Origin of the sequence: Pseudomonas bubulae (assembly GCF_900618535.1) — a bacterium.
Lineage (GTDB): Bacteria > Pseudomonadota > Gammaproteobacteria > Pseudomonadales > Pseudomonadaceae > Aquipseudomonas > Aquipseudomonas bubulae.
Genome location: NZ_UYJA01000001.1, coordinates 1,094,405 through 1,323,796, shown reverse-complemented (window position 1 = coordinate 1,323,796; position 229,392 = coordinate 1,094,405). Strand labels below are relative to the sequence as shown.

Genomic DNA, 229,392 nt, shown 5'->3' with positions numbered 1-229,392 from the left:
TTGAACGCGCCCGGAATGCTGGCGAACCAATTCAGCGAGTCGCCCTTGCTTTCGATCAGGCGGATGCCCGGGTCGCCCGCACGGATATGACCACCCACTTCGTCCTGGAACTTGTTCCAGGCTTGTGGCGAGTTCCAGCCCGGCGACCAGGCGAACGGCACTTGTTGGCGCGGTTCGACGGAGCCCGAGTAACCTTCCATGGAGAAGGCGAATGCGGTGTCCGGGTCTTGCGGGGTGCGCGGTTCGTGCACGCTGATATTGGCGCGCATGGCAGTACGGCCGCTGTAGCGCAAAGGTTCGCGCGCCAGCTTCATGCCTTTGATACGGAATGCTGCCGACGGTGCCGCATCAACGATGCCGGCCAGTTCTGGCGTGCTTGCCGCTGTTTGCTGTGTCACGTGATCGAGCAGGGTCCAGTCAACCGCCTTGTTCAGCAGGGTGCTGCGCAGGGCGTGCAACCAGCGCCAGCCTTCGTGGATCAAGTTGCTCGAATCGAGGTAGCGCGGCTCGAACACCTGGAAGAAGCGTTGGGCACGACCTTCCTGACTCACCAGCGTACCGTCGCCTTCAGCAAAGCTTGCCGCTGGCAGAACCAGATCGGCACGGTCGGTGGTTGCGGTCTTCTGATGATCGGCAACGATCACCACTTTGGCCGCGTCCAGTGCTGCGTTGACCTTGACCGCATCGACACGGGTAAACAGATCGTTTTCCAGTACCACGATGGCGTCTGCTTTACCGTCGATCACTGCTTGCAATGCAGCGTCTACCGATTCGCCGCCGAGCATGGCCAGACCGAGGCTGTTGGCTTCCGGCACGACCAGGCTGATGGAGCCGGCTTTCTCACGCAGGTGTAGCGCCTTGGCGATGTTACCTGCGGCTTCGATCAGGGCCTTGGAGCCCAGCGAGGTACCGGCAATGATCAATGGGCGTTTGGCTGCAAGCAGGGCGTCGGCGATGCGTTTGGCCAGCTCCAGGGCTTCAGCGTCCAGGCCGGCAACGGCAGGGGCGCTGGCGTCGATGGCGTGAGCCACGGCGAAACCGATACGGGCCAGGTCATCCGGCGCAGCGTGTACGCATTCTTCAGCCACGTCGTCGAGCTTGGTTTCAGCCAGGCTGGCAATAAACAGCGGGTTCAGCGCGTGCTGACCGATGTTTTTCACCGCAGCGTCGAGCCACGGCTGAACGCGCATGGCGTCGGCCATTTCTTCAGCTTTGCCCTTGACCGACTGACGCAGCGACAGCGCCATACGGGCGGCGGTCTGGGTCAGGTCTTCACCCAGTACGAAGATGGCGTCGTGATCTTCGATCTCGCGCATGTTCGGGACGGGCAGCGGGCTGTCTTTCAAGACTTGCAGCACCAGGCGGATGCGCTCCAGCTCACCGGCTTCGATACCCGAGTAGAAGTGCTCGGCACCGACCAGCTCGCGCAACGCGTAGTTGCTTTCGAGGCTGGCGCGCGGCGATCCGATACCGACGATGTTACGACCGCGCAACAGATCGGCGGCTTTATCCAGTGCAGCGTCAACGCTCAGTTTGCTGCCGTCGGCCAACAATGGCTGACGTGGGCGGTCGGTGCGGTTGACGTAGCCATAGCCAAAACGGCCACGGTCACACAGGAAGTACTGGTTAACCGAACCGTTGAAACGGTTTTCGATGCGACGCAGTTCACCGTAACGCTCGCCCGGGCTGATGTTGCAGCCGCTGGAACAACCGTGGCAGATGCTTGGTGCAAACTGCATGTCCCATTTGCGGTTGTAACGCTCGGAGTGAGTTTTGTCGGTGAACACACCGGTCGGGCAGACTTCTGTGAGGTTGCCCGAGAACTCGCTTTCGAGCACGCCGTCTTCAACGCGACCGAAGTACACGTTGTCGTGGGCGCCGAATACACCGAGGTCAGTGCCGCCCGCGTAGTCTTTATAGAAACGCACACAGCGATAGCAGGCGATGCAGCGGTTCATTTCATGGGAAATGAACGGGCCGAGTTCCTGGTTCTGGTGAGTACGCTTGGTGAAGCGATAACGGCGCTCGTTGTGGCCGGTCATCACGGTCATGTCTTGCAGATGGCAGTGGCCGCCCTCTTCGCACACAGGACAGTCATGCGGGTGGTTGGTCATCAGCCATTCAACAACGCTGGCGCGAAACACTTTCGCTTCTTCGTCGTCGATGGAAATCCAGCTACCGTCGGTGGCCGGGGTCATGCATGACATGACGATACGACCACGCTTGTCGTTCTCGTCGGTGTACTGCTTGACGGCGCATTGGCGGCAGGCGCCAACACTGCCCAGGGCAGGGTGCCAGCAGAAATACGGGATATCGAGGCCCAGCGACAGACATGCCTGTAACAGGTTGTCTGCCCCATCGACTTCGAGATCTTTGCCGTCTACGTGGATAGTGGCCATGGTTCAAAGGTCTTCGTTGGCCCGGTGTCAGCGGGCGTGGCTAATGGAATCTTGTTATGCGTTCGAAGCAACCCAGCCTTACGGCGTTATCGAACGATCAGAAGGGGGCACGGACCCCCTTCATTCAGAGCGTTACGCGCCGATAACAATCGGGCGTGCCAGAGGTGGAACACCGGGTTTTGCTTGCGCAATACCGGCTTCGAACTCTGGACGGAAGTACTTGATCGCGCTGCCCAACGGTTCCACGGCGCCCGGTGCGTGAGCACAGAACGTCTTGCCAGGGCCGAGGAAACCGACCAGACCCAGCAGGGTCTCGATATCGCCAGGCTGACCTTCGCCGTGTTCGATCGCCATCAGCAGCTTGACGCTCCACGGCAGACCATCACGGCAAGGGGTGCAGAAACCGCACGACTCACGGGCAAAGAACTGTTCCATGTTGCGCAGCAAGGAGACCATGTTGACGCTGTCGTCCACGGCCATGGCCAGGCCAGTACCCATACGGGTGCCAACCTTGGCGATGCCGCCGGCATACATTTGTGCGTCCAGGTGCTCGGGCAACAGGAAGCCGGTACCGGCGCCGCCTGGCTGCCAGCACTTGAGCTTGAAGCCGTCGCGCATGCCGCCGGCGTAGTCTTCGAACAGCTCGCGAGCGGTCACGCCGAATGGCAGTTCCCACAGGCCAGGGTTCTTCACTTTGCCGGAGAAGCCCATCAGCTTGGTGCCGTGGTCTTCGCTGCCTTCGCGGGCGAGGGATTTGTACCAGTCAACGCCGTTGCCGATGATGGCCGGTACGTTGCACAGGGTTTCCACGTTGTTCACGCAGGTCGGCTTGCCCCATACGCCCACAGCGGCCGGGAACGGCGGCTTGGAGCGCGGGTTGGCGCGACGGCCTTCGAGGGAGTTGATCAGTGCGGTTTCTTCACCGCAGATGTAACGCCCGGCGCCGGTGTGCACGAACAGTTCGAAGTCGAAACCCGAACCGAGGATATTCTTGCCCAGCAGGCCTGCTGCCTTGGCTTCTTCGACGGCACGGCGCAGATGCACCGCTGCAGTGGTGTATTCGCCACGCAGGAAGATATAGCCACGGTAGGTTTTCAGTGCGCGGGCACTGATCAGCATGCCTTCGATCAGCAGATGGGGCAGTTGCTCCATCAGCATGCGGTCTTTCCAGGTGTTGGGTTCCATTTCATCGGCGTTACACAACAGGTAACGGATGTTCATGGATTCGTCTTTGGGCATCAGCCCCCACTTCACGCCCGTCGGGAAGCCGGCACCGCCGCGACCCTTGAGGCCTGCGTCTTTCACGGTCTGGACGATATCGTCCTGGGCCATGTCGGCGAAGGCCTTGCGCGCAGCGGCGTAGCCGTCCTTGGCCTGGTACTCGTCGAGCCACACGGGCTCGCCGTCGTCACGCAGGCGCCAGGTCAGCGGGTGGGTTTCTGCCGAACGCTTGATCAGGTTGGCAGGACCGAAAGAAGTCAGGCTCATGGGTAGGCCTCCAACAACGTGGCGACGCCAGCAGGCTGCACGTCACCGAATGTGTCGTCGTCGATCATCAACGCCGGCGCCTTGTCGCAGTTGCCCAGGCAGCACACCGGCAGCAGCGTAAAGCGGCCGTCCGGGGTAGTCTGACCGAGGCCGATGCCCAGCTTGTTCTGGATTTCGCCGACCACGGATTCGTGGCCACCGATGTAGCAGACCATGCTGTCGCACACGCGGATGATGTGGCGGCCGACCGGCTGACGGAAGATCTGGCTGTAGAACGTAGCCACGCCTTCAACGTCGCTGGCAGGGATGCCCAGCAGTTCGCCGATGGCGTAAATCGCGCCGTCCGGCACCCAGCCGCGTTCCTTCTGAACGATCTTCAGGGCTTCGATCGACGCCGCACGCGGGTCTTCGTAGTGATGCATCTCATGCTCGATGGCCGAGCGCTCGGTTTCGCTCAGGGCGAAACGGTCTGTCTGGATAAGCGTGCTGTTCATGCTTAGCGGTCCACGTCGGCCATAACGAAATCGATACTACCCAGGTACGCAATCAAGTCCGCGACCATTTCACCTTTGATCACCGAAGGGATCTGTTGCAGGTGCGGGAAGCTTGGGGTGCGAATCCGGGTGCGGTAGCTCATGGTGCCGCCATCGCTCGTCAGGTAATAACTGTTGATGCCCTTGGTCGCTTCGATCATCTGGAAGGATTCGTTGGCCGGCATCACCGGGCCCCACGAAACTTGCAGGAAGTGCGTGATCAAGGTCTCGATATGCTGCAGCGTGCGTTCTTTAGGCGGCGGCGTGGTCAGCGGGTGATCCGCCTTGTACGGGCCGGCCGGCATGTTGCGCATGCACTGCTCGATGATTTTCAGGCTCTGGCGCATTTCTTCGACGCGCACGATGCAACGATCGTAGGCATCGCCGTTGGCTGCCAGCGGGACTTCGAATTCGAAGTTCTCGTAGCCGGAATACGGGCGCGCCTTGCGGATATCGAAGTCACAACCGGTGGAGCGCAGGCCGGCACCGGTGACGCCCCATTCCAGGGCTTCTTTGGTGTTGTAGGCGGCAACGCCGATGGTACGACCACGCAGGATGCTGTTGTCCAGAGCGGCTTTCTGGTACTCGTCCAGACGCTTGGGCATCCAGTCGATGAATTCCTTGACCAGGCGATCCCAGCCGTTCGGCAGGTCGTGGGCAACGCCGCCGATGCGGTACCAGGCCGGGTGCAGACGGAAACCGGTGATGGCCTCGATCACCTTGTAAGCGCGCTGACGGTCGGTGAACGTGAAGAACACCGGGGTCATGGCGCCCACGTCCTGGATATAGGTACCCAGGAACAGCAGGTGGCTGGTGATACGGAAGAATTCGGCCATCATGATGCGGATGGTGTCGACCCGATCCGGCACTTTGATACCGGCCAGCTTCTCGACCGAGAGCACGTACGGCAGGTTGTTCATCACGCCGCCGAGGTAGTCGATACGGTCGGTGTACGGGATGAAGCTGTGCCAGGACTGGCGTTCGGCCATTTTCTCGGCGCCACGGTGGTGGTAACCGACGTCAGGCACGCAGTCGACGATCTCTTCACCGTCCAGCTGCAGGATGATGCGGAAGGCACCGTGAGCCGAAGGGTGGTTCGGCCCCAGGTTGAGGAACATGTAGTCCTCGTTATCACCGGAGCGTTTCATGCCCCAGTCTTCCGGGCGGAAGCGCGCGGCTTCCTCTTCCAGCTGCACCTTGGCCAGGGTCAGGCTGTACGGATCGAACTCGGTAGCACGGGCCGGGAAGTCCTTGCGCAGCGGGTGACCTTCCCAGGTCGGCGGCATCATGATGCGCGACAGGTGCGGGTGGCCTTTGAAATCGATGCCGAACATGTCCCAGACTTCACGCTCGTACCAGTTGGCGTTCGGCCAGATACCGGTCACGGTAGGGACACTCAGGTCTTTTTCAGACAGGGCCACCTTGATCATGACGTCGCTGTTACGTTCCAGCGACATCAGGTGGTAGAAGACGGTGAAGTCTGCACCCGATGGCAGGCCCTGACGCTTGGTACGCAGACGTTCGTCCACACCGTGCAGGTCATAGAGCATGACGTAGGGTTTTGGCAGGTTGCGCAGGAAGGTCAGTACTTCGACCAGTTTTGCGCGGCTAACCCAAAGCACCGGCATGCCGGTGCGCGTGGCCTGGGCGGTGAACGCCTCAGGGCCAAAACGGGTGTTGAGTTCGACAACCACATCTTGGTCGTCAGCCTTGTAAGGCGGGATGTACAGAGCGGAGCCTGCAGTCATGGTTTTTTATCGCTTTCGGTCAACGTAAAGAATGAAGCCAGTGATTCGTTCTATTGAGTAGAAACGGCGCTGGATCAGACTTCGTCGGGGCTGCGCAGGTTGGTTACCTGAATACGCTGTTCGCGGCGCTGTTCCTTTTGCGATGGCATCTCGGCGCGGTACACGCCTTGTTCGCCAACGACCCAGGAAAGTGGGCGACGCTCCTGGCCAATCGACTCTTGCAAGAGCATCAAGCCTTGCAGAAAAGCCTCAGGGCGGGGCGGGCAGCCGGGTACGTAAACGTCCACAGGCAAGAACTTGTCGACCCCTTGAACCACGGAGTAGATGTCGTACATGCCACCGGAGTTGGCGCACGAACCCATGGAAATGACCCATTTAGGTTCAAGCATTTGCTCGTAGAGACGCTGGATGATCGGCGCCATCTTGATAAAGCAGGTCCCGGCAATAACCATGAAATCCGCCTGACGCGGCGAAGCCCGGATAACCTCGGCGCCAAAGCGCGCGATGTCGTGGGGCGCCGTGAAGGCGGTGGTCATTTCCACATAGCAGCACGACAGGCCGAAGTTGTACGGCCACAGGGAATTTTTACGTCCCCAGTTGACCGTGCCGTTCAGCACGTCTTCGAGCTTGCCCATGAAAATGTTTTTGTGGACTTGATCTTCTAACGGATCGGCAACGGTTTCCCGTGTGCCGATCGGATATTGCTCGTTAGGAGCATCCGGGTCGATCCTGGTGAGTTCGTATTGCATCGCCAAAGCCTCATTGTTTCAGCTTGGCCTGCCGCTTACGACGAGCTTCCGGTGCCCAATCAAGAGCACCCACCCGAAATAGGTAGACAAGGCCTGCCAACAGAATTGCTATGAAAACGAGAGCTTCGACGAATCCGGTCCAGCCGCTTTCGCGAACAGACACAGACCAGGCAAAGAGAAAGAGGGCTTCGATATCGAAGATCACGAACAGCATCGCGACCAGATAGAATTTGGCTGAGAGCCGCAAGCGGGCGCCACCGGTAGGTAGCATGCCGGACTCGAACGGTTCATTTTTGCTGCGACCCCAGGCTTTTGACCCAAGGAGGCTGGAGACGCCAAGCATGAAGGCACAGAGGCCGACAACGCCGAGAAGGAAAATGGCAAAGCCCCAGTTGTGGGCTATGAGTCCTGTCGCTTCGGGCATGCTGGAAATCCTTAACAGAGAGCAAAGGTCTCTGAGCTAGAAAAGGTGATAAAGCAGTGACGTTATGTCGCAGTGCTATTGATTGCCGGGATTTTATGGCTAAACACCCAGCAAGTAAATTTTCTAAGATGAATTAATTCAGTCCTTTAGTTGTAGAACCTCCATCAATGTCTATGCAGGCCTTGAACTGTGGGCGTTACAGCGTTTTTCAGTGTTTGTTTTTCAGTGTTCATGTATTCAACAAAAGCAACTCGTAATGATAATTAATATCGTTTGAGTGGTTATTTGTTGTGTCGCTATGTCGCAGGCCTGTAGAACTTGGCTTATATAAGCGCTGTTAGCAAGTTTGGAACTTGGCTTTTTAACCCGGTCTGGCGATCGAAGCATGGATCTGGGTCAGTGTTTTGTCGGATGGGCAGGGCAGCGGGATGTCTTTCTGTGGGAGCGGGCTTGCTCGCGATGCTGATAACTCGGTCCTCCAGGCAGGCGCGGTGATGCCATCGCGAGCAAGCCCGCTCCCACAGGGGAGGGGTGAACAAGTCGCCGGGCAAAAAAACGCCCCGAACCAGTCGGGGCGTCATGGGCATGGCATTGCGTTTGTTCTTTACAGGCTGGGCAATGGCCGTGGTTCCATTATCAGTGGAACTGTTCTTCTTCTGTAGAGCCGGTCAGGGCGGTAACCGAAGACGAACCACCCTGGATCACGGTGGTCATGTCGTCGAAGTAGCCAGTGCCCACTTCCTGCTGGTGCGCCACAAAGGTGTAGCCTTTGGCTGCGTCAGCAAATTCCTGCTCTTGCAGTTTCACGTAGGCGGTCATGTCGTTGCGGGCGTAGTCGTGCGCCAGGTTGAACATGCTGTGCCACATGTTGTGGATACCCGCCAGGGTGATGAACTGGTGTTTGTAGCCCATTGCCGACAGCTCGCGCTGGAATTTGGCGATGGTCGCGTCGTCCAGGTTTTTCTTCCAGTTGAAGGAAGGCGAGCAGTTGTATGACAGCAACTGGTCCGGGTATTCCTTTTTGATTGCTTCGGCAAAGCGGCGCGCTTCTTCCAGGTCCGGCTTGGCGGTTTCGCACCAGATCAGGTCGGCATACGGCGCGTAAGCCAGGCCACGGGCAATGGCTTGATCAAGGCCGGCACGTACTTTATAGAAGCCTTCCTTGGTGCGCTCGCCAGTCACGAATGGCTGGTCGTACGGGTCGCAATCGGAAGTCAGCAGGTCAGCCGCGTTGGCGTCGGTACGAGCCAGAATGATGGTCGGCGTACCGGCAACGTCAGCTGCCAGACGTGCTGCTGTCAGTTTTTGCACAGCTTCCTGGGTCGGAACCAGTACCTTGCCGCCCATGTGACCGCATTTTTTCACCGAGGCCAGCTGGTCTTCGAAGTGAACGCCTGCAGCGCCCGCTTCGATCATGCTTTTCATCAGCTCGTAAGCGTTGAGTACGCCGCCGAAACCGGCTTCAGCGTCAGCCACGATCGGTGCGAAGTAGTCGATATAACCCTGGTCGCCCGGGTTTTTACCGGCTTTCCACTGAATCTGGTCGGCACGACGGAATGAGTTGTTGATGCGCTTGACCACGGTTGGAACGGAGTCCACCGGGTACAGCGACTGATCCGGGTACATGGATTCGGCAGAGTTGTTGTCTGCCGCCACTTGCCAACCCGACAGGTAGATAGCCTGGATACCGGCTTTAACCTGTTGTACCGCTTGGCCCCCGGTCAGGGCGCCCATGCAGTTGACGAAGTCTTTCTCAGGACGGAAGGACGGGTGTGCGCCCTGTGTCACCAGTTTCCACAGCTTGTCGGCACCCATTTTTGCAAAGGTGTGCTCGGGTTGAACCGAGCCGCGCAGGCGGACCACGTCAGCAGCGGAGTAATCGCGAGTCACGCCTTTCCAGCGTGGGTTTTCGGCCCAGTCTTTCTCAAGGGCTGCAATTTGCTGTTCGCGTGTCAGTGCCATGGTGATAAACCTCGTCGCATAGGTCTGGGTTGAAAAATGGTTGCTCCACCAGGCACACAACACTGTTGTTTGTATAAGTGCGTGAATGGCGGCTCGCTACGGGCAGTACAGGCCCCAGGGCCTTTGCGGGGCCTCTGATCAGCGGGAGCGGGGCCATCATGCCTTTGCATTTTTGAGGCGTCAAATGTTTTGTAGTGCTTTTTTTATAACACTACATAATTTGCGAAAAACGACTCGTCGGTCAGTTTTGGCCCTTTTGGTCGAGTACATCGACTTTGACCCGAATGGTCATGTCATCCCGGCTTTGCGTAGAGTAGCTGCGGGTTTGCGGCGGATTGTCAGTCTGGTTAAGAGCGTTGTTGCCCGCCACGGTTATCCATTGCCCCAGAGGGCCGCTGACTTGTGTGTCGGTACTTTGCGTGTTCACTACATCGGGTTGCTCCTGGCTCATGCGATCGCGAGTCGTACTGATCGCCAGGTGTACCGTTTCACCTGTGACGCTGGCGGTCACGTAAAAACCCCGGGTGACGTTGCGGTAGTCGGTCTGGGTAAGCAAGCGGCCGTAGGCGTCGGTCTGGGTGCTGGTCAGCGGTACGCTCTGGCCGATCTGGATAAATGCCGGGGTGCCTTCGCTGGTCTGGATTTGCTGGGTGCCGCCGTCGCGGCTGGCGGTGCTGATCACCCGGGTGTCCGGATCATTAGTGGCCAGGTTGTTGTCACTGGTATCGACCGTGATCAGCAGGCGCCGGGCGGGTGTGTCGAGTTGCGCCAGCAGGTCTTCGAGGTTCTGGATTTTCGAGGCGCCTGCCTCGACGATCAGTTGGTTGCCATAGGCGCTGACTTTGCCGTTTTTGCCGATAAAGTTCTGCGCGATGGGCAGCAAATCGGCGCTGGTGCGGTTTTGCAGGGTGATGACGCGGGTGTCGGCGATCGCGCTGAAGCTAGCGATCAGCAGCAGGCCAGCGATGAAGGGGCGTAGGGACATGTCCATTATCTCCGCAATGCTTGAAAGGGCTGGGTCTGAGTGTGCCAGATAGCAAAACGCCCTGCGATCCGGGGATGGCAGGGCGTTTTGCAAAACTGCTGTGGGAGCAAGCCTGCTCGCGAAGTTCTCAAGAGTGCCGCGCTAGCAGCCTTCGCGAGCAGGCTCGCTCCCACAGAGATGGGCGTGGCTGTTAGCTCACCCGCACCATATCAACGTGGGGAATCCCTGCTTCGAGGAATTCATCGCTGACGATCTTGAAGCCAAGGCGCTCGTAGAAGGGTGTGGCATGCACTTGGGCACTGAGCATTTGTTGCTTGAGGCCACGTTTTTCGGCTTCAAGAATCGTGGCCTGCATCAGTGCGTCGCCAACCTTCAGGCCGCGCCAGTCCTTGAGAACCGATACGCGGCCGATATGGCCGTCCGGCAGGAGCCGGGCGGTACCAATCGGGAAGTCGCCTTCATAGGCCAGAAAATGCACGGCATCGGCATCGTCTGCATCCCACTCCAGTTCTGGAGGTACAGATTGTTCGGCAATAAATACCGCCTCACGAATGCGTCGAAGTTCGGCGTTGTCCTTTTGCCAGTCGGCGACACGTACGTGAATGCTATTCATCAGCGAACCCCAGGCTTCCTTGTTTAACCAGCTCGCAGAGCAGGTTGCGTCCATCTTCATCGGCCAGCCATGTGCCGAGGTTGTCACTGTGCAGCGCGTCGGCGGCACAGATCATTTTCAGCAGTTCGCGCAGCTTGCCCGGCAGCAGGCGGCTTTGGCCGCTGGCGAACAACAACAGGTCGTCATCGACCTCGGACCATGCCAGGCGTGCGCTCGGGTTGCGGATCAGGATTGCGCCCTGTTCCAGGCTACCCAGCAGGTCTTCTTCTTCGAGTTCAGGGCCGACCACGAGTTCCGGATAACGTGGCTCGGTCATGAACTGGCCGAACCAGGTCAGCAACATGCGCTCGTCGCTCATGTGCTCGGTCAGCAGGCTCTTGAGGCGATCAAGGGCGTCGTGCTGGATCTGGTGCGGGTCGCTGACCGGTTGCGCGTCAGCGTCGGTGTAGCGATCTTCGTCCGGCAGGTACTGGCTGAGGAAGTCGGTGAAGTGGGTCAGTACTTCAGCGGCGCTCGGTGCACGGAAGCCCACCGAGTAGGTCAGGCAGTCGTCTACGGCTACGCCACAGTGGGCCAGGCGCGGTGGCAGGTAGAGCATGTCGCCGGGCTCAAGGGTCCACTCGTCGGTGGCCTGGAAATCAGCGAGGATACGCAGGTCCGCGTGCTCCAGCAGCTTGCTGTCGGAGTCGCACATCTGGCCGATCTGCCAGTGACGCTTGCCATGACCCTGCAGCAGGAACACGTCGTAGTTGTCGAAGTGCGGACCAACACTGCCACCTGGGGCGGCGTAGCTGATCATCACGTCGTCGATACGCCAGCTCGGCAGGAAGCGGAAGTTTTCCAGCAGTTCATTGACTTCAGGCACGAACTGATCAACGGCCTGCACCAGCAGAGTCCACTCGCGCTCTGGCAGTTTGCCGAATTCGTCTTCGGCGAACGGACCGCGGCGCAGTTCCCATGGGCGCTCGCCGTGTTCGATGATCAGGCGCGATTCGACTTCTTCTTCAAGGGCCAGACCGGCCAGTTCGTCGGCGTCGATCGGGCTTTCGAAGTCAGGAATTGCCTGGCGCACCAGCAGCGGTTTTTTCTGCCAGTAGTCGCGCATGAACTCGCGCGCAGTGATGCCGCCCAGAAGTTGAAGAGGAATGTCAGGATTCATGTGTAACCTATTGAAAAATTGCACTTTGTAATCGGGAATAAAAACGCCCGGCACGGCCGGGCGTTAATAGGTCGTTGCAGCGATCAGATGCGCTTGGCTTGCTCGACGGCGTTGCCAATGTAGTTGGCCGGAGTCAGCAGCTTCAGCTCGGCTTTGGCCGCTTCCGGCATTTCAAGGCCGTCGATGAAAGTTTGCAGTGCTTCAGGGCTGATGCCCTTGCCGCGGGTCAGCTCTTTGAGCTTTTCGTACGGGTTTTCGATGTTGTAACGACGCATCACGGTCTGGATCGGCTCGGCCAGGACTTCCCAGCAGGCGTCCAGGTCAGCAGCGATTTTCTGTGCATTCAGTTCAAGCTTGCTGATGCCCTTGAGGCTGGCTTCGTACGCGATCACGCTGTGAGCAAAGCCCACGCCGAGGTTGCGCAGTACGGTGGAGTCGGTCAGGTCGCGCTGCCAGCGGGAGATTGGCAATTTGCTGGCCAGATGCTGGAACAGGGCGTTGGCGATACCCAGGTTGCCTTCGGAGTTTTCGAAGTCGATCGGGTTGACCTTGTGCGGCATGGTCGAGGAACCGATTTCGCCGGCAATGGTGCGCTGCTTGAAGTAGCCCAGGGAGATGTAGCCCCAGATATCGCGATCGAAGTCGATCAGGATGGTGTTGAAGCGGGCGATGGCGTCGAACAGCTCGGCAATGTAGTCGTGCGGCTCGATCTGGGTGGTGTACGGGTTGAAACCCAGGCCCAGCTCGTCTTCGATAAAGGCGCGGGCGTTTTCTTCCCAGTCGATCTGCGGGTAGGCCGACAGGTGGGCGTTGTAGTTGCCCACGGCGCCGTTGATCTTGCCCAGCAACGGTACAGCAGCGACTTGAGCGATTTGACGCTCCAGACGGTAGACCACGTTGGCCAGCTCTTTGCCCAGGGTGGTCGGCGAAGCCGGTTGACCGTGGGTGCGGGACAGCATGGGTACGTCGGCGAACTTGATCGCCAGTTCGCGGATGGCTTCTGCGGTTTGACGCATCAGCGGCAGCATCACGTCATCACGACCTTCACGCAGCATCAGGGCGTGGGACAGGTTGTTGATGTCCTCGCTGGTGCAGGCAAAGTGGATGAACTCACTGACGTTGGCCAGTTCAGGCAGCTTGGCGGCCTGTTCTTTGAGCAGGTACTCAATGGCCTTCACGTCGTGGTTGGTGGTGCGCTCGATCTCTTTGACGCGTTCGGCGTGCTCAAGAGAGAAGTTCTCGGCCAGTTCATTCAGAACGGCGTTGGCTTCGGCAGAGAAGGCCGGGACTTCAGGGATGGCAGCGTGGGCGGCCAGGCGCTGGAGCCAGCGAACTTCAACCAGAACGCGAGCACGGATCAAGCCGTATTCGCTGAAAATTGGGCGCAGGGCCTGGGTTTTGCCGGCGTAGCGGCCGTCAACAGGGGAAACCGCAGTGAGCGAAGAGAGCTTCATGGGGTGTTCTCGGACAGTCGGGCAACGAAATGGGGCGCGTATCATACATGAAAAAACGGCCGGTCCGTTGCCAAGTGACCGGCGTCATACGCGTATCGATTTTAAATTCTGTGCCTGCCGGCGTGTTTCAGTTGCCGCGCAGCATCGGGTAAAGCTCTTTGAGCAGCTTGCGTCGGCTGATGACCAGCTGCCAGCGGTGGCCGCCCAATTGGCGCCACAGCCTTGCGCAGCGGATACCGGCCAGCAGCAGGGCGCGAATTTTTGCCGCGTTGTTCGGTTGTTGCAGGTTGCGCATGTCGCCGTGCACCTGGATACGCTGGCGCAGGGTGCTCAGGGTGTCCTGGTACAACGCGCCACAGGCGGCCACCACGTTTTCATGGGCCGGGCCGAAATGCTCGACCTGGGACTGGATCTGCGGCAGGCGCTTGCCGATCAGCTCCAGCATGTCGTCCCGCTTGGCCAGTTGGCGCTCAAGGCCGAGCATCGACAGTGCGTAACGCAGGGGCTCGCGCTGCAGGGTGTTGGGATCGCGCTCAAGAGCACCGATCAGGGCACGATAGCCTTCGCGCAGGTTGATGTCGTCTCCACCAAAGACTTCCAGGGTGTCCTTGGGGTCACGCACCAGCAGGCTGCCGAGCATGCAGCTCAGGTCGGCTTCGCTGACCTGGCCGGTCTTGGCAATTTTATCCACTAGCACCGCGGCCAGAAATACGCCGCCGAGGGCTACCAGTTGCTCCTGAGTGGCGTTCATGGGCGTTTGCCCTTGCTCGACCAGGGCTCGGCCACTTCGATCACGCCGCCGCCCAGGCAGACTTCGCCGTCGTAGAACACCACGGACTGGCCGGGGGTGACCGCGCGTTGCGGGTCGTCGAAGGTGGCGCGGTAGCCGTTGGCGGTTTTTTCCAGGGTGCAGGGCTGATCGCTCTGACGATAGCGAACCTTGGCCGTCAGGCGCAGCGGGGTGCTCAGGTCGATCGGATTGACCCAGTAGATCTCGGAGGCGAGCAGGGCGCCGGAGAACAGCCACGGGTGGTCGTTGCCCTGGCCGACGATCAGCTCGTTGTGCTCCAGATCCTTGACCAGCACGTACCACGGCTCGTCGCTGGCGTCCTTGAGGCCGCCAATGCCCAGGCCCTGGCGCTGACCGATGGTGTGGTACATCAGGCCATGATGGCGGCCGATCACTTCACCTTCTGTGGTCTTGATCTCGCCCGGCTGTGCCGGCAGGTATTGCTTGAGGAAGTCGCTGAAGCGGCGTTCGCCGATAAAGCAGATCCCGGTGGAGTCTTTTTTCTTCGCGGTGGCCAGATCGTGTTTTTCCGCAATGCGGCGCACTTCCGGTTTTTCCAGCTCGCCTACCGGGAACAGGGTGCGGGCGATCTGTTCGCCGCCGACGGCGTGCAGGAAGTAGCTCTGGTCTTTGTTCGGGTCCAGGCCCTTGAGCAGCTCGGTACGGCCGTCAATGTCGCGACGGCGCACATAGTGGCCGGTAGCAATCAGATCGGCGCCCAGCATCAGGGCGTAGTCCAGGAAAGCCTTGAACTTGATTTCGCGGTTGCACAGGATGTCCGGGTTCGGCGTGCGACCGGCCTTGTATTCGGCCAGGAAGTGCTCGAACACGTTGTCCCAGTACTCGGCGGCAAAGTTGGCGGTGTGCAGCTTGATGCCGATTTTGTCGCACACGGCCTGGGCGTCTGCCAGATCATCCATGGCGGTGCAGTAATCCGTTCCGTCGTCTTCCTCCCAGTTCTTCATGAACAGGCCTTCCACCTGGTAGCCCTGCTCCATAAGCAGAACGGCGGAAACGGAAGAGTCGACACCGCCGGACATGCCGACGATGACGCGCTGTTTTTCGGGGGCGACTAGGGCTGGATCACGCATAAGGATTCAATGAGTGTCTTGAAAAAGGACGCGATTCTAGCAGGCCCGAGCGCTCAAGGCTAAACCGAAGGGCGGATTAACGTCAGGTCGAACAGTTTGCCGCCCAGATAATCATCGATGCACTGCAGGGTCAGCTCGCTGCGCCAGCGTTCGCGCTGTGCAAGCAGTTCGTCGCGAGTCAGCCACAGCGGGCCAATGATGCCGGTGTCCAGCTGGTAGTCGGGGTGGTGCTTGAGCGCCTTGCCGGCAAAGCAGATGCGCTGGTAGGTCACGCCGTTGCTGGGAGCGGTGTAGAGGTAAATGCCGATCACACCGGTCAGTTCGACGTCATAGCCGGTTTCTTCGAGGGTTTCGCGGATGGCGGCCTCGATCAGGCTTTCGTCGGGGTCCAGATGACCGGCCGGTTGATTGAGCACGGCGCGGTCGCGCTTGAGTTCTTCGACCATCAGGAAGCGGCCATTGTCTTCGACGACAGTGGCGACGGTGATGTGGGGTTTCCATTCCATGGGGTGGGTCTCGGTTTATAGGTGGATGCATATCCCCTGTGGGAGCGGGCTTGCTCGCGATGCAGGCGCTTCGGTCTGTGCTTTTTACGCGGTGATGCTATCGCGGGCAAGCCCGCTCCCACCGGGTTTGTGTAGGCCGTAAAAACACAAACCCCGGCGTCGTGGGCCGGGGTCTGTGGTGTTGCCTGTTGCCCTTACACCGAAGCGATGATCGCGTTCAGTGTGGCGCTAGGGCGCATTACTTTGCTTACCTTGTCGGCATCGGCGTGGTAGTAACCACCGATATCGACCGGCTTGCCCTGCACGGCGTTGAGTTCGGCAACGATTTTTGCCTCGTTCTCGGCCATGGCTTTTGCTACTGGAGCAAATTGGGCTTGCAGCTCTTTGTCTTCAGTCTGGGCAGCCAGGGCTTGTGCCCAGTACAGCGCCAGGTAGAAGTGGCTACCGCGGTTGTCGATGTTGCCGACTTTGCGCGATGGCGATTTGTTGTTGTCGAGGAACTGACCGGTAGCCTGGTCCAGGGTCTTGGCCAACACCAACGCTTTCGGGTTGTTGTAGGTTGTGCCCAGGTGCTCCAGGGAAGCCGCCAGTGCCAGGAACTCACCCAGCGAGTCCCAGCGCAGGAAGTTTTCTTCCAGCAACTGTTGAACGTGCTTCGGGGCCGAGCCGCCGGCGCCGGTTTCGAACAGGCCGCCGCCATTCATCAGCGGTACGATCGACAGCATTTTGGCGCTGGTGCCCAGTTCCATGATCGGGAACAGGTCGGTCAGGTAGTCACGCAGCACGTTGCCGGTTACCGAGATGGTATCCAGGCCAGCGCGGGTGCGCTCCAGGGTGAACTTCATGGCCTCTACCGGCGCCATGATGCGAATGTCCAGGCCGCTGGTGTCGTGATCTTTCAGGTAGGTTTCAACCTTTTTGATCATTTCGGCGTCGTGGCTACGCTTTGGATCGAGCCAGAACACGGCCGGAGTGTTGCTGGCGCGGGCACGGTTGACGGCCAGTTTGACCCAGTCGCGGATCGGCGCGTCTTTGGCCTGGCACATGCGCCAGATATCGCCTTCCTCGACGTTCTGTTCCATCAGCACGTTGCCGTTGCTGTCAGTTACCCGCACAACGCCCGGGGTCTTGATCTGGAAAGTCTTGTCGTGGGAACCGTACTCTTCGGCTTTTTGCGCCATCAGGCCAACGTTTGGCACGCTGCCCATGGTGGTCGGATCGAAGGCGCCGTGTTTCTTGCAGTCTTCGATGGTGGCCTGGTAGATGGTGGCGTAGCAGCGATCCGGGATCACGGCCTTGGTGTCTTGCAGCTGGCCTTCGGTGTTCCACATCTTGCCGGAATCACGAATCATGGCCGGCATCGAGGCGTCGACGATTACGTCGCTCGGCACGTGCAGGTTGGTGATGCCTTTGTCGGAGTTGACCATGGCCAGCGCAGGGCGGTTGGCGTACACGGCTTCGATGTCGGCTTCGATTTCAGCCTGCTTCTCGGCTGGCAGCGCCTTGATGCGGGCGTACAGGTCGCCGATACCGTTGTTCAGGTTGAAACCGATTTCTTTGAGGACGTCAGCGTGTTTTTCCAGCGCATCCTTGTAGAACTCGGCCACGATCTGACCAAACATGATCGGGTCGGAAACCTTCATCATGGTGGCTTTCAGGTGAACCGAGAACAGTACGCCCTGCTTTTTGGCGTCTTCGATTTCGGCCGCTACGAACTCGCGCAGGGCTTTTTTGCTCATGACCGAGCAATCGATGATCTCACCGGCCTGGACGGCGGTTTTTTCTTTCAGGACGGTGGTGGTGCCGTCTTGAGCGATCAGTTCGATTTTAACGCTGCCCGGTGCTTCGATCAGGGCGGCTTTTTCGCTGCCGTAGAAGTCGCCTTCGCTCATGTGAGCAACGTGGGACTTGGAGTCTGCAGCCCAGGCGCCCATTTTGTGCGGGTGCTTGCGCGCGTAGTTCTTGACCGACAGCGGTGCGCGGCGGTCGGAGTTGCCTTCGCGCAGTACCGGGTTTACGGCACTGCCCATCACTTTGCTGTAACGCGCCTTGATTTCTTTTTCAGCGTCAGTGGTGACGGTTTCCGGGTAGTCCGGGATGTTGAAGCCCTGCGCTTGCAGTTCTTTGATCGCGGCCTGCAACTGCGGGACCGAGGCGCTGATATTGGGCAGCTTGATGATGTTGGCTTCAGGGGTAACGGCCAGGGCGCCCAGTTCGGCGAGGTGGTCTGCTACAGCCTTGTCACCCAATTGCTCGGGGAAGCTTGAGAGGATGCGGCCAGCCAGAGAGATGTCGCGCGTTTCAACGGCGATATCGGCGCTGGCGGTAAACGCCTCGATGATAGGCAGCAGTGAATAGGTGGCGAGCGCCGGAGCTTCGTCGGTGAAGGTATAGATGATCTTCGAACGGTTGGGCATTTCGGATTAACTCTCTTCTTTGCTGAGCGTGCTCAGATACTCGAGATGCGCAGGGTAGGCGCTTTCGTTCACAGTGAACAATGAGCCGAAAGTCGAGGTTCTTCGCGGTGATGTGAATGCATCAGTAGAGCGTCAAGCGGTCGGGCCGGGGTAACGGCCCAGCCTTTCTAGGCCTGAAAGACTCATTCCAGCATGTGTTTGCAGGTGACTCCATGGTCACCGGCGCAGTATACATAGGTCACCAAGGTTGCTGCGAGGGGGGCGGCCTAACACGAATCATCCATTGGTCTAAGTCCCTGCGGCAAAATGCCCTGATTTTTCGCGGTTTGCCCCGTGATTACGGGGTTTTTCGGCAACCTCAATTTTTCCTCGTGATGGCACGGGCATAAAAAAACCGGCCGATTCGCATGATCGAATCGGCCGGTTTCTTGGGCAGCGGGTCAGACCGGGAGGCTGGTCACCTCTTGCGCGGTCGCTGAAGCGCTGGCTGGAACTTGAGCGTTGGTGATTGCAACAGCATGCAGGCCCTTGGGGCCCTGGATTATTTCGAAGCTCACGGGTTGGCCTGCCTTGAGCGTCTTGTAACCGTCCATCTGGATTGCCGAAAAATGCGCAAAAAAGTCGATCGGGTTTCCGTGTTCATCGATGCCTTCCTTGGCCTGCGTATTAATGAAGCCGAAGCCTTTGGCGTTGTTGAACCACTTGACCTTGCCTTGCATACTCATATCCCTCTGCTGCAAACAACTCCATCACTGGAGTATCATCCAGTCAACTCGCACAGAAACCAGTAAAAGTGGTTGACTGCGCGGACCATTTTTCCCCACTGTGGGTACTATATGGTTGTAACACCGTTTTACCGATAGTCAAGGTCACGCGGCGGCGGTGTTGAAATTTGACACCTTTGCCTCCATCACTGTAGTTGCACAACCAACGACGAACCTTTCTTTCCATGCATGCAATCAGCCAGACTCGACTAACATTTAATCAGGATCACCCCGATTTTGATGACGAAGACTCCGCTGGCTTGGCTGTGCAAGAGGCTAAGCCTGCGCTTCAGGCGCCGCCGATGTACAAGGTGGTTTTGTTTAATGATGACTACACGCCAATGGATTTCGTTGTAGAGATCCTTGAGGTGTTTTTTAACTTGAATCGCGAATTGGCGACCAAGGTCATGCTGGCCGTCCATACAGAAGGACGGGCTGTGTGCGGCATCTATACCCGCGACATTGCCGAGACCAAGGCAGCGCAGGTAAATCAGTACGCACGTGAAAGCCAGCATCCGCTACTCTGTGAAATCGAGAAGGACGGTTAACGCCGACCACTTGGGTATGAGGTGAAGCCATGTTAAATCGCGAGCTCGAAGTCACCCTCAATCTTGCCTTCAAGGAAGCCCGCTCCAAACGTCATGAATTCATGACGGTTGAGCACCTCCTTTTAGCGCTTCTGGATAATGAGGCGGCCGCAACCGTTCTACGCGCCTGTGGCGCAAACCTCGAAAAACTCAAGCATGACCTGCAAGAGTTTATTGATTCCACAACTCCCCTGATCCCCGTCCACGACGAAGACCGCGAAACGCAGCCAACCCTGGGTTTTCAGCGGGTCTTGCAGCGTGCCGTGTTCCACGTGCAGAGCTCCGGCAAGCGTGAAGTCACCGGCGCCAATGTGCTGGTAGCCATCTTCAGCGAACAGGAAAGCCAGGCCGTATTCCTGCTCAAGCAACAGAGCGTGGCGCGCATCGATGTGGTCAACTTTATTGCCCACGGCATCTCCAAGGTGCCCGGGCATGGCGAGCACAGCGACAGCGATCATGAGATGCAGGATGAAGAGGGCGGCGAATCGTCGTCTTCCAGCAATCCTCTGGACGCTTATGCCAGTAACCTGAATGAACTGGCCCGCCAGGGCCGGATCGATCCGCTGGTAGGTCGGGAAATGGAAGTTGAGCGTGTCGCCCAGATCCTGGCGCGTCGGCGTAAAAACAACCCGTTACTGGTGGGTGAGGCAGGCGTGGGTAAAACCGCGATTGCCGAGGGTCTGGCCAAGCGCATCGTCGATAACCAGGTGCCTGACCTGCTGGCTAACAGCATCGTCTACTCCCTGGATCTTGGCGCCTTGCTGGCAGGTACCAAGTACCGTGGCGATTTCGAGAAGCGCTTCAAGGCGCTGCTGGGCGAGCTGAAGAAACGCCCGCAAGCGATCCTCTTTATCGACGAAATCCATACGATCATCGGTGCCGGTGCGGCTTCGGGCGGGGTGATGGATGCGTCCAACCTGCTCAAGCCGCTGCTGTCTTCGGGTGACATTCGCTGCATCGGTTCCACCACGTTCCAGGAATTTCGCGGGATCTTCGAAAAAGACCGCGCCCTGGCGCGCCGTTTCCAGAAAGTCGACGTATCCGAACCTTCGGTTGAAGATACCATCAGCATTCTGCGCGGGCTTAAAGGTCGTTTCGAGCAGCACCATGGCATCGAGTACAGCGATGAAGCCCTGCGCGCAGCGGCGGAGCTGGCCTCGCGCTATATCAATGACCGGCACATGCCCGACAAGGCCATTGATGTGATCGACGAGGCGGGTGCCTTCCAGCGTCTGCAACCGGTTGAAAGCCGGGTTAAACGCATTGAAGTCGCGCAGGTTGAAGATATCGTGGCGAAAATCGCCCGTATTCCGCCTAAACACGTCTCGGTCTCGGACAAGGAGCTGTTGCGCAACCTCGAGCGCGACCTGCGCCTGACCGTGTTCGGCCAGGATGCGGCAATCGATTCGTTGTCCACGGCAATCAAGTTGTCCCGTGCGGGGCTCAAGTCACCGGACAAACCGGTCGGTTCGTTCCTGTTCGCAGGCCCCACCGGTGTCGGTAAAACCGAGGCAGCACGCCAGTTGGCCAAAGCTTTGGGTATCGAGCTGATTCGCTTCGACATGTCCGAGTACATGGAGCGCCACACCGTATCGCGTCTGATCGGTGCGCCTCCGGGCTATGTCGGTTTCGATCAGGGCGGTTTGCTGACCGAGGCCATCACCAAGCAACCTCACTGCGTACTGCTGCTCGATGAAATCGAGAAGGCGCACCCTGAAGTCTTCAACCTGCTGCTGCAGGTCATGGACCACGGCACGCTGACCGACAACAACGGGCGCAAGGCGGACTTCCGCAACGTGATCGTCATCATGACCACCAACGCCGGTGCCGAAACCGCCTCTCGGGCTTCGATGGGCTTTGCCCATCAGGATCATGCTTCCGATGCCATGGAAGCGATCAAGAAGAGCTTCACCCCCGAGTTCCGTAACCGTCTGGACACCATTATCCAGTTTGGTCGCCTCAGCCATGAGGTTATCAAGCATGTGGTGGACAAGTTCCTTACCGAACTGCAGGCGCAGCTGGAAGACAAGCACGTGCAGCTCGAGGTGTCGGATGCGGCGCGTGGCTGGCTTGCAGCGGGTGGTTATGACGCGCTGATGGGGGCACGGCCGATGGCCCGTTTGATCCAGGACAAGATCAAGCGTCCGTTGGCTGAGGAGATTCTCTTTGGTGAACTGGCCGATCATGGCGGTGTGGTACACATCGACCTGGAAAACGGCGAGTTGACCTTCGAGTTTGAAACCGCAGTCGAAATGGCTTGATGTAACACCGTAGTCATAAAAGGCGACTTCGGGCCAGTGACGATCAGTTGGGCGGGATGCAAAATCCCTGTGGGAGCGGGCTTGCTCGCGATTGGAACAGCGCGGTTTGATAGTTGAACCGCGTCGTCTGTATCGCGGGAAAACCCGCTCCCACAATGCCCATGACTGGTTTGCATTGGTGCTTGGGCGCCTTTTTGCTGTCTGCGATCAAGCGGCCTGGGCCGACGCGGTATTGCGCTCCAGTACCGTATAGCCGAGTGCGGCAATATGATGATGGACGCGTCGGTAGTCGCGCAGCACCCGCTGGAAGATATCCCCGGATTCGGCCCAGGCCGTCTTGTCGTTCTGCAGCTTGCGAAAGTGCTCGCGGCTGGCGCTGGCTTCCAGCTTGCGCACGGTCTCCTTGTGGCCGATCAGTGCCTTGGCAGCGCTCACGTCCTCACGCAAAAACGCGGTAACGGCCAGGTTCAGGCTGTCCAGCAGGGCCAGGTGCATGGCCTGGATCTGGATCAGTTCGAATGAGGAAAAGCGTTCGCCACGGCGTGTGCGGCGAACAGCCAGTTGCGCGAGGTTGCCGAGGATGTCGCCGGCGTGCTCAAGGTTGATCACGAACATCAGCACTTCCTGGGCGCGATCGGCATCGTCATCGCTCAGGCCATCCTGGCCAATGTCTGCAAGATAGGCGCGGATCGCGGCACTTAGCAGGTCGATGGAGTGATCCAGTTGGCGCACCTTGTCCGCTGTGTCCGGATCGGGTTTCTCGAACAGCTGCAACACCTGGTTGAGCATCAGCGAGGTCATGTCCGCCAGGCGCAGGGCTTCGCGTACGGCATTGGACAGGCCGATATTGGCCACTTCAAGCCCGGCCTCGTCCAGGTATTGCGGCATGCCGGGGTCTGCCGGTGGCTCCTGCTGGGGAAACAGGTAAGTCAGCAGGCGTGCGCAAGGTTCGATCAGGCCGATGAACACCACGGCCAGCAGCAGATTGAACGCGGTATGCAGGTAAACCACCCAATGTGCCAGGCCGATATCGCTGCGAGCCAGCAAGTTGGCTATCAGCGGCAGGCAGGGCAGCAGCGCCAGGGAGCCCAGCAGGCGCGCCAGCAAGTTGCCCATAGGCAGGCGTCGCGCCACTGGCGAACTGGCGCTCATCACGGAGGGCAAGGCGCCGCCGATATTGGCGCCGAGCATCAAGGCGATGGCGGTGGCGGGCGTCATCAGGCCAGCACCTGCCAGCGAGGCGATCAACAGCACCACCGCGACGCTGGAGTGGCAGATCCAGGTCAGCAGCACGGCAGCGACCACCGCGATGATCACATCGCCTTCCAGGCTTTGCATGATGGCGCGAAACACCGAGGTGGCTTCCATATGGCCCAGAGTGGCGCTGAGCAAGCCCAGGGCCAGCAGCATCAGGCCCAGGCCTATCTGTGCGCAGCCGACGCTTTCAAACCGCGAATCATCGCGCAGGCGAAAGACGATATAACCTGTCAGCAAAGTCACCGGCATTGCCAGCGAGGTATCAAAACTCAGCAGTTGTACCACCAGGGTCGAGCCGATATTGGCCCCCAGCATCACGGCCAGGGCGGGCGCCAGGCCCAGGGTGCCGGCTGCGGTAAAGGACGTGGCCATGAGGCTGACCGCCGTACTGCTTTGCAGTACGCCGGTAATGCCTATGCCGCTGATCAGTGCCATCCAGCGGTTATTCAGATTGCGCCCCATCCAGTTGCGCAGCTGGGTGCCAAACCCGCGCAGCAGGGCCGTGGAAATCATATGGGTGCCCCACAGCAAAAGTGCGATGGCGCCCGCGAGGTTGAGTAACAGAGTGGTTCCCGACATGAGGAATCTCCACAGAACACGCATTCATTTTTTGCGCGCGGGCTGGCGCGGTGTGGCGCCGGCCCGCGTTGTTTCAACTCAGTACCACTGCTTGAAACGGCGGATGTAGATCGTTTTCATCAGTTGCGCGACACAGCAATAGCTGAACAGGGTGGCCACCAGCCAAGGGAAATACGACAACGGCAGTGGTTCCAGGCCCACCATGGTGCCCAGGGGCGAGAACGGTACGTAGATACCCAGCACGATCACGATGAGGGTCATCATGATCACCGGCCATGCTGCAGTGCTCTGGAAGAACGGAATCTTGCGCGTGCGCAGCATGTGCACCACCAGGGTTTGTGACAGCAGTCCCTCAATAAACCAGCCGGACTGGAACAGGGTCTGCATTTCCACGCTGTTGGCCGAGAACACGTACCACATCAGGGCGAAGGTAGTGATGTCGAAGATCGACGACGTTGGCCCGATCCAGATCATGAAGCGGCCGATGTTCTTGGCGTCCCACTTGCGCGGTTTTTGCAGGTATTCCCTGTCCATCTTGTCCCACGGCAAGGCCAGCTGGGAGATGTCGTACATCAGGTTTTGCAGTAGCAGGTGGATCGACAGCATTGGCAGAAAAGGGATGAAGGCGCTGGCTACCAATACCGAGAACACGTTGCCGAAGTTCGAACTGGCGGTCATGTTCAGGTACTTCATGATATTGCCGAAGGTCTCGCGCCCCTTGAGTACGCCTTCTTCGAGCACCATCAGGCTCTTTTCCAGGAGGATGATGTCAGCCGACTCCTTGGCGATATCCGTGCCGCTGTCTACCGAAATGCCTACGTCGGCATCGCGCAGGGCTGGCGCGTCATTGATACCGTCACCGAGAAAACCGACGGTATGGCCATTGGCTTGCAGCGCTTTCAGCACCCGGGATTTTTGCAGCGGGGTGAGCTTGGCAAACACCGTGCGCTGCTCAACCTCCAGTTGCAGTGCGGCGTCGTCCATTGTTTCGATTTGTGGCCCAAGCAGTGGCGTGCCTGGCTCCAGGCCCACCTGCCGGCAGATTTTGCCGGTGACTACAGCGTTGTCGCCGGTCAGCACCTTGATCGCTACGCCGATTTCTTGCAGGGCTGCAATCGCCGGCCCGGCAGTTTCCTTTGGTGGATCGAGGAAGGTGAGCATGCCGCGGATGACCAGGTCGCGCTCGTCTGCGGTGTTGTACTGCTTGTGCGCCTGTGCCTTGGGGATTTCGCGGGTGGCGACCAGCAGTACGCGGAAGCCGTCCTCGTTGTACTCGTTGGCCAGGGCCAGCAGTTGCTCGCGGCGTGTGGGGTCCAGAACCACGCGGGTGTCGCCTTCCATGACATGGGTGGCGATGCCGAGCATTTCTTCGACTGCGCCCTTGCACACCAGCAGGTGGTCGCCACGGTTGTCCTTGACGATGATCGACAGGCGCCGCCGTACGAAGTCAAAGGGCAGTTCATCGACCTTGCTGTAGTTGTGCGGCGCGTTGAATTTTGGGTCCTGCAGGGCAAACTGCACCACGGCCTGATCCATCAGGTTGCGGATGCCGCTTTGGTGATGGCTGTTGAGCCAGGCCAGGGCCAGTACCGACTCATCGCGCTGGCCACTGGCGTCGATGTGATGCTCGAGGATGATGTGATCCTGGGTCAGGGTGCCGGTCTTGTCGGTACACAGCACGTCCATCGAGCCCAGGTTCTGGATGGCATTGAGGCGTTTGACCACCACCTTGCGTTTGGCCATGGCGGTTGCGCCCTTGGCCAGGTTGGCGCTGACAATCATTGGCAGCATTTCCGGGGTCAGGCCCACGGCCACTGCCAGGGCAAACAGGAAGGCATCGCCCCAGTCGCCCTTGGAGAAACCATTGAGGAAAAACACAATGGGCACCATAACCAGCATAAAGCGGATCAACAGCCAGCTGACGCTGTTGACTCCGCGATCGAACGCGGTTTGCGTGCGCGAGCCGACGATGGCCTTGGCCAGCGAGCCAAAGTAGGTGCGCGGGCCGGTGGCCACGACTACGGCGCGAGCAGTGCCACTGACCACGTTGGTGCCCATAAAGCAGATATTGGGCAGATCCAGCAGGTTGCTCTGGTCGGCGGCGGTGCTGGAGGCGGACTTTTGTGTCACATCGCCCAGGGTGTCGTACTTCTCCACCGGCAAGGCTTCGCCGGTGAGCACGGCCTGGCTGATAAACAGATCGCGGGACTCGATCAGGCGAATATCCGCCGGGATCATATCGCCGGCCGACAGCTGCACGATATCGCCGGCCACCAGTTCGCGCATCGGTACTTCGTGCACCGAGGTGCGGGTACCGCTGTTGTCGCGCCGCACCACGGTCGCGGTGGTGCGGACCATGGCCTTGAGGGCTTCGGCGGACTTGGCCGAGCGGTGCTCCTGCCAGAACCGCAGCAGGCTGCTGAGGCCAACCATCAGGCCAATGATGATGACTTTGGTCAGGTCGCCTTCTTCGCCATCGCGTTCTGGCAGCCAGTAGTCAGTGACAAAGCTGATCACACCCAGGGTCAGCAGCACATAGATAAAAGGGTTATGCAGGGCCAGCAGAAACTGCACCAGTGCGTGAGGCGGCTTGTCGTGAGCCACTTCGTTGTAGCCATCGCTTTGCAGGCGTTCAGTGGCTTCCTGCTCGGTCAGGCCTGCGGTAGTGGCGCGTACATTGGCCAGGGTGGCTGAAAGGCCGTTTTGTGCTTCCCTAGCGGCACGCATGGACAGTTTATTGCTGTCGCTGGCGCTGTTCTTGTCCCGAACTTTAGTATTTTTTACGGCGCTCATGATGAGTACTCCTGTCGCCAACTCTTGACCGGGCATATATTGAATGGCCTTTTAACAGGCGTGCCAATGTATGCCGAGTCGCAAACTTCGCAATCGGTTTAATTGAAGTGTTAAGTGCGCTTTAAAGTCCCGCTGCTGCGAAGTAATTAATACGCGGGCAGCGGGTGACTACTGGCTTCTTCCATAAGGAACTCCAGTGGGTTGGCAGGGTTTTAATTAATTATGAATCAGCGCAAGAACCGACTCTGCGGGTCCTGGGTGTCGGCCATGCTCCAGCGCTGCTCCAGTTGGCCTGTGGCAGGGCTGACGCGCCAATGCACCTGGCGGTGCGCAGGTTTTGCGTCGGCAACGGATGTGGAAAAGGGTGAGCGGGTCGAGCGGGCCAGGGTGGGCTCGCGTGAAAGTTTCACGCGCATGCTTGAGGCAAAGGCTTGAACGCCGGGTAGTACATGGGTTTTAAAGGTCATAACACACCTCGTGACCGGACTGTCGCCGGTGAGGTCGTTACGATGGAGCGTCAGGCTCTAGCGCAGTTGACCCCGCCGTGCAGGCAAGTCCTGTCAATGTCTGGATTTAGCGCCCGGATCGCCGTAGTGACGGTGACCGGACAGCGACTAGATACTGTGTCCATTGGCTTCTTTTGTGAAGTTTATAGGCGGCCTGAATGACCGGCCTGTGCAATCTACTCAGGCCGCGGGTGCAAGTCAATGTTTAAACCCGGCAAGTGTGGCTGGTACAGCCAGGGTTCAGGAAGTTTGGAAGTTAGGTTTGGGTATATAGCTAATAAGACAAAACAGTTACAGGAGTTCAAACTTTATATGTTGAGCCCTGATTGTGGGAGCGAGCCTGCTCGCGAAGGGATCACTGCGGTTTGCCCGAAAAATTGCGTCGTTTGCTTCGCGAGCAGGCTTGCTCCCACGGCAGGCTCAAATCGCAGACAAACAAAAACGCCCGGCAGAGCCGGGCGTTTTGTATTGACTTGCTTAGCGAGCGCGGTAAGTGATGCGCCCTTTGCTCAAGTCATAGGGCGTCAGCTCGACGCGCACTTTGTCACCGGTAAGAATACGAATGTAGTTCTTGCGCATCTTGCCGGAGATATGCGCGGTTACGACGTGCCCATTTTCCAACTCCACACGAAACATGGTGTTGGGCAGGGTGTCGACGACAGTGCCTTCCATTTCGAAGCTGTCTTCTTTCGACATGCAGTAAAGCCCTCGGTGTCCAATGAATGGCCCGGTGCAACTGCGCCAGGCAAAAGCGGCGTGCATTGTGCCCGAAAAATGGGGGTTAAGCCAAGGGTTCAATCAAGAGAGCTCCATCTCTGATTGATTAAGAGCTCAATGGGCCGATATTCGGTCTTGTAATTCATCTTCTTGCAGTTCTTGATCCAGTACCCCAGATACAGCGCATCCAGCTCCAGGCGGCGCGCTTCGGCGATTTGCCAGAGGATTGCATAGCGCCCCAGGCTGCGCCGCTCTTCGTCGGGATCGTAGAAGGTGTAGACCGCCGACAGGCCATTGGGCAGCACGTCCGTGACGGCGACCGCCAATAAACGGCCATCAAGGCGGAATTCGTAAAATCTGGAAAACGCCAGGTCGCGCACCAGGAAGGTCGAAAATTGATCGCGACTGGGCGGGTACATATCGCCATCGGCATGGCGCTGCTCGATATAGCGCTGGTAAAGATCAAAGTTCTCTTCACTGAACGCCGGTTTTACCGCCTCTACCTGCAAGTCGGCATTGCGCTTGAAAATGCGTTTTTGCTGGCGGTTGGGCAGGAAGCGGGCAACCGGGATGCGCGCCGGGGTGCAGGCATCGCACTTCAGGCAATGCGGGCGATAAAGATGGTCGCCACTGCGCCGGAAACCCATCTCGGACAAATCGGCATAAACCTGCACATCCATCGGCTGGCTGGGGTCGAGGAACAGCGTGGTGGCCTGTTCGCCAGGCAAGTAGCTGCATGCGTGAGGTTGAGTGGCATAAAACTTCAAGCGCGCCAACTCGGTCATGATGAACCCTCGGAAAATCTTTAAATTAAGTGTAAGCCAGCGCGCAAAAGTCGCCTACTAAACCCACTGCGCAGTTGTGGGAAGATCCAGATGTTTTTGCAAATACTCGGCAAATATCTGGCGCGGGATTGAACGCGCACCCAGGCTTTGCAGGTGATCTGTAGGCATCTGGCAGTCAATCAGCACAAACCCCCAGGCCTGCAGCTGTCTGACCAGCGTGGCGAAGCCGAACTTTGAGGCGTTGTCGGCACGGCTGAACATGGACTCGCCAAAAAACAACTGGCCCATGGCCAGGCCATACAAACCGCCCACCAGCTCACCGTTGTCCCAGACTTCCACCGAATGGGCATGGCCGCGGGCATGCAGTTCGATATAGGCGTTTTGCATGTCGTCGGTAATCCAGGTGCCATCCGCATAGTCTCGTGGAGCGGCACAGGCCTGGATCACGGCTGCGAAGTCGCGGTCAAAACTCACCTGGTAGCGTTGCTTGCGCAGCAGTTTGCCCAAACTGCGGGAGATATGCAGCTCTTCGGGAAACAGCACCGTGCGCGGATCAGGCGACCACCACAGGATTGGCTGGCCCTCGCTGAACCACGGAAAACAGCCATGGCGATAGGCCTGGATCAGCCGGTCGGCGGACAGGTCACCGCCAGCGGCCAGCAGGCCATTGGGTTCGCGCATGGCGTTGGCCAGTGGCGGAAATGTCAGGGTGTCGCGTTTTAACCAGGTCAGCATGGCATTGAGTCTTGCACAAGAAGGGGAGGGCGGCTGCAACTCTTTCACGCAAGTGCGGTCTCAGTCGATCTGCCAGTTAATTACAAGCTGTGTTTTGGTGGTGGTATAAGTCTTTGTCACAAAAGGTAATACATGCTCAAATTGGCGCTTCCCGGCGAGTTATGGCCAGCATGGCATCAGCGGCTCAAACCCGTACAATGGCCTGCCTGTATGAGCTGATCTAAACTGCTCCACGTTGCAGCACGCAATAATAAGGGCAGGGCTCATTTCAAGTCCGAACTTGTCGTCTGCTCGCTATGAGCAGTATTTTGCAGTCACATTAGTCAATTAATAGTTGGGCGCGCCACAGGCGCAGGAAAAGACCCGTTTTGAAGAAATCCACAGCAGCACCCAAAGCAGTTCCTCTCTGGCGTCAGCAATTGCACTACCGGCTCAAGGAAGGTGCATTGATCGCTATCGGCGCCCTGTGCCTGTTCCTGATGATGGCCCTGCTGACCTATGGCAAGGATGACCCCGGCTGGAGCCATAACAGCCGGGTTGTCGATGTACAGAACTTCGGCGGGCCAGCCGGCTCCTACAGTGCCGACATCCTGTTTATGGTGCTGGGTTACTTTGCCTATATTTTCCCGCTGCTGCTGGCGGTCAAGGCCTACCAGATCTTCCGCGAGCGGCATCAGCCCTGGCAGTGGAGCGGCTGGCTGTTTTCGTGGCGGCTGGTCGGCCTGATTTTTCTGGTGCTCTCCGGTGCGGCGCTGGCCCATATCCATTTTCACTCTGCCTCGGGTCTGCCTGCGGGGGCGGGCGGTGCGCTGGGCGAAAGCCTGGGCGACCTGGCCAGGAATGCACTGAATATCCAGGGCAGTACCCTGCTATTGATTGCCTTGTTCCTGTTTGGCCTGACGGTGTTTACCGACCTGTCATGGTTCAAGGTCATGGACGTGACGGGCAAGATCACCCTCGACCTGTTCGAGCTGATCCAGGGCGCGGCCAACCGTTGGTGGGCCGAACGTAACGAGCGCAAGCAACTGCAGGCCAAGCTGCGCGAAGTGGATGCCCGGGTCAATGAAGTGGTCGCGCCAAGCGTTTCCGACAAGCGTGAGCAGGCCAAGGCCAAAGAGCGCCTGATCGAGCGCGAGCAGGCGTTGAGCAAGCACATGTCCGAGCGTGAAAAACACGTGCCGGCAGTGATTGCCCCGGCACCGCCCAAGGCGCCCGAGCCGAGCAAGCGCGTGCAAAAAGAGAAACAGGCGCCGTTGTTTGTGGACAGCGCGGTTGAAGGTACCTTGCCGCCGATCTCGATTCTGGATCCGGCCGAGAAAAAACAGCTCAATTATTCCCCCGAATCCCTAGCGGCCGTTGGCCACTTGCTGGAAATCAAGCTCAAGGAATTCGGCGTCGAAGTGACGGTGGATTCCATCCACCCGGGCCCGGTGATTACCCGTTACGAAATTCAACCTGCTGCTGGCGTAAAGGTCAGCCGCATTGCCAACCTGGCCAAGGACCTCGCGCGCTCGCTGGCCGTGACCAGTGTGCGGGTGGTTGAGGTCATTCCTGGCAAAACCACCGTCGGTATCGAGATTCCCAACGAAGACCGCCAGATCGTGCGCTTCTCCGAAGTGTTGTCGACCCCTGAGTACGATAACGCCAAGTCGCCGGTAGCTCTGGCCCTGGGCCATGACATTGGTGGGCGGCCGGTGATCACCGACCTGGCGAAAATGCCGCACTTGCTGGTAGCCGGTACTACCGGTTCTGGTAAGTCTGTAGGCGTTAACGCCATGATCCTGTCGATCCTGTTCAAGTCTGGCCCGGAAGACGCCAAGCTGATCATGATCGACCCGAAAATGCTTGAATTGTCGATCTACGAAGGCATCCCGCACCTGCTGTGCCCGGTGGTAACGGACATGAAGGACGCCGCCAACGCCTTGCGCTGGAGCGTTGCCGAGATGGAGCGCCGCTATAAGCTGATGGCCAAAATGGGCGTGCGTAACCTCGCCGGCTTCAACCAGAAGGTCAAGGACGCCCAGGATGCCGGCGAGCCGCTGGTCGATCCGCTGTACAAGCGCGAAAGCATTCACGACGAAGCACCGTTGCTGGTGAAGTTGCCGACCATCGTGGTAGTGGTCGACGAATTTGCCGACATGATGATGATCGTCGGCAAGAAAGTTGAAGAATTGATCGCCCGTATTGCCCAGAAGGCTCGGGCTGCGGGCATCCACTTGATCCTCGCGACCCAGCGCCCGTCGGTGGACGTGATTACCGGCCTGATCAAGGCCAACATCCCGACCCGCATGGCGTTCCAGGTATCGAGCAAGATCGACTCGCGTACCATCATCGATCAGGGTGGCGCCGAGCAACTGCTGGGTCACGGTGACATGCTCTATATGCCGCCAGGTACCAGCTTGCCGATCCGGGTTCATGGCGCGTTTGTGTCCGACGATGAAGTTCACCGCGTGGTTGAAGCCTGGAAGCTGCGCGGCGCTCCGGACTACAACGAAGATATCCTCAACGGTGTTGAAGAGGCGGGCAGCGGCTTTGAAGGCGGTGGCAGCGAAGGTGGGGACGACCCTGAAACGGATGCCTTGTATGACGAAGCCGTACAGTTTGTACTGGAAAGCCGTCGTGCCTCCATTTCTGCTGTACAACGCAAATTGAAGATCGGTTACAACCGCGCTGCGCGAATGATTGAATCCATGGAAATGGCCGGGGTCGTAACCTCTATGAACACTAATGGCTCGCGCGAAGTACTGGCGCCGGCCCCGATGCGCGATTGATCAGCCCCAGGGCTTCTAACTAATCAATGAGGATGTCCATGCGTTTTGTCAGCATGCTGTTGCTACCGGTACTGGCCTTTTCCTCGCTGTCGGCCCATGCCGACGCCGAGAGTGTGAAGCGTCTTGGCCAACTGTTGGGCTCTGATACCATCACGGCCCGTTTTTCCCAGCTGACCCTCGACGGCAGTGGCACCCAGTTGCAGGAAACTGCCGGCGAAATGTCGGTAAAGCGTCCTGGGCTGTTCTACTGGCACACCGATGCTCCCCAGGAGCAACTGATGGTCTCCGATGGCCAGAAAGTCTCGCTGTGGGACCCGGACCTGGAGCAGGTTACGATCAAGAAACTCGATCAGCGCCTGACCCAGACCCCGGCCTTGTTGCTGTCCGGTGATGTATCAAAAATCAGCGAAAGTTTTGACATCACCTCCAAGCAGGCCGGTGACGTGATGGACTTCACCCTCAAGCCCAAGACCAAGGACACCTTGTTCGACTCCCTGCGCCTGTCGTTTCGCGGCGGCAAGATCAACGACATGCAGTTGATCGACAGCGTGGGTCAGCGCACCAACATCCTGTTCACCGGGGTAAAGGTCAACGAGCCGATCCCGGCTTCCAAGTTCAAGTTCGATATCCCGAAAGGGGCTGATGTCATCCAGGAATAAGCCCTGGAAGAGGTTTCAAACGCTGCCCATGGATCTGTTTCGAAGTGCCCCGATAGCCCAGCCACTGGCTGCCCGATTGCGGGCGGCCAACCTGGACGAATACGTCGGTCAGCAGCACCTGCTCGCCCGCGGCAAGCCCTTGCGTGAAGCGCTGGAGCAGGGTGCACTGCACTCCATGATCTTCTGGGGCCCGCCGGGCGTGGGCAAGACCACCCTGGCGCGGCTGCTGGCGGAAGTCTCGGATGCCCACTTTGAAACGGTCTCGGCGGTCCTGGCCGGGGTCAAGGAGATTCGCCAGGCCGTCGAAATCGCCAAGCAGCAGGCGGGCCAGTATGGGCGCCGCACCATCCTGTTTGTCGACGAAGTGCATCGCTTCAACAAGTCGCAGCAAGATGCCTTTTTGCCCTACGTCGAAGATGGCACCCTGATCTTTATCGGTGCCACCACGGAAAACCCCTCGTTCGAACTGAACAACGCCTTGCTCTCGCGGGCGCGGGTCTATGTGCTCAAAAGCCTGGACGAAGCGGCGCTACGCAAGCTGGTGCAGCGTGCGCTGACCGAAGACAAGGGCCTGGGCAAGCGCGGCCTGACCCTTGGCGAAGAAAGCTTTCAGATTTTGCTGCGGGCGACTGACGGCGATGGCCGGCGCATGCTCAATCTGCTGGAAAACGCTTCGGACCTCGCCGAAGACCACAGCGAAATCGGCACCGAGCTGCTGCACAACCTGCTGGGTGATACCCAGCGTCGTTTCGACAAAGGCGGCGAAGCCTTTTATGACCAGATCTCTGCCTTGCACAAGTCGGTGCGCGGCTCGAATCCTGACGGTGCCCTGTACTGGTTTGCACGCATGATCGACGGCGGCTGCGATCCGCTTTACATCGCCCGGCGCGTGGTACGCATGGCCAGTGAGGATATCGGCAACGCCGACCCGCGAGCTCTGAGCCTGTGCCTGTCGGCCTGGGATGTGCAAGAGCGGCTCGGCAGCCCGGAAGGCGAACTGGCAGTGGCCCAGGCCATCACTTACCTGGCCTGCGCACCGAAAAGCAACGCGGTGTACATGGGTTTCAAGGCCGCACTGCGCAGCGCGGCAGAACACGGCTCGCTGGAAGTGCCGCTGCATTTACGCAATGCGCCGACCAAGCTGATGAAGCAACTGGGTTATGGCGACGAGTATCGCTATGCCCATGACGAGCCTGACGCGTACGCGGCCGGGGAAGACTATTACCCGGACGAACTTGAACCCTTGAACCTGTATCAGCCGGTGCCACGGGGCCTTGAGCTCAAAATCGGCGAAAAGTTGAAATACCTCGCCGCACTGGACCGGGCCAGCCCCAAACAGCGGAGAAAACCGTGATTCCATTGATTGCAGCGGTCTCGGTGGGTGGCATTGCAGGTACATTGTTGCGCTTCGCTACGGGTAACTGGATCAACGCCAATTGGCCGCGGCACTTTTATACCGCGACATTGGCCGTTAATATCGTGGGCTGCCTGCTGATTGGCGTCCTGTACGGACTTTTTCTGATACGCCCGGAAGTACCGATTGAAGTCCGCGCCGGGCTGATGGTCGGTTTCCTGGGTGGCTTGACCACTTTTTCATCCTTTTCACTGGATACGGTGCGCCTGCTGGAAAGCGGGCAGGTGCCACTGGCATTGGGCTATGCGGCCCTCAGCGTATTCGGCGGGCTGCTCGCAACCTGGGCTGGCCTGTCCTTGACCAAACTTTGATAAACGAGAAACCGACATGCTTGATTCCAAACTGTTACGTAGCAACCTGCAGGACGTAGCGGATCGCCTGGCATCCCGTGGCTTCAAGCTGGACGTGGCGCGCATTGACGCGCTGGAAGCCAAGCGTAAAGAAGTCCAGACCCTGACCGAGAAGCTGCAGGCCGAGCGCAATGCCATCTCCAAAAGCATTGGCCAGGCCAAGGCTCGCGGTGAAGATATCGCGCCACTGATGGCCAGCGTCGAGACCATGGGCAGCGACCTGGCCAATGGCAAGGTTGAACTGGAAGCCATCCAGACTGAGCTGGACGCCATCCTGCTGGGCCTGCCGAACCTGCCGGATGCGTCCGTGCCGGTAGGCGCTGACGAAGACGGCAACGTCGAAATCCGTCGCTGGGGCACCCCGACTGCCTTTGATTTCGAGATCAAGGACCATGTCGCCCTGGGCGAGCAGCACGGCTGGCTGGACTTTGAAACCGCCGCCAAACTGTCCGGTGCCCGTTTTGCCTTGCTGCGCGGCCCGATTGCCCGTCTGCATCGTGCTCTGGCACAGTTCATGATCAACCTGCACACCGGTGAGCATGGCTACGAAGAGGCCTACACGCCTTATCTGGTACAGGCCCCGGCGCTGCAAGGCACTGGCCAGTTGCCAAAGTTCGAAGAAGAACTGTTCAAGATCAGCCGTGAAGGCGAAGCCGATTTCTACCTGATCCCGACCGCTGAGGTCACCCTGACCAATATCGTTGCCGGCGAAATCGTTGAACACAAGGCCCTGCCTATCAAGCTGGTGGCGCACACGCCGTGCTTCCGCAGCGAGGCCGGTGCATCGGGGCGCGATACCCGCGGCATGATCCGTCAGCACCAGTTCGACAAGGTCGAGATGGTCCAGATCGTTGAGCCGTCCACCTCGATGGACGCGCTGGAAGGCCTGGTCGGCAATGCCGAGAAGGTTCTGCAACTGCTGCAACTGCCTTACCGCACCCTGGCGCTGTGCACCGGTGACATGGGTTTCAGCGCAGTTAAAACCTACGATCTGGAAGTGTGGGTCCCGAGCCAGGACAAGTACCGCGAAATTTCGTCGTGCTCCAACTGCGGTGATTTCCAGGCCCGTCGCATGCAGGCGCGTTTCCGTAACCCGGAAACCGGCAAGCCGGAACTGGTACACACCCTTAACGGTTCCGGTCTGGCGGTAGGCCGCACCCTGGTAGCCGTGTTGGAAAACTACCAGCAGGCTGACGGTTCGATCCGTGTGCCGGACGTGCTCAAGCCTTACATGGGCGGTATTGAGGTCATCGGCTAAATGGAGTTTCTGCCGCTGTTTCATAACCTGCGTGGCAGCCGTGTACTGGTGGTTGGCGGTGGGGAGATTGCCTTGCGCAAATCCCGCCTGCTGGCCGATGCCGGTGCCGTGCTGCGGGTGGTCGCACCCGCCATGGAGCCACAGTTGTGCGAGTTGATAAACAGCAGCGGTGGCGAACAGGTGCTGCGCGGATATGCCGAGGCCGACCTTGAAGGGTGCGTCCTGATCATCGCCGCCACCGACGATGAGCCACTTAACGCTCAGGTTTCCGCCGACGCCCATCGCCGTTGCGTACCGGTCAACGTGGTCGACGCGCCCGCCTTGTGCAGCGTGATCTTCCCGGCGATTGTCGACCGTTCGCCGCTGGTAATTGCCATTTCAAGTGGTGGTGATGCGCCCGTGCTGGCGCGGTTGATCCGGGCCAAGATAGAAACCTGGATTCCGTCGACCTACGGCCAGTTGGCGGGCCTTGCGGCGCGCTTCCGTAGCCGGGTCAAAGGCTTGTTTCCGGATGTGCAGCAGCGTCGCGGGTTTTGGGAAGATGTGTTCCAGGGCCCGATTGCCGACCGTTTGCTGGCCGGGCAGGGCGCTGAAGCCGAGCGCTTGCTGCTGGCCAAGATTGAAGGTCAGGCCGTCGAAACCACCGGTGAGGTGTATCTGGTGGGTGCCGGGCCGGGTGATCCCGATCTGCTGACCTTCCGTGCACTGCGTCTGATGCAACAGGCAGACGTGGTGCTCTACGACCGTCTGGTGGCCCCGGCGATTCTTGAACTGTGCCGTCGCGATGCCGAACGTATTTATGTGGGCAAGCGTCGCGCTGAGCATGCGGTGCCACAAGACCAGATCAACCAGCAACTGGTCGATCTGGCCAAGCAGGGCAAGCGCGTGGTGCGGCTCAAAGGTGGCGATCCGTTCATCTTTGGCCGTGGCGGTGAAGAAATCGAAGAGCTGGCCGCCCATGGGATTCCGTTCCAGGTGGTGCCGGGTATTACCGCCGCCAGTGGTTGCGCGGCGTATGCCGGTATTCCGTTGACCCATCGCGACTACGCGCAGTCTGTGCGCTTTGTTACCGGCCACCTGAAAGACGGCACCAGCAACCTGCCCTGGAGCGACCTGGTTGCTCCGGCGCAAACTCTGGTGTTCTACATGGGCCTGGTGGGCTTGCCGATCATCTGCGAGCAGTTGATCAAGCATGGTCGTTCGGCTGATACCCCGGCTGCGTTGATTCAGCAGGGCACTACGTCCAACCAGCGCGTGTTTACCGGTACCCTGGCCGACTTGCCGACATTGGTGGCGGAGCATGAAGTGCATGCGCCTACGCTGGTGATCGTGGGCGAAGTGGTTTTGCTGCGTGAGAAACTGGCATGGTTTGAAGGGGCTCAGGCTCAGGTCTGACGTCTGCCCTCACCCCAACCCTCTCCCTCTGGGAGAGGGTTGGGGCTTTGCTTCAGCTCCGATTTTCCCCCACCAGACTCTCTACCGACGGCACTCGCGTATCGCTTTCCATCTGCGCATCATGTTCGATCTGATGGCTGAAGCGGTCCAGTGAGCCCTGCGCCGGCTGGGCATCGCTGGCAAACACCGGCGGGCTGAGGATGTAGGCACCCAGCAAACGACTCAACGCCGCCAGGCTATCAATATGGGTGCGCTCATACCCGTGGGTGGCATCACAGCCAAACGCCAGTAACGCACAGCGAATATCATGCCCCGCCGTCACGGCCGAATGAGCATCGCTGAAGTAATAACGGAACATGTCCCGGCGCACCGGCAACTCATTGTCACTGGCCAGCCCCAGCAAATGCCGCGACAGGTGATAGTCATAGGGGCCGCCCGAATCCTGCATCGCCACACTGACCGCATGCTCGCTGGAATGTTGGCCCGGAGCCACCGGAGCAATATCAATCCCGACAAACTCGCTCACATCCCACGGCAAGGCCGCTGCCGCACCATTGCCGATTTCTTCGGTGATGGTAAACAGCGGATGACAGTCGATAAGGGGCTGTTCGCCACTGTCGACAATGGCTTTCAGGGCGGCGAGCAGGGCCGCCACACCCGCCTTGTCATCCAGATGCCGCGCACTGATATGGCCACTTTCGGTAAATTCCGGCAGTGGGTCGAACGCTACGAAGTCACCGATATTGACCCCCAGGGAATCGCAATCCGCGCGGGTGGCGCAGTAGGCATCCAGGCGCAACTCGATATGGTCCCAACTGATCGGCAGTTCATCCACGCCGGTATTGAAGGCGTGGCCAGAAGCCATTAATGGCAGGACACTGCCACGGATCACGCCGTTGTCGGTAAACAGGCTGACGCGGCTGCCTTCGGCAAACCGGCTCGACCAGCAACCAACAGGTGCCAGCACCAGCCGGCCGTTGTCCTTGATCGCCCGCACGCTGGCGCCAATCGTATCCAGATGGGCGGACACGGCGCGGTCCGGGCTGTTTTTCTGGCCCTTGAGGGTGGCGCGCAAGGTGCCGCGGCGGGTCAGTTCAAAAGGGATCCCCAATTCGTCGAGGCGTTCGGCGACATAGCGCACGATGGTGTCGGTAAAACCAGTGGGGCTGGGAATGGCGAGCATTTCCAGCAATACCCGTTGCAGGTAGTCGAGGTCGGGTTCAGGGAGGCTGCGGTTCATAAAAACTCCTGAGGGCCGGTCAGCTATTGAGCAGGCTGACTGTGGGGAAACAACAGATCGATAAAGCGCTCGGCGGTGGGCTGTGGTTCATGGTTGGCCAGCCCGGCGCGTTCGTTGGCTTCAATAAATACATAGTCGGGTTGGTCGGCGGCGGGCACCATCAGGTCGAGCCCCACCACCGGAATATCCAGGGCCCGGGCTGCGCGAATGGCGGCGTCGGCCAGCACCGGGTGCAGCACGGCGGTGACGTCTTCCAGGCAGCCGCCGGTGTGCAGGTTGGCGGTGCGGCGCACGGCCAGTACTTGCCCGGCAGGCAGGATGCTGTCGTAGTCATAGCCTGCGGCCTGCACGGTGCGCAGGGTTTCGGCGTCCAGCGGGATTCGGCTTTCGCCACCGGTGGCGGCCTGGCGTCGGCGGCTTTGCGCCTCGATCAGGCGCTGAATGCGGTGCTGACCGTCGCCGATCACTTGCGCGGGACGGCGGATGGCGGCAGCCACCACCTCAAAGCCGATCACCACGATGCGCAGGTCGAGGCCTTCGTGAAAGCTCTCGAGCAGCACCCGGCTGTCGAACGCCCGCGCTGCCTCGATGGCCTGTTGCACCTGTTCGATGCTGTCCAGGTCCACCGCTACGCCATTGCCTTGCTCGCCATCCACCGGTTTGACCACCACCCGGCCGTGCTCTTCGACAAACGCCAGGTTGTCATCGGCATTGCCCGCCAGTTGCTGGGTCGGCACGTTCAGGCCGGCCTGGCTGAGCACCTTGTGGGTCAGGCACTTGTCCTGGCACAGGCTCATGCTGATGGCGCTGGTCAGGTCGCTGAGGGACTCGCGGCAACGAATCCGTCGCCCGCCGTGGCTAAGGGTGAACAGGCCGGCGGCCGCGTCGTCAATTTGCACGTCGATGCCACGTTTGTAGGCTTCTTCAACGAGGATGCTGGCATAGGGGTTGAGTCCGACCTCGGGACCAGGCCCCAGAAACAGCGGCTGGTTGATGCCGTTCTTGCGCTTGATGGCAAAGGTCGACAGGGTGCGAAACCCCAGTTTGGCATACAGGTTCTTGGCCTGGGCATTGTCATGCAGCACCGACAGGTCGAGATAGCTCAGGCCGCGGCTCATAAAGTGCTCGACCAAATGCCGCACCAGCACTTCACCCACTCCCGGGCGTGAACAGAGCGGGTCGACCGCCAGGCACCAGAGGCTGCTGCCATTTTCGGGGTCGTTGAATGCGGTGTGATGGTTCAAGCCCATGACACTGCCGATCACCGCGCCGCTGTCCTCGTCTTCGGCCATCCAGTACACCGGGCCGCCGTCGTGGCGCGAGGTCAGCAGGGTCGGGTCGATGGGCAGCATGGAGCGTGACAGGTACAGGGTGTTGATCGCGTTCCAGTCCGCCTCGCTTTGTGCGCGGCGGATACGGAAGCCGCGAAACACGCGGGTGGCCTGGCGGTAATCGGTAAACCACAGGCGCAGCGTATCCGAGGGGTCGAGAAACAGTTGTTGCGGCGACTGCGCCAGCACCTGCTGGGGCGCGGCGACATACAGGGCAATATCGCGCTCGCCGGGCTGCTCGTTGAGCAGCTCTTCGGCCAGGGTGACGGGATCGGGAAAGGTATGCCCGATCAACAGCCGGCCCCAGCCGCAGTGTACGGCCACGGGGCAGGCATTCAGTTCGCTGCCATCCTCGGCAAAGCGGGCTTGCAGGCGTTCATAGGAAGGCGTCTGGCCACGCAGTAAACGCTGGCTATAAGCCGTAGCGAGAGGTTTCATCGATCAGATTCCTTGTTCGCTCAGCCACAGGTTCAGGGCGGCCAGTTGCCACAGCTTGGAGCCGTTGAGGGGGGTCAGCTGGCTTTGCGGGTTGGTCAGCAACTGGTCAAGCATGGCTGGCTGGAACAGGCCGCGATCCTGGCTCGGGTCCAGCAGCAGGTCGCGCACCCAGTTGAGGGTGTTGCCCTGCAAGTGCTTGAGCCCCGGCACCGGGAAATAGCCTTTTTTGCGGTCGATGACTTCGCTGGGGATCACCAGTCGTGCGGCTTCCTTGAGTACCTGCTTACCGCCGTCGGGCAGTTTGAAGCGCGCTGGAATCCGCGCTGACAGCTCGGCCAGGCGGTAATCGAGAAACGGCGTGCGGGCTTCCAGGCCCCAGGCCATGGTCATGTTGTCCACCCGTTTGACCGGGTCATCCACCAGCATCACGGTGCTGTCCAGGCGCAAGGCCTTGTCCACCCCGGCCTGGGCCCCCGGCTGTGCGAAATGCTCACGCACAAAGTCGCCAGCGGCGTCATTGGCTGTCAGCCATTGTGGCTGGACGGTGGCCTTGTACTCGTCGTAACTGCGGTCGAAAAAGGCTTCGCGGTACGCGGCATAAGGATCGCTGGCGCCATCTACTTGTGGATACCAGTGATAGCCGGCAAACAGTTCGTCAGCGCCCTGGCCGCTTTGCACCACCTTGCAATGCTTGGCCACTTCACGCGACAACAGATAAAAGGCGATGCAGTCATGACTGACCATCGGCTCGCTCATGGCGCGGAAGGCCGCTGGCAGTTGCTCGATGATTTCGTGCTCGCCAATGCGCAGTTGGTGATGGCGCGTACCGTAATGCCGGGCAATCAAATCCGAATACTGGAATTCATCCCCGCGCTCGCCGCCTGCGTCCTCAAAGCCGATGGAGAAAGTCGACAGATCCTGTACGCCCACATCGCGCAACAACCCCACCAACAAACTGGAGTCGACACCGCCAGAGAGCAGCACGCCGACATCCACCGCCGCCCGTTGGCGGATGGCCACGGCTTCGCGGGTGCTGTCGAGGACACGATCGCGCCAATCTTCCAGGGTCAGATTGACTTCATCGGCACGCGGGCCGTAGGGCAGGGTCCACCAGGTTTTTTGCTCGGTGTGGCCATTGGCGTCAATACGCAACCAGGTCGCGGGTGGCAGCTTTTCGATACCGGCAATCAGCGTGCGTGGCGCTGGTACAACGGCATGAAAATTCAGGTAGTGATTAAGCGCCACCGGGTCGAGCATGGGGCTGATATCACCGCCCTTGAGCAGCGCCGGCAGGGTCGAGGCAAAGCGCAAGCGCTCACCGGTACGCGACAGATACAGCGGCTTGACCCCCAGACGATCGCGGGCCAGAAACAGGCGCTGGGCATCGCGTTCCCAGATGGCAAAGGCAAACATGCCATTGAGCTTGGGCAGCAGCGCTTCGCCCCAGGCGTGATAGCCCTTGAGCAGCACTTCGGTATCGCCACCCGAATAAAAGCTGTAGCCCAGGGCTTCAAGCTCGGCGCGCAGCTCGGGGAAGTTATAGATCGCGCCGTTGAAGGCCAGCGACAAACCCAGCTGGCTGTCGATCATCGGTTGGGCTGAACCATCCGACAAATCCATGATTTTCAGGCGGCGATGGCCCAGGGCTATCGGCCCCTGGCTGTGAAAACCCCAGGCATCGGGGCCACGTGGTGCAAGGTGGTGGGTGATGCGTTCGATGGCTGCCAGGTCGGCAGGGTGTTGATCAAAACGTAACTCGCCAGCTAATCCGCACATGGTGTGTAAATCCTTGGTCTTTCGGCATGTGGTGCTACAGGGATGAGTCAGCGTCTTTGCAGGACGCCTGGTAGCGCTTTGGGCCCGGTTTTAAAGGGCGATGCAGTTTTTGACTGCATCGCCAGCCCTTGCGGTGCAAGGCACAAGGCACTCGCTCCGGCATAAATGACCGTGTTTTATCGAGTGACCTGTGCCCGGATCGTTCAATAAAAGTTACAAGTGGTTGTTTTGTCGGGGCTTGGGAGGCCAGCAGGGTTTTGGCTGAAGAGCACTATTTATCTATGTCACATCCCCTGCGACGCCACGTTAGGTTAGGCGCTCTCTGACCTGCAGAAGACCGGATATGCCCCGCCATATGCCCCCGCTGGATGCTCGCGATACCACGCTCAGTGACCTGGAACCCCTGGAACTGGTCCACAGCCATATGCCCAAATGGTTGTTGGGCGCTGATCCACAGGTCATTGCGGCCATGAATGCATCCATGGCCAGTAGCCGTTTCTATCATGGCCTGGTCGGCAAGAAGTTCGGTGAGCTGCAAAGTGTCGAGGTGTACTGCGGGGCATTGCTGGCAGCCGAGGTCAGGCGTGAGTTCGGGTCGTCACTGAATATTCACCGTGACTATCTGGCGGTGGTGCATGTTCACCTGATCCCCAATATCACGTTGTTCAGTTCCGTTCGCCATTACCTGGTGCATGACGAGCCGAAAACCCTGCTGTGGGCAGCCCTGCAGAATTTTTCGGCCGACGAGGCCCTTGCAAACGGCTTTAATCCGCAAAGCCATATCCGCTACGGTGGCCATCCTCAGCAGATCAGCCCTCTCGAGCCCTGCCACTTTGCCGCGCTATGCCGCAGGCTGGATCTGGGGCTCAAGTATCAACAGTATCTGGAGCATGCTTTGGGCGTTACGGCGTCGGGAACTCCCGGGCCCAGGCATTTGGCGACAGAGTCGAACCTCAGGCTTTTAAAAACCCATGACATGGCGGTCGACGCGCATGTCGCCTACCTCAAGAAACAAATCAGTCAGGCAGCCTATACCACACTGCTTGCCGCCCTGGCTCTGCCCGCCAGTACTGCCCAGGTGCACGGGGTGCAACTGGACGGCAAGCCGATGGTGCCAAGTTCCTTGTCGATACTGGACACGGAAATTGACGGGGTGGTGGTCTTCTCTTCCGACACCTTGTTGTTGCACCCCGGCAACCGCTTGATTGCCTATATCCCCAATGACCCGCGGGCACCCTTGTTCGAGTTCAGTTCATTGCAGGTATTCACCGATGAGTTGAAGCATCGCCTGCTGGATCCGGCGTATGCCAGGTTTTTCTCCCGCTTCACCGCCTTGAATGTACGGCCGCTGTTTATGCAAAAGGTCGCTGGCAGGCCCGAGCATCTGGCCCTTACCGCAACCCCTCTGACCATCAGCGCAGCGCATTACCTGTGCACGGTGCAGCTCAGGAACATGTTTGCCGATGCCCGGCAACTGGCCGTGCCCACCGGCGTGCTGGACGAGCGCGAACGCGAAGAGCGCTGGCAGATGTACAAAACGGCAGGGTTGTTTCTGGTAAACGTCGCGGCCCTTTTTGTGCCGGTGCTGGGCGATCTGATGCTGGCGGTGGCCATTGGGGAGATGCTCAAAGAAGTCTATGAGGGGGTGGAAGACTGGGCCCAGGGCGATGTTGACCATGCTCGCGAGCACTTGCTCAATGTCGCCACGGATCTGGCCGTCAACGCAGGGGTAGTGGTCGGGCTGGGAGCTGTCAAAGCCGCTGCCAGTCGTTTGAGCGCAGCCACCCGGGCGCACTTTGAAGGCTTTCAACCCGTCAGTCGTGATGATGGCACCACCCGGTTATGGAATAAAAACCTGCAGCACTACGAGCATAAAGTAATGGGCGAGCATCGCTATACAGCTGATGCCCAAGGTTTACTCAGCCTTCATGGCAGGCAGTATGTAGACGTGGACGGCAAGCACTATCCTGTCGAATTCGACAGCGAGCGCAGGCAATGGCGCATACCTCATCCGCGCAGGGCCGATGCTTTCAGGCCTGCCTTGCTACATAACAACGAAGGGGCCTGGCAGCATGCCCATGAGCGGCCACTGGAGTGGCAAGACAGTGCGACGCTGCTGGGCCGTTTGGGATCGGCAACAGCAGCACTGGACAGGCAGACACTGGAACGGATTCGGGAACTGACTGACACGGCACCGGGCGTCCTGCGCCGCATGCATCTGGAAAGTCTGGCGCCGCCTTCCTTGCTGAAAGTCAGCCTCAAGCGCTTTGAAATCAACCAGCTTATCGACACCTTTGTCGCACAGATGAGTACCGACCAGTATGCCTCCCGGCGCTGGAGCGAGCTGCAATTACAGCTCTTGCCGGCATTGCCGAAATGGCCAGCGGGCAAGGTGTTGACGGTTGCCGACGATACGGGAAACCGCCTTGCGCACTATGCCAGTGTGATGTGGCCGGCTACGTCCCATATCAACCTGACAAGCTCTGTCGTTGAGCAAGGCAAGTTGCTGGATGCTGTTCTTGCGGCCTTGTCCGACTCACAGGTCAGGGAACTGCTGGGCAATGACCTGCCTGCTCCGGGGGCACTGGCCCGCAGACTGGCCCTGGTATTGGGCAGTCATGCGCGGGATAACAAACGTCAGGTCTTCGAGAGGTTGTATGGGCTTTTCAATATCTCGTCTGCGGCAGAAGCCTTGCCCATCGAACGTGACTTTCCGGGGTTGCCCCGTACGGTAGCGCAAGCGTTGGTTGAGTCGGCCAGTAATCCGCAGCTTGAACATTTGCGCAGGGGCAGAGTGCCGCTGGAACTGGCCGAGCTGGCGCGCATGCACCTGCGTGAGGCCAGGATAAACCGGGCGATCGAAGGCTTTTATCTTGAGCATCAGGCCAATGACGACACTGAGCGGCTGGCCTTGCATTATCTGGATCAACTGCCCGGCTGGCCTGCTGACAAGGCGCTGGAGATTCGCGAAGATTCGATTTCAGGCGCCATGACTCATTATTGGGGCGGCGTACAGACGACCCCACCGCACGTGCTGGTCAAAACGCTGCGGGGCTACGAGCGTTACCGGCCACGCGGTCATGTCCATTTGCTTGAGCCTGGCGGTCCTCTGCCATTATCCACTGCCGTGTTTGAATCCCTGACCGATCTTGAGCGCGATGCCATGGGCTTTGCTGCAAACACGGATGCCCCGGCGTTCAATGCGGCCCTGGCAAAGCGGGCGGCCAATGCCCGTCAGGAGTCCGCCCAGGTGTTGCGCATACAGCCGATCAAACCGGGGTTCAAACCGCCGATTACCTTGGCAGATGGTCAGGTGGGCTACCCCCTGTGCGGAATGACATCCGGTGAGCACTCCTGGGAATTGCAGCGCCGTGTGCGCAGGATTTACTCCGACTTTGAAGATGAGCAAGTCATTGAATACCTCGACACCCTGGTCGAGCGGGGGCTTGAACCGCTCAATATCCTGCGTGAGCGCAAGCGCGAGAGAAGGGCCTTGCTAACGAGCCTGCAAGCCTGGATCGATGCCACTCCGGGTGAAGTTGTTCCGACCGATACCCTATATGACTACCCCGAGAACCGATATCAGGCTGCAGGGCTGATTGAGCGTTGCTGGCGTAAAAACCCCGCTCATATTCCCTGGGCTCACAACGAAGAGTTGCACAGCCTGAGCCTGGACGGCTTTCGATTGGGCAACTTTCCGGATCTGCCAGCCATTGCCGACTTCAGCCATGTGCGGGAATTGAAACTCAGCAACATGAATTGCCGGGACACGGCCAATGCATTCCTTGAACATTTCAGCGGGCTGGTTGCCCTTGAAATGGATAACAATCGCATGGTCAACCTGCCCAGGCAGTTGGAGCGCATGCCCAATCTGCAGCGTTTGTCCCTGGCCCGTAACCTGTTGTATCTGAACCCGGGCAACCTGTCGGTATTGAACTCGCTGGGCAAGCTGCAAGTGCTCAACCTCAATGACAACCTGCTGGGTCCGAACCTTAGCCTCAGTAATCTGGGTTTTTTGCGTCGGGTCTATTTGCGTCGTACCTGGATCGACCAATGGCCGCAAGACCTGATATCCCGCCCGTTTCTTGAGTCGGCCGATCTGCGGGAAAACCGTATTATCGACATACCTGAACATGTCTATCAGGCCTCACCCACTGTGACGCGCAATATTTCCCTGGCCGGCAACCCGTTGTCCGCCACCAGCCGCCTGCGTCTGGCCCGCTATGCCATGCAGGGTGGCAGCAGCATGGGCATCAACAGCGAACAGTTGATGAGCGAGGCGGCGGCGTTCGAGTTCTGGACGGCGGGTATTACCGCTCAGGAATTGCGAAGAAGAGAGCTGTTATGGAACAGCTTGCGAGCCGATGCGGCTTCAGACGATTTTTTTACGGTGCTCAGCCGTTTGACATCGACTGCGGACGCCCATGAAGTGCGTCAGGATTTCAGCCGACGTGTCTGGGAAATGATTGAAGCGGCCAACGAGAGCTCCTCCTTGCGCCGTGATGTGCTGGATATTGCGGCTTCGCCGCGTAGCTGTACAGACAGTGTGGCTTTTACGTTCAGCGAGATGGAAGTGCAAATGGAACTGTCCGGGCTTTCAGGCGCGGGCTCGCCTCAGAAGCAGCAACTGCTGACTCTGGGCAAAGGGCTTTTCAGGCTCGACAGGCTCGCCAGAATCGCCCACGAGCACTTTTTGTTACGCCTTGAGGGGGCAGGCCCGGCACCGGACGAGCTTGAGATGCACCTGGCTTACCGTGTGGGCCTGGCGCGAGCCCTTGAGCTGCCGGGGCAACCTGAAAGCATGGCGTTTAAATCACTGGCCGGGGTGACTCAGGCAGATCTGGACATTGCGCGGCTGGAAGTCGAAAAGGCCGAGAAAACGGCCTCGCTGAACATCTTTATCAGCACCCGCCAGTTTTGGCGGGAGTACTTGATACGTACCCACAGGACGCAATATGGCGCGCTGACCGAGCCGTACTTCGAGGCGTTAAGCAACTTGCTTAAAAGATCTCCAGAAATGAACAGTGAGCGCTATCTGCGCGAGGTCAGCGAAGTTCGCCATCAGATGGACGCGGCTGTCGATGTCTGGAGCCTGCAAAAGACCGAGGCGCTGCTGGCGCCCAAGTCCCTTGAGGGGTCGCCCTCTACAGCCCTTTGATCAGGGCCCGCAGCCCGAACCGGTTCGGCAGGCAGGCTTCGGCCACTGCTCTGGATACGGGCAGGGGTTCATCGTTGATCCAGGCGGCGAGTATTTCGCCAGACAGGGGTGCGGTGATGAGCCCGCGAGAGCCGTGGCCGCTGTTGACGTACAAGCCATCAAGCCACGGGCAGGGGACGTCAGGCACCTGTCGGGCATCCTTGCGCAACACGCCATAGGCGCTGGCGAACTGCTCCGGATCCGCGAGCGGGCCTACAATTGGCAAGTAGTCCGGGCTGGTGCAGCGGAACGCTGCCCATCCACGCAGGGTGTCAGGGTTGAGTTGTTCGTCACCGAGCCGATGGGCCAGGTCCGGTGAGATTTCCTCGAGCAGCTCGAGGTTACCTTGATGCCCCTGCGGGGTGGTGGTCAGGTCTTCGTTATCAAAGTCGAAGCTGGCGCCCAGCGTGTGCTCACCGAGGCGGCCAGGAGCCACATAGCCCTCGGCACACACTACGGTTTTCAATACGGCGCTGGCAGGGGTTTCTACCAGTTGAGTGATTTGCCCGCGAATCCGTTTGAGTGGCAGGCCGCTGCTGGCCGGGAAGCGCTTGACCTCGGCAGCGCCAGCCAGAATGACAACCGGAGCGCTGGCCAGTACCTGGTCGTTGTGGCACGCCTGCCATTGCTCATTGACCTTGTGCAGTTGCAAAATGTCATGGTGGGTCAGCACCCGAACCTTGGGGTGCAGGGCCTGGTAGTGGCAAAGCGCTGGAGGGTGAACCCAGCCGCCTTCGGGGTAGAACAGGCCGCCGTGGGCCAGTTCGATCCCGGCCAGGGCTTGTGCCTGGGGTTGGTCAAGCAGATGCACCAGCGCCGGGGGAAAGGCTGCGGCCAGTTGGGCCTGTCGTGCGGCTTCCTTGGCGTTGAAAGCCAATTGCAGGACCCCGCAATCATCCCAGTCGCGCCCGCGCTGCAGGTGTTCCAGCAGACGACGGGTGTAGCCAAAGCCGCTGACGATCATCTGCGACAAAGTCGTACCGTGTGCCGAGAGCTTGAGGTACAGAACGCCTTGCGGGTTGCCCGACGCTTCCTTGGCCAGTCTTTCGTGGCGCTCCAGCAATATCACCGTCCAGCCGCGGCGGGCCAGGCTATTGGCGCTGGCGCAACCCGACAGGCCGCCACCGATGACCAGTGCTGTACGCGGGCCTTTGACCCGGGGCGGGCGGGCAAACCAGGGTTTGACTGTGGGTGCTGTTGAAGCGGTGTCCGGCAAGCCGACAAAGGTGCCGCGCAGGATTTCCCACTTATGGCCTATGCCTGGCGTGCGGCGCATCTTGAATCCGGCGTCATTCAGTGCGCGGCGTACCCAGCCGGTGCTGGTGAATGTGCTGATTGTCGAATCGGGTGCCGCCAGGCGTGCCAATTGCGCGAACAGTTCCGGGGTCCACATGTCGGGGTTTTTCGCCGGGGCAAAACCGTCTAGAAACCATGCATCAACTTTGGCGTCGAGTTGCGGCAACTGTTCAAGTGCATCGCCGATCAATAACGTGAGCGTGACCCGGCCATCGGCCAGGGTCAGGGTCTGAAAGCCCGGATGGATTGCAAAATACACGGCCAGCAATTGTTCGCTGAGGGGCGTCAGCTCCGGCCACAGGGCCAGCGCGCGTTGCAGGTCGTTGCGGGTCAGCGGGTATTTTTCGACGCTGATGAACTGCAGGCGCGCATCGGGGTGGGCATGTTGCTCGAACAGCTGCCATGCGCACAAAAAATTCAGCCCGGTGCCGAAACCGGTTTCGCCAATAACCAGATGGCCGTCAGCGGGCAGGGCGGCGAAACGCTCTGCAAGGGCGTTCTGTTCGATAAAGACATAGCGGGTTTCTTCAAGCCCCGACTTGTCCGAAAAATACACGTCATCAAACACCCGTGAATGGGGGCGACCTTGGTCATCCCAGTCGATCTGGGCATTGGCAGTTTCAGTAGTCATGTGTGGCTCGGCAACGGCAAGGCAGCCATTCTAGCCGATCAGTCAGGCCGGGACTGATCCATGACAGGTTTGCTCGGTTTCTTCCTGCATATTGCAGAGCAATCCGCTAGGCTTGGTTCATCTTGCCAGGGAGCATTCCATGTTCGAATCAGCTGAAATCGGCCATTTCATCGATAAAGAAACCTACGACAGGGAAGCCCCCGCTTTACGTGAAGCGTTGCTTGAAGCCCAGTTTGAGCTCCATCAGCAAAAGCGTGCTTCGGTCATTGTGCTGATCAATGGCATTGAAGGCGCCGGCAAGGGTGAAACGGTCAAACTGCTTAGTGAATGGATGGATCCGCGCCTGATCGAAGTGCGGACTTTTGATAGCCAGACCGATGAAGAGCTGGCTCATCCGCCGGCCTGGCGTTACTGGCGTCAATTGCCCGCCAAGGGGCGGATGGGCGTGTTTTTTGGCAATTGGTACAGCCAGATGCTCCAGGGCCGGGTTCACGGCCTGTTCAAGAATGCCGTGCTTGATCAGGCGATCACGGGCGCCGAACGTCTGGAAAAGATGCTGTGCAATGAGGGCGCAGTGATCTTCAAGTTCTGGTTCCACCTGTCCAAAAAACAAATGAAGGAACGCCTGCAAACCCTCAAGGATGACCCATTGCACAGCTGGCGCATCAGCCCGCTGGACTGGCAGCAGTCCAAAACCTATGACAAGTTCGTACGCTATGGCGAGCGGGCGATCCGCCGCACCAGTCGTGATTACGCGCCGTGGAATATCGTCGAAGGTATTGACCCCTATTACCGCAGTTTGACTGTGGGCAAAATCCTTCTTGAAGGCTTGCAGGCGGCGTTGCATACCCCCAAGGTTGCAGCCCGCCCGGCGGGTGTGCCGCCGTTACCGGACAAGCAAGGCGAATTGACCCTGCTCGATTGCCTGGACCTGACCCGGCATCTTGAAAAAGAGGATTACCAGGAGCAATTGATCACTGAGCAGGCGCGTCTATCGGGCCTGATGCGTGACAAACGGATGCGCCGGCATTCATTGATCGCCGTATTTGAAGGCAATGATGCCGCAGGCAAAGGCGGCTCTATCCGGCGGGTGGCGGCAGCGCTGGACCCGCGTCAGTACATCATTGTGCCTATTGCTGCGCCTTCCGAGGATGAGCGAGCACAACCTTATCTTTGGCGTTTTTGGCGACATATCCCGGCGCGGGGCAAATTCACCATTTTTGACCGCTCCTGGTATGGCCGGGTGCTGGTTGAACGGGTCGAGGGTTTTTGCACGAAGGCGGACTGGATGCGCGCTTATGGCGAAATCAACGATTTCGAAGAACAACTTACGGCAGCAGGCGCGATTGTCGTCAAATTCTGGCTGGCAATCGACAAGGACACCCAGCTTGAGCGTTTTCAGGAGCGTGAAGAAATCCCGTTCAAACGCTTCAAGATTACCGAGGAAGATTGGCGTAATCGCGAAAAGTGGGATGTGTACCGCAGTGCGGTATGCGACATGGTGGATCGCACCAGCACCGAAATCTCGCCCTGGACCCTGGTTGAAGCCAATGACAAGCGCTGGGCACGGGTAAAGGTGCTACGCACGATCAACGAGGCTCTGGAAGCAGCCTTCGAGAAACGCGACAGGCAGGAAAAAAAGCGCAAGAAGAAGTAACACGGTACTTACCCTGTGGTGCTTCGCTTGTGCGCGGCAACACGGGGTTAGCCTGCGACTATATATCTACCACTGATGCACTCCGGATTTCTGTTCAGATCAGGTGACTGTCGATCACTTGGGATGAACGCTTTCATGTCCGAAAACAGCCACACCCTTAACGCTGACCAGTACCTTTCATTTGGCAGCCTGTCTATCAATTTGCCCGGTACTCTGCGAGAGCGAAAAGTCTCACGCTACGAAGCAAGCCTGCAGTCATTTATAGGCACTGCTGATCAGGCGATGACTCGCTTGGCCGCTTACCGGGATACTCATGAGCAGGCTCTGACCCAGTGTGCCGAAACTCAACAGGCAACGGACAGGCTGCTTGAAGGGGCCGAGTCTCAGGGCGCCGACTTCTGGACCCGGCTGGATGCCGGCGGGCTTAGTCTGTTGCAGCGTTTGTCTACGGGCAGGTCGCGCAGCTTGCTGGCCGAAGCACAGTTGCAAGTGTATGAAGGCCGGTTGAGCGAATCTGCGTATCAACAGATAAAAGAAGTTGTCAGCGAACCCTGGTCTTCACTCCGCGGGCAAAGTGTCAGCTGCGTTTGCGACCTGTCCCTGGGCACCTCGCAACGCTCTTATTTGCTGCAGGGGGCGATGGTGATAACTCGTCAGCCTGCGCTTGATGACCATCAACATCCGGAGCCCGTATTTCTGTTCGTTCCGGGCAATGCGGGCGGTTTGCAAGCATTCACTTCCGTGGCTCAGCTCAAGACCCAACTGGCCCGCAGCGTTCGGGCCGATCCGGACGGGTTCTGGCTCGGCCATGTTTCGCTGAAAAACCGCGCTGCTGCCCGGGCAGCGATAATGCTCGAGGGTACTGAAAGCCCCGTTATCCTGCGTGTGCTCGATGGTCATGCCTTCAGTCTGGGGGTTGAGGATCAAATCGCCGGCTATAAAGAAATTGCTTCGCTTATAGCCAGGGGCCAGTTGTTGTACAGCGAATCGACGGTTGCGCAGTCTCTTGAGCGCTTGCGTCTGGAAACCGCACAAAACCTGCTGGCGCCGGGCAATGAGGCCCGTGAACAGGGCATTGACCTTGTGGCTGAACAATTGCGTACGGCACTGGCTACGCAGGACTTGCCGGACTGGTTGCTGCGGGCATCGGTCGAAGAGCGGGCCGAATATGCCAAGGGACTTGTGGTTTACGCACGTAATGCCCTTTGGCTGGAGGACGATCTGAACCGTCATCTGCCGTCATTCGAGGTGTTTACCCGCGATAAGCTGGCTGAGCGGCTCAAGGCCGATTTAAAACGAGATATCGATCCGGATGCGGTCAGGGTCGATATGCCCGATCGGGTCATCGTTGAGGTGCTGCAAACGAGCGAGAGGGCCGAGCGTCCGCATCTGGCGGGCGATACGTCGGAAAGCATAGCGATCACCGGCTTTTCAACCTGGGATGACGTCAGTCTTGCGCGTCACACCTTCAGCTTGTCCGAGCTGGCTCGCAAGAATATTGATGTGAATGACGAACAGCAGATGCTGCGTCTCAAGCACAGCTACTTCACTCTGGATGGCGTGGATACCAAGGCGCTGGGTATTGACCTTAAGTATCTGCTCAAAACCATTCTGGATCTGGATGTTGCCATGCTTTACAGCATGAGGATCACCCGTGCTTTTCTGGGTCGCACAGTAGGGGGTAGCCAGCCCGGAGCTCCCGATATTGCCAGGCGACTGGGAGTGTTCAGGCAAGCCATCAACCTTGAGGCCTGGGTCGCACGTCAGCGCAGCCACCTGTCAGAGCGGGGGTACAGGCTGGCGCAGGCAGCGACCGCACCCGGCAATGGTAATCACAAACCTGACGCCGAATTCGACATCGAATACCGTTATACCTGGTTACGCTCACCAGACCGGGGGGACAGTTCCTATACCGAACAAGCCTTGATCGGGGTGTCTGTGGTGCATGACAAAACCTCGGGGCTGGCGCTGATGTATCTGGCGGGCGCTCCGGGTAATCAGAAGTTCTTCGAAGGTTCCGGGTTCCAGCATCTGATTGAACGTCTCTCCAATCATGTGCTGCTCAACAGGGAGCTGCTCACCTACTTCGCAAACAGTACAGAGACCGGTTCGAGCGTTGCGCGGAATATTCAGAACATCAATGCCATTTTGCGTGTCGGAACTTACGGTTTTCTCGTGATTGACCCGGTCAAGGCGTCCCATGTGTCGCTGACTGACATGCAGTACCTGGCACGCATGGGGCGGCTCAAGGAGCAGGTCTATGGTTCCTCCAGATCGGCGCTGGATATCGAGCGCCGTCAGATGGAGCGTATTGCGCAGCGGGATCTGAGCTACATAAAGATTGGCCTGTCGGTTATTCCGGGTATTGGCACAACCATTGGTGTCTATGACGGCTGGAATGACGCATCTGCGGCCATCAGTGCGTTTGCCCGAGGCGATTACAAGGCGGGAGCGTGGCTGGCTTTCTCTGCCGCGCTTAATTTGGGCGAGGCGGTTCTTACGCTCGCACCTCTGGTGGCGCGCCCCAGAGCAGTAAGCGCAGTGCTGGGCAGCCTGGATGAAACGGTGACCAAGGCCGTAGCAACCCTATATGACGCAGGGTGGAGAGCCAGTAAATCGTTGCAGAAAAAACGCCTGAAGGATCTATTGCCGTCTGTCACTTCCCGCAAGCCCTGGCGTACCAAGGCATTCGAGGGCTATGAGGTCAAAGTCCCGCTCTATGACGCCGTGAGGCTCAGGGGGAAAAACGAAAATGTCTATCTCTTGAATAACAAGATGTACATTCAGATCGATGAAAAAGTGTACGAAGTGTATCGTCGCTCAGGTGAGAAAACCCTTCGCCTCAAGGCGCGCCCGCCCAAGAACTATGAACCGCCGATCAGGATGGATGCACGGGGGCGCTGGGAGTATCACGCCGATGTCGGGGGCAAGGGAGGGGCGCCGTTTCCGGAGCTGGAAGAGCTGATTGTTGATTCAACCCCCGTTACATCCACGCGCAAGGTTCCTGATGGATACGCTGTGACGGCCGCGGTTACCCCGGCGCCAATTCCTGCCGTACATCCTCAAGGCGTCGAGTCGATGGACAGGGTGGTTATCGGCCATCGGGATTTGTTTGTTTCCAGCGAACTTGATAGTGCAGGCAATTTTGGAATCTATCGTATTGATCCTGCTGATCCGACCCGACTGCAGGCTCAGGGTGTATTAACGCCCGAAGGGGTATATCGCCTCACCGATCAGCCTCTAGTCTCCGGTAGCGATCTGTTTGAAGAAGTCGCCGAAGATTTTGTCTTTATGGACAACAAGTTCTATCGGGTGCAACTGGATACTGAGCAGTTTTCCTGGAAAGTGGTGCGCACGGGTGATGAGGGTAGCAGCACGCTGTTTATCGAAAGTGATGGGGTATTTGATCCGGTCACACAACGGTTGGTCATCAGCAACTGGCACCTGATGCCAAGGCTCGGAGAACATCCCAGTCTGGAGGCCCTGGTGCGCCAGGCGCTTGACTTGCCTGCAACTGGTCTTGACCACGAAGTCTATGCATTTTTGCGCAACTACACGCGCCAGATCATCCAGTCTGTCGACACACAGGTGATACGGGCACCTGATGTGCTGGAGCTGGAGCGTCTGTGTGAGCAGAGCCTGCGCCGCAAGCAATTCCCGGTGGGCAGGCTGGACGAAGCCTTGACGGCCATGGCCAACAAGCAGCCCCTGCCGATCTGGGCACCGGTCTATGACGAACTGCAGGGTATGCGCTCGGTGTTCCCGACGACATCCGGAAGGTATTACAACATTGATGCCGTGCGTCAATTGCGCAGTCATATGTCGATCCGCGATCTGGATGTGGAGGTTGCCGCCCTTATTGACAACTATGCAGCAATGCGTGCCGGATTGATCTCTACGTTTAATATGAGAAACACTCTGGCCAAAAGCGTCATGCAGTTGGTCTTGAAAAAGCGTGGTTACACATTACTTGATGGCGGTCGCTACAAAGTGGGGGCTGCCGGTTTCGGTATGGTGCTACGTGGTCCCAACGGTGATCTGTATCTGATGGAAGTCAGGCATATACGGGCCACCGGCAACACCTGGGGGCATGTATTTTTTGATCGTGGATCCGCGAGCAAACTAGTCATGATGTCTGATGAATGGGTCGATATCGTCGTGCGAAAATCCCTGGAGGAAGTGCCATTCAATCCTGCAGCTGTGGCAGTACAGCAAGCCAGGGCAGATGGCCGCTTGTTCAAACTGGTTGGCACCATCACCCCCGACAAGGAAGTGATGGTGTTCAAGGTTGCAACCCCGGGCCCAGGATTGTAAAAAACCGCCTAGCCGTGCTTGCCCGCGCCCAGCATGTTTTCAGGACGAACCCACTGGTCAAACTCGGCGTCCGTGAGGTAGCCCAGTTCCAGTGCTGCTTCGCGCAGGGTCAAACCTTCGGCGTAGGCCTTTTTGGCAATCTCGGCTGACTTGTCATAGCCGATATGGGGGTTGAGTGCGGTCACCAGCATCAGGCCGCGCTCCAGGTGTTCGGCCATTTTGGCGGCATCGACCTCAAGCCCGGTGACGCAGTGTTTGAAAAAGTTGCTGCAACCGTCTCCCAGCAACTGGATGGATTGCAGCAGGTTGTGAATGATCACCGGTTTATAGACGTTCAGTTGCAAATGCCCCTGGCTTGCAGCAAAGCCGATGGCAACATCGTTGCCCATCACCTGGCACGCCAGCATCGACAAGGCTTCGCACTGGGTCGGATTAACCTTGCCCGGCATGATCGAACTGCCCGGCTCATTGGCGGGCAGTTTGATTTCGGCCAGCCCGGCGCGGGGGCCGGAACCCAGCAGGCGGAAGTCATTGGCCAGTTTCATGAGGGTCACGGCCAGTGTTTTGAGGGCGCCTGACAAGGTGGTCAAGGGCTCGTGGCCGGCCAGCGCGGCAAATTTGTTCGGCGCGGTCACAAATGGCAGGCCAGATAACGCAGCCAGTTCAGCGGCAATCGCTTCGGCGAAACCGTGGGGTGCATTCAGCCCGGTGCCCACCGCGGTACCCCCCTGTGCCAGCTCGCACACTGCGGGCAAGGCCGAACGTATGGCTTGCTCGGCGTAGTCCAGCTGCGCGATATAGGCTGACAGCTCCTGGCCGAAGGTGATCGGCGTGGCGTCCATCATATGGGTGCGGCCGGTCTTGACCAGTTTCATATGCCGTGCCGACAACTCGGCCAGGCCTCCTGCCAGTTCATTGATCGCGGGCAGCAAATGATTGTGCACAGCCTTGGCGGCGGCGATATGCATGGCGGTGGGGAAGCAGTCGTTGGAGCTTTGCGAGCGGTTGACATGGTCATTGGGGTGGACTGGCGACTTGCCGCCACGGCCTTTGCCCGCCAGTTCATTGGCGCGTCCTGCAATGACTTCGTTGGCGTTCATGTTGCTCTGTGTACCGCTGCCTGTCTGCCACACCACCAGCGGGAACTGGTCGTCGTGTTCACCGTTGAGCACTTCATCGGCGGCCTGTTCGATCAGGCGGGCGATATCGGCAGGCAAATCACCGTTGCGGTCATTGACCCGCGAGGCAGCCTTTTTGATCAAGACCAGGGCATGCAGAACCGCCAGCGGTATTTTTTCGTTGCCGATGGCAAAGTTGATCAGTGACCGCTGTGTCTGCGCCCCCCAATAAGCCTCATCGGCCACGCTTACTTCACCCAGGCTGTCGGTTTCGATACGGCTCATCGGCTCTTTCTCCTTGAAGTCTGACCTGACAGCTTAGGCGTTGATTCACACTAAGGGTTCAATCTTGCGTTTTCGGTGCTTTTGGTCGGCTGATGAGAACGTCTATCAGTGTCGGGGTTGAGTGACACACTTTATTAGGCGCAGAATGGCCGCCCTTGGGGTTAAACCTCGCTTGCTAGAAAAGGAAACTCGATGACCCGTCTTCGCGCCATCTGTACAGCGGTAGCTCTGGTTTGCGCCAGCGGCCAGGTTTTCGCCGATGCAGCTAGCCACGCTGCCAGTGCTGAAACGTTCCTGAAACTGGCACATGCCGATAAGCTGGGTACCCCGGTGTATATGCAAGTGCAGCAAATGTTCGCTCAGCGTTTCGAGCAAACCAAAGCACCAGCCTCCAAGAAAGCCCTGCTGGAAACTTACCAGGCCAAAGCCAACACCGCTCTGGATCAAGCCATTGGCTGGAACAAGCTGAAGCCGGACATGGTCAAGCTCTACACCACCAATTTCACCGAGTCTGAGCTCAAGGACCTGGTAGCGTTCTACCAGTCGCCTCTGGGCAAGAAAGTGCTGGAAAAAATGCCGCAACTGACCCAGCAATCGGCACAAATGACCCAGGCCAAACTGGAAAGTGCAGTGCCGGTTGTCAACAAGCTGCTAGAAGACATGACAGCCGAGCTGGAGCCAAAAGCGGCCCCGGCCAAAAAGAAGTAAGCGGAGCCTGAATGAGCATGCAACAGCGTATTGAAGCGGCGCTAGGCGCTCTGCAACCCGAGCACCTGAGCGTGCTGGATGAAAGCCATATGCACAGTCGTGGGTTGCAGACCCACTTCAAGGCAGTGGTGGTCAGCGAGCAGTTCGCCGGGCTCAACAGCGTCAAGCGTCATCAAAAGGTCTATGCCACCCTGGGTGACCTGATGGGCGAGTTCCATGCGCTGGCTTTGCACACGTACACGCCTGTGGAATGGGCGAAAATCGGCACGGCCCCGGCATCGCCGACCTGTGCTGGCGGTGGGCACTGAGTTGGCGTAATCCGCCTGCTTTTTGTTAGAATCCGCAACGCGCCGCTTCGTCGGCGCGTTTTTTTTTGCGCCCGGTTCACCCTTTACGAGGGTAGCCACCTGGAGATTGATGCGATGACTTCGCCTGTTGTTGTAGCTGCACTGTATAAATTCGTCACCCTTGAGGACTACGTCGAGCTGCGTGAGCCACTGCTCAAGGCCATGGTCGACAACGGTATCAAGGGCACCTTGCTGATCGCCGAAGAAGGCATCAACGGTACGGTATCCGGCAGCCGTGAAGGTATTGACGGGCTGATGGCCTGGCTCAAGACTGATCCGCGCATGGTCGATATCGATCACAAGGAATCCTACTGCGATGACCAGCCGTTCTATCGGACCAAGGTCAAGCTCAAGAAAGAAATCGTCACCCTCGGTGTTGAAGGCGTGGACCCGAACAAGAAGGTCGGGACCTATGTCGACCCCGAGAACTGGAATGCGCTGATCAGCGATCCAGAGGTGTTGTTGATCGACACCCGCAACGATTACGAGGTTTCGATCGGTACGTTTGAAGGCGCTATCGATCCGAAAACGACCAGCTTTCGCGAATTCCCCGACTATATCAAAGCCAATTTCGACCCTGCCAGGCACAAGAAAGTCGCGATGTTCTGCACCGGCGGCATTCGCTGTGAAAAGGCTTCGAGCTATATGCTCAGCCAGGGTTTTGACGAGGTTTATCACCTCAAGGGCGGTATCCTGAAGTACCTCGAAGAGGTACCCCAGGAAGAAACCAAATGGCAGGGCGACTGCTTTGTATTTGATAACCGCGTTACCGTGCGCCATGACCTCAGCGCCGGCGAATACGATCAGTGCCATGCCTGCCGCACCCCGATCAGCCTCGCTGATCGCGAGTCCGAGCACTATCAACCCGGTATCAGTTGCCCGTATTGCTGGGACAGCTTGAGCGAGAAAACCCGTCGCAGCGCCATTGATCGCCAAAAGCAGATCGAGCTGGCCAAGGAGCGTAACCAGCCGCACCCGATCGGTCACAACTACCGTAAAGCTGCCGAGGCCTGATATGACAGCGCGCCTGCTCTATGTGATGGATCCAATGTGCTCCTGGTGCTGGGGTTTTTCGCCCATCGCCCAGGCGCTGGTTGAGCAGGCGCAGGCCGCAGGCGTTGAGTTGCATCTGGTAGTGGGAGGTTTGCGCACCGGCAGTGGCTCGGCGCTTGAGCCTGCTACGCGGCGCTATATTCTTGAGCACTGGCAGGCGGTCACAGAGGCCACCGGGCAACCTTTCAACTTCGAGGGGGCCTTGCCCGACGGCTTTATCTACGACACCGAACCTGCCTGCCGGGCTATTGTCGCGGTACGCAGCCTTGCCCCCGATTGCGCCTGGAAGCTGGTCAAACTGATACAGCAGGCGTTTTACGTACAAGGCCGTGATGTGACCCAGGCCAGTGTGCTGGTCGAACTGGCTGAAATCGCGGGAGTGCCGCGTATCGAATTTGCTGCCGCTTTTGACTCTGCCGAGCAGCATGCAGCGACAGCCGCGGATTTTACCTGGGTGCAGGATCTGGGGATTGCCGGTTTTCCGACCTTGCTTGCCGAGCGCAACGGCCAGCTGGCGTTGTTGACCAACGGCTATCAGCCGCTTGCGCCCTTGTCTGACTTGCTTGTTCGCTGGCTTGAACGCGCTGCACGTGTTTGATCCCTCTGCTGTACCGCCTGCGGCTGCGGTGACGGATCGCCTGACCTGGGCCGAAATCCGCCGCCTGGCTCTGCGCCATAAAAAAGCCCTGTGGCTTGCCAACGGCGTTGCCGTGCTGGCGACCCTGTGCAGTGTGCCGATCCCCTTGCTTCTGCCTTTGCTGGTGGACGAGGTGCTGTTGGGTAACGGGGACGCTGCGCTGAAGATCATGAACCACTGGCTGCCGACTGCGTGGCAAAGCGCGGCAGGCTATATCGGCCTGATGCTGGCGATTACCCTGTTGCTGCGCTGCGGTGCTTTGCTGTTTAACGTGCTGCAGGCGCGGCTGTTTTCGCGGCTGGCCAAGGACATTGTGTTTCGCATTCGCCTGCGCCTGATCGAACGCTTGAAGCGAATATCACTGGCCGAGTACGAAAGCCTGGGCAGCGGCACGGTGACGACTCATCTGGTCACCGACCTCGATACGCTCGACAAGTTTGTCGGAGAAACCCTGAGCCGATTTTTGGTGGCGATGCTCACTCTGGTGGGCACTTCGGCGATTTTGTTGTGGATGCACTGGCAGCTGGCGCTGCTGATTTTGCTGTTCAACCCGCTGGTGATTTACGCCACGGTGCAGTTGGGCAAGCGGGTCAAGCACCTGAAAAAGCTTGAAAACGACAGCACGGCGCGCTTTACCCAGGCCCTTACCGAGACGCTGGATTCCATCCAGGAAGTGCGTGCAGGTAACCGTCAGGGCTTTTTCCTGGGCCGTCTGGGGTTACGGGCGCGAGAAGTGCGGGACTTTGCCGTGGCTTCACAGTGGAAGAGCGATGCCTCCAATCGCGCCAGCGGTTTGTTGTTCCAGTTCGGGATCGATATTTTTCGAGCCGCCGCGATGTTGACGGTATTGTTTTCGGATCTGTCGATCGGTCAGATGCTCGCAGTGTTCAGTTATCTGTGGTTCATGATCGGGCCGGTTGAGCAGTTGCTCAATTTGCAATATGCCTTCTATGCCGCTGATGGAGCCGTTACGCGGATCAATCAGTTATTGGCGCGCAACGACGAGCCACAATACCCCGGCGGCGCCAATCCATTTGTGGGGCGACAGACGGTCGGCATCGAAGTGCGTGACCTTAGCTTCAGCTATGGCGACGAAAAGGTACTCGATCACCTTAACCTGACCATTGCTCCTGGTGAGAAGGTGGCCATTGTCGGCACTAGCGGTGGTGGTAAAAGCACCCTTGTGCAACTGTTGCTGGGCTTATACACGCCGCAGTCGGGGAGTATCCGCTTTGCTGATGCCAGCCAGCCCGAAATCGGCCTGCAGACCATTCGCGAGCATGTGGCGGTGGTGCTGCAACACCCGGCATTGTTCAACGATACCGTGCGTGCCAATCTGACCATGGGCCGTGAACGAACCGATGAAGCGTGCTGGCACGCCCTGCAAATCGCTCAGCTCGATGGCACCATTGATGCGCTGCCCCAGGGCCTGGACAGCATCGTGGGGCGTTCGGGGGTGCGTTTGTCCGGCGGTCAGCGTCAGCGCCTGGCGATTGCGCGCATGGTATTGGCCGAACCCAAGGTGGTGATCCTCGACGAGGCCACCAGTGCCCTGGATGCTGCCACCGAATACAACCTGCATCACGCTTTGGGAAAATTTTTGAGCGGGCGCACAACTTTAATCATCGCTCACCGTTTATCTGCGGTAAAACAGGCTGACCGGGTGCTGGTGTTTGATGGTGGGTGCATTGCCGAAGAGGGCGATCACCAGCAGTTGATTGCAGAGGGTGGGCTCTATGCCAAGCTCTACGGGCATCTGCAGCAGACGTGATGTCGCAGGGTTGTGGGGGCGAGCCTGCACGCGAAAGCCCATGAGCATCGCAGTTATCCGGCCAATACACGGTATTGCTCACGATCTTCTCGAGCAGGTTCTTTTGCACAGGCGCATTGCTTGCTTCAATGAACATAATGATGCGGCTGCACGCTTATTGAAGATTTAGATCGGCTCAGACTACTCAATTTTTGAAAAATTGGCCTAGGCTGACTTGTAGTGAGATTTTCTCTCTGGTTTTCATTTGACTCCATGAAGCAAAGGGAACTCATGAAATCTAAACGCCCCCTTGGTACACCACGCTTATTGGGCATTGTTTGGCCTTTTATTGCTGTCGTGCTGTTCCAGGCGTTATTGGGGTGCGTGAGTCTGTATATGCTTTCTGCCGTGAGGAGTTATGTCGGTGGCGAAAGTTTATGGTCCAAGGGGCAGAAGGACGCCATCTACTTTCTCTATCTGTATTCCGATACCCATGACCCGGTTTATTACGAAAAATACACACAGGCCATAAGTGTTCCCCAGGGCGACCATAAGTTACGCCTGGCGATGGATGAGTCCCCACCCAATGAAGTCGCTGCCCGCGAAGGCATTCTGCAGGGCGGCAACAGCGCGCAAGATGCCTCCAGCATTATCTGGTTTTACCGCTACTTCCGCCATGTAAGCTATATGGAAACCGCCATCGAGAAGTGGGCCATAGGTGATGCTTACCTGCTCAAGCTCGACAATCTGGCCCAGGAGATGCACAAGGCCATCCTCGCCGGCAATGCCGATGCTGCGGAGTCCCAGCGCTGGGAAGACGAGATTTTCGCCATCAACGAGGGTATTGCGCCTTCTGCCAAGGCTTTCAGTGATGCGCTGGGTGAAGGCTCGCGCTTTATCTGGCGGTTGCTGGTGGTCATAAACCTGGTCACGGCGGTGGCGCTGATCCTGCTGGTACTCAAGCGCACCCATAAAGTGCTCAAGCAGAGCCGTGCTTTTGCCGAGGCGCTGCAGCTGGAAAAAGAGCGGGCGCAAATCACCCTGCAGTCGATTGGCGACGGTGTTATCACCACCGACGTCAATGGCGCGATTGCCTATATGAACCCTGCGGCCGAGAACTTGACCCAGTGGAAGTCCGAGCAGGCGCAAGGCATTTCCCTGGCTGCGCTGTTCAAGTTGCTTGATGACAACGATCAGGACGAAGGCCCCAGGCTGGTCGAGCGTATTCTCACTGGCGAGCTGGGTAACAGTCGCGAGCACTCCCGGCAGATTCAACGCATGGATGGCAGTACCGTTGCGGTAACCCTTGTGGGTGCGCCAATCCTTCACGATGGCGATGTCAGTGGCGCAGTGCTGGTGCTGCATGACATGACCCAGGAGCGCCAGTACATTGCCAACCTGTCCTGGCAGGCGACCCATGATGCACTGACCGGGCTGGCCAACCGACGTGAGTTCGAATACCGCCTGGAGTTGGTACTGAAGAACCTGGGGCGCCAGCAGGGCCGGCATGCCCTGATGTTTCTTGATCTGGACCAGTTCAAGCTGGTCAATGACACCTGCGGTCACGCGGCGGGTGATGAGCTGTTGCGGCATATTTGTACGTTGCTGCGTACCGGCCTGCGTGAAGGCGATACCCTGGCCCGGCTGGGTGGGGATGAGTTTGGCATCCTGCTGGAAAACTGCCCGGTGGACATGGCGGAAAAAATCGCCGGCGGTTTGCGTCAGGCGGTGCAAAGCCTGCATTTTGCCTGGAAAGGGCGCCCGTTCATGAGCACCATCAGCATCGGCCTTGTGCATATCCATAAAGCGCTAGTCACCCTTGAGTCTTTGATGCGGGCTGCGGACATGGCCTGTTATATGGCCAAGGAAAAGGGCCGTAACCGGGTGCAGGTTTATCATGTAGATGACACGGAGTTGTCATTGCGCTTTGGTGAAATGGCCTGGGTGCAGCGCTTGCATGTCGCACTGGAAGAAAACCGCTTCAGTCTGTATGCCCAGGAAATAACCCCCCTGGGACCTGTGCAGGACGGGGGCGGGCATATCGAGATTCTGTTGCGCCTGCAAGATGAAAACGGTCGCATTGTATTCCCGGACAGTTTTATTCCTGCGGCGGAACGTTATGGCTTGATGAGTTCGATAGACCGCTGGGTGGTCGAAAATGTGTTCAGGATCATTGCGGAATGTTCAGCCCAGGCGGGTGGGCGGCCAATGGCCATGTGTGCGATCAACCTGTCTGGGTCAACCATTGGCGATGATGACTTTCTTGCGTTTTTGCATGAACAATTTGACTGTTACGGCGTGTCGCCAAAACTCATCTGTTTTGAAATTACTGAAACCAGTGCAATTGCCAACCTGGGTAATGCCATCCGTTTTATCAATGATCTTAAAACCCTGGGTTGTCACTTTTCGCTGGATGACTTTTGTGCCGGGATGTCCTCATTTGCCTATTTGAAACATCTTCCTGTCGACTTTTTGAAGATCGACGGCAGTTTCGTCAAGGACATGTTGGACGACCCGATCAATCGTGCCATGGTTGAAGTCATTAATCATATTGGCCATGTCATGGGCAAACGCACGATTGCCGAGTTTGTTGAAAGCACACAGATTGAAGAGGCCTTGATTGAAATCGGCGTTGATTATGCGCAGGGCTATATTGTCCAGCGGCCACAGTTATTCACGTTCGATAGTTTGTTGCAGCGTCCTCAGCGTGCCCGGGCGTTGACATTGAAGTCCCCGGGCACGTTGCGTTGATCTGTTCTACATTTCTAAAGTCTATTATCAAAAAGGATTTGGATTGTGAGTGAAGTCTTCAACCGAACGGGGCCTCTTATGGAGGAAGCCAGTTACCCCCAGTGGGCCCGGCAGTTGATTCGGGACTGTAGCGAAAGCAAGCGTCGGGCAGTCAAACACGAAATTTACAAGCGCATGCGTGACAACACCTTGAGCCCCAGAGCAATGCGCATGTTTCTCGTGGGCGGCTGGCCGGTAGTCGAGCAGTTTTCGTTGTACATGGGCCATAACCTGGGCAAGACCCGCTACGGGCGTCACCCTGGCGAAGACATGGCTCGCCGCTGGTTGATTCGCAATATCCGGGTCGAGCTTAATCATGCCGACTATTGGGTGAACTGGGCGCTGGCGCACGGGGTCAGCCTTGAAGACCTCAATGCCCAGGACCTGCCTGCCGAGTTTCAGGCGCTGAACGACTGGTGCTGGCATAGCTGTTCCAAGGATTCGCTGGCCGTGGCGATGGCTGCCACCAACTACGCCATCGAGGGTGCCGTGGGTGAGTGGGCGGCGATTGTCTGCTCGGCCGATATCTATGAAGAGTCGTTTGCGGTCGATCAACGCAAGCGCGCGATGAAGTGGCTGAAGATGCACGCCCAGTACGATGACGAGCATCCCTGGGAGGCGCTGGAAATTGTCTGTACCCTCGTGGGAATGAATCCGAGCCAGGAGCAGATCACTGAACTGCGCAAAGCCATCTGCAAGAGCTACGACTATATGTATCTGTTTCTGCAAAGTTGCCTGTTGTTCGACAAGGCCGCTGTGGCGCGTGAGCATCGGGAACTGGTAGAGAGCTGAACACCGGCTTTTCAGTGCATAAAAAAACCGCGGGCTGCATGGGATGCAGCCCGCGGTTTTTGTTTGTAGCCCTGTTACTGTGCGTTGAAAGCCTGCCCGTTGATCCCGGTACTGTCCGGGCCCATCAGGTACAGGTAAACCGGCATGATTTCGTGTGGCTCTGGATTGTTCTCGGGGTTTTCACCCGGATAGGCCAGGGCGCGCATGCTGGTGCGGGTCGCGCCGGGGTTGATGCTGTTGGCACGTACCGGGGCCACGCCGTCGACTTCGTCGGCCAGGGTTTGCATCAAACCTTCGGTGGCGAACTTGGAGACGCCATAGGCACCCCAGTAAGCACGGCCTTTGCGCCCGACACTGCTGGAAGTGAAGATCACCGAGGCGTCCTGCGACAGCTTGAGCAGGGGTAGCAGGGTGCTGGTGAGCATAAACATGGCATTGACGTTGATATGCATCACGCGCATGAAATTTTCCCCCGACAGCTGCTCCAGCGGCGTGCGCGGACCAATGATCGAAGCGTTGTGCAGCAGCCCGTCAAGGCGGCCGAACTCGGTCTCGATCATGGCGGCCAGCTCATCGTATTGATGGGGTTGGGCGGTTTCGAGGTTGAACGGGATAACCACTGGCTGCGGATGGCCCGCAGCTTCGATTTCGTCGTAGACCTGGCTTAGGTTGGCTTCGGTCTTGCCCAGCAGCAATACGGTTGCGCCGTGTGCGGCATAGGTCCTGGCTGCAGCAGCGCCGATGCCGCGACCGGCGCCGGTAACCAGGATCACCCGATCCTGGAGCAGGTTGGGGCGGGCTGAATAATCAAACATAAAAAACCTCAACAAAATCGGTCATCGTTAGCAGCTGCACATCGCGTTATCCAGCACTTTGCGCAGTTCGGCCGGATGATCGACCACCACGTCCGCACCCCAGTGATCAGGGTTGTCGTCAGGGTGGATATAACCAAAGCGCACGGCTGCAGTTTTGGTCCCGGCATCGCGCCCGGACTCGATATCGCGCAGGTCATCGCCTACAAACAGTACGCTGGCCGGGTCAAGGTCGAGCATTTTGCAGGCCAGAATCAGCGGCTCGGGGTCCGGCTTGCTGTTTTTGACGTGGTCGGGGCAAATCAGCAGCGCCGAGCGCTCGGCCAGGCCCAGGCGTTCCATGATTGGCTGGGCGAACCGCACCGGTTTGTTGGTGACGACGCCCCACACCAGATGGGCCTTTTCGATATCGGCGAGCAACTCTTCCATGCCATCAAACAGCTTGGTATGGACTGCGCAATCGCGCTGATAGCGCTCCAGGAACTCCTGACGCAGCTCTTCAAAGCCAGGTGCGTCAGGGTCCATGTTGAAAGTCGCTGCCACCATGGCGCGTGCACCGCCGGAAATCTCGTCGCGGATAAGTTTGTCTGCGACGGGAGGCAGGTCGCGATCGGCGCGCATGGCCTGGCAGATGGCGATAAAGTCCGGCGCGGTGTCGAGCAGGGTGCCGTCCATGTCAAAAAGAACTGCTCTTAAACGCATGTGTTACTCCTCGCGAAGGGTCTGGATCATGTAGTTGACGTCAACATCGGCGGCCAGCTTGTAGTGCTTGGTCAGCGGGTTGTAGGTCAGGCCGATGATGTCCTTGACGCTCAATCCGGCCTGGCGGCTCCAGGCACCCAGCTCGGAAGGGCGAATGAATTTTTTGAAGTCATGGGTGCCACGGGGGATCAGCTTGAGTATGTATTCCGCACCGAGGATAGCGAACAGATAGGACTTGGGGTTGCGGTTGATGGTCGAGAAGAACACCTGGCCACCGGGCTTGACCATTTTGTAGCAGGCGCGGATCACCGACGATGGGTCGGGTACATGCTCAAGCATTTCGAGGCAGGTGACTACATCGAACTGCCCGGGCATTTCTTCAGCAAGATCTTCAGCAGTGACCTGGCGGTACTCAACGTTTACGCCGGACTCGAGCTGATGCAGCTGTGCCACGGCCAGCGGGGCTTCGCCCATGTCGATGCCCATTACGGTGGCGCCGCGCTGAGCCATCGACTCGCTGAGAATGCCGCCGCCGCAGCCGACGTCGAGGACTTTTTTGCCAGCCAGTTGTACGCGCTCGTCAATCCAGTTGACGCGCAGCGGGTTGATGTCGTGCAGCGGCTTGAACTCGCTCTCACGGTCCCACCAGCGATGGGCTAGCGCTTCGAATTTGGCGATCTCGGCGTGGTCAACGTTGCTCATGGGTAAATCCTCTAAAGCTGAATAATCTGGTAAAGCTCCGGGCGCAGGCCCGAAGGTACTGAATCAATGAGTATGGCCGCTTATGCGTTCGCCCCAGGCCCTTGCGGTTGCGCAGAGTTGTTGCTCGTCCAGGCGGGTCAGGTGTCGATCCTCGAGCAGCTGCTTGCCTGCGACCCACACATGTTTAACGCAATCGCGGCCAGTGGCGTAGATCAACTGCGAAACGGGGTCGTAAACCGGTTGCTGGGCCAGGCCGCTGAGGTCAAAGGCTACCAGGTCGGCGGCCTTGCCGATTTCGATCGAGCCGGTGTCGCTTTCAATGCCCAGGGCGCGCGCGCCATTGAGGGTGGCCATGCGCAGTGCGCGGTGGGCGTCCAGCGCGGTGGCAGAGCCTGCAACGGCCTTGGCCAGCAAGGCGGCGGTGCGGGTTTCGCCGAGCAGATCGAGGTCATTGTTGCTGGCCGCTCCGTCGGTACCCACCGCCACATTGACCCCGGCTTGCCACAGGCGCTCCACCGGGCAGAAGCCACTGGCCAGTTTGAGGTTGGACTCGGGGCAATGAACCACGCTGGAGTTGCTTTCTACCAGCATGGCCAGGTCGTCATCGCTGATCTGGGTCATGTGTACGGCCTGGAAGCGCGGGCCCAGCAAGCCCAGGCGGGCGAGGCGGGCCATCGGGCGTTCGGCGTGTTGCTCGACGGCCTGATGCACTTCGAAGGCGGTTTCGTGAACGTGCATATGAATGGCGGCATCCAGCTCGTCGGCGATGACCCGGATTTTCTCCAGGTTGTCGTCGCTTACGGTGTAAGGCGCATGGGGACCGAAGGCAATTTTGATCCGCGGGTGAAACTTCAGGTCGGCAAGCAGTTCGACGGCCTGGCGCAGGGATTCGTCTGCGCTGCTGGCGCCGGGAATCGGAAAGTCGAGAATCGGAATGGCGATTTGTGCACGGATACCGCTCTTGTGCACGCACTCGCTGGCAACTTTCGGGAAAAAATACATGTCACTGAAGCAGGTGATGCCGCCCTTGAGCTGTTCGGCGATGGCCAGGTTGGTGCCGTCGCGCACGAACTGCTCATCGACCCATTTGCCCTCGGCCGGCCAGATATGCTGTTCGAGCCAGGTCATCAGGGGCAGGTCGTCGGCCATGCCGCGGAACAGCGTCATGGCCGCATGCCCGTGCGCGTTGATCAGCCCCGGGCTGAGCAGCATGTCCGGCAGCTCGCGGGTTTGCGTGGTGGTGAGCTTCAGCGCCTGTTCGCGCGGGCCGATGAACACAATGCAGCCGTCGCGAATGCCCACGCCGTGATCCTTGAGTACGACACCGGCCGGTTCTACAGGCACCAGCCAGGTGGGTAACAGCAGTAAGTCCAGGGGCGTGGTTGGGGTCGGCATCGAAAACTGATTCCAGTGCGTTATAAAAGGAGGCGAAGTATACCCGAGCGTCTTGGGGGTGGGCTCGCTATAATCGGCCGCTTTGTTACCAGGTAATGGGGGAAGGCATGCGCGATCGACTGTTGGCTGCGGAAAAGGTTAAGGCCATCGATTGGCGGGATGACGCCCTGTATCTGTTGGATCAACGCATTCTGCCCTTTGAAGAGAGCTGGCTGGCGTACACCGGCGTTGACGGTGTGGCGCAAGCGATTCGCGACATGGTCGTGCGCGGCGCCCCGGCAATCGGTATCGCGGCGGCCTATGGCGTGGTGCTGGCTGCGCGTGTGCGCAAGGCTGCAGGTGGTGACTGGCTGGCAGCGCTGGAAGAGGACTTCACCCTGCTGGCGGACTCGCGTCCTACGGCAGTGAACCTGTTCTGGGCCTTGAATCGCATGCGCGAACGTCTGGCTCGAAGCCAAAACCGCGCGGATGTATTGCAGGTGCTTGAGGCAGAGGCTGTTGCCATCCACGAAAGTGATCGCGAGGCCAATCTGACCATGGCGCAGTTGGGTGTCGATGTCATTCGCCGCCATCAGGGCAATGCCCAGGCGGTGCTGACCCACTGCAACACCGGAGCCCTGGCCACAGGCGGCTTTGGTACGGCGCTGGGGGTCATCCGGGCGGCCTGGCTCGAAGGCATGATCGAGCAGGTCTATGCCGACGAAACCCGGCCCTGGCTGCAGGGTTCGCGCCTGACTGCGTGGGAGCTGGCCAATGAAGGCATCCCGGTGGTACTGAATGTCGATTCGGCAGCAGCGCATATCATGAAAACCAAAGGCGTCACCTGGGTGATCGTGGGCGCTGACCGCATCACTGCGAATGGCGATGTGGCGAACAAGATCGGCACCTACCAACTGGCGGTCAACGCCATGCACCACGGCGTGCGCTTTATGGTGGTGGCCCCGAGCTCGACCATCGACATGGATCTGGCCTCGGGTGATGACATCCCGATTGAGGAGCGTGACGGCCGCGAACTGCTGGAAGTGGGTGGCAAGCGGGTCGGCGCGGATGTGCAGGCCTTCAACCCGGTGTTTGATGTGACGCCTGCGGACCTGATCGATGTGATTGTCACCGAGAAGGGTGTGATTGAACGCCCGGATGCGGCGAAGATGGCGCAATTGATGTGCCGCAAGCGCTTGCATTGAAACGCAAGCCTGTCGTCGCTGCCGAAGGCCGCGAAGAGGAACGCGGGTGCTTCAAATCGCCTTCAGAGTCCCTCTGGGGCCCTTCAGGCCGATAAACGTCGTAATTACTACGCTCCATGCACATCTGAGGGATAGGTGCGTGGCGGCGATTGTGATAACATTCGGCGGTTTCCAGGGTGACCCGCAAGGGTTGCCCTTACTGCGCAAATCCGTGACATAACTTGTTGATTTGTCGTAAGTCGTTGCGTGGCACGTGGCCAGCGGCGGCGAGCTTCGTTCGTCCCGAATGGATGTGGCGAAGTTTCACCCGAAAAAGGAATCAGGCTTCTCATGGGCGAACTGGCCAAAGAAATCCTCCCGGTCAATATCGAAGACGAGCTGAAACAGTCCTACCTCGACTACGCAATGAGCGTAATTGTCGGGCGGGCACTGCCTGATGCGCGCGATGGCTTGAAGCCCGTGCACAGGCGTGTGCTGTTTGCGATGAGCGAACTGAACAACGACTGGAACAAGCCGTACAAGAAATCTGCCCGTGTGGTCGGTGACGTAATCGGTAAGTATCACCCGCATGGTGATACTGCTGTTTACGACACCATCGTTCGAATGGCTCAGCCATTCTCCCTGCGCTACCTGCTGGTAGACGGTCAGGGCAACTTCGGTTCGGTCGACGGCGACAACGCTGCGGCCATGCGATACACCGAAGTGCGCATGACCAAGCTGGCCCACGAATTGCTGGCCGACTTGCACAAAGAGACCGTGGACTGGGTGCCGAACTACGACGGCACGGAAATGATCCCGGCCGTCATGCCGACACGAATTCCCAACTTGCTGGTCAACGGCTCAAGCGGTATCGCCGTGGGTATGGCCACCAATATTCCGCCGCATAACCTGGGTGAAGTCATCGACGGCTGCCTGGCGCTGATCGACAACCCGGAACTGAGCATCGATGAACTGATGCAGTTCATCCCGGGCCCGGACTTCCCGACTGCCGCCATCATCAACGGCCGTGCCGGTATCATCGAAGCCTATCGCACGGGCCGTGGCCGCATTTACATGCGCGCCCGCTCGATGATCGAAGACATCGACAAGGTCGGTGGTCGTCAACAGATCGTCATCACCGAGCTGCCGTACCAGCTGAACAAGGCTCGCCTGATCGAAAAGATCGCCGAGCTGGTTAAAGAGAAGAAGCTCGAAGGCATCACCGAGCTGCGTGACGAGTCCGACAAAGACGGCATGCGCGTTGTGATCGAGCTGCGCCGTGGTGAGGTGCCGGAGGTTATTCTCAATAACCTTTATGCCCAGACCCAGCTGCAAAGTGTTTTCGGTATCAACATCGTTGCCCTAATCGATGGCCGCCCGCGCATCCTGAACCTCAAGGACCTGCTCGAAGCTTTCGTACGTCACCGTCGTGAAGTGGTTACCCGTCGTACTGTTTTCGAGCTGCGCAAAGCCCGCGAGCGAGGCCATATCCTTGAAGGCCAGGCCGTAGCCCTGTCCAACATCGATCCGGTCATTGCACTGATCAAGGCCTCGCCAACCCCGTCCGAAGCCAAGGAAGCGCTGATCAGCACCCCTTGGGAGTCGACAGCGGTAGTGGCCATGGTTGAGCGCGCCGGTGCCGATTCGTGCCGTCCGGAAAACCTCGATCCGCAATACGGTCTGCGTGATGGCAAATACTTCCTGTCGCCGGAGCAGGCCCAGGCCATTCTTGAGTTGCGCCTGCACCGCTTGACCGGTCTGGAGCACGAAAAGCTGCTGGCCGAGTACCAGGAAATTCTCAACCAGATCGGTGAGCTGATCCGCATCCTCAATAGCGCCGTGCGCCTGATGGAAGTGATCCGCGAAGAGCTGGAAGTCATTCGCGCCGAATACGGCGATGTGCGTCGTACCGAAATCCTGGATCACCGTCTTGATCTGACCCTGGGTGACATGATCCCGGAAGAAGAGCGCGTCGTGACCATTTCCCACGGTGGCTATGCCAAGACCCAGCCATTGGCTGCGTACCAGGCCCAGCGTCGTGGCGGTAAAGGCAAGTCGGCTACTGGCGTCAAGGATGAGGACTACATCGCTCACCTGCTGGTTGCCAACAGTCACACCACGCTGCTGCTGTTCTCCAGCAAGGGCAAGGTGTACTGGCTGAAGACCTATGAAATTCCTGAGGCGTCCCGCGCTGCCCGTGGTCGTCCGCTGGTGAACCTGCTGCCGCTGGATGAGGGTGAATACATCACCACCATGCTGCCGGTCGAAGAGTACACCGAGGGTCACTTCATCTTTATGGCGACCGCCAACGGCACCGTGAAGAAGACCCCTCTGGAAGCCTTCAGCCGTCAGCGCAGCGTAGGCTTGATCGCGCTGGAACTGGACGAAGGCGACGTGCTGATCAGCGCCGCGATCACCGATGGCGAGCGTGAAGTCATGCTGTTCTCCGACGGTGGCAAGGTGACTCGCTTCAAAGAGTCCGATGTCCGTGCCATGGGTCGTACTGCCCGCGGTGTACGCGGCATGCGTCTGCCAGAAGGGCAGAAGCTGATTTCCATGCTGATCCCTGAGGAGGGTAGCCAGATCCTTACCGCTTCGGCGCGTGGCTATGGCAAGCGTACGGCGATCAGCGAGTTCCCAGAGTACAAGCGTGGCGGCCAGGGTGTTATCGCCATGGTCAGCAACGAGCGTAATGGCCGTCTGGTCGGTGCGGTTCAGGTGCAGGACGGTGAAGAAATCATGTTGATTTCGGATCAGGGCACTCTGGTACGTACGCGCGTCGACGAAGTGTCGAGCCTGGGTCGTAATACCCAGGGCGTCACCTTGATCAAGCTGGCCAGTGACGAAACGCTGGTAGGGCTTGAGCGGGTTCAGGAGCCTTCTGAAGTTGAAGGCGAAGAGCTCGAAGATGAAGGCGGTGCAGAGTTCGACGGTGAGGCCATCCAGGATGGCGCAGACGACGAGCAGCCGCTAGAGGCTGGCGCTGACGAAGAGCCGCAGGAATAAGCGGACACACAGGGGGCGGATGAGAATTCGCCCCCTTGTTGTATGTCCAGTATGAAAGTTTGCGACACTGTGGGAGCGAGCCTGCTCGCGATGGCATCAGCGCGGTATGTCAGATAGACATTACTGCCCGTATCGCTAGCAAGCCCGCTTCTACAAGCAACAATGTGTCGAGAGTTGATTTATTGCGTGACCACCAAATCAGAGTGAGAGTGGAAGTGAGCAAACGAGCCTATAACTTCTGCGCAGGTCCTGCTGCGCTACCTGAAGCTGTTCTGTTGCGTGCCCAGTCCGAGTTGCTCGACTGGCATGGCAAGGGCCTCTCGGTCATGGAAATGAGCCATCGCAGCGATGAGTTCGTGTCCATTGCGACCAAGGCTGAGCAGGATCTGCGTGACCTGCTGTCTATTCCCTCGAACTACAAAGTCCTGTTTCTGCAAGGCGGTGCCAGCCAACAGTTTGCCCAGATCCCGCTGAATCTTTTGCCTGAAAATGGCAAGGCGGATTACATCGATACCGGTATCTGGTCGCAGAAGGCCATTGAAGAGGCGTCGCGTTTCGGTCACGTCAACGTGGCAGCAACCGCCAAACCTTACGATTACTTCGCGATTCCTGGTCAGAATGAGTGGAATCTGTCGAAAGACGCGGCCTACGTTCATTACGCGCCAAACGAAACCATCGGCGGTCTGGAATTCAACTGGATCCCTGAGACTGGCGATGTGCCATTGGTCGCTGACATGTCTTCGGATATTCTGTCGCGCCCGGTTGATGTGTCCCGTTTTGGCATGATCTACGCGGGTGCCCAGAAAAACATCGGCCCAAGTGGCATCGTGGTCAATATCATTCGCGAAGATCTGCTGGGTCGTGCGCGTTCGATCTGCCCGACCATGCTCGATTACAAGGTCGCGGCTGACAACGGCTCGATGTACAACACGCCGCCGACCCTGGCCTGGTACCTGTCAGGTCTGGTATTCGAATGGCTCAAGGAGCAGGGCGGTGTCGAGGCAATCGGCAAGCTCAATGAAGTGAAAAAACGTACCTTGTACGACTTTATCGACGCCAGTGGCCTGTACAGCAACCCGATCAACCTTTCTGATCGCTCGTGGATGAACGTCCCGTTCCGTCTGGCGGACGATCGCCTCGACAAGCCATTCCTGGCAGGCGCTGAAGCACGCGGGCTGCTGAACCTCAAGGGGCACCGCTCCGTTGGTGGCATGCGCGCATCGATCTATAACGCTGTGGATATCAACGCGGTTAACGCGCTGGTGGCTTACATGGCAGAGTTCGAAAAGGAACACGGCTAATGTCCGAGCAAGAACTCAAGGCGCTGCGCCTGCGTATCGACAGTCTGGACGAAAAAGTCCTGGAGCTTATCAGCGAGCGGGCGCGTTGTGCCCAGGAAGTGGCGCGGGTCAAGATGGCTTCCCTGGCTGAGGGTGAAGTGCCGGTATTTTACCGGCCTGAGCGTGAGGCTCAGGTGCTCAAGCGCGTTATGGAGCGCAATAAAGGCCCGTTGGGCAACGAAGAGATGGCGCGGTTGTTCCGCGAAATCATGTCCTCGTGCCTGGCGCTGGAGCAGCCGCTGAAAGTGGCTTATCTCGGCCCGGAAGGCACCTTTACCCAGGCTGCGGCCATGAAGCACTTTGGCCATGCCGTGATCAGCAAGCCGATGGCGGCCATCGACGAAGTGTTTCGTGAAGTCGCTGCCGGTGCGGTGAATTTTGGCGTGGTGCCAGTGGAAAACTCCACAGAAGGCGCAGTCAACCACACTCTCGACAGCTTCCTTGAGCATGACATGGTGATCTGCGGTGAAGTAGAGCTGCGCATCCACCATCACCTGCTGGTCGGCGAAAACACCAAAACGGACAGTATCAGCCGCATTTACTCCCACGCCCAGTCGCTGGCTCAGTGCCGCAAATGGCTGGATGCACACTACCCGAATGTCGAGCGTATTGCGGTGTCGAGCAATGCCGAAGCGGCCAAACGGGTCAAGGGTGAGTGGAACTCCGCTGCCATTGCCGGTGATATGGCTGCTGGCCTGTACGGCTTGACCCGACTGGCCGAAAAAATTGAAGACCGCCCGGACAACTCCACGCGGTTCTTGATGATTGGCAGTCAGGAAGTGCCACCCACTGGCGATGACAAGACGTCGATCATTGTGTCCATGAGCAACCGTCCTGGGGCCCTGCATGAGCTGCTGGTGCCGTTCCATGAGAACGGGATCGATCTGACGCGCATTGAGACGCGTCCTTCGCGTAGCGGTAAATGGACCTATGTGTTTTTCATCGACTTTGCTGGTCATCACCGCGACCCCTTGGTCAAAAGTGTCCTGGAGCAGATCAGTCAAGAAGCCGTAGCGCTTAAAGTATTGGGTTCCTACCCGAAAGCGGTTCTCTGAGGCGATAAAACATGAGCGGTGATTTCCTCGCCCTGGCACAGCCGGGCGTACAACAACTTTCGCCTTATGTCCCGGGTAAACCTGTGGATGAGCTGGCGCGTGAACTGGATCTGGATCCGGCCATGATCGTCAAGCTGGCCAGCAACGAAAACCCTTTGGGTGCGAGCCCCAAGGCGCTGGAAGCCATTCGTGCCGAGCTGGCCGAATTGACGCGCTACCCGGATGGCAATGGCTTTGCCCTGAAAAGCCTGTTGGCTGAGCAGTGTGGCGTACAGCTTGACCAGGTAACACTGGGCAACGGTTCTAACGATATTCTGGAGCTGGTGGCGCGTGCCTACCTGGCGCCGGGGCTAAATGCCGTGTTCAGTGAGCATGCATTTGCCGTGTATCCGATTGTGACCCAGGCGGTAGGTGCCCAGGCCCGCGTTGTGCCGGCCAAGGACTGGGGGCATGACCTGCCTGCCATGCTGGCTGCCATCGACAGTGATACCCGGGTGGTCTTTATTGCCAACCCGAACAACCCGACCGGTACCTGGTTTGGCGTCGATGCGCTGAACGAGTTTTTGCAGGACGTGCCCGAACACGTGCTTGTGGTGCTGGACGAAGCTTATATCGAGTACGCAGAGGGCGGTGATCTGCCCGATGGTCTGGAGTTTTTGTCGGGGTATCCCAACCTGCTGGTTTCCCGCACGTTCTCCAAGGCCTATGGCCTGGCCGCGTTGCGGGTGGGTTATGGGTTGTCAACGGCGGTGGTGGCCGATGTGCTGAACCGCGTTCGCCAGCCATTCAACGTCAACAGTCTGGCGCTGGCTGCGGCTTGCGCGGCGCTGAAAGACAGCGATTACCTGGAGCAAAGCCGCCGCCTGAACGAGGCCGGCATGCAGCAGTTACAGGACGGTTTTCGTGAGTTGGGCCTGGGCTGGATCCCGTCGCGCGGCAATTTTATCGCGCTGGATCTCGGTCAGGTAGCGGCTCCCGTCTATCAGGGGCTGTTGCGTGAAGGTGTCATAGTGCGTCCGGTGGCCAACTACGGAATGCCTGACCATCTGCGTATCACTATTGGTTTGCCGGCGGAAAACACTCGCCTGCTTGAAGCGCTGTCCAAGGTTCTTGCTCGTGGTTGATGTAATGTCTGTGCAATCTGTAAGGCCTGTAATAGGGCGGCTGGTCGTTGTCGGGTTGGGTCTGATTGGCGGGTCTTTCGCCAAGGGCATGCGTGAGAGCGGTCTGTGCGACGAAGTGGTCGGTGTTGATCTCGATCCCGAATCCTGTGTTCTGGCCGTTGAGCTGGGAGTGGTCGATCGCTGTGAAGCAAATCTGGCCGCTGCTTGCGTGGGCGCAGATGTGATTCAGTTGGCCGTGCCGATTCTGGCCATGGAAAAAATGCTCGGCCTTCTGGCGGGCATGGATCTGGGTAACGCGGTGCTTACCGATGTGGGCAGTGCCAAAGGCAATGTTGTGCGGGCAGCGGCACAAGCCTTTGGTGGCATGCCTGCGCGCTTTGTACCTGGCCATCCGATTGCCGGGTCTGAACAGAGTGGTGTAGAAGCTTCGAATGCCAGTCTGTTTGAGAGGCACAAGGTGATTTTGACGCCTGTGGCTCAGACCGATGCCGATGCGCTGGCTCTGGTTGATGCGATGTGGCGCGCCCTGGGGGCAGACGTCGAGCATATGCAGGTCGAGCGACATGACGAGGTACTGGCTGCAACCAGCCATTTACCTCATTTGCTGGCTTTCGGGCTGGTGGACTCTCTTGCCAAGCGCAACGAGAATCTGGACATCTTCCGTTACGCAGCGGGTGGCTTCCGTGATTTCACAAGAATCGCCGGCAGCGACCCGGTAATGTGGCATGACATTTTTCTCGCTAATCGCGAGGCAGTGCTGCGCACATTGGATACATTTCGCAGTGATCTCGACGCTTTGCGCGACGCGGTCGATGCAGGGGATGGGCATCAATTGCTGGGCGTTTTCACTCGCGCCCGGGTTGCCCGCGAGCATTTCAGTAAAATCCTGGCCCGCCGGGCATATGTGGACGCTATGAATTCCAACGATCTGATTTTTTTGGCAAATCCTGGTGGTCAAGTAACTGGCCGAATTCGCGTACCAGGCGACAAATCCATTTCCCACCGCTCGATCATGCTCGGCTCGCTGGCTGAAGGTACGACCGAAGTGGAAGGTTTCCTTGAGGGTGAAGACGCCCTGGCGACGCTGCAGGCGTTCCGTGACATGGGCGTGGTGATTGAGGGCCCGCATCATGGTCGCGTGACCATTCATGGCGTTGGCCTGCACGGTCTGAAAGCGCCACCTGGCCCGATCTACCTGGGCAACTCGGGTACTTCGATGCGCCTGTTGTCCGGCCTGCTGGCAGCTCAGAGCTTCGACACCACCCTGACCGGCGATGCGTCCCTGACCAAGCGCCCGATGAACCGTGTGGCCAATCCATTGCGTGAAATGGGTGCCGTGATTGAGACCGCTGCCGAAGGTCGCCCGCCGATGACCATTCGTGGTGGTCATGCGCTCAAGGGCATGGATTACACCTTGCCGATGGCCAGTGCCCAGGTTAAATCCTGCCTGTTGCTGGCGGGCCTGTATGCAGAAGGCAAGACCTCGGTAACCGAGCCTGCACCGACTCGTGACCATACCGAGCGCATGCTGCAAGGGTTCGGATACCCGGTAACTGTTAATGGTCCTACTGCTTCGGTTGAGTCGGGCCACAAGCTGACGGCGACCCATATCGAAGTGCCGGGGGATATTTCCTCGTCGGCGTTCTTCCTGGTCGCCGCTTCGATCGCAGAAGGCTCGGATCTGCTGCTTGAGCATGTGGGCATCAACCCGACCCGTACTGGCGTTATCGACATCTTGCGTCTGATGGGGGCGGATATCACCCTGGAAAATCAACGTGAAGTGGGCGGTGAGCCGGTGGCGGACCTGCGCGTGCGGGCTGCTAAACTCAAGGGTATCGAGATTCCTGAAGAGCTGGTGCCGCTGGCGATTGACGAGTTCCCGGTACTCTTTGTGGCCGCGGCCGTGGCTGAGGGTCGTACGATCCTTCGGGGTGCTGAAGAGCTGCGGGTCAAGGAGTCCGACCGGATCCAGGTAATGGCAGATGGCTTGCTGACCCTGGGTGTGAAGTGCGAGCCGACACCGGATGGCATCATCATTGATGGTGGCACTATTGGCGGTGGTGAGGTTCATGGTCATGGCGATCACCGTATCGCAATGGCCTTCAGTGTGGCTTCGTTGCGCGCAACCGCACCCATCCGTATCCATGATTGCGCCAACGTGGCGACTTCTTTCCCCAACTTCCTTGCTCTGTGCAAGCAAGTGGGCATGCGTGTTGCTCAAGAGGCAAACTCGTGATGGTTTCGGCACCGGTTATCACCATCGACGGCCCAAGCGGTTCAGGTAAAGGCACGGTTGCTGGCATCCTGGCCAAGCGCCTGGGGTGGAATTTGCTCGACTCCGGTGCTCTGTACCGCCTGCTGGCGTTTGCCGCAGGTAACCATGGTGTGGCCCTGGATAACGAGGCGTTGCTGGAAAAACTGGCTGCGCATCTTGATGTGCAGTTCATCGGCGCGACGGACGGTAAGCCGGCGCGGATCATTCTGGAAGGTGATGACGTGACTCACGCCATCCGCAGTGAGACCGTAGCGGCCGGAGCCTCGAAAGTCGCGGCTTTGCCGGCTGTTCGCGATGCGTTGCTGCAGCGTCAGCGTGCTTTCCTTGAGTTCCCGGGGCTGGTTGCAGATGGTCGGGACATGGGTACCGTGGTCTTTCCTGACGCGCCATTGAAGGTTTTTCTGACCGCTAGCGCTGAGGAACGGGCCCGCCGCCGTTACTTGCAGTTGAAGGCCAAGGGCGATGATGTTAGTCTCTCGGGTCTGCTAGATGAGATTCGTGCCCGCGACGAGCGTGACACACAGCGTGCAATAGCCCCGCTCAAGCCGGCGGCTGATGCCATACAGCTGGACTCCACGGAGTTGTCCATCGAGCAGGTGCTGGAACGCATCATGAGCGAAATCGCACTTCGCGATATCGCTGGATGACCAAGAAAGCGTGCAGGAGACCAGAAATAGTCCTGCATGCCTTCTTTTATATGAACGTAACCCACATTGTCTGGAATGTGGCTGATGGGCGTATTCCTTCGCCCTTGAACAACAGGAATTAAAATGAGCGAAAGCTTTGCAGAACTCTTTGAAGAAAGCCTAAAAACCCTGAATCTTCAGGCTGGCTCGATCATCACCGCTATCATCGTTGATATCGATTACCAAGCTGGTTGGGTTACCGTTCACGCTGGTTTGAAGTCGGAAGGCCTCATCCCGCTGGAGCAGTTCCACAACGACGCTGGCGAACTGAACATCAACATCGGTGATGAAGTTCACGTTGCGCTGGACGCGGTCGAAGACGGCTTTGGCGAAACCAAACTGTCCCGTGAAAAAGCCAAGCGCGCTGAATGCTGGATCGTTCTGGAAGCAGCCTTCGCAGCAGAAGAAGTGGTCAAGGGCGTTATCAACGGTAAGGTTAAAGGCGGCTTCACTGTCGACGTTAACGGCATCCGTGCGTTCCTGCCAGGTTCTCTGGTTGACGTTCGTCCAGTGCGCGATACTACGCACCTGGAAGGCAAAGAGCTGGAATTCAAGGTCATCAAGCTGGACCAGAAGCGCAACAACGTAGTTGTTTCGCGTCGCAGCGTGCTTGAAGCAGAGAACTCCGCCGAGCGTGAAGCTCTGCTGGAATCGCTGCAAGAAGGTCAGCAAGTTAAAGGTATCGTCAAAAACCTCACCGATTACGGCGCATTCGTCGATCTGGGTGGCGTTGATGGCCTGCTGCACATCACTGACATGGCTTGGAAGCGTATCAAGCATCCTTCCGAAATCGTCAACGTTGGCGACGAGATCGATGTCAAGGTTCTGAAATATGATCGCGAACGCAATCGTGTTTCCCTGGGCCTGAAGCAACTGGGCGAAGATCCATGGGTTGCTATCAAAGCCCGTTACCCAGAAAGCACTCGCGTTACCGCTCGTGTAACCAACCTGACTGACTACGGCTGCTTCGCAGAGCTGGAAGAAGGCGTTGAAGGTCTGGTACACGTTTCGGAAATGGACTGGACCAACAAAAACATCCACCCTTCGAAAGTCGTACAAGTCGGCGACGAAGTGGAAGTTATGGTTCTGGACATCGACGAAGAGCGTCGTCGTATCTCCCTGGGCATCAAGCAGTGCAAATCTAACCCATGGGAAGATTTCTCTGGCCAGTTCAACAAGGGCGATAAAATCTCCGGCACCATCAAGTCGATCACCGATTTCGGTATCTTCATTGGTCTGGACGGCGGCATCGACGGCCTGGTTCACCTGTCCGACATCTCCTGGAACGAAGTTGGCGAAGAAGCCGTACGTCGTTTCAAGAAGGGCGACGAGCTGGACACCGTTATCCTGTCTGTTGATCCAGAGCGCGAGCGCATCTCCCTGGGTATCAAGCAGCTGGAAAGCGATCCGTTCTCCGAGTACGTACAAGAGAACGACAAAGGCGCAATCGTTAAGGGCATCGTGAAAGAAGTTGACGCTAAAGGCGCCATCATCACTCTGGCCAACGATATCGAAGCGACTCTGAAAGCCTCCGAAATCAGCCGTGACCGCGTTGAAGACGCGCGCAACGTTCTGAAAGAAGGCGAAGAAGTAGAAGCCAAGATCATCAGCGTTGATCGCAAGAGCCGCGTAATCCAACTCTCCATCAAGTCGAAAGATGATGCTGAAGAGAAAGAAGCAATCCAGAGCCTGCGCGACAAGCCAGCTACCTCTGACATTGCTGCTGGTCCGACCACTTTGGGCGACCTGCTGCGTGCACAAATGGAAAAACAGAACTAAGTTCTGATTGACCATAGAAAAAGGGCGACTTAGGTCGCCCTTTTTTGTGCCTGCGATTTGTGATGGTGCTTAGCAGGATCTTTTGTAGGTCGGTTTGCTGCACGTCAGGGAGCTAGCTGTGGGGCAGGGTGAGTGCTGTCGCTGTGCGGCCTGTGAGCGACCATGGGCTGTTTGGGCCTGATGGCTATGATGGTGGGTGGTGGAGTCGATTTTTTACAGTGCTTATGCGGGTTGTAAAGATAAGTCAATCCCTGGGCTGTTCAAATTCATTCGATCATGCTAAAACCTTGGGAGCGCTGATCTAGCTGCTTGAAAAAGAAGGGAAAAATATGACGAAGTCGGAGTTGATCGAACGAATTGTCACCCATCAAGGGCTACTCTCATCCAAGGATGTGGAGTTGGCCATCAAGACCATGCTTGAACAAATGTCTCAATGCCTCGCGACCGGGGATCGTATTGAAATCCGTGGTTTTGGCAGCTTCTCCCTGCATTACCGCGCCCCTCGTGTAGGCCGCAACCCCAAGACAGGCCAGTCGGTCAGCCTGGATGGAAAATTTGTGCCTCATTTCAAACCGGGCAAAGAGCTGCGAGACCGGGTGAACGAGGATGAGGAAGACGACATTTAACCTTCAGGGAACAGGAGTTGCCGATGCGTACCTTTAAGCGTGCTGCGTCAGTGGTATTTGGGCTGATTGTCATTTTTGGGGTGCTTATTTTTATCCTGGAAAATCAACAGCCTGTAGCATTGGTGTTTTTGGGCTGGCGCACACCCGAATTACCTGGGTCGTTGTTGATCATCTGCGCACTGCTGCTAGGTATGGCTATCGGCCCTGTTCTGGGTTGGCTAGCCTACAGTCGCAAAGCCCGCAAGCTGAAGCTCGAGCTGATGGTGCAAGCCAAGCCAGCAATTTAGGCGCGTCTGGATCCCATTTGCACCATGGATGGCGCATTAGGCAGGGAAAGGAATGTTTGGATAGTTGGTATTTAAAGAATGGTTTAAGCCTCAAACATTCCGTTGAGCCGGAAATAACATCATTGTGCCACTCTTATATTGAAATGTTCTGGAATGCTGGCAAAATGCGGGCTGCTCTCGATTGCCAGTGATTTTTATGCTTTATCAGGTGCGCATTGATGCTCAAGCCTGATGATTAAAACAATAAAAGCCAGTTAAGCGTATGTAAGAATTCCTGCATAACGAGCCCGCAGTTTATTTTAGAAGGCAGGCCCCGGTTGTGAATAGCAAATCCCGTATCCCCGCTGGAAATCCGTCGTTTGAAGTGGACCTGTTCACTTTATTTCAGGCGGTCTGGAACAAAAAATCCATCATCATTGCAACGAGCGCGCTTTGTGGCATTGCAGCATTGGGTTATGCCTATTTCGTGACGCCTGAGTACCAGGTGAGCAGCATCTTGCGGCCTGCCGCGATCAACGAACTGGATGCCCTCAATCGTTCGGGTGTTTACACCTTGCCGCCTAAAGAAGCTTTGTTAAAAGTCGGTTCATCACTTGAGTCCTATGAGACGCGCCTGAGCTTTTTCAAAGCTAATCAGGCTCTGTTCAGCCAATTCAAGCGTCCGGGCCGGACCTTGGAGCAGAGTTTTGAAGATTTCAATCGTGACTCGCTGAAGCTGATTCTGCCTGATCCAACAAAAGCTGATTCGCTTAATGTTTCCATAGGCTTGGAGCTGAACTACCCCAAGGGTGTGGACGGTGTGCAAATTCTTAACGGATTTGTGGATCACGCCATTACAGCTGAGCGTGATCAAATTTCCGCCGATCTGAAGGTTATCGTCAATAATCGTTTAACCGAGCTCAAGGGTAAGATCGACGCTGCTCGCTCCAACTATGAGACCGAAAAGCAGGCGCGGATTGCTACCTTGCTCGAGACGGATAATCTCAAGCGCGCGCAATTGCAGGACGAACTCAAGGCTTTGCGTCAACAGCTCAAGACTGGACGCATGGATCGTATGGCCCAGTTGAGTGAGGCCATTGGCATTGCCAAGGCGCTGGGTATACAAAAGCCTACAACCCCCTCCGCTTTGGGCGATTCTGCGCGACCGGCTGATTCCAGTCTTATGCGCACCGAAATAAACAATCAACAGATCCCCTTGTACTTTCTTGGTGTAGAGGCGCTAGAGGCAGAGCGTGCTGCTTTGAAGAATCGTAGTAACGACGATTTTACCGAAAACCGTATCGCCCAGATCGCTCGTGAACTGTTGTTGTTGCAAAGCAACCGTGAAGTCGAAGTTCTTAAGCTGCGTCAAAATGAAGACCTCTTTTTAAGTGGTGTCGAGCCACTGCGTGCAGAAATTGTCCGTTTGGGTGGGGTTAGCAATCTCGATTTTACTAATTTGAAGCTGGTATCCATTGACCGCAAGGCTCTGGAACCCGTGGCTCCAATCAAGCCAAAAAAAGCCTTGATTACCTTGTTGGGGTTGGTGCTGGGCGCTCTGTTTGGCATCTTGATCGTTATCGCCAAGTACTTTGTAGCTCAGCGTCGTGACGGGCTTCACCAGCCTCTCTCGGTGCAAAGCCGAAGAGATCCGACTGAAACGACGGGTGCTGGTAACCTTTTACAAAAGGATCTGCGCTGATAGGGGGCTGGGCTGACACATTACTAGCCACTAGTTGATGGATTAATTGCTTCTTCATGGAGCTGTACTGAGAGCAACCTGTACCTTATCAGCTCATGTTTCAACATGGCGCCGGCAACGGCGTCATGGGTTCGCACCATCAGTTGCAGATGGGCACCCTGAGTAATCTGTTAATCGACGGCGGTCTGTTTCAGGGCAGTGAGCGCACTGTCAGCGGTGTCATCGGTGCATTGCATCCGCGAAAACTTTGTACTTGCCGGTATCAAAGTGCTGATGCTTACCCATGTCCAAGCTGATCATGTCGGATGCATTCCATAATTTTTTGGCGGCAGGTCTCAAGGATCCGATTGTGTGCAGTGATGCTCCCTCGCCGAAATTATTGGCGTTGGTGCTTTAAGGCTAATTGCGCCTGGAATTGAGCAGAGAGTCGGCACACATTGATCCTTGTCTGAGACGGCTGAAGCAGCACATCACCGAGATGCCTGCTCATCAGTGGTTCTGCATAAGTCAAGAATGAAACTCTGCAGACGCAGACCAGATACAAAAGTACGGCCACCCAAGCGGTTATGTTGAATTGGAGGGCAAGCGCTGTATCATTCGCGCAGGCATCAGCACGTTGGGTGGCAATTTTCCCATGCCGATCAGCATGGTTTGCTCGGCTTTGTTTCAGGTATGAAGCATTGGGCCGAGAAATATGCTTGGGGTATGGCGAAATAGTGGCGGAACGGGTGGTGGCAGTGAAATTGTCAAACCTGTATCAAACTCAAAACAGATTCGTTGAGGCATTCATCCCGGCGAGCTGAAGGCCACCCTGTTATTGGCACATGCACTGTACGATGGTAAAACACGGAAGAACTTACTAAATGAATTATCCATGCCCATGATCAGCACCGCAGCAGCTCAGGAATCGACAGTGGCCACAACCGGCGAGTGGTATCTGGTGCAATGCAAGCCCAGACAGGACGAGCGTGCAGAAGAAAACCTTATACGCCAGGGTTATGGGTGTTCACGGCCCACATGCAGGCGTGAGCGAACCCTGCGTGGCCAGATGCACTACGCTGAGGAATCGCTGTTTCCTGGCTACTTGTTTATACATATGCCTGAAGGTGCCAACTGGGCTCCTCTACGTTCCACCCGTGGCGTAGCTCGCGTGGTGGCCTTTGGTGGTCGGCCGCTGGCAGTCGGTCACGAGCTGATTATGCAGCTGCAGAGTCGCGCGAGTACTCATATTATCGCCAAATTTAACCCTGGCGATAAAGTCACCATCCTTGATCAAGGTTTCGCAGGTATTGAGTCCATTTTCATGACAATGGACGGCGAAGAGCGGGTCATCCTGCTTATTAACTTGATGAATCGTCAGCAACAGATCAGCTTGCCTTTGGCGAGTATCGCCAATCGTTGAATAAACGCAGACTGAAGCCGGGGCTATCAATAGTCTTACAACCGTTCTCAGGAAATCGACGAAGAATCCTGGGGCGGTAGCGTACTTTTTTAAAACTCAAATTTATCTCATCACCGGCCAGCGCTGCGAGTGGTGCATTCGAATAATTAAGGAAGTGCTTGAAACATGATCTCGATCAAGCGTAAAGGCATCATTCTTGCTGGTGGCTCAGGTACGCGCCTGCATCCGCTCACGCTGGGAGTCTCTAAACAGATGCTGCCGATCTACGACAAGCCGATGATCTTTTACCCGCTGTCTGTTTTGATGCTGGCGGGGATACAGGAAATTCTGATTATTTCTACTCCGGAAGATCTGCCAAATTTTGAAAAATTGCTAGGTAATGGCAGTCATTATGGTGTTGAGCTCAGTTATGCCGAACAACCTAGTCCCGACGGACTGGCACAAGCCTTTATTATTGGTGAGGCCTTTATTGGTCAAGATCCGGTCTGCCTGATTCTGGGTGACAATATTTTCTATGGACAGCACTTCTCGGACAACTTGCGCTCAGCAATGTCAAAGACGGTAGGTGCTACAGTTTTTGGTTATCACGTCAGTGACCCCGAGCGTTTTGGCGTCGTGGAGTTTGACAGCTCTGGCCAGGCGCTTAGCATCGAGGAAAAACCGCCTAAACCCAAATCGAACTATGCTGTGACCGGGCTGTATTTCTACGACAACCAAATTGTTGAGATAGCGAAGAAGATCAAACCTTCGGCAAGGGGCGAGCTTGAGATTACCGATGTCAACCAGGCATATCTAGAACAGAAAGAACTGAGCGTTGAAATATTGGGGCGCGGGTTTGCCTGGCTTGACACTGGGACCCATGAATCACTGCTGGAGGCGAGTCATTTTGTCCATACCATTGAGAAGCGCCAGGGATTGAAGGTTGCTTGCCTGGAAGAGATTGCATTCAACAATGGCTGGATAACCTCTCAGGTGTTGGCTGAGCAGGCCGAAAGATTTAAAAAAACCGGTTACGGGCAATACCTGGGCAAGCTGTTATCTGAGGGGAACGGTGCATGAAATTTATGCCATCAACACTGCCTGGCGTGGTGATCATCGAGCCGGACGTTTACGAAGATGAACGCGGCTGGTTCATGGAAAGTTTCAATCTTCAAAAATTCGAGGAAGGATTGCGTCACTTGGGGCTGCCCGTTCCTGATCCTTTCGTTCAGGATAATCAATCCTGTTCCAAAAAGGGTGTTCTGCGAGGGTTGCATTATCAACTAGAGCCTTTCGCGCAAGGCAAACTGGTCTGTGTGAACCATGGCGCAGCTTTCGATGTCGCTGTGGATATTCGTCAGGGGTCTCCGTCGTATGGCGAATGGTTTGGACTGGAATTGAATACAGAGAATAAAAAAATGCTGTGGATTCCTGCTGGATTTGCCCATGGCTTCCTTGCGCTGGAAGAAAACACGATATTTAGTTATAAAACGACCAATTTCTATAATAAGGAATCTGAGCGCAGCATTCGCTGGAATGACGAAGCGTTGAATATTCATTGGCCCGACGTTGGAGGGTATCTTATCAACGATAAAGATCAGGCTGCTGCATTGTTCGTGATGTGATGTGCATTAGCTAAAACGCTGGAACAGATGCAGAGTTTTAGGAGGTTATTGCAAGTGGCTAAACGCTTACTGTGTGACTCTGAGGCTAAAGTTTGTTAAATCACGTGTAAGTAGGCAGGTGTAAGTGGAAAACGTGAAAAAAAATGCAGCGTCTTACGGTATCGTGTTGAGTGCTTGCCTATTGGTCGTATTGGGTGATGTTAGAAGTTTGATCAGTCCCGCAGGATATTGGGCTTTATGGGGCTTGATCGTAGTGGTCGGGTTAATCTCAGCCCCTGAACGATTGTCTTTCAAGGTAAGTCCCGAGTTGGCTGTATATATTCTCGGGTTTTTCGTGTTGTTTAGCGCCTTTGTACTGTCAGCATTGGCCAATGCTGAAATTCAAACCTTTTACCAAGGGTTGAAGATGATGTGTATTGGTGTTGTCTTTGTTTGTGTTTATGCGCACTCTCAGTTTTTGGAACAAGGTGACTATCATTCGATCGCCTCGCGATCGATATTGACAGGTTTCCTGGTTTTTTGCATGGCGAAATATTACCTGACAGGTTTATATATTGAGTTGGGCGATGGTCGGCAAGGAAGTTTATTTGCCTATCCGGGCGTGTTGTGGAAAACGTGTGCATTCTTCGCAGGTTTTGTAATTGTGGGTACGCTCTTTGATGGCAGAAGTAAAGTAACTAGCCTACTGGTCATGATCGCCGGCGCGTACATACTTGTTATGGATTCCAGTCGTACAGGATTTATTGTATTTTTGCTTGTGATACTCTTGATACTGCTGCTCAGCATGCATGTCAGACCAAAGCTGACATTACTCCTGTTTTTTATTTCAATCATTTCATTCACTGCCGTGTTGATGCTGTACAGCACCGGCTACGATATTCTTAATTTCAATCAGAATCCTCTAGTCGTGGACAGATTGGCAGCAGGGGATCCTGTAAGGGCTCGAATGCTAGCTGATGGTCTGAGGTCTTTTGAAACGTGCATGCCATTTGGTTGCGGTTTCGGCAGTACGACGTCTGAAGTGGATGGTAGTCCGATGGTTGTGCACAACGCTTTTATTTCATCCGGTGGCGATCTGGGTATTTTGGGTTTTATCGGCCTTCTGATTCTCATATTCTCACCCTTGCTGATATTTGCAATACGATTGTGTCGCTACGCAATGCATGAACACAAAGCAAAATATATTTTTATTTATGCCATTGCTGCATTAGGCGGTTCGTTAGGTTTTGCCCTATTGTTGATGCTCCATCCTTTCAGTACAGAACTATCTGAGTGGGGAATATGGATCTTGATGACATCCGCCCTATCGGTATTGTCGCGTCAGTTCATCATGAGCGAACATGTCCAGGTCACAGGGGGTGATGACGAAAATGAGGTTGCAATTTAAAAATGTCAGCTTGTTGTTGGTAGCTCAGCTGGTTAGCTATTTAATACCCATTCTAGAAATTCCGATTCTGGCCAAAGCACTGGGTGTCGATCAATATGGTCAGGTGCTGATCATTCAAACAACTGCTTTGTTGTGCTCCCTCATCGTCGAGTATGGTTTTTCCTTGAGTGGGGCGAGGCAGGTGGCAGTGTGCGGGCCAGAGAATAAGTCGCTGCTTTCTGCGATTTATAATGGTGTCAACTCAGCCAAGTTATTACTCTCGAGCGGCATGATTGTGGTGTCCATGGGCGTGCTGTCAATTCTGGATTTTGATCTCGATTTGCAATTAATCCTGTGGGGGTATCTTTATTTTCTGGCATTTAGCTTCAGTAATATTTGGCTATTTCAGGGGCTGGAGAAGCTTACGTTTGTTGTGACCTTCGAATTGGTGTTGAGATTTGCCGGTTTGTTAGTTTTATACCTGCTGCTGAATGTCTCTGCCAATGCCAGTTTTGCTTTAATGATCATGTCCTCTTTTTCTCTGTTTAATACTTTGGTTGGACTCTATCTTGCGTACAAAATAGTGGGTGGTTTCAATATTGATTTCAAAAGTGGGGTCGAGCAAATAAAGTCGGGCTTTCATGGTTTTATCTACAAAAGCTCCAATAATATTATGTTGAGTGCAGGGCCCGCGCTTGTCGGGGTTATGTGTGGGCAGGCATCGGTTGCAAAGTTTGTGCCTGCTGAAAAAATTATAAAAGCTTCTGTTGGTCTGGTAGGGCCAGTGTTGATCGGGTTGTATCCCTACTTAAGCAGGCGGCTTTTGAAAACAACCAGTATCAACTTGAAGCTGTCGAGTCTTATCGTAGCATTCCTGTTTGCTGCCGGCGTTGCTGGGGCTACAATAATTTATGCGTTGGGCGATTTTTTAATTAATCTGATGTTAGGTCCTGGCTTTGATGAAGCTAAATCTATCCTGCAAGTATTTGTCATGATCATACCCTTTCGCATGATGAATCAGGCCATAGGTCTGACGATATTCATGCCTTTAGGGAAAGATAAAATCCTCAGTATGTGTTTGATGTTTTTTTCGTTGCTTTCCTTGTGTTTGGCAGCTCTGTTTTCTCTCTGGTATGACTTGGCTGGTATCGTGTATGGCCTGGTTTTGGCTGAGGTATTATTCTCCATCTCGCTGATTTTGTTAGCGTACAAAATAAAATAGATGAGCGGTATTTATGATTACTGTACTGACAGCAACTTATAACCGTGCTTACACCTTGGGCCGCTTGTATGAAAGCCTGGAGAAGCAGACTAATAAGTCCTTCGAGTGGGTCGTAGTTGATGATGGAAGCCAAGACGAAACGCTTTCATTGCTGGAGGAGTTTCAGCAGAATTCCAGTTTCTCTATCAAGATTTTGCAGCAAGAAAACGCCGGAAAACATATAGCGATTAACGCCGGGGTTCCAGCCGGAACAGGGGATTGGGTGTTGTTGGTCGATAGTGACGATGCGCTTACATCGAATGCTATTGAAGTCATTAACGAAGACTTGCAGAACCTGGACACCCATGGTATTGCCGGGCTTTGTTATAGGAGGGCCGATCTGGCCGGTAATATTATCGGGGCCGTATTCTCAGACGACGATACTGTCGCTTCGAAGATGACACCTACTGAAGCAGCCAATCACTTTCTAGGGGATCTGGCTTATGTATTCAAGAAAAGTGCATTGCTTAAACATCCTTTTCCTCGTTTTAAAGACGAGATATTTGTCCCTGAATTGTTGATCTGGAACAGAATATCCGACGAAGGTGAGATCCTGTACTTTTACAGCAAATATATCTATTTGTGCGAATATTTACCGGATGGGTATTCAGCTAATTTTTTCAATAATCTGAAACGAAATCCCCAGGGTTTTGGTTTGTTTTATAAAGAACAGGTGTTGCGCGAGGCAGGTGCTGTCAGGAAGTTAAAGTGCATAGTGCGATATTTTCAGTGTGTCGTGTTTCGTGTGTGCAACAGGCGAAAAATTTAGTATGAAAATTTTATATATCATCACAGGTCTTGGTGTGGGTGGTGCGGAAAGACAGGTTCTGGACCTTGCCGATCGTTTTCACGAGATCGGGCATGAGGTGAAAATCTGCTATCTAACCGGGCCTGCTCTGTTGCGACCCAAAAGTCCATGTGTTGAGCTTTTGGGGTTGAATCTAGAGAAAACAGTACCTGGATTTCTCAAAGGCTTTATTAAGTTGAGGAGTATTATCAAGGATTTTGATCCTGATGTCGTTCATGCGCACATGGTGCATGCGAACCTCTTCTCTCGAATGATCAGGCCGATTTGTACCATCAAAAGACTGATCAATACAGCACACAATACCAATGAAGGCGGTAAGGCAAGAATGCTCGCTTATCGGCTCACGCATTCTTTAGCTGATGTGACAACCAATGTAACGGTTGAAGCTGTGCATATATTCGAACAAAAAAAAGCCTGTCCGCCAGGTACCATGCTGGCCATTCCGAATGGTATTGATACCCAACGCTTCAAGCCTGACCCGGTTACGCGGGCAGCCATCAGGAGTTCGGAAGGTCTTGTTGATCAGGACGAATTGCTTGTAGCGGTGGGTCGACTGGTTGATGCCAAAGACTATAAAAATCTAATACATGCATTTAAAGTACTGTCCGATAACAAACAAACGGTGAAGCTATGGATTGTAGGTGATGGTCCGCTGAGACAGGAGCTGAAAGATCTCGTAGCTACCTTGAAACTTACCCCGCTGGTGAGATTTTTAGGCGTCAGATCAGACGTCAATGATATATATAATGCAGCGGATTTATACGTGCTTTCCTCGGCCTGGGAGGGCTTTGGTTTGGTGGTAGCTGAAGCCATGGCGTCCGAGAAAGTCGTGGTAGCAACCGATTGCGGCGGCGTTAAAGAAGTCGTGGGTGGTTGCGGATACTTAGTTCCAGCCAAGGATCCTAAGGGGCTTGCTCAGGCCATGAGCATTGCTCTGGCTAAGACGGCCAGTGAAAAAAATAACATGTCGCGCGCCGCAAGATTGCGGATCGTTGAAAACTACTCTATTGATGAGATCGTCAGCATCTGGACTCGTCTTTATACAGCTTGAGCTTTGTCTGTTTTGATCCGTTTAAAGGTTGAGTCATGAAAGAAGCAACTTTATTAATTGTCACAACCGTTCCGGAAACACTGATGACCATATTGGCTCATCAGCCAAAGTTTCTGAACCATTCGTTCAAGGTACATCTGGCTTGTTCTGCTGATGGACCGGTAGATAGAATTGCTGTTCGGGAAGCCGTCCCCGTTCATCCTGTAGCAATGAAGCGGGGCATCAGTCCATTCGCTGACGTTATTTCAATTCTCTCGATGTGCAGGTTGCTTCGTAAATTAAAACCTTCGGTGGTTCAATCGTATACACCCAAGGCGGGCCTGGTGACGATGATTGCGGCTTTTTTGTGCCGGGTTCCTGTCAGGATTCATACGTTTACCGGACTTATATTCCCCACCCAGACCGGTTTCAAGAAAACACTTCTTATCAACGTAGATCGATTGATTTGTGTCTGTGCCACCACAGTCGTCCCTGAAGGATTGGGTGTGAAAAAAGATTTGCTGGCTTATCGCGTGACTAAAAAGCAGATGTCTGTCATTGGGCATGGGAATATTGCGGGTGTGGATCTTGATTTTTTTCGACCTGATAACCAGTTCGTTATAACTAACTCTAAAGCGCTTAAAGAAAGCCTGGGAATAATGGACGATGAGTTCGTTTTTTGCTTTATCGGACGCTTGAACAGAGACAAGGGTCTGAAGGAGTTGGGGCAGGCTTTTTTGAGACTTCCTGATCACACCCATTTGATTGTGGTCGGAGGCTTGGACTCTGAAGCGCCGATAGATGCAGAAACATTCGCATTGTTGAAGCAGCATCCAAGGATTCATACGTTGGGGTTTCAGGAAGATATACGTGATGCCCTGGCAGCGTCCGACGCCCTTGTCTTGTCAAGCTATCGGGAGGGCTTTCCCAATGTCGTGTTGCAGGCATGTGCCATGGGCATACCTGCTGTTGTAACAGATATCAGTGGTTGTAACGAAATTATTGAGTCAGGTATGAATGGTTGGTTGGCCCAGCCCCGTGATGTCACGTCCTTGACGAGTGCAATGATGCAGGCGGTTGAAACACCCCATGACCGTATGACTGAAATGGGAACTTCCGCCCGCGCTAGAATTGTTGAGCGTTTTGATCGTACTGCTCATTGGGAACGGATGCAGAATTTTTACTTGCAGGAGCTTGACATTGATTAAGCGTCTATTCGATATAACAGCATCTTTTTTTGGTCTGCTTGTTCTTTCACCAGTCATCGCTTGTTTAGGTTTAGCTGTGCGACTTAAATTGGGAAGTCCAATATTGTTCAGGCAGATAAGGCCCGGTTTGCACGGCGTGCCTTTTGAAATGCTGAAATTTAGAACCATGAAAGATGCGGTTGATGCACATGGTAATCCTTTGCCTGATTCGGAACGCATGACCTCTTTCGGAGCTTTTTTACGCTCAAGCAGCTTGGATGAGTTGCCTGGACTTTGGAGTGTCTTGAAGGGCGATATGAGTCTGGTTGGCCCCAGGCCGTTGTTAATGGAGTATTTGCCACTGTATAGCGTTGAACAGGCGCGCCGACATGATGTAAAACCCGGGATTACAGGTTGGGCACAAGTTAATGGCCGTAATGCAATCAGCTGGGAGCAGAAATTCCAATACGATATTTGGTATGTCGAAAACCAATCATTTTGGCTCGACCTCAAAATTATCGCGCTTACTCTTAAGAAAGTGCTTGTCCGCGAGGGTATCTCCGCTGCCGGCGAGGTCACGATATCAAAGTTTACAGGGACTGCACCAGCTGAAAAAAAACTCGCCATTGTGGGGGCAGGTGGGCATGCCAAAGTTGTAGCAGATACCGCTGAATGCTGTGACTGGGACATTGTTGAAGTATTTGATGATAACTGGCCATCTATCCAGTTTGTGGGCCATTGGCCTGTGGTGGGTGATACACATGCATTATTGGAGCGCCTTCAGGAGTTCGACGGTGTCATAGTTGCGATTGGCAATAATGATATTCGCTGCATGAAAATGAAAGAGCTCGATAATGCCGGAGCAATGCTAATCACACTTATTCACCCGGCAGCGACAATCAGTCGACACGCCACTATGGGTAAAGGCGTCGTGGCATTTGCAGGGGTAGTGGTAAATCCAGGCGCAAACGTAGGTGATGGAAGCATTCTTAATACCGGGTGCAGTATTGACCACGATTGTATTTTGCAAGAATGTGTCCACATCAGCCCAGGCGCAAGGTTGGCGGGTACAGTCCATGTTGGTCAATTGAGCTGGATTGGAATAGGTGCATCCGTTAAGCAGTCGGTCAGCATTGGATCCCGGGTCAAGGTTGGGGCAGGTGCGGCCGTGGTCAATGATGTTGTCGACAATATGACTGTTGTGGGTGTTCCAGCGAAAGCTTTACAGCATTAATGGTTTATAGTGGTAACTCATTTGCATGAGTTTTGTACAGTCGGACGTGCACGGACCAAATTTCTATCATTCAAATCATGGGTACTGAATCGTGCTGAATACACCATTTTCTCCTTGGCCCTCCTTCACGGAAGAAGAAGCCGACGCTGTCCGTGCGGTAATTTTGTCGAACAAGGTCAACTATTGGACTGGGCAAGAAACCCGCTCTTTTGAAAAAGAATTTGCCGCCTGGTCAGGCACGGAATATGCCGTGGCCCTAGCCAATGGTACGGTAGCACTGGATGTGGCGTTGAAGGCACTTGATATCGGTCCGGGTGATGAAGTTGTTGTTACTTCTCGTACCTTCCTGGCTTCGGTTTCAAGCATTGTTAATGCTGGGGCTGTGCCGGTATTTGCAGATGTCGACCTTGACTCGCAGAACTTCACTGCTGAAACCATTAGTGCAGTGTTGACGCCCCGTACCAAAGCCCTCATTTGTGTTCATCTGGCTGGATGGCCATGTGACATGGATCCGATCATGGATTTGGCGGCTGAGCATGACCTGAAGGTGATCGAAGATTGCGCCCAAGCTCATGGAGCTCATTACAAAGGCCGTCCTGTCGGCTCCATCGGTCATATCGCCGCCTGGTCGTTCTGCCAGGACAAGATCATGACCACGGGCGGCGAAGGCGGCATGGTCACCACCAATGATCGTCAGCTGTGGGCCGACATGTGGGCTTACAAGGATCATGGCAAGAGCTGGGAAGCGGTTTACGAGCGTGAGCATGCACCAGGTTTCCGCTGGCTGCACGAAAGCTTCGGCACGAACTGGCGGATGCTTGAGGTTCAGGCTGTTATCGGACGCATCCAGTTGCGCCGGATGCAAGAGTGGCATGCCGCTCGGCTGAAAAATGCTTCACGTATTTGGGCCCAGGCCCGGCAGTTGCCTGCACTTCGTGTACCCGTGTTGCCGGTCGCTGATGTGCACGCGGCCTACAAGTGCTATGTATTTGTACGCCCGCAAGCCCTTAAGGCTAGTTGGTCCCGTGATCGCATTCTCAACGAGATGGTCGCGCGCGGTGTACCTGCTTTTTCCGGTTCATGTTCTGAGGTGTATCTAGAAAAGGCATTTGAAGGTACTGGCTGGCGTCCTTCGTTACGATTAGCGCATGCGAAAGAGTTGGGCGAGACGAGCATGATGTTTCTGGTTCATCCCACACTGACACAGCAAGAAATAGAATTGACCTGCAAGGTATTGAGTGATGTCGTGCAGGAAGCTTCACTGGTCTGACGCTCAACTTAGGGATATATAGAGTGGTGTATAGAGTGTCAGCTTGTTGATGGTTTTTTGGAGTAGCGTAGGTGTTCAAAGGATATATGGATAAAATTCGAGCGTACTTACTCAACCTGTCGAGACGGGATAAACGAGTTATTCAAGTGGTGACAGACGTGGTTCTCGTCTGGTTCGCCCTATGGCTTGCATTTGTCGTGCGCCTAGGGATTGACGATATGATCAATCCGGTCAAGCTACATCTGTGGCTGTTTATCTGCGCCCCTTTGATTGCCATCCCGCTGTTTATCCGTTTCGGCATGTACCGTGCCGTAATGCGCTATTTCGGCAATGATGCTCTGATCGCCATTATCAAGGCTGTCAGTCTTTCTTCATTGATCTTGGCAGTGGTGATGTATTGGTATAGCACCCCTGAAAATACTGTGCCGCGCTCGATAATCTTCAACTACTGGTGGCTAAGCCTAATCCTGCTCGGTGGTTTGCGCCTTGCCATGCGTCAATACTTTCTGGGCGACTGGTTTGCGGCAGTTCAACACGTGCCGTTTACCAATCGCGATGACGGTTTGCCGCGGGTGGCCATCTACGGTGCCGGTGCCGCTGGCAACCAACTGGTTGCCGCCTTGCGCATGGGCCGTGCTATGAGGCCTGTAGCGTTTATCGACGATGACGAAAGTATTGCAGATCGTATCATCTCTGGCTTGCAGGTTTACAAACCCGAACGTATTCAGCAGATGATCGAACGTACCGGCGCCCAGGAGTTGCTGTTGGCAGTGCCATCTTCGTCTCGGGCCCGGCGCCGCGAGATTTTGGGTTTGCTTGAGGGATTTCCTCTCCACGTTCGCAGTGTGCCCGGGTTTATGGATCTGGCCAGTGGCCGGGTCAAGGTTGATGATATCCAGGAAGTGGATATTGCCGACTTGCTGGGTCGCGACCCGGTTCCCGCGCAAGGTGAGTTGCAGGAGCGTTGTATCAAGGGGCAATGTGTCATGGTTACAGGCGCTGGCGGTTCGATTGGTTCGGAACTGTGCCGGCAGATCTTGGCTTTGAAGCCAACCACGCTGCTGCTGTACGAACACGGCGAATTCAATCTGTACAGCATATTTGGCGAGTTGGAGCAGCGGGTCAATCTGGAGTCTCTTTCGGTGAAGGTGCTGCCGATCCTGGGTTCTGTGCGCAATCCGCACAAGTTGCTGGATGTGATGAAGACCTGGCATGTCGATACGGTCTATCACGCTGCGGCTTATAAACATGTGCCAATGGTTGAGCACAATATTGCCGAAGGTGTGTTAAACAACGTTATAGGCACGCTCAACACTGCTCAGGCGGCCCTGCAGTCGGGAGTATCGAACTTCGTTCTTATTTCTACCGACAAGGCCGTACGGCCGACTAATGTCATGGGCAGCACCAAGCGTCTGGCTGAGATGACGCTTCAAGCACTCAGTCGGGAAGTCGCGCCTGTAATGTTTGGCGACTCGGCCAATGTGTCGCGGGTAAATAAAACCCGTTTCACCATGGTGCGTTTTGGCAATGTATTGGGCTCTTCAGGGTCGGTGATTCCGCTGTTTCACAAGCAGATCAAGACCGGTGGCCCGCTAACCGTGACTCACCCCAAGATTACCCGCTACTTCATGACGATTCCCGAGGCCGCTCAGTTGGTGATTCAGGCCGGCTCAATGGGGCAGGGTGGCGATGTATTCGTCCTTGATATGGGTGAGCCGGTACGCATTGTCGAGCTCGCCGAGAAAATGATCCATCTCTCTGGTTTTAGCGTTCGTTCGGATAAAAATCTACATGGCGATATTGAGATCGAGTTCACTGGGTTGCGTCCTGGCGAAAAGCTTTACGAAGAGTTACTGATTGGCGATAACGTAGTCGCGACCCGACACCCCATGATCATGTCTGCCAACGAAGACATGTTACCTTGGGATGAGCTGAAGCAGCGATTGACGCAACTGCTTGAAGCGGTAGATCAGGATGACTATTTGCGTGTTCGCCAGCTGCTGCGCGAGACGGTCAGTGGTTATGCACCCGAAGGTGAGATTGTAGATTGGATACATCAGCAGCGTCGTGTTGAGCCATCTTGAAAGGTGCTGTTTTAGGTCAATGGAGCCGGCGCGTATCAAGATCTTGCCAATGCAGAGTTCACTAAAATGGTGAACGCTTCATTGGCAATGTTTTGATGGCATCACAGGTGCGGCATATAAAGTTAGGCTTTAACTTTCGGCAGCAGCTGCGGTGCCAGCAGCGACAGTAATCGTGTTGGCTTTTTTGCTCATGAACCTCTTTTCAATATGAATGAAGGTCAGTGTAGAGACTATTGTGATCAACGGTACTGCAATCATATTGATTGACCAGAAAGCTGTCTTTGACATGGTGGATAAATCGACCATGTGTGACGCTGCTTTGAATGTTAAATACAGGATTGGTAGATGCATCAGGTATATGCTGTAGCTGATGTCACTCAATCGGTTTAGGCATTGTGCATGCAGGGCTCTTGGATTTGCCAGTGTAATACATAAGAAGAAACAGGACGTGAGCGCGAATCGCAGTGCGCCGTATCCTTCAGGTGCTTTAGTCCCGCAAGTGTATATAAAGATGCATAGTGCAATGATGGATAAAGGCCAGCTTGCCGGTTTTATGTAAGTGAGTTTTTGGTGAAGAACTGCTGCAATGATACCAGTCAGAAAGTACGGCCAGCACACAACTGTACTCATGCTTAGATCGACGGCGGCTAATAATAATGCAGTGCTTAGTATTAATTTGTTATATCTGGATCTGTAGGTAAGTGCGATAAGAGGCAGTACTGCATAAAATCGCCACTCATGAACCAGTGTCCAGGTCACTGAATTGAGAGGCGTTAGTGCAATGCCGCCGATTTTGGAGGGGCCATCCAAAAAATTGAATGTTAACATACTGGCCACTGTCATAAGTGTTTCTTTGTTGAAGATATCAAAGTTGGAATATAACGTCGCAATTAAAAAAACTACAAATGACGAGAAATAGTATAAGGGTGCTACACGTCTTACTCGGCCTTCAAAGAATTTTTCCCACTGAATATTTGGGGATTTGATTATTTTATCGAAGAACAAAAAGCCTGTTATGCAAAAAAATATTTGTACGCCGAAGGAGCCAAGATTTGCATATATCCACGCCCATGAGGAGAAGTTGTCGTTCTTAAGGCCCATGTTAGTCAGCATGAAAGGGGCATGATTGATAACGACGAATACTGCTGCTAGACCACGCAAGCCGTTGATGAATTTGTATTCGTGCTTTATTTCATTTTGCTCTATTTTATTTTTGATCAAGGTTGATGAGAGCAGAAACAGCAAGATAATGGATATGGAGATTATGAGTGATTCAAGTGTGAATTCAGTATTCATTTTTTAGTTAGAATCCATGCGATTTTTTTAAATTTCATATGGCAGTCCATTATGAGTTGCATTGTGACAGATTTCGCCATCTGTAAGGTCGATGATTGCTCGGGGGGGGCTCGGCATCTAGACCGGACATGGTTTTGGATCATATCGACCTAAGGGGGAATCTGCTAGGGAAGGTTTAGAAAATTTATCATTTTTGAGTAAAATTCACCTAAAAGCGATAGCCAAACCTTTGCAAGTTTGTGGTTTTTTTCTTGTTTGGTGGAGCGGTTTTTCTGCGAATCAAAGATATACACACCCTGCAACGCTCTGGTTTTTGACACTCCATAACCATCGCCTAAGTTTGAAATACAGCTCAGGAAAGCTGTTTTTAAATTAACGATGTTATGGAGTGTCAATTATGCGTACTGCTTTTCTCTCTTCGATTTTCTTTGCCTTGATGGTAGGTGTTTCCAGTGTGGCCCATGCCGCACCTGCGGCCGGAGCAGTTGAACCGGTGGTTGCTGCGCCAGTAGTGCTGGATGCCAAAGTGGTGACGATTAATATCAATACCGCAGATGAGGCTACCCTGCAGCGTGAACTCTCTGGTGTAGGGGCTGTTAAAGCCAAGGCGATCGTGGCTTATCGCGAGGCCAATGGTGATTTTACTTCAGTCGATGAGTTGCTTGAGGTCAAAGGCATAGGCAAGGTTATTCTGGAGAGAAACCGCGACAAGATCGTAATCAGCTAAGCCAGGTAACAGAACGAAAAAAGCCAGTCATAGACTGGCTTTTTTGTGGCTGTCAGCAAGCGTTCAGGCATAAGGCGCTGACGACTTCAATGTACTGCGCGTGACTTCGAAAATCTTCTGTTTCAGTGCATCACTCTCTGCGCCGCGAGCCAGAACCAGTGCGCCTACCAGGGTAGCGAAAATCACGATGCTTTTGTCTTCAGTGTCTGACCCTTGCAGGGTCGCCTGGATCTGTTTGAGCCTGGCATCGATGACATGGTCGGTGGTGACACTTGCCTGGCCCTGTTGGGCCATTTCAGCGGACATGGTCGGCAACGGGCAACCCTCATGGGGGGAGGTCAGATGCCACTCAGACAAGTAAGCATCGATAAATGCGTGCAGGGGGTGGGGCTGGCTGAACAGTTCGGCGCAGATACCGTCAACCTGGTTGGCTGCGTGCTGCAAGGCTTTTTCTACCAGGTCGTTTTTGGATGAAAAATGAGCATAGAAACCACCGTGAGTAAGGCCCAGTGATTTCATCAGGGGTTGCAGGCCTGTGGCGCCAATACCGTGTCGTCGAAAGAGCCCGGATGCTTCTTTAACGATGCGCTGATGGGTTTGGGCTTTATGATCTTGTGAATAGCGCATGACAGGTGTCTCTTTATGCAATGGACCATCATAGCGTCGACCTTCAAACAGATGCAGTGGTTAATCATGCAACTGTTTGTAGGTTTTTCCTCACCGATGCTCATTCCTTGGCATGCAGGCCCTGAGCGCTTGTCTGACTACCTGTCTTTTGATTCCTTGGCGTCCATTTCGGCATTGCGTTCGGCAACACGTTTGCGTTGCTCATCGGTCAGTTCAACTTTATTGGCTGTGTCACGTAGTGTCATCAGGGCGCCTACAATGACACCGATAGCGACGACGAGAATTAACCAGGCATACCAAGGCATAGAGTGTTCTCCGTGTTGAGTGCAGCACAGGGCAGGGGTTGCGCTGTGTGCTGCTGTTTATCCTGTTAAGTGAGTAAGTGTTGATTGCTTTCAGTGTAGGCCGGTTATTCAGTCATGTGCGGTATAAGCTTGGTAAAGACTAAAATCGTGTATTTGCGATCATCGGGTGCCGGTAAGCGGCTGGTTCCGCTACAATGCGCGCCGATTTCGACCAGCCTGAGAACCCGCTAATGTCCGACTGCCAGACTCCTATTATCGTCGCCCTGGATTTCCCGACCCGTGACGCCGCATTGAAACTGGCTGATCAGTTGGACCCCAAGCAGTGCCGTGTCAAGGTGGGCAAAGAGCTGTTCACCAGTTGCGCTTCGGAAATCGTCGGTACTTTGCGCGACAAGGGTTTTGAAGTATTTCTGGACCTGAAGTTCCACGATATCCCCAATACCACGGCAATGGCGGTCAAGGCCGCAGCTGAAATGGGCGTATGGATGGTTAACGTTCACTGTTCGGGCGGCTTGCGCATGATGGCCGCTTGCCGCGAAGTACTCGACAAGCGCACCGGCCCGCAGCCGTTGCTGATTGGCGTGACCGTGTTGACCAGCATGGAGCGTGAAGACCTGGCCGGTATTGGCCTGGATATTGAGCCTCAGGAGCAAGTGTTACGCCTGGCAGCCCTGGCCGACAAGGCCGGTATGGATGGCCTGGTGTGTTCGGCCCTGGAGGCGCAAGCGCTGAAGGCCGCGCACCCGGGTCTGCAACTGGTAACCCCGGGGATTCGTCCTGCGGGCAGTGCGCAGGACGATCAGCGTCGTATCCTGACGCCTCGCCAGGCACTGGATGCAGGTTCTGATTATCTGGTAATCGGGCGCCCGATCAGCCAGGCAGTGGATCCGGCCAAGGCACTCGCTGCCGTGGTAGCTGAGCTGGCTTAAGGTTGTTTGCCACCGTTTTGATTCGGCAATCGCGGGCAAGCCCGCGATTGCCGCGCCGCGGTCTGCCTTGACAGGCCGCGGTGCCTGTATTGCGAGCAAGTCCGCTGCCACCTGTATGTGGTGTGTCAGACCTTCAACACCAGCTTGCCGTGATTTTCCCCGCTGAACAGCTTCGCCAGGCTTTCCGGGAAGCTTTCCAGGCCTTCAACAATATGCTCTTTGCTTTTCAACTGGCCCTTGAGCAGCCAGCCCGCCATCTCTTGTCCGGCTGCTGCATAGCGATCGGCATAGTCCATTACCACAAAGCCTTCCATGCGGGCGCGATTGACCAGCAGTGACAAGTAGTTGGCCGGACCTTTAACGGCTTCCTTGTTGTTGTATTGGCTGATGGCTCCGCAGATGATGACCCGCGCCTTGAAATTCAAACGGCTCAATACGGCGTCGAGAATATCGCCGCCCACGTTGTCGAAAAACACATCTACACCCTTGGGGCATTCGCGTTTGAGGCCTGCGAGCATATCTTCGTTCTTGTAGTCGATTACACCGTCAAAGCCGAACTCCTCGACCAGCCGCTTACATTTCTCTTGGCCGCCGGCAATGCCTACCACGCGGCAGCCCTTCAACTTGGCGATTTGCCCGGCAATGCTGCCAACAGCACCCGCTGCGCCGGAAATCACCACGGTGTCTCCTGTTTTCGGTGCGCCGACGTCCAGCAGGGCGAAGTAGGCCGTCATGCCCGTCATGCCCAGTGCGGACAGATACACGGGCAGCGGTACCAGTTTCGGGTCGACCTTGTAGAAACCCCGTGGCTCACCGGTGAAGTAATCCTGCATTCCCAGGGCACCGTTGACGTAATCCCCCACAGCAAAGCCCGGGTGGGCGCTGGCAATCACCTTGCCCACTCCCAGGGCGCGCATCACATCACCCAGCGCTACCGGCGGAATATAGGACTTGCCTTCGTTCATCCAGCCACGCATGGCCGGGTCGAGGGACAAGTATTCATTTTTGACCAGGATCTGGCCGTCCTTGGGCTGTACTACGGGCACTTGCTGGAAGGTAAAGGTATCGCGGGTTGCTGCACCGACTGGACGTTTGGCGAGCAGGAATTGGCGGTTTGTCTGGTCAGTCATTGCTATAACTCTTTAGAGATTGATGGCTGTTGATAGACCTTCTCACGCTACAGGGCAAGTGAATACGCGCTTACGAATAGGTTTTTATCAGTGATGGTGATGGTTGTAGGCAGTCTTTTATCACTCGGATAAATAGGCGGATGGCCGTGCCCGAACGTTTCGGGGGTACAGATGCACTCTGCTGAGGGTTAAGACGATGGGCATGACGTTTACGGGGCAAGTGGCTGTAGTGACAGGGGGCGGGGCCGGTATCGGGAGGGCCGCGGCGCTGGCATTTGCCGGCGAGGGTTTGAAGGTGGTGGTGGCTGATCGGGATGTGGCAGCGGGTGAAGACACTGTCGAGCAGATAAGGGCTGCGGGCGGCAGTGCTGTTTTCGCAGGCTGCGATGTCACTGTAGAGGCGCAGGTCAGGCAACTGATGGAGCAGACAATCAGCACCTACGGGCGTCTGGACTATGCCTTCAACAATGCCGGGATCGAGATCGAGCATGGTCGCCTGGCCGACGGTACCCTGGATGAGTTCGATGCGATCATGGGGGTAAACGTCAAGGGCGTTTGGCTGTGCATGAAATATCAGCTGCCATTGATGCTGGCCCAAGGTGGCGGGGCGATCGTCAATACTGCCTCGGTGGCCGGACTGGGCGCCGCGCCAAAGATGAGCATTTACTCGGCGTCCAAACATGCGGTGATCGGGCTGACCAAATCGGCAGCCATTGAGTATGCGAAAAAGCATATTCGGGTGAACGCGGTGTGCCCGGCGGTCATCGATACCGATATGTTCCGCCGCGCTTATGAGGTCGACCCGCGCAAGGCTGAATTTGCCGCCGCGATGCACCCGGTGGGGCGTATCGGCACGGTCGAAGAAGTTGCCAGCGCCGTGCTGTACCTGTGCTCGGATGGCGCAGCATTTACCACAGGCCATGCGCTGGCGGTCGATGGCGGGGCACTGGCGATCTGATAGCTCAGCGTGATTTGACGTTCAGGATCATCAGGGTCAGTACGCCCGCAACAATGCCCCAGAAAGCCGAGCCAATTGAAAACAGGGTCATGCCCGATGCGGTGACCATAAAGGTCACCAGGGCAGCTTCACGCTCCCTGGCTTCGCCCATGGCAATACTCAGCCCGTTCATGATCGAGCCGAACAGTGCCAGTGCGGCAATTGACAGCACCAGCTCCTTGGGCAATGAGGCGAACAGGGCGGCCAGGGTGGCGCCGAATATGCCGGCGATGCCATAGAAAATTCCGCACCACACGGCTGCGGTGTAGCGTTTTTTCGGGTCTTCGTGGGCATGGGGGCCGGTGCAGATGGCGGCACTGATGGCTGCCAGGTTGATGCCGTGGGAACCGAAGGGGGCGAGCAGCAAGGAGGCTACCCCGGTGGTGGTGATCAGCGGCGAGGCGGGCACGTCATAGCCATCGGCCCGCAGTACGGCGATGCCCGGCATGTTTTGCGAGGTCATGGCCACCACAAACAGCGGGATGCCGATGCTGATGGTTGCCGCCAGCGAAAAGGACGGCGTGGTCCACACCGGCACGGCCACTTCAAGGGAAAAACCGCTGAAGTCCAGCAGCCCGAGCATGCCCGACAGCAGGGTGCCGATCAGCAGCGCCGCCAGTACGGCGTAGCGGGGTGACAGGCGCTTGACGATCAGGTAGGTGAAAAACATGCCGATCACCAGGCCGGTGCGATGTTGCGCCGCGACGAAGATTTCGCTGCCGATTTTAAACAGGATGCCCGCCAGCAACGCGGCGGCCAGGGATGAGGGGATGCGCTTGACCAGGCGCTCAAAACTGCCGGTGATGCCACAGATGATCACCAGTACCGCGCAGGTGATATAGGCGCCGATGGCCTCGCCGTAACTGACGCCGCCAAGGCTGGTGATCAGCAGTGCCGCGCCCGGTGTGGACCAGGCGATGGTGATCGGTGTGCGATAACGCAAAGACAAGCCTATGCTGCAAACAGCCATGCCGATCGACAGTGCCCAGATCCATGATGAAATCTGCCCGCTGGTAAGTCCCGCTGCCTGACCCGCCTGGAACATCAGGACCAGGGAGCTGGTGTAGCCGGTCATCATGGCGATAAAGCCTGCGACCACCGCCGAGGGCGAGGTGTCTGCCAGTGGATGCAAGCGCGGCTGCGGGGTGTCGGTCATGGAACGGTCTTCCTTGTGTGCTATAGGAGTTCGGGCAGGCGACAAGCCTAAACGTAAAGGTTGCATCTAGTTGCGATACAGCAGGGTTCGTAAACGACCGTACAGTCGTACTGGCACTCTGCTTTGTGTACAATGCGCCCTGTTTTTTGCATTAATTTCTGGTCGGTGACACCCGTTTACGTACTAGCGTAATCCCTTATTCGCCGCCGCTTCCCACACGAGTGCCCATGAACGAACAGTTGCAGCCTCTCAAGAAACAACCCCGCGCTGGCAAGGCCGGCCGCAGTGGAACCCAGGACGATATTGTCTATGCGCATATTTTCGAGGCGATCCTTGAACAGCGTCTGGCGCCTGGCACCAAGTTGAGTGAAGAGGCTCTGGGCGAAATCTTTGGCGTGAGCCGCACCATTATTCGTCGCGCCCTGTCGCGTCTGGCCCATGAAGGGGTTGTGCTGCTGCGCCCTAATCGTGGTGCAGTGGTGGCGAGCCCTAGCGTAGAAGAAGCGCGCCAGGTGTTTCTGGCCCGGCGACTGGTTGAAAAGGCCATTACCGAGCTGGCGGTGGTGCATGCTACGGCTGATGATCTGGCGCAACTGCGCAAGATGGTCCAGGACGAGCGCGACAGTTTTTCGCGGGGCGATCGGGGTGCGGGTATTCGCCTGTCGGGCGAGTTCCACCTGAAGTTGGCCGAAGCGGCGAAGAATGCGCCGCTGATCAGCTTTCAGCGCAGTCTGGTGTCGCAAACGTCGTTGATTATTGCCCAGTACGAGAGCGGCAACCGTTCGCACTGCTCTTATGACGAGCACATGCAATTGATCGATGCCATCGAAGCCCGTGATGCCGGCCAGGCCGTGCACCTGATGATGCATCACATGGATCACATTGACAGCAAGCTCAACCTTGACGAAGAAAGCGCCTCTGACGACTTGCACGCGGTGTTTTCGCACTTGCTGCAAACCAAGGGCAAAAGCCCTCGGCCTGCTGCCAAGCTTTAAGCCTCGGCTGCTCTTGTGGGAGCGGGCTTGCCCGCGATGCAGGCGACGCGGTGCTTCAGTAGAACCGCATCGATAACCTCTCGAGCAAGCCCGCTCCCACAAGGGAAATTATCAGCGCTGATGCACCAGATTGCCTGCCGCATAGGTTTGCTGCACGGTACGGTCATCCCCAAGGGTCATCAATACAAACAGCGTCTCGGCGATGTTTTTTGACTGCTTGAGGCGATAGCTCATCAGTGGCGTAGCGTTGTAGTCCAGTACCAGGAAGTCAGCGTCGCTGCCCGGTTGCAGATTGCCGATCTTGTCTTCCAGGCGCAGTGCTCGCGCCCCGCCCAACGTAGCCAGGTACAACGACTTGAACGGATCGAGGCGTGCGCCCTGCAGTTGCATGATCTTGTAGGCTTCGTTCAGGGTGTTGAGCAGCGAGAAGCTGGTACCTGCACCCACGTCTGTGCCCAGCCCCACATTGAGCTTGTGCTTTTCGGCCATCGGCAGGTTGAACAGGCCGCTGCCCAAAAACAGGTTGGAAGTCGGGCAGAACGCCACTGCCGAACCGGTCTCGGCGAGTCGCGCACATTCCTCGTCACACAGATGCACACCGTGGGCAAACACCGAGCGTTCGCCGAGCAACTGGTAGTGGTCGTACACATCCAGATAGCCTTTTCGCTCAGGGAACAGTGACTTCACCCACTCGATTTCCTGAAGGTTCTCGCTGATATGGGTGTGTAGATACACATCCGGGTATTCGCCCAGCAGCTTGCCGGCCAGGGTCAATTGCTCCGGGGTGCTGGTCGGCGCGAAGCGCGGGGTGACGGCGTAATGCAGGCGGCCCTTACCGTGCCAGCGCTCGATCAGTGCCTTGCTTTCGCTGTAGCCGGTTTCGGCGGTATCGGTCAGATAGTCTGGGGCGTTGCGGTCCATCATCACCTTGCCGGCGATCAGACGCAGGTCCAGGTGCTGTGCGGCCTCAAACAGGGCATCCACCGATTGCGGGTGTACGCTGCCGAAGACCAGGGCGGTGGTAGTGCCGTTGCGTAGCAGTTCCTTCAGGAATACGTCAGCAACTTCGTCAGCATGGGCCTTATCGGCGAACTGGTTTTCGCACGGGAAGGTGTAGGTGTTGAGCCAGTCGAGCAGTTGCTCTCCGTAAGCGCCAATCATCCCGGTTTGCGGGAAATGGATATGGGTATCGATAAAGCCGGGGGTGATCAGTGCGTCTTTGTACTCGGTCACAGCAACGTCGGCGGCCAGTGTGCCAAGCAGTTCGCTGGCCGGGCCAACAGCCTTGATCTGGCCGTTGTCGACCACCAGCAAGCCGTCTGCAAAATATTCATAGGAGGCCTCGATCCCGACTTCGGCGGGGTCGGCGATGCTGTGCAAAATGGCGGCGCGATAGGCTTTACAAGTCATGGCAATTCTCAGTGTGTGGCATGGCTGCGTCGTGAAGACGGCAACAATTGTTTAATGGATTCAGATGACGCGCTGTCGGCGCTCGCAGTGTGCTGGCCGAAATGAGTGTTGTAGGTGGCGATGATTTCGCCGGCGATGGAGATCGCGATTTCAACAGGCAATTTGCCTTTGACTTCGCTCAAACCCATCGGGCAACGCATGCGCTGCAAAGGTGAGGCGTCGATACCGCGCTCACGCAGGCGATGTTCGAACTTCACGCGTTTGGTTTTCGAACCAATCAAGCCGAAGTAAGTAAAGTCGTTGCGTTTAAGCAGGGCGGCGCTGAGCTCCAGGTCCAGGGCGTGATTATGCGTCATGACGATGCAGTAGCAACCCGCAGGCAGGGCATCGACTTCATCTACCGGTTCGTCGGTAACGATTTTTTCCACGCCTTGGGGGATAAGTGTCGGGAATTCCTGCTCCCGCGAGTCGATCCAGCGCACCCGGCACGGCAGGCTGGCGAGCAGGGGTACCAAGGCCCGGGCCACGTGCCCTGCGCCAAACACCGCAATCTGAGCCTGCACCTTGCCCATCGGTTCGAACAGCAGCACGGCCACCCCGCCGCAACACTGGCCCAGGCTGGCGCCGAGGCTGAAGCGCTGTAGAAGGGTATCGTGCTTGCCGCTGCTGAGCATCTGGCGGGCAATTTCCATTGCCTTGTACTCCAGATGACCGCCACCAATGGTGTCGAAGATTTTATCTGCACAAATGACCATCTTCGAACCGGCATTGCGCGGGGTAGAGCCTTGCTCTTCGATGATGGTCACCAGCACGCAGGGTTCGCCTTGCTGCTGCAACTCGGCCAGGGCACTGATCCAGTTATTCATGCTGATCTCCCGACAGGCTTTTGCGCATTTGCTCACAACCCCACAGCACCCGCTCCGGGGTGGCCGGGGCGTCAATCGCAGGTTGCACGCGGTAGTCGGCCAGGCTCGCCACAGCGTCCTTGAGTGCACACCATGCGGCGATGCCGAGCATAAATGGCGGTTCGCCCACGGCCTTGGAGTGGAACACGGTGTCTTCGGGGTTCTTGCGGTTTTCCACCAGGGTTACGCGCAGGTCCAGCGGCATGTCTGCCACCGCGGGGATCTTGTAGCTGGCCGGGCCGTTGGTCATCAGCTTGCCCTTGGCATTCCACACCAGTTCCTCCATGGTCAGCCAGCCCGCCCCCTGTATATACCCGCCTTCGACCTGGCCGATGTCGATGGCCGGGTTCAGCGAGGCACCGACATCATGGAGGATATCGGTACGCAACATTTTGTATTCGCCGGTCAGGGTGTCGACGATCACCTCGGCGCAGGCGGCGCCAAAGGCAAAGTAATAAAACGGCCGACCACGTGCCTGAGTGCGGTCATAAAAAATCTTCGGGGTTTTGTAGTACCCGGTGCTCGATAACGACACCTGGCCGAAATAGGCCTGCTGGATCAGGCTTTCAAAACTGATGATCTGCTCGCCAGCCTGCACCTGGCCGTTATGGAAGATCACCGCCCGTTGCTCGACCTGATATTTGTCGGCAGCAAATTCAACAAGTCGCTGCTTGATGGTTTCGGCTGCGTTTTGCGCGGCCTTGCCATTGAGGTCGGCACCGCTGGACGCTGCAGTAGGCGAGGTGTTTGGCACTTTGTCAGTGTTGGTTGCGGTGATCTGGATGCGGCTGATATCCACCTGGAACACTTCGGCGACCACCTGCGCGACCTTGATATTCAGGCCCTGGCCCATCTCGGTGCCGCCGTGGTTGAGGTGGATGCTGCCATCGGTATAAATATGAATCAGGGCGCCGGCCTGGTTGAGGAAGCTGGCGGTAAAGGAGATGCCGAATTTGACCGGGGTCAGCGCCAGGCCTTTTTTCAGGATCGGACTGCTGGCGTTGAACGCCTTGATCGCTTCCCGGCGCTCGGTGTACTGGCTGCTGGCCTCAAGGTCGGCGGTCATTTCTTGCAGCAGGTTGTGTTCCACGGTCTGGTAGTAGTGGGTCACGTTGCGTTCGGTTTTGCCGTAGTAATTGGCCTTGCGTACGGCCAGCGGGTCGAGGCCCAGATGGCGGGCGATACGGTCCATGACCTCTTCGATGGCGACCATGCCTTGCGGGCCACCAAAGCCGCGATAGGCCGTGTTGGAAGCCGTGTTGGTTTTACAGCGATAACCATTGATCGTCGCGTCGCCCAGATAATAGGCGTTGTCGGCGTGGAACATGGCGCGGTCGACAATGGAGTTGGACAAGTCCGGCGAACAGCCACAGTTGCCCGCCAGGTCCAGCTGGATGCCCTGCAAGCGGCCGCTGGCGTCGAAACCGACGTCATATTCGATATAAAACGGGTGGCGCTTGCCGGTCATCAGCATGTCTTCGACCCGCGGCAGGCGCATCTTGGCCGGTTGCCCGGTGAGGCGTGCCACCACGGCGCACAGGCAGGCGGGGCTGGCGGCCTGGGTCTCCTTGCCGCCAAAGCCGCCGCCCATGCGGCGCATATCGACAACGATCTTGTTCATTGAAACATCAAGGACTTCTGCCACCAGCTTCTGCACTTCAGTAGGGTTCTGCGTGGAGCAGTAAACGATCATCCCGCCGTCTTCGGTAGGCATGACCGATGAGATCTGGGTCTCGAGGTAAAAGTGCTCCTGCCCGCCAATATGCAGGCTGCCCTGCAGGCGATGTTCGGCCCCGGCCAGTGCGCCGGCAGAGTCGCCGCGTTGATGGGTGTGGGTATCGAGCACAAAGTGCTTCTGGCGCAGGGCCTGAACCACGTCCAGCACCGGCTCCAGGTCTTCGTATTCGATAATGGCAGCCATTGCCGCCTTGCGCGCGGTGTCCAGGTCGCAAGCGGCCACTGCCAGTACGGGCTGGCCGACAAACTCCACCTTGTCGATGGCCAGCAGCGGATCGCCGGGCAGTAGCGGGCCAATGTCCTTCAGACCGGGGATATCTTCGTGGGTGATCACCAGGCGCACGCCTGCGAAGGCGTAGCAGGGCGTGGTGTCGACACGCAGGATTCTGGCGTGGGCGCGGTCGGACAGGCGTGCGAAAAGGTGCAACTGGTTGGGGAATTCCAGGCGGTCATCGATGTACTGCGCTTCGCCGCTGACATGTTTTTCGGCACTGTCATGCTTGACGCTGCGACCCACACCGGTTTTCAAGTCCTGCTGGAAGAGGGCGGCCAGCTCGGCCTGGGTTGGGGCAACCTTGTGATGGTTAGACATAAGCTGTTACCCGCGTCTCGAGATGTGGCGTTTGCAGTTCGATAAAGTATTTGCGTAGCAGGTTTTGTGCACTCAGCAGACGGTATTCCTTGCTGGCGCGAAAGTCCGAGAGCGGGGTGAAGTCGTTTGCCAGTGCAGCGCAGGCCCGTTCGATGCTGGCGCTGTTCCAGTCAGCGCCGAGCAGTGCGGCTTCGCAGGCGGCGGCGCGTTTGGCGATGGCCGCCATGCCGCCGAATGCCACGCGGGCACCGGTCACCACGCCGTTGTCGATGTGCAGGTTGAACGCTGCGCACACGGCGCTGATGTCGTCATCCAGGCGCTTGGAGATTTTATAGGCGCGAAATGCATGGCTGGGGTCGGCGCGAGGGATGATGATTTTTTCGATAAATTCGCCTTCCTGGCGTGCCGTCACCCGGTAGTCGATAAAGTAATCCTCGATCGCCAGGGTGCGCAGGGTTTGCCCTTTGCGCAGTACCAGTTGTGCGCCGAGGGCAATCAGCAGCGGTGGCGAGTCGCCAATGGGCGAGGCATTGCCGATGTTGCCGCCCAGGGTGCCCTGATTGCGGATTTGCAGGGAGGCGAAGCGTTGCAGCAATTCGCCGAAGTCCGGGTACTCGGCCTTGAGCGTGCCGTAGGCGTCTGTCAGCGACACCGCCGCGCCGATTTCAATACGGTCATCAAAGCGCTCGATGTGCTTCATTTCGGCCACGTTGCCGACGTAGATCATGACCGGCAGCGGGCGATGAAACTGGGTCACCTCAAGCGCCAGGTCGGTACCGCCGGCCAGCAGGCGGGCCTGGGGTTGGGATTCGTACAGCTGGGCCAGGTCGCTGATGGTCATGGGCAGCAGGCAGCGCTTGTCGCCGCTGTTCAGTTCGCCGGTTTGAGTCGGGGTGATGGTCTTGAGCAAGGCAATGGTCGCGCTCTGGTATGTATCGAACTGATCCTGTTGTTGCCCGCTGCAAGCCTGTTCGGCAGCCGCCAGAATAGGGCGGTAGCCGGTGCAGCGACAGAGGTTGCCCGCCAGGGCTTCATGAGCCTGATGGCCATCAGGCTGGCCCGTGCTGTTTTTTTGCAGGGCGAACAGTGACATCACAAATCCCGGCGTGCAAAACCCGCACTGTGAGCCGTGGCAGTCGACCATCGCCCGCTGCACGCTGTGCAACTGCCCCTGGTGCTTGAGGTCTTCGATGCTGATCAGTTGCTTGCCGTGCAAAGCCGAGACAAAGGTCAGGCACGAATTGAGGCTGCGATAGCGCAGCCGTTCAAGGCCTTCAGCGTCGGTGTGAAGTTCGCCGACAACCACGGTACAGGCCCCGCAGTCGCCGCTGGCGCATCCTTCTTTGGTACCAGGCTTGTGCAGGTGTTCACGCAGGTAATTGAGCACGGTCAAATTCGGGTCGAGCGTGTGCTCGGTGCGCAGCGTCTGGTTGAGTAGGAACTGGATCACGGAAGGCCTCGCATAATCATTATTGTTGTAACGCGGGATGCACTGAATTTAGCTAAAGCTGACCTGCGGGTCAAGAAATAGCGATCGGTAATCCCTGTGATTGATAACCGGGGGATTTATTTGCGGGTTTCGTGCCATATTCAGCCCCTGAGGCTCTGCGCGAGGGCATATCAAGTGCGTTACACTGCACCGCCTGCACTGATCAAAGATTTTGAAGGTAAAACATGACGTTCAAGGCGCCGGACAGCCTCGCCGAGCAAATCGCTCACCACCTCGCCGAACGCATCATTCGCGGCGAGTTAAAGCCTGGGGAACGCATTCAGGAACAGAAAGTGACGCTGGCGCTGAATGTCAGTCGCGGCTCTGTGCGCGAAGCATTATTGATCCTTGAGCGTCGACATCTGATCGCCATCCTGCCGCGTCGTGGCGCCCATGTGACCGAGCTTACGGCGCACAAGGTGCAGAGCCTGTGCACGCTGATGAGCGAAATGTACATCCTGCTCGGCAATGCCGTAGCCCAGCGCTGGGCAGTTCCGGCCGACCTGGGGCCGTTCTTGCAGATCCAGCAGCGCCTGGCCGCCAGCTACGAACGCCAGGACATCAGCACCTTCGTTGAAGACAGCTTCAATGTGATGCGTGCGGCGTACCCGTTCGCCGACAACCCCTATTTGCAGGAAACCGTCGAGAACCTGCACCCGGCCATGAGCCGTGCCTATTACCTGGCACTGGACCAGCGCAAGGCGGAGATGAGCGAGTTCCTGGCGTTGTTTGCGCAGTTGCTCGACGCCGTGCTGGCGCGTGACCTGGCGCAGATTCGCGTGGTGCTGAGCAGCTATGCCCAGCGCAGTTGTGCCCTGGTGCTGTCTGCCTTGACGGTTGCCTGAGCGTGCGCCTGACCTGTATCAAGCTGGCCGGCTTCAAGTCCTTCGTTGACCCGACAACCGTTACCTTTCCAAGCAATATGGCGGCGGTGGTAGGCCCCAACGGCTGTGGCAAGTCCAATATCATCGATGCCGTGCGCTGGGTCATGGGCGAAAGCTCGGCCAAGAACCTGCGCGGCGAGTCGATGACCGACGTTATCTTCAACGGCTCCACCACGCGCAAACCGGTGAGCCAGGCCAGTATCGAACTGGTCTTCGACAACTCCGACGGCACGCTGCTGGGCGAGTATGCGGCCTATGTCGAGATATCCATCCGCCGCAAAGTCACCCGCGACAGCCAGACCACCTATTACCTCAATGGCACCAAGTGCCGTCGTCGTGACATTACCGATATCTTCCTCGGTACGGGGCTGGGGCCGCGCAGCTACTCGATCATCGAGCAGGGCATGATCTCCAAGCTGATCGAGTCCAAGCCTGAAGATCTGCGCAACTTTATCGAAGAGGCGGCGGGCATTTCCAAGTACAAGGAGCGCCGCCGCGAGACTGAAAACCGTATCCGCCGTACCCACGAAAACCTTGCCCGTCTGACTGACCTGCGCGATGAGCTGGGGCGTCAGCTGGAGCGTTTGCACCGCCAGGCCCAGGCCGCCGAGAAATATCAGGAATACAAGGCCGAGGAGCGTCAGCTCAAGGCCCGGCTGTCGGCTCTGCGCTGGCAGGCCCTGAATGAGCAGGTGGGGCAGCGCGAAGCGGTCATCGGTAATCAGGAAGTCAGTTTCGAAGCCCTGGTGGCCGAGCAGCGCAATGCCGATGCCAGCATCGAACGCCTGCGTGACGGGCACCATGATCTGTCAGAGCGCTTCAATCTGGTGCAGGGGCGCTTCTATTCGGTAGGGGGCGATATTGCCCGGGTCGAGCAGAGCATTCAGCATGGCCAGCAACGTTTGCGCCAGTTGCAGGATGACCTGCGCGAAGCCGAGCGCTCGCGCCTGGAAACCGAATCCCATCTGGGGCATGACCGCACCTTGCTGGCGACTCTGGCTGAAGAGCTGCACATGCTTGAGCCCGAGCAGGAACTGACCAGCGCGGCCGCCGAAGAGGCTGCCGCTACTCTGGAAGTGGCCGAGCAGACCATGCATGGCTGGCAGGAACAGTGGGACATTTTCAACCTTCGCTCGGCCGAGCCGCAGCGCCAGTCTGAAGTGCTGCAAGCCCGTATCCAGCAGCTGGAAACCAGTATGGAGCGCGTGGCGGAACGTCAGCGCCGCCTGGCTGAAGAGCGTGCCTTGCTGGCCGCAGACCCTGAAGATGCGGCCATTCTGGAGCTCAGTGAGCAACTGGCCAGCAGCGAAATGGCCCACGAAGAGCTGCAGGCCAGTGAGCAGCAACTGGTCGAGCAGCTCGAGCAAGTGCGTCACGACTTGCAACAGGCCACGCAGAACCAGCAGCAGGCCCAGGGCGAGCTGCAGCGCCTCAACGGTCGTCTGGCATCGCTGGAGGCCTTGCAGCAGGCTGCGCTTGATCCGGGTACCGGTACTGGCGAATGGTTGCGCGATCAGCAGCTTGCCGAGCAGCCACGACTGGCAGAAGGCCTGCGCGTAGAGGCTGGCTGGGAGCTGGCGGTAGAGACCGTGTTGGGGGCTGATTTGCAGGCCGTACTGGTCGAGGATTTTGCCCGGCTGGATCTGGCAGGGTTTGCCCAGGGTGATTTGCGCCTGTTCAGTGATGCAGGGCAGGCCCCTCGCTTGGCGGGCAGCCTGCTTGACAAGGTCACGGCCGATTTTGATCTGGCGCCGTGGCTGGGCCAGGTCAAACCGGTCGAAACACTGGAGCAGGCACTGGCCTTGCGTGCACAACTGGCCGAGGGCCAGAGCCTGATCAGCCGTGATGGCTATTGGGTCGGGCGCAACTTCCTGCGGGTGCGCCGCGCCAGTGAAGCCGAAAGCGGGGTGCTGGCCCGGGGCCAGGAAATCCAGCGCCTGGGGCTTGAGTGCGAAGAACGTGAAGCCACCCTGGCGGCCCTGGAGGAACAACTACAAAGCATGCGTGAGCAACAGCGTATGCATGAAGACTCTCGTGAGCAGCTTCGCCGTCGCTTGCAGGATGAAGCTCGTCACCAGGGTGAGATCAAGGCCAAGCTCTCCGCCAGCAAGGCCAAGGTCGAGCAATTGACCTTGCGCCGCCGCCGTCTGGACGAAGAACTGGGCGAGTTGGGTGAGCAGCGCGCCCTGGAGCATGAGCAGGTAGGGGAGGCGCGCCTGCTGTTGCAGGAAGCCCTGGATGCCATGGCCACCGATACCGGGCAGCGCGAGCTGTTGCTGGCCCGTCGCGACAGTCTGCGCGAGCAGTTGGACCGGGTGCGTCAGGATGCTCGACAACATAAAGACCACGCCCACCAGTTGGCTGTCCGCCTGGGGTCGCTCAAGGCGCAGCATGATTCCACCCGCCAGGCTCTTGAGCGCCTGGAAATGCAGGCCGAGCGCCTGGCTGAAAAGCGCGAACAGCTGACCCTCAATCTGGAGGAGGGCGAAGCGCCGCTGGAAGAGTTGCGCCTCAAGCTTGAAGAGTTGCTCGACAAGCGCCTGAGCGTGGATGAAGAACTCAAGATTGCCCAGACCGCGCTCGAAGATGCCGATCGCGAATTGCGCGATGCCGAAAAACGCCGCAATCAGGCTGAGCAACAATCGCAATTGATTCGTGGCCAGCTCGAACAGCAGCGCATGGAGTGGCAGGCCTTGAGCGTGCGTCGTACTGCGTTGCAGGATCAGTTGCTGGCCGATGGCTATGACCTGCACGGGGTGCTGGCCACCCTCGATGCCGAGGTCAACGAGCAGCAGGCCGAAGAAGAACTGGAGCGTATCGCTGCGCGAATTCAGCGCCTGGGCGCGATCAACCTTGCAGCCATTGATGAGTATCAGCAGCAGTCGGAGCGCAAGCGCTATCTGGATGCTCAGGATGCCGATCTGGTCGAGGCACTCGATACCCTGGAAAACGTCATCCGCAAGATCGACAAAGAGACCCGCAGCCGCTTCAAGGACACCTTTGATCAGATAAATGGTGGATTACAGGCACTTTTCCCAAAAGTTTTCGGTGGCGGCAGCGCTTATTTGGAACTGACGGGCGAAGATCTACTCGATACAGGGGTGACCATCATGGCGCGTCCGCCGGGCAAGAAGAACAGCACGATCCATTTGCTGTCCGGTGGCGAGAAAGCCTTGACGGCCCTGGCGCTGGTTTTTGCCATTTTCAAGCTCAACCCGGCGCCGTTTTGCATGCTCGACGAAGTCGATGCACCGCTTGATGACGCTAACGTAGGCCGCTATGCACGCTTGGTAAAGGAGATGTCGCAGACCGTGCAATTTATCTATATCACTCACAACAAGATCGCCATGGAGATGGCGGATCAGTTGATGGGGGTGACGATGCATGAGCCGGGCTGTTCACGTCTTGTAGCGGTTGATGTTGAGGAGGCAATGGCAATGGTCGATGCTTGAGCTATAAGCATGTAGGACGATTTTTTTCTTCTTGTAAGAAAAATTTCAAGCATTTGACCGATATGACGTGTAGGTCGAAGGCAGCATGGGCCTAGCTCAATGCGACAGACGGTGTAAAGTTATCTTTGGTCGTGTTAATTTAATGTCTAATTTTTTTGTACGTGGGTAAAACGCCATTCAGAACATAGAGTTGGCGCCACGTTTTAAAGGGCTTTAGGCTCTTCTTCATAGAATCATTTTTTAGGGGCAAGGGATTACATGGAAATCGGTCTGCGCGAATGGCTGATAGTCATCGGCATAGTGGTAATCGCCGGTATTCTTTTTGATGGCTGGCGCCGCATGCGTGGTGGCAAAGGCAAGCTCAAGTTTCGACTTGATCGCAGTTTTTCCAATGCCCCTGACGACGAGCACAGCCCTGAGTTGTTGGGCCCGTCACGGGTGCTGGATACGCCAACCCATAAAGAGCCGCAACTTGATGAGCACGACTTGCCATCGGTCAGCATGCCTGCACGGGACAAAGGTGCCAAGCGCGGCAAGCGTGGCGGTGAGCCGAGCCAGGGTGACCTGAACCTTGATCTTGAACTGGATGAAGGCCCGAGCATCAGCGCCCGTGATGATGATCATGTAGCGCCAGTCAAGCCGGCGCGTGGTCGTGCCAAGCCGAGCGTAGCGGACGTTGAAGTCAAGGAGCCTGCACCGCAGCAGGCCGCCGAAGAAGTGCTGGTGATCAGCGTGATCAGCCGTGACCCGGCAGGCTTCAAAGGTCCGGCACTGTTGCAGAACATCCTCGAAAGCGGTTTGCGTTTTGGCGAGATGGATATTTTCCATCGCCACGAAAGCATGGCCGGTAATGGCGAAGTGCTGTTCTCCATGGCCAATGCGGTGAAACCGGGTGTATTCGACCTGGATGATATTGACCTGTTCAGTACGCCAGCTGTCAGCTTTTTCCTTGGTTTGCCCGGCCCGCGCCATCCCAAGCAGGCTTTTGATGTGATGGTTGCCGCTGCACGCAAGCTGTCCCAGGAGCTCAATGGTGAGCTTAAAGATGACCAGCGCAGTGTGTTGACGGCCCAGACTATCGAGCATTACCGCCAGCGCATCGTTGAATTCGAGCGCCGTGCCCTGACTCAAAAACGCTGAACATGTGGGGGCGGCTTGCCTGCTCCACCCACATGCAGCATGAATAACACAAGGAGCAGCCTCGGCTGCTCTTTTGCTTTGTGAGAGAACACCCCATGACCGCCGCCAATACCCGCATTCTAGAGCTGCGCGCTGAACTGGATCAGCATAATTACCGCTACCATGTACTCGACGAGCCAAGCATTCCGGACGCCGAGTACGATCGCCTGTTCCGCGAGCTGAAGGCCCTGGAGGCCGAACATCCTGAGCTGGTGACCGCCGACTCGCCCACTCAGCGCGTTGGCAGCGCAGCCTTGTCTGCCTTTACTCAGGTGCGTCACGAAGTGCCCATGCTGAGCCTGGGTAACGCATTCGATGAAACCGATATGCGCGAATTCGATCGCCGTGTCAGCGAGGGCCTGGATCTGCCCGCGGGCGATCTGTTTGGTGGCGGCGCTGAAGTTGAATACAGCTGTGAGCCCAAGCTGGACGGGCTGGCAGTCAGCTTGTTGTACCGGGATGGCAGCCTGGTGCGTGGTGCCACGCGGGGTGATGGCACTACCGGTGAAGACATCAGCGTCAACGTACGCACCGTGCGCAATATTCCGCTCAAGCTGCATGGCAGCGGCTGGCCAGCGGTGCTGGAAGTGCGTGGCGAAGTGTTTATGTCCAAGGCCGGCTTTGAGCGTCTTAATGAGTCTCAGCTGGCTGCTGGCGGCAAGACCTTTGCCAATCCGCGCAACGCAGCGGCGGGCAGCTTGCGTCAGCTGGATTCGAAGATCACGGCCAGCCGCCCGCTGGAATTTTGCTGCTACGGTCTGGGGCAGGTCTCTGAAGAGTTTTCGGACACCCATATCGGCAACCTCAAACAATTGCAGCAATGGGGCATGCCCATCAGTCATGAGCTGAAGCTGGCAAAGGGAATTGCCGAGTGCCTGGACTATTACCGTGATATCGGTGAGCGTCGTGCTTCCTTGCCCTACGAGATCGACGGAGTGGTGTTCAAGGTCAACAGCCTGGCGTCGCAGCGCGAGCTGGGCTTTCGTGCGCGTGAACCGCGCTGGGCCATCGCGCACAAGTTTCCGGCCATGGAGGAACTGACCGAGTTGCTGGATGTTGAGTTTCAGGTCGGACGCACCGGTGCAGTAACGCCCGTGGCGCGTCTCAAACCGGTCAAGGTGGCCGGGGTGACCGTATCCAATGCCACCCTGCACAATATGGATGAAGTGGCGCGGCTGGGCCTGATGATTGGCGATACCGTGATTATTCGCCGTGCTGGTGATGTTATCCCGCAGGTTGTGCAGGTGGTGCTGGAGCGTCGCCCTGAAGATGCCCGGCCGGTGCAGATCCCTGAAAGCTGTCCGGTGTGCGGCTCCCACGTTGAGCGCACGCAGCTGATCAAGCGCAGCAAGGGCCGTGAAACCGTCAGCGAAGGTGCGGTGTACCGCTGTGTCGGCCGGCTGGCCTGTGGTGCCCAGCTTAAACAGGCGATCATTCATTTTGTTTCGCGCCGGGCGATGGACATTGAAGGCCTGGGGGAAAAAAGTGTCGAGCAGTTGGTCGATGAGGGCCTGGTGAGTTCGCCGGCAGACCTCTATACCCTGCAGTTCGAGCAGATCGTCGATCTCGAAGGCTTTGCCGAGCTGTCGAGCAATAACTTGCTGCAGGCCATCGCCGACAGCAAGCGTCCGACGTTGGCGCGTTTTATCTACGCATTGGGCATTCCCGATGTGGGCGAAGAGACTGCCAAGGTGCTGGCGCGTTCATTGGCCTCCCTGGAGCGTGTGCAGCGGGCCTTGCCGCAAGTGCTTACCTACCTGCCGGACGTGGGGCTGGAAGTGGCGCACGAGATTCATAGTTTCTTCAGTGACGCACACAACCAGCAGGTGATTGATCAACTGCTGGAGCGTGGTCTTGAGTTGCAGGATCAAGGTGAGCTGGGTGCCGAGTTTGCCGCCAGCACAACCTTGGGCGGGTTGATCGACAAGTTGCATATTCCTTCGGTGGGGCCGGGCGGGGCGCAAAAACTGGCCGACAGGTTTGGCTCCCTTGAAGGGGTGATCACTGCAGACTGGCTCGATATGCGCCAGGCCTTGCCGGAAAAACAGGCCAAGGCGGTACGCGAGTTCTTCGATAACCCTGAAAATGCCCGTATGGCGCTGGCAATCGAAGCGCAACTGCGTGATTTCGGCATGCACTGGCACAGCGAGAAAAAGGCCGTGGAAGGTTTGCCGCTGGCAGGCCAGACCTGGGTGTTGACCGGCTCGCTGGAATTAATGAGTCGCGATGTGGCCAAGGACAAGCTGGAAAGTCTGGGGGCCAAGGTTTCGGGCTCGGTGTCGGGCAAGACCCATTGCGTCGTAGCGGGGCCGGGAGCAGGCTCCAAGCTGGCCAAGGCCAACGAGCTGGGGCTCAAGGTGCTGGATGAAGAAGCCTTTGTCGCGTTTTTGAGCGAACAGGGTATTTCGATTCCGTAATGGCTGTGGCAGCGGGCTTGCTCGCGATGCAGGCGACGCGGTGTCTCAGTTGAGCCGCGCAGAAGCCATCGCGAGCAAGCCCGCTCCCACAAATGACCTGTGCCGGGTTGCGAGGCGGTGTTTCAACCCGAATCCAAGTGCTTGAGCCCATTCATTTTTTTATTCTTGCCGCAGCGGTTGTAAGTTTTTCTCAGACAGGTACAATGGCGCCGTTCGCTGCTAAGCGGATGTTGTTATGGTGACCCTATCGGTCCCCCCGCAACGATTACCCGTGAACCTGGTCAGATCCGGAAGGAAGCAGCCACAGCGGGAACATTGTGTGCCGGGGTGTGGCTGGTGGGGTTGCCTCCATTTTAAACCCGCAGTTCTGTCGGGTTCGAACCAAACTCCAAATCTTGCAGTCAAGCCTTGTTCGACGGTCAAAAGACCGGGCGATGATTTTCTGTGCGTGGGTAAAAAGGTCTATGCCAAGGCTGCGCGCAGTTAAACGTGCGCATCGGATGCAATTTTGCCCTTGCTCCGCTAGCATTAGCCCCCTCCGCTTTTCTGACGCGACGGTTATCAATGAGTTATCAGGTTCTTGCACGTAAATGGCGTCCGCGCTCGTTCCGCGAAATGGTCGGCCAGACCCATGTGCTCAAGGCTCTGATCAATGCCCTGGACAGTCAGCGCCTGCACCACGCTTACCTTTTCACCGGTACCCGTGGCGTCGGCAAGACCACCATTGCGCGGATCATCGCCAAATGCCTGAACTGTGAAACAGGTATCACCTCGACTCCCTGTGGCGAGTGCTCCGTGTGCCGTGAAATCGATGAAGGGCGCTTTGTCGACCTGATCGAAATCGACGCCGCCAGCCGCACCAAGGTCGAGGACACCCGCGAACTGCTCGACAACGTGCAGTACGCGCCGAGCCGCGGGCGCTTCAAGGTCTACCTGATCGACGAAGTGCACATGCTCTCCAGCCATTCGTTCAATGCGCTGCTCAAGACCCTTGAAGAGCCGCCGCCTTACGTCAAGTTCATCCTCGCGACCACCGACCCGCAGAAATTGCCGGCCACGATCCTGTCGCGCTGCCTGCAGTTTTCGCTGAAGAACATGACACCCGAGCGCGTGGTCGAGCATTTGACCCACGTTCTCAGTGTCGAAAATGTGCCGTTTGAAGATGATGCGCTGTGGCTGCTCGGTCGCGCCGCCGATGGCTCGATGCGTGATGCCATGAGCCTCACCGATCAGGCCATTGCCTTCGGTGAGGGCAAGGTACTGGCGGGTGATGTGCGGGCGATGCTTGGTACGCTGGATCACGGTCAGGTGTTCGACCTGTTGCACGCCTTGATCGAAGGTGATGCCAGGGCCATGCTCGAGGCCGTTCGCCATCTGGCCGAGCAGGGCCCGGACTGGAATGGCGTGCTGTCCGAGATCCTCAACGTCTTCCATCGCGTGGCCATTGCCCAGGCGCTGCCCGAAGGCGTCGATAATGGTCACGGCGACCGCGATCGCGTCTTGGCCCTGGCCAAGGCGTTGCCTGCCGAAGATGTGCAATTTTATTACCAGATGGGCCTGATTGGCCGGCGCGATTTGCCGCTGGCGCCAGACCCCCGTGGTGGCTTTGAAATGGTCCTGCTGCGAATGCTGGCCTTCCGCCCGGCAGACACTGGCAATGCGCCGGTTCAGCCGCTAAAGCCAGTGGGGATCAGCCAGGCCACAGTTGATTCCGCCCCAACCGTGGCGGCCACGTCCCCTGTCGAGCCAGTGCTGGCCGCGCCGGCACCGGTTGCAGTGCAACCGGTACCGCCTGTGGTCGAAGCGGTTGCCGAGCCTGTGCAGGCGCCCAAGGCTCCGTCAGTGGCGGAAAAGGACTTGCCCTGGAACGAGCCGGCTGCCCCGGTGATCGAGGTCAAGGTTGCGCCCGAGTCGGTACTGGACACCGTTGGCGAGCCTCCTGAGTTGCCGCCGATGCCGCTGCCGACGCCGGACAGTGTGGTGCCGGATGCGCCGGAGTGGATCGCGGCGCCGCTTCCAGAGCCGACCGTCGAGCAGGTGGACGCAGCGGTGTCGGGCATGGATCGTGACGACGAGCCGCCCCTGGACGAAGACTACATTGAGCCGGACATGGATTCGGCGGCCTACAGCTACCTCGACGAGCTGGCCAGTGAGCATGCCAGCGAGCCAGCGCCTGCGCCCGAACCGCTGCCTGCGGCGATGCCGGCGACCGGTCTGGCCCTTGAATGGCTGGAGATGTTCCCCAAATTACCGGTGTCGGGCATGACCGCCAGCATTGGTGCCAACTGCACGCTGATTGCGGTTGACGGTGATGACTGGCTGTTGCATCTGGACCCGGCCCACAGCGCGTTGTTCAACCTGACCCAGCAGCGTCGACTCAACGATGCACTGAACCAGTTCACTCAGCGTACACTCAAAGTCACGATTGAGCTGGTCAAGCCGGAGCAGGAAACCCCGGCCCAGGCGGCTTCGCGTTTTCGCGCAGAGCGCCAGCGTCTGGCCGAAGAGTCGATCCATGCTGACCCGGTGGTCCGGCAGATGGTCGAGCAGTTCGGTGCGGCCGTACGCGAAGATACGATTCAACCTTTAGAGGTGGCTCAGGCTCAAGTGTCGTAACGCCAGAGCAGAAACTTACAGCCCGCAGTCGTTTTGATTGCGGGTGCATTGTCCAAATAACGTTTGAGGTGATTCCCATGATGAAAGGTGGCATGGCCGGCCTGATGAAGCAGGCGCAGCAGATGCAGGAAAAAATGGCCAAGATGCAGGAAGAGCTGGCCAATGCTGAAGTCACCGGCAAGGCGGGTGGCGATATGGTCACTGTGGTCATGACCGGCCGTCATGACGTCAAGCGGGTGAGCATTGACCCGACTTTGCTGGAAGGTGTGAGCGAAGACGACCGCGAAGTGCTGGAAGACCTGTTCGCCGCAGCGGTCAACGACGCCGTGCGCAAGATCGAAGCCAACAGCCAGGACAAAATGTCTGGCGTGACCGCCGGCATGCAACTGCCGCCGGGCATGAAGATGCCGTTCTAAGGCATCTGAAATGCCAGGCCATGAGCCTGGCATTTTTTTGCCTGTTTTACGGGTATTTGACGCTAGCTCACACCGAGGGTATAAACCGCGTCTCGTTGTTTTGTCGGACCTTTCCTTATGAGCTTTAGCCCTCTGATTCGCCAACTGATCGATGCCTTGCGTACCTTGCCGGGCGTGGGTCAAAAGACCGCCCAGCGCATGGCGTTGCAATTGCTTGAGCGTGATCGCAGTGGTGGCTCGCGCCTGGCCCTGGCGCTGACTCAGGCGATGGAAGGCGTGGGGCATTGCCGTTTGTGCAGAACCCTGACCGAAGATGATCTGTGCCCGCAGTGTGCCGATGTGCGCCGGGATGACACCTTGCTGTGCGTGGTCGAGGGTCCGATGGACGTGTATGCCGTGGAACAGACCGGTTATCGCGGCCGTTACTTTGTGCTCAAGGGGCATTTGTCGCCGCTCGATGGTTTAGGCCCTGAGGCGATAGGCATTCCGCAATTGATGGCGCGTATTGCAGAGCAGGGTACGTTTGCGGAGGTGATCCTGGCCACCAATCCAACGGTTGAGGGCGAGGCCACTGCGCATTACATCGCCCAGTTGCTGAGCAACAAAGGCCTGATAGCGTCGCGTATTGCCCACGGTGTGCCGCTGGGTGGCGAGCTGGAGCTGGTGGATGGCGGTACTTTGGCGCACTCGTTCTCGGGGCGTCGGCCGATTACGCTCTGACTGCGATTGCAGGGGAGAGGGGACTCCTGTGGGAGCGGGCTTGCTCGCGATGCAGGCACCGCGGTATTCAGTTGAACCGCGCTGATGCCATCGCGAGCAAGCCCGCTCCCACGTGTCGGTATTACTCGGTCAACGAAAATTCCGTCAGACAGAAAGTAGGCACACCCAAATCCTGCAAGCGCTGCGAACCGCCCAGTTCGGGCAGGTCGATAATGGCCGCTGCTTCAAACACCTGCGCACCCATGCGTCGCACCAGGTTGGCTGCCGCAATCAGCGTGCCGCCCGTAGCAATCAGGTCATCGACGATCAGCAGCGAGTCACCCTCGCACAGGCTGTCGGCGTGAACCTCCAGAAACGCTTCGCCATATTCCGTCTGATAGCCTTCGGCCAAAACGTCTGCGGGCAATTTGCCCTGTTTGCGAAACAGGATCAGCGGTTTATTGAGCTGGTGGGCCAGTACCGAGCCGATCAGGAAGCCGCGGGCATCCATGGCGCCGATATGGCTGAAGTCAGCCTCGACGTAGCGCTCGATAAAGCTGTCGGCGATCACGCGCATGGCGCGGGGCGACTGGTAGAGGGGGGTGATGTCGCGAAAGATGACGCCCGGCTTGGGGAAATCAATAACCGGGCGAATCAGGGTTTTGAGGCAAAAATCGTCGGAGACCATATCGGGCTGTCCTGGGGAGCGTTAAGCGCGCCAGTATAACCCGTCAGGCCGTGTCAAACCTCCAGCGAACCACCGGCCAGGGCACACAGCTTGATCGGGTCAAGAATATGCACTTCCTTGCCTTCGGCAGTGATCAACTGGTTTTCCTGCAGGCGGGTAAACACGCGGGACACGGTTTCAACGGCCAGGCCCAGATAGTTGCCGATTTCGTTGCGCGACATGCTCAGGCGGAACTGATTGGCCGAAAAGCCGCGAGCACGAAAACGCGCAGACAGGTTGACCAGGAACGTGGCGATACGTTCGTCGGCGGTTTTTTTCGACAGCAGCAACATCATTTGCTGATCGTCGCGGATTTCGCGGCTCATCACACGCATCAGCTGGCGACGCAGTTGCGGCAGTTGCACGGAGAGTTCGTCGAGACGTTCGAAAGGGATTTCGCATACCGGTGTAGTCTCTAGCGCCTGGGCCGATACCGGGTAGGTTTCAGTGTCCATACCCGACAGGCCGACCAGTTCGCTGGGCAGGTGGAAGCCGGTAATTTGCTCTTCACCGTTGTCGCTCAGGCTAAAGGTTTTCAGTGCGCCGGAACGTACCGCGTAAACCGAGCCAAACGTGTCGCCCTGGCGGAACAGGAACTCGCCTTTTTTCAGTGGGCGGCCGCGCTTGACGATTTCTTCCAGCGCATCCATGTCTTCCAGGTTCAACGAAAGTGGCAAACAGAGTGGGGCCAGGCTGCAATCCTTGCACTGTGCCTGAGTGTGAGCGCGCACTTTTACTGGCTCGGACATTTCTTAAATCCTTGTAGGAAAACACACATAAGATGCAAGGGTAACCCAGCGTGGGGGGGCTAGACCAGCCGCACCATGCCAGGGCACTCATCTCATGCTGTAGAGGTCGTGTTTGCGACCTTAGATCACCCGCGAATAGCGCTGACGGGTTTGTTGCTCAAGGTAAGCGTCGAACACCATGCACACCGAGCGCACCAGCAGCCTGCCAGCAGGCAGCACAGTCAGTTGCTGGTCGTCCAGGGCGATCAGGCCGTCGGCGGCCATGGTCTTGAGCGTCGGCCACTGAGGGGCAAAATAGCCGCGAAAGTCGATATTGAACGCCTGCTCCACGGTCGCGAACGGTAGGTGCAAATTGCAGATGATCTGCTGGATGACCTCGCGACGGATACGGTCATCCTGATTGCATACCAGGCCACGGCTGGTGGCGAGCTGGCCGCTGGCCAGGGTGTGCTGGTATTTGGCCAGGTCGCTGTCATTTTGGCAGTACAGGTCGCCGATCTGGCTGATGGCGGAGACACCAAGCCCGATCAGGTCGCAATGGCCGTGGGTGGTATAACCCTGGAAGTTGCGTTGCAGGGTTGATTCTTCCTGGGCGATGGCCAGTTCATCGTCTGGCAGGGCGAAATGATCCATGCCGATATAGCGGTAGCCGGCGCCGGTCAGTTGCTCGATGGTGCGCTCCAGCATCTGCAGCTTGGCGGCAGGCGAGGGCAGGTCGCTGGTGTTGATGCGTCGTTGGGGCATGAAGCGTTCAGGCAAGTGCGCGTAGTTGAACACCGACAGGCGATCGGGCTGCAGGCTGATCACTTCTTCAACGGTGCGGGCAAAGGCTTCCGGGGTCTGCTTGGGCAGGCCGTAGATCAGGTCGATATTGATCGAGCGAAATTGCAGCGTGCGTGCAGCGTCGATCACTGCCCGGGTCTCTTCCAGGCTTTGCAGGCGATTGACCGCCCTTTGCACGTCCGGGTCGAGGTCTTGCAGGCCGATGCTGACACGGTTGAAGCCCAGTTCACGCAACAGGCCCATGGTCGACCAGTCGGCTTCGCGGGGGTCGATTTCGATGCCGTAGTCGCCGGAGTCGTCGTCCAGCAGATTGAATTGCTGACGCAGCTTGGCCATCAGTTGGCGCAATTCGTCGTGGCTAAGAAAAGTCGGGGTGCCGCCGCCAAAGTGCAGTTGCTCGACCTTCTGCCTGGGGTCGAGGTGGCAGGCGATCATCTGGATTTCCTGCTCGAGTTTCTGCAGGTAGGGCTGGGCCCGGCCACGGTCTTTGGTAATGACCTTGTTGCAGGCGCAGTAATAGCAAATATTGGCGCAAAACGGCACGTGCACATACAACGACAGCGGGCGCAGAGCCTTGCGGCTTTCGCGCAGGGCGTGCAGCAGGTCGAACGGGCTGACCTGGCTGTTGAACTGCATGGCTGTCGGGTATGAGGTGTAGCGCGGTCCGGCAAGATCGTAGCGGCGGATCAATTCTGGGTCCCAACGAATGGCGTCGAGCATGCGGGCATTCCCCTGGGATGGCTGGCAATGCTCCGGATTCTAGGGGGTGGGTCGTTGTAGCATCTTGATTTGCATCAACAGCTGTGATTGGCAAGTGCACCTGTGGGAGCGAGCTTGCTCGCGATACCGGCGACGCAATCTGTCAGGCAAATCGCGGTGATGCCATCGCGAGCAAGCTCGCTCCCACGGGTTCTGTCTAATGCCCCATCAACCAGTGCTGATGCGGGCCGGGCAGGGTCCAGATACCGAACAGGATCACCAGTAATCCTCCAGCCATGCGCACGCTGCGTTTGCGCAGCACTGCGGTAACACGTTCTGCGGCAAGGCCGGTGGCCAGCAGTACGGGCCAGGTGCCCAGCCCGAACCCCAGCATCAGTAATGCACTGTCGACTGCGCTGCCCTGGCTGGCGGACCAGATCAGCGTGCTGTACACCAGCCCGCAGGGCAGCCAGCCCCACAGTGCCCCCAGCAGCAAGGCGCGCGGCAGGCTGGTGACCGGCAACAAGCGGCTGGCCACCGGCTGGATATGGCGCCACAGGCCGCGGCCCAGGCTTTCAATGCGGGTCAGGCCGCTCCACCAGCCGGCGAGGTACAGGCCCATGCAAATCAGCAGCAAACCGGCGAGGATGCGCATAAACATGGCCGCCGGGCTGTTGGCCACAGCCCAGCCTGCCAGCCCCAGCAGTAGTCCTGCTGTGGCATAGCTGAGAATTCGGCCAAGGTTGTAGGCCAGCAGCAGCCTGAAGCGTCTGCTGCGTTGCTCTTTGGGGATGGCCAGCGTCAGTGCGCCCATCAGACCGCCGCACATGCCCAGGCAGTGTCCGCCCCCGAGCAGGCCCAGGATAACGGCCGATACCAGCAGCGGGGCCAGCTCAAGCATGGGGCGGGGCTTTTTTGTCGGTGTCGCTGGCCGACTCCGGGTGCAGGTTCTTGGCTTCTTCGACGGCAGCGGTATGCTGCGGATCCTGGTCATCGAACAGGATGCTGTGGGCCGGGCTGTCCAGGTCATCATACTGGCCGCTGTCGACTGCCCAGAAGAAGATAAAGATGCAGATGGCGACAATCAGCAGGGCCGCCGGAATCATGATGTAAAGCGCTGGCATAAGGGCTCCAGGTGACCGGGTCAAGCCGGTAGCGGGCGAGAGTGTGGCATGGCTGGAGTATGCGCCTGGGCGGGCATGCGCGTCAGGCGCAAGGCGTTGAGCACCACGGTCAGTGAGCTGATCGACATGCCGATGGCGGCCCAGATCGGAGTAATCCAGCCCAGTGCGGCGAATGGCAGCATCAGGCCATTATAGAGTCCGGCCCACAACAGGTTTTCGATGATCACCCGTCGGGTCCTTCGCGCCAGGCTGAACGCTTGCACCAGCGCGTCCAGGCGGTTGGACAGCAGCACCGCATCGGCGCTGGTTTTCGCCAGGTCGGTCGCCGAGCCCATGGCCACGCTGATATCAGCAGCGGCGAGCACAGGTACATCGTTGACACCATCCCCCAGCATCAGCACCTTGCGGCCTTGGGCGTGCAGTTTTTGCAAGACCTGCAATTTGTCATCCGGGCGCAAGCCGCCCTGAGCTTCATCGATCCCCAGTTCGGCGGCCACGCTGGCGACCATCGGCGAACTGTCCCCCGACAGCAGCAGCGTGTGCCAGCCGCGGGCCTTGCACGCTGCCAGCAATGCCGGGGCATCGTCCCGCAGGCGGTCGTCCAGAACAAACCAGGCCAGCACGCCTTGGGTGTCGCCCAGCAGCAGCCATTGGCCGGGTTCGTCCGGCATGTCCGGGATCGGGCACTGGCTCAGCCCACAGGCAAATCCTGGCTGGCCTATGCGCAAGCGCTGCTCGCCGACCAGCCCTTCAAGGCCCAGTCCAGGCACGCTGCGTACTTCTTCAGCGGCTTGCGCAGCGCGGCCAAACGCACGGGCAATCGGGTGCTCGGAGCGGTTTTCCAGAGCGGCCGCAAGGGCCAGGCAGTGGTCGCTGTCCAGCTCGCGCAAAGGGCGAATGGCCCGCAGCGCCAGGCGTCCTTCAGTCAGGGTGCCGGTCTTGTCGAAAATCACTGTGTCGATCTGGTTCAGGCCTTCGATCACATGGCCACGGGTCAGTAGCAGGCCCAGCTTGTGCAGGGTGCCGGTAGCGGCGGTGAGTGCGGTCGGCGTCGCCAGCGACAAAGCGCAAGGGCAGGTGGCGACCAGCATCGCCAGGACAATCCAGAAGGCCCGTGATGCATCAAGTTGCCACCACCACAGGCCGATACCCGCAGCAGCGATCAATGAGAACAGCAGGAACCACTGCGCGGCCTTGTCGGCAATCTCCGCAAGGCGAGGTTTTTCGCTTTGAGCGCGATCAAGCAGGCGCACGATGGCGGACAGGCGCGTGTCCTGGCCCAGCGCCATGACTTCAACGGTCAGCGCGCCTTCCACATTGAGGGTGCCGGCCGTGACGGCGTCGCCAATCTGCCGTGGTTGTGGCAGGTATTCGCCAGTCAGCAGGGATTCGTCGATGCTGGACTGACCATCCAGGATCTTGCCGTCAGCCGGCATGATTGAGCCGGGGTGCACCAGCACCCGGTCGCCGACCTTGAGTTCAGTCAGCAGAATGCGTTCGCTTTGCCCGTCAGCGCTCAGGCGCAGGCATGAGGCTGGCAGCAGGTTGACCAATTGCGCAGTGGCGGCGGCGGTGCGCTCGCGGGCGCGGCGCTCCAGATAGCGGCCGGCCAGCAAAAACAGGGCAAACATGCCCACAGCATCGAAATACAGCTCGCCGACGCCGGTGATGGCCGTCCAGATCCCGGCGATATAAGCACCGCCGATGGCCAGGGAGACTGACACATCCATGGTCAGGTGGCGGGTGCGCAGGTCGCGCATGGCGCCTTTGAAAAAGGGGGCGCAACTGTAGAACACGATAGGTGTTGTCAGAAACAACGCTACCCAGCGCAGGATGGTGTGCATCTCGGGGCTGAGGTCGATATTGAACTCTGGCCAGGTGGCCATGGTAGCCATCATGGCCTGAAACCACAGCAGCCCGGCGACACCGAGCTGGCGCAAGGCCAGGCGGTTTTCGCTGGCCAATTGTTCGGTGGCACGGTCGGCCTGGTACGGGTGCGCGGCATAGCCGATATGGCGCAGTTCGCTGAGGACTTCACTCAATGGCAATTGGCTATCGTCCCAGCGTACCTGCAGGCGATGGTTGGACAAGTTGAGTCGCGCTTCACTGACGGCTGGCAGATGGCGCAGGTGCTTTTCGATCAGCCAGCCACAGGCGGCGCAGCTGATGCCTTCGATCAGCAGGGTGGTTTCGGCTTGCTCGCCCTCATGTCGGACAAAGGGTTTTTGCACATCGGGGCGGTCATACAGCGCCAACTCTTCAACCAGTTGCACGGGCAGGGCTTGAGGGTTGGCGGATGCTTCACTGCGGTGCTGGTAATAGCTTTCGAGACCGCCAGCGACGATAGCCTCGGCCACTGCCTGGCAGCCGGGGCAGCAGAACTCGCGAACTTCGCCCAGAACAACGGCGGTAAACCGGCTGCCGGGCGGGACGGGCAGGGCGCAGTGATAGCAGGGAACGGGAGTGGTCATGGTGCTCTATCGCGATATTGTGTCACCAGAAAATACGTCATCGCGGACAAGACCGCTCCCACAGGGTTCGCGCATCCCTGTGGGAGCGGGCTTGCCCGCGATGGGGTTATTTCGACTTGTGGTCTTCGGCGCCTTGAATGGGCTCGTCGCCCAGCAGCAGGTCCTTGTCGTGGCCGACCAGTTCTTCTTCGAACAGGCGCCAGGTCTTGCCATCTTCAACACCCAGCAGCTCAACAAAGCGGCGACCTTCAATCTTGTCATCCAGTTGGCCGATATAGCGACCCGGTTCCGTTGCGCTCTGGCTCAGGCTGACCTTGCGGTCTTTTTCCGGCTGGGTCGGTGAAATCAGGTTCAGTTCCAGCACTTGCGGCTTGCTGTTGCCCTCAAGCAGCAGCACGACTTCGCCGGTCATTTCATCCAGGCGCAACTTGGCTTTGAGTTGCAGGGTCTGGCCCAGCAGCTCACGGTCCAGTGCCCGATTGATGCCTTTGCCCGCCTCGTAGTAATTATCGTTGACCAGGTTGTCCGGGTTGTTCACGGCAATGGTGACCATCGACAGGGTCAGGGTTACCGAGCAGGCCAGGATGGCAATGATGATCCATGGCCAGATGTGCTTGTACCAGGGGCTGGAAGCATTTGCTGCGGGCATGTCGAGTTCTCTTATCTGATTTGTGGGCCGATGAATCGGCTCTTGGCTTTAACGTTGACGTCGTTGTTGTCGGCGTCCTTGAGGATAAAGAACACCTCGTTGGTACTCGACGGCAGCTTCTCGGGGGCAATTGACAGCTCGACCGGCAGGCTGACGATATCGCCGGCCGCGACCTTGATTTCGCGTTTGCCCTGCAGCTTGAGATCCGGCAGGCCGGTGGCCTCCAGCACGTAGGTGTGGTCGTGCTGGTCCTTGTTCATGATCTTCAGGCTGTAGACGTTTTCGATCCGCCCTTCGGCGTTCTCGCGATACAGCACGCGGTCTTTGCTCACGTCGAAGCCTACCAGCGTGCGGGTAAAGAACGCAGCGGCCAGCAGACCCATCATGGTCAGCAATACCAGGGCATAGCCGATCAGGCGCGGACGCAGCTTATGGGTTTTCTGGCCGGAGAGGTTGTGCTCGGTGGTGTAGCTGATCAAGCCGCGGGGGTAGTTCATCTTGTCCATGATGCTGTCGCAGGCATCGATACAGGCCGCGCAGCCGATGCACTCGATCTGCAGGCCATCGCGGATATCAATCCCGGTTGGGCATACCTGCACGCACATGGTGCAGTCGATGCAGTCGCCCAGGCCCATGGCCTTGTAGTCGGCGTCCTTTTTGCGCGGGCCACGGACTTCACCACGGCGCGGGTCGTAGGAAACGATCAGGGTGTCTTTATCAAACATCACGCTCTGGAAGCGCGCATACGGGCACATATAGATGCACACCTGCTCGCGCAGCCAGCCGGCGTTGCCATAGGTGGCGAGGGTGAAGAAGCCGACCCAGAAATACGCCCAGCCATCAGCCTGACCAGTGAAGAAGTCGATCACCAGTTCGCGGATGGGTGAGAAGTAGCCGACAAAGGTCATGCCGGTGACAAAGCCGATCAATAGCCAGAGTGTGTGCTTGCTGAACTTGCGCACAAACTTGTTGGCGCTCATCGGTGCCTTGTCGAGCTTGATGCGCTGGTTGCGGTCGCCTTCAGTGACCTTCTCGCACCACATGAACACCCACGTCCAAACGCTTTGCGGGCAGGTGTAGCCGCACCACACGCGCCCGGCGTAAACCGTAATAAAGAACAGGCCAAAGGCCGCGACGATCAGCAGCCCCGAGAGCAGGATAAAATCCTGTGGCCAGAAAGTGGCGCCAAAAATAAAGAATTTGCGTTCGGGCAGGTTCCACCACACCGCCTGGTGACCGCCCCAGTTGAGCCATACCGTACCGAAATACAGCAGGAACAACAGCGCTCCGCCACCAATGCGCAGATTGCGGAAAAGCCCGGTAAAGGCGCGGGTGTAGATTTTCTCCCTGGCCGCGTACAGATCAGTGCTTTCAGCGGGTTTTTTGGCAGGTGGAGTGACGTTGTGTACAGGAATCTGATTGCTCATTAGTGCGTCCCACGGCAGTGGAAAATGCCTCGGTCAGTACGTGCCGACCGCGGTCAGAAGGTGTTGCGATAGCGTAATGATACCCCTGTGACTCTAGCTCAAGGGTGCGACCTTTGGTCGCGTTCCGGAAAATGGCAAGTTGGTATAGGAGTTGTAACAACTCATGACATGGATCAATTGACTTACACCTGCAGGTGAGTTGCGTTCTGGCCGAGTCAAAGCTCCCAAGGGTTGAGTACAGGGGCGCCGCTAAAGGCAAAGTCCCGGGTATTGCGGGTAACCACGGTCATGTCATGCACCAGTGCGGTGGCCGCGATCAGGGCGTCGCATTCATTGCTGCGGTCAGGCACATGCAGGCGGGCGCAGCGTCTGGCAACGGCGCCATCGACTGACAGCACGCGCCCGGCAAAAGCAGACATAACATGTACTTCAAGCCAGTTGCGCAAGGGGGCTGCCTGCTCCGGGTCGCGGCGCTCCAGGCGCAAGATGCCAGTTTCGATTTCCAGCAGGGTAATGGCCGAGATATACAGTTTGTAAGCCGGGACGCTGCGGGCCCAGGCCACCACTGCAGGGTCGGCCTGGGTTTTGCGCAGTTCAGAAACTACGTTGGTATCGAGCAGGAACATTAGAAATCCACTGGGCGCGGCGTGATGACTGCGCGTTCGGGTTCGAATTCAACCGGCGTTGTTTCGGGCATCACCAGCAGGTCGACAATGCTGGTGTCCAGGCCGGTTAGCCGTTGGTACTCCTCCATGCATAGCAGTACATGGGCGGGGCGGCCACGGTCCGTGATGTAAACAGGCCCTTGTTGCGATGCTTTTTTGGCACCGCTTGTGTCCTGGTTGAATTCGCGGCTTGAAATGGTGGTCATGGGCTGATCCTCCCCAAAAATACAATGTAGAAACGTTACTACCTTGTGGGTGCGTACGGCAATAGCTGCTGCAGCCCTGAAACAAAATGGCCCCGCCAACTGTCGTTGGCGGGGCCATTTTTTGCAGCGTTCAAACTAACGCGTTACTCGTCTGTCTTGGCTTCATCACCATGGGACAGGCTGTACACGTAGGCAGCCAGCAAGTGAACCTTGTCGTTCCCCTGCAGGTCAGCCTGGGCAGGCATCTGGCCCTGACGGCCGTAGCGGATGGTCTGCTGCAGTTGAGCAAAGCTCGAACCGTAGATAAACGCCCCCGGGTGAGTCAGGTTGGGTGCGCCCATCAGCGGGTTGCCCTTGCCCTCCGGCCCGTGGCAAACCGCACAGTTGGTCGCGTAGATTTCCTTGCCTTTGGCAGGGTCGGCTTTCGCGCCTTCTGGCAGCTTGCGCCCGTCGAGACTGGTCAGCACATAGGCGGCCACGTCGCTGACGCCTTGCTCACCGATCACTTCGGACCAGCCCGGCATGACCGCGTGACGGCCGGCCATGATGGTGGTCTTGATGTCGGCAGGCGTCCCGCCCCAGCGCCAGTCGGCGTCGGTCAGGTTGGGGAAGCCGTAGGCGCCTTTGGCGTCGGAGCCGTGGCACACCGAACAGTTGGAGGCGAACAGGCGGCCACCCATTTTCAGTGCTTGCGGGTCCTTGGCCACTTCTTCGATGGGCATGGCTGCGAATTTGGCGAAGATCGGCCCAAACTTGGCGTCCGATTTGGCCATTTCCTTTTCCCACTCGTGTACACCGGTCCAGCCGGTCTGACCATTGGCAAACGGCGTCTGCTCTTTGGTGTCCAGGTACTGGTAGCCCGGCAGCAGGCCTTTCCAGTTACCCAGGCCCGGGTACAGCACAAGGTAGCCGAGGGCGAAAATGACGGTGCCCACAAACAGCATGAACCACCATTTCGGCATTGGGTTGTCGTACTCTTCGATGCCGTCGAACGCGTGGCCGACTTTCTCGTCGGTCTGCTCGCTGCGCTGGCCCTTGCGGGTGGCCAGCAACAACCAGGTCAGGGCGAAGATGGTACCCAGAGTGAGGACTGTAACGTACAGACTCCAGAACGTAGTCATTCTTTGTTACTCCTAGAAGCTTGCTCTTGCTCGACGTGCTTGATGGCTTCGGGATCATCCTTGAACGGCAACAGGGTCGCGTCGTCAAATTCTGACTTGCGTCGCGGGCTGAATACCCACAATGCCAAACCGATAAAAGCCACCATCACGACGACAGTGCCCAGGCCACGAATCATCCCGATATCCATTCAGATCACCGTTTGCTTTTGATGATGGTGCCCAAGCCCTGGAGGTAAGCCACCAGTGCGTCCATTTCGGTTTTGCCCTTCACTGCATCCTTGGCCCCGGCGATGTCTTCGTCGGTGTAAGGGACGCCAAGCGTGCGCAAGACTTCCATTTTTTTCGCGGTGTCCTTGCCGTCCAGCTTGCGCTCAACGAGGAACGGGTAAGCCGGCATGATCGATTCGGGCACGACGTTGCGCGGGTTATACAAGTGCGCGCGCTGCCAGTCATCGGAGTAACGCCCGCCCACTCGGGCCAGGTCCGGGCCGGTGCGTTTGGAGCCCCACAGGAACGGGTGGTCCCACACGCTTTCACCGGCAACCGAATAGTGGCCATAGCGTTCGGTTTCGGCACGGAACGGACGGATCATCTGCGAGTGGCAGCCGACACAGCCGTTGGCGATATAAATGTCACGGCCTTCCAGTTCCAGCGCGCTACGCGGCTTCATGCCCTCGACCGGGGTGTTGGTCACGTCCTGGAAGAACAGCGGAACGATTTGGGTAAGGCCGCCGATGCTCACGGCGATAACCATGAAGAAGGCCATCAGGCCGATGTTCTTCTCGATTGTTTCGTGCTTGATCATCAGTGCGCTCCAACTACAGCGATCTTGGTCGCCGCTTCAGCTTCTACCGGGTTCGAGGCACGCACGGTGCGGAACACGTTGTAGGCCATGAACAGCATACCGCTGGCGAAAATGGCACCGCCAAGGGCGCGAACAATAAAGCCCGGGTGGCTGGCTTGCAGTGCTTCGACAAACGAGTAGGTCAGAGTGCCGTCGTCGTTGATCGCACGCCACATCAGGCCCTGGGTGATGCCGTTGACCCACATCGAGGCGATGTAGAGCACGGTACCGATAGTCGCCAGCCAGAAGTGAACGTTGATCAGGCCGGTGCTGTACATCTGCTTCTGGCCATAGACTTTGGGGATCATGTGGTACATGGCACCGATCGAAATCATCGCCACCCAGCCCAGAGCGCCGGCGTGTACGTGGCCGATGGTCCAGTCGGTGTAGTGCGACAGCGCGTTGACGGTCTTGATCGCCATCATCGGGCCTTCGAAGGTCGACATGCCGTAGAAGGCCAGGGATACCACGAGGAAGCGCAGGATCGGGTCGGTGCGCAGCTTATGCCAGGCGCCCGAGAGGGTCATCATGCCGTTGATCATGCCGCCCCAGCTGGGTGCCAGCAGGATGATCGACATCGCCATGCCCAGAGACTGGGCCCAGTCCGGCAGTGCGGTGTAGTGCAAGTGGTGCGGACCGGCCCAGATATACAGGGTGATCAGCGCCCAGAAGTGCACGATGGACAGGCGATAGGAGTAGATCGGACGTTCGGCCTGCTTGGGCACGAAGTAGTACATCATCCCCAAAAAGCCGGTAGTCAGGAAGAAACCTACCGCGTTATGGCCGTACCACCACTGAATCATGGCGTCAGTCGCACCGGCATAAGCCGAGTAGGACTTGAAGAAGCTCACCGGCAGGGACGCGTGGTTGACGATATGCAGCATTGCCGTCACGACAATGAATGCACCGTAGAACCAGTTACCGACATAGATATGCTTGGTTTTACGCTTGGTGATGGTGCCGAAGAACACAATGCCGTAGGTCACCCAGACAATGGCCAGCAAAATAGCCAAAGGCCATTCCAGCTCGGCGTATTCTTTGGTGGTGGTGTAACCCAGTGGCAGGGTGATGATCGCGCCGACGATAACCGCTTGCCAACCCCAGAAGGTAAACGAGGCCAGCGAATCGGAGATCAGTCGTGTCTGGCAGGTTCGCTGCACGACGTAGTAGGAGGTGCCAAACAATGCACAGCCACCAAAGGCAAAGATCACAAGGTTGGTATGCAGGGGACGCAGACGGCCGAAGGTCGTCCACTCGAGGCCAAGGTTCAATTCAGGCCACACAAGCTGTGACGCGATGAAAACCCCGAGCCCCATGCCAAGGATCCCCCAGACCACCGTCATGATGGCGAACTGGCGGACTACCTTATAGTTATAAGCAGTCGGGCTGATTGCTGTGCTCATTCTAAGGTTCCACGGTTTAGGTATTTTATTAGGATAAAAATCGGTCGCAAGTATGTATAAAGCGTAGGGCTATTGCAACGAACCATGACCCCGGTCAATGCTTTCCAAGGCTTGTTCTGCGGCCTTTCCATGCGCGGAGTAAGGTCAAAGTGACCTCACCAAAAACGCCGCATGCAGGGCAAAAGTGGAGGGGTCGAGGCGGGCGGGTTGAGGTGGGGGCAAGGCGCGGCAAACATCGTAATGCACGATAGCCGGTGCAAACCCACCATTGTGGCCCGTAACGCTGCCCTTCAACTTACCGGTTAGTTTCACTTGACGTGGCGCTGCACAGATCCGGCTCACACAAGCGTTGAGCTTAGTCCTGAATGGCGGGAGAGCAATGGCGGGGCTGAAAGAGGTGCGACACTTGGTCGCGCTTTGAGGCGGGAACTGCCGCACCAAAATGATGCGGCAGGAAATGTCCGGTAATTATTCGGCTATTTTTTCCTCTTGATTACCGTGTGACAAGCTGAACACGTAGGCCGCCAGCAGCTGCACCTTGTCGTTGCCCAGCAAATCGTTTTGCGCAGGCATGTGGCCCTGACGGCCATGGCGAATGGTTTGTTGCAATTGCGCCAGGCTGGTGCCGTAGATAAAACCGGCAGGTTGGGTCAGGTCTGGCGCGCCCATCAGCGGCATGCCTTTACCGTTTGCCCCGTGGCAGGCCACGCAAGTGGTTTCGTAGGCTTGCTTGCCAGCCGTCAGATCGACAGTGGCGCCTTCAGGGAGGGGCAGGCCCGCCAGGTCGTGGCGTACATAGGCGGCGACGTTTTTGACTCCGTTTTCACCCAGTACTTCACCCCAGGCCGGCATTGCCGCGATGCGACCGCCCATGATGGTGGCCTTGATCGTGTCGGCGTCGCCGCCCCAGCGCCAGGTGTTGTCGGCCAGGTTAGGGAAGCCGAAAGCGCCCTTGGCATCCGAGCCGTGGCACACCGAGCAGTTGGAAGCAAACAGGCGCCCGCCCATTTTCAGTGCTGCCGGATCCTGAGCGACTTGCTCAACGGGCATGGAGGCATATTTGGCGTAGATGGGCCCAAATTTGGCGTCCGCCTTGTCCATTTCCTTTTCCCACTCATGTACACCGGTCCAGCCATTCTCATAGCCGGGCAGCAGGCCTTTCCAGTTGCCCAGGCCCGGGTACAGGATCAGGTAGCCCACGGCAAATACCAGCGTGCCGACGAACAACATGAACCACCATTGTGGCAGCGGGTTGTCGTACTCCTCGATGCCGTCAAAGCTGTGGCCCATGGTTTCGACCGTATCGCTTTTAGTCTCGCCCTTGCGCGTGCTGACCAGCAGCCAGGTCAGGCCGATCAGCGTGCCGATAGTCAGCACGCATATGTACAGACTCCAGAAGGTGGTCATGCTTTTTTACTCCTAGACGCTTGTTCTTTCTCGACGTGTTGAATCGCCTCTGGATCGTCCTTGAATGGCAGTAATGTCGCGTCTTCAAACTCCGATTTGCGTCGCGGGCTGAACACCCACAGCGCCAGGCCTATAAACGCCACGGCCACCACCACGGTGCCCAGGCCGCGAATCATTCCACTACTCATCTCCAAGACCATGGCTCACCTCTTGCTCTTGATGGCAGTGCCCAGCACTTGCAGGTAGGCGACCAGAGCGTCCATCTCGGTCTTGCCCTGCACGGACTGCTTGGCGTTGGCGATGTCTTCGTCGGTGTAAGGCACGCCCAGGGTGCGCATCACTTCGAGTTTTTTCTCGGTATGGCTGCTGTCTACCGGCGAGGCCACCAGCCATGGGTAAGCTGGCATTTTTGATTCGGGCACGACGTTGCGCGGGTTGTACAAGTGCGCGCGGTGCCAGTCATCCGAATAGCGGCCACCGACGCGGGCCAGGTCCGGCCCGGTGCGCTTGGAACCCCACAGGAAGGGGTGATCCCACACGCTCTCACCGGCTACCGAGTAGTGACCATAACGCTCGGTCTCGGCACGGAACGGACGGATCATCTGCGAGTGGCACTGCACGCAGCCTTCACGGATGTAGATGTCGCGACCTTCCAGTTGCAGTGCGGTGTAAGGCTTCATGCCCTCCACCGGGGTGTTGGTCACGTCTTCAAAGAACAGCGGGACGATTTGCGTCAGGCCGCCCACGCTTACGCACAGGATCATCAGCAACAGCATCAGGCCGATATTTTTTTCAACGACTTCGTGTTTCATTGCCAACTCCTCAGGCCATCTGCGCGGCGGCTACGACTTCAGCGGGCTCGGCGTTACGCACGGTGCGCCAAGTGTTGTAAGCCATCAGCAACATGCCGCTGAAGAAGATTGCACCACCGACCAGTCGCACGACATAGCCCGGGTGGCTGGCCACCAGGGTTTCGACGAAGGAGTAAGTCAGCGTGCCGTCTTCGTTGACTGCGCGCCACATCAGGCCCTGGGCAATGCCGTTGACCCACATCGAGGCGATGTAGAGCACGGTGCCGATGGTGGCCAGCCAGAAGTGCGCGTTGATCAGGCCCAGGCTGTACATCTGCGGGCGGCCGAAGATTTTCGGGATCATGTGGTACAGCGCGCCGATCGAAATCATCGCCACCCAGCCCAGGGCACCGGCGTGTACGTGGCCGATGGTCCAGTCGGTGTAGTGGGAGAGGGCGTTGACGGTCTTGATTGCCATCATCGGGCCTTCGAAGGTCGACATGCCGTAGAAGGCCAGGGACACCACGAGGAAGCGCAGGATCGGATCGCTGCGCAGCTTATGCCAGGCGCCCGAGAGGGTCATCATGCCGTTGATCATGCCGCCCCAGCTCGGTGCCAGCAGAATCAGCGACATCACCATGCCCAGCGACTGCGCCCAGTCCGGCAGCGCGGTGTAGTGCAGGTGGTGGGGGCCCGCCCAGATGTACAGGGTGATCAATGCCCAGAAGTGCACGATGGACAGGCGATAGGAGTAGATCGGACGTTCGGCCTGTTTAGGCACGAAGTAGTACATCATCCCCAAGAAGCCAGCCGTCAGGAAAAAACCCACAGCGTTATGCCCGTACCACCACTGCACCATGGCGTCAGTGGCGCCACCGTAGAGCGAGTAGGACTTGGTGAAACTGACCGGGATTTCCAGGTTATTGACGATGTGCAAAATCGCCACGGTCACGATAAACGCGCCGAAGAACCAGTTGCCCACGTAAATATGCTTGGTCTTGCGCTTCATGATCGTGCCGAAGAACACGATGGCGTAGGCCACCCAGACAATGGTGATCAAAATGTCGATCGGCCATTCCAGCTCGGCGTATTCCTTGGAACTGGTGTAACCCAGTGGCAGGCTGATGGCCGCCAGGACGATGACCAGCTGCCAGCCCCAGAAGGTAAACGCCGCGATTTTCGGCGAAAACAGGGTGGCCTGGCAGGTGCGTTGCACCGAGTAGAATGAAGCCGCGAACAGCGCGCAGCCGCCGAAGGCGAAAATCACCGCGTTGGTGTGCAATGGGCGCAGGCGCCCGAAACTGGTCCAAGGCAAATTGAAGTTAAGTTCTGGCCAAACCAACTGCGCGGCGAGAAAAACGCCGAGCCCCATACCGACGATGCCCCAAACCACCGTCATAATGGCAAATTGGCGGACCACCTTGTAGTTATAGGCGGTACTTGTAGAAGTGTTCATGGTTCCCCATCCACGGTTCAGGCGCGTCAAACGCACGCCTGGAGTTATAGGCAGACTAAAAGCGAGGCAAGCATGGTCGTAGCGGGCAAGGCCGGTATTGACGGGGATCAATGGGCGCAGTGCGTGCAGGACAGGGGCTGGCTGTGGAATGGCGCGTCAGCGGGTTCAACCGCGACCCTTATCCTGGCCCACGGCGCGGGTGCGCCGATGGACAGCAGCTGGATGAACGGCATGGCTGCACGCCTTGCTGCACGCGGGGTGAGCGTGTTGCGCTTCGAGTTCCCGTATATGGCGCAGCGCCGTCTCGATAATGGCAAAAGGCCTCCTAATCAGCAGGCGAAACTGCTCGAAAGCTGGCGTGAAGTTTTTACCGAGGTGCGACGGCATGTCGCTGGGCCATTAGCCATTGGCGGCAAGTCAATGGGTGGGCGTATGGCCAGTCTGCTGGCCGATGAGCTGCAAGTGCACGCGCTGGTGTGCCTGGGTTATCCGTTCTATGCCGCAGGCAAGCCGGAAAAACCCCGGGTGGCGCACCTGGCTGAATTGGCAACGCCGACGTTGATCGTACAAGGCGAGCGCGATGCCTTGGGCAACCGCGAAGCGGTAGAGGCCTACACGCTGGCGCCGGGCATTGAAGTGTCGTGGCTGCTATCGGGGGATCACGACCTTAAGCCGTTGAAGGCCTCCGGGTTTACCCATGAGCAGCATCTGGATGCGGCGGCGGACCGGATTGCGCGGTGGTTGCAGCAACCTTGAACAATTTGTGGGAGCGAGCCTGCTCGCGATTGGATCGCTGCAGCGTGTTGATGCCATCGCGAGCAGGCTCGCTCCCACAAGGCTTAACGGTTAAACCGCTCCACCAGCGAATACTGGGTGTTGACGGTCTGGGTCAGTTCTTCGCTGAGCAGCGCCGAATGCTGCGCCTGCTCTGAGGTCTGGTCAGCCAGGTCGGCAATGGTGCTGATATTGCGGCTGATTTCTTCAGCCACGGCGCTTTGCTCCTCGGTCGCTGCCGCGATTTGGGTGGTCATGTCGGTGATATTGGCCACCGCTTCGCTGATGCCCACCAGTGCCTGATCTGCTTCCAGTACCCGCGCTACGCCTTCTTCCGCCTGACGATGGCCAGCGTCCATGGTTTGCACCGCGGTGGCTGCTGTCTGCTGCAGCTTGGCGATCAGGCTGTGAATCTGCCCGGTCGAAGCGCTGGTGCGTTGCGCCAGCTGGCGCACTTCGTCAGCCACCACGGCGAAGCCCCGGCCCATTTCTCCAGCCCGTGCCGCTTCGATGGCGGCGTTCAGGGCCAGCAGGTTGGTCTGGTCGGCAATGCCCTTGATCACATCGACCACGCCGCCGATCTCGTCACTGTCCTTGGCCAGTTGCGTTACCGTGGCCCCGGTTTCACCCACCACAACCGACAGGCGCTGGATCGCTTCGCGGGTTTCGCCGGCAATATCGCGACCGCGACTGGTCAGACGGTTGGCTTCCTGGGTCGCGTCGGCAGTGCGCTGCACATGGCTGGCCACTTCCTGGGTGGTGGCAGCCATCTGGTTGACGGCGGTAGCCACTTGCTCGGTCTCGACGCGCTGGCGCTCCAGTCCGGTCGAGCTTTTGTGCGCCAGAATGTCGGACTGACGGGCCTGGCCGCTGAGGTGTTCGGCGGTATCCTGCAGGCGTGTCAGGCAGGTCTTCAGGCGCGCTTCCTGGCTCAGGATGGACATTTCCAGACGCGCTTGCGGGCCACGGCTGTCGGTGTACATCTGGGCAATCAACGGGTCGGAGGTGGTCTGCTCGGCCAGACGCAGCAGGCGTTTGACCCCGCGCTGTTGCCAGCTCAGGCCCAGCAGCCCCAACGGTATCGACAGCAGGGCTGCCAGGGCAAAACCCCAGCTCGAATTGAGCATGGCGCCAATCATGAAGCTCAATTGGCTGACCAGGATAAAGGGCAGCCAGTCCTGCAGCACCGGCAGCCACTTGTCGCGCTGAGGCACCGCGGATTTGCCGCGGTTGAGGCGTGTGTACAGGGCTTCGGCGCGGCGGATCTGTTCGGCCGTTGGCTTGACCCGCACCGACTCGTAACCCACGACCTGCTCATTCTCGAAAACCGGCGTTACATAGGCGTTAACCCAGTAATGGTCGCCGTTTTTGCAGCGGTTTTTGACGATGCCCATCCACGGCGAACCCTTTTTCAGGGTGCTCCACATATGCTCGAAGACTGCTGAGGGCACGTCCGGGTGGCGCACCAGATTGTGCGGCGCGCGTATCAGCTCCTCACGCGAAAACCCGCTGATTTCCCTGAACGCATCGTTGCAGTAGGTGATCACGCCTTTGGCATCGGTCGTGGAAATCAACCGTTGTTGCGCGGGGAATGTGCGTTCGCGTTGAGTGATGGGCTGGTTGTTACGCATGTCGTTTCAATCCGCAAGACTTTGACAGGCTGTCGGCATGCTCAAGGAATTGTTTAATTTATATTTCAGGCCCCTGGCCTTCAGGGGGCGAGCATCGGGTAGGTAAAAAACAGGAAATGCAGCACATTGAGGCCAAAGTGGGTGGCGATCGCCGCACCCAGCCCGCCAAAGCGGTAGGCCAGGCCGTAACCGACACCGGCCAGCCCGGCCAGTAGCATCCATTGCCAGCCGGCGGGTGCATGGGCCAGGCCAAACAGTATCGAGGCCAGCACCAGCGCAATGCTCTGCCCATGGGGCAGCAACTTGAACTTGCGGCTCAGTCCGCCCTGGATGTAACCGCGAAACAGCGCTTCTTCAACCAGGGTGACCAGCAGTAGATTATTCAGCAGCCAGAGGGTGCTCTGATGAGGCCATTTCGGTGCCCAGGCAATCATGCCCAGCAGCATCGCTCCGCCCAGCGCCGCAATGGCGGCCAGGGCCAGACCCATTGCAGTGGCCCCCAGGGATACCCGCCAGGCAAAGCGCGGTGCTATCCAGGGGCATACCAGCAGCAGCCAGAAGCCAATCAGCGGTTTGTCCAGATTGAAGTACATCGAGAAGGGCACGGCATCAGGGGTCAGTCGCGTGGGGGTGATGGCGCGACCGTTATGGAAACCTGGCAGCCAGTGCAAGGCCAGCGCCAGCGCCAGCAGCACAAACAAGGCATGCCCGGCATAGCGCAGCAAATGGCTTTTGTTCTGCACAACGGCAAATCCGCTGACAGTCAACAAGGCTAGCGCGATGAGGGTTTGAGCGCCTAATTGCCCGTAGCTGAGGGCAAGGCCGTAGCCCAGGGTCAGTAGTGCCAGATAAGGCCAGGGCAAAGCAATCATGTGAATCCTTGCAATCGTTAAAAAACACCCCGGATCCAGTCCGGGGTGCGCAAGTATAACGATTCGTGGCCCTGTGGGAGCGGGCTCGCTCGCGATGGCATCACCTCGGCCTGGCTGACAGACCGTGTAGTCCGAATCGCGAGCAAGCCCGCTCCCACAAGGTTGAGGTGCGTCTATGAAGCAATCAGCTGACGCAGCACATAGTGCAAAATCCCTCCGGCCTTGAAGTATTCCACCTCGTTAAGGGTATCGATCCTGCAGAGCACTTCGACTTTTTCCTGGCTGCCGTCCTCGCGGGTGATCACCAGGGTCAGGTTCATTCGCGGTTGCAGTTCGGTACCGGTCAACCCGAGGATATCCAGGGTTTCCTTGCCTGTAATGTTCAGGCTTTTGCGGTTCTGATCGAGCTTGAACTGCAAGGGCAGCACGCCCATGCCCACCAGGTTGGAGCGGTGGATGCGCTCGAAACTCTCGGCAATCACCGCCTTGACCCCCAACAGGTTGGTGCCCTTGGCCGCCCAGTCGCGGCTTGAGCCAGTACCGTATTCCTGGCCGGCTATCACCACCAGCGGAGTGCCTGAGGCCTGGTAACGCATGGCCGCGTCAAAGATCGGCAGTTTTTCACCGGTGGGGATGTAGATCGTATTGCCGCCTTCTTCGCCGCCGAGCATTTCGTTGCGAATGCGAATATTGGCGAAGGTACCGCGCATCATCACTTCATGGTTGCCACGCCGCGAGCCGTAAGAGTTGAAGTCCCGTGGTTCTACGCCCTTGTCGCGCAAATAGCGCCCGGCGGGGCTGTCAGCCTTGATATTGCCGGCCGGGGAAATATGGTCGGTGGTGACCGAGTCGCCCAGCAACGCAAGGATGTTTGCGCCTTTGACGTCGGCAATCACCGGTAGTGGCCCGCTGATTTCGTCGAAGAACGGCGGATGCTGGATGTAGGTTGAGTCCTCTTGCCAGACATAAGTTGCGGCTTGCGGTACTTCGATGGCTTGCCACTGTTCGTCGCCGGCAAACACCTCGGCGTATTCCTTGTGGAACATGCCTGTGGTCACCTGGGCCACGGCGTCGGCGATTTCTTTCTGGCTGGGCCAGATATCGCGCAGGTACACCGGTTTTCCGTCTTTGCCGGTGCCCAGCGGATCTCGGCTGATATCGATGCGTACTGTGCCGGCCAGGGCGTAGGCCACCACCAGGGGTGGCGAGGCCAGCCAGTTGGTTTTCACCAGCGGATGCACGCGCCCCTCAAAGTTGCGGTTGCCAGACAGCACTGAAGCCACGGTCAGGTCAGACTGGGTAATGGCCTTTTCGATCGGCTCGGGCAGTGGCCCGGAATTGCCGATACAGGTGGTGCAGCCATAGCCCACCAGGGCAAAGCCCAATTGGTCGAGGTACGGGGTCAGGCCGGCGGCCGCGTAATAATCGGTGACTACCTTGGAGCCCGGTGCCAGCGACGTCTTGACCCACGGTTGGCGTGTCAGGCCTTTTTCGACGGCTTTTTTTGCCACCAGGCCTGCAGCCATCATCACACTGGGGTTCGAGGTGTTGGTGCAGGACGTAATGGCGGCAATCACCACAGCGCCGTTTTTCAGGCGATAGGTATGGCCTTCGTAACTGTAGTCCGCTTCACCGATCAAGTCGGCATTGCCCACGGCAACACCGCCGCCACCTTCGCTTTCAAGGCGGCCTTCTTCTTTTTTAGTGGCCGGCTTGAATTGCAGGCTGAGAAAGTCGTCGAAAGCTTGCCCGACATCGGGCAGTGCAACCCGGTCTTGCGGTCGTTTTGGCCCGGCCAGGCTGGCTTCGACGGTGCCCATGTCCAGAGCCAGGGTTTCGCTGAAAACCGGCTCCTGGCCTGCGACCCGCCATAGCCCTTGGGCCTTGCAGTAAGCCTCGACCAGTTTGACTGTGGCCTCTGGGCGGCCTGAAAGACGCAGGTAATCCAGGGTGATCTCATCCACCGGGAAAAACCCGCAGGTGGCGCCGTACTCCGGGGCCATATTGGCAAGCGTGGCACGGTCGGCCAGCGGCAGATCCGCCAGGCCATCGCCATAGAATTCTACGAACTTGCCGACCACACCCTTGCTGCGCAGCATTTGCGTCACGGTCAGCACCAGGTCGGTGGCGGTGATGCCTTCTTTGAGCTTGCCGCTGAGCTTGAAGCCCACGACTTCGGGGATCAGCATCGACACGGGCTGGCCCAGCATGGCCGCTTCGGCTTCAATGCCGCCCACGCCCCAGCCCAGCACACCCAGGCCATTGATCATGGTGGTATGGGAGTCGGTGCCTACCAGGGTGTCGGGGAAGGCGTAGGTGCGGCCGTCTTCATCCTTGGTCCAGACCGTGCGGCCCAGGTATTCCAGGTTCACCTGATGGCAAATCCCGGTACCGGGTGGGACCACGCTGAAATTATCGAAGGCATTTTGACCCCAGCGTAAAAACGCATAGCGTTCGCCGTTGCGCTCCATCTCTATATCGACGTTTTGCTCGAAGGCGCTGGCGCTGGCAAACCGGTCGACCATCACCGAGTGGTCAATTACCAGGTCCACGGGGGACAGCGGGTTGATACGTTGCGGATCACCCCCGGCTTTGGCCATGGCGGCGCGCATGGCGGCCAGGTCGACCACTGCCGGTACGCCGGTGAAGTCCTGCATCAGCACCCGCGCAGGGCGGTACTGGATTTCCCGGTCGCTGCGCCGTGCCTTGAGCCAGGCGGCCAGAGCTTTGAGGTCGGGCTCGGTGACGGTTTTACCGTCTTCCCAGCGCAGCAGGTTTTCCAGCAGCACTTTGAGTGACATGGGTAGCCTGCTCAAATCGCCGAGTGATTTGGCGGCGAGGGCAAGGCTGAAATAGTGATAAGTCTTATCGTCGACTTTTAGTGTGGCTAGGGTGTTCAGGCTATCGAGGGAGGACATGAAATGACTCCTTTAGACGGATCACGTGGCACAAGCAGAGCTTCTAACCTAGCTCTGATTAGGGGCTGTGGCTAATAACTGGACTGTCTATGCGGGTTCAAGGTTCCGAACTCGGCTATCATGCCGACCTTTTCGTGACAGTCCTTGCGCCAAATCAAGGATGCGCAGCCGGGCAATTCCTGCCTGCTGCCCAGGAGTAATTCAATGAACACCGTTTTTATGCACTGCCGGCCCGGGTTTGAAGGCGAAGTCTGCTCGGAAATCGCCGAGCACGCCGCCCGCCTTAATGTGGCTGGCTACGCCAAGGCCAAGCCTGGCACTGCCTGTGCCGAGTTTGTGTGCACTGAAGAGGGCGGCGCTGAACGGCTGATGAACAGCTTGCGTTTTGCCGAACTGATTTTCCCGCGTCAATGGGCTCGTGGCGGCTTTGTCGAACTGCCGGAGACCGACCGGATCAGCGTGATCCTCGAACACATGGCCGACTTCCCGGTGTGTGGCAGCCTGTGGCTGGAAATCGTCGACACCAATGACGGCAAGGAACTGTCCAACTTCTGCAAAAAGTTCGACGGTCATCTGCGCAAAGCGCTGATCAAGGCCGGCAAACTGACTGAAGAAGAGGACGGGAGCAAACCGCGCCTGCTGCTGACGTTTAAAAGTGGTCGTGAAGTGTTTCTTGGCCTGGCCCCGGCCAACAACTCGGCCATGTGGCCCATGGGCATCCCGCGCCTGAAATTCCCCCGCGAAGCGCCTAGCCGTTCAACCCTCAAGCTTGAAGAGGCCTGGCACCATTTTATCCCCCGCGACCAGTGGGACGAGCGCCTGCACAGCGACATGACCGGTGTTGACCTTGGCGCTGCGCCGGGTGGCTGGACCTGGCAACTGGTCAACCGTGGCATGATCGTGACTGCCATCGACAATGGCCCTATGGCTGAAAGCCTGATGGATACCGGTCTGGTGCAGCACTTGATGGCCGATGGCTTTACCTTCAAGCCCAAGCAGCCGGTGGACTGGATGGTCTGCGATATTGTGGAGAAACCGGCGCGCAATGCGGCCATGCTCGAAGAGTGGATTGGTGAAGGTCATTGCCGTGAAGCGGTAGTCAACTTGAAGCTGCCGATGAAACAGCGTTACGCCGAAGTACGCCGTTTGCTCGACCGTATTGCAGACGGTTTCAAGGCACGCGGCATTCAGGTTGAAATCGGCTGCAAGCAGCTGTACCACGACCGTGAAGAAGTGACCTGCCATTTGCGTCGACTGGACGTTAAAAAAACCAAATCTCGCTGATCGGGGAGTAAGTGATGAGTTTTACCGACCTGCCGGTTGACGGCACCCTGGACGCTACCGGCCTGAACTGCCCGGAGCCGGTGATGATGCTGCACCAATATATTCGCGACCTGGCGCCGGGTGGCTTGTTGAAAGTCATTGCGACGGATCCTTCGACCCGCCGCGACATTCCCAAGTTCTGCGTGTTTCTGGACCATGAGCTGGTGGGCCAGCAGGAAGAGGCGGGCACGTACCTGTACTGGATCCGCAAGAAGCAGGATTGACGGCGCCCATAGCAATTGCGCCGGTCTTGTGGGAGCGGGCTTGCTCGCGATGCAGGGCGCCACGGTCTGTCAGGCAAACCACGCTGATGCCATCGCGGGCAAGCCCGCTGCCACCGCATTTATGTGCGGCGGCGGATATGTTTTTTCGCACTGCGCGCCAACCGCACACCCAGCATCAGTGCCGCGCAGGTCAGGCCAACGATCAAGCCCTGCCATAGCCCGCTCGGGCCATTGGCCGGGCCGAACCAGTCGGTCAGCCCCAGGGCGTAGCCCACCGGCAAACCAATCCCCCAGTAGGCAAACAGGGTCAGGATCATCGTCACTCGTGTGTCCTGATAACCGCGCAGGGCACCGGCAGCGGTGACCTGGATCACGTCCGAAAACTGATACAGCGCAGCAAACATCAACAGCATGGTCGCCACCTCGATCACCATGGGATCGGCGGTGTAGACGGTGGCAATCTGCTCACGCAGCAGCAGGATCAGACTGGCGGAAATCGCCGCCCAGACCAGTGCGGTGCCCATGCCCACGCCCGCTACAAAGCGTGCCTCGCGCGGTTGCTGGCGGCCCAGGGCCTGACCCACGCGCACGGTAATCGCCATACCCAGTGAGTATGGAATCATAAAGACCAGCGAACTGAAGTTCAGGGCGATTTGATGGCCCGCCACCACCGTGGCCCCCAAACTGCCGATCAACAGCGCAATCACCGCAAAAATGCTCGATTCGGCAAAGACTGCGATGCCAATCGGCAAGCCCACACTGAGCAAACGCTTGAGGATCGCCCATTTTGGCCATTCAAAATGGCTGTAGACCTTACTCGACTGGTAGATGGCCCCTCTGAACGTCCAGACCACCATGCCCAGAGCCATAAACCACATCACAATGGCCGTGGCCCAGCCGCAGCCCACGCCGCCCATGGCCGGGACGCCAAAGTGGCCATAGATGAAGATGTAGTTGATCGGGATATTCAGTGCCAGGGCACTGAGCCCCAGGATCATGCTTGGCCGGGTTTTTCCCAGGCCATCGCTGAAATTACGCAACACGCAATACAGCCCCACGGCGGGCATACCGCTGGCGATCCCGTGCAGGTAACCCATGCTGGGGGTGATCAGCTCAGGGTCGACCTTCATCAGATGCAATAGCGGCTCGGCCGCGATCAGGATCAACGCTGCGCACAGGCCGGTAATCAGTGCCAGCCACAGTGCCTGGCGTACGATGGGGCCGATTTCGCCGTGTGCATTGGCGCCAAACCGCTGGGCGACCTTGGGCGTGGTCGCCAGCAGAATGCCGGACATCAACAAAAACACCGGAACCCAGATCGAGTTGCCCAGTGCCACGGCGGCCAGATCCCGAGGGCCTACGCGCCCGGCCATCACGGCATCGACAAAACCCATGGCCGTGGTTGCGATCTGCGAAATGATGATGGGAAATGCCAGCGCCAACAGCGCGCGCACCTCGGTGCGTACCCGGGCCGGGCGGCTGACAGGGAGGGAAGAGGGGGGGTGAGTCACAGAGTTCACTGGCTTGTATCCACAGGGTTAAACGCGCAAAGCCGGGGATTGTACGCCTGACCATGTGGTCAGTTAATAGCGAGTTGTAGGCCCTTTGTAAACGTGCCCGCAAGTACCTGCACACCCGGCTGGCCCATTGCGCGTAACAACGCCTACACTGCCACTCCGCGAAAGGAGCCTGCCATGTTGATTGTTGCTGATGAAAATATTCCGCTGATCGAAGAATTTTTTGCTGACTTCGGTGAAATACGCCGCTTGCCGGGGCGCCAGATCAACCGTGCAGACGTTCACGATGCCGATGTTTTGCTGGTGCGCTCGGTGACCAAAGTGGACCGCGAACTGCTCGAAGGCAGTGCAGTGCGGTTTGTCGGAACCTGCACCATCGGCACTGATCACCTGGCGCTGGACTACTTCCAGCAGTCTGGTATCCACTGGTCCAGTGCTCCTGGCTGCAATGCCCGTGGCGTCGTGGACTACGTGCTTGGCAGCCTGCTGACGCTGGCTGAAATCGAAGGCGCCGACTTGACCCAGCGCACCTACGGCGTGATTGGTGCCGGTGAAGTGGGCGGTCGCCTGGTCAACGTCTTGCGTTCACTGGGCTTCAATGTGCTGGTTTGCGACCCGGTGCGGGCGGCGGCCGAGGGCGGTGACTATGTCAGCCTTGAGCACGTGATCGAGCAGTGCGATGTACTCAGCCTGCATACGCCGCTGGACAGGACCGGCGATTACCCGACCTGGCATCTGCTTGATCAGCAGCGGCTGGAACAGCTGAAACCGGGTACCTGGCTGATCAACGCCAGCCGCGGCCCGGTGGTGGATAATGCCGCGCTGCGTGAAGTTTTGACCCGCCGGGATGATCTGCAAGCGGTACTCGATGTATGGGAGGGTGAGCCGCAAGTAGACCGCGAACTGGCGGATCTGTGCGTGCTGGCCACCCCGCATATTGCCGGCTACAGCCTGGATGGCAAACAGCGGGGTACGGCACAGATTTATCAGGCATTGTGCGATTTTCTGGGGCATAGCCCTGAAGTCAAACTGGCCGACCTGCTGCCGTCCCCCTGGCTGGCCAAGGTTGAACTGAGTGCTGACAGCGACCCGGCATGGGCCCTGGCCATGCTCTGTCGCGGTGTGTACGACCCGCGCCGTGACGATGCCGACTTTCGCCGCAGTTTGAGTGGAACCGTCCAGGAGCAAAAGCTGGCATTCGACGGACTGCGCAAAAACTACCCGATTCGCCGCGAAATTGAAGGCTTGCCGGTGCATATCGCGGGTGATTCAGTGGCCCTGAAGCAACTGGTAAAAGCCTTGGGCGCCGTGCCGGTCTGAATGTGCAGGCCTAAAAAAACCGGCCCTACGCAGTAAGGCCGGTCAGTGACGCGAATGCTGTTTAATCATGTACAGGGTCTTGTTGGCAAGGATCAGCCCTTGCGTGATGGCGTGACCAGGCGTTGCTCCAGCTCATGGCAGGCGTCCTGAATCATCGCCTCGGTGATCAGGATCTCCTGACCATTCTCGTCGATAAACGCGCACCCCAGAGATTGCTGTGGCTGGGTACGAATCACCGGTACGGCTTGAGCGTTCTGTTGCAAATCCATGGCCTGTCTCCTCATCAGGGTGTAGCGCTACTGTAGATCCGCTTAATGACCAAGCTGTTACAAACTTGGCGACCACCCCAGTCCAACAGAAATATCCTGAAACTTCCAGCCCGACTTTAGAACATTACTGTCTAGGGTTTGTGGTGACAGGTCATATTCAAAACGAGTGAGAAAGATTTACCGGTTTTAGGCGAACTTCGTTGTAGGCTGTGTAAGGCTTTTTACGCTGATCCTCACTGCGGATACCCTCCCATGCTTTCTTCCCGTCATCGCCGCGCCATTCGTCTGGCAGCGCATTTTATTGCACCCTATTGTTGGCAGGCTCTTGGCGCCCTGCTGGCGCTGATTGTTACGGCGGGTATTACCTTGTCGATGGGGCAGGGCATCCGTCTATTGGTCGACAAGGGTTTCATGACCCAGTCAGCGCATTTGCTAAACCAGTCCATCGGCTTTTTTCTGTTGCTGGTGCTGGGCTTGTCAGTGGGCACTTTCGTGCGCTTTTACCTGGTGTCATGGATCGGTGAACGGGTGGTCGCCGATATTCGGCGCCAGGTGTTCAATCACCTGATCGGTCTGCACCCGGGGTTCTACGAGAACAACCGCAGCTCGGAAATCCAGTCGCGGCTGACCACGGATACGACCTTGCTGCAGTCGGTGATCGGTTCATCGCTGTCGTTGTTCCTGCGCAACAGCCTGATGGTGATCGGCGGCGTGGTGCTGTTGTTTGTCACCAACCCCAAGCTCACCAGTATCGTGGTGGTGGCCTTGCCACTGGTGCTGGTGCCCATCCTGTTTTTTGGTCGCCGGGTGCGCAGTCTGTCGCGCCAGAGCCAGGACCGTATCGCTGATGTCGGCAGTTATGTCGCCGAGGCCCTGGGCCAGATCAAGACGGTGCAGGCTTATAACCATCAACAGCAAGACCAGCAACGCTTTGCCAGTACCGTGGAGCAGGCGTTTGCCACTGCCCGCAAACGCATCCTGCAACGGGCGTGGTTGATCACGCTGGTGATCTTGCTGGTGCTGGGCGCCGTGGGGGTGATGCTGTGGGTCGGCGGCATGGACGTGATCGCCGGGCGCATCACCGGCGGCGAGCTGGCCGCCTTTGTGTTTTACAGCCTGGTGGTGGGCAGCGCATTCGGCACCCTGAGCGAAGTGATTGGCGAGTTGCAACAGGCAGCGGGCGCGGCCGAGCGAATTGCCGAGCTGTTGCAGGCGAAAAGCTTGATCCTGCCACCGAGCACGGATTTGCGCGTGTTACCCGCACGGGTGAAGGGCAATTTGCAGCTTGAAAACTTGCGCTTTTCTTACCCTTCACGGCCCGAAAGCCATGCGATCGATGGCCTGAGCCTGACGATCAATGCGGGAGAAACCCTGGCGCTGGTCGGCCCTTCCGGGGCGGGCAAGTCAACATTGTTCGACTTGTTGCTGCGCTTTTACGATCCGCAACAAGGGCAAATCCTGCTTGAAGGGCAGCCGATCACTCAGCTTGACCCGCAAGACCTGCGTCGTTGTTTTGCCCTGGTGGCGCAAACACCTGCGCTGTTTTTCGGCACCATTGAAGACAACATCCGTTATGGCAATGCTGCTGCCAGCGATGAGCAAGTCGAAGCGGCGGCGCGAATTGCCCACGCCCACGACTTTATCCTGCAAATGCCTGAGGGCTATAAAACTCACCTGGGTGATGGTGGCCTGGGCTTGTCGGGCGGTCAGCGCCAGCGTCTGGCGATTGCCCGGGCGTTGCTGGTGGATGCGCCGATCCTGTTGCTGGACGAGGCCACCAGTGCCCTGGATGCCCAAAGCGAGCATCTGATCCAGCAGGCTTTGCCGAGCCTGATGCAAGGCCGTACCACACTGGTGATTGCCCACCGTCTGGCCACCGTGCAAAACGCTGATCGTATCGCGGTAATGGATCAGGGCAAGCTGGTCGCCATCGGCACCCATGCCCAATTAATCGCCGCCAACCCGCTGTATGCACGGTTGGCGGCGTTGCAGTTCAACGTAGGGGTGTAGCTGTGGGAGCGGGCTTGCTCGCGATGGCATCAACGCGATTCAACAGACAGACCGGGTCGTCTGTATCGCGAGCAAGCCCGCTCCCACATGGCAGCATCAAGACAGTTGCTGCCAGAGGGAGATTTAGCGGTACTCACACACGTAGGCGGTATCCACTGCGACCTTGAGCTGAAACTTGCTGTTGGCCGGCACGTTGAACTGGCTGCCGGTCTTGAAGGTTTCATATTCGCTGCTGCCCGGCAACTTGACGCTCAGCTCGCCCGAGACCACGTGCATGATTTCACGCTCGGCGGTGCCGAACTCGTATTCACCTGCAGCCATGACGCCAATGGTGGCCTTGCCTTCGGTTTGGGCGAAGGCAATCGACTTGACGGTGCCGTCGAAGTATTCGTTGACTTTAAACATGGCGATTCCTCGGAATGGGCTAAAAAGGGCTGGCCAGTATGCAGAAGCGGTTTTATCCCGTCACGCCCTTTTATGGCCGTCACCCCTTGAGCACCAGGGGCAATAAACGCGCAGTATTACGGGCATCTTCCAGGGCCCGGTGCTGTTGACCATTGAATTGCATTCCGGCCAGTTGCAACGCGCTGTTCAGGCCCAGCGGCTGCTTTAACTGGCGAGCCCTGGCAAATTGCTGCTTGAGGTTCATATGCGGCAATTGCTGCAGGGCGCTGTGCAGTTGTTTGTGCTGCCATTCCTGTTCCAGTTGTTTTCGGTCGTAATCGCCCCAGCTGGCCCAGCCTTCAAGCTTGGGCAGGTGCTGGCCGAGCCAGCGTTCAAATTGCTCCCAAACCAAAGGCATCGATGCAGCGGCATCAATCTTGGCCTGGGTGATGCGGGTCAGTTGCCGACAGAAAGGGGTCAACAGCGGACGACGTTGCGGGCGAATAAATCGCTGAAAATGATCCACCTCACGACCTGCGCGGGTGACCACGCTGGCGCCGATTTCGATCACTTCCATTTCCTCCAGGGGCCAGCCGCCATCATCGGTAGTGGCTTCCAGGTCAATTACCAGCCAGTGAGGCATGTGCAGCTTCCTTTAACAGCATCGGCGTTGAAGTTGGAGCGTAGCTAAAACACTGAGCACGGTGCTTATTTTGTAGTGGGCCAGTCGACCCCTTGCTTGCTAGTCTATATGCGCTTTAATGGTGTGCGTGCCCGATCTCAGGTCGTGTGTCGATCAATAAGTTCCAGCCATGAACGGCGTCAGGTGTGTATGGTTTTGAAGTGTTCGCCAATTCAATTGGCCCACAGCCTGTTGCTGACCCTGGGAATGGGCTGGCTGGCACCGGTGTGGGCGATTCAGGAAATCAGGGTTGGAGCTGCGCACTTTCCGCCTTATATCGTACGTCCCGAGCGCGGCACCGACACGGGCCTGTTGTCGCAACTGCTTGCAGCCCTCAACCAGTTGCAAGGCGACTACCGCTTTGTCCTTGTGCCCAGTTCCATTGCCCGGCGTGTGCGTGACTTCGAGCGTGGGCGGGTGGACATGCTGATGTTCGAGAACCCGGCCTGGGGCTGGCAGGCGTTCTCCTATGCTGCAGTTGATATGGGCCTGGAAGACGCTGAAGTGTTTGTTGCCCGGCAGCATCCTGACCGTGAACAAGGCTATTTTGATGACCTCAAGGGCAAGCGCCTCGCCCTGTACAGCGGCTATCACTATGCTTTTGCCGGGTTCAACGCCTCGCCGAAATTTCTCACCGAGACCTTCGGCGCAACCCTGACCTATTCCCACGAAAGCAATTTATTGATGGTCTTGAGGGGGCGGGCGGATATTGCCTTGATGACACGTTCCAACCTGATCGACATGCTGGGCTGCGACCCGCAGGCCAAGGCGAAGGTGATGGTGTCAGAGCGTATCGATCAGACTTATCGTCACTTCGCCCTGCTGCGGCCACAGGCACCGATCCAGAGTCAGCAGTTTGCACAAATGCTGCAAAAGCTGCGCGACAACGGCCAGTTGAAGGCGATTTTTGCGCCTTACAAAATTGCCGTGGTTGAGATGTAGGAAGGTGCAAGCCCGGTTGTATCAACGCCGCGCGTAGGTATCTGCGTGGGTGCCCGACACTGCGCGGCAATGGATCAGGGCATCGCGGATCATGAAGTTGACCAGGGTGGGAGATACGCCCAGTTCCTTGGCAATATCTTTTTGCTGTACGCCATGCAGGCGATACATCTCGAAGGCATAACGGGTACGGCTTGGCAGCTCGGTGAGTGCCACCGCGATATGTTCCAGAGTCGAGAAATTGATCAGCGAGGTTTCCGGGGAGGCGCCGTGGATCACCACGTTCATGCCTTCTTCTTCGGTGCCGGAGTATTTTTGCTCCAGCGCCTGCTTGCGGTAGTGGTCAATTGCCAGGTTACGCACGATCTGGAACAGGTAGCTCAGTTGTGCCTTGAACGATGAAGTGATCTGCGGCGCGGACTGCAAACGGAAGAAGGCATCCTGAACCACATCTTCAGCCCGGTATCGGCAGCCCGTTATGCGGGCTGCGATTTTGACCAGGACCAGTCGGTTATCAACAAAGGCTTGAAGTAGGGGTGAGTCGCACTTGCCTGTGGACATTGGTTCCGTCATGGAGATCACCTGCTGCGAATGAGTGAGTGAGGACCTCTTCGTGGGAAGCGTCCTACACAGCTGTTCACAAGCTAGGCTTAATGATAATGATTGTCAATTGAGAAATAGAATTAATAGCGCTGTAGGTGGTGAACTGAGACATGGCTCACGCCAGCATCGGCGTGGGCTGCGAACGCTTTGTAACGCGATCGCAGCCCTCGGGTTTTACTTGGGCCCCAGTATCTGGACCAGTTTCTCCGGCGATGGCGCGCCTTGCTGCTGTTGCAGGTTGCCTTGTGCGTCCTGGTAGAAAATGGCCGGGGTGGCGGCCACGTCCAGCTCTTCCATCAACTTGGCATTGGCATCGAGCTTGGCTTGAATGTCAGCCGGGATTTTGGCCAGGGGCTTGAGGCTACTGGCCTTGCCGGCTTTTTCGTGTTCGTGCAGGGCTTGCTGCGGGTCCTTGGCGGCCAGCAGGGCGGCAGATTTGGCCGGGCTGTCTTCGCGGATGATGCCCACCATGATATGGCGCAATTGCACTTTGCCCGAGTCAACCCAAGGGCGGGCCTGCTCCCAGAACATGTTGCAGTACGGGCAGTTGGGGTCGCTGAACAAGTACACGATGCGCGGTGCATCCGCCTTGCCGTCGGCAATCCAGTTGCTCTTCTCCATTTCGCCCCAGACCTGCTTGGCCATTGGCTCGTACACCAGCTTCTGCAGGGGCGCCAGGCTCAGGTCTTTGCCGTCTGCATCATATAGATTACCCACCAGAACGTTACCGTCCGGGGTCAGGTACAGCGCCATGCCACGGTTCTGGTATTGGGCGGCATAACCTCGCAAACCGCCGGGTGCATCGAAACTGCCAATAATTTTTGCGCCCTTGGCTTCAATCTTCTTGATCGCCGGCGGCAGCTCTTCTGCCTGCAATACAGGCGATTGCAGGAGCGCAGCTCCCAGCAGGGAGGCCATGCCCAGGGTTAGCAGTTTGCGGTTAAACATTTTTGCTCATTCCTTGCAGGGTCGACCTGTTGGGCCGACATTGAATGGTTCAGATTGAAAGGCTCCATGGCCCGGGCCAGACTGGCTTTTGACAGCTCGCCCAAATGACTGCCCAGCAGTCGACCATCAGCGCTGTAGAACAGCGTAGTCGGCAGGGCCATCGAACCGACTTTTTGTGCCAACTGGCCGCCGCTGTCGAACAGCACGTTGCTGAGGTTCAGACCCTGGGTTTCAAGGAAGGTGCTGACGCTCTGCATGCTCTCGCCCTGATTGACGAACAGGAAGGTCACGTTTTGATGTTGATGCTGGGCGTTTTGCAGCACCGGCATTTCGCGCCGGCACGGCGGGCACCAGGTGGCCCACAGATTGATCACCAGCGGGCCGCCCTGATAGCTGCTCAACTGCACCGACTCGCCATTGGCATTGCGCAATACCATTTCCGGCAGGCGCGTGCCTTTTTCGTAAAGGCTGGACGACAGGCTGGCCAGCAGCCAGAACGCCAGCCCGCTGGCCAGCCCCCAACCCAGCGGGCGACGCAAACCGACGCGGCGCCAGCCCCAGATAAGCCCACCCAGCAGTACCGCCACCAACCCCGGCCACAGTAAAAAACCGCCATCGCGCAGGTCGAGAATTTGCAGCGGGTCGTCCTTGAAGTAGCGCCAGTAGCTGAGCACAAAGCCGATGCGTGCGCTCAGCAAACCCAGTAAAAACAGGCTGAACAGCACTGATTCGGGGTTTTCACCACCGCGTTTGGCCACACGCCACCCCACCAGTGTCGCCAGGGCAAGGGCCAGTATCAGCAGCAAGTGGTTGATGGCCAGCGCAAACGAACCGATGGTCAGGGTCAGCATTTAGAGGAGTTCCCGAGTGGCGTTCCAGTTATTCAAAAAGGTCTGGGCGTTGACTTCGCCAGTGATGCGTTGTCCGCGCCGCTCAACACCATTGGGGCCGATCCAGACAAAACTGGGCGGGCCGGGTACTTGATAGCGGCTGAGCAGCTCGCGGCTGGCGACATTATCGGCGGTCACGTCAAGACGCAACAGGCGCACGCCTTGCAGGGCATCCATCACCTGGGGTTTGGCAAATACCTGCTTCTCCATGACCTTGCATGACACGCACCAGTCTGCGTAGTAGTCGAGCATCACCCATTGGCCTGCTGCCTTGGCATCTGCCAGCTCGCGGTCCAGGCTGGCCGGGTCCTTGAGGGTGATAAAGGCGTCATGGGCGGAGTTTGTCGTGCTGCCCGCCACGGTTGTGGCGGTATACACCTGCAGCGGTTGCCACAGCTCGGTCCCGCCCCCGGCCGCTCCCACCAGCAACAGGCTGCCCCACAGTCCGGCCAGCAGGCTGAGCGGGCGGAACAGCGGTTTGGCGCGAAGGAATGCCTGTGCCTGTTGCCACAGGCTGGACGCCAGAACGACCAGCAGCACGCCCCACAAACCGACCCACAAGGATTCATCGAGGACCGGGCGTACCAGCAACAGCGCAGTACCCAGGAACAAAAAGCCGAACAGGCCTTTCATCAGGTTCATCCACGCACCGGGCTTGGGCAGGAAACGGCTGCCCACGGTGACCAGCAGCAACAACGGCACGCCAATGCCCAGGCCCATCACAAACAGCACCAGGCCACCTTCAACGGCGTTGCCGCTTTGCGCGATATACAACAGGGCACCGGCCAGCGGTGCGGTCATGCAGGGGCCCACCAGCAGGCCAGAGAGAGCACCCAGAATACCCGCACCCAGGAAGCTGCCGCCCTTGCGGCCACGCCCGGCGCTTTCCAGGCGGTCACGCAGGCCGGCAGGCAGTTGCAGTTCAAAAAAACCGAACATCGGCAGTGCCAGCACTACGAACAGGGCAGCAAAACTACCCAGCAACCAGGGTTGTTGCAGCAACGCCTGCAAGTTGGCGCCGAGCAGGGCCGCCAGCACGCCCAGCCCGGCATACACCAGCGCCATGCTGATCACATAACTGCCGGCCACGGCAAAACCGCGCCCGGCCGTGGCGCCACTGCCCACCACCAGCCCGGCCAGAATCGGCAGCATGGGCAGCGAGCAAGGCGTAAAGGCCAGCAGCAGGCCCAGGCCGAAGAACAGCAGCAGGCTCCAGCCCAGGGAGCGCTGCTGCAAGGTGGCCGCCAGCGACTGGTCCTGGGCCTGACCCTGCGCTGCGGCAGACTGCATGCCGCCCAAATCGATGGTCCGGCTTTGTGGCGGATAGCACAGGCCGGCATCGGCGCAGCCTTGCCAGCTGACCTTGACCTGACCGCTGGCACCTGCCGGAATCACTAGCGCAACGTTGTCGCGATACACCTCTGTGGCGCCAAAAAACTCATCGCTGTGTTCCAGCCCTTTAGGCAACTCGGGTGTGTGTGCGGCATCCAGCCCGTCAAACTTGAAGCGTTTTTGATACAAATAGTACTTGTCGGCTATTTTCCACTGCAGGCGGGTTTCACCAGAGGGCAGATCTTCGCTGCTGAACACAAACGCCTTGGCGACCGGAAGGAAGTCCGGCTTTTGTGCAAACGGATCTTCATTGGCATGCGCCTGGCTAAAACCGGCGACCAGCAGCAGGAGAAAGAAAAACAAACGAGACATGCGCCCAACCTTGGAGTGTACGGATACGCCACACCTTGGCGGGCGTTGATTAACCGAGTGTTAATACGCGAGAGGTTCAAGCCGGTTGAGGGCTTAGAGCAAGCAGGCGCGCAGGCGGAATTCGGACAGCAGCGGGTAGTGCTCACGCCACTCATGGGCAATCTCTTTGGCGGTAATGACTTGGGCCGGGCCCAGCTCCGACTCAAGATGATGGAGTTTGTCCTGGATATTATAGGGATTGCTCCCCCGGCCCTTTACCTGGTTGACCAGCCATAACAGGGCATACCCCCCTGTGTAATCGGCTTCGAAACCGCTGACGGTATCGTTATGGGTGCCATCGCTGTTCATGCCGGTCAGGGCCAGGCCATATTGCTGGACAGCATTGATGCTGCCGGCCTGGGCTTCCTTGAGTATCCAGTGTTGAATAAGCGCAAAGTTCCGGCGGTTTTCAATGCGGTTCGCAAACCAGTTCATGGCAGGAGGATATCCACCATAGGCTGAGCTGCTGATCAGTTCATAGATGACTTCTTGGGGATCCTCGGTGCTGGCCAGCATTGTTGGGTTTTTATCGTAGAGGGTTGCCAGCAAGTATTGAGCGATGGCATGTCCTGATGCCGCCGAATGCTTTAGCCAGTTCAAATCCCTGGTCAAGGCATACATGTCCAGCAGTGCTTCGGGGGTATGGACTCGCAAGCCGCTTTCGAGCTGTGCGCGCACTTTTGCGTTCCACGCATCACCACCCAGACGCAGCATTGCGTCAATATTGCCGTGCTCCGCGGCAGCCTCGTAGAGGGGCATATACTGCGCCTTGAGGGTGATCTGCAGTCTTTCGATCATCTGTGAGGCCTGTGTTACCAGGTGCCAGTGATGCTCTTTCTGGCGACTGATTTGCGTTATCCCTGCAATTTGTCGCCTGAGCGTGGTGATCTGGGACGAGATTTCAGTAGGGCTATGCTCGATGATGCTGGCCAGTGCAAACTGAGCCTCGGCATCGCCCACCGTCGCGGGTAATTGCAAAAACTGCCGGGCATGTTCAAAGGCGCCAAGGTCGTAAAGACGCATGCCTTTTTGATGAAGTGTGGTGTAGGTGGGGAGCCCTTCGAAGAGCCACGAAAACTCATCACTGGATGCCAGCATGTGAAGTTCCTTCAGGTTGTTGGCGAGGCGATCTCCAGCTTAGGGATGGATTGGAGTGCGAGTGCGTTACATAAATAGGCATTGTCCGCACCGCGCACAGTGCCACGAGCCACGGTTTGCCCAGGCATAATCGGGCCTTAATCCCATGACCTTTTAATCGGCTTATTTACGCGGGTATCAGCATGCATGTACTGGTTTGCGAAGACGACGAACTGATTGCCAGCGGCATCAAGGCCGGGCTGACGGCACAGGGGCTGACGGTTGAGCATGTGAGTACCGCCGCCGCAGCACGGGCCATGCTCAAGGCTGCCGAGTTCGACGTCATGGTGCTCGACCTGGGCCTGCCCGATGAAGATGGCCTCAAGCTGCTGCAGCAGTTGCGCCAGCAGGGCCTTGAATTGCCGGTGCTGATCCTGACCGCCCGTGACTCGGTCACCGACCGTGTCGACGGCCTGCAGGCCGGTGCCGATGACTACCTGCTCAAGCCCTTCGACCTGCGTGAACTCGCTGCCCGCCTGCATACCTTGTTGCGCAGGGTGGCCGGGCGCAGCGTCAACCTGATCGAACATGGCAGCCTGACCTACGACCCCAGCAGCCGCGTGACCCTTCTGGGCGGCCAGCCGGTGGACTTGTCCCGTCGCGAGCAGGCGCTGCTGCAAGCCTTGCTGCACAACCGTGGACGTGTGCTGTCCAGCGAGCAACTCAAGGACAGCATCTACGGTTTTGGCGACGAGCTGGAAAGCAACGCCTTGAACGTGCATATCCATCATCTGCGACGCAAATTGGGTAACGGTATCGTTGAGACCGTGCGTGGCCTGGGCTATCGCCTGGGCCCGGCCGACAGCGCAGAGTCCGAAGCACGATGAGCTTGCGTCTGCGTCTGAGCCTGACCATCGGTTCGGCGTTTGTGCTGGTGTGGGCTCTGGCTGCGGCCTGGATGCTCAGCGACCTGCGTCAGCAGATGATGTTCTCCCTCGACCAGCGCCTGGTGGCCTCGGCTCGCATGGTCGCCGGGTTGCTGGAGCAGCTGCCGCAATTGCCGGTCAAGGGCGAGGGCACCCATTTCAGTGCCGAGCAACTGACCATCCCCGGCGGCATGGCCTGCCAGGTCAGTTCGCTGCGCGGCGAGGTTCTGGCCCGCAGCCACAACAACCCTGACCAGCCGATGCAATCGCAGTCGGCGGGTTTTCATGATCAGGTCATCGATGGCGCAACCTGGCGTACTTTCACCCTGGACCGTGGCGATGTGCGTATCACCACAGCCGATCGCCAGGTCGAGCGCGAGGCCTTGAACCTGTCGGTGCTGCTGGCGGCCTCGGTGCCGGTGGGCATGGCATTGATCGTCTGCTTACTGCTGCTGTGGCTGGGGATCGGCCAGGGGCTGGCGCCACTCAACCGCATGCGCGATGCCCTGATGCGGCGTGATGCCGATTCGTTGCAGCCGTTGCACATTTCACCGTTGCCCGGCGAACTGAAACCGCTGCTCGATTCACAGAACCAGCTGTTTGCCCGTATCGCCAAGACCATCGAGCGTGAACGCCGCCTGACCGGCGATGCGGCCCACGAGCTGCGCAGCCCGCTGACCGCGATCAAGACCCACCTGCAAGTGGCGCGCATGACCGACGGCGAGGCCCGCGAACAGTCACTGGCCCATGCCGAGGCCGGTGCCGACCGCCTGCACCGCACCCTGGAGCAATTGCTGTTGCTGGCGCGGGTCGAGGGCAGCCTGTCGTTTGACGACGGGGTCAATTGTTCGGCCGCACAGGTGGCGCATTTCGCGGTGCACGATGCGGCGGCTGGCGATGGTGAGCGTATCTGCCTGCAGCTGCCGCCCGATCTCCCGGACACGGCGCTTGAAGTACCGTCGGTACTGGCCATCGCTGCGCTGCGCAACTTGCTGGACAACGCCTTGCGTCATACCCCGGCGGGCACCCGGGTGGAGTTGACCGTGGCCGTTGAAGGTTCACAGGTTAAATACCAGGTCCGTGACCACGGCCCCGGTATCCCTGCCGAAACCCTGCAACACATGACCCAGCGCTTCTGGCGCAATGGCAACAGCAACGGCTGCGGCCTGGGCCTGGCGATTGTTCAGGCGATTGTCGAGCGTTGCCGCTGTGAACTGAGATTCGACAGCCAGCCCGATGGTTTGCGGGTTGAATTGCGCATGCCGTTGAAAAGGAGCGCTTGAGGCGCATCCCCTGTGGGAGCGGGCTTGCTCGCGATACAGGCAACGGGGTCTTGCAGGTCGTTTGAGGTGATGCCATCGCGAGTAAGCCCGCTCCCACAATAAGAGCGACTTTCGGCCGCCCACGGTACGAATACGCTCCAATGTACTGATTTCGTTACAACTTCAGTCGGACCATGGTTTACAGTACCCGCGCTCCAATGAACCACCCGCAAACGCTTATTTGTGGAGTGATTCCATTACACACAAACAGACTCCACGGCGCATAAACGGCCCGCTTGACCTCTTGTACGGTGCTGGCACAGAACGTGCTCATGTCCCTTTGTCCGCTCTGGGTAAACATGATGTTTATCTGGTCCAGGGACCCCGTACAAGAACAATAAAGAGGATGATTCATGCAAAATCACCGACCTGATACCCAGGAACCGGAGCTGCAACGCAGCCTGTCCAATCGCCATATCCAGCTGATCGCCATTGGCGGTGCCATCGGTACCGGTCTGTTCATGGGCTCGGGCAAGACCATCAGCCTCGCCGGTCCCTCGATCATCTTCGTCTACATGATCATCGGCTTTATGTTGTTTTTCGTGATGCGTGCCATGGGCGAGCTGTTGCTGTCCAACCTCAAGTACAAATCCTTTATCGACTTCTCCGCAGACCTGCTGGGCCCCATGGCCGGATACTTCACCGGCTGGACCTACTGGTTCTGCTGGATTGTGACCGGCATTGCCGATGTGATCGCGATCTCCGGCTATACCCATTTCTGGTTCCCCGATATCCCGTTATGGCTGCCTGCCATCGGCTGCGTCGCGTTGCTGCTGTCACTGAACCTGATCACGGTGAAGATGTTCGGCGAACTGGAGTTCTGGTTTGCCATGATCAAGATCGTGGCCATTTGCGCACTGGTCTGCACCGGGCTGTATATGGTGACCACGGCGTTTCAGTCACCCACCGGCAATTCGGCATCGCTGGCCAACCTGTGGAATGACGGCGGCATGTTCCCCCATGGGCTGATGGGCTTTTTCGCCGGTTTCCAGATTGCCGTGTTTGCCTTTGTCGGCATCGAGCTGGTGGGCACCACTGCGGCGGAGACCAAAAACCCGGAGCGCAACCTGCCGCGGGCGATCAACTCGATTCCGCTGCGTATCATCATGTTCTACGTGTTTGCGCTGATTGCGATCCTGGCGGTCACCCCGTGGCGTGATGTGGTGGCTGACAAAAGCCCGTTCGTTGAGCTGTTCATGCTCGCCGGTTTGCCCGCAGCCGCAGGCATCATCAATTTCGTGGTGTTGACCTCGGCAGCGTCTTCGGCCAACAGCGGTGTGTTCTCCACCAGCCGCATGCTGTTCGGTCTGGCAATGGATGGCGACGCGCCGAGCAAGTTCAAGAACCTGTCGAGCCGTGCGGTACCGTCCAATGGCCTGATCTTCTCCTGCATCTGTCTGCTGGCGGGCGCGCTGGTGATTTATGTGGTGCCCAACCTGATGGAGGCCTTCACCCTGATCACCACGGTATCGGCCACCTTGTTCATGTTTGTGTGGACCATGATCCTGCTGTCCTACCTGGCCTATCGTAAAAAGCGCGATCACCTGCACCGTGCCTCGAAGTACAAAATGCCGGGTGGCAAGTTCATGGTCTGGGTGTGCCTGACCTTCTTCGTGTTTATCCTGACTTTGCTGGCGCTGGAAGATGACACTCGCCAGGCGCTGTACATGGTGCCGGTGTGGTTTGTGGTGCTGGGCCTGGGCTATCGCACGGTGCTGCGCAACAAGCAGGAGGCTGCGGAACTGGCTTGCCAGACCGACTGATGGCCGCTTCACGACATTGATTCTGCCCGGGGGGCGGCACAGGGCGTGCCGCCCTTCGTTGTTTGCTGTCAGGGAGTGCCAGGCCATGCGAATTCACGTTACCTTCAAAGACCGCGTCGGCATCACCCAGGAAATCCTGATGCTGCTGGGCGCGCGCAATCTCAACCTGGACGCGGTGGAGATGAGCCCGCCGAATGTCTATATCGATGCACCCACCCTGTCGCAAAAAGTGCTGGAGGAACTCCACCACGCCTTGCTGGGGGTAGCAGGGGTGCAGGCTGTGGACCTGGTGGACATCCTCCCGGGCCAGCGCCGCCGCCTGCAACTGGAGGCCTTGCTGGCCGCCATGAGCGATCCGGTGATGGCGGTGGATCCCGACGGCTGCGTGCTGCTGGCCAACCCCGGGCTGACGGATCTTTATGGCAGCGACCCCACCGGAGAGCCGTTGTCGAATCTGTTCGCGGCCCCTGACCTGGCCCGTACCCTGATCGATAAAGGCTTTCGCCTGCCCATGTGCGAAGTGAATTTCAAGGGTCGCGACCTGCTGCTCGATGCCACGCCCATCAGCGGCGGCAGGGATGTTCTGGTGGGCGGGCTGTTGACCCTGTATCCGCCGAGCCGTATCGGCGAGCGGCTGGCGTCCTTGTTGCGCGACCCGGCTGAAGGGCTGGAGGCATTGCTCGGCAAGTCACTTGTGCTGGAAGAACTCAAGACGCGGCTGCACAAAGTGGCGAGCCTGGATGCGCCGCTGCTGATCCAGGGCGAAACCGGCACCGGCAAGGAACTGGTGGCCCACGCCTGTCATGCCATGAGCGCCCGCCGCGATGCGTCGTTCCTGGCCTTGAACTGTGCAGCGCTGCCCGAGAGCCTGGCCGAAAGCGAGTTGTTCGGCTATGCCGCCGGGGCCTTTACCGGTGCCCAGCGTGGCGGCAAACCGGGGCTGCTGGAGTTGGCAGACCGTGGCACGGTGTTTCTCGATGAGGTGGGGGAGATGTCTCCGTACCTGCAAGCCAAGCTGCTGCGGTTTCTCAGCGACGGCTGCTTTCGACGTATCGGCGGCGAGCGCGAAGTGCGGGTCAATGTGCGGGTGCTCTGCGCGACCCACCGCGACCTGGAGCGCATGGTGAGGGAGGGGACTTTCCGTGAGGATCTGTATTACCGTCTTAACGTCCTCAATTTGCTGGTGCCACCGTTGCGCGACCGTGGCATGGACATTCTGCTGTTGGCCGAACACTTTCTGCGCCAGGCCTGCGAACAGATTCACCGCTCGCCCTGTCAACTGGCTGTGGCGACCCATCCGCTGTTGCTGGGCAATCGCTGGGCGGGCAATGTTCGGCAACTGCAAAACGTCATCTTCCGCGCGGCAGCCACCAGCGAGGGCGATGTGATTGATTGTGGGGATCTGGAACTGGCGGGTACCGAGCTGACCGGCCAAAAGGCGGCCAGCGAAGAAGTGACCAGCCTGGAAGCGGCGGTGCAAGGCTTTGAAAAAACCTTGCTGGAGCGTTACTACGTGGCCTATCCATCGACCCGGCAGTTGGCCTCCAGGCTGCAGACGTCGCATACCGCCATTGGCCAGCGGTTGCGTAAATACGGCATAACCTCGCGTTCGTAACCCGCACCGCTGAACTGTAGATACTCTGTTGGAGATCAAGCCCTATTGTGGGAGCGAGCCTGCTCGCGAACGACCTTCGCGAGCAGGCTCGCTCCCACAGTTGCAGTTTTTCCTGTAGCCGCTGAGCTCCTCAGCGGCTGCATTCAGTGCGCGCAGCGTACGTTGGTTCGAGTGGTGTGATTCTGCTCCAGTGGAATGATTTCGCTCCGTACCCATCCTGACCCCGCCCTTGCGGGATCAACCCGCCAGACCCTCTCCAGAGCTGGAGCAGTTTCACTCCACTGCTTTCGTCACAATGCGTTCATTTTTATTTAAGTTATTGATTTTAAAGGTTTTTTAAAACTTGGCATCGCCTTTGCTCTTGTCCTGTCAGTTGCGCCTGTTCGTCCTGCACCAGGACACATTGATAACAAGAGAAAAGTCCATGAGCACTCTGCGTTTTACTCCTGAACACGAATGGCTGCGCCTGGAAGCATCGGGCCATTTGACCGTTGGCATTACCGACTTTGCCCAGCAGGCACTGGGTGATGTGGTGTTTGTGCAGGTACCCGAGCTGGGGGCGTTCGAGGCAGGTCACGAAGTGGCCGTGCTGGAGTCGGTCAAGGCAGCCAGCACTATCACCATGCCGCTCACCGGAGAGGTGGTGGCCGTTAACCAGGCTCTGGCCGATGACCCGGCACTGGTCAATGCCTCACCCATGGGCGAAGGCTGGTTCTTTCGTATTTGCATCGAAGACATGTCGGCTTTCAACGATCTGCTCGACCAGCAGGCCTATGACGCCTTTGTTGCCGAAAACGGCTGATATCGCCGCGCAGGCATTGCTTGAATCTCTAATAAAAAGGAAATCCCTCATGTTCCATAAAAGCCTGACCCTGTCCGATTTCGACCCCGCCCTGTTCGACGCCATTACCCGCGAGGCGCAACGTCAGGAAGAGCATATCGAGCTGATCGCCTCGGAGAACTACACCAGCCCGCAAGTAATGCAGGCCCAGGGCACCGAGCTGACCAACAAATACGCCGAAGGCTACCCGGGCAAGCGTTATTACGGCGGCTGTGAGCACGTGGATGTGGTCGAACAACTGGCCATCGATCGCGCCAAACAACTATTCGGCGCAGGCTATGCCAACGTCCAGCCGCACTCCGGCTCACAAGCCAACGCGGCGGTGTACCTGGCGTTGCTGCAAGCAGGCGACACTCTTCTGGGCATGAGCCTGGCTCACGGCGGCCACCTGACTCATGGAGCCAAAGTCAGTTCATCGGGCAAACTGTACAACGCGGTGCAATACGGCACCGACGCCAATGGCCTGATCGACTATGACGAGGTCGAACGCCTGGCCCTGGAGCATCGGCCCAAAATGATCGTGGCCGGGTTCTCGGCCTACTCCAAGACCCTGGATTTCCCGCGTTTTCGTGCCATTGCCGACAAGGTCGGGGCGTATCTGTTTGTGGACATGGCCCATGTCGCCGGGCTGGTGGCGGTCGGTTTGTACCCCAACCCGCTGCCTTACGCCGATGTGGTCACCACCACCACCCACAAGACCCTGCGCGGGCCGCGGGGCGGGCTGATTCTGGCCAGGGCTGATGCCGATCTGGAGAAAAAACTCAACTCGGCAGTATTCCCCGGCGGGCAGGGCGGCCCTCTGATGCATGTAATCGCTGCCAAGGCGGTGTGCTTCAAGGAGGCGCTGGAGCCAGGCTTCAGGGACTACCAGTTCCAGGTGATCAAGAATGCCCAGGCCATGGCTGAAGCGTTCAGGCAGCGCGGCTATGACGTGGTTTCCGGCGGCACCGACAACCACCTGTTTCTGGTCAGCCTGATCCGCCAGGGCATTACCGGCAAGGATGCCGACGCAGCACTGGGCCGTGCCCATATCACTGTCAACAAAAACGCTGTGCCCAACGATCCGCAGTCACCGTTCGTGACCTCGGGCCTGCGTATCGGCACCCCGGCGGTGACCACCCGTGGCATGCAGATTCCCGAGTGCCGTGCGCTGGCCACCTGGATCTGCGACATCCTCGACCATCCGGGCGATGCGGCGATCGAGGCCCGGGTTGCCCGTCAGGTCGGTGAGCTGTGCGCACTGTTTCCAGTGTATTCGGCCTGAATGCATACCCGTGTGGAGCCAAGCCATGAATGCACCATTGCCTGTTACCAGCCGCCCGCAGCCCTTGCAGACCGGGGTAAAACTGCGGGGAGCCGAGAAGGTGGCGCGTATCCCGGTGAAGATCCTGCCCACCGAAGAAATCCCGCGCAAGCCAGAGTGGATCCGCGTGCCCATTGCCACCTCGCCCGAGGTGGCACGGGTCAAGGCGCTGCTGCGTAAGCACAAGCTGCACAGTGTGTGCGAAGAAGCGGCCTGTCCAAACCTGGGCGAGTGTTTTTCGGGCGGTACTGCGACCTTTATGATCATGGGTGATATCTGCACCCGGCGCTGCCCGTTCTGCGACGTGGGGCACGGCCGGCCCAAACCTCTGGACAGGGACGAGCCGAAAAACCTGGCGATTGCCATTGCCGACCTGGGCCTCAAGTATGTGGTGATCACTTCGGTGGACCGTGATGACTTGCGCGACGGCGGCGCGCAGCACTTTGTCGATTGCCTGCGTGAAATCCGCAAGCTGTCGCCCGGTGTGCAACTGGAAACCCTGGTGCCCGACTATCGCGGGCGCATGGATGTGGCGCTGGCGATCACTGCGCAGGAGCCCCCCGATGTGTTCAACCACAACCTGGAAACCGTACCGCGACTGTATAAAGCCGCACGCCCGGGGTCGGATTTCGGGTGGTCACTGGATTTGCTGCAGAACTTCAAACACCGGGTGCCCCATGTACCGACGAAGTCGGGACTGATGCTGGGGCTGGGCGAGACGGACGAAGAGGTGATCGAAGTGATGCGGTGCATGCGCGAGCATGAGGTCGACATGCTGACCCTGGGCCAGTACCTGCAACCTTCGCGCAGCCACCTGGCGGTACAGAGGTTTGTGCACCCTGACACCTTCGCCTGGTTTGCCGAAGAAGGGTTGCGCATGGGCTTCAAAAACGTCGCCTCGGGGCCGTTGGTGCGCTCCTCCTATCATGCCGACAAGCAGGTACTTAACACCTTGTAGCAGCTGCCGGAGGAACGAGGCTGCGTTCGGCGGCGCAGCCGTCGTAAAACCGGATACAGCGGTGTGTCAGACAAGTGCCGGATTCAGGTTTTACGGGCGCTGCGCACCCGAACGCAGCCTCGTTCCTTCGGCAGCTGCTACGGTACGTGGCGTTCAATCCTTATTCAGTGCCTTGATGATCGCTTCAAAGTTGCCCTGCAACTCAGTCACGGGATCGGTGCCATCGGCACCGATTACCACCAGCTTGCTGCCACCCTCGGCAATGGCTTTTTGTACCTCGGCTGAAGGCTGGCGATGGTCCAGCACCAACGCCACTTCATTGTTTTTCAGGGTTTGGGTCAACCCTTGCAGTGATTCCGGTGTCCAGGTTTCATCACCCTTGTGATTGACCTCGACCCGCTCCAGATTCAACCCGCCAATCAGGTAATCCAATCGGTCGGACAGGCTCACCACACTCAAGTTGTCCGCCTGGGCCAACTGCGCTTCGCTGTCGGCGCTGAGCTTGAGCAGGCGCTGCTTGAGGCTCGCCAGATTGGCTTCGATCTGCGGCTTGGCATCCGGTGCCAAACGCACCAGATCGGCAGCGATCACATCCGCCATGCGCCCCATATTGTTGCTGGTCAGCCACGGTTGGCTATTGAGGCCATCGACATGAACACCTGGTTGCACGGCAATGCCCGGCAGGCTGCCGTCCACCGGCCGCGCCGCGTCCACTTCAACAATGCGGATATTGCTGCGCCGCGCCATCGGGTATAGCGGATCGTCGCTCCACACGGAGCGCAGGCCGATCACCGCATCGGCTTTTGTGGCCAGCGAGTGCAGGGCCGGGGCACCACGGCTGCTGAAATAGGCACTCTGGCGGCTGCCCGGCAGGTTGGCCGGTGCTGCCCGTTGCAGTTTCACGCCGCTGTCCTTGAGCAGCAGTTCGCTCAACCCAAAGGTAATCGGCAGGCTGGCCAGTACGGTGGTTTCGGCCAGCACCGGGGTGCTCAACAGGCCGGTGAGGGCCAGGGCGAGGGTCAGTTTGCGCAGAGTGAACATTTATCCAATATTCCCTTTCAGGCTGGGCACCACGCCACGGGCGATGGCGGCGAGGGCGAAGGCGATGCCGGCCATCAGAATGATCGCGGCACCGGACGGGATCGGCAGGTCAAACACGATGGGCAGCAGAATGCCGCACAGGGTGCTGACGGTGGCGATCAGCACCGAGATCCAGAAAAACCCTTTCAGCGACTGGCTGAGCAATCGTGCCGCCGCCGCAGGAATTACCAGCAGGGCGCCGACCAGAATCGCGCCGATAACTTTAACGGCGGCGACGGTGATCAGCGTCACCAGAATCACGAACAGGTAGTCCAGCGCCTTCACGGCCACCCCGCGTACAGCGGCCAGTTGCGGGTTGAAGCTGGCCAGCATGATGCGGTTGTACAGCGGCAAGCTGAGGCCCAGCACCAGCGCGCCGACCACGGCCAGTACCAGCAGGTCGTTACCGTTGACCGTCAATACCGAACCGAACAGCACGTTTTCGAGGATGTGCACGTTGATCTTGCCGGCCAGAATCAGCAGCAGGCTCGCGCCCAGGGCCAGCGACACCGAGAGGAACACTCCGATCAGCGTATCCGGTGCCAGCCCGGTGCGGTTGCGCAGGTAGTTGAGCGAAATCCCGAACAGCAGGCAGTAGCCGAACAGGCTGCCATAGGGGCCGGTGTAGGGTTCGCCGAGCAGGATGCCGATGGCCACGCCGGTCAGTGCGGCATGGCCCACGGCCTCGGAAAAAAACGCAAAACGCTTGACCACTACCAGGGTGCCCAGGCCACCCAGCACGGGGCCGATCAGCAAGCCTGCGAGCAGGGCGTTGACCACAAAGCCATACGCCAGTACTTCTGGCAGATAACCGGCAGACGCCCAGCCCTGGACTAGCAAGCGGAAGGCTTCGTAACTCATGAAAGGGCGCTCCCGTGAGCCTTGGGATGGGTCGAAAATAGCGTGAGCAAACGTTCCGGGCTCAGGGTTTGTTCCGGAGCCCCGTCGAACAGCACCTGGCGGTTGAGCCCGGTGACACGCTCGGCCAAGCGCTTGACGGCGGCCAGGTCGTGTTCGATCCACACCACCGTGACCCCTGCCCGGCGCCAGTCCGTCAGCAGTCGTTCAAACACCTGGGCACCGGCTTCGTCCAGGGCCGACATGGGTTCATCCAGCACCAGCAATTGCGGTGCCGGGATCAGCCCCTGGGCCAGCAGCACCCGCTGGCGTTCACCACCGGACAGCGCGCCCATGCGCCGCTTGCGTTTGTCTTGCATGCCCACCCGTTCCAGCGCTTCGCCGATGGCCGGGGCGACCTTGCGCGACAACCCCATAAAGGCCGGGCGACGCTGGCACATGGCGGCCATAAAGTCATCGACGGTCATCGGCAGGCCACGGTCGAATTCCAGTGCCTGGGGCACATAACCGATTAGCCCCGGCTCACCGGGCCAGTTCAGGCACAGGCGACCCTGATGGGGCATTTGCCCCAATAGCGTCTTGATCAGCGAACTTTTACCGCCGCCGTTGGGCCCTACCAGGGCATGCACACTGCCGGGGCGGATGCTGAAGCTGACATGATCGAGAATGGGCGTGCGCCCCAGGGTCAGCGACACCTGGTCAAATTCGACCCCCGGCCCGCAGGCCGTGACGCAGAGGCGTTCGGCGGCGGTCATGCGCCGGCCTCCTGGATTGCCCGGACCACGGTATTGAGGTTGCCGGTCATTTCTTTTTCGTACTTGTCGGCGCTGTAGTCACCGTAGGAAATGTGCGACAGCGGGTACAGCCTGACCCCTGACTCGCGCTGAATGGTGTCGACGTAAGTGGACGGGAAATCCATCTCGGAGAAGATCACCTTCACATCCAGTTCGCGCAATTGGTCGATGGTTTTCTTCAACTGGCTGGGGCTGGGCTCGATACCGTGGGCAGGTTCAACCACAGCCGTCACTTCCAGGCCAAACTCGCGCAGCAGATAGTCGTAAGCCGCGTGCACCGTGGCTACGCGCAGGTCGGCATTGGGTGCCTGGGTCAGCTTGGCCAGGGCATCTGCGCGCATCTGGCGCAGGCGTTTGCCGTAGGCGCGGGCATTGGCGGTGTAAGCCTTGGCGTTGGCCGGGTCGAGCTTGCCCAGTTCACGGGCAATGTTGTTGACCTGAGCGATCGAGGCGCTGATGGACAGAAAGGTATGCGGGTTGACCACCTTGCCTGCACCCCGTGCCGCGTTACCTGTGGCGGCCAGCAGCGGTACGTTCTGGTTGGCCTCGATCACCGGGATCTGCGGTTTTTCGCTGGCCTCGATCATGCGATCGGCGAAGTCATCATGGCCCACACCATTGAGCACGATGACATCCAGGGTGCCGATGCGCTTGATGTCTTCAGCGCGGGGCTCGTAGGCGTGCGGGTTGAACCCGGCCGGAATCAGCGGCACCACTTCAGCCCTGTCACCGACGATGTTTTTTACATAGCTGTAGTAAGGGTGCAGGGTGATGCCGATACGCAGCGGCTTGGCCAGGGGCGCGGGCGCGGTGTCGGCGCTGACCAGGGGAGACAGGCAAAGGGCGAACAGGCTGGCCAGCAACAGGGTGCGGCGGCGCAATACAGATGAAATCGACATGGCGAGCAGTCTTCTCTCAGGGCAAGCGGTGGGTTCAGTGGCGGTGCTGACGGGTAACCCCGGCATCGAATTGCGCGATCACTTGTTGCCAGCCACTCTGGTTGAGGGCGGCATCGTCAAGGTCGGCAGGGACACTGGCGCCGGGATTGCGGTTAAGCCACACGTCCGGTTGGTCGCCAATGCGCAGCAGAAACGAGCCTGCCACTTCAGGGCTGGGGCTCAGGCCCAGGTACGCCTGCTCGCCGAGCAACTGCCAGGCGTGGTTGCCACGGCTCACCGAACTGGCGTCTTGGGCAAAGGGCGCGAAGCCTTCTTCGGCCAGTTGCGCGGGTTGGGGCAGGGCGGCGGACTCTTCGCGCAGCAGCAGGATTTCGTCCAGGGTGACCCGCAGGTCGGCATAGATCCCTTGTTCGGCGGCATTCAGGTCGCGGCGCGCATCCAGCTGATGGGCCGCCACCGACGTCACCTCGCTGGATTCATGACGCCAGGCCACCACCGAGCCGGCCACGGTCACAATCAGCAGGCACAACAGCAGCACATACAGGGTTTCATGCCCCGCCCCGGCCGGGCGTACGACTTGAGTACTCATGGGGCCTCGATATCGGCTTGGTCGATTTCAACGATATGCCCAGGGCCGGCGTCGAAGAGCACATAAAACTCGGCATCCGGACGTTTGAAGGTCAGGGTCGAATCGGCCCCCAGCTTGCCGGGTACCAGGATGGTTTCGTCGTAGCCGATCACGTCCAGGGTCACCCCCGGTGCGCCGCTGCCATCAGAAAACCCGCCGGTGCAGCGGATTTGTCCGTCTTCAATGGCCTTGCATTCGCACATCGGGTTGTGGGCCTGTGCCTGGCTGCAAACGCCGATCAAGGCGATCAGGGCCGTTGCCAGGGCAGGTGTTTTAAACAGGCGCGCATGCATTATTTCGCTCCTCGTTGGGCCAGCCAGGCGAGGGTTGCCGGTGAGGCCTGGCTCAGGGGAATGGCGGCCTGGTGCATGGAGCCGTCCCACCCTTCGAGGGTGATCCACAGCTCGGCATCGGCCTTGGTGCGTTCCGGGATGGGCAGGGTGGCGCCCATGCGATAAGGCGTGCCGAAGAAAATCACCCCGGCGGCGCGCAGGCTGCGCGGTTTGCCGATACGCAGGTAGGCGGCCTTGACCTGATCGATGCAGGTGTCACACAGGGCCGCGTTAAAACTTTTCATATAACCTGCCGGGCCATCGGGGCGCGGGGCCTCGTTGCGCAACTCGGCCAGTTGCAGGCTCCAGGGGCCGACCTGCACGGTGCCGATGTCGCGCTCGCCCAGGCCGCTGTCGCCGCGAAACAGGGAAGCGTCGGCAAAGTACTTGGGCATAAAGCCCAGCGGCACCAGTAACAGCAGGACATTGATGTGAAAGCGCCATTTGTGCCACAGCCGGCTCAGGGTGGACGCAGGCTGTGCAGCCGCTGCCTTACTCATACATTGGCCTCTTCGTGCTGTGGTTTATGCGCCGAGACGGCGGCTGCCCGCCGGGGTATTTCGCTGCGTTTGAGGGCATTGGCGGTGGCCAGGGCCGTACGTTTGGTCCAGATCAACAGGCCGCTCAACACCATCATGCTGAGAATCAGGCCGAAGAAGAACCAGATCAGCTTGACCCACAACCCGCCAAAATCGCCGGTGTGCAGCGGGCGCATGGACTCGGTCACCAGCTCCAGTCCGGAGCGGTCGGCAATCATCCGTGAGCCTTCGATTGCGCCGTTGTACGGGTTGATGTCGGCAGTCTGGAACAGCAGCGGGTACCAGCCCGGGCCGCCCACCTCGATATGCCCGTAGGCATTGCTCGGCAGGCTGACAAAGCTGGCTTCCAGCCCCGGGATGTTGTCGGCGGCAATCTTGACCGCCTGATCGAGGCTGATCTGCGGTGCTGGCTTGCCGTCCGGCATAAGCGGCACATCCTGGCGGGCCACAACCGGCGGGTTGCCTGCGGTCGAGATGGAGATCTGGTTATCGAACATGAAAGCCTGGATCAGGAACCACAGACCGGTGATGGAAATCACTGCAATAAACCAGATCGACCAGATGCCGCACAGGCGATGAAAATCCCCCCAAAAAATCCGCGCCCCGTGTTTGAAACGCAGGTTGGGCTTGAAAAAGCCTTTCCAGAACTTCTTGTAGACCACCAGCCCGGTGATCAGCGATGCCAGCAGCGGCAGGCCGAGGAATGACACCAGGTACCAGCCCCAGCTATAGCCGTTGGTAAAGGGCACCAGCCACCAGCCGTGGAGGGCGCGGGTAAAGGCCTTGAAGTCAAAGCTGGGGCTTTCGCCCTGGATCACTCCGGTATAGGGACTGATATACAACGATGGCGAGCGGCCGTCCGGGTACACCACGCTGGCCACCAGGGCAAAGTGCGACTCGTCCGGGCGGCTGATCGACTGTACGGCCAGCGTCGGTTCGGCCTTGTGAATGGCGCTCAGTACCTGCTCGTAAGTCAGCAGGGGTGCATCATCGGCCGGTTGTGTGGCACGGGCCTCGGGGGTGGCTAGCCAGACGATCTCCTGACTGACCACAGCCAGCGTGCCGGTCACGCAGACAATCAGCACAAAGAACCAGATGGGCAGGGTCATCCAGCTGTGAACCAGGAACCAGAGTTTTGAACGGGATTTTTTGGACATGGGAAACGGCAAACTCGCGGCGGGGCGGGTGTGTAATCGCCATTGAGAAGCGACTGCTTATCCATGTAGGACGGATGAGAAGAGCAAAACCCGAAGCTAGATATGTAAAAAATTGTTTCTTGTTCTCATTCGCCTGTAGCAGCTGACGAGCGGAGCGAGGCTGTGTTCGGCAGCTGCTACAAGGGCCAGTATCACCCTAGCGACCGCCCCAGCTTCCAGTACCCCATCAAGGTCAGCCCCTTGCGGTCCATGCCGCACTCATGGACGAAAAACCGCCTGATCGCCATCACCGCCATCGATTCCCCGGCTACCCAGGCATAAAACTCATTGTGTTTGGCGCTGGCCCGATCCCACAGGCGCTGGTTATCCAGATCCAGCTCTTGCAGTTCAGCGCACGCCCGGGCCTGCATGCGTCTGGGCGGCAGGCTGGCCAGTTCGCGGGCGGCCAGGAGCATGCCATCGCCATGCTGTTTGCCCAGGCTGGCACGCGGCAACCAGTGCACCTTGGTGTTCGGGCCACAGAGCAAGGGCTGGCAGTCGGCTTCTTGAGGAACTTCAATAAAGGCCTGGACCTGGGGGGTGTCGGGGTGCAGGGCAAGTTCTTCAAGGATGCCGGCAATGGCTGGCAGCGCAGTTTCGTCGCCGATCAGCAACAGTTTGCGCATGCCTTGCGGTGGCTGCCATTCATAGCCACCGGGGTCGTCGGTGCAGGCTGCATTGGGCGCTGCGATCTGCAGGCGATCCCCCACCCTGGCCTGGCTAGCCCAACGTGTGGCAGGGCCGGTGACGCCGTGGAGGACGAAGTCGATATCCAGTTCGCCGGCCTCTGTGCGCAGGTTGCGAAGGGTGTAGGAGCGCATGGGTGGCACTGACTCGGGGCTCATATCCCGCAGGGGCGCTCGCCAGTCGCTCTGTTTGGGCAGGTTGGCGGTGGCGCCGTTGGCGCTGGGGAACAGTAGCTTGACCCGTTGGTCGGGTGCCAGGGTGCGCATCAGCGCCACATCGCTACCGCTGAACACAAAGCGCGTCAGTGACGGGCTCAAGGTGATGCGGTGCTTGAGCTGGATATCGAACAGACGATATCCCGCAGGCTTGCTCAGACGATTGCGCAGGTTTTGCACCAGGGTGGCAGCGGCGGACATAACAGCACCTCAATAGCAGGAGTCGTCTTGTATAACGAGCCATTGCGCGCCGAATTTAAGGGGCTGGGGGTTAGGCGCCGAACCCGATCTGTGCAATCAGCCACAGGTTGGCGCAACTGATGACTGCAAACAGAAACCACGCCAGCAGCCGCGTCGGCAGTCGGTTGGCAAACGGGCCCATAAGTCGTTTGTCGCTGGTCATGCGGATCAGCGGGTACAGGGCAAAGGGCAGTTGCAGGCTGAGTACCACCTGGCTGAGGATCAGCAGCTTGCCCACCGCATCGTCGCCCATCAGCCACACGCCCAGGAATGCAGGCACCAGTGCCAGCCCGCGGGTGATCAGGCGCCGTTGCCAGCAGGGAATCTTCAGGTTCAGATAGCCCTCCATGATCACTTGCCCGGCAATGGTGCCGGTGAATGTCGAGCTTTGCCCCGAGGCCAGCAATGCCACGCCGAACAGGATGCTGGCCATGGCTCCGCCCACCAGCGGGTCGAGCATGCGGTAGGCGTCCTGGATCTCGACCACGTCGGTATTGCCGGTCTGGTGGAAAGCGGCCGCAGCGAGGATCAGGATGGCTGCATTGACCAGCAGCGCCAGGGCCAGGGAGCCGATGGTGTCGATGCGTGAAAGGCGTACGGCATCCAGTTTGCTGGCGTAGTCGCTGCCGGTCAGGCGTGTCTGGACGATGGAGCTGTGCAGGTACAGGTTGTGCGGCATCACGGTGGCGCCAATGATGCCGATGGCGATGTACAGCGGTGCTGCGTCGCTGATGGCCGACAGTGAGGGTTTGAAGCCCTCGAACACGTCGGGCCAGTAAGGTTTGATCAGTACCAGTTCGACAAAAAAACAACCGACGATAGTCATCACCAGCGCCAGCATGATCGCTTCAAGTCGGCGAAATCCCCGGCCTTGCAAGGCCAGCACCAGCAAGGTGTCGAAGGCAGTGAGGGCGATGCCGGTGGTCAGCGAGCAGCCCAGCAGCAGATGGAACGCCAGCGCGCAGCCGAGTACTTCGGCCAGGTCGGTGGCGATGATCGAGATTTCCGCCAGCATCCATTGCACCCGCGCCGAGCGCTTGCTGTAGCGCTCACGGCACAGCTGCGCCAGATCGCGGCCGGTGGCGATGCCAAGGCGCGAACACAGGCATTGCACGGCCATGCCCGCGAGGCTGGCGAGCAGTACCACAAACAGCAGGTGGTAGCCGTAACGTGAGCCGGCTTCGATGGCGGTGGCCCAGTTGCCGGGGTCCATATAGCCGATGCTGATCAGCAGGCCGGGCCCGGCAAAGCGCAGCACGCGCCTGAAAAACGGCGCGCTGGCGTCGACGGGCACGCTGCCACTGACTTCGGAGGGGCAGAAGGGCGCAGTGGCGGTTGTTGGCAGGCGGAATTTCAAGCGCAGGCTCCGGGTCAGGCTGGGTGGGGCAATGGCACCGGGGTGAGAACGGGTTTGCCGGCAAAAAACGCCCGCAGGTTATCGACCACCAATTGCACCGTGGCTTCGACCGCATCGGGTGACTGGCCCGCTACATGCGGGGTCATGACCACATTGCCGAGGGTTTTCAGCGGGTCGGGTACCAGGGGTTCGTCTTCGAACACATCCAGCCCGGCCCCGGCGATTTTGCCGGCGGTCAGGGCGCTGATCAGCGCCTGGGTATCGACCACACTGCCGCGGGCAATATTGATCAGGTAGCCTTCGCTGCCCAGGGCGTCCAGCACACGGGCGTTGACCAGGTGATGGGTGGCGCTGCCACCGGGGGTGGCGATCATCAGGAAATCCACCGCAGCGGCCAGTTCCAGCACGCTGGCACAGTAGGTGTAGGGCGAGTCGGGGTGCGGCTGGCGGCTGTGGTAGCGGATGCTCATGTCAAAGCCGTGGGCCGCTCGTTTGGCGATGGCAGCGCCGATGGCGCCGAGGCCGATAATGCCCATGCGTTTGCCCGACAGTGACGGCTGGCGCACCTTGACCCATTCATTGCGGCGGATGCTGGCGTCGGCCTGGGGGATGCCGCGCACCACGGACAACAGCAGCGCCATGGCGTGGTCGGCAACCGATGAAGCATTGGCACCGGCGCCAAAGGTCACGGTAATGCCCAGGTTGCTGGCGGCCTGCAAATCGACCTGTTCGAAGCCGGCGCCGATCACGCAGATGATTCGGAGCAGGGGCAGGGCGGCCATTTCATCGGCCTGCAAGCCCAGCGGGCCGCGAGTCAGCACGGCGTCGATGCGGGCGCCGTGTCGGGCTATGGCTTCGGCGCGACTGGCGGGGGTGGGCGCAAGGATCAGCTCGTAGCCCTGGTTCTCCAGCATATGCAGGTAATCGTTAACGCTCTCTACCAGCACCAGCACAACGTGGGGCATAGGTCTCTCCAGCCAGGGGATGTCGGGAATGAGCCGAGATTAACACCGGTATAGGCTGTTTTTCCCCGTATCAATTCGATACAAACGCTCTATTACAGCTTTTTTCAACCGTGTGGCGGCCGGGCTGAGTCCTGTACTGGAGCCGGGCCGGGTCGGCCTGTTACCATTCGCCCTTTGTTTTATCTTCACTTCGAGACCGCCCATGACCACCGTTCGCACGCGCATTGCGCCATCGCCTACCGGCGACCCCCACGTCGGCACCGCTTACATTGCTTTGTTCAACTACTGCTTTGCCAAGCAGCATGGCGGCGAATTCATCCTGCGGATCGAAGATACCGACCAACTGCGCTCGACCCGCGAGTCCGAGCAGCAGATCTACGATGCCCTGCGCTGGCTGGGTATCACCTGGAGTGAAGGCCCGGACGTCGGCGGCCCGCACGGCCCGTACCGTCAGAGCGAACGTAGCGACATTTACAAGAAATACACCCAGCAACTGGTGGATATGGGCCATGCGTTCCCGTGCTTCTGCACGAGTGAAGAGCTGGACCAGATGCGCGCCGAGCAAATGGCCAAGGGCGAGACCCCGCGCTACGACGGTCGTGCGCTGCTGTTGTCCAAGGAAGAAGTGGCTGAACGCCTGGCCGCTGGCGAACCTCACGTAATCCGCATGAAAGTGCCGACCGAGGGTGTCTGCGTGGTGCCGGACCTGCTGCGCGGTGACGTTGAAATCCCGTGGGACCGCATGGACATGCAAGTCCTGATGAAAACCGATGGCCTGCCGACCTACTTCCTGGCCAACGTGGTCGACGATCACCTGATGGGCATCACCCACGTACTGCGTGGCGAAGAGTGGCTGCCATCGGCACCCAAACTGATCCTGCTGTATGAATACTTCGGCTGGGAACAACCGCAGCTGTGCTACATGCCGCTGCTGCGCAACCCGGACAAGAGCAAGCTGTCCAAGCGCAAGAACCCGACTTCGGTGACGTTCTACGAGCGCATGGGCTTTATGCCTGAAGCGATGCTCAACTACCTGGGCCGCATGGGCTGGTCGATGCCGGACGAGCGCGAGAAGTTCTCGCTGCAGGAAATGGTCGACAACTTCGATCTGAGCCGTGTATCGCTGGGCGGGCCGATTTTCGACGTTGAAAAGCTGTCCTGGCTCAATGGCCAATGGCTGCGTGATTTGCCGCTGGACGAGTTCGCCAGCCGCGTACAGCAATGGGCGCTGAACCCCGAGTACATGATGAAAATCGCGCCGCTGGTACAGGGCCGTGTCGAGACGTTCAGCCAGATTGCACCGCTGGCCGGGTTCTTCTTCTCGGGCGGCCTGCAGCTGGATGCCAAACTGTTTGAGCACAAGAAGCTGTCCAACGAGCAAGTGCGTCAATTGATGCAGTTGATCCTGTGGAAGCTGGAAAGCCTGCGTCAGTGGGAAAAGGACGCCATCACCGGCAGCATCCAGGCCGTGGTTGAAAGCTTGGAGTTGAAGCTGCGTGATGCCATGCCGCTGATGTTTGCCTCGATCACGGGGCAGGCCAGCTCTGTGTCGGTGCTGGACGCCATGGAAATCCTGGGGCCGGACCTGACCCGTTTCCGTCTGCGTCAGGCGCTGGACCTGCTGGGTGGCGTGTCCAAGAAAGAAAACAAAGAGTGGGAAAAGCTGTTTAACACGATTGGTTAACAGGGCGTAAAAAACCGTAGCAGCTGCCGAAGGAACGAGGCTGCGTTCGATTGCGAAGCAATCGTAAAATCTAAATGCACGGTTTTTCAGTCAAATCGAGCATTCTGCATTTACGACGGCTATGCCGCCGGACGCAGCCTTCGGCAGCTGCTACAAGGTTTTGGTTGGGGTTTGGCCCCGTATTTACGGGGTATGAAGGGTAAGTGGTTGTTCTCACGGCAAATTTTTTTAAAAAAGTTTAAAAATAAGTTTGACAGCCTACCGATCCAGTCTTAATATGCGCCCCGTCAACACAGCAACACGAAACAAGCAGAACGCAACACGGCAACACCCAAGACTGAAAGTTTGGGGCTATAGCTCAGCTGGGAGAGCGCTTGCATGGCATGCAAGAGGTCAACGGTTCGATCCCGTTTAGCTCCACCAAATTTACTGTTCAATGCCTGGCCACACCGGCATTGAATCGACCAGCACTCAGTGCTGGTCAAGTTAGAAGGTTTGTGTCCCCTTCGTCTAGTGGCCTAGGACACCGCCCTTTCACGGCGGTAACAGGGGTTCGAGTCCCCTAGGGGACGCCAGTTTTACAGAAGCAGCACTTCGGTGATGCTCCGCCGCCAGGCGATAAATCGGGGCTATAGCTCAGCTGGGAGAGCGCTTGCATGGCATGCAAGAGGTCAACGGTTCGATCCCGTTTAGCTCCACCAATTTACAGTTCAATGTCGGGCCACACTGGCATTGGATCGATCAGCACTCAGTGCTGATCACTGTTAGAAGGGTTTGTGTCCCCTTCGTCTAGTGGCCTAGGACACCGCCCTTTCACGGCGGTAACAGGGGTTCGAGTCCCCTAGGGGACGCCACGATTACCCGCTTTGCGGGATTTATAAGGGTCATTCGATTATTGAATGACCCTTTTGTTTGTCTGCAGTTTTTTAATTCCAGCTCTTCAAGTTTCCCGTCGCCCCCTCTGCGTTACACTGCGCTCCTTATTTCTGTACAGGGAGACAAGGCATGAGTTGGGATTTGGCAGCGCCGTTTATCATTGACCTGCAGGTGCAGGCCGAAGACATTGACGGGTTTGGTCATGCCAATAACGCGTCCTATGTGGTCTGGCTGGAACGCTGCGCTTGGCGCCACTCGCAGCGCCTGGGCTTGGACCTCACCGAGTACCGTCGCCTCGACCGCGCCATGGCGGTCTCCCGTCATGAAATCGACTATCTTGCCAGCGCCTACGAAGGCGATGAGCTGCAGCTAGCCACCTGGATTGTCGATTGTGACCAGCGCCTGCGCATGACCCGTCATTTTCAATTGGTGCGCCCCTGCGATGGTGTGACCCTGTTGCGTGCCCAAACCACCTTTGTCTGCATCGAACTGTCCACGGGCAAGGCCAGGCGCCTGCCGCCCGAGTTCCTTGACGGTTATGGCCCGGCTGTCGTGACGGCCTGACCGTCAGCGCCTACGCATACCGATTGCCCGCAGAACCGCGTAAACTGCCGCACGTTTTTCATGAGAGTCACCCATGCAAATTGCTTTGGCGCCGATGGAGGGGTTGGTCGACAACATCCTGCGTGATGTCCTGACCCGCACCGGCGGTATTGATTGGTGCGTGACCGAATTTATTCGGGTCACCGAACGGCTTTTGCCCGAAGCCTACTTCCATAAACTCGCTCCCGAGTTGCAGCACGGTGCGCAAACGCGTTCCGGCGTGCCGCTGCGCGTGCAGTTGCTGGGCTCGGACCCGGCGTGCCTGGCCGATAACGCGGCATTGGCCTGTGAGCTGGGCAGCGGGGTGATCGACCTCAATTTTGGTTGTCCGGCCAAGACCGTGAACAAGTCCCGTGGCGGGGCGGTGTTGCTCAAGGAGCCCGAACTGCTGCACGCCATCTTGCTGCAAGTGCGTCGCACCGTGCCTGCGCATATTCCGGTCACCGCCAAGATGCGCCTGGGCTTCGACACGCCCGACAGCGCCAATGAGTGCGCAATCGCCCTGGCCGAAGGCGGCGCCAGCCAGATCGTGGTGCATGCGCGGACCAAGATGGATGGCTACAAGCCGCCTGCGCATTGGGAATACATTGCCCAGGTGCAGGAAGCGGTCAAGGTGCCGGTGTTTGCCAATGGCGATATCTGGTCGGTTGAAGATTGGCGTCGTTGCCGCGAAATCAGTGGCGCTGAAGACATCATGCTCGGCCGTGGTCTGGTGTCGCGCCCCGATCTGGCCGCGCAAATTGCCGCTGCCCGCGCCGGTGTTGAGGTAGTGCCGATGACCTGGGCCGATTTGCAGCCCATGATCCGCGACTTCTGGGCCCAGGCCGAGGCCCAGCTGACCCCGCGCTCGGCACCGGGGCGGCTCAAGCAGTGGCTGGCAATGTTGACCCGCAACTATCCTGAAGCGGTGGTGTTGTTCAATGCCATGCGTCGTGAAACAGACTGTGAGAAGGTCCGGCACATGGTCAACAACCCGCCTGTCGATGTGGCTTGAAGCGTCTGAAAAAAATTTCAAAAAAAGCCTTGAAATGGTTTTGACGGTCCCTATCTTAGGGGTACGCGATGCCGAAACCGGGTCGCGTAACAAAATCTCGCTGAAATCAGGAGGATGAAATTATGAGCAACGCTTTTTCAATGGCGCCACTGTTCCGTAATTCTGTCGGCTTTGACCGTTTTAGTGATTTGTTTGAAACCGCACTGCGCAACGATTCAAGCGGCGGCTACCCACCTTACAACGTTGAAAAACGGGGTGAAGACAGCTACCGCATCGTGGTAGCAGCTGCAGGCTTCCAGCAAGATGATCTGGACCTGCAAGTAGAGAAAGGTGTGCTGAGCGTCAGCGGCAGCAAACGCGAAAGCACCAGCGAAGAAGGCGTGACCTTCTTGCATCAAGGTATTGCACAGCGGGCATTCAAATTGTCCTTCCGCCTTGACGATCATATCGAGATCAAAGGCGCAAACCTGAGCAATGGTTTGCTGAGCATCGACCTGCAGCGGGTGGTGCCGGAAGAGGCAAAAGCCAAACGCATCCCGATCAATGGGGATTCGCAGCCTGCTCTGCAAAACTGATCTGAGCATGTGCCAGGCAAGAACCCCGTCCAGGTGACGGGGTTCTTTCTATCCGCAGTTTGTAACGAGCAGTACGCAGGCATTTGTCCCCGATCCTCTCCCCGGGGCAAGTGCCTGCATTTCATCTCACCCGTACTTCTTCACTTACCCGCCTGACCTGCTGTCAGCTGGTTTTTCTGCAGGTTTTTTTCGGCTTTGTAGCGCAGGGCTACGTCGGGCACACCGCCACTTTTACCGGTTTCCACCCAGTTGCGAATTCGACCGGCATCGGCGAAGTGGGTGTACTTGCCAAAGGCATCCAGAATGACCAGGGACACCGGGCGCCCACCCATTTCAGTCACCAGCACCAGGCAATGACCGGCCTGATTGGTAAAGCCGGTCTTGGTGATCTTGATATTCCATTTGTCTTTTCTGACCAGGTGATCGGTGTTGCTGAAACCCAGGCTGTAGTTGGGTTTGCGGAACGCCACGGTCTTTTCCTTGGTGGTGCTCAACTGGCTGAGCATCGGGTAATGCCGCGCCGCTGCCAGCAGCTTGCTCAGGTCGCGGGCAGTGGATACGTTGTGGATCGACAACCCGGTCGGCTCAACATAGTGAGTGCTCATCATGCCCAGGCTTTTGGCCTTGGCATTCATCGCCGCGATAAAGGCTACATAACCCCCCGGATAGTGGTGGGCAAGGCTGGCGGCTGCCCGGTTTTCCGAAGACATCAGGGTGATCAGCATCATTTCGTGACGCGACAGCTCGCTGCCGATTTTTACCCGCGAAAACACGCCCTTCATCTCCGGGGTGTCGCTGATATTGACCGAAATGGATTCGTCCATCGACTGCTTGGCATCCAGCACTACCATGGCGGTCATCAATTTGGTGACGGAGGCAATTGGCACGATGGCGTCAGGGTTGCTGGCAAAAATCACTTTGTTGGTTTGCAGGTCGATCAGCAGCGCACTGCCTGAGGCGATGTGCAGTTGCGAGGTATCCCGTGGGGCCGAAGTGCTTTCAGCCGCTGCGGCGATTGAAGAAGCACTGGTGCCTGCCAGAACTAAACACAGGCTCAAAATGGAAAAATGAATTTTCACGCAGAATGACTCAAGAAGGGTTGGGAAGTACCGGGCTGCAACGGCTGTTATACACATGACGTTACATTTAGTCAGTATGGATCAGTGGCGGCAGAAATGCCTGATTTTGCAGAGGTTTGTCAGAGAAAACCCGAATATACCGGTAAAAAGGTTGGGTGCCGCGGCGACCCTAGCAGGAGGATGCTGTTGGTTGGCTGAACGGACTGGAGGCTTTGAAGTGCAGGCAGGCAGAGCCTGGTGCGCCACCTGCGAGGGCTTGGCCTCGCAGGCGTGCGTGCTTACGATTCCGGTTGATAATGCAGCAAGTCCCCCGGCTGACAATCCAGTGCGATGCAAATGGCTTCCAGGGTTGCCAGCCTGATGCCCTTTACTTTCCCTTGCTTGAGCAGTGACAGGTTCTGCTCGGTAATGCCCACCCTGTGCGCCAGGTCCTTGGATTTGACCTTGCGCATGGCCAGCATGACGTCCAGCTTGATCTCGATCGGCATTTTGGCCTCTTAAACGAACTGCTGATTTTCCCGCGCCAACGAACACGCCTTGTACAGGCTGCGGGCGATGATCATAAGGGAAGCCGAGAGGAACAAGGCAACAAGATGCGACGGCTCGAAGCTGATCGTGAGCAAGCGCTCGCCCGCAGGCCGCAAAATGGTGACCCAGACACTCATGACCGGGGTTAACAGGAGGCTGGCCAGCACCCATATAGAAACGCTTTTACCCACTTTACCCAGCAACTCGGCAGATTCGGTCGAGAAATACTCGCCCTTGCTGTAGGCCAGAAACAGGCTGCGCAGGGCCAGCAAGCCTTTGGCGAGTATCAGCAGGGGGATGCTGGACAGGGTTATGGCACCAGCAACCTGCCACCAGGGCATCAACGGGATGTCGGCCTGCAGTGTTTCGGTCATGGCGCTCAGGTTGAACCCGCCCACATAAGTGCCTATGGCGTTGGGGAAGATCCAGTAAGCGATATTGGCCAGCAACATACCCGCGACAAGTGCCAGCGTGGTTGTGGCCAGGATGCGGCTGCGATTGGCAAGGGGATCGGTTTTCATCGAACAGTCCTTCTGGTTCTGCTTGTGGTTGTAAAAAGCCCGGAATCTGCCCAGGGAAAGCGTATTGCCCTGCGCAGTGAAACTATCGTATTGCGATAAAAAATTACTGTAAAACGATAATATCACCCTCTGTATTAACAAATATTTCCACTGTGCCGATTAGGCAGGGCAGTGCAATTGTGTAAAATGCCGGCCCCTTGAAATTGACCGGTCGGCCTGATGACTCCTGAAGCGTTAACCACCCTGCACCAGCACTTATTGACTGCACTGCAGGCTGTGCCTGCTGAAACCCGGCGTTTGTTCCATGGGCGTGGACGTTGCTGGCCCGGGCTTGAGCAGTTGACGGTGGACTGGTTGCAAGGCGTGGTGCTGGTTTCTCTATTCAAGGAGCCCGAGGCCCTGCAACTGGCTGCACTCAAGCAACTGCTGCAGGCCATTGTTCAGTCAGCCGCGTGGCAGGCCAGCGGTGCACACACACTGGTGCTGCAACATCGCTATACGCTGCAAAGCGACACCGAGTGGCTGGTGGGCGAGGCAATTGACGAGTGGACGCTGACTGAAGGCGGATTGCGCTATCGCGTGGACCTGGGCCGCAAACAGAACAACGGCCTGTTCCTGGACATGCGTTATGGTCGTGACTGGGTAAGGGCCAATGCCGGGGGCAAGCGAGTGTTGAACCTGTTTGCCTATACCTGCGGTTTTTCAGTGGCCGCCATAGAAGGCGGCGCCCAGCATGTGGTCAACCTCGACATGTCCCGTGCGGCCCTGAGCCGTGGCCGCGACAACCATCGCCTGAACGGGCATGACATGAGCAAGGTGACGTTTCTGGGTCATGAGCTGTTCAAGTCCTGGGGCAAGGTGAAAAGCACCGGCCCTTACGATCTGGTGATCATCGATCCGCCGTCATTTCAGAAAGGCAGCTTTTTGCTGACCAAGGACTACCAGCGCGTGGTGCGCCGCCTGCCGGAGTTGCTCAGTGAAAATGGCACAGTACTGGCGTGCATGAATGACCCGGCACTGGGTTCGGACTTTTTGATCGATGGCGTGACCCGTGATGCGCCGAGCCTGCGTTTTGTTCAGCGCCTGGACAACCCGCCGGAGTTCCCGGACGCCGATGTCGAGTGCGGCCTCAAGGCGCTGGTGTTCAGGCAGGGCGTTTGACAGGCGAAAAAAAGCCCGCAGGGGAGGTGCGGGCAAGGGGTTCATTGAATGAGCAATGAGCGCTGCGAATATACCGCTCGTTGCGTTCGAAGACTGTGAAACAAAATTCATGGTTCTGCGGGTGCTCGTGACCGTAGCAGCTGGCGCAGGAACAAGGCTGCGTCCGGCGGCGAAGCCGTCGTAAAGTCAGAGCACAGGTTTTTACAGATAAACCGCATGCTCTGGTTTTACGATCGCTTGGCAATCGAACGCAGCCTCGTTCCTTCGGCAGCTGCTACGCAGGGGTTATTTGGTACGCGACGACTCAAACAGGAACCACACGCGGCGCTCGGCCTCGTCGATCCAGTTTTCCAGCAGGCTGGTAGTCGCCACATCGCCCAGCTCGGAGCACATGTCGTGAGTCTCACGCATATAGGCGGCCAGCTGGATATTGTCTTCGCGCAGTTCTGCCAGCATGTCTTCCGGCGTCACGAAGTCGGCGTCGTTGTCCAGCAGGCGTTGCAGCTTCTTGATGTGGCCGATGGAGCGGATTGTGGTGCGCCCCAGCTTGCGCACACGCTCGGCGATGGCATCGGTGGTCGCGTAGATCTGGTCAGCCTGCTCGTCGAGCAGCAGGTGGAAATCACGGAAGTGCGGGCCGGACATGTGCCAGTGGAAATTCTTGGTCTTCATGTAGATGGCGAAGGTGTCTGCGAGCAGCGCGTTCACTTCGGCTGCGATATCGATACAGGCTTTTTCGCTCAGTGCCGTAGGTGTCCGCAGATCGGCCTTTCTGCTTTCCTTGGCGGATTTCAGGTCTTTCATGGTGGTTCCTCGTGGCAGCGGTTGATCGGAATTAACGTCTCTTGAATGCGGCTGACTAAAGACCAGGTTTGCTCTCTCGTCAAACGCGGCGGGCTGTTTTCACGCGGTCCGCGTCAGGTTATGAGGGCAGCAGAGCAAGATCGTTCAAGACTTTTTACCCTGATGTTGCGACCCTTTGCCGCTGCTTACTGCCGGAATGTTTTTGATGCCTGATGCCCTTGCTCGAACCGCGTTTATGCGCGGCGCAATTGCCTGCCTGCCGCTGACCCTGGCGTGTGCCCCCTGGGGGCTGCTGGCCGGTTCCACCGCAATCGATGCCCAGCTGACCCCCGCGCAAAGCCAGGGGCTGTCACTGTTTGTGTTTGCCGGTGCGGCGCAACTGGTTGCCATTGGCATGATCAAGGGCGGTGCCAGTGCGATTTCGATTCTGGTCACCACCTTGCTGCTGACCTCGCAACACTTGCTCTATGCCATGCACTTGCGCCCGCTGGTGGCGCCGCTCGAGCCCAAATGGCGCTTCGGGCTGGGCTTTTTGCTCACCGATGAGTTCTTTGCCCTGGTCAGCCCCTTCGACCAGAATACCTTCAATCGCTGGTATGCCCTGGGTGTGGGGCTGTGCATGTATGTGGGCTGGAATATTTTCACCCTGCTGGGCGTGGTGCTGGGCAAGAGCATCCCGGGGCTGGATCAGCTAGGGCTGGAGTTCTCGATCGCGGCCACCTTTATCGCGTTGATTACCCCGGTGGTGCGCAATATCCCGACCGTGGTCTGCGTGGCGGTCTCTTTGTTCACGGTGGTGGTGTTCAGTCACTGGCAGTGGGAGTCGGCGATTGTGCTGGCCGGGTTGGCGGGTATGGTCGCGGGCTATGCCTGCAAGCGGCTGGGAGGGTACTGGGCATGATCTGGGCAATTATTGGCGGGATGACGTTGATCCTGTTTTTCAACCGCTACCTGTTTCTGGAACCACGCTTGCCGATTCGCCTGAATCGAGGGGTGAAGGAGTTTTTGGGCTTTGCCGTACCGGGGATGCTGACGGCGATTTGCGGGCCGATCATTTTCGTCAAGGACCATCAGCTGGATCTGAGCCTGGCCAACCCCTACCTGCTGGCCGGGTTGTGCGCCATCGGGCTGATGCTGTGGAGCCGCAATGTGCTGCTCAGTGTCGCGTTGAGTGTGGCGCTGTTTTATCTGTTTCGCTGGTGGCTTTGAGCTGGGCGGCGGCGCGCGAGGTAAACGGGCCGCTGACGGCAACGCCGTCACTGACCACATACCAGCATGCGAGCAGGCCGTCGGCACGCAGCGGGGCGGGAACGGCACTGCCGATCACCGACATGACATGAATCTTGGGCATACAGACCTCCTTCAACAATGGCGCTACCTTACGGGCTGTGCCGCTGCGCAAGAAATCATTGCGCGTGATAGTGGTCATTGATGTCGATGAGGTGTCAGTCAACCACCTGATCGAGCATGTGCATCACTTCCTGATCACTCAGCAGCCCTTCGCGAACCAGGTGCTGGGTCAGCAGGGAGAGCAGTTTGGCGGTGCGGTGACCTTCGAGCTGCTTGAGCTCGGTCAGAGTGTTGTACACCTTGCTGGAGGTGCAGAGCCCGACGATATGGTGCGGGTTTTGTGTAGGCATAAAGGTCGTCCTTGTTTTTATGAATGTGCCGATTGTTGCGCCAGCCAAGCTGCATGATGCCGCAGTCCGGGGCGTTACGGTGTCTTGTCCGCGACATTCACATGATCTATCCGGACCTGCCGGCAGCTGTCCAAGCCTGCCGGCTGCCAGCACCGGTTACCAGCGCGGCGGGCCGTAGTAACCCCGTGGCGGACCGTAGTACACCGGTTGCGGTCGACCGTAGTAGCCCTGATAGTAAACGGGCTGGGGCGGCTGGACATACACCGGTTGCGGTTGGTAATAAACAGGTGGGGCCTGTACGTAAACCGGCTGTGGCTGCACATACACCGGTTGCTGCACATACACCGGGCGCTGTTCGTGGCCAGCGATAACCGAGCCAACCACCGCGGCACCCACCACCGCGCCAAAAATTGCAGGCCCGGGGCCCCAGCCACCATGGGCCGATGCCTGCCCTGCAACAGCCAGGGTGCCGATAAGCAAAGCGATTTTGGGGATGCTACGCATCATGACGATTCCTCGAATTCCCGCCCCGACGATTCGGCCTGCACCAGACCGCAGTTAAACCCGGGGATAACATTAAGACCGTATTTATTTTAAAAACTGCGAAGCGTCCGGGTAAATTTTGTGTAAGGTCTGCGGGCGCTGAGACGATTCAGCGTTGGCGCTCCACTATGATCCAACAAAACTCCCGGTACGGCTTGTGCCGTCCATCTAAAAGCATTCAGCAAGGAGATGAGCATGCAAATGAATCCGGACAAAGACACCCGACTGTGCATATCGTTGTCGGGTCGACCGGGTAATTTCGGGCTGCGTTTTCATAATCATCTATACGAACAACTGGGCTTGAACTTTTACTACAAGGCCTTCAGCAGCAAGGATCTGGCGGGCGCAGTGACCGGTATCCGGGCATTGGGCATTCGTGGTTGCGGCGTGTCGATGCCGTTCAAGGAGGCCTGCATCGAGCTGGTGGACGAACTGGACACGTCAGCCCGGGCCATTGCCTCGATCAACACCATCGTCAACACCGACGGCCACCTCAAGGCCTATAACACCGACTACATAGCCATTGCCCAACTGCTGGACAGCCATAAAGTACCCAAAGACACGACCTTTGCCCTGCGCGGCAGTGGCGGCATGGCCAAGGCGGTGGCATCGGCCCTGCGCGATGGCGGTTATCGCAATGGCCTGATCGTTGCGCGCAACGAGGCAACAGGGGCGGCGCTGGCGGCAAGTTGCGGTTATGAATGGCAGCCTGAGCTGGGCGAGCGCAGGCCGCACATGCTGATCAATGTTACACCTGTCGGCATGGCGGGCGGGGCCGAGGCCGATGATCTGGCTTTCGAGGCAGATGCCATTGATCGTGCGGATATTATCTTCGACGTGGTGGCGATCCCGGTTGAAACACCCCTGATCGTGCGCGGTTGTGCCCAGGGCAAGCAGGTCATCACCGGGCTTGAGGTTATTGCCATTCAGGCCCTGGAGCAGTTTGTGCTGTACACCGGTGTGCGGCCCACCGCCGAGCAGTTCCAGGCGGCCGTGGCATTCGCGCGCAGCTGATGGCGATTGGGGGCGAGTGAGCTCGCCCCCAAAACGCTTTTACTCCAGCTCTGCCAGACGGGCTTCGAGGGCTGCAATGCGCGCCTCAAGGGCTTCGAAACGCTCTATCGAGACTGCCTGCGCGCTTGAGCGTTCTGCAGGTTGCTGGCGTGCAGTCATGATGGTTTCGATATCGGCCGGGTCGCCCAGGGCGTGCATGTAACGGTCTTCGCGTTGGCCGCTCTGACGCGGTACCAGCAGGGCCAGATCACGGGCAATCAGGCGTTCAAGCTGATGCTGGACCTGTTCGGTGTCTTCAAAGTCGTGCATGCGCGAACTGCGGGTCAGCAACTCGTTGAGGGTTTGCGGCCCCCGCAGAAAAAGCAGGCCCAGCAACACCACTTGCGCAGGCACCAGCTCCAGCGCCTTGTCGACCTTGTGTTCCCAGCGATCAGCTCGGCTGCCCATCACCAGGCGGGTAAAACCACGCCCTTCGAGGGCGCGCAGGCTTTGCCCGACCTGGCCCTGGGTCAGGTTGAGCACCGGCTCGCGGCTGGTTTTCTGGTTGCACGCCAGCACCAGGGCATTGAGCGTCAGCGGGTAGGTTTCCGGGTTGGTGACCTGTTTCTCGATTAGGGAGCCGAGAATACGGATCTCGGTACTGTTGAGCAGAGGTCCTGCGTCAGCATCGTTTGGTACCTGTTCTGAGAACTGATCAGCGGGAACGTCCATTTTCATCTCCAATTTGAGTAACCGTTGCCAGCGACCATTGTGGTGTTTTTTGCGCGGTAGAGCGACTGGCATCTAGCCCCGTCTGTGGCAGAGAGTCTTTTTGCGTGTCAGCGGTTAACCACTTTGGCAGGCAGCGCGATCACCAGCAGGCAGCTCACTAGCAGGCAACTGGCGAAGAACCACAGCGCGCCGGAACTGCTGCCCGTTACGTCGATGGCGATACCCATCAGGGAATTGCTCACCAGCCCTGCGATATTGGCCAGCGAACACGCGAGGGCGAAGCCGGTAGCGGCAGCACGGCCCTTGAGAAAGGTGGCCGGCAAGCTGAAAAACACCGGTACGGCGCCAATGATGGCGGCCGAGGCAATGGCAAACAGCAAAACGATCACAAGCAGGTTGTCGCTGAAAAAAGTGCTGGCTGCCATCGCGGCCGCGCCAATCACAAAGGGCACAATGATATGCCAGCGGCGTTCTCGATAGTGGTCGCTGCTGGCGCCAATCATCAGCATGCCGATCAGGGCTGCAACGCTGGGCAGGGCGGTGAGCAGGCCAATATGGAAGTTGTCGGCCACACCGGCGTTACGGATAAACGTCGGCATCCAGAATGCCATTGCGTAGGCGCTAAGCAGGATGGAGAAGTCGATACCCCCCAGCATCCAGATCTTGAGGTTAAAGAACCCGTCGCGAAAACTGTGCTTGCTGTTCTGGCCTTCGGCGTTGTCCTGGTGCAGTTGCTGTTCCAGTAACGCTTTTTCGTCGGCGTTCAGCCATTTTGCCGTGTGATGGCTGTCTGGCAGAACCCAGAAGGTCAGGATGCCCAGCAATACGCTGGGGATCGCCTCAAGCACAAACAGCCACTGCCAGCCGCGCAGCCCCGCCGTATTGTCGAAGGCGACCATGATCCAGCCCGACAGTGGCCCGCCAACGACACTGGACAGCGGCATGCCGATCATAAACAGGGCAATGATGCGGCCCCGTCGCTGGGTCGGGAACCAGGTGGTCAGGTAATACAGCACCCCGGGCAGAAAACCGGCTTCGGCCACCCCCAGCAGAAAGCGTACAACATAGAACTGGGCAGGCGTGGTGACCAGCAGGGTGCAGGCCGAAAGCAGGCCCCAGCTGATCATGATCCGGGCTATCCAGACCCTGGCGCCGACTTTCTCCAGAAGCAGATTGCTGGGTACCTCGAACAGGATATAGCCGACAAAAAACAGCCCCGCCCCCAGGCCAAATGCCGTTTCGCTGAACTGCAGGTCACCTAGCATCTGCAATTTAGCGAAGCCGATATTGATCCGGTCCAGATAAGCGGCCAGATAACAGAAGCAGAGAAAGGGAATGAGTTTGCGGGTGATTTTGCGATAGAGCGCCTGGGTCGGGTCCGCTGCTGGAACTGTAGAGGGATGAGCAGAGGGCATATGGGTGTCCAGGGGCTGAGCTTGGGGTTGATCTTCATACACCAGATGGGCGCTGGCGTGTCTATAATCGGCGCACATTGCATTCCTGCCCACAGACTGTCGAGACTTCCATGACTATCTCTCTGTACGCCGCTTCCGTTCCAGTGTTCAAACAAATGCTCAACGCCCTGAGCGGTGTGCTGGCCAAGGCTGAAGCTCACGCAACGGCCAAGAACATCGACCCGAGCGTGTTTTTGCAGGCGCGCCTGGCCCCGGACATGTTCCCGCTGGTGCGTCAGGTGCAAATCGCCGTTGATTTCACCAAGGGTGTTTCGGGCCGTCTGGCTGAAATCGAATTGCCAAAATATGACGACAGCGAAGTGACCTTTGCCGACCTGCAAGCCTTGATCAGCAAAGTGCTGGCGTTTGTCGACGGGATCAAGCCAGAGCAAATCGATGGCAAGGAAGGCATCGAAATCATCACCCGTCAGGGCACGCCTAAAGAAAAACGCTTCACTGGTCAGGCTTACCTGCTGACCTACGGCCTGCCGCAGTTCTTCTTCCATGTGACCACGGCTTACGCGATCCTGCGCCACAATGGTGTTGAGATCGGCAAGCGTGACTACATGGGTGCGTTCTAATCAAGCGCACTGTGTCAGCGCCTTGGTCATTCAGACCTACCGGGTTGTAAGCATCGCAGGCAAGCCAGCTCCCACAGATTCATTGACACCCTCAACGCCAGGTGCTGACCTGATCCACTGTGGGAGCGGGCTTGCTCGCGATGGCAGCGCCCCGGTTATTTAGACATACCGGGTTGCAAGCATCGCAGGCAAGCCAGCTCCCACAGGTTCATTGGCACCCTCAACGTCAGGTGCTGGCCTGATCCACTGTGGGAGCGGGCTTGCTCGCGATGGCAGCGCCCCGGTTATTTAGACAGACCGAGTTGCAAGCATCGCAGGCAAGCCAGCTCCCACAGGTTCATTGGCACCCTCAAGGCCAGGTGCTGGCCTGATCCACTGTGGGAGCGGGCTTGCTCGCGATGGCAGCGCCCCGGTTATTTAGACAGACCGGGTTGTAAGCATCGCAGGCAAGCCAGCTCCCACAGGTTCATTGGCACCCTCAACGCCAGGTGCTGGCCTGACCCACTGTGGGAGCGGGCTTGCTCGCGATGGCAGCGCCCCGGTTATTTAGACAGACCGAGTTGCAAGCATCGCAGGCAAGCCAGCTCCCACAGGTTCATTGGCACCCTCAACGCCAGGTGCTGGCCTGATCCACTGTGGGAGCGGGCTTGCTCGCGATGGCAGCGCCCCGGTTATTTAGACAGACCGAGTTGCAAGCATCGCAGGCTTACCCGCCCCACATGGCCTCAACCTTGTTGCAGGGGCTTGTCTTCCTGGGCCATGCAGGCCGCAGCCGTAAACAGGACGTCGGTAGACGAATTGAGCGCGGTTTCTGCGGAGTCTTGCAGGATGCCGATAATGAAACCCACGGCTACCACCTGCATGGCAATCTCGCTCGGGATGCCGAACAGGCTGCACGCCAGCGGAATCAACAGTAGCGAACCGCCCGCCACACCCGATGCGCCGCAGGCGCAAATGGCTGCAACCACACTCAGCAAAATAGCAGTCGGAATATCGACCGCAATCCCCAGTGTATGCACGGCAGCCAGGCTCAACACGGTGATGGTAATCGCCGCGCCCGCCATATTGATGGTGGCCCCCAGCGGGATGGACACCGAGTAGGTGTCTTCATGCAGGCCCAGACGCTCGCTCAACGCCATGTTCACCGGAATGTTGGCCGCCGAACTGCGGGTGAAAAACGCGGTAATCCCGCTTTCGCGCAGGCACAGAAATACCAGCGGATACGGGTTGCGACGCAACTTCCAGAACACAATCAGCGGATTGACCACCAGCGCCACAAGCAGCATGCAGCCAATCAACACTGTGAGCAGGTGCAGATAACCCAGCAGGGCACCGAAGCCCGAAGAGGCGAGGGTGGCAGCCACCAGGCCGAAAATGCCCAGCGGTGCAAAGCGGATAACTACGCGCACGATCAGGGTGACACCGTTGGACAGGTCATTGAGTACGGTGCGGGTAGTGTCGCCGGCATGACGAATGGCAATGCCCATGCCGATGGCCCACGCCAGGATGCCGATAAAGTTGGCATTCATCAGTGCGCTGACCGGGTTGTCGACCACACTCAACATCAGGCTTTGCAGTACCTCGCTGATACCCCCGGGGGCGGTAATGGCGATGTTCTCGGTGGCCAGTACCAGATTCGACGGGAACAGCATGCTGGCGATAACGGCCACGACAGCAGCAGCAAAGGTGCCGAACAGGTACAGAACCAGAATCGGGCGGATATGGGTTTCCTGGCCGTGCTTGTGGTTGGCAATCGAGGCCATGACCAGTACAAACACGAGAATCGGCGCAACGGCTTTCAAGGCGCTGACGAACACCTTGCCGATAAAGGCCACCGAAAGCGCTGCCGAGGGCGCAAGCCATGCCAGCAAAATACCTGCAATCAGACCGATCACAATCTGGGTTACCAGGCTGGTGCGCATGAGCTTTTGCAGCAGGGTAGGTGGAGCGTCAGTCATAAAGGTTTCTCTAGTTGTTCTGGGTAGCGCATTGAAAAACTGTGGGGCGATCGGCGGCAAACGGGCAGGCTGATCGACGCAAGTCGGCGGGATACGAACTTTATCATAGACGTGTAGGTGCTTTCCTACGCAGGGGCAATCTGCCACATCCGTGGTTGAACTTGTTTCGGGTTACATCGCTTCAAGGTGAAGCATTCTGTTACCATTGCTCATCCCCCACTTTTCTTCAAATCAGCGGGCCTTTCGGGCTTTCGCTGGCCTCGTTGTCTCTGGAGTTATTCATGCTGTTGCCCATCCTGCTGCTGTCTGCGGCCGGCTTTACCGTGCTCACCACCGAATTTGTCATCGTCGGCCTGCTGCCTTCGATAGCCCGCGACTTGGAGGTCAGCGTGCCCCAGGCCGGTTTGCTGGTGACCTTGTTCGCCTTTACGGTCGCTGCCCTCGGGCCGTTTTTGACCGCCTACTTTGCGCGTTTTCAGCGCAAGCGCCTGTTTATCTCGATTTTGCTGATGTTCGCCTTCGCCAACACCGTGGCGGCGCTGGCGCCGAACATTTGGGTGATGGCTTTTGCGCGGCTGCTGCCGGCATTGGGGTTGCCGGTGTTTTGGGCTCTGGCTAGCGAAACGGCGGTGGATATCGTAGGCCCGGATTACGCCGGGCGGGCGATTGCCAAAATCGGGTTCGGCATCGTTTGTGCGACGGTATTTGGCATTCCTGTAGGCACCCTGATCTCGGATGCTTGGGGCTGGCGCAGTGCCTTCGGTATTCTGGCGGTGGTCGCCCTGGCCAAGGCGCTGTTGCTGTGGATCTATTTACCTGTCACCCGGGCAGTGAAAGAAAGCGTCACCCTGAGTTCGCAGTTTGCCCTGCTGCGCAGCCCATTGATGATTGGCCATATCGTGTTGTCCGTTCTGGTGTTCAGCGGCATGTTTACGGCCTACACCTATCTGGCCGATATTCTTGAGCGCCTGGCAGGCTTTGACGGCACGCTGGTGGGGTGGTGCCTGATGGGCTTTGGCGCCGTAGGCCTGATCGGCAACTCGTTGGGCGGGCGCATGGTGGATCGCCATCCGCTGATCGCCTCGATGGTGTTTTGTGCCTTTATGATCGGCGGCCTGGTGGCGCTGGTGCCGAGCATTCACTCAACCCTGGGCCTGGCGGCGGCCATGGGCATATGGGGGGTGACCCAGGCGGCCATGTTTCTGGTCAGCCATGTGCGGCTGATGAAAGTTGCCCCCCATGCCCCGGCATTTGCCGCGTCGCTGAACATTGCCGGGGCCAATCTGGGGATCGGCCTGGGTGCGATGGTGGGGGGGCGGGTAATCGATAGCTATGGCCTGGATAACCTGGGGTTTGCTGCCGCCGGGTTTATCCTGGTATCGATTCTGCTGGCGCTGGTGCTGATGACTGCCAAGGCGCCGCCAGTGTGTGCTAGCGCGGGGTAAACAACTCGCGGCGTGCCCCCTCGGTAATCGCAACGATGCCGGGGTGGCGGATCTTGCGCTCCACGGTAATGGCGTAGAAGGATTCGGTGACCGCCTCGGTGTGGCCGATCAGTTCGACATCAAACTGACGCATCACTTCCTGGGCAATCACGCTGGGTGCGATAAAGACGCCGATCCCCGACTGACCAAAAGCCTGCATCAGCGCGCTGTCATCAAATTCCCCCACGATTCGCGGCTGGATCTGCTGCTCGGCCAGCCAGCGCAACAAGCGGCTGCGCAGCATGGTTTCGGGCCCGGGGATCAGTAGCGGCGCGCCTTGCAGGCAATGCGGAAAGTTTTCGGCATAGTCTTGGGCCAGCGTCGCAGTAGCAAAAAAACTGATGCCGCACTCGCCCAGTTTTTGACTGAAACCCTTGATATCCAGGTGCGAAGGCATAGGGCTGTCGGAAATTACCAAATCAAGACGCTGAATAGCGAGGTCCGCGAGTAGCCGGTCAAGCTTGTCTTCGCGACAGGTGATGCGAATCGGTTTATCCAGCTCCATGGTCGGAGCAATCAGGCGGTACACAATCGACTTGGGCACCACGTCGGCCACACCCACTCGAAACAGGATCTGTTGTTCCTTGGGCGCCATGCGCAGCATGCTTTCCAGTTCACTGCCGACCTGAAAGATCTGCTCGGCATAAGGCAGCACCTGGCGTCCGGTCTCGGTCAGCTCCAGTTGGCGTCCGACCCGGCGAAACAACGGCAGGCCATAGGTATCTTCGAGCAGGCTGATTTGCCCGCTGATCGTCTGCGGCGTGAGGTTCAGTTGCTCGCAAGCGCGAACAATGCTGCCGGTCTTGGCCACGACCCAGAAGTAATGCAATTGGCGGTAATTAAGCATCAGCGTCGCAACACTTCGTAAAAACCGAAGTATAGCGTTTAAAAATACGAATTTTCCTGAAGTGTTGGATTCTCTAGAATCCCGCGTTATGCGCAAGCCACTTTGGTGGCTGCCGGTTTAGAGAGGGAAATGACCATGAACATGAAAAAAGCAGCAGTAGCCGTACTGTTATCGGCAGGTTTGCTGGCGATTGCGGGTTGCGACCAGGCTGAAAAAGCCGCGCAACAGGTGCTGAGCAAAACCGCTGAATCCGCTAAACAGGCAATTGATGACACTCACAAGGCTGCGGAGCAAGCGCTCAGCGAAGCCACCGGTGGGCTGATTGAAAAAGAAAAGCCTGAGCAAGAAAAGCAAGATTCATCTAAAGCTATTTAACTGGTCTTACTGCAGAGTCCGAACACACCTATGGAATATCTTTTACAACTGGCTGCCAGCCCCGCAGCCTGGGTCGCTTTAGCCACGTTGATCGTGATGGAAATCGTGCTGGGTATCGATAACCTGATCTTTATCTCGATTTTGACCAACAAACTGCCTGAGCAATACCGCACCAAGGCACGCCGTATTGGTATCGGCATGGCGCTGATCCTGCGTCTGGGCTTGCTGGGTACCATTGCCTACATCGTGCAACTGACCACGCCGGTATTTGAAGTGCTGGGCAAGGCCTTCTCGTGGAAGGACATGATCCTGATTGCCGGTGGTCTGTTTCTGGTGTGGAAGGCCACCAGCGAAATCCACCACAGCATGACTCCGCAAGTGGAAGAAAAAGCCGACAGCGTGTCGTCGAAAGTCACCTTGGGCTTTGCCGCTGCCATCGGCCAGATCCTCATGCTTGACCTGGTGTTTTCCATCGACAGCATCATTACGGCGGTGGGCATGACCGAGCACTTGCCGATCATGGTGATTGCAGTGGTGGTGGCGGTGATGGTGATGTTGCTGGCTTCGGAGCCTCTGGCCAAGTTCATCAACGACAACCCGACCGTAGTGATGCTGGCCCTGGCCTTCCTGATCATGATCGGCATGACCTTGATCGCTGAAGGGTTCGGTGCCCATGTGCCGAAAGGTTACGTGTATGCAGCGATGGCGTTCTCGGCCACGGTTGAAACACTCAACATTGTGGCGCGTCAGATCCGGGAAAGGCGTCAGGCTGCGCTGATCAAGTAAACGCAGGTTGATGTTAAAAAGCCGTCCACTCTCTTTGGGGTGGACGGCTTTTTTGTGGGTTCAATGTGCGCTTGCTGCGCCAGCTACCGGTTTTTCAGGGATATCTTGCGGTTTTGCCTGCACCTGCGGGTGATGATGGCGGCTAATACGCATCAGGCCCCAGAGCATGGCGCCAGCAACGGCCAGCCAACCGGCAATCAGCAGAAAAATAGTGAGTATCGGGCTCATCAGTGCCTCCTTTGCCCCCTACGGGCTCAAACACACGCTAAGCAGATGACAGTCTAGCCTGTGCGATGTTGCAGTCTATTGACCGAAGGTCGTGTAGGGCTAATCGATTCGCTCTATATCAGCCATTGGGCTGTGGCTTAAGGCTATACCTCGCATTATTGGCGCCCTATGATTGACGGTCATGGCGGACTTTGAGGTCTGGCGTTTATTAAGAGCGAGGCAATATGCGGGCAGTGACAGGGGCAAAATCGGCGCGGCTGTGGCTGATGGGGGTGTTTGCGTTAGCGATGGTGGGCTGCGCCAGTGTCGAACCCCCTGAGTTTCGACGCTTGCCAGAACGGGTAGAGCTCAATGGCGTGCCGTTTTTCCGCGGCAATGCCAACCAGGGTGCCCCGCAAATATTGGCGGGCATGCTCAGTGAGCAAAGAGTCCGCATCACCCCCGGACTTTTGGTCAAACCGCTGCAGTTACCGGGTGCCGAAGCCTCATTGCAATCTAATATCGAGCAGCTTGCGGCGGGTTACGGGCTGATGGTGTACCCGCTGGACAAATCCCTGTCTGCGTTGCTGACTCAAGTGGCAGCCGGCTACCCGGTGATGCTGCGATTTAGCGACGGCACCCTGTGGTCCGAGCCGCGCTACGCGATGCTGGTGGGTTACAACCGCGCCAAAGGCACGGTGTTGCTGCGTTCAGGTATGGAGCGTCGGCGGTTGATGGACTTCAGCACATTCGAGTCGGCGTGGAAGGATGCCGGAGGCTGGGCCGTGCTGATTTTGTCTCCGGCCCAGCTACCGGCCAACGTCGACAAGGCCCGCTGGCTGAAAATTGCCAATGAACTGTCCCGCTCGGGCCAGGAGCAGGCGGGTGCAGCAGCGATCAAGACGCTGGAGTCCCACAGGTAAGTTTTGGCAAAAATACCTGTGGGAGCGGGCTTGCTCGCGATAAATTCACCGCGACCTCCCTGACAGTCTGCGGCGATGCCATCGCGAGCAAGCCCGCTCCCACATAGCCACCACAAGAGTTAAAAGCCGAACTTGTCCCGCAAGCTGTAATACCAGGCACCCAAAGCAGTCAGCGGTGTACGCAACAGCTGTCCGCCGGGGAAAGGGTAGTGGGGCAGATCGGCAAACGCATCAAAACGCTCTGCCTGCCCGCGCAGGGCTTCAGCCAGCACCTTGCCAGCCAGATGGGTATAGGTCACGCCATGCCCGCTGCAACCTTGTGAGTAATAGATGTTGTCACCGATACGACCGACCTGAGGCAGGCGTGACAGCGTCAGCAGGAAGTTGCCCGTCCACGCGTAGTCAATTTTCACATCCTTGAGCTGCGGGAAAGCCTTGAGCATTTTCGGCCGGATAATCGCCTCGATATTGGCAGGGTCCCGTGCGCCATACACCACGCCGCCCCCGAAAATCAGACGCTTGTCACCGGACAGGCGATAGTAGTCGAGCAAGTAGTTACAGTCCTCAACGCAATAGTCCTGTGGCAACAGAGTCTTGGCCAGCTCATCACCCAGGGGCTCGGTGGTGATTACCTGTGTACCGCAGGGCATGGACTTGGAAGCCAGTTCCGGTACCAGATTGCCCAGATAGGCATTGCCTGCGACGATAATGAACTTGGCTCGCACCTTGCCCTGGGGGGTATGCACCACAGGATTGGCGCCGCGTTCAATGCGAACAGCGGGGGACTGCTCATAAATGGTGCCGCCCAACGACTCCACGGCAGCGGCTTCGCCCAGCGCCAGATTGAGCGGGTGAATATGCCCGCCGCTCATATCCAGCAGCCCGCCCTGATACTGATCACAGGCAACCACTTCACGAATCCGGCGCTGATCCAGCAGCTCCAGTGACGTATTGCCAAAACGCTCCCAGAGTTTTTTCTGCGCTTCCAGATGGCCCATCTGCTTGGCGGTGATGGCGGCAAACACGCCGCCGTCTTTCAAATCGCACTGGATCTGATACTTGGCCACACGCTCACGAATGATCTTGCCGCCTTCAAAGGCCATCTGCCCCAGCAACTGAGCCTGCTTGGCGCCGACAGTGCGTTCGATGACATCGATATCGCGGCTGTAACTGTTAACGATCTGGCCGCCATTGCGTCCGGAAGCACCGAACCCCACCTTCGCTGCTTCCAGGACCGTGACCTTGAAACCGGCCTCCAGCAAAAAAAGCGCACTCGACAGCCCGGTATAGCCGGCGCCGATAACACACACATCCGTCTCCACCTCGCCCTGCAGGGCAGGGCGCCCAGGGGCTGGATTGGCTGAAGCCGCATAGTAGGACTGGGGATAGGGAGTGTTCGACATTCTGCAGCCTCTGTTTTATATTTTTTACGAGTGAAGCCGATGCTACCTGAGTTGAAAACCGCCCGCCAGCCACTGGCGGCTAAGTGTTTTCGGGTTAAAAATAAAAAATTCGACTATTCATAGGGTTAGCTGCAAAAAAGGTGTTGACACCCCTCCGCAAATCTATAGAATGCGACCCCACAGCAGGCACGTAGCTCAGTTGGTTAGAGCACCACCTTGACATGGTGGGGGTCGTTGGTTCGAGTCCAATCGCGCCTACCAAACAAAATCCGCTCTGCTGGGCGGTCTAGAAGGGCTCACCGAAAGGTGGGCCCTTTTTTGTTGTCTAAGAAAACGTTCACAAATTATAGGCTTCGTTCACACAAGGCAATGTGAACGTGAATTCATGCCTGCCTCTGTTCACACTCTGAATTGTGAATGACTATACCTAACCTATTGATACATAAGGCTTGAGCACTTTCCTGTCTAGGTGGTGGTACGTTCGCAAACTCACTCCCTTGCCCGTTGTTCGTGCCTCACTTGGGCTGGCTACTAACCAACTGAGCTACGTGCCTGCTGTGTCTTAAGCGCCTGCCGGCTGACGCTCTACAGGCCACCCCCTTGTGTTTGTTTCTACGCACACATTGAGGGTTGCTGTTTGAGAATCTGTGCGAGCTAGTCGAGGGGGAGAGCAGGGGGGTATGGGATAGGCTCCTTCTTATGCAATGCACCTCCTGAATTTCTGCTACAAATTAATCATCTAGTGGTTAGTTTAAGGTGGTTGCTATGCTCGGTGGGATATATGCAGCTTGGCGGGGGAAGGCATTTGGGAATCAGGTTGCTGATTTTATTGGTATGCACCGCAGTCTCTATCATGGGGCGATGGAGGAGGGTGGTTGCAATATGCACATGCTAACGCTCTCTCACCTGAAATCTGAAGGGCATGCAGTAGAGGCTGTAGCTCAGGACTCGTGTAAGTTTCTAATTGCTGGGCTAGGGATTATCGAGAGTAAATTCGGGCAGCAGGCGCATATTGACCATGCTAGGGTTTGTGTGATGAATTTGATGGATAACAGTCAATCTTGATTTTTGATGGGTTACATTATATAAAGGGCTTCATAGGCAAGCGGGCCTAGCATAAGCTGAACTGTATGTCTCATTAGGAGGCGCTGTGAAGTGACTAGCGTTATGGCGGAACCTTTAATGGTGTAGTTGTAACAGGAAAGCTAAGCGGACAATGGGAGGATGGTTGGTAGAACTCCCCAGCAAGGCGTGGCTTTATACGCTGGCTTACCCCTTCTGGCTTTGTTAGGAGGGCAGGTTACTGGTAGCTGAACTATCAGGCATAGAAGGCGCTAGCCTCTGTGAAGAACGGCCAGTGTGGTAACGCATTGAGCACCCGAGAAGGGCATCTAGGAATCTCCTAGAAAATAACCTGCTATAGCTACGTGTGAAATTCCCATATCAATGTGGTGGGTAGTGCTTAGAGTCAATACGCTTCTTCTCATTAACTAAATAATTATCCTAAACAACACTCATCCTGCGTACGTCCGTAGCCCATTCTTCAGCTACCTTGGCTTCTATAGCTATGTGGCGCTCTACATCTAGCTTGCGAGGTCTGCCAACAGGTCTGATAGCGCCAGTTAGCTTTAGCATTTCTTTAACAGCTGATACATTGCCGTTAACTAGTTCTTGTTTTAGAATCTCTACTGACTTATCAAACCAATACAAGCGATGCTCATCCTTCCAACCTAACGACTCTGCTTGAGCGTCAAGTGATGTAAGGCTAATGCCTAGCTTGTCTGCTAGATTTGAATGTGAGAATGATTCGATGTAGCTTTTCTTATTGTTATCTATAGTTTTCATATGTACTCTTGATTTGTTAGATTGGCAGTAATGTGCTTTCAGTAGGAGTCACTGCGTGACAGCAGAAACAAGAGCACGCCACGTAGTGGCATCCGCATTAAAGAAAGATCAAGAACGAATAGCTGGTAAGCAGTTCCGCCTTTGATCCTCTCTTTGAATGCGTGCTCTTTGTCAGCTTTGCTGACGTTGCTTCTGCTTTTAAATACTTATTGATTAGGTCTGGTAGAAATAAACTAGAAGTATTTAATAGGACTATCTCTCCTTAGAGGTATCTAAGAAGTAATGGTCTTGGTGTTGTATGAATTGCCCAAAAGCTCTTAAGGAGTCTTTAAGGAAAATTGGGCAAAAGCATGTTGACGTTGGGCATTATGCTCACATGTCTTAAGGTGTTTAAGAAGTAATGGTATTTCTATGTCATAAATTGTGCAATTTCTCTTAAGGAGTCTTTAAGGAAAAGTGCACAAAATATCTGATGACGCTGCACATTATGCTACTTTTTTAAGTCTTGCAGTCCAGCGTCTCACCTGATGGTAAGGAACATTAAGTCTCTCGGCGATTGCTTGTCGATCCACTCCTTCAATCTGAAACATCATAATTACCTCTGCTTGAAGAAGGGCTTTATCTTTCTTCTTCTCTGATTGCTCCTTCTCCCAAGGAGTCATACTCAATTCAGTGTTGATAGTAGCTAAGCGGCCTAGCTTGCTTTGAAGGTACACAGCCATGTCCATACTCTGAACAAATAATGTGACTGGCTCTGTGCTGCTTCTGTCTCTAAGAGATGTCCTGGCTACAGCTTGTAATGTACTTTCATAGAAACGTTCGAATTCGATTGCCTTTCGTACTTCAGCAACAGGAACACCTAACATCTCACCTAGAGTGTGAAAGCTTAATCCATCATCAGGGCTTACGTTTCCATGCTGAAGACATATAGCAATGTGTCTATCTTGATAGCCATTAATACCCCTGCTATCAATAGGCAGCTTAGTGATATTGTCATTGAAGTTATGGTTCATCCATTGGTGTGCAAAGGCTAGACCTTTTTCGTCACCAACCATAGCTGTGATACAGCGCAACCAATCAGCTAGCTGTACACCATCATCCCAAGTGTCAGCAGGCTTACCATTACGTTGCATCATGCTTTGTGTCTTAGAGTACTTGCCAGTAAGGAAAGGGTGTAGCTCAACACGCTTACCATAACCATCGAACTCAGGGGTGAAAAGAGAAGGCTCAAATCCCCACCCTTGATGCTTGGCATGGATACCCAGAAGGGTATCACGCACATTATTGGCTAGGATGTGGACGCTGTTAGCGTACGAGAAGGCTGGAAGGAAATCTCTATAGCGCACAATGCGTACAAGACGCTTGCCTTTAGTGTTCTGAGCTTCCACCTCAACACTACATTTGGGTGTGAGCATAGCCTTCAGTACGTCTAGGGCTGACTCGCTGAGTGCGCTACTGTCCTTAGCTTTAATCATATTCTCAACAAGGGCAATACTCTCAGGCTTAATCTCTGCTTTCTTTTCAGGGGTAACGCTAAGGTAGTTACCAATACTCCCAAGATAGCTGATGCTGTCGAACTGATGGCCCTTGCAGTCAGAAACACTAGGCACCTCATCCACAACAAGCTCCCAGCCCGCTAAGAGGCGAGCATCTATACGTCTTAGGGCTTCATGAGTGAGCATAATCAAAGGCTGTGAGTGAGCTGCTAGGGCCTTCTCTACGCTGACTGTGACATGATCTGTAGTGTCTGAAGTAATAACTGTGGGAGAGATGCCCGCTTTTAGCTTGATGTCTAAAGCTAACTCTTTAATAAGCGCGTTAGTAGGCATTGCATACACAATGTGGCTGTCAAGGATTAGCTCGGGGAGGGATTGAATAAACTTTGTGGACTTGCCACTACCGGGGAGCGCCTCGGCAATAAATAGTGTCTTAGAATTCATATTGTCCTTTGTGTTTGGTGTGATGCTGGGTATTCCTTGTTAGGCAAGTAGCGTTAGTGTCAGTGTTGCGAGTACTAACAATATGGAATAGGTTGTGTATAATATTAAAACTGTAATAAGCCAGCTTAAAGCTGTGTTCATTTAGATTCTTTTGGTTTGTTGGTGGTCTTAAGGTCATCTATGATTTTATGTAGGGCAAATGCTGATGTGAATGAGCCACTTAAACTACTTGATGCTGGCTGGTTGAGGCACACATAGGTGCCGCGAGGTTCCATCTGGTACTCAACACCCTTGTAGGTTTTGACTTCTCCTACAAGTTTAGAGTTCTTGCTATCAATCCATTCAGCAGTTGCAGCCAATGCTGCCTTACGCTTCTCAATGTACTGGCGCTCACCTTCAGACATAAAGTGCATGTTCATTCTGTTACTCCAAAACGTTTATAGATGTCAGCTCTAATAGCTTTCATGGTTTCTGTTTGATGCTTGCCAGTAGCATGGGTGCCACTAACAACACTATGCGTAATTCCTTGCAGGTTGCCGTTAGCGTCGTAGTTGAGATTGCTAGGCTTAACTGTGATGAGTCCATTACGGGCTTGCTCAACAGCAGCTTGTGCATTGATGCTCTCGCGCACTAGAGGATCATTCTGATACAGGTGGGAGATTGCTTGTTCTTTCGCTAGCTTCATCATTGCGTAAGCATCAGAAGCGCTGTCAAGACCACGTAGGGGCTTAGTGGGTGAGTCAGAGTATTGCCACCCAGACTGTTGGGCAATATGCATAACTTCCTCTAGGCTACGGCCTGTTGCATTGGCAAGGTCTTGCAAGTCATTGCGGCTTAGTACTTTCATTTTTATTATCCTCAGTGGTTATGGTTTGATGATGCGATATTGATAAGGGGAGGAGTGCTTGTCGCCAGACTTACGGCGCTCAATTAGCGCAATGCTAACTAGGTATTTCAGAATAGTGTCAACTGAGCGGCTGGGTAGTGTGGTGGCTTTAGAGAAGTCATTGCGAGAGATAGTAGCCCAACCTTCGACCTTGGCGTTACCTTGGATCATAAGGTAGATTAGCTTTCGAGAGAGCGTGTTGAGTTTGTTGTGTTGCAAGGTGATAATGTCATCTAATGTAATTGTCATTTTGTTTCCTTGGATTATTGGTTTGTGTGACAGTTAGGTTCCTGTCGTATTAGTCCCCTGTTGTCAGTGCTTAATATTTTCACAATAAAATCCTGCTCTCTTATACATCCCATTAGGCTTTATAGAAGAAAGGTGTCTTGTGTTTGTTTAAACAGTGAAGTAGGGGCGCTATGTCTTGGGGTGAAGGGGGCTTGTATGCTATATGTGCCTGTATTATAGAGGGTGAGCTTTTGGCTAGGTGGAGAGTTTAGAAGAGTAGAGAAATGTATCTCTTGTACTAATATATACCCGTTCTATAAACTTTCAGGTGCAAAATAAATGAAGCTAATAATATAAGGTTAGTTGTGTTGTAGCCTCCTCTCAGGCAATGGTTGCAAGGCTCTACAAGCTCGCACAAGGAGCCGTGCCCTATCATGGTGTAAGCTGGGGAGGGGTCGATGCTAGTACCTCCCCAGCAAGCTCACAGGGACTTAGTCAATTAGATGTAATACATCCTTGACGCTAAGGTGGGAGTATCTAGCCACTGACCTAGTGTCTCTGTGTCCTGAGACAATCATTATCTGAGCGTTATTGAATCCCTTCTTCGCTACATTGGTAATACGGGTGTGCCTTAATTGGTGGAGCTTAACGGTGCTATCAAGGCCAGCTTTGTTTCTTGCTAGCCTGACGGCCTGTGAGACGCTATGAGGTGTCACAAGGAACAGTCTGCCTCTATGTGCTCTCTCTGCTACTGACAGCCTCTGAGCTTCTCTCAATAGCTCTATGGCCCTTATGGTAAGGGGCACAGACCTAGTCCCGTTCTTGCCGTCTATTACATCTGCAATACGATCATCCAGGTGGAGACATTGAGTAGTGAGCTTAAGTATCTCTGAGCGTCTCATAGCTATCTCATAGGCAAGCTCCACTATCAGAGCCATAGTGGGTGAGAGTTCATTGAGTAGTAGTCTCAGCTCGCCAGCACTGACGACCTTGTCACTCGACTTGTCTGGTTTGGGAAGAGCTATATCACTTACGGGATTATGTATATCAATAAGCAGGCCACGTTTAGCGAACCTGAAGAAACGAGACATGAACGCTAGCTGTATACGACAGGTAGCAGGTTTGACCGTTTGTAGACGCTTCAGCTTGAAGTCATTGACTAGCTGAGGGGTGATGTTATGGATTGACTGAGGGAAGGCAGCAAAGAGCTGCTCAACGATCTTTAGCGCATGGTCATAGCTGCCCTTACCCTTGAGCATGGTTTCGCAATAAGTCATGCCCAAGGTGTACAGCGTATGGGACTGGTGCGTCTTGGTGACAGCTTCTAGCTGGTCAGCCCACGCTTGAGCGAGTGCTTGAGTTGGGAATGTTTTAGATTGTGGTGACTGTCCCTTCAGTCTTACCTGAGCGTTCCAGTTCCCTGAAGGTAGTGAACGAATGTTAGCCATGCTTGACGCCTCATAATGTGAATGGGCGTTCTCTTAAGACCTTATGCCGTGTGGCCTAGCGCTTAGCATGGTGGCTCTTGACATGGTGGGGGTCGTTGGTTCGAGTCCAATCGCGCCTACCAAACAAAATCCGCTCTGCTGGGCGGTCTAGAAGGGCTCACCGAAAGGTGGGCCCTTTTTTGTTGTCTGCGATTTGCAAAACCCCCACCTCAAAACGCCAAATCAGCCCCCACCTCCAGGTACTCGATACCTTTCTCTGTGTGCCCGTCCTGATAGTGTTTGGTCGCGCGGCTTTGGTGATGGATGGCATGACCTGGAAGGGGCGCAAGACCAGCAGCGAACAGGCTTTGTCCTGGCCACGCCGGGAAGTGCATCTGGATGGCGAGAACAAAGCCGCCAACTATTTGCCTGCGCGTATCCAGTACGGGCAGATGGCCTTGGCGGCCGAAATTCACGCCGACGATATTGACCCAATCGACAAACGCAAAGGGGCCGTGACATTGGAGCGTGTCGAGGGGGCCGTGACACGCGAGTACGCAACGATCCCGAACACCAGCAAGCGGTTATTGCCTGCGGCGCCTGATCGGCCCAGTGCGACGCAGTTTGCGGACTACTTGCTGCAACGAGGATTGTTTTCTGTAAAGGTATAAACAGATGATGGCATTCGTAGTGGCCAGTACTAAAAGTTACTAGTAGAAGTTACTTTGAGTGCTTTAGTATGCTCCTCTCAAAAAGGGAGTGATGCATGTTACCTAATCCAAAAAGCAGTAATTTTCGCTCGGCTCTACGTAATGCGCGCAAGGATGCAGGGCTCACATTGACTGAGTTGGCTGATGCTGCAGGCATATCCAATGTTATGCCTGGACGCTACGAGCGAGGCGAATCTCAGCCTACGATGGGCACTTGGCAAGAGTTGAACAAAGCTCTGTTTGAGGTCGATGACGAGGAAGTTGAGGCAGAAGCGAAAAAGCAGGAAATCGGCGAATCACTTTCCGACTCGTCTATTGAGCAGATACTTGAAGAGCTAAAAAGCCGCGGATTCAGCACGGTTAACCTTTCCTACAGCTGATTCGTTGACCCAGCCCCGCTATCTAGTGGGGTTTTCTATCTCAGGTGCCACCATGACTTTCTATGACGAAATGGCCATGATGGCTCTGGAGATGATCACCGAGTTCGGCCAGTCGATACTTGTCGGTAATGTCCTTCCCGGCGAGTACGATCCCGAAACCGGAACGTCAGATCCTGACATTATCACTGAGCAAACTGCCCAAGGCATCCTGCTCGACTTCACTGGCCAGGAATTCCAGAACAACAGCCTCATCAAGCAAGGCGACAAGAAGCTCAAGATTGCTGCGCAGGGGCTTGAGTGGGTGCCTGACCTGCTGAGCAAGATGTCAATTCAAGGCCGCACCTGGTCAATCGTTCCTCCGCTCAAAGAGATCAACCCTGCCGGGACACCGATCCTCTATGAATTGCAGGTGCGATCATGAGCAATCATTACGCAGGCAAGAGCGGCAGTTTCTCAGCTCAAATCCGGGCCTTCGCGGATCGAGCGAAAGATGCCATTGATATGACGATGCGCGACATCATCATCAACATAGGTAACAGCGTTATCACGATGTCACCTGTGGGCACTCCTGATGTCTGGAAGATTAACAAGATCAGTCGCGAGTACAACCAGGCCGTCGCGGAACACAACGAAAACCTGCGCCAAAATCCGCAAAACTTCGACAAACGTGGCTATCTCAAGCGCGGCTTAAAGCTCAATGACGGCATGGGCATACGTGCGCCGCAGGGCTGTGTGGGCGGGCGCTTTCGCGGCAACTGGATGTTCAGTGTCGGATCACCTGACACCTCCACGGTGGATCAGGTAGACCCCCGGTGGTAGCCGTTCCATGGCACGTATCGTCAATGGTGCCCTGGAGTTCAATGCAGGGGAGACGGCTTACATCACCAACTCACTGCCTTATGCCATCCCCTTGGAGTACGGGCATTCAACCCAGGCACCGAGCGGTATGGTTCGGATCACCCTGGGCAACTTTCAAAAGATTGTTGAAGAGGCCATCAGGAAGAACCAGGTATGAGCCATAAGATTGTTCGCGCACTGTTTGAGGCCCGGCTGGCAGCTTGGGCAAAGCTGCAGAAGCCTGTACTGCGCATTGCCTATCAAAATGTGGTGTTCAAGCCTGCTGACGGCGAAACCTACCTGCGGGCTTTCTTGATACCTGCTCACACGGGGAGCGACGACCTCGCTGGCGAGCATCGGGTTTATACCGGTCTGTTTCAAATCACCATCGTCACACCTGCCGGAATGGGTTCCGGTGCGGGCGAAGGGTTGGCAGATGACCTGTCTGCTTTGTTTGCCCTCAATGATCGATTAACCCGGGGTGACTTCACGGTACTGGTGATGACCCCGGTCGAGCCTGGTCCCGAGCAACAAGAAGACACCGGCTGTGCGTTGCCTGTGTCGTTTCAGTACCGTGCCGACACGACTTTATCAGTACTTAGGATTTGGCGCGGCGGCTTCTGAACCACTTCACTAAATACCAAGGCGCGGCCAGTATCAGAACAAGAATCGCCGCCAGGGGCAGAGAGTCAACCCAGAGGGACGCTAGAAGCCTGGATTCGATCAACCAACCTTGTGCACTATTCGGATCGGTTTGGGCGTAGGCCGACAGCAGTGCAATCACTGAGGTGATTATCGCGAACCAAATGGCGCTACGAACTTGCTCTCGATTCATATGTGTTTGATTCCCGGAGTGGCATTAAGTAAGGCGCGCGATCCTATCAACCAGCCGTCATCCGGTCGATGGCTCTATTTGCCAATCCACTGACTTCATCCTAATACGCCCATACCCGAAAGAGTGCTGCGGGCTGCTGCTGGCCATCGGGCGCAAGCAGCAGTACTTCCCGTGCCGGAACATTGCCAGCGAGCCGAATGAAGAGTTTCGTCTCGATCCAGAAGACTACGCAGCAGCGGAAGACCTGGGCGAGGTGATCGGCATTGTTCACTCACACCCGGATGCCACCAGCCGGCCGTCTCCGCATGATCTGGCGATGTGCGAGGCTACGGCGTTGCCATGGCACATCCTGAGTTGGCCTGAAGGCGACTTGCGCACTATTACACCGACCGGAAACACGCCGCTGCTTAAGCGTCCGTTTGTTCACGGCGCGTGGGATTGCTGGCAGGTCTGTGCGGATTGGTACAAGCGCGAGTGGGGACTGGAGTTTGAAGCTTTTAGACGGGAGGACGGCTGGTGGGAGAGTGCTGGCAACACCAGTTTGTACGAAGCCAATTACGAGGAGGCAGGTTTTGTGCGGGGCGACCAGCCACGGCGTGGTGACCTGATCGTTATGGCGATTGGGCGAACGGTTCACCCGAATCATGCTGGGATTTATCTCGGTGATGATCCGGAGCTGCCTGGAGAAGAATCAGGGGTGTTCGGGCCGGGGCCGTTTTTGTTGCATCACCTGTACGGCAGGCCGTCAGAGGTGATCGTTTATGGCGGCCCTTGGCTGGATCGGACGCAGCTGATCCTCAGGCACACAGATGCAAAATAACTAAAATGACGAGGCTTACCCGCAGGAGATCAACATGCACCAACTTAAAACTCAAATGACGAGTACTGGAGCGCTTGTGGTTACCGGTATTGGTACTGGAATTGAAACCAGTCAGCTTTTGATTTCAGCTGATAGATTTTCGATCAAGAGTGTTGAGCAATTTCTGGCAACAGAGAAAGCCGACCTGTTGGAGCGTCGACTTGCACGGATTGAGAGCAAATTAGGGTTTAGTCCTTTGGGTGATCGCTGAAAAATTCCGAGATCCTCTTGGGGTTCGGACGAACAGGACTGTTCTTGGGCATCGCCTCCGCCACGCGCAATGCAAAGACTCTTGCAGTCTCGAGGCCTTCTTTTCCTTGAGAAGCGGACAATTGATGAACAAGTCCGGAAATTACGCAATTGAGATTTTGTAGGTCTGAGCCATGCGCGTTGACGGCGTCGATCAGTTTCTGACTCAGTTCGCTTTGTTCCATTTTGCCTCCTTGGTAATCCGCGCCGAAATTAGCGCAACCCCAGTCCGTGGGCTTGCAGGCAAAAGACTGGGGAATTCTGTTGCGTAAGTGCTGGAGGCTACTACTACAGGCAACGGGGTGTTACTGAGGATTCGTACATGCTGCAACCATTTGCTAATCTATAGGCAATCTGCGTACACTTTACGCCAATGAAAACAGTCTTCTTTGAAACCACAAGCTTCACCGCCACGGTAGGTGATTACCTGACTGACGATGAATACCGGCAGCTTCAGGTAGAGATGCAGGCGAACCCGGCCGCAGGCGATGTAATGCCGCGCACGGGTGGATTCCGAAAGCTACGCTGGCAAGACGCCCGCAGAGGAAAGGGCAAGCGTGGCGGGTTGCGGGTCATCTATTACTGGCTGCTGGATGATGGTCAGTTCTGGATGTTCGCAATTTACGACAAGGATGAGCTTGAAAACCTGACCGCTGATCAGGAGAAAGCGCTGAAGGCGGCCATTGGTGCAGAATTGAAACAACGAGGTGGGAAATGAAAAAGCGCGATCTGTTTGCCGAGCTGATGCAAGGCGTGAACGAGATGGGCGAACATCGCGAAGGGAAGATCACCCTTCGCCAGTACGAAGTGGAGGCGATGCCGGCCCCCGAGGTGACTGCTGCCGAGATCGTTTCTCTGCGTGAAAAATTGCACATGTCCCAGCCAGTGTTTGCCCGGCAGATCAGAACCAGCCCGGACACACTGAAAAATTGGGAGCAGTCGAAGTCAAAGCCGAATGCCCAGGCAGCACTACTGATCAAGTTGGTCCAGCGCTTCCCTGATATGGTTGATCGCCTCAACGCTGTTTAAGCTGACCTGTATATGAAAGCCCGGCCCTCGCGCTGGGCTTGTTGCATCTGGTGCCTTACCAGCAAACGAGCCGCAAGCCGCCTACTAGATCTAATATTTCATCGGGGCGAATTGGCTGGATCTCCAATATGGAGATCAGACCATCAATCACCCTGCGCGATTCTTGACTGACCGGTTTTCCATGAGGCAGCAGCAAGTCTGCAATCGGATAGCACTCATTCGGCCAGTTTTTAAGCGCATTGATTAGTAGGTTACGTTTTTCTACCAGTGCGTAAGGACCATCGGCTGGATCTGCAAGCGCTAGCCTCAGTTTCGTGAATTCAAGTTGCATTATCTGCATCCTAGCCAGTAAAAAAACGCCCGGCAGCCCAGGCTTGGGCTACCTGTAATGGCGCTGGCGAAGCACTTCGGAGCAGCGCTTGGCGATTGTCAAAAAGTGCCAGCCAGTAAAAAGCATCAGCCCAACGGCACTGTACGCAGCGACTCCCAATGCTGTTATACCTACTTGGTTTGTAGCGTGTATGAGTTCTGGAGCAACGTCTTTGGCTACCCATAAGTAGTAACTGCCGGCCAGAAAACTTGGTCCACCAATTAGGGCAAGCGCCCAACTATTGAGCTCCGACCAGGGCCGCTTACGTTCGTTTCGAAATAACTGTAGAGCTTTATTAAGCGCCTTCAATTGGACTTCCTCAGACTTGGTTATAGGGCACAACGCTACTACTGTGGCGAGTATTTAGGTATTGGCATTTCATCCATGCTGGATGCCCATTCAGGTTCCGACAGAGCGTTATTCTTGGTGCTGGCATTTTGATGCTAAAGTTGCTTTTTTTCAAAGGAACTGAGTCATGGCCCTCGGAATCAGGAAGAGCATCAAAATTGCTCCTGGTGTTCGGATCAACATCAGCAAAAGTGGTGTGAGTACGTCACTAGGCGTGAAAGGTGCCACAGTAAACCTAAGTAAACGCGGTACGCGGGTCACGACCGGAATTCCTGGCACTGGAATATCTTCGTCGAAGTTCTACGGGGTCGGAAAGAGAGAGGCTACCCCTACGCCACCTACACCGGCGTGGGCGCATGTGGCCACCTTGCTAATTATCGCAGCAGTTCTTTGGTGGATATTCAGCTGAGGTCCACGCGCAGCCCTAATGTTTTCGGTGCCCTGAAATGAGAAAGCCCAGCTAAATGCTGGGCTTATTGTGTTTGATTGTTATTACCCGCGTTTGAGAGACACCATTGCATCCACAAACCGTTCAGCTTTCTTCTGCGTATCTACAAGAGAGCTGTTCATGACGTTCCCGCCAGTGCTCCGGGTCTGCACAACCCATCGGCCGCGTTTCGAGTAGAGGGCCACACTACCGATGGAGTTGTAGTAAATACGAGTCTGAACGGCTTTTGAGGATGTTCGTGAGCTGCCTGCTGCTATCGCTCCGCCACCGAGAGGGACTGCACTGGCAAAGCCGCTGGTGGTCGAAAGTATGCCGCTGCCATAGCCAATGTACTCATCAGTAAACACGACCTGCTCCGGCCTGGTCTTGAGAGGTTGTTCCATAAGCACCTGCTCGATTACCGAACGTGCCTGTTCTGGGCTGATCTTGGCCGGAGTGTACTCAACGACCTTTGATACGCATCCTGTGAGCAGAAGCATTAGTGCAGCTATGGCGAAGGGTCTCATCACAGGCTCCGTTATTGTTGGCGGGGCATTCTGCCATGACCGCGTTGCTGATGCTAAAGTCCCGCCAAATCAATAGAGGGAACGACATGCGAATTTTGATAGGTGCGTTGGCAGTAGCGTTGCTGGCGGGGTGTGCGTCTTCACCCATTCCGGTCAGCCAGGCAAAGCCGGTTCCATCGGATGAGCTTTATGCTTTCCAGTCAAAGCCCGCGGGTGAGAGTGGCGTGATTACAATCGTCCGGGATTCTGGAATGGTTGGGTCGGAGTTCAAAACTGTGCGGCTAATCACGCGTAACCTTCCTAGCATTCACGTCGACTGCCAGCATCCTGTGTCGATCCACATGACATCGCACAAATCGACCACCTGAAAGCTGCAACAAAAATTTTATTTATCAGGGCATAATGGCGTTTTGATATTGCCTACTGATTCGAAACTCAAGGACCCAGCATGCCGAAACTGAGCAAATACGAGCAACACGCTCTTAAAGAGATTCACAGCTGGAAGGCGCCGGACATCGGCTGGTTCGGCCAAGCATTAAAGGTGATAAACCAACCGCTCGACAAAGCGGGTGACCTTCTGTTCAAGACGCCTGTAGTTGGTTCCACTATTCAAAGCGCAATCGAGGGCCTAACGAGTGTATGCCACGACGCGGCTCAATGGAGTGTAAGGCCAGAAGCTATTTTTGAAGAGTTTCGCGGCGACGGGCACAGTACAATCAAAACTCATATGGATATTCACGACTTGGATCTGGCGCAAATCGATAAAGTCGTTGGCTTCTTGGGTGCTAAATATAAAGGTATTGCTTTAGTCGAGGGGGCCGGGGCAGGAGCTGTTGGCATAGCTGGCTTGGCGGTCGATATCCCTACGCTAATAACACTCAATCTTCGTGCTATAGGCGAGTATGCTGCGTATTACGGTTTTGATACCTCGCGTCAGGAGGAGCGGCTGTTCGCTTTCAACGTATTAGGCCTCGCATCCTCCCCAAGCGATAGCTCCAAAGCCCTCGCAATGGCTCAACTGATCAAAATTTCTCAAGATGTTGCAAAGAAGGCAACTTGGCAGGAGCTGGAAAAAAGTGTTTTCGTAAAGATTATCCAAGAAATTGCTAAATCTTTAGGCATACGCCTTACTAAAGCAAAGCTCGCACAAACCATTCCTGCGGTGGGTGCGATTGTGGGGGGAGGCTTCAACGCTTACTTCACCATGAAAGTCTGCGACGCAGCCTTCTACCTTTATCGGGAGCGCTTCTTAGCCCATAAGTATGGTCCTGAAGTAATTGAGGTTACCGTAAAACCTGCGGCCGACTATGATCCGCATTACGAAGAAGCTTCGCAAACGGTGTGAAAGCTCAAATTTTCGTCGATCGCCGGGTGTGCAATCAGCAAATTATGGGTTTGAGCCCATCCCCGGCATGGTATGCGATGCGCTTAGATAGGCGTAATGCTATGCAGTTTTACTGTCAATAGAGAGCTGCAGGGAGGGTGGGTTTATGGCCAGAGCCCAAGATAAAACACAGATAGAAAGCGGGCAGTAGGCTGTTGAAAATCACTGATTATTTCAGCGCCAAGGAGGCTCCAAACCACGGTTTTAAAGGACTTTTCACTTGTTTGCAGATCCGTTGTAATAAATAAGAACGTTCGTTCGGCAGAACACTGCAGAAGTTTCGTACTTACTGGATCTTAGTCGCTGAAAAGCAATGCCGAGACTGCTCGCACTAAAGACAGAGTGAGATCACAAGGACGCGTCTCAACATAGACTACATGTCATCATAGGGAATGCACTAAACCTGTAGCAAAATACAACGCTAAGTTATTGATTCTTATAGGGTAGTTGTCTCGGTTTTATGAAACTTCAATCACCCATAAACCCTATATATTTCAATAACTTACGATAGGTAAACGGTCAGCCTTGACATGGTGGGGGTCGTTGGTTCGAGTCCAATCGCGCCTACCAAACAAAATCCGCTCTGCTGGGCGGTCTAGAAGGGCTCACCGAAAGGTGGGCCCTTTTTTGTTGTTCTCGTTTGGCCAATCATTGGGCAAACCACCAACGCGCAGCAGCTTCACATCCGCATGCCCCATCAAACCCTGAATGTCATCCTGAGCAAATCCCTGTTACTCATATAGCCAGGCACCCAACGCTCGAGTCTCATGAAAGGTTGACCGCTCATTCGCCGGGATGTGGTCATAGGCCTTTGCTTGCCCAAAGCGAGCGAGTCGCTACTTGATTTGTTATTCAGCAGTTGAATACCGGTGCGTAGCGTTCTTCGCGCTTCTTGAAGTGGACAGGTGCCATCGGGACTTTCTCACCGTTCACGAAAATATCCGGAAAGGTTACGGTGAAGTCATCCATATCCCCTTTGCCCAAGGGTGTTCCCTTGAAGCCCGCGTGGAAGATTTTCCTCGGATCAAAACCGGTTTCCAGCTGTTCAACGCTGACCTGATAAGACTGCCCTGTAGCCAGTTGCACGGTGACCATGGGCGATGCGGCACTCACCCAAAGGTCGGGCGGGGTCTGTTTGAGCGCCGCGCTGCGTTGTTCCGGGGTGTTCAGGTTGAGCAGGTAAGGCGGTTTGTACAGGCGACCGAAGAGGCGCAGTTCCGTGTCAGTTGAGCGCTTGTTGCTTGGCCAGCTGGATGTACCCGGCGGTGCTGCATAAACCAGCACATGAACCCAGTCGAGTTCTTCAGAAAGAGGCGTATAGCTCATCGCCGCCTTTGGCCCGGGGCAGGTACGCTCGAGAAGGGCGTTTTGGCCCACGGCTGATTCTGGATGCAGATAGGGCCCTGTACTGCATCCCGCGAGCAGTACCAACAGCGCATACAAGGTGTGTTTTTTCATAGGGGCAACTCCATTTGCTGCGCGATAAGCCGCTAGTTCGACGTCTGGGCTGCTTGATTCAAGCTAAGAATTTATTTCGAAATTGCAAAATTGAATGCCGGCTCTTGTAGGCTCGCTTTGATCAATGCTGCGAGTTCACGCGTGGCGGGTGTGGGAGCCTCAGTACAGCTATGAATCATGTAACCAAGGTGTGGTACAGGGGGCAAGCCTGAAACGATGTCGAGATGGCCCGGTAGCCCGATGCGGGTTCTTAGCGTCAAGCCTAATCCAGCAGCAACGGCGGCCCATATACCGGCAACGCTGGGGCTGGTCAGGGCGATTCGCCAGGGGATATTCGCCGCATCCAGTGCCTGGGTGGCGGCACTGCGCAACACGCACGGCGCATCAAACAGGATCAATGGCAGCGGTGAGTCATCCATCATGGTTGGCAGTCGTGTGTTACGTGCCCCGATCCAGTGCATCGGCGTTTCACCCAGTCTCGTCGCAAGCGGCGAATTGCGCTCCGTGTCCCATGTTAGGGCCAAGTCCAGGCCGGTGCTTTCTACCATTGAAAGTAATTCAGCGTTTCGCGCAATCCTGACTTCAAGATTCACCATTGGGTAGGCTTGAACGAAGCGTCGCAGGATGTCGCTGAGGAAATGCTCCCCAAAATCTTCTTGAACTCCGAAGCGAACGGTTCCGGTCGTCTGGCTTTCGTGCAGGCTCAAGAAGATCCCGTCGTTGAGCTCCAGTAGCCGGCGGGCGTGGCTGAGCAGGATTTCTCCCACAGGTGTCAAGACCAGGCCACGTCCTGATCTGGCCAACACCGGGGTGCCCACCTGCTCTTCAAGTTTCTTCAATTGAGCGCTCACTGCGGACGTAGATCGACCGAGGCAATCCGCAGCCTTGGCAAAGCTGTTGAACTCAACGCCGGTAACGAAGGTGCGCAAGACATCGAGATCGAAAGTTGGACGGCGCATCGGATAATCCACAAATTTGGAACAGTTGATCCTATTAAATCTGATATTCGCAATTACCGCGACTTGATAGTTTTGTCCGATTGACAAGGTAATTCGGGGATTAAGGTCGTGAATACATTAAAGGATAGCGGGCGAGAGCACGTGGGCAGATTGCCGCATAAGTTTGCCGATTTAACTGACCAAACCCTGTTTGGTGATATGTGGAAGCGAACGCAATTGACACCTCGCGAGCGCAGCCTGGTGACGGTGGCTGCCCTGGTGGCGCTGTACCGGCTGGAGCAACTGCCATTCCATTTGAGTCGAGCACTGGACAACGGTTTGAGTGATGATGAATTGGAGGAAGTCATGACCCATCTGGCGTTCTATTCAGGCTGGCCGACGGCTGCTTCTGGCCTGAAGCAGCTCCGCGATGTGCAAGCCAGTCGTGCTCCCAGCCAAGGGTAACTATTTATGCCATTTGCACGTATTTCACTGCATCGCGGAAAGTCCGCTGCGTATCTGCAGGCGTTATCCCAAGGGGTGCATGACGCTCTGGTCGAGAGTTTTGAGGTGCCTGGCGCAGATCGCTTCCAGGTCATCCATCAGCATGATGTCGGTGAGCTGATTTTCAATCCCGAGTACCTGGGCGGGCCGCGCAGTCATGATTTTGTGTTGATTGCTATCACCGCTGGCCGTTCACGAAGCGTCGAAACGAAACAGCATTTCTACCGCACTCTGGTCGAGAAACTTAACGAGGCTACTGGGCTCAGCGAGGAAGATGTCATGGTGGTAATTACCACCACAGACAGTGAGGATTGGTCGTTTGCTGGCGGTCGGGGTAACTAGCTCGTGGACCTTGCGGGAATTTGCACCACCATGCTGTGCATCGTTTAATTCTGAGATAATGGTGAAACGCCACGCAGCCCTTGATCACGCGGGGCATGGTTTATCATGACTTGACCCAAGCATTAGGTGGTAGAGTCTTGGTTCTCGTTAAGGATGAGACCATGCCCGGGGAAGAGCAGGCCGTTTCTGAGCGCGCCGTAGCGTTTGCAAAGCTAAATCGAACTAGCGTTGCCCGGGAATTGGCATCCTTGGATCGATATCCGTGCGATGAGTACCCCGTCTCGGTGTTTATGGCGGGGTCGCCAGGAGCAGGGAAAACTGAAGTGTCCAGGGCGTTTATTCAAATGATGCAGGCCGGAGGATCGTGTGCGTTACGAATCGATCCGGATGATTTTCGGTGCTACTTCCCTGAATACACGGGGCTTAACTCCAGTCTTTTCCAGCGAGGGGTGACCATTTTTGTTGAGCGCACCTTGGACTTGGTTTACCAGCAGCGTCAGTCGTTTTTGCTGGATGGGACACTTGCGAATCTCGATGTAGCAAGGCGGAATATCTCCCGCGCTCTTGATAAAGAAAACAGGTCGGCCCAAATTATCTACGTGTACCAGAGGCCAGAACTTGCATGGGAGTTTGTGCTTGCAAGGGAGAAAAAAGATGGAAGGAACATTCCCTGTTTAGAGTTTGTCAGGCAGTTCTATGCTGCAAAGGCATCTGTTTGCGCGCTTAAGCGTGAATTTGACGCTGCTTTGCAGGTAGATGTAATCATCAAGGATATCGATGGTGGAAATGAAGACATTGGGATCGACCTTTCAGCTGGTGAAATTGACGGGTTCGTCAACCAGCCCTATGATCACCTCGAGCTTGAAAGAATTTTGAACGGAGTACCCCAATGAAAGGCGAAAATGCAGCAGTCGCTTCGACGAAGGTGAATGCCTCTTCGAAGATGTCTGAGTTTTTCCGCCACGGCTCCGTGGAGGAAAGGCGAGCGGTCTATCTCATGGCAGCCAATGTCGCCATCAACGAGCAGAAGGATGTCATTCGCTCAGTTAAGTCTGGCGAATTTCTGATCACGAAACGCAAATAGCCTTCTCCGGACGTCCTAAACCCAGCCCTCGTGCTGGGTTTTTTCATTTGGCAGTCTGCCAGTTGCCTCCGAGAGAAACCATCGCACCCACAAAGCGCTCAGCTTTCTTCTGTGTGTCTACGAGTCAGCTATTTATGACGCTCCCACCAGTACTCCGGATCTGCACCACCCAGAGGTCACGCTTCGGGTAGAGGCAACGCTATCGATTGAGTGGTAGTAGATGCTGAAGTGGCCCGGTTTCTGCGTATAACGGGCAGTCACCAGACCCATTCAAGGACATAAAATGCTTATTGTCTTCAGCGGCCTTCCAGGCACCGGAAAAACGACTATCGCAAGCGAGCTTGCCGGCAGAGCGGGTGCCGTCTACCTAAGGGTCGATACCATCGAACAGGCGATTCGAAACGCCGGCGTTCTTGCAAAAGAGGTGGGCAAGAGCGGTTACATGGTCGCCAATGAGCTTGCTCTGAGCAATCTTCGTTTTGGCCACACGGTTATAGTCGACTGTGTAAACCCGGTCGTTGAAAGCCGACAGGCATGGAGTGATATTGCTCAGCGCGCTGATGTGCCCTTGGTCAACATTAAGGTGATCTGTTCTGACAGGCGCGAGCACCAGCGTCGGGTGGAAACCAGGGAGGTCGATATTCCCGGGCTGACGCCCCCAACCTGGCAGTCTGTTCTCGATCATGAATATGAGGCGTGGGGCACTGCTCCATTCAGCATCGACACGGCCTTGACTTCTAAGGCGCAGGCTGTGGCGCTGATCACTGAAACGCTTTTATCCAGGGCGCGTCTGCTCTGAAGGCGTTCAATGCGCCCCCGGTTCTCCTGGAGCCGGTTATCTGTCCGCATCGGAGTGCGATCTGCCTGATGCTTGTCAGCTGCGCTTGTGCGCTGGCCGGCAGCCCCGGATCACACTCCGATGCGACCTCCCGTGAGGGATCGGGCAGTTAGCGACAGGCTGTCGTTGGCGCTGGTTGTTCGGTGCGGTTCTATACCTGTAATTGAAGCTTGATCAGGTCAACTTGCACTGCTTTTTGCAGATTTATTCACCGTCGGTTGTCATTCTGCTCCCCAATTAACCAACACCAGGCAGGCGTAAGTGGGTGGGTCAGGTAGGGGCGTGTGCCCCAGTACGCAGTCTTTGCGAGGGCGGGAGCAGCCGCGGGTATCGAGGAATCATTGGTCGTTTTTATTGTCATATTTATGAACTTTTCTTTCAGGACGCTCAAATGAAGCGCACAACCCTATTGATCCTGGCCGTCTCAGGCGCTTTTCTGCTGGGCGGCTGCGCGCCTGTCTGGTACGACGGGGGGCGGCATGGTCACGATCGAGGTTACGACTCGGGCCGTGGATACGATCGCGGGCATGATGATCGGGGTTATGACCGCGGCTACGATCGTCGCGACAATGATCGCCGTTATGACCGCAATCGCGATCGTGATGACAGGGACGACTGATCCTCTGGTGCTTTAACTGCGCAGCGTGTCATCCACGCTGCGCTTCAGGTTATTAACTGCTGGCTCAATCAATTCCCGCCATTTGTTTCACCTCTGCAATATCCCTGCTTCGCGGAAACAAACCGGACATCTGCCAGCAATTGCGTTCAGGCAAGCTGTGCGCAATTAGTCCCGCCGCGCTCGTTCTGGCACCCGGGGCTGATGAGAACCCTCCTGTAAAACATCGTCCCGGGAATTCCTGCTCCATGCGAACCAGTCTTTCGCTGCCGCTGCTGGCTGCCTTGTCCATTTTGCTTGCGGCCTGTGCCAGCAAGACCATCCCGCCCGAAGAGTTTTCGGGCTATCTGTCCGATTACAGCCAGTTGGCGCAAAAGCAGTTGCCTTCCGGGCAGGCCGTACTGTCCTGGGTAAGCCCTGATCTGGATATCAGCCATTACACCGGCGTCTATATCGAGCCAAGCCAGTTTTACCCGTGGGTGCTACCGACCGGGCGGGGGCCACAGTCCACGCTGTCGGCCGTAACCGGTTATTACGATGCTGCGCTCAAGCGCGAACTGGGCAAGGTCATGACGGTTGTCGCGGCCCCGGGGCCTGGCACGCTGATTGTCAGGCCGGCCATAGTCTCGCTCTCGGCTAGTACCCAGGGCCTGCGGTTTTATGAGTATTTGCCCGTGACCCTGCTCGCCGCTGGGGTCAGCACGGCGGTCGGGATGCGTGATCAGGACAGTGAAATCAGCACCGAAATCGCCGTGATCGATGCTGCTGACCAGCAGGTGGTCGCGCAAGTGGTGCGCAAGGGGACAGGGCTGGCGCTGGAAAATGATTCTCAGGTCATGACGCTGGATGATTTCAAGCTGGTGCTCGATGGCTGGGCGCTTGATATGCGCCGCGAATACTTGTCCAGCCGCCATTGAGAGCCGGTCAAGGGTTGGTCCGGGGCTCGCCGAAAGGCGGGCTTTTTTTTGTCTGCGATTTGTCTGGCTCCTTCACACGACTTCAAGTGCCGCCTGAATCTGATCGGCGTACTTGCTCAGGTTATTCATTTCTGTCTGTAACTGACCGGAGCTGGCTGAATTCAGCACCTTGGACTGGATCAAGGTCAAAGCAGCCGCGACGGCCAGTTCACGTTTGCCTTCCGGACTGGCAGCACCAAAGGGGGTATCGCCCCGGAGGTTTTTGAAGTGCTCAGACATGATGCTCTCCTTATCGTTGCGGGTTTGAAACCTGTTACTACCGGTAACCGGTAATAACTAAAGTTTAGGGTAGGATTGATGGCGCGCATCGAAAAGGGCCTGAAAACAGCCTGGTAGACATGGTTGTGCCCGAAAGTACCGGCATGAATCTGAGGAACCGATCAGGGTGACCAGCGGTGCACCGTTAGTCGCTGCGTAACGTTCAACTTTGTTCATAATGGCGCGCTAATTGCTGTCTGTCGGTCCGCCAATGGATCACTCGTCTAATTGATGTGCATTTCCTGCGCATTTTCCGGTCTTTCCGGCCTTCGCGTATAAGCCTCGTCATTACAAAGGATTGGGTTGATTGGTTGAGAGCGACGCGAGCAGCGCCAAATAAAAATAGCCGTATTCGTCAATAAAATGGCGAATAGCCTGATTATTTGTGCTTGCAATTACGATATTAATCCAAATTTGTTCAATTTATTGACGATATCATTGTGATGGCTTATTTTGACGCCCTGTTGCTGGCCATGCGTCGTGAATACTCAGTCCGGAAGGAACCTACTTATGAGTCGTACAGACGACATATCGAACTTGTTCAGCAGGTTCGGCGCCACTTCGGACAGTTATCACGAGTTCGACAGTCAGTTCGAATACCCCAATACGCCGCCAGCTCAAGTTAAAGCCTCTGAGCCTGAAGAAGTCACGGCCCCGGTACTTGCTGCTCTGCCACCGGTTGCGCCAGTCTGCGTGGCATTGGCGAAAGCCGAAGATCCGGCACCGCTGATGAGCACTGCCGACGTTGCCATCCCGCTGCGTAATTTGCTCGCTGAAGTAGCGCTTGCTCGTCAGGCCGAAACCGAGGCCCTGCAGGCACAATTGCGCACGCCGCAGTGCAAGGCTCGTGTCGTGGTGCTGGTCTCGGCCAAGGGCGGCGTTGGCAAGACCACGCTGGCCGCCAGCCTGGCAAGCAGCCTGCGTCTGGAGGGTGGCAAGACCCTGGCCATCGACCTTGATCCGCAAAATGCCCTGCACCATCACCTCGGCGTTGAATCCGGCGTGACCGGCATCGGCAGCGCCTGCTGGAGCAGCAATCTGCAGCAGGGATTCAACGATGTACAAGTGCTGCCCTACGGCGTGTTGAGCGATGACCAGCGCTGTGCCCTGGAGCGCGAAATAAGCCAGGACCGCCACTGGCTGGCACGGCAACTGGAACGCATGGACCTTGGCACACATGACCTGGTGATTGTCGATACGCCCAGCGGCCGCTCGGCGTACCTGCAGCAGGCGCTGGATGTGGCCGATCAGGTGCTGGTGGTCACTGCTGCCGACGCGGCCAGCTTTATTGCCCTGGAGCATATGGACCGTCTGCTGGGAGCCAACGTTGCGCGCAGCTATGTGGTCAATCAATTTGAGCCCGGGCGCGAGTTTTCCCGCGACATGCTCGAAGTGCTCAAGCGCCGTCTGGGTGCGCAGTTGACGGGGGTAGTAGAGCAGGATCACGGTTTTGGCGAGGCCTTGGCTTACGGCCGCAACCCGTTGACGGTGCCCGTCCGGTCTGTAGGTGGTGAAGGGGTTTTACTGCTTGGCGAACACCTTAAGGCTGCTTTGCAGAACGCCCGTGTAACCGAGAGCTCAGCTTCATGAGTCAGTCAAACAGCCCCCCCCAGGTTGCGCAAAGCCGGTTTCAGCGTTGGGCCCAGTCGCTGTCAGATCATCTTGATCAGTGGCCGGCTGCGGCACGCCGTGCGCTGCTTGCCGGTACCGCAGTGTTTTGCGGGCTTTTGGGCCTGCTGATCATTACCGTACCGTTCGAATTCTATGCGCAGTGCATCTTTGCCATCGGCTGCTTTGTTGCAGCATTGGTGCTGCGCAGGATACCCGGGCGCCTGACCATCCTGATCATGATCGGCCTGTCACTCACGGCCTCGTTGCGCTATATATACTGGCGCTTGACCGAAACCCTGGGGTTCGACGACTGGGTCGACATGGCGTTCGGTTATGGCCTGGTGCTGGCCGAAATCTATGCCCTGGTGGTGCTGGTGTTCGGCTACCTGCAAACGGCCTGGCCGCTGCGGCGCCAGCCGGTATTGCTCAAGGGCCCGCCAAGCGAATGGCCAGTGGTTGACGTGTTTATCCCGTCATACAACGAGACGCTCGATATCGTGAAGCTGACCATCTTTGCCGCTCAGGCAATTGACTGGCCACAGGACAAGCTGCGCGTGCATGTGCTCGATGACGGTCGCCGCGAAGACTTTCGCGAGTTCTGCGAGCAGATCAACGTCAACTACATCACCCGTGACAACAACCGTCATGCCAAGGCCGGTAACCTCAACGAAGCATTGCAGGTCACCAGTGGCGAGTTCGTAGCATTTTTCGATGCCGACCACGTGCCGACCCGCTCTTTCTTGCAAGTGAGCATTGGCTGGTTCCTCAAAGACCCCAAGCTGGCGATGTTGCAAACGCCGCACTTTTTCTTTTCGCCCGACCCATTCGAAAAAAATCTCGACACCTTCCGTTCGGTGCCCAACGAAGGCGAGTTGTTTTATGGTCTGGTGCAAGACGGCAACGACCTGTGGAACGCCACGTTTTTCTGTGGCTCTTGCGCAGTGATCCGTCGCAAGCCGCTGATGGAAGTCGGCGGGGTGGCGGTCGAAACTGTGACCGAAGATGCCCATACCGCGCTCAAGCTCAACCGCGCCGGCTACAACACTGCTTATCTGGCGATACCGCAGGCAGCGGGTCTGGCCACGGAAAGCCTTTCACGCCACATTAGCCAGCGTATTCGCTGGGCGCGGGGTATGGCGCAGATTTTTCGCACCGACAATCCGCTGTTCGGCAAGGGCCTGAACCTGGGCCAGCGCCTGTGCTACCTCAACGCAATGCTGCATTTCTTCTATGGTTTGCCGCGCTTGGTGTTTTTGACGGCGCCGCTGGCTTTTCTGTTTTTTGATGCGCAAATCTTTCATGCCTCGGGCTTGATGATTGCCGCCTATGCATTGCCGCATATTTTTCATGCCAGCCTCACCAACTCCAGCATTCAGGGGCAATACCGGCATTCGTTCTGGAACGAGGTCTACGAGACAGTACTGGCCTGGTACATCATGGCCCCGGTGCTGGTGGCGCTGGTCAACCCCAAGTTCGGTGGTTTCAACGTGACCGACAAGGGCGGGATCATTGACGAGAAGTACTTCGACTGGAAGCTCGCCCGTCCATATATCGTGCTGCTGACCCTTAACATGGCAGGGATGGCGTACGGGATCGCGCGGCTGGCAATGGGTGAGGAGGGCGCCACGACCACGCTGTTGATCAACCTGTTGTGGACGCTCTACAACGTGATCATCACCAGTGCCGCCGTGGCAGTGGCCAGTGAAACCCGGCAGGTTCGTGCCGAGCCGCGGGTTGCTGCCACATTACCGGTGCGCCTGGTCCGTGCCGATGGCAGTGTGATAGACGGCGTTACCCAGGACTTTTCGCAAAAAGGCATGGGCTTGCGTTTGCCACAGGGCGTCAGCGTACCTCAAGGCGAGCAGGTGCAGATTTCGCTATTGCGCAGCCAGCACTTGAGCCTGTTCCCGGCTGTGATTGTATTCAGTCGCGGTGAATTGCTCGGCGTTCAATTTGAAGCTCTGACTCTGCGCCAGCAAAGTGATCTGGTACGTCTCACCTTTTCCCGTGCCGACACTTGGGCATCGACCTGGGGTAGCGGGCAGGTTGATACCCCGCTGGTGGCCCTGCGCGGAGTCAGCCGAATTGGTTTTCGCGGTATCCAAGAACTCTTCAAAGCCTCGCTCATGGAAGTGCGCAGCTTGCTGCGCCGTCGCCGCGTCGCCCCATCAAAGCTAGAAAACATCCAGGATAAGTGATGAATTCAACGTCTTCAGTCTTCGCCAATTTGCGCGATCCGCGTCGTGCCCTGGCACGCATTGCGTGTGCCTTGCTGGCTTTGAACAGCGGCGCTGCCTGCGCCGAGAGCGCTCCAGCCGTTGCTGCAACCGGTAGCAATAATTACACCGTGACCCTCAAACAGTTGGGCCGCAATTATCCGATGAACCTGCGTGGTGTGGAATCGAGCGACAGTGTCAGTTTCGATGTGCGGGCCGACTCGATTGTGACGGGTGCCAAGTTGAACTTGCAGTACACCTACTCGCCGGCATTGCTGGAAGAGCTGTCGCAAATCAACGTCATCATCAACGATGAAGTGGCGGCAAGCCTGCCGTTGCCCAAGGACAAAGCCGGGCAACTGCAACAGCATGTCGTCGACATACCGGCGCACCTGATTACCGAGTTCAACCGTCTGAGTTTGCAGTTTATCGGGCACTACACCATGAGTTGCGAAGATCCGCAGCACACCAGCCTGTGGGCCAAGATCAGCAACGCCACCAGCTTGAGCATTGATGTATCGCCCTTGGGTTTACCCAATGATCTGTCCATCTTGCCGTTGCCATTTTTCGATCGTCGCGATACCCGGGCCCTGGATTTGCCGTTTGTGTTCGTCTCTGCGCCTGACAACGCCACGCTCGAAGCAGCCGGTGCACTGTCGTCGTGGTTTGGCGCCCAAGCCAGTTTTCGGGGTGCACGGTTTTCCTCGAGTTACAACCAAATTCCCGCCAGCGGCAGTGCGGTGGTTTTGATCAGCGGTCCGGATGCGCTGCAGATTGGCAGTATTAGTCTACCGCCAGCGAAGGGCCCGACCCTGACCTTGATGACCAATCCGAATGACGTCAATGCCAAGCTGCTGGTGGTCAGCGGTCGCGACGGTGCCGAACTCAAGAGTGCCGCAACTGCTTTGGTACTGGGCAGCCAGGCCTTGTCGGGCAGCAGCGTGGTGATCGATCGATTGCAGGTGGTGCAGCCCCGCAAGCCCTATGACGCGCCGAACTGGTTGCCCAGTGATCGCCCGGTAAAGATTGGTGAGTTGATGCAGGCCAAGCAACTGGCGGTGTCCGGCTACAACCCGGGTGACATCACCGTGCCGTTGAATTTTCCGCCGGATTTGTTTACCTGGCGTAACGAAGGCGCGCCGCTGAATCTTAAATACCGCTATACGCCGCAAGAGAAGTCCTACAATTCGTCGTTCATTATCAGTTTTAATGACGCGCTGATTCAGTCGCAGAACCTGCTGTCCCGGGACAGGCTCGACAGCAGTGTGCTCAGAACACTGAAGTCAGACGACAGCCTTGACCGCGAAACCAATGTGTTGCTGCCCCTGAACTCGGTGGCCCTGCAGTCCCGCCTGCAGTTGCGCTATATGTTCGATTACATCAAGCAGGGCCAATGTAACGACATCATCATTGACAATATGCGCGGTGCGATTGATCCCGAGTCGACCCTTGATTTGAGCGGCTACGACCACTTTATCGCCATGCCCAACCTGGGCGTGTTCAAGGATTCCGGCTTTCCGTTTACCCGTATGGCTGACCTGTCGCAAACCGCCGTGGTGTTGCCGGATGATGCCGGGGTTGCTGATTTGAATGCCTACCTCACACTGCTCGGCCGATTTGGCCAGTCCACCGGCTACCCGGCTACTGGCGTACAGGTGATTCAGGCGGATCAGGTGGCGGGCGCTGCGGACAAGGACTTGCTGGTGCTGGCGTCCGGTGCCAATCAGCCTTTGCTGACACATTGGGCCGATCGCCTGCCCGCTAACGATGGCGAAGGCCAGCAGAGCTTTCATTTATCTGACTTGCCGATGCGGCTACGTGACTGGTTTAGCCCCGATCCTGAAGCCAATATTCGCAAGACGCGGTTGGCGATGGCGTTTTCCGGTGGCGCGCGTAGCACTTACCTGACCGGTTTCGAATCGCCGCTTAAAAAAGGGCGCAGTGTTGTGGTTATCGCCAGTGGTCAACCGCAAGGTCTGGCCGATGCCACAAATGCACTGATCGGAGGTGAGGATTACACCCATTCGATCCAGGGCAGTCTGGTGGTGGTACGCGGTAAAAACATCGAGCCTCTGGTGGCGGACGAGCAGTACTACGTTGGCAGCCTGGGGCCTATCAAGTACCTGCAATGGTTGATGTCGCGCCATGTGGTCCTGTCCCTGCTGCTGACCGGTCTGGGGGTGATTTTGCTGAGTGGTCTGGCTTATCTGGCACTGCGCGCACGCGCCAACAAACGACTAGGTAACTGACGGCTCATGGGGTTCTTCGCGATCAAACGTTTTAATTCCTCACCGCGGCGCCTGCATCGTGCGCTGCTGTGGTTGGCAGGCGCTCTGGCAGGTATCGCCCTGACCCCCGCGATGGCCAAGGACACCAGGTGCCAAAAAGCCGACTGGCCGCTGTGGCAAGCCTACGCTTCGCGCTTTGTACAGGCTGACGGCCGTATGCTGGAGTCCAGCCCACAGCTCAACCAAAGCTCTTCCGAAGGTCAGTCCTACGGGATGTTATTTGCGTTGATCGGCAATGATCAGGCGCGCTTTGACAGGTTATGGCAATGGACCCTGGCCAATATGGCTGGCGCCGACGTGAGCACGCGTTTGCCAGGCTGGTTGTGGGGGCAGGGCAAGGACGGGACGTGGCAATTGCAGGACGCCAATTCAGCGTCCGATTCGGACTTGTGGATTGCCTATTCGTTGCTCGAAGCGGCACGTCTGTGGCAGCGCCCGGACTACCGCGAGGCAGCCTTGCATCTGCTTGAAAACATCCAGAGCCAACTGGTCGTGAGCTTGCCCGGTCTGGGCAAAATGGTGTTGCCCGGGCCTCAAGGCTTTGTGCAGCCAGATCATCTGTGGCGCTTGAATCCCAGCTATCTGCCGCTGCCGTTGCTGCGGCGGCTGGCCATGCAGGCACCGGCCGGGCCGTGGAAAGAAATTGCCGAAAACACCGTGAAAATGGTCAAGGCTTCCAGCCCCAAGGGCTATGTTGCCGACTGGATCGGCTATCGTGCCACCGGGCCGAACAGCGGTCTGTTCGTGGTCGATCCGGTTAATGGCGAACTGGGCAGTTACGACGCGATTCGCGTTTACCTGTGGGCAGGCATGACGCCCAAATCCGATGTGCTGGCAGCACCGTTGCTGGCGCGACTGGAGGGCATGGCGAACAGCACGGCTTCCACTGGCATTCCACCGGAAAAGGTCCAGGTCAGGAGCGGTACGCTAGAGGGGCAGGGGCCGTTCGGCTTCTCCGCCGCGCTGATTCCTTACTTCCAGGCCAAAGGCCAGCCCTGGCTTGCCCAAGCCCAGCAGCGTCGAACCGAGCTAGCCCTCACGAAGGCGCTGGGGCAGGCCGATGGCGAACGTACCGAGCCTTTGTATTACAACGTCATGCTTAGCCTGTTCGCACTCGGCTGGGCAGAAAACCGCTTTCAGTTTCGTGATGACGGAACACTCAAACTGTCTTGGGAGACGTCATGCGTCCGCACCGCCACGCACTAGCCATCGGGATTCTAACCGCAGTCATCGGCACAGCCGTCCACGCCGATACCAGCGACGTGCAAGCGCGGCTGGTCGAACAGGGTCAGTACTGGCAAGGCCGCGCCAATGCACAACGGGCGGCCGAGGCCTGGGAAAAAGTCTTGCGTCTGGACCCCAATCAAGTGGATGCCCTTTATGGTATGGGCTTTGCCAGCCTCAAACAGAACAAGCCCGAGCAAGCCAGGCAATACCTGGCGCGTTTGCAGGCCCTGTCGCCCCGACCGTGGCTGGCGGCGCAGCTGGAACAGGATATTGCCCTGACTGAGACGCAGAACAAAGCACTGCTGGATGAGGCCCGACGTCTGGTCGATAGCGATCAGCGAGATGAGGCGACTCAGGTGTTTGCCAAACTGTTTGCCGGTCGCACACCGTCAGGCACGGTGGGACGTGAGTATTACAACAACCTGGCGTTCAATCCTGCAGGTTGGCCAGAAGCGCGAAAAGGCATGGAGCGCTTGCTGCGCGAGACGCCCAA

The 229,392-nt window shown here is 57.4% G+C and carries 204 protein-coding genes, 5 tRNA genes, 1 other RNA gene and 3 pseudogenes (2 of these 213 only partly in view); 107 read left to right on the top strand and 106 right to left on the bottom strand.

The window, feature by feature from the left end:
- From nuoG to PPTH39_RS05720, 16 genes are all read right to left on the bottom strand, one after another.
- Positions 1-2,399, bottom strand: the 5' portion of a protein-coding gene (gene nuoG / locus PPTH39_RS05795) for an NADH-quinone oxidoreductase subunit NuoG (RefSeq protein WP_095003301.1). The gene continues 316 nt to the left of window position 1, outside the view; 2,399 of the gene's 2,715 nt are visible here — the first part of the coding sequence; it begins with the start codon at positions 2,397-2,399; the stop codon falls past the left edge of the window.
- A gap of 132 nt (positions 2,400-2,531) precedes the next feature.
- Complete coding sequence (gene nuoF, locus PPTH39_RS05790; RefSeq protein ID WP_086796175.1) at positions 2,532-3,887, bottom strand: NADH-quinone oxidoreductase subunit NuoF; 1,356 nt, start codon at positions 3,885-3,887, stop codon at positions 2,532-2,534.
- Positions 3,884-4,381, bottom strand: a complete 498-nt coding sequence (gene nuoE, locus PPTH39_RS05785) for an NADH-quinone oxidoreductase subunit NuoE (RefSeq protein WP_088379405.1) — start codon at positions 4,379-4,381, stop codon at positions 3,884-3,886. The genes nuoF and nuoE overlap by 4 nt, the downstream gene beginning before the upstream one ends.
- A gap of 2 nt (positions 4,382-4,383) precedes the next feature.
- Positions 4,384-6,168, bottom strand: a complete 1,785-nt coding sequence (nuoC, locus tag PPTH39_RS05780; RefSeq protein ID WP_095019119.1) for an NADH-quinone oxidoreductase subunit C/D — start codon at positions 6,166-6,168, stop codon at positions 4,384-4,386.
- 74 nt (positions 6,169-6,242) lie between these two features.
- Complete coding sequence (locus tag PPTH39_RS05775) at positions 6,243-6,917, bottom strand: NuoB/complex I 20 kDa subunit family protein (RefSeq protein ID WP_016780200.1); 675 nt, start codon at positions 6,915-6,917, stop codon at positions 6,243-6,245.
- A gap of 10 nt (positions 6,918-6,927) precedes the next feature.
- Positions 6,928-7,341, bottom strand: coding sequence for an NADH-quinone oxidoreductase subunit A (locus PPTH39_RS05770; protein ID WP_003446990.1), 414 nt, complete (start codon positions 7,339-7,341; stop codon positions 6,928-6,930).
- A gap of 636 nt (positions 7,342-7,977) precedes the next feature.
- Positions 7,978-9,303, bottom strand: a complete 1,326-nt coding sequence (aceA, locus tag PPTH39_RS05765; RefSeq protein ID WP_048365296.1) for an isocitrate lyase — start codon at positions 9,301-9,303, stop codon at positions 7,978-7,980.
- A 241-nt stretch (positions 9,304-9,544) separates the two neighbouring features.
- Positions 9,545-10,288 (bottom strand): secretin N-terminal domain-containing protein, encoded by a 744-nt coding sequence (locus PPTH39_RS05760; protein ID WP_095026155.1) that lies wholly within the window; start codon positions 10,286-10,288, stop codon positions 9,545-9,547.
- A 190-nt stretch (positions 10,289-10,478) separates the two neighbouring features.
- Entirely contained in the window at positions 10,479-10,901 is a 423-nt protein-coding gene (locus PPTH39_RS05755; RefSeq protein WP_095003299.1) for a GNAT family N-acetyltransferase, read from the bottom strand.
- Positions 10,894-12,060, bottom strand: coding sequence for a ribosomal protein uL16 3-hydroxylase (locus PPTH39_RS05750; protein WP_095003298.1), 1,167 nt, complete (start codon positions 12,058-12,060; stop codon positions 10,894-10,896). Before PPTH39_RS05750 ends, PPTH39_RS05755 begins: the two co-directional genes overlap by 8 nt.
- A gap of 83 nt (positions 12,061-12,143) precedes the next feature.
- Entirely contained in the window at positions 12,144-13,514 is a 1,371-nt protein-coding gene (gene purB, locus PPTH39_RS05745; RefSeq protein ID WP_016780205.1) for an adenylosuccinate lyase, read from the bottom strand.
- Between the two features lie 127 nt (positions 13,515-13,641).
- Positions 13,642-14,265, bottom strand: coding sequence for a high frequency lysogenization protein HflD (gene hflD, locus PPTH39_RS05740; protein WP_095003297.1), 624 nt, complete (start codon positions 14,263-14,265; stop codon positions 13,642-13,644).
- The gene (gene mnmA, locus PPTH39_RS05735; RefSeq protein ID WP_095003296.1) at positions 14,262-15,395 is read right to left on the bottom strand and encodes a tRNA 2-thiouridine(34) synthase MnmA; all 1,134 of its coding nucleotides are present in this window, start codon (positions 15,393-15,395) and stop codon (positions 14,262-14,264) included. The genes hflD and mnmA overlap by 4 nt, the downstream gene beginning before the upstream one ends.
- Before the next feature lie 59 nt (positions 15,396-15,454).
- Entirely contained in the window at positions 15,455-15,901 is a 447-nt protein-coding gene (locus PPTH39_RS05730) for an NUDIX hydrolase (RefSeq protein WP_095003295.1), read from the bottom strand.
- 194 nt (positions 15,902-16,095) lie between these two features.
- On the bottom strand, positions 16,096-18,318 hold the full coding sequence (locus PPTH39_RS05725) for an NADP-dependent isocitrate dehydrogenase (RefSeq protein ID WP_095003294.1): 2,223 nt from the start codon (positions 18,316-18,318) through the stop codon (positions 16,096-16,098).
- 440 nt (positions 18,319-18,758) lie between these two features.
- Positions 18,759-19,037, bottom strand: coding sequence for a cold shock domain-containing protein (locus PPTH39_RS05720; protein ID WP_095003305.1), 279 nt, complete (start codon positions 19,035-19,037; stop codon positions 18,759-18,761).
- 230 nt (positions 19,038-19,267) lie between these two features.
- Between PPTH39_RS05720 and clpS the strand changes: the two genes are divergently transcribed.
- Both clpS and clpA read left to right on the top strand, forming a co-directional pair.
- The gene (gene clpS, locus PPTH39_RS05715; RefSeq protein WP_016780211.1) at positions 19,268-19,630 is read left to right on the top strand and encodes an ATP-dependent Clp protease adapter ClpS; all 363 of its coding nucleotides are present in this window, start codon (positions 19,268-19,270) and stop codon (positions 19,628-19,630) included.
- Between the two features lie 29 nt (positions 19,631-19,659).
- A complete protein-coding gene (clpA, locus tag PPTH39_RS05710) occupies positions 19,660-21,930 on the top strand; it encodes an ATP-dependent Clp protease ATP-binding subunit ClpA (protein ID WP_095003293.1) in 2,271 nt (756 codons plus the stop codon).
- A gap of 207 nt (positions 21,931-22,137) precedes the next feature.
- Here clpA and PPTH39_RS05705 read toward each other — a convergent pair whose 3' ends face one another.
- The 6 genes from PPTH39_RS05705 to aat form a co-directional block, all read right to left on the bottom strand.
- Complete coding sequence (locus PPTH39_RS05705) at positions 22,138-23,766, bottom strand: Na/Pi cotransporter family protein (RefSeq protein WP_130871749.1); 1,629 nt, start codon at positions 23,764-23,766, stop codon at positions 22,138-22,140.
- A 78-nt stretch (positions 23,767-23,844) separates the two neighbouring features.
- Positions 23,845-26,559 carry a magnesium-translocating P-type ATPase gene (gene mgtA / locus PPTH39_RS05700; protein ID WP_095019124.1) on the bottom strand — a complete coding sequence of 905 codons (2,715 nt, stop codon included), beginning with the start codon at positions 26,557-26,559 and terminating at the stop codon, positions 23,845-23,847.
- A gap of 227 nt (positions 26,560-26,786) precedes the next feature.
- On the bottom strand, positions 26,787-27,026 hold the full coding sequence (locus PPTH39_RS05695) for a hypothetical protein (RefSeq protein ID WP_095003290.1): 240 nt from the start codon (positions 27,024-27,026) through the stop codon (positions 26,787-26,789).
- A gap of 516 nt (positions 27,027-27,542) precedes the next feature.
- The gene (gene infA / locus PPTH39_RS05690; protein WP_002553999.1) at positions 27,543-27,761 is read right to left on the bottom strand and encodes a translation initiation factor IF-1; all 219 of its coding nucleotides are present in this window, start codon (positions 27,759-27,761) and stop codon (positions 27,543-27,545) included.
- Between the two features lie 98 nt (positions 27,762-27,859).
- Complete coding sequence (locus PPTH39_RS05685; RefSeq protein WP_095003289.1) at positions 27,860-28,567, bottom strand: arginyltransferase; 708 nt, start codon at positions 28,565-28,567, stop codon at positions 27,860-27,862.
- A gap of 57 nt (positions 28,568-28,624) precedes the next feature.
- Positions 28,625-29,302 (bottom strand): leucyl/phenylalanyl-tRNA--protein transferase, encoded by a 678-nt coding sequence (gene aat / locus PPTH39_RS05680; protein WP_095003288.1) that lies wholly within the window; start codon positions 29,300-29,302, stop codon positions 28,625-28,627.
- A 368-nt stretch (positions 29,303-29,670) separates the two neighbouring features.
- Between aat and ftsK the strand changes: the two genes are divergently transcribed.
- Genes ftsK through cysG form a run of 6 tightly spaced genes read left to right on the top strand, consistent with a single transcriptional unit; the run spans position 29,671 to position 37,149 of the window.
- Positions 29,671-32,073 carry a DNA translocase FtsK gene (ftsK, locus tag PPTH39_RS05675; RefSeq protein ID WP_095003287.1) on the top strand — a complete coding sequence of 801 codons (2,403 nt, stop codon included), beginning with the start codon at positions 29,671-29,673 and terminating at the stop codon, positions 32,071-32,073.
- A 38-nt stretch (positions 32,074-32,111) separates the two neighbouring features.
- A complete protein-coding gene (gene lolA / locus PPTH39_RS05670; RefSeq protein ID WP_046809214.1) occupies positions 32,112-32,732 on the top strand; it encodes an outer membrane lipoprotein periplasmic chaperone LolA in 621 nt (206 codons plus the stop codon).
- Between the two features lie 28 nt (positions 32,733-32,760).
- A complete protein-coding gene (locus tag PPTH39_RS05665; protein WP_095019126.1) occupies positions 32,761-34,086 on the top strand; it encodes a replication-associated recombination protein A in 1,326 nt (441 codons plus the stop codon).
- A complete protein-coding gene (gene crcB, locus PPTH39_RS05660; protein ID WP_095003285.1) occupies positions 34,083-34,457 on the top strand; it encodes a fluoride efflux transporter CrcB in 375 nt (124 codons plus the stop codon). Before PPTH39_RS05665 ends, crcB begins: the two co-directional genes overlap by 4 nt.
- A gap of 16 nt (positions 34,458-34,473) precedes the next feature.
- On the top strand, positions 34,474-35,754 hold the full coding sequence (gene serS / locus PPTH39_RS05655; RefSeq protein ID WP_130871748.1) for a serine--tRNA ligase: 1,281 nt from the start codon (positions 34,474-34,476) through the stop codon (positions 35,752-35,754).
- Complete coding sequence (gene cysG / locus PPTH39_RS05650) at positions 35,755-37,149, top strand: siroheme synthase CysG (RefSeq protein WP_095003283.1); 1,395 nt, start codon at positions 35,755-35,757, stop codon at positions 37,147-37,149.
- 52 nt (positions 37,150-37,201) lie between these two features.
- Here cysG and PPTH39_RS05645 read toward each other — a convergent pair whose 3' ends face one another.
- From PPTH39_RS05645 to PPTH39_RS05635, 3 genes are read right to left on the bottom strand one after another with little or no spacing between them, the layout of a single operon-like run.
- The gene (locus PPTH39_RS05645) at positions 37,202-38,389 is read right to left on the bottom strand and encodes an osmoprotectant NAGGN system M42 family peptidase (RefSeq protein WP_095003282.1); all 1,188 of its coding nucleotides are present in this window, start codon (positions 38,387-38,389) and stop codon (positions 37,202-37,204) included.
- Between the two features lie 23 nt (positions 38,390-38,412).
- Positions 38,413-40,158 carry an N-acetylglutaminylglutamine synthetase gene (gene ngg / locus PPTH39_RS05640; RefSeq protein WP_095025108.1) on the bottom strand — a complete coding sequence of 582 codons (1,746 nt, stop codon included), beginning with the start codon at positions 40,156-40,158 and terminating at the stop codon, positions 38,413-38,415.
- A gap of 3 nt (positions 40,159-40,161) precedes the next feature.
- Complete coding sequence (locus PPTH39_RS05635) at positions 40,162-41,934, bottom strand: N-acetylglutaminylglutamine amidotransferase (protein ID WP_095019129.1); 1,773 nt, start codon at positions 41,932-41,934, stop codon at positions 40,162-40,164.
- 343 nt (positions 41,935-42,277) lie between these two features.
- On the opposite strand from PPTH39_RS05635, the gene PPTH39_RS05630 reads away from it, so the two are divergent.
- The gene (locus tag PPTH39_RS05630; RefSeq protein WP_130871747.1) at positions 42,278-47,092 is read left to right on the top strand and encodes an NEL-type E3 ubiquitin ligase domain-containing protein; all 4,815 of its coding nucleotides are present in this window, start codon (positions 42,278-42,280) and stop codon (positions 47,090-47,092) included.
- On the opposite strand, the gene mnmC is transcribed toward PPTH39_RS05630, so the two are convergent.
- Positions 47,079-49,058, bottom strand: a complete 1,980-nt coding sequence (gene mnmC / locus PPTH39_RS05625) for a bifunctional tRNA (5-methylaminomethyl-2-thiouridine)(34)-methyltransferase MnmC2/FAD-dependent 5-carboxymethylaminomethyl-2-thiouridine(34) oxidoreductase MnmC1 (RefSeq protein ID WP_130871746.1) — start codon at positions 49,056-49,058, stop codon at positions 47,079-47,081. The genes PPTH39_RS05630 and mnmC overlap by 14 nt on opposite strands.
- Positions 49,059-49,197: 139 nt before the next feature.
- Between mnmC and pap the strand changes: the two genes are divergently transcribed.
- The gene (pap, locus tag PPTH39_RS05620; protein ID WP_095002821.1) at positions 49,198-50,715 is read left to right on the top strand and encodes a polyphosphate:AMP phosphotransferase; all 1,518 of its coding nucleotides are present in this window, start codon (positions 49,198-49,200) and stop codon (positions 50,713-50,715) included.
- Positions 50,716-50,850: 135 nt separating this feature from the next.
- Positions 50,851-55,029 (top strand): dermonecrotic toxin domain-containing protein, encoded by a 4,179-nt coding sequence (locus tag PPTH39_RS05615; RefSeq protein WP_130871745.1) that lies wholly within the window; start codon positions 50,851-50,853, stop codon positions 55,027-55,029.
- Between the two features lie 8 nt (positions 55,030-55,037).
- Here PPTH39_RS05615 and PPTH39_RS05610 read toward each other — a convergent pair whose 3' ends face one another.
- Positions 55,038-56,432 (bottom strand): class II fumarate hydratase, encoded by a 1,395-nt coding sequence (locus PPTH39_RS05610; RefSeq protein ID WP_130871744.1) that lies wholly within the window; start codon positions 56,430-56,432, stop codon positions 55,038-55,040.
- A 192-nt stretch (positions 56,433-56,624) separates the two neighbouring features.
- On the opposite strand from PPTH39_RS05610, the gene PPTH39_RS05605 reads away from it, so the two are divergent.
- The 7 genes from PPTH39_RS05605 (at position 56,625) to PPTH39_RS05575 (ending at position 64,509) form a co-directional block, all read left to right on the top strand.
- Positions 56,625-57,140, top strand: a complete 516-nt coding sequence (locus PPTH39_RS05605; protein WP_095002818.1) for a DUF2059 domain-containing protein — start codon at positions 56,625-56,627, stop codon at positions 57,138-57,140.
- Between the two features lie 11 nt (positions 57,141-57,151).
- Positions 57,152-57,448: a BolA family protein gene (locus PPTH39_RS05600; RefSeq protein ID WP_130871743.1), complete on the top strand. Its 297-nt coding sequence runs from the start codon at positions 57,152-57,154 to the stop codon at positions 57,446-57,448.
- A gap of 114 nt (positions 57,449-57,562) precedes the next feature.
- Positions 57,563-58,501 (top strand): oxygen-dependent tRNA uridine(34) hydroxylase TrhO, encoded by a 939-nt coding sequence (gene trhO, locus PPTH39_RS05595; protein ID WP_095019032.1) that lies wholly within the window; start codon positions 57,563-57,565, stop codon positions 58,499-58,501.
- A gap of 1 nt (position 58,502) precedes the next feature.
- Complete coding sequence (locus tag PPTH39_RS05590) at positions 58,503-59,138, top strand: DsbA family protein (protein WP_130871742.1); 636 nt, start codon at positions 58,503-58,505, stop codon at positions 59,136-59,138.
- 28 nt (positions 59,139-59,166) lie between these two features.
- Positions 59,167-60,948: an ABC transporter ATP-binding protein gene (locus PPTH39_RS05585; RefSeq protein WP_169916727.1), complete on the top strand. Its 1,782-nt coding sequence runs from the start codon at positions 59,167-59,169 to the stop codon at positions 60,946-60,948.
- 270 nt (positions 60,949-61,218) lie between these two features.
- Positions 61,219-63,678 carry an EAL domain-containing protein gene (locus tag PPTH39_RS05580; protein WP_130871741.1) on the top strand — a complete coding sequence of 820 codons (2,460 nt, stop codon included), beginning with the start codon at positions 61,219-61,221 and terminating at the stop codon, positions 63,676-63,678.
- A gap of 45 nt (positions 63,679-63,723) precedes the next feature.
- Positions 63,724-64,509: a TenA family transcriptional regulator gene (locus PPTH39_RS05575; RefSeq protein ID WP_095019029.1), complete on the top strand. Its 786-nt coding sequence runs from the start codon at positions 63,724-63,726 to the stop codon at positions 64,507-64,509.
- Between the two features lie 74 nt (positions 64,510-64,583).
- Here the strand turns inward: PPTH39_RS05575 and PPTH39_RS05570 are convergent, their stop codons facing one another.
- The 4 genes from PPTH39_RS05570 to PPTH39_RS05555 form a co-directional block, all read right to left on the bottom strand.
- Positions 64,584-65,324 carry a YciK family oxidoreductase gene (locus PPTH39_RS05570; RefSeq protein ID WP_095002811.1) on the bottom strand — a complete coding sequence of 247 codons (741 nt, stop codon included), beginning with the start codon at positions 65,322-65,324 and terminating at the stop codon, positions 64,584-64,586.
- 27 nt (positions 65,325-65,351) lie between these two features.
- Positions 65,352-66,023 (bottom strand): N-acetylmuramic acid 6-phosphate phosphatase MupP, encoded by a 672-nt coding sequence (gene mupP / locus PPTH39_RS05565; protein WP_095002810.1) that lies wholly within the window; start codon positions 66,021-66,023, stop codon positions 65,352-65,354.
- Between the two features lie 3 nt (positions 66,024-66,026).
- On the bottom strand, positions 66,027-66,725 hold the full coding sequence (ubiG, locus tag PPTH39_RS05560; protein ID WP_095002809.1) for a bifunctional 2-polyprenyl-6-hydroxyphenol methylase/3-demethylubiquinol 3-O-methyltransferase UbiG: 699 nt from the start codon (positions 66,723-66,725) through the stop codon (positions 66,027-66,029).
- A gap of 63 nt (positions 66,726-66,788) precedes the next feature.
- Entirely contained in the window at positions 66,789-68,120 is a 1,332-nt protein-coding gene (locus PPTH39_RS05555; protein WP_130871740.1) for a TRZ/ATZ family hydrolase, read from the bottom strand.
- A gap of 107 nt (positions 68,121-68,227) precedes the next feature.
- Between PPTH39_RS05555 and mtnA the strand changes: the two genes are divergently transcribed.
- The 23 genes and pseudogenes from mtnA (at position 68,228) to PPTH39_RS05445 (ending at position 96,388) form a co-directional block, all read left to right on the top strand.
- Positions 68,228-69,304 (top strand): S-methyl-5-thioribose-1-phosphate isomerase, encoded by a 1,077-nt coding sequence (gene mtnA, locus PPTH39_RS05550; protein ID WP_095002807.1) that lies wholly within the window; start codon positions 68,228-68,230, stop codon positions 69,302-69,304.
- Positions 69,305-69,634: 330 nt separating this feature from the next.
- Positions 69,635-72,289, top strand: coding sequence for a DNA gyrase subunit A (gene gyrA / locus PPTH39_RS05545; protein WP_095002806.1), 2,655 nt, complete (start codon positions 69,635-69,637; stop codon positions 72,287-72,289).
- A 215-nt stretch (positions 72,290-72,504) separates the two neighbouring features.
- Positions 72,505-73,590, top strand: coding sequence for a 3-phosphoserine/phosphohydroxythreonine transaminase (gene serC, locus PPTH39_RS05540; RefSeq protein ID WP_095002826.1), 1,086 nt, complete (start codon positions 72,505-72,507; stop codon positions 73,588-73,590).
- Positions 73,590-74,684 carry a prephenate dehydratase gene (gene pheA, locus PPTH39_RS05535; RefSeq protein WP_016780245.1) on the top strand — a complete coding sequence of 365 codons (1,095 nt, stop codon included), beginning with the start codon at positions 73,590-73,592 and terminating at the stop codon, positions 74,682-74,684. Before serC ends, pheA begins: the two co-directional genes overlap by 1 nt.
- Before the next feature lie 11 nt (positions 74,685-74,695).
- Entirely contained in the window at positions 74,696-75,808 is a 1,113-nt protein-coding gene (gene hisC / locus PPTH39_RS05530; RefSeq protein WP_130871739.1) for a histidinol-phosphate transaminase, read from the top strand.
- Between the two features lie 4 nt (positions 75,809-75,812).
- Entirely contained in the window at positions 75,813-78,044 is a 2,232-nt protein-coding gene (locus PPTH39_RS05525) for a bifunctional prephenate dehydrogenase/3-phosphoshikimate 1-carboxyvinyltransferase (RefSeq protein ID WP_095002825.1), read from the top strand.
- The gene (cmk, locus tag PPTH39_RS05520) at positions 78,044-78,730 is read left to right on the top strand and encodes a (d)CMP kinase (RefSeq protein ID WP_083369851.1); all 687 of its coding nucleotides are present in this window, start codon (positions 78,044-78,046) and stop codon (positions 78,728-78,730) included. The genes PPTH39_RS05525 and cmk overlap by 1 nt, the downstream gene beginning before the upstream one ends.
- A gap of 123 nt (positions 78,731-78,853) precedes the next feature.
- Positions 78,854-80,548 carry a 30S ribosomal protein S1 gene (gene rpsA, locus PPTH39_RS05515; RefSeq protein WP_016780248.1) on the top strand — a complete coding sequence of 565 codons (1,695 nt, stop codon included), beginning with the start codon at positions 78,854-78,856 and terminating at the stop codon, positions 80,546-80,548.
- A 329-nt stretch (positions 80,549-80,877) separates the two neighbouring features.
- Positions 80,878-81,174 carry an integration host factor subunit beta gene (gene ihfB, locus PPTH39_RS05510; protein WP_003447108.1) on the top strand — a complete coding sequence of 99 codons (297 nt, stop codon included), beginning with the start codon at positions 80,878-80,880 and terminating at the stop codon, positions 81,172-81,174.
- A gap of 23 nt (positions 81,175-81,197) precedes the next feature.
- Positions 81,198-81,461 (top strand): lipopolysaccharide assembly protein LapA domain-containing protein, encoded by a 264-nt coding sequence (locus PPTH39_RS05505; protein ID WP_095019026.1) that lies wholly within the window; start codon positions 81,198-81,200, stop codon positions 81,459-81,461.
- A 319-nt stretch (positions 81,462-81,780) separates the two neighbouring features.
- Positions 81,781-83,142 (top strand): Wzz/FepE/Etk N-terminal domain-containing protein, encoded by a 1,362-nt coding sequence (locus tag PPTH39_RS05500; RefSeq protein WP_178084398.1) that lies wholly within the window; start codon positions 81,781-81,783, stop codon positions 83,140-83,142.
- A gap of 874 nt (positions 83,143-84,016) precedes the next feature.
- Positions 84,017-84,544: a transcription/translation regulatory transformer protein RfaH gene (gene rfaH / locus PPTH39_RS05495; protein WP_095019025.1), complete on the top strand. Its 528-nt coding sequence runs from the start codon at positions 84,017-84,019 to the stop codon at positions 84,542-84,544.
- 165 nt (positions 84,545-84,709) lie between these two features.
- Complete coding sequence (rfbA, locus tag PPTH39_RS05490) at positions 84,710-85,603, top strand: glucose-1-phosphate thymidylyltransferase RfbA (protein WP_130871738.1); 894 nt, start codon at positions 84,710-84,712, stop codon at positions 85,601-85,603.
- Complete coding sequence (rfbC, locus tag PPTH39_RS05485; protein WP_095024108.1) at positions 85,600-86,148, top strand: dTDP-4-dehydrorhamnose 3,5-epimerase; 549 nt, start codon at positions 85,600-85,602, stop codon at positions 86,146-86,148. The genes rfbA and rfbC overlap by 4 nt, the downstream gene beginning before the upstream one ends.
- Positions 86,149-86,272: 124 nt before the next feature.
- Positions 86,273-87,535 (top strand): hypothetical protein, encoded by a 1,263-nt coding sequence (locus PPTH39_RS05480; protein ID WP_095024107.1) that lies wholly within the window; start codon positions 86,273-86,275, stop codon positions 87,533-87,535.
- On the top strand, positions 87,519-88,736 hold the full coding sequence (locus tag PPTH39_RS05475; RefSeq protein WP_165446488.1) for an oligosaccharide flippase family protein: 1,218 nt from the start codon (positions 87,519-87,521) through the stop codon (positions 88,734-88,736). Before PPTH39_RS05480 ends, PPTH39_RS05475 begins: the two co-directional genes overlap by 17 nt.
- Positions 88,737-88,749: 13 nt before the next feature.
- Positions 88,750-89,544: a glycosyltransferase family A protein gene (locus tag PPTH39_RS05470; RefSeq protein ID WP_130871736.1), complete on the top strand. Its 795-nt coding sequence runs from the start codon at positions 88,750-88,752 to the stop codon at positions 89,542-89,544.
- Position 89,545: 1 nt separating this feature from the next.
- Positions 89,546-90,634 carry a glycosyltransferase gene (locus PPTH39_RS05465; RefSeq protein ID WP_130871735.1) on the top strand — a complete coding sequence of 363 codons (1,089 nt, stop codon included), beginning with the start codon at positions 89,546-89,548 and terminating at the stop codon, positions 90,632-90,634.
- 35 nt (positions 90,635-90,669) lie between these two features.
- Positions 90,670-91,821, top strand: coding sequence for a glycosyltransferase family 4 protein (locus tag PPTH39_RS05460; RefSeq protein WP_095019018.1), 1,152 nt, complete (start codon positions 90,670-90,672; stop codon positions 91,819-91,821).
- Positions 91,814-92,401 (top strand): annotated as a pseudogene (locus tag PPTH39_RS23695) (sugar transferase); the annotation flags it as partial. The gene PPTH39_RS05460 and the pseudogene PPTH39_RS23695, both read left to right, overlap by 8 nt.
- A gap of 27 nt (positions 92,402-92,428) precedes the next feature.
- Positions 92,429-93,034 carry an acetyltransferase gene (locus PPTH39_RS23690; RefSeq protein WP_315263309.1) on the top strand — a complete coding sequence of 202 codons (606 nt, stop codon included), beginning with the start codon at positions 92,429-92,431 and terminating at the stop codon, positions 93,032-93,034.
- A gap of 91 nt (positions 93,035-93,125) precedes the next feature.
- On the top strand, positions 93,126-94,304 hold the full coding sequence (locus PPTH39_RS05450) for a DegT/DnrJ/EryC1/StrS family aminotransferase (RefSeq protein ID WP_095019016.1): 1,179 nt from the start codon (positions 93,126-93,128) through the stop codon (positions 94,302-94,304).
- Between the two features lie 86 nt (positions 94,305-94,390).
- Positions 94,391-96,388, top strand: a complete 1,998-nt coding sequence (locus PPTH39_RS05445) for a polysaccharide biosynthesis protein (protein WP_130871733.1) — start codon at positions 94,391-94,393, stop codon at positions 96,386-96,388.
- A 129-nt stretch (positions 96,389-96,517) separates the two neighbouring features.
- Here PPTH39_RS05445 and PPTH39_RS05440 read toward each other — a convergent pair whose 3' ends face one another.
- Positions 96,518-97,684: an acyltransferase family protein gene (locus PPTH39_RS05440; protein WP_095024101.1), complete on the bottom strand. Its 1,167-nt coding sequence runs from the start codon at positions 97,682-97,684 to the stop codon at positions 96,518-96,520.
- Between the two features lie 397 nt (positions 97,685-98,081).
- On the opposite strand from PPTH39_RS05440, the gene PPTH39_RS05435 reads away from it, so the two are divergent.
- A complete protein-coding gene (locus PPTH39_RS05435; RefSeq protein WP_095002782.1) occupies positions 98,082-98,411 on the top strand; it encodes a ComEA family DNA-binding protein in 330 nt (109 codons plus the stop codon).
- 63 nt (positions 98,412-98,474) lie between these two features.
- On the opposite strand, the gene PPTH39_RS05430 is transcribed toward PPTH39_RS05435, so the two are convergent.
- Positions 98,475-99,038: a TetR/AcrR family transcriptional regulator gene (locus tag PPTH39_RS05430; RefSeq protein ID WP_095002781.1), complete on the bottom strand. Its 564-nt coding sequence runs from the start codon at positions 99,036-99,038 to the stop codon at positions 98,475-98,477.
- A gap of 137 nt (positions 99,039-99,175) precedes the next feature.
- Positions 99,176-99,343, bottom strand: a complete 168-nt coding sequence (locus PPTH39_RS05425) for a DUF2897 family protein (protein WP_095002780.1) — start codon at positions 99,341-99,343, stop codon at positions 99,176-99,178.
- 230 nt (positions 99,344-99,573) lie between these two features.
- On the opposite strand from PPTH39_RS05425, the gene pyrF reads away from it, so the two are divergent.
- Entirely contained in the window at positions 99,574-100,272 is a 699-nt protein-coding gene (gene pyrF / locus PPTH39_RS05420) for an orotidine-5'-phosphate decarboxylase (RefSeq protein ID WP_165446498.1), read from the top strand.
- A 125-nt stretch (positions 100,273-100,397) separates the two neighbouring features.
- Here pyrF and PPTH39_RS05415 read toward each other — a convergent pair whose 3' ends face one another.
- Complete coding sequence (locus PPTH39_RS05415; protein ID WP_095002778.1) at positions 100,398-101,402, bottom strand: NADP-dependent oxidoreductase; 1,005 nt, start codon at positions 101,400-101,402, stop codon at positions 100,398-100,400.
- Positions 101,403-101,598: 196 nt separating this feature from the next.
- On the opposite strand from PPTH39_RS05415, the gene PPTH39_RS05410 reads away from it, so the two are divergent.
- A complete protein-coding gene (locus PPTH39_RS05410; protein WP_095002777.1) occupies positions 101,599-102,360 on the top strand; it encodes an SDR family oxidoreductase in 762 nt (253 codons plus the stop codon).
- 4 nt (positions 102,361-102,364) lie between these two features.
- Here PPTH39_RS05410 and PPTH39_RS05405 read toward each other — a convergent pair whose 3' ends face one another.
- Positions 102,365-103,555: a benzoate/H(+) symporter BenE family transporter gene (locus PPTH39_RS05405; RefSeq protein WP_130871732.1), complete on the bottom strand. Its 1,191-nt coding sequence runs from the start codon at positions 103,553-103,555 to the stop codon at positions 102,365-102,367.
- Positions 103,556-103,782: 227 nt separating this feature from the next.
- Here PPTH39_RS05405 and PPTH39_RS05400 point away from each other — a divergent pair, with 227 nt between their 5' ends.
- A complete protein-coding gene (locus tag PPTH39_RS05400; protein ID WP_095002775.1) occupies positions 103,783-104,550 on the top strand; it encodes a GntR family transcriptional regulator in 768 nt (255 codons plus the stop codon).
- Positions 104,551-104,661: 111 nt separating this feature from the next.
- Here the strand turns inward: PPTH39_RS05400 and guaD are convergent, their stop codons facing one another.
- The 4 genes from guaD to xdhA are packed head-to-tail and all read right to left on the bottom strand — an operon-like array spanning position 104,662 to position 110,644.
- Complete coding sequence (gene guaD, locus PPTH39_RS05395; RefSeq protein WP_165446487.1) at positions 104,662-105,960, bottom strand: guanine deaminase; 1,299 nt, start codon at positions 105,958-105,960, stop codon at positions 104,662-104,664.
- Between the two features lie 8 nt (positions 105,961-105,968).
- Complete coding sequence (gene xdhC / locus PPTH39_RS05390) at positions 105,969-106,826, bottom strand: xanthine dehydrogenase accessory protein XdhC (RefSeq protein ID WP_095025015.1); 858 nt, start codon at positions 106,824-106,826, stop codon at positions 105,969-105,971.
- Positions 106,819-109,194: a xanthine dehydrogenase molybdopterin binding subunit gene (xdhB, locus tag PPTH39_RS05385; RefSeq protein WP_130871730.1), complete on the bottom strand. Its 2,376-nt coding sequence runs from the start codon at positions 109,192-109,194 to the stop codon at positions 106,819-106,821. The genes xdhC and xdhB overlap by 8 nt, the downstream gene beginning before the upstream one ends.
- Positions 109,187-110,644 (bottom strand): xanthine dehydrogenase small subunit, encoded by a 1,458-nt coding sequence (gene xdhA / locus PPTH39_RS05380; RefSeq protein ID WP_130871729.1) that lies wholly within the window; start codon positions 110,642-110,644, stop codon positions 109,187-109,189. The genes xdhB and xdhA overlap by 8 nt, the downstream gene beginning before the upstream one ends.
- Before the next feature lie 224 nt (positions 110,645-110,868).
- Here xdhA and PPTH39_RS05375 point away from each other — a divergent pair, with 224 nt between their 5' ends.
- From PPTH39_RS05375 to recR, 8 genes are all read left to right on the top strand, one after another.
- On the top strand, positions 110,869-111,528 hold the full coding sequence (locus PPTH39_RS05375; protein ID WP_095002770.1) for a GntR family transcriptional regulator: 660 nt from the start codon (positions 110,869-110,871) through the stop codon (positions 111,526-111,528).
- Between the two features lie 2 nt (positions 111,529-111,530).
- A complete protein-coding gene (gene smc / locus PPTH39_RS05370) occupies positions 111,531-115,019 on the top strand; it encodes a chromosome segregation protein SMC (protein WP_130871728.1) in 3,489 nt (1,162 codons plus the stop codon).
- Positions 115,020-115,277: 258 nt separating this feature from the next.
- On the top strand, positions 115,278-116,159 hold the full coding sequence (gene zipA, locus PPTH39_RS05365) for a cell division protein ZipA (protein ID WP_095002768.1): 882 nt from the start codon (positions 115,278-115,280) through the stop codon (positions 116,157-116,159).
- Between the two features lie 95 nt (positions 116,160-116,254).
- The gene (gene ligA / locus PPTH39_RS05360) at positions 116,255-118,615 is read left to right on the top strand and encodes an NAD-dependent DNA ligase LigA (RefSeq protein WP_130871727.1); all 2,361 of its coding nucleotides are present in this window, start codon (positions 116,255-116,257) and stop codon (positions 118,613-118,615) included.
- 245 nt (positions 118,616-118,860) lie between these two features.
- Positions 118,861-118,957, top strand: an RNA gene (gene ffs, locus PPTH39_RS05355) — signal recognition particle sRNA small type.
- Positions 118,958-119,179: 222 nt separating this feature from the next.
- Positions 119,180-121,231: a DNA polymerase III subunit gamma/tau gene (gene dnaX / locus PPTH39_RS05350; RefSeq protein ID WP_130871726.1), complete on the top strand. Its 2,052-nt coding sequence runs from the start codon at positions 119,180-119,182 to the stop codon at positions 121,229-121,231.
- A 77-nt stretch (positions 121,232-121,308) separates the two neighbouring features.
- On the top strand, positions 121,309-121,647 hold the full coding sequence (locus PPTH39_RS05345; protein ID WP_095002765.1) for a YbaB/EbfC family nucleoid-associated protein: 339 nt from the start codon (positions 121,309-121,311) through the stop codon (positions 121,645-121,647).
- 117 nt (positions 121,648-121,764) lie between these two features.
- Positions 121,765-122,367: a recombination mediator RecR gene (gene recR / locus PPTH39_RS05340; RefSeq protein ID WP_016780292.1), complete on the top strand. Its 603-nt coding sequence runs from the start codon at positions 121,765-121,767 to the stop codon at positions 122,365-122,367.
- Positions 122,368-122,488: 121 nt separating this feature from the next.
- On the opposite strand, the gene PPTH39_RS05335 is transcribed toward recR, so the two are convergent.
- From PPTH39_RS05335 to ccoN (PPTH39_RS05250), 18 genes are all read right to left on the bottom strand, one after another.
- On the bottom strand, positions 122,489-123,034 hold the full coding sequence (locus PPTH39_RS05335) for an adenine phosphoribosyltransferase (RefSeq protein WP_095002764.1): 546 nt from the start codon (positions 123,032-123,034) through the stop codon (positions 122,489-122,491).
- A gap of 53 nt (positions 123,035-123,087) precedes the next feature.
- On the bottom strand, positions 123,088-123,822 hold the full coding sequence (fnr, locus tag PPTH39_RS05330) for a fumarate/nitrate reduction transcriptional regulator Fnr (RefSeq protein WP_029611340.1): 735 nt from the start codon (positions 123,820-123,822) through the stop codon (positions 123,088-123,090).
- A 120-nt stretch (positions 123,823-123,942) separates the two neighbouring features.
- Positions 123,943-125,325, bottom strand: coding sequence for an oxygen-independent coproporphyrinogen III oxidase (gene hemN / locus PPTH39_RS05325; protein ID WP_095002763.1), 1,383 nt, complete (start codon positions 125,323-125,325; stop codon positions 123,943-123,945).
- Positions 125,326-125,521: 196 nt separating this feature from the next.
- Positions 125,522-126,205: a sulfite exporter TauE/SafE family protein gene (locus tag PPTH39_RS05320; protein ID WP_095002762.1), complete on the bottom strand. Its 684-nt coding sequence runs from the start codon at positions 126,203-126,205 to the stop codon at positions 125,522-125,524.
- Positions 126,198-126,428, bottom strand: a complete 231-nt coding sequence (ccoS, locus tag PPTH39_RS05315) for a cbb3-type cytochrome oxidase assembly protein CcoS (RefSeq protein ID WP_095002761.1) — start codon at positions 126,426-126,428, stop codon at positions 126,198-126,200. Before ccoS ends, PPTH39_RS05320 begins: the two co-directional genes overlap by 8 nt.
- Before the next feature lie 20 nt (positions 126,429-126,448).
- Entirely contained in the window at positions 126,449-128,899 is a 2,451-nt protein-coding gene (locus tag PPTH39_RS05310; protein WP_095025021.1) for a heavy metal translocating P-type ATPase, read from the bottom strand.
- Positions 128,900-129,005: 106 nt separating this feature from the next.
- Complete coding sequence (locus PPTH39_RS05305) at positions 129,006-129,548, bottom strand: FixH family protein (RefSeq protein WP_095002759.1); 543 nt, start codon at positions 129,546-129,548, stop codon at positions 129,006-129,008.
- Between the two features lie 11 nt (positions 129,549-129,559).
- Positions 129,560-130,975: a cytochrome c oxidase accessory protein CcoG gene (gene ccoG, locus PPTH39_RS05300; protein ID WP_095002758.1), complete on the bottom strand. Its 1,416-nt coding sequence runs from the start codon at positions 130,973-130,975 to the stop codon at positions 129,560-129,562.
- A gap of 215 nt (positions 130,976-131,190) precedes the next feature.
- Positions 131,191-131,601, bottom strand: a complete 411-nt coding sequence (locus tag PPTH39_RS05295) for a type II toxin-antitoxin system VapC family toxin (protein WP_095002757.1) — start codon at positions 131,599-131,601, stop codon at positions 131,191-131,193.
- A complete protein-coding gene (locus tag PPTH39_RS05290) occupies positions 131,601-131,846 on the bottom strand; it encodes a type II toxin-antitoxin system Phd/YefM family antitoxin (RefSeq protein WP_130871725.1) in 246 nt (81 codons plus the stop codon). The genes PPTH39_RS05295 and PPTH39_RS05290 overlap by 1 nt, the downstream gene beginning before the upstream one ends.
- Positions 131,847-131,989: 143 nt before the next feature.
- Entirely contained in the window at positions 131,990-132,967 is a 978-nt protein-coding gene (gene ccoP / locus PPTH39_RS05285) for a cytochrome-c oxidase, cbb3-type subunit III (protein WP_095002755.1), read from the bottom strand.
- Positions 132,964-133,155 (bottom strand): CcoQ/FixQ family Cbb3-type cytochrome c oxidase assembly chaperone, encoded by a 192-nt coding sequence (locus PPTH39_RS05280; protein WP_003447209.1) that lies wholly within the window; start codon positions 133,153-133,155, stop codon positions 132,964-132,966. Before PPTH39_RS05280 ends, ccoP (PPTH39_RS05285) begins: the two co-directional genes overlap by 4 nt.
- A gap of 5 nt (positions 133,156-133,160) precedes the next feature.
- Positions 133,161-133,772: a cytochrome-c oxidase, cbb3-type subunit II gene (gene ccoO, locus PPTH39_RS05275; protein ID WP_016780305.1), complete on the bottom strand. Its 612-nt coding sequence runs from the start codon at positions 133,770-133,772 to the stop codon at positions 133,161-133,163.
- Positions 133,772-135,214 (bottom strand): cytochrome-c oxidase, cbb3-type subunit I, encoded by a 1,443-nt coding sequence (ccoN, locus tag PPTH39_RS05270; RefSeq protein WP_095002754.1) that lies wholly within the window; start codon positions 135,212-135,214, stop codon positions 133,772-133,774. The genes ccoO (PPTH39_RS05275) and ccoN (PPTH39_RS05270) overlap by 1 nt, the downstream gene beginning before the upstream one ends.
- A 468-nt stretch (positions 135,215-135,682) precedes the next feature.
- Positions 135,683-136,621, bottom strand: a complete 939-nt coding sequence (ccoP, locus tag PPTH39_RS05265) for a cytochrome-c oxidase, cbb3-type subunit III (protein WP_095025023.1) — start codon at positions 136,619-136,621, stop codon at positions 135,683-135,685.
- Complete coding sequence (locus PPTH39_RS05260) at positions 136,618-136,809, bottom strand: cbb3-type cytochrome oxidase subunit 3 (protein WP_095002822.1); 192 nt, start codon at positions 136,807-136,809, stop codon at positions 136,618-136,620. The genes ccoP (PPTH39_RS05265) and PPTH39_RS05260 overlap by 4 nt, the downstream gene beginning before the upstream one ends.
- 15 nt (positions 136,810-136,824) lie before the next feature.
- Positions 136,825-137,433 (bottom strand): cytochrome-c oxidase, cbb3-type subunit II, encoded by a 609-nt coding sequence (gene ccoO, locus PPTH39_RS05255; RefSeq protein ID WP_095002752.1) that lies wholly within the window; start codon positions 137,431-137,433, stop codon positions 136,825-136,827.
- A gap of 10 nt (positions 137,434-137,443) precedes the next feature.
- Complete coding sequence (gene ccoN / locus PPTH39_RS05250) at positions 137,444-138,868, bottom strand: cytochrome-c oxidase, cbb3-type subunit I (RefSeq protein WP_019826669.1); 1,425 nt, start codon at positions 138,866-138,868, stop codon at positions 137,444-137,446.
- A gap of 72 nt (positions 138,869-138,940) precedes the next feature.
- Here ccoN (PPTH39_RS05250) and PPTH39_RS05245 point away from each other — a divergent pair, with 72 nt between their 5' ends.
- Positions 138,941-139,624, top strand: a complete 684-nt coding sequence (locus PPTH39_RS05245; RefSeq protein WP_130871724.1) for an alpha/beta family hydrolase — start codon at positions 138,941-138,943, stop codon at positions 139,622-139,624.
- A gap of 83 nt (positions 139,625-139,707) precedes the next feature.
- Here the strand turns inward: PPTH39_RS05245 and PPTH39_RS05240 are convergent, their stop codons facing one another.
- From PPTH39_RS05240 to acnA, 3 genes are all read right to left on the bottom strand, one after another.
- On the bottom strand, positions 139,708-141,273 hold the full coding sequence (locus tag PPTH39_RS05240) for a methyl-accepting chemotaxis protein (protein WP_095002750.1): 1,566 nt from the start codon (positions 141,271-141,273) through the stop codon (positions 139,708-139,710).
- 80 nt (positions 141,274-141,353) lie between these two features.
- A complete protein-coding gene (locus tag PPTH39_RS05235; RefSeq protein ID WP_095018986.1) occupies positions 141,354-142,145 on the bottom strand; it encodes a CPBP family intramembrane glutamic endopeptidase in 792 nt (263 codons plus the stop codon).
- Between the two features lie 173 nt (positions 142,146-142,318).
- Positions 142,319-145,063 (bottom strand): aconitate hydratase AcnA, encoded by a 2,745-nt coding sequence (acnA, locus tag PPTH39_RS05230; RefSeq protein ID WP_130871723.1) that lies wholly within the window; start codon positions 145,061-145,063, stop codon positions 142,319-142,321.
- A gap of 204 nt (positions 145,064-145,267) precedes the next feature.
- On the opposite strand from acnA, the gene rlmM reads away from it, so the two are divergent.
- Positions 145,268-146,347 (top strand): 23S rRNA (cytidine(2498)-2'-O)-methyltransferase RlmM, encoded by a 1,080-nt coding sequence (gene rlmM / locus PPTH39_RS05225; RefSeq protein ID WP_095018984.1) that lies wholly within the window; start codon positions 145,268-145,270, stop codon positions 146,345-146,347.
- 14 nt (positions 146,348-146,361) lie between these two features.
- Complete coding sequence (tusA, locus tag PPTH39_RS05220) at positions 146,362-146,610, top strand: sulfurtransferase TusA (protein WP_095002746.1); 249 nt, start codon at positions 146,362-146,364, stop codon at positions 146,608-146,610.
- Positions 146,611-146,729: 119 nt separating this feature from the next.
- Here the strand turns inward: tusA and PPTH39_RS05215 are convergent, their stop codons facing one another.
- Positions 146,730-148,130: an MATE family efflux transporter gene (locus PPTH39_RS05215; RefSeq protein WP_095018983.1), complete on the bottom strand. Its 1,401-nt coding sequence runs from the start codon at positions 148,128-148,130 to the stop codon at positions 146,730-146,732.
- A 174-nt stretch (positions 148,131-148,304) separates the two neighbouring features.
- Here PPTH39_RS05215 and pdxB point away from each other — a divergent pair, with 174 nt between their 5' ends.
- Positions 148,305-149,447, top strand: coding sequence for a 4-phosphoerythronate dehydrogenase PdxB (pdxB, locus tag PPTH39_RS05210; protein ID WP_095002744.1), 1,143 nt, complete (start codon positions 148,305-148,307; stop codon positions 149,445-149,447).
- 92 nt (positions 149,448-149,539) lie between these two features.
- Here pdxB and PPTH39_RS23515 read toward each other — a convergent pair whose 3' ends face one another.
- Positions 149,540-149,716, bottom strand: a complete 177-nt coding sequence (locus tag PPTH39_RS23515) for a PA1571 family protein (protein ID WP_165446486.1) — start codon at positions 149,714-149,716, stop codon at positions 149,540-149,542.
- A gap of 252 nt (positions 149,717-149,968) precedes the next feature.
- Between PPTH39_RS23515 and PPTH39_RS05205 the strand changes: the two genes are divergently transcribed.
- Positions 149,969-151,726 (top strand): ABC transporter transmembrane domain-containing protein, encoded by a 1,758-nt coding sequence (locus PPTH39_RS05205; protein WP_130871722.1) that lies wholly within the window; start codon positions 149,969-149,971, stop codon positions 151,724-151,726.
- A 123-nt stretch (positions 151,727-151,849) separates the two neighbouring features.
- Here PPTH39_RS05205 and ppnP read toward each other — a convergent pair whose 3' ends face one another.
- Positions 151,850-152,131 (bottom strand): pyrimidine/purine nucleoside phosphorylase, encoded by a 282-nt coding sequence (gene ppnP, locus PPTH39_RS05200; protein ID WP_130871721.1) that lies wholly within the window; start codon positions 152,129-152,131, stop codon positions 151,850-151,852.
- A 79-nt stretch (positions 152,132-152,210) separates the two neighbouring features.
- On the bottom strand, positions 152,211-152,753 hold the full coding sequence (locus tag PPTH39_RS05195) for a 3'-5' exonuclease (RefSeq protein ID WP_095002742.1): 543 nt from the start codon (positions 152,751-152,753) through the stop codon (positions 152,211-152,213).
- Between the two features lie 189 nt (positions 152,754-152,942).
- Between PPTH39_RS05195 and PPTH39_RS05190 the strand changes: the two genes are divergently transcribed.
- Positions 152,943-153,734 (top strand): substrate-binding periplasmic protein, encoded by a 792-nt coding sequence (locus PPTH39_RS05190; protein WP_095024086.1) that lies wholly within the window; start codon positions 152,943-152,945, stop codon positions 153,732-153,734.
- A 21-nt stretch (positions 153,735-153,755) separates the two neighbouring features.
- On the opposite strand, the gene PPTH39_RS05185 is transcribed toward PPTH39_RS05190, so the two are convergent.
- The 5 genes from PPTH39_RS05185 to PPTH39_RS05165 form a co-directional block, all read right to left on the bottom strand.
- Positions 153,756-154,304: an RNA polymerase factor sigma-70 gene (locus tag PPTH39_RS05185; protein ID WP_095002740.1), complete on the bottom strand. Its 549-nt coding sequence runs from the start codon at positions 154,302-154,304 to the stop codon at positions 153,756-153,758.
- A gap of 204 nt (positions 154,305-154,508) precedes the next feature.
- The gene (gene dsbG / locus PPTH39_RS05180) at positions 154,509-155,282 is read right to left on the bottom strand and encodes a thiol:disulfide interchange protein DsbG (RefSeq protein WP_095018979.1); all 774 of its coding nucleotides are present in this window, start codon (positions 155,280-155,282) and stop codon (positions 154,509-154,511) included.
- The gene (locus PPTH39_RS05175) at positions 155,261-156,133 is read right to left on the bottom strand and encodes a TlpA disulfide reductase family protein (protein ID WP_095039344.1); all 873 of its coding nucleotides are present in this window, start codon (positions 156,131-156,133) and stop codon (positions 155,261-155,263) included. The genes dsbG and PPTH39_RS05175 overlap by 22 nt, the downstream gene beginning before the upstream one ends.
- Positions 156,134-157,876: a protein-disulfide reductase DsbD gene (gene dsbD / locus PPTH39_RS05170; RefSeq protein ID WP_130871720.1), complete on the bottom strand. Its 1,743-nt coding sequence runs from the start codon at positions 157,874-157,876 to the stop codon at positions 156,134-156,136.
- A gap of 93 nt (positions 157,877-157,969) precedes the next feature.
- Positions 157,970-159,013, bottom strand: coding sequence for an SEL1-like repeat protein (locus PPTH39_RS05165; protein ID WP_130871719.1), 1,044 nt, complete (start codon positions 159,011-159,013; stop codon positions 157,970-157,972).
- Positions 159,014-159,195: 182 nt separating this feature from the next.
- On the opposite strand from PPTH39_RS05165, the gene PPTH39_RS05160 reads away from it, so the two are divergent.
- From PPTH39_RS05160 to lipA, 7 genes are all read left to right on the top strand, one after another.
- Positions 159,196-159,879 (top strand): response regulator, encoded by a 684-nt coding sequence (locus tag PPTH39_RS05160; RefSeq protein WP_095002735.1) that lies wholly within the window; start codon positions 159,196-159,198, stop codon positions 159,877-159,879.
- On the top strand, positions 159,876-161,201 hold the full coding sequence (locus PPTH39_RS05155; RefSeq protein ID WP_130871718.1) for an ATP-binding protein: 1,326 nt from the start codon (positions 159,876-159,878) through the stop codon (positions 161,199-161,201). Before PPTH39_RS05160 ends, PPTH39_RS05155 begins: the two co-directional genes overlap by 4 nt.
- A gap of 392 nt (positions 161,202-161,593) precedes the next feature.
- Entirely contained in the window at positions 161,594-163,003 is a 1,410-nt protein-coding gene (gene cycA, locus PPTH39_RS05150) for a D-serine/D-alanine/glycine transporter (protein WP_095018976.1), read from the top strand.
- 85 nt (positions 163,004-163,088) lie between these two features.
- Complete coding sequence (locus PPTH39_RS05145) at positions 163,089-164,618, top strand: sigma-54-dependent transcriptional regulator (RefSeq protein ID WP_095002732.1); 1,530 nt, start codon at positions 163,089-163,091, stop codon at positions 164,616-164,618.
- A gap of 424 nt (positions 164,619-165,042) precedes the next feature.
- Complete coding sequence (gcvH, locus tag PPTH39_RS05140; RefSeq protein ID WP_095002731.1) at positions 165,043-165,420, top strand: glycine cleavage system protein GcvH; 378 nt, start codon at positions 165,043-165,045, stop codon at positions 165,418-165,420.
- Positions 165,421-165,469: 49 nt separating this feature from the next.
- Positions 165,470-166,723 (top strand): serine hydroxymethyltransferase, encoded by a 1,254-nt coding sequence (glyA, locus tag PPTH39_RS05135; RefSeq protein ID WP_130871717.1) that lies wholly within the window; start codon positions 165,470-165,472, stop codon positions 166,721-166,723.
- Positions 166,724-166,748: 25 nt separating this feature from the next.
- Positions 166,749-167,720 (top strand): lipoyl synthase, encoded by a 972-nt coding sequence (gene lipA / locus PPTH39_RS05130; protein ID WP_130871716.1) that lies wholly within the window; start codon positions 166,749-166,751, stop codon positions 167,718-167,720.
- Between the two features lie 153 nt (positions 167,721-167,873).
- Here lipA and PPTH39_RS05125 read toward each other — a convergent pair whose 3' ends face one another.
- From PPTH39_RS05125 to PPTH39_RS05075, 11 genes are all read right to left on the bottom strand, one after another.
- A complete protein-coding gene (locus PPTH39_RS05125; RefSeq protein WP_130871715.1) occupies positions 167,874-168,761 on the bottom strand; it encodes a metal ABC transporter solute-binding protein, Zn/Mn family in 888 nt (295 codons plus the stop codon).
- Entirely contained in the window at positions 168,762-169,661 is a 900-nt protein-coding gene (locus PPTH39_RS05120; RefSeq protein WP_095018972.1) for a metal ABC transporter permease, read from the bottom strand.
- Positions 169,658-170,413 (bottom strand): metal ABC transporter ATP-binding protein, encoded by a 756-nt coding sequence (locus tag PPTH39_RS05115; protein WP_095018971.1) that lies wholly within the window; start codon positions 170,411-170,413, stop codon positions 169,658-169,660. The genes PPTH39_RS05120 and PPTH39_RS05115 overlap by 4 nt, the downstream gene beginning before the upstream one ends.
- Entirely contained in the window at positions 170,410-171,351 is a 942-nt protein-coding gene (locus PPTH39_RS05110; RefSeq protein ID WP_095025035.1) for a metal ABC transporter substrate-binding protein, read from the bottom strand. The genes PPTH39_RS05115 and PPTH39_RS05110 overlap by 4 nt, the downstream gene beginning before the upstream one ends.
- A gap of 34 nt (positions 171,352-171,385) precedes the next feature.
- Positions 171,386-171,940 carry a DUF6162 family protein gene (locus PPTH39_RS05105; RefSeq protein WP_095002724.1) on the bottom strand — a complete coding sequence of 185 codons (555 nt, stop codon included), beginning with the start codon at positions 171,938-171,940 and terminating at the stop codon, positions 171,386-171,388.
- Positions 171,937-172,272: a hypothetical protein gene (locus tag PPTH39_RS05100; protein WP_095002723.1), complete on the bottom strand. Its 336-nt coding sequence runs from the start codon at positions 172,270-172,272 to the stop codon at positions 171,937-171,939. The genes PPTH39_RS05105 and PPTH39_RS05100 overlap by 4 nt, the downstream gene beginning before the upstream one ends.
- Complete coding sequence (locus PPTH39_RS05095) at positions 172,272-172,811, bottom strand: thiamine pyrophosphate-binding protein (RefSeq protein ID WP_095002722.1); 540 nt, start codon at positions 172,809-172,811, stop codon at positions 172,272-172,274. Before PPTH39_RS05095 ends, PPTH39_RS05100 begins: the two co-directional genes overlap by 1 nt.
- The gene (locus tag PPTH39_RS05090; RefSeq protein ID WP_130871714.1) at positions 172,808-174,007 is read right to left on the bottom strand and encodes a PepSY-associated TM helix domain-containing protein; all 1,200 of its coding nucleotides are present in this window, start codon (positions 174,005-174,007) and stop codon (positions 172,808-172,810) included. The genes PPTH39_RS05095 and PPTH39_RS05090 overlap by 4 nt, the downstream gene beginning before the upstream one ends.
- Before the next feature lie 191 nt (positions 174,008-174,198).
- The gene (locus PPTH39_RS05085) at positions 174,199-175,149 is read right to left on the bottom strand and encodes a siderophore-interacting protein (RefSeq protein ID WP_130871713.1); all 951 of its coding nucleotides are present in this window, start codon (positions 175,147-175,149) and stop codon (positions 174,199-174,201) included.
- 70 nt (positions 175,150-175,219) lie between these two features.
- The gene (locus PPTH39_RS05080; protein WP_130871712.1) at positions 175,220-176,545 is read right to left on the bottom strand and encodes an Nramp family divalent metal transporter; all 1,326 of its coding nucleotides are present in this window, start codon (positions 176,543-176,545) and stop codon (positions 175,220-175,222) included.
- Between the two features lie 14 nt (positions 176,546-176,559).
- Positions 176,560-177,510 carry a 2-hydroxyacid dehydrogenase gene (locus PPTH39_RS05075; protein WP_095032210.1) on the bottom strand — a complete coding sequence of 317 codons (951 nt, stop codon included), beginning with the start codon at positions 177,508-177,510 and terminating at the stop codon, positions 176,560-176,562.
- Positions 177,511-177,712: 202 nt separating this feature from the next.
- Here PPTH39_RS05075 and gltX point away from each other — a divergent pair, with 202 nt between their 5' ends.
- From gltX to PPTH39_RS05035, 8 genes are all read left to right on the top strand, one after another.
- Positions 177,713-179,194, top strand: a complete 1,482-nt coding sequence (gene gltX, locus PPTH39_RS05070) for a glutamate--tRNA ligase (protein WP_130871711.1) — start codon at positions 177,713-177,715, stop codon at positions 179,192-179,194.
- A gap of 347 nt (positions 179,195-179,541) precedes the next feature.
- Positions 179,542-179,617, top strand: a tRNA-Ala gene (locus PPTH39_RS05065).
- A gap of 76 nt (positions 179,618-179,693) precedes the next feature.
- A tRNA-Glu gene (locus PPTH39_RS05060) sits at positions 179,694-179,769 on the top strand.
- Between the two features lie 50 nt (positions 179,770-179,819).
- Positions 179,820-179,895: transfer RNA gene (locus PPTH39_RS05055), tRNA-Ala, on the top strand.
- A 77-nt stretch (positions 179,896-179,972) separates the two neighbouring features.
- Positions 179,973-180,048, top strand: a tRNA-Glu gene (locus tag PPTH39_RS05050).
- Positions 180,049-180,199: 151 nt separating this feature from the next.
- A complete protein-coding gene (locus tag PPTH39_RS05045; RefSeq protein WP_095002275.1) occupies positions 180,200-180,634 on the top strand; it encodes an acyl-CoA thioesterase in 435 nt (144 codons plus the stop codon).
- A gap of 73 nt (positions 180,635-180,707) precedes the next feature.
- Positions 180,708-181,667: a tRNA dihydrouridine synthase gene (locus PPTH39_RS05040; protein WP_095018966.1), complete on the top strand. Its 960-nt coding sequence runs from the start codon at positions 180,708-180,710 to the stop codon at positions 181,665-181,667.
- Between the two features lie 122 nt (positions 181,668-181,789).
- Complete coding sequence (locus tag PPTH39_RS05035) at positions 181,790-182,242, top strand: Hsp20 family protein (RefSeq protein ID WP_016780349.1); 453 nt, start codon at positions 181,790-181,792, stop codon at positions 182,240-182,242.
- 140 nt (positions 182,243-182,382) lie between these two features.
- On the opposite strand, the gene pbpG is transcribed toward PPTH39_RS05035, so the two are convergent.
- From pbpG to PPTH39_RS05020, 3 genes are all read right to left on the bottom strand, one after another.
- On the bottom strand, positions 182,383-183,321 hold the full coding sequence (gene pbpG / locus PPTH39_RS05030; RefSeq protein ID WP_095021194.1) for a D-alanyl-D-alanine endopeptidase: 939 nt from the start codon (positions 183,319-183,321) through the stop codon (positions 182,383-182,385).
- A 278-nt stretch (positions 183,322-183,599) separates the two neighbouring features.
- Complete coding sequence (locus tag PPTH39_RS05025) at positions 183,600-183,809, bottom strand: helix-turn-helix domain-containing protein (protein WP_095002278.1); 210 nt, start codon at positions 183,807-183,809, stop codon at positions 183,600-183,602.
- 9 nt (positions 183,810-183,818) lie between these two features.
- Positions 183,819-184,370 carry a DUF2975 domain-containing protein gene (locus PPTH39_RS05020; RefSeq protein WP_095018964.1) on the bottom strand — a complete coding sequence of 184 codons (552 nt, stop codon included), beginning with the start codon at positions 184,368-184,370 and terminating at the stop codon, positions 183,819-183,821.
- A 219-nt stretch (positions 184,371-184,589) separates the two neighbouring features.
- On the opposite strand from PPTH39_RS05020, the gene PPTH39_RS05015 reads away from it, so the two are divergent.
- Positions 184,590-185,531 carry a class I SAM-dependent methyltransferase gene (locus PPTH39_RS05015; RefSeq protein ID WP_095018963.1) on the top strand — a complete coding sequence of 314 codons (942 nt, stop codon included), beginning with the start codon at positions 184,590-184,592 and terminating at the stop codon, positions 185,529-185,531.
- Between the two features lie 285 nt (positions 185,532-185,816).
- Here the strand turns inward: PPTH39_RS05015 and PPTH39_RS05010 are convergent, their stop codons facing one another.
- Positions 185,817-186,335, bottom strand: a complete 519-nt coding sequence (locus PPTH39_RS05010; protein WP_095002281.1) for a Dps family protein — start codon at positions 186,333-186,335, stop codon at positions 185,817-185,819.
- Positions 186,336-186,540: 205 nt separating this feature from the next.
- On the opposite strand from PPTH39_RS05010, the gene PPTH39_RS05005 reads away from it, so the two are divergent.
- Positions 186,541-187,236, top strand: coding sequence for an AzlC family ABC transporter permease (locus PPTH39_RS05005; RefSeq protein ID WP_095002446.1), 696 nt, complete (start codon positions 186,541-186,543; stop codon positions 187,234-187,236).
- Positions 187,233-187,544, top strand: a complete 312-nt coding sequence (locus PPTH39_RS05000) for an AzlD domain-containing protein (RefSeq protein ID WP_095002282.1) — start codon at positions 187,233-187,235, stop codon at positions 187,542-187,544. The genes PPTH39_RS05005 and PPTH39_RS05000 overlap by 4 nt, the downstream gene beginning before the upstream one ends.
- Here the strand turns inward: PPTH39_RS05000 and PPTH39_RS04995 are convergent.
- The 3 genes from PPTH39_RS04995 to PPTH39_RS04985 form a co-directional block, all read right to left on the bottom strand.
- Positions 187,492-187,686 carry a hypothetical protein gene (locus PPTH39_RS04995; RefSeq protein WP_095002283.1) on the bottom strand — a complete coding sequence of 65 codons (195 nt, stop codon included), beginning with the start codon at positions 187,684-187,686 and terminating at the stop codon, positions 187,492-187,494. The genes PPTH39_RS05000 and PPTH39_RS04995 overlap by 53 nt on opposite strands.
- Before the next feature lie 94 nt (positions 187,687-187,780).
- Complete coding sequence (locus PPTH39_RS04990) at positions 187,781-187,975, bottom strand: hypothetical protein (protein ID WP_016780355.1); 195 nt, start codon at positions 187,973-187,975, stop codon at positions 187,781-187,783.
- A 156-nt stretch (positions 187,976-188,131) separates the two neighbouring features.
- Positions 188,132-188,482: a hypothetical protein gene (locus PPTH39_RS04985; RefSeq protein ID WP_095002284.1), complete on the bottom strand. Its 351-nt coding sequence runs from the start codon at positions 188,480-188,482 to the stop codon at positions 188,132-188,134.
- Positions 188,483-188,713: 231 nt separating this feature from the next.
- Here PPTH39_RS04985 and PPTH39_RS04980 point away from each other — a divergent pair, with 231 nt between their 5' ends.
- The gene (locus PPTH39_RS04980) at positions 188,714-189,532 is read left to right on the top strand and encodes a shikimate 5-dehydrogenase (RefSeq protein WP_130871710.1); all 819 of its coding nucleotides are present in this window, start codon (positions 188,714-188,716) and stop codon (positions 189,530-189,532) included.
- 39 nt (positions 189,533-189,571) lie between these two features.
- Here the strand turns inward: PPTH39_RS04980 and PPTH39_RS04975 are convergent, their stop codons facing one another.
- Together PPTH39_RS04975 and PPTH39_RS04970 are read right to left on the bottom strand one after the other, a co-directional pair.
- Positions 189,572-190,243 carry a YceH family protein gene (locus PPTH39_RS04975; protein ID WP_130871709.1) on the bottom strand — a complete coding sequence of 224 codons (672 nt, stop codon included), beginning with the start codon at positions 190,241-190,243 and terminating at the stop codon, positions 189,572-189,574.
- Between the two features lie 107 nt (positions 190,244-190,350).
- Entirely contained in the window at positions 190,351-191,658 is a 1,308-nt protein-coding gene (locus tag PPTH39_RS04970; RefSeq protein ID WP_130871802.1) for an MFS transporter, read from the bottom strand.
- A gap of 110 nt (positions 191,659-191,768) precedes the next feature.
- On the opposite strand from PPTH39_RS04970, the gene PPTH39_RS04965 reads away from it, so the two are divergent.
- Positions 191,769-192,278: a DUF1993 domain-containing protein gene (locus tag PPTH39_RS04965; protein WP_016780360.1), complete on the top strand. Its 510-nt coding sequence runs from the start codon at positions 191,769-191,771 to the stop codon at positions 192,276-192,278.
- A 725-nt stretch (positions 192,279-193,003) separates the two neighbouring features.
- Here PPTH39_RS04965 and sstT read toward each other — a convergent pair.
- Entirely contained in the window at positions 193,004-194,236 is a 1,233-nt protein-coding gene (gene sstT, locus PPTH39_RS04960) for a serine/threonine transporter SstT (RefSeq protein WP_095021189.1), read from the bottom strand.
- Between the two features lie 281 nt (positions 194,237-194,517).
- On the opposite strand from sstT, the gene PPTH39_RS04955 reads away from it, so the two are divergent.
- A complete protein-coding gene (locus PPTH39_RS04955; RefSeq protein WP_095018959.1) occupies positions 194,518-195,681 on the top strand; it encodes an MFS transporter in 1,164 nt (387 codons plus the stop codon).
- Here PPTH39_RS04955 and nhaR read toward each other — a convergent pair.
- Positions 195,668-196,567 (bottom strand): transcriptional activator NhaR, encoded by a 900-nt coding sequence (gene nhaR, locus PPTH39_RS04950; RefSeq protein WP_095002289.1) that lies wholly within the window; start codon positions 196,565-196,567, stop codon positions 195,668-195,670. The genes PPTH39_RS04955 and nhaR overlap by 14 nt on opposite strands.
- A 135-nt stretch (positions 196,568-196,702) precedes the next feature.
- Between nhaR and PPTH39_RS04945 the strand changes: the two genes are divergently transcribed.
- Together PPTH39_RS04945 and PPTH39_RS04940 are read left to right on the top strand one after the other, a co-directional pair.
- Positions 196,703-196,942: a hypothetical protein gene (locus tag PPTH39_RS04945; protein ID WP_095002448.1), complete on the top strand. Its 240-nt coding sequence runs from the start codon at positions 196,703-196,705 to the stop codon at positions 196,940-196,942.
- Positions 196,943-196,972: 30 nt separating this feature from the next.
- Positions 196,973-197,728 (top strand): TerC family protein, encoded by a 756-nt coding sequence (locus PPTH39_RS04940; RefSeq protein WP_095002290.1) that lies wholly within the window; start codon positions 196,973-196,975, stop codon positions 197,726-197,728.
- A 60-nt stretch (positions 197,729-197,788) separates the two neighbouring features.
- Here the strand turns inward: PPTH39_RS04940 and PPTH39_RS23510 are convergent, their stop codons facing one another.
- A complete protein-coding gene (locus tag PPTH39_RS23510; protein WP_165446485.1) occupies positions 197,789-197,956 on the bottom strand; it encodes a hypothetical protein in 168 nt (55 codons plus the stop codon).
- Between the two features lie 224 nt (positions 197,957-198,180).
- Between PPTH39_RS23510 and PPTH39_RS04935 the strand changes: the two genes are divergently transcribed.
- Complete coding sequence (locus PPTH39_RS04935; RefSeq protein ID WP_130871708.1) at positions 198,181-198,858, top strand: peptidase C39 family protein; 678 nt, start codon at positions 198,181-198,183, stop codon at positions 198,856-198,858.
- A gap of 119 nt (positions 198,859-198,977) precedes the next feature.
- Here the strand turns inward: PPTH39_RS04935 and PPTH39_RS04925 are convergent, their stop codons facing one another.
- Entirely contained in the window at positions 198,978-200,261 is a 1,284-nt protein-coding gene (locus tag PPTH39_RS04925; RefSeq protein ID WP_130871707.1) for an NAD(P)/FAD-dependent oxidoreductase, read from the bottom strand.
- 184 nt (positions 200,262-200,445) lie between these two features.
- Between PPTH39_RS04925 and PPTH39_RS04920 the strand changes: the two genes are divergently transcribed.
- Positions 200,446-200,522: transfer RNA gene (locus tag PPTH39_RS04920), tRNA-Val, on the top strand.
- Positions 200,523-201,764: 1,242 nt separating this feature from the next.
- Here the strand turns inward: PPTH39_RS04920 and PPTH39_RS04910 are convergent.
- The 6 genes from PPTH39_RS04910 to PPTH39_RS04885 form a co-directional block, all read right to left on the bottom strand.
- A complete protein-coding gene (locus tag PPTH39_RS04910; protein WP_130871705.1) occupies positions 201,765-202,106 on the bottom strand; it encodes a hypothetical protein in 342 nt (113 codons plus the stop codon).
- A gap of 485 nt (positions 202,107-202,591) precedes the next feature.
- Positions 202,592-204,046: a hypothetical protein gene (locus PPTH39_RS04905; protein ID WP_130871704.1), complete on the bottom strand. Its 1,455-nt coding sequence runs from the start codon at positions 204,044-204,046 to the stop codon at positions 202,592-202,594.
- A gap of 137 nt (positions 204,047-204,183) precedes the next feature.
- Positions 204,184-204,465, bottom strand: coding sequence for a hypothetical protein (locus PPTH39_RS04900; protein ID WP_019827033.1), 282 nt, complete (start codon positions 204,463-204,465; stop codon positions 204,184-204,186).
- Positions 204,462-204,893, bottom strand: coding sequence for a hypothetical protein (locus tag PPTH39_RS04895; RefSeq protein ID WP_019827035.1), 432 nt, complete (start codon positions 204,891-204,893; stop codon positions 204,462-204,464). Before PPTH39_RS04895 ends, PPTH39_RS04900 begins: the two co-directional genes overlap by 4 nt.
- Before the next feature lie 18 nt (positions 204,894-204,911).
- On the bottom strand, positions 204,912-205,181 hold the full coding sequence (locus PPTH39_RS04890; RefSeq protein WP_095018787.1) for a hypothetical protein: 270 nt from the start codon (positions 205,179-205,181) through the stop codon (positions 204,912-204,914).
- A 470-nt stretch (positions 205,182-205,651) separates the two neighbouring features.
- Positions 205,652-206,608 (bottom strand): tyrosine-type recombinase/integrase, encoded by a 957-nt coding sequence (locus PPTH39_RS04885; RefSeq protein WP_130871703.1) that lies wholly within the window; start codon positions 206,606-206,608, stop codon positions 205,652-205,654.
- Positions 206,609-206,892: 284 nt separating this feature from the next.
- Between PPTH39_RS04885 and PPTH39_RS04880 the strand changes: the two are divergent.
- The 7 genes and pseudogenes from PPTH39_RS04880 to PPTH39_RS04845 form a co-directional block, all read left to right on the top strand.
- A pseudogene (locus PPTH39_RS04880) lies at positions 206,893-207,258 on the top strand (DnaT-like ssDNA-binding protein); the annotation flags it as partial.
- Between the two features lie 95 nt (positions 207,259-207,353).
- Complete coding sequence (locus tag PPTH39_RS04875) at positions 207,354-207,677, top strand: helix-turn-helix domain-containing protein (RefSeq protein WP_095018789.1); 324 nt, start codon at positions 207,354-207,356, stop codon at positions 207,675-207,677.
- A 52-nt stretch (positions 207,678-207,729) separates the two neighbouring features.
- Entirely contained in the window at positions 207,730-208,098 is a 369-nt protein-coding gene (locus tag PPTH39_RS04870) for a hypothetical protein (RefSeq protein WP_095018790.1), read from the top strand.
- A pseudogene (locus PPTH39_RS04865) lies at positions 208,095-208,692 on the top strand (hypothetical protein). Before PPTH39_RS04870 ends, PPTH39_RS04865 begins: the two are co-directional and overlap by 4 nt.
- Complete coding sequence (locus tag PPTH39_RS04860) at positions 208,689-209,138, top strand: phage tail terminator-like protein (RefSeq protein ID WP_130871702.1); 450 nt, start codon at positions 208,689-208,691, stop codon at positions 209,136-209,138. The pseudogene PPTH39_RS04865 and the gene PPTH39_RS04860 overlap by 4 nt, the downstream one beginning before the upstream one ends.
- 287 nt (positions 209,139-209,425) lie before the next feature.
- Positions 209,426-210,169 carry a C40 family peptidase gene (locus PPTH39_RS04850; protein WP_095018793.1) on the top strand — a complete coding sequence of 248 codons (744 nt, stop codon included), beginning with the start codon at positions 209,426-209,428 and terminating at the stop codon, positions 210,167-210,169.
- A 34-nt stretch (positions 210,170-210,203) separates the two neighbouring features.
- Complete coding sequence (locus PPTH39_RS04845) at positions 210,204-210,419, top strand: DUF1983 domain-containing protein (protein WP_130871701.1); 216 nt, start codon at positions 210,204-210,206, stop codon at positions 210,417-210,419.
- Here PPTH39_RS04845 and PPTH39_RS04840 read toward each other — a convergent pair.
- Positions 210,397-210,642: a hypothetical protein gene (locus PPTH39_RS04840; protein ID WP_095018794.1), complete on the bottom strand. Its 246-nt coding sequence runs from the start codon at positions 210,640-210,642 to the stop codon at positions 210,397-210,399. The two genes, PPTH39_RS04845 and PPTH39_RS04840, sit on opposite strands and share 23 nt — an antisense overlap.
- 188 nt (positions 210,643-210,830) lie before the next feature.
- On the opposite strand from PPTH39_RS04840, the gene PPTH39_RS04835 reads away from it, so the two are divergent.
- Both PPTH39_RS04835 and PPTH39_RS04830 read left to right on the top strand, forming a co-directional pair.
- Positions 210,831-211,175, top strand: a complete 345-nt coding sequence (locus PPTH39_RS04835) for a hypothetical protein (protein WP_019827010.1) — start codon at positions 210,831-210,833, stop codon at positions 211,173-211,175.
- A complete protein-coding gene (locus tag PPTH39_RS04830; protein WP_019827011.1) occupies positions 211,172-211,486 on the top strand; it encodes a helix-turn-helix domain-containing protein in 315 nt (104 codons plus the stop codon). Before PPTH39_RS04835 ends, PPTH39_RS04830 begins: the two co-directional genes overlap by 4 nt.
- A 55-nt stretch (positions 211,487-211,541) precedes the next feature.
- Here the strand turns inward: PPTH39_RS04830 and PPTH39_RS04825 are convergent, their stop codons facing one another.
- Positions 211,542-211,817 carry a hypothetical protein gene (locus tag PPTH39_RS04825; protein WP_095018795.1) on the bottom strand — a complete coding sequence of 92 codons (276 nt, stop codon included), beginning with the start codon at positions 211,815-211,817 and terminating at the stop codon, positions 211,542-211,544.
- A 514-nt stretch (positions 211,818-212,331) separates the two neighbouring features.
- On the opposite strand from PPTH39_RS04825, the gene PPTH39_RS23840 reads away from it, so the two are divergent.
- Complete coding sequence (locus PPTH39_RS23840; RefSeq protein ID WP_095018796.1) at positions 212,332-212,613, top strand: DUF4236 domain-containing protein; 282 nt, start codon at positions 212,332-212,334, stop codon at positions 212,611-212,613.
- A gap of 83 nt (positions 212,614-212,696) precedes the next feature.
- On the opposite strand, the gene PPTH39_RS04815 is transcribed toward PPTH39_RS23840, so the two are convergent.
- Complete coding sequence (locus tag PPTH39_RS04815) at positions 212,697-213,158, bottom strand: hypothetical protein (protein ID WP_095018797.1); 462 nt, start codon at positions 213,156-213,158, stop codon at positions 212,697-212,699.
- 448 nt (positions 213,159-213,606) lie between these two features.
- Between PPTH39_RS04815 and PPTH39_RS04805 the strand changes: the two genes are divergently transcribed.
- Positions 213,607-214,503 (top strand): EcsC family protein, encoded by an 897-nt coding sequence (locus PPTH39_RS04805; protein ID WP_095018799.1) that lies wholly within the window; start codon positions 213,607-213,609, stop codon positions 214,501-214,503.
- A gap of 891 nt (positions 214,504-215,394) precedes the next feature.
- Here the strand turns inward: PPTH39_RS04805 and PPTH39_RS04795 are convergent.
- Complete coding sequence (locus tag PPTH39_RS04795; RefSeq protein WP_095024247.1) at positions 215,395-216,000, bottom strand: hypothetical protein; 606 nt, start codon at positions 215,998-216,000, stop codon at positions 215,395-215,397.
- Positions 216,001-216,071: 71 nt separating this feature from the next.
- Positions 216,072-216,959 carry a LysR substrate-binding domain-containing protein gene (locus PPTH39_RS04790; protein ID WP_130871700.1) on the bottom strand — a complete coding sequence of 296 codons (888 nt, stop codon included), beginning with the start codon at positions 216,957-216,959 and terminating at the stop codon, positions 216,072-216,074.
- A 108-nt stretch (positions 216,960-217,067) separates the two neighbouring features.
- On the opposite strand from PPTH39_RS04790, the gene PPTH39_RS04785 reads away from it, so the two are divergent.
- The 7 genes from PPTH39_RS04785 to PPTH39_RS04755 all read left to right on the top strand — a co-directional run bounded on the left by PPTH39_RS04785 (position 217,068) and on the right by PPTH39_RS04755 (position 221,239).
- A complete protein-coding gene (locus tag PPTH39_RS04785; RefSeq protein WP_095024249.1) occupies positions 217,068-217,403 on the top strand; it encodes a carboxymuconolactone decarboxylase family protein in 336 nt (111 codons plus the stop codon).
- 6 nt (positions 217,404-217,409) lie between these two features.
- The gene (locus PPTH39_RS04780) at positions 217,410-217,784 is read left to right on the top strand and encodes a tautomerase family protein (protein WP_095018803.1); all 375 of its coding nucleotides are present in this window, start codon (positions 217,410-217,412) and stop codon (positions 217,782-217,784) included.
- Positions 217,785-217,945: 161 nt separating this feature from the next.
- Complete coding sequence (locus tag PPTH39_RS04775) at positions 217,946-218,677, top strand: zeta toxin family protein (RefSeq protein WP_095031896.1); 732 nt, start codon at positions 217,946-217,948, stop codon at positions 218,675-218,677.
- Positions 218,674-218,868, top strand: coding sequence for a hypothetical protein (locus tag PPTH39_RS04770; RefSeq protein ID WP_095018804.1), 195 nt, complete (start codon positions 218,674-218,676; stop codon positions 218,866-218,868). The genes PPTH39_RS04775 and PPTH39_RS04770 overlap by 4 nt, the downstream gene beginning before the upstream one ends.
- Before the next feature lie 283 nt (positions 218,869-219,151).
- Positions 219,152-219,667 (top strand): P-loop nucleotide/nucleoside kinase family protein, encoded by a 516-nt coding sequence (locus PPTH39_RS04765; protein WP_130871699.1) that lies wholly within the window; start codon positions 219,152-219,154, stop codon positions 219,665-219,667.
- 430 nt (positions 219,668-220,097) lie between these two features.
- A complete protein-coding gene (locus tag PPTH39_RS04760; protein ID WP_095002317.1) occupies positions 220,098-220,325 on the top strand; it encodes a hypothetical protein in 228 nt (75 codons plus the stop codon).
- A gap of 245 nt (positions 220,326-220,570) precedes the next feature.
- Complete coding sequence (locus PPTH39_RS04755) at positions 220,571-221,239, top strand: DUF3313 domain-containing protein (RefSeq protein ID WP_095002318.1); 669 nt, start codon at positions 220,571-220,573, stop codon at positions 221,237-221,239.
- 72 nt (positions 221,240-221,311) lie between these two features.
- On the opposite strand, the gene PPTH39_RS04750 is transcribed toward PPTH39_RS04755, so the two are convergent.
- Positions 221,312-221,518 (bottom strand): hypothetical protein, encoded by a 207-nt coding sequence (locus PPTH39_RS04750; protein WP_095002319.1) that lies wholly within the window; start codon positions 221,516-221,518, stop codon positions 221,312-221,314.
- A gap of 549 nt (positions 221,519-222,067) precedes the next feature.
- Between PPTH39_RS04750 and bcsQ the strand changes: the two genes are divergently transcribed.
- The 5 genes in view from bcsQ to PPTH39_RS04725 are tightly spaced (at most 6 nt apart) and all read left to right on the top strand, a layout consistent with a single transcriptional unit that may run on beyond the window.
- Positions 222,068-223,147, top strand: a complete 1,080-nt coding sequence (bcsQ, locus tag PPTH39_RS04745; protein ID WP_130871698.1) for a cellulose biosynthesis protein BcsQ — start codon at positions 222,068-222,070, stop codon at positions 223,145-223,147.
- Positions 223,144-225,366: a UDP-forming cellulose synthase catalytic subunit gene (gene bcsA, locus PPTH39_RS04740; protein ID WP_095026985.1), complete on the top strand. Its 2,223-nt coding sequence runs from the start codon at positions 223,144-223,146 to the stop codon at positions 225,364-225,366. The genes bcsQ and bcsA overlap by 4 nt, the downstream gene beginning before the upstream one ends.
- Positions 225,366-227,633 (top strand): cellulose biosynthesis cyclic di-GMP-binding regulatory protein BcsB, encoded by a 2,268-nt coding sequence (gene bcsB, locus PPTH39_RS04735; protein ID WP_095018809.1) that lies wholly within the window; start codon positions 225,366-225,368, stop codon positions 227,631-227,633. Before bcsA ends, bcsB begins: the two co-directional genes overlap by 1 nt.
- 6 nt (positions 227,634-227,639) lie before the next feature.
- Positions 227,640-228,878: a cellulose synthase complex periplasmic endoglucanase BcsZ gene (gene bcsZ / locus PPTH39_RS04730; RefSeq protein ID WP_095018810.1), complete on the top strand. Its 1,239-nt coding sequence runs from the start codon at positions 227,640-227,642 to the stop codon at positions 228,876-228,878.
- Positions 228,854-229,392, top strand: the 5' portion of a protein-coding gene (locus PPTH39_RS04725; protein WP_095024256.1) for a cellulose biosynthesis protein BcsC. 3,382 nt of this gene lie beyond the right edge of the window; only the first 539 of its 3,921 coding nucleotides appear in the window; it begins with the start codon at positions 228,854-228,856; its stop codon lies off the right edge, out of view. Before bcsZ ends, PPTH39_RS04725 begins: the two co-directional genes overlap by 25 nt.

Excerpts from the sequence above, each read along its gene's own strand:
- nuoF (WP_086796175.1), bottom strand. The coding sequence starts at position 3,887 with ATGAGCCTGACTTCTTTCGGTCCTGCCAACCTGATCAAGCGTTCGGCA.
- nuoE (WP_088379405.1), bottom strand. The coding sequence starts at position 4,381 with ATGAACAGCACGCTTATCCAGACAGACCGTTTCGCCCTGAGCGAAACC.
- nuoC (WP_095019119.1), bottom strand. The coding sequence starts at position 6,168 with ATGACTGCAGGCTCCGCTCTGTACATCCCGCCTTACAAGGCTGACGAC.
- PPTH39_RS05775 (WP_016780200.1), bottom strand. The coding sequence starts at position 6,917 with ATGCAATACGAACTCACCAGGATCGACCCGGATGCTCCTAACGAGCAA.
- PPTH39_RS05770 (WP_003446990.1), bottom strand. The coding sequence starts at position 7,341 with ATGCCCGAAGCGACAGGACTCATAGCCCACAACTGGGGCTTTGCCATT.
- aceA (WP_048365296.1), bottom strand. The coding sequence starts at position 9,303 with ATGGCACTGACACGCGAACAGCAAATTGCAGCCCTTGAGAAAGACTGG.
- PPTH39_RS05760 (WP_095026155.1), bottom strand. The coding sequence starts at position 10,288 with ATGTCCCTACGCCCCTTCATCGCTGGCCTGCTGCTGATCGCTAGCTTC.
- PPTH39_RS05755 (WP_095003299.1), bottom strand. The coding sequence starts at position 10,901 with ATGAATAGCATTCACGTACGTGTCGCCGACTGGCAAAAGGACAACGCC.
- PPTH39_RS05750 (WP_095003298.1), bottom strand. The coding sequence starts at position 12,060 with ATGAATCCTGACATTCCTCTTCAACTTCTGGGCGGCATCACTGCGCGC.
- purB (WP_016780205.1), bottom strand. The coding sequence starts at position 13,514 with ATGAAGCTCTCTTCGCTCACTGCGGTTTCCCCTGTTGACGGCCGCTAC.
- hflD (WP_095003297.1), bottom strand. The coding sequence starts at position 14,265 with ATGAACGCCACTCAGGAGCAACTGGTAGCCCTCGGCGGCGTATTTCTG.
- mnmA (WP_095003296.1), bottom strand. The coding sequence starts at position 15,395 with ATGCGTGATCCAGCCCTAGTCGCCCCCGAAAAACAGCGCGTCATCGTC.
- PPTH39_RS05730 (WP_095003295.1), bottom strand. The coding sequence starts at position 15,901 with ATGGAATGGAAACCCCACATCACCGTCGCCACTGTCGTCGAAGACAAT.
- PPTH39_RS05725 (WP_095003294.1), bottom strand. The coding sequence starts at position 18,318 with ATGCCCAACCGTTCGAAGATCATCTATACCTTCACCGACGAAGCTCCG.
- PPTH39_RS05720 (WP_095003305.1), bottom strand. The coding sequence starts at position 19,037 with ATGCAAGGCAAGGTCAAGTGGTTCAACAACGCCAAAGGCTTCGGCTTC.
- clpS (WP_016780211.1), top strand. The coding sequence starts at position 19,268 with ATGCATGCAATCAGCCAGACTCGACTAACATTTAATCAGGATCACCCC.
- clpA (WP_095003293.1), top strand. The coding sequence starts at position 19,660 with ATGTTAAATCGCGAGCTCGAAGTCACCCTCAATCTTGCCTTCAAGGAA.
- PPTH39_RS05705 (WP_130871749.1), bottom strand. The coding sequence starts at position 23,766 with ATGTCGGGAACCACTCTGTTACTCAACCTCGCGGGCGCCATCGCACTT.
- mgtA (WP_095019124.1), bottom strand. The coding sequence starts at position 26,559 with ATGAGCGCCGTAAAAAATACTAAAGTTCGGGACAAGAACAGCGCCAGC.
- PPTH39_RS05695 (WP_095003290.1), bottom strand. The coding sequence starts at position 27,026 with ATGACCTTTAAAACCCATGTACTACCCGGCGTTCAAGCCTTTGCCTCA.
- infA (WP_002553999.1), bottom strand. The coding sequence starts at position 27,761 with ATGTCGAAAGAAGACAGCTTCGAAATGGAAGGCACTGTCGTCGACACC.
- PPTH39_RS05685 (WP_095003289.1), bottom strand. The coding sequence starts at position 28,567 with ATGACCGAGTTGGCGCGCTTGAAGTTTTATGCCACTCAACCTCACGCA.
- aat (WP_095003288.1), bottom strand. The coding sequence starts at position 29,302 with ATGCTGACCTGGTTAAAACGCGACACCCTGACATTTCCGCCACTGGCC.
- lolA (WP_046809214.1), top strand. The coding sequence starts at position 32,112 with ATGCGTTTTGTCAGCATGCTGTTGCTACCGGTACTGGCCTTTTCCTCG.
- PPTH39_RS05665 (WP_095019126.1), top strand. The coding sequence starts at position 32,761 with ATGGATCTGTTTCGAAGTGCCCCGATAGCCCAGCCACTGGCTGCCCGA.
- serS (WP_130871748.1), top strand. The coding sequence starts at position 34,474 with ATGCTTGATTCCAAACTGTTACGTAGCAACCTGCAGGACGTAGCGGAT.
- cysG (WP_095003283.1), top strand. The coding sequence starts at position 35,755 with ATGGAGTTTCTGCCGCTGTTTCATAACCTGCGTGGCAGCCGTGTACTG.
- PPTH39_RS05645 (WP_095003282.1), bottom strand. The coding sequence starts at position 38,389 with ATGAACCGCAGCCTCCCTGAACCCGACCTCGACTACCTGCAACGGGTA.
- ngg (WP_095025108.1), bottom strand. The coding sequence starts at position 40,158 with ATGAAACCTCTCGCTACGGCTTATAGCCAGCGTTTACTGCGTGGCCAG.
- PPTH39_RS05635 (WP_095019129.1), bottom strand. The coding sequence starts at position 41,934 with ATGTGCGGATTAGCTGGCGAGTTACGTTTTGATCAACACCCTGCCGAC.
- PPTH39_RS05630 (WP_130871747.1), top strand. The coding sequence starts at position 42,278 with ATGCCCCGCCATATGCCCCCGCTGGATGCTCGCGATACCACGCTCAGT.
- mnmC (WP_130871746.1), bottom strand. The coding sequence starts at position 49,058 with ATGACTACTGAAACTGCCAATGCCCAGATCGACTGGGATGACCAAGGT.
- pap (WP_095002821.1), top strand. The coding sequence starts at position 49,198 with ATGTTCGAATCAGCTGAAATCGGCCATTTCATCGATAAAGAAACCTAC.
- PPTH39_RS05615 (WP_130871745.1), top strand. The coding sequence starts at position 50,851 with ATGTCCGAAAACAGCCACACCCTTAACGCTGACCAGTACCTTTCATTT.
- PPTH39_RS05610 (WP_130871744.1), bottom strand. The coding sequence starts at position 56,432 with ATGAGCCGTATCGAAACCGACAGCCTGGGTGAAGTAAGCGTGGCCGAT.
- PPTH39_RS05605 (WP_095002818.1), top strand. The coding sequence starts at position 56,625 with ATGACCCGTCTTCGCGCCATCTGTACAGCGGTAGCTCTGGTTTGCGCC.
- PPTH39_RS05600 (WP_130871743.1), top strand. The coding sequence starts at position 57,152 with ATGAGCATGCAACAGCGTATTGAAGCGGCGCTAGGCGCTCTGCAACCC.
- trhO (WP_095019032.1), top strand. The coding sequence starts at position 57,563 with ATGACTTCGCCTGTTGTTGTAGCTGCACTGTATAAATTCGTCACCCTT.
- PPTH39_RS05590 (WP_130871742.1), top strand. The coding sequence starts at position 58,503 with ATGACAGCGCGCCTGCTCTATGTGATGGATCCAATGTGCTCCTGGTGC.
- PPTH39_RS05580 (WP_130871741.1), top strand. The coding sequence starts at position 61,219 with ATGAAATCTAAACGCCCCCTTGGTACACCACGCTTATTGGGCATTGTT.
- PPTH39_RS05570 (WP_095002811.1), bottom strand. The coding sequence starts at position 65,324 with ATGTTTGATTATTCAGCCCGCCCCAACCTGCTCCAGGATCGGGTGATC.
- mupP (WP_095002810.1), bottom strand. The coding sequence starts at position 66,023 with ATGCGTTTAAGAGCAGTTCTTTTTGACATGGACGGCACCCTGCTCGAC.
- ubiG (WP_095002809.1), bottom strand. The coding sequence starts at position 66,725 with ATGAGCAACGTTGACCACGCCGAGATCGCCAAATTCGAAGCGCTAGCC.
- PPTH39_RS05555 (WP_130871740.1), bottom strand. The coding sequence starts at position 68,120 with ATGCCGACCCCAACCACGCCCCTGGACTTACTGCTGTTACCCACCTGG.
- mtnA (WP_095002807.1), top strand. The coding sequence starts at position 68,228 with ATGCGCGATCGACTGTTGGCTGCGGAAAAGGTTAAGGCCATCGATTGG.
- gyrA (WP_095002806.1), top strand. The coding sequence starts at position 69,635 with ATGGGCGAACTGGCCAAAGAAATCCTCCCGGTCAATATCGAAGACGAG.
- pheA (WP_016780245.1), top strand. The coding sequence starts at position 73,590 with ATGTCCGAGCAAGAACTCAAGGCGCTGCGCCTGCGTATCGACAGTCTG.
- hisC (WP_130871739.1), top strand. The coding sequence starts at position 74,696 with ATGAGCGGTGATTTCCTCGCCCTGGCACAGCCGGGCGTACAACAACTT.
- PPTH39_RS05525 (WP_095002825.1), top strand. The coding sequence starts at position 75,813 with ATGTCTGTGCAATCTGTAAGGCCTGTAATAGGGCGGCTGGTCGTTGTC.
- cmk (WP_083369851.1), top strand. The coding sequence starts at position 78,044 with ATGGTTTCGGCACCGGTTATCACCATCGACGGCCCAAGCGGTTCAGGT.
- rpsA (WP_016780248.1), top strand. The coding sequence starts at position 78,854 with ATGAGCGAAAGCTTTGCAGAACTCTTTGAAGAAAGCCTAAAAACCCTG.
- ihfB (WP_003447108.1), top strand. The coding sequence starts at position 80,878 with ATGACGAAGTCGGAGTTGATCGAACGAATTGTCACCCATCAAGGGCTA.
- PPTH39_RS05505 (WP_095019026.1), top strand. The coding sequence starts at position 81,198 with ATGCGTACCTTTAAGCGTGCTGCGTCAGTGGTATTTGGGCTGATTGTC.
- rfaH (WP_095019025.1), top strand. The coding sequence starts at position 84,017 with ATGCCCATGATCAGCACCGCAGCAGCTCAGGAATCGACAGTGGCCACA.
- rfbA (WP_130871738.1), top strand. The coding sequence starts at position 84,710 with ATGATCTCGATCAAGCGTAAAGGCATCATTCTTGCTGGTGGCTCAGGT.
- rfbC (WP_095024108.1), top strand. The coding sequence starts at position 85,600 with ATGAAATTTATGCCATCAACACTGCCTGGCGTGGTGATCATCGAGCCG.
- PPTH39_RS05475 (WP_165446488.1), top strand. The coding sequence starts at position 87,519 with ATGAGGTTGCAATTTAAAAATGTCAGCTTGTTGTTGGTAGCTCAGCTG.
- PPTH39_RS05470 (WP_130871736.1), top strand. The coding sequence starts at position 88,750 with ATGATTACTGTACTGACAGCAACTTATAACCGTGCTTACACCTTGGGC.
- PPTH39_RS05465 (WP_130871735.1), top strand. The coding sequence starts at position 89,546 with ATGAAAATTTTATATATCATCACAGGTCTTGGTGTGGGTGGTGCGGAA.
- PPTH39_RS05460 (WP_095019018.1), top strand. The coding sequence starts at position 90,670 with ATGAAAGAAGCAACTTTATTAATTGTCACAACCGTTCCGGAAACACTG.
- PPTH39_RS05445 (WP_130871733.1), top strand. The coding sequence starts at position 94,391 with ATGGATAAAATTCGAGCGTACTTACTCAACCTGTCGAGACGGGATAAA.
- PPTH39_RS05440 (WP_095024101.1), bottom strand. The coding sequence starts at position 97,684 with ATGAATACTGAATTCACACTTGAATCACTCATAATCTCCATATCCATT.
- PPTH39_RS05435 (WP_095002782.1), top strand. The coding sequence starts at position 98,082 with ATGCGTACTGCTTTTCTCTCTTCGATTTTCTTTGCCTTGATGGTAGGT.
- PPTH39_RS05430 (WP_095002781.1), bottom strand. The coding sequence starts at position 99,038 with ATGCGCTATTCACAAGATCATAAAGCCCAAACCCATCAGCGCATCGTT.
- PPTH39_RS05425 (WP_095002780.1), bottom strand. The coding sequence starts at position 99,343 with ATGCCTTGGTATGCCTGGTTAATTCTCGTCGTCGCTATCGGTGTCATT.
- pyrF (WP_165446498.1), top strand. The coding sequence starts at position 99,574 with ATGTCCGACTGCCAGACTCCTATTATCGTCGCCCTGGATTTCCCGACC.
- PPTH39_RS05415 (WP_095002778.1), bottom strand. The coding sequence starts at position 101,402 with ATGACTGACCAGACAAACCGCCAATTCCTGCTCGCCAAACGTCCAGTC.
- PPTH39_RS05410 (WP_095002777.1), top strand. The coding sequence starts at position 101,599 with ATGGGCATGACGTTTACGGGGCAAGTGGCTGTAGTGACAGGGGGCGGG.
- PPTH39_RS05405 (WP_130871732.1), bottom strand. The coding sequence starts at position 103,555 with ATGACCGACACCCCGCAGCCGCGCTTGCATCCACTGGCAGACACCTCG.
- PPTH39_RS05400 (WP_095002775.1), top strand. The coding sequence starts at position 103,783 with ATGAACGAACAGTTGCAGCCTCTCAAGAAACAACCCCGCGCTGGCAAG.
- guaD (WP_165446487.1), bottom strand. The coding sequence starts at position 105,960 with ATGACTTGTAAAGCCTATCGCGCCGCCATTTTGCACAGCATCGCCGAC.
- xdhC (WP_095025015.1), bottom strand. The coding sequence starts at position 106,826 with ATGAATAACTGGATCAGTGCCCTGGCCGAGTTGCAGCAGCAAGGCGAA.
- xdhB (WP_130871730.1), bottom strand. The coding sequence starts at position 109,194 with ATGTCTAACCATCACAAGGTTGCCCCAACCCAGGCCGAGCTGGCCGCC.
- PPTH39_RS05375 (WP_095002770.1), top strand. The coding sequence starts at position 110,869 with ATGACGTTCAAGGCGCCGGACAGCCTCGCCGAGCAAATCGCTCACCAC.
- zipA (WP_095002768.1), top strand. The coding sequence starts at position 115,278 with ATGGAAATCGGTCTGCGCGAATGGCTGATAGTCATCGGCATAGTGGTA.
- ligA (WP_130871727.1), top strand. The coding sequence starts at position 116,255 with ATGACCGCCGCCAATACCCGCATTCTAGAGCTGCGCGCTGAACTGGAT.
- dnaX (WP_130871726.1), top strand. The coding sequence starts at position 119,180 with ATGAGTTATCAGGTTCTTGCACGTAAATGGCGTCCGCGCTCGTTCCGC.
- PPTH39_RS05345 (WP_095002765.1), top strand. The coding sequence starts at position 121,309 with ATGATGAAAGGTGGCATGGCCGGCCTGATGAAGCAGGCGCAGCAGATG.
- recR (WP_016780292.1), top strand. The coding sequence starts at position 121,765 with ATGAGCTTTAGCCCTCTGATTCGCCAACTGATCGATGCCTTGCGTACC.
- PPTH39_RS05335 (WP_095002764.1), bottom strand. The coding sequence starts at position 123,034 with ATGGTCTCCGACGATTTTTGCCTCAAAACCCTGATTCGCCCGGTTATT.
- fnr (WP_029611340.1), bottom strand. The coding sequence starts at position 123,822 with ATGTCCGAGCCAGTAAAAGTGCGCGCTCACACTCAGGCACAGTGCAAG.
- hemN (WP_095002763.1), bottom strand. The coding sequence starts at position 125,325 with ATGCTCGACGCCATTCGTTGGGACCCAGAATTGATCCGCCGCTACGAT.
- PPTH39_RS05320 (WP_095002762.1), bottom strand. The coding sequence starts at position 126,205 with ATGCTTGAGCTGGCCCCGCTGCTGGTATCGGCCGTTATCCTGGGCCTG.
- ccoS (WP_095002761.1), bottom strand. The coding sequence starts at position 126,428 with ATGCCAGCGCTTTACATCATGATTCCGGCGGCCCTGCTGATTGTCGCC.
- PPTH39_RS05310 (WP_095025021.1), bottom strand. The coding sequence starts at position 128,899 with ATGACCACTCCCGTTCCCTGCTATCACTGCGCCCTGCCCGTCCCGCCC.
- PPTH39_RS05305 (WP_095002759.1), bottom strand. The coding sequence starts at position 129,548 with ATGCCCGCAGCAAATGCTTCCAGCCCCTGGTACAAGCACATCTGGCCA.
- ccoG (WP_095002758.1), bottom strand. The coding sequence starts at position 130,975 with ATGAGCAATCAGATTCCTGTACACAACGTCACTCCACCTGCCAAAAAA.
- PPTH39_RS05295 (WP_095002757.1), bottom strand. The coding sequence starts at position 131,601 with ATGTTCCTGCTCGATACCAACGTAGTTTCTGAACTGCGCAAAACCCAG.
- PPTH39_RS05290 (WP_130871725.1), bottom strand. The coding sequence starts at position 131,846 with ATGACCACCATTTCAAGCCGCGAATTCAACCAGGACACAAGCGGTGCC.
- ccoP (WP_095002755.1), bottom strand. The coding sequence starts at position 132,967 with ATGACTACGTTCTGGAGTCTGTACGTTACAGTCCTCACTCTGGGTACC.
- PPTH39_RS05280 (WP_003447209.1), bottom strand. The coding sequence starts at position 133,155 with ATGGATATCGGGATGATTCGTGGCCTGGGCACTGTCGTCGTGATGGTG.
- ccoO (WP_016780305.1), bottom strand. The coding sequence starts at position 133,772 with ATGATCAAGCACGAAACAATCGAGAAGAACATCGGCCTGATGGCCTTC.
- ccoN (WP_095002754.1), bottom strand. The coding sequence starts at position 135,214 with ATGAGCACAGCAATCAGCCCGACTGCTTATAACTATAAGGTAGTCCGC.
- ccoP (WP_095025023.1), bottom strand. The coding sequence starts at position 136,621 with ATGACCACCTTCTGGAGTCTGTACATATGCGTGCTGACTATCGGCACG.
- PPTH39_RS05260 (WP_095002822.1), bottom strand. The coding sequence starts at position 136,809 with ATGAGTAGTGGAATGATTCGCGGCCTGGGCACCGTGGTGGTGGCCGTG.
- ccoO (WP_095002752.1), bottom strand. The coding sequence starts at position 137,433 with ATGAAACACGAAGTCGTTGAAAAAAATATCGGCCTGATGCTGTTGCTG.
- ccoN (WP_019826669.1), bottom strand. The coding sequence starts at position 138,868 with ATGAACACTTCTACAAGTACCGCCTATAACTACAAGGTGGTCCGCCAA.
- PPTH39_RS05245 (WP_130871724.1), top strand. The coding sequence starts at position 138,941 with ATGGTCGTAGCGGGCAAGGCCGGTATTGACGGGGATCAATGGGCGCAG.
- PPTH39_RS05240 (WP_095002750.1), bottom strand. The coding sequence starts at position 141,273 with ATGCGTAACAACCAGCCCATCACTCAACGCGAACGCACATTCCCCGCG.
- PPTH39_RS05235 (WP_095018986.1), bottom strand. The coding sequence starts at position 142,145 with ATGATTGCTTTGCCCTGGCCTTATCTGGCACTACTGACCCTGGGCTAC.
- acnA (WP_130871723.1), bottom strand. The coding sequence starts at position 145,063 with ATGTCCTCCCTCGATAGCCTGAACACCCTAGCCACACTAAAAGTCGAC.
- rlmM (WP_095018984.1), top strand. The coding sequence starts at position 145,268 with ATGAACACCGTTTTTATGCACTGCCGGCCCGGGTTTGAAGGCGAAGTC.
- tusA (WP_095002746.1), top strand. The coding sequence starts at position 146,362 with ATGAGTTTTACCGACCTGCCGGTTGACGGCACCCTGGACGCTACCGGC.
- pdxB (WP_095002744.1), top strand. The coding sequence starts at position 148,305 with ATGTTGATTGTTGCTGATGAAAATATTCCGCTGATCGAAGAATTTTTT.
- PPTH39_RS23515 (WP_165446486.1), bottom strand. The coding sequence starts at position 149,716 with ATGGATTTGCAACAGAACGCTCAAGCCGTACCGGTGATTCGTACCCAG.
- PPTH39_RS05205 (WP_130871722.1), top strand. The coding sequence starts at position 149,969 with ATGCTTTCTTCCCGTCATCGCCGCGCCATTCGTCTGGCAGCGCATTTT.
- ppnP (WP_130871721.1), bottom strand. The coding sequence starts at position 152,131 with ATGTTTAAAGTCAACGAATACTTCGACGGCACCGTCAAGTCGATTGCC.
- PPTH39_RS05195 (WP_095002742.1), bottom strand. The coding sequence starts at position 152,753 with ATGCCTCACTGGCTGGTAATTGACCTGGAAGCCACTACCGATGATGGC.
- PPTH39_RS05190 (WP_095024086.1), top strand. The coding sequence starts at position 152,943 with ATGGTTTTGAAGTGTTCGCCAATTCAATTGGCCCACAGCCTGTTGCTG.
- PPTH39_RS05185 (WP_095002740.1), bottom strand. The coding sequence starts at position 154,304 with ATGACGGAACCAATGTCCACAGGCAAGTGCGACTCACCCCTACTTCAA.
- dsbG (WP_095018979.1), bottom strand. The coding sequence starts at position 155,282 with ATGTTTAACCGCAAACTGCTAACCCTGGGCATGGCCTCCCTGCTGGGA.
- PPTH39_RS05175 (WP_095039344.1), bottom strand. The coding sequence starts at position 156,133 with ATGCTGACCCTGACCATCGGTTCGTTTGCGCTGGCCATCAACCACTTG.
- dsbD (WP_130871720.1), bottom strand. The coding sequence starts at position 157,876 with ATGTCTCGTTTGTTTTTCTTTCTCCTGCTGCTGGTCGCCGGTTTTAGC.
- PPTH39_RS05165 (WP_130871719.1), bottom strand. The coding sequence starts at position 159,013 with ATGCTGGCATCCAGTGATGAGTTTTCGTGGCTCTTCGAAGGGCTCCCC.
- PPTH39_RS05160 (WP_095002735.1), top strand. The coding sequence starts at position 159,196 with ATGCATGTACTGGTTTGCGAAGACGACGAACTGATTGCCAGCGGCATC.
- PPTH39_RS05155 (WP_130871718.1), top strand. The coding sequence starts at position 159,876 with ATGAGCTTGCGTCTGCGTCTGAGCCTGACCATCGGTTCGGCGTTTGTG.
- cycA (WP_095018976.1), top strand. The coding sequence starts at position 161,594 with ATGCAAAATCACCGACCTGATACCCAGGAACCGGAGCTGCAACGCAGC.
- PPTH39_RS05145 (WP_095002732.1), top strand. The coding sequence starts at position 163,089 with ATGCGAATTCACGTTACCTTCAAAGACCGCGTCGGCATCACCCAGGAA.
- gcvH (WP_095002731.1), top strand. The coding sequence starts at position 165,043 with ATGAGCACTCTGCGTTTTACTCCTGAACACGAATGGCTGCGCCTGGAA.
- glyA (WP_130871717.1), top strand. The coding sequence starts at position 165,470 with ATGTTCCATAAAAGCCTGACCCTGTCCGATTTCGACCCCGCCCTGTTC.
- lipA (WP_130871716.1), top strand. The coding sequence starts at position 166,749 with ATGAATGCACCATTGCCTGTTACCAGCCGCCCGCAGCCCTTGCAGACC.
- PPTH39_RS05125 (WP_130871715.1), bottom strand. The coding sequence starts at position 168,761 with ATGTTCACTCTGCGCAAACTGACCCTCGCCCTGGCCCTCACCGGCCTG.
- PPTH39_RS05120 (WP_095018972.1), bottom strand. The coding sequence starts at position 169,661 with ATGAGTTACGAAGCCTTCCGCTTGCTAGTCCAGGGCTGGGCGTCTGCC.
- PPTH39_RS05115 (WP_095018971.1), bottom strand. The coding sequence starts at position 170,413 with ATGACCGCCGCCGAACGCCTCTGCGTCACGGCCTGCGGGCCGGGGGTC.
- PPTH39_RS05110 (WP_095025035.1), bottom strand. The coding sequence starts at position 171,351 with ATGTCGATTTCATCTGTATTGCGCCGCCGCACCCTGTTGCTGGCCAGC.
- PPTH39_RS05105 (WP_095002724.1), bottom strand. The coding sequence starts at position 171,940 with ATGAGTACTCAAGTCGTACGCCCGGCCGGGGCGGGGCATGAAACCCTG.
- PPTH39_RS05100 (WP_095002723.1), bottom strand. The coding sequence starts at position 172,272 with ATGCATGCGCGCCTGTTTAAAACACCTGCCCTGGCAACGGCCCTGATC.
- PPTH39_RS05095 (WP_095002722.1), bottom strand. The coding sequence starts at position 172,811 with ATGAGTAAGGCAGCGGCTGCACAGCCTGCGTCCACCCTGAGCCGGCTG.
- PPTH39_RS05090 (WP_130871714.1), bottom strand. The coding sequence starts at position 174,007 with ATGTCCAAAAAATCCCGTTCAAAACTCTGGTTCCTGGTTCACAGCTGG.
- PPTH39_RS05085 (WP_130871713.1), bottom strand. The coding sequence starts at position 175,149 with ATGTCCGCCGCTGCCACCCTGGTGCAAAACCTGCGCAATCGTCTGAGC.
- PPTH39_RS05075 (WP_095032210.1), bottom strand. The coding sequence starts at position 177,510 with ATGCCCCACGTTGTGCTGGTGCTGGTAGAGAGCGTTAACGATTACCTG.
- gltX (WP_130871711.1), top strand. The coding sequence starts at position 177,713 with ATGACCACCGTTCGCACGCGCATTGCGCCATCGCCTACCGGCGACCCC.
- PPTH39_RS05045 (WP_095002275.1), top strand. The coding sequence starts at position 180,200 with ATGAGTTGGGATTTGGCAGCGCCGTTTATCATTGACCTGCAGGTGCAG.
- PPTH39_RS05040 (WP_095018966.1), top strand. The coding sequence starts at position 180,708 with ATGCAAATTGCTTTGGCGCCGATGGAGGGGTTGGTCGACAACATCCTG.
- PPTH39_RS05035 (WP_016780349.1), top strand. The coding sequence starts at position 181,790 with ATGAGCAACGCTTTTTCAATGGCGCCACTGTTCCGTAATTCTGTCGGC.
- PPTH39_RS05025 (WP_095002278.1), bottom strand. The coding sequence starts at position 183,809 with ATGCCGATCGAGATCAAGCTGGACGTCATGCTGGCCATGCGCAAGGTC.
- PPTH39_RS05020 (WP_095018964.1), bottom strand. The coding sequence starts at position 184,370 with ATGAAAACCGATCCCCTTGCCAATCGCAGCCGCATCCTGGCCACAACC.
- PPTH39_RS05015 (WP_095018963.1), top strand. The coding sequence starts at position 184,590 with ATGACTCCTGAAGCGTTAACCACCCTGCACCAGCACTTATTGACTGCA.
- PPTH39_RS05010 (WP_095002281.1), bottom strand. The coding sequence starts at position 186,335 with ATGAAAGACCTGAAATCCGCCAAGGAAAGCAGAAAGGCCGATCTGCGG.
- PPTH39_RS05005 (WP_095002446.1), top strand. The coding sequence starts at position 186,541 with ATGCCTGATGCCCTTGCTCGAACCGCGTTTATGCGCGGCGCAATTGCC.
- PPTH39_RS05000 (WP_095002282.1), top strand. The coding sequence starts at position 187,233 with ATGATCTGGGCAATTATTGGCGGGATGACGTTGATCCTGTTTTTCAAC.
- PPTH39_RS04995 (WP_095002283.1), bottom strand. The coding sequence starts at position 187,686 with ATGCCCAAGATTCATGTCATGTCGGTGATCGGCAGTGCCGTTCCCGCC.
- PPTH39_RS04990 (WP_016780355.1), bottom strand. The coding sequence starts at position 187,975 with ATGCCTACACAAAACCCGCACCATATCGTCGGGCTCTGCACCTCCAGC.
- PPTH39_RS04985 (WP_095002284.1), bottom strand. The coding sequence starts at position 188,482 with ATGATGCGTAGCATCCCCAAAATCGCTTTGCTTATCGGCACCCTGGCT.
- PPTH39_RS04980 (WP_130871710.1), top strand. The coding sequence starts at position 188,714 with ATGCAAATGAATCCGGACAAAGACACCCGACTGTGCATATCGTTGTCG.
- PPTH39_RS04975 (WP_130871709.1), bottom strand. The coding sequence starts at position 190,243 with ATGGACGTTCCCGCTGATCAGTTCTCAGAACAGGTACCAAACGATGCT.
- PPTH39_RS04970 (WP_130871802.1), bottom strand. The coding sequence starts at position 191,658 with ATGCCCTCTGCTCATCCCTCTACAGTTCCAGCAGCGGACCCGACCCAG.
- PPTH39_RS04965 (WP_016780360.1), top strand. The coding sequence starts at position 191,769 with ATGACTATCTCTCTGTACGCCGCTTCCGTTCCAGTGTTCAAACAAATG.
- sstT (WP_095021189.1), bottom strand. The coding sequence starts at position 194,236 with ATGACTGACGCTCCACCTACCCTGCTGCAAAAGCTCATGCGCACCAGC.
- PPTH39_RS04955 (WP_095018959.1), top strand. The coding sequence starts at position 194,518 with ATGCTGTTGCCCATCCTGCTGCTGTCTGCGGCCGGCTTTACCGTGCTC.
- nhaR (WP_095002289.1), bottom strand. The coding sequence starts at position 196,567 with ATGCTTAATTACCGCCAATTGCATTACTTCTGGGTCGTGGCCAAGACC.
- PPTH39_RS04945 (WP_095002448.1), top strand. The coding sequence starts at position 196,703 with ATGAACATGAAAAAAGCAGCAGTAGCCGTACTGTTATCGGCAGGTTTG.
- PPTH39_RS04940 (WP_095002290.1), top strand. The coding sequence starts at position 196,973 with ATGGAATATCTTTTACAACTGGCTGCCAGCCCCGCAGCCTGGGTCGCT.
- PPTH39_RS23510 (WP_165446485.1), bottom strand. The coding sequence starts at position 197,956 with ATGAGCCCGATACTCACTATTTTTCTGCTGATTGCCGGTTGGCTGGCC.
- PPTH39_RS04935 (WP_130871708.1), top strand. The coding sequence starts at position 198,181 with ATGCGGGCAGTGACAGGGGCAAAATCGGCGCGGCTGTGGCTGATGGGG.
- PPTH39_RS04925 (WP_130871707.1), bottom strand. The coding sequence starts at position 200,261 with ATGTCGAACACTCCCTATCCCCAGTCCTACTATGCGGCTTCAGCCAAT.
- PPTH39_RS04910 (WP_130871705.1), bottom strand. The coding sequence starts at position 202,106 with ATGAAAACTATAGATAACAATAAGAAAAGCTACATCGAATCATTCTCA.
- PPTH39_RS04905 (WP_130871704.1), bottom strand. The coding sequence starts at position 204,046 with ATGAATTCTAAGACACTATTTATTGCCGAGGCGCTCCCCGGTAGTGGC.
- PPTH39_RS04900 (WP_019827033.1), bottom strand. The coding sequence starts at position 204,465 with ATGAACATGCACTTTATGTCTGAAGGTGAGCGCCAGTACATTGAGAAG.
- PPTH39_RS04895 (WP_019827035.1), bottom strand. The coding sequence starts at position 204,893 with ATGAAAGTACTAAGCCGCAATGACTTGCAAGACCTTGCCAATGCAACA.
- PPTH39_RS04890 (WP_095018787.1), bottom strand. The coding sequence starts at position 205,181 with ATGACAATTACATTAGATGACATTATCACCTTGCAACACAACAAACTC.
- PPTH39_RS04885 (WP_130871703.1), bottom strand. The coding sequence starts at position 206,608 with ATGGCTAACATTCGTTCACTACCTTCAGGGAACTGGAACGCTCAGGTA.
- PPTH39_RS04875 (WP_095018789.1), top strand. The coding sequence starts at position 207,354 with ATGTTACCTAATCCAAAAAGCAGTAATTTTCGCTCGGCTCTACGTAAT.
- PPTH39_RS04870 (WP_095018790.1), top strand. The coding sequence starts at position 207,730 with ATGACTTTCTATGACGAAATGGCCATGATGGCTCTGGAGATGATCACC.
- PPTH39_RS04860 (WP_130871702.1), top strand. The coding sequence starts at position 208,689 with ATGAGCCATAAGATTGTTCGCGCACTGTTTGAGGCCCGGCTGGCAGCT.
- PPTH39_RS04845 (WP_130871701.1), top strand. The coding sequence starts at position 210,204 with ATGCACCAACTTAAAACTCAAATGACGAGTACTGGAGCGCTTGTGGTT.
- PPTH39_RS04840 (WP_095018794.1), bottom strand. The coding sequence starts at position 210,642 with ATGGAACAAAGCGAACTGAGTCAGAAACTGATCGACGCCGTCAACGCG.
- PPTH39_RS04835 (WP_019827010.1), top strand. The coding sequence starts at position 210,831 with ATGAAAACAGTCTTCTTTGAAACCACAAGCTTCACCGCCACGGTAGGT.
- PPTH39_RS04830 (WP_019827011.1), top strand. The coding sequence starts at position 211,172 with ATGAAAAAGCGCGATCTGTTTGCCGAGCTGATGCAAGGCGTGAACGAG.
- PPTH39_RS04825 (WP_095018795.1), bottom strand. The coding sequence starts at position 211,817 with ATGCAACTTGAATTCACGAAACTGAGGCTAGCGCTTGCAGATCCAGCC.
- PPTH39_RS23840 (WP_095018796.1), top strand. The coding sequence starts at position 212,332 with ATGGCCCTCGGAATCAGGAAGAGCATCAAAATTGCTCCTGGTGTTCGG.
- PPTH39_RS04815 (WP_095018797.1), bottom strand. The coding sequence starts at position 213,158 with ATGAGACCCTTCGCCATAGCTGCACTAATGCTTCTGCTCACAGGATGC.
- PPTH39_RS04805 (WP_095018799.1), top strand. The coding sequence starts at position 213,607 with ATGCCGAAACTGAGCAAATACGAGCAACACGCTCTTAAAGAGATTCAC.
- PPTH39_RS04795 (WP_095024247.1), bottom strand. The coding sequence starts at position 216,000 with ATGAAAAAACACACCTTGTATGCGCTGTTGGTACTGCTCGCGGGATGC.
- PPTH39_RS04790 (WP_130871700.1), bottom strand. The coding sequence starts at position 216,959 with ATGCGCCGTCCAACTTTCGATCTCGATGTCTTGCGCACCTTCGTTACC.
- PPTH39_RS04780 (WP_095018803.1), top strand. The coding sequence starts at position 217,410 with ATGCCATTTGCACGTATTTCACTGCATCGCGGAAAGTCCGCTGCGTAT.
- PPTH39_RS04775 (WP_095031896.1), top strand. The coding sequence starts at position 217,946 with ATGCCCGGGGAAGAGCAGGCCGTTTCTGAGCGCGCCGTAGCGTTTGCA.
- PPTH39_RS04770 (WP_095018804.1), top strand. The coding sequence starts at position 218,674 with ATGAAAGGCGAAAATGCAGCAGTCGCTTCGACGAAGGTGAATGCCTCT.
- PPTH39_RS04765 (WP_130871699.1), top strand. The coding sequence starts at position 219,152 with ATGCTTATTGTCTTCAGCGGCCTTCCAGGCACCGGAAAAACGACTATC.
- PPTH39_RS04760 (WP_095002317.1), top strand. The coding sequence starts at position 220,098 with ATGAAGCGCACAACCCTATTGATCCTGGCCGTCTCAGGCGCTTTTCTG.
- PPTH39_RS04755 (WP_095002318.1), top strand. The coding sequence starts at position 220,571 with ATGCGAACCAGTCTTTCGCTGCCGCTGCTGGCTGCCTTGTCCATTTTG.
- PPTH39_RS04750 (WP_095002319.1), bottom strand. The coding sequence starts at position 221,518 with ATGTCTGAGCACTTCAAAAACCTCCGGGGCGATACCCCCTTTGGTGCT.
- bcsQ (WP_130871698.1), top strand. The coding sequence starts at position 222,068 with ATGAGTCGTACAGACGACATATCGAACTTGTTCAGCAGGTTCGGCGCC.
- bcsA (WP_095026985.1), top strand. The coding sequence starts at position 223,144 with ATGAGTCAGTCAAACAGCCCCCCCCAGGTTGCGCAAAGCCGGTTTCAG.
- bcsB (WP_095018809.1), top strand. The coding sequence starts at position 225,366 with ATGAATTCAACGTCTTCAGTCTTCGCCAATTTGCGCGATCCGCGTCGT.
- bcsZ (WP_095018810.1), top strand. The coding sequence starts at position 227,640 with ATGGGGTTCTTCGCGATCAAACGTTTTAATTCCTCACCGCGGCGCCTG.